The 230,686-nt window shown below is 70.3% G+C and carries 184 protein-coding genes, 3 tRNA genes, 3 rRNA genes, 1 other RNA gene and 6 pseudogenes (2 of these 197 cut by a window edge); 104 read left to right on the top strand and 93 right to left on the bottom strand.

Annotation, left to right across the window (positions count from 1 at the left end; genetic code table 11):
- Window positions 1-388 carry the 3' portion of an ABC transporter ATP-binding protein gene (locus H4W31_RS09785; protein WP_318783116.1) on the top strand. The gene continues 302 nt to the left of window position 1, outside the view, so 388 of the gene's 690 nt are visible here — the last part of the coding sequence; the start codon falls outside the window, past its left edge; its stop codon occupies window positions 386-388.
- Window positions 389-600: 212 nt separating this feature from the next.
- Complete coding sequence (locus H4W31_RS09790) at window positions 601-1,179, top strand: hypothetical protein (RefSeq protein WP_192766365.1); 579 nt, start codon at window positions 601-603, stop codon at window positions 1,177-1,179.
- Window positions 1,180-1,207: 28 nt separating this feature from the next.
- On the opposite strand, the gene H4W31_RS09795 is transcribed toward H4W31_RS09790, so the two are convergent.
- From H4W31_RS09795 to H4W31_RS09815, 5 genes are all read right to left on the bottom strand, one after another.
- On the bottom strand, window positions 1,208-1,801 hold the full coding sequence (locus H4W31_RS09795; protein ID WP_192766366.1) for a hypothetical protein: 594 nt from the start codon (window positions 1,799-1,801) through the stop codon (window positions 1,208-1,210).
- Window positions 1,798-3,624, bottom strand: coding sequence for a M91 family zinc metallopeptidase (locus tag H4W31_RS09800; RefSeq protein ID WP_192766367.1), 1,827 nt, complete (start codon window positions 3,622-3,624; stop codon window positions 1,798-1,800). The genes H4W31_RS09795 and H4W31_RS09800 overlap by 4 nt, the downstream gene beginning before the upstream one ends.
- A 13-nt stretch (window positions 3,625-3,637) precedes the next feature.
- Window positions 3,638-3,967: a WXG100 family type VII secretion target gene (locus tag H4W31_RS09805; protein ID WP_192766368.1), complete on the bottom strand. Its 330-nt coding sequence runs from the start codon at window positions 3,965-3,967 to the stop codon at window positions 3,638-3,640.
- Between the two features lie 122 nt (window positions 3,968-4,089).
- The gene (locus H4W31_RS09810) at window positions 4,090-4,617 is read right to left on the bottom strand and encodes a DUF6244 family protein (RefSeq protein WP_192766369.1); all 528 of its coding nucleotides are present in this window, start codon (window positions 4,615-4,617) and stop codon (window positions 4,090-4,092) included.
- Window positions 4,618-4,794: 177 nt separating this feature from the next.
- Window positions 4,795-8,013 (bottom strand): AfsR/SARP family transcriptional regulator, encoded by a 3,219-nt coding sequence (locus H4W31_RS09815; protein WP_192766370.1) that lies wholly within the window; start codon window positions 8,011-8,013, stop codon window positions 4,795-4,797.
- Between the two features lie 292 nt (window positions 8,014-8,305).
- On the opposite strand from H4W31_RS09815, the gene H4W31_RS09820 reads away from it, so the two are divergent.
- Both H4W31_RS09820 and H4W31_RS09825 read left to right on the top strand, forming a co-directional pair.
- On the top strand, window positions 8,306-9,184 hold the full coding sequence (locus H4W31_RS09820) for an alpha/beta fold hydrolase (RefSeq protein WP_192766371.1): 879 nt from the start codon (window positions 8,306-8,308) through the stop codon (window positions 9,182-9,184).
- Between the two features lie 133 nt (window positions 9,185-9,317).
- Window positions 9,318-9,920 (top strand): TIGR03086 family metal-binding protein, encoded by a 603-nt coding sequence (locus tag H4W31_RS09825; RefSeq protein WP_192766372.1) that lies wholly within the window; start codon window positions 9,318-9,320, stop codon window positions 9,918-9,920.
- A gap of 95 nt (window positions 9,921-10,015) precedes the next feature.
- Here the strand turns inward: H4W31_RS09825 and H4W31_RS09830 are convergent, their stop codons facing one another.
- Window positions 10,016-10,678 (bottom strand): lipoprotein, encoded by a 663-nt coding sequence (locus H4W31_RS09830; RefSeq protein WP_192766373.1) that lies wholly within the window; start codon window positions 10,676-10,678, stop codon window positions 10,016-10,018.
- A 284-nt stretch (window positions 10,679-10,962) separates the two neighbouring features.
- Between H4W31_RS09830 and H4W31_RS09835 the strand changes: the two genes are divergently transcribed.
- On the top strand, window positions 10,963-13,170 hold the full coding sequence (locus H4W31_RS09835; protein WP_192766374.1) for a xanthine dehydrogenase family protein molybdopterin-binding subunit: 2,208 nt from the start codon (window positions 10,963-10,965) through the stop codon (window positions 13,168-13,170).
- 70 nt (window positions 13,171-13,240) lie between these two features.
- Here H4W31_RS09835 and H4W31_RS09840 read toward each other — a convergent pair whose 3' ends face one another.
- A complete protein-coding gene (locus tag H4W31_RS09840) occupies window positions 13,241-14,482 on the bottom strand; it encodes a sodium:proton exchanger (protein WP_192766375.1) in 1,242 nt (413 codons plus the stop codon).
- A gap of 347 nt (window positions 14,483-14,829) precedes the next feature.
- On the opposite strand from H4W31_RS09840, the gene H4W31_RS09845 reads away from it, so the two are divergent.
- Window positions 14,830-15,597, top strand: a complete 768-nt coding sequence (locus H4W31_RS09845; protein WP_192771976.1) for a putative protein N(5)-glutamine methyltransferase — start codon at window positions 14,830-14,832, stop codon at window positions 15,595-15,597.
- Window positions 15,598-15,680: 83 nt separating this feature from the next.
- Here H4W31_RS09845 and H4W31_RS09850 read toward each other — a convergent pair whose 3' ends face one another.
- Together H4W31_RS09850 and ligA are read right to left on the bottom strand one after the other, a co-directional pair.
- Window positions 15,681-16,862 (bottom strand): alanine racemase, encoded by a 1,182-nt coding sequence (locus H4W31_RS09850; protein WP_192766376.1) that lies wholly within the window; start codon window positions 16,860-16,862, stop codon window positions 15,681-15,683.
- Between the two features lie 89 nt (window positions 16,863-16,951).
- Window positions 16,952-19,243 (bottom strand): NAD-dependent DNA ligase LigA, encoded by a 2,292-nt coding sequence (gene ligA / locus H4W31_RS09855; protein ID WP_192766377.1) that lies wholly within the window; start codon window positions 19,241-19,243, stop codon window positions 16,952-16,954.
- A 323-nt stretch (window positions 19,244-19,566) separates the two neighbouring features.
- On the opposite strand from ligA, the gene H4W31_RS09860 reads away from it, so the two are divergent.
- The 5 genes from H4W31_RS09860 to H4W31_RS09880 all read left to right on the top strand — a co-directional run bounded on the left by H4W31_RS09860 (window position 19,567) and on the right by H4W31_RS09880 (window position 23,613).
- Window positions 19,567-20,577 carry a cation diffusion facilitator family transporter gene (locus H4W31_RS09860; RefSeq protein WP_192766378.1) on the top strand — a complete coding sequence of 337 codons (1,011 nt, stop codon included), beginning with the start codon at window positions 19,567-19,569 and terminating at the stop codon, window positions 20,575-20,577.
- Between the two features lie 274 nt (window positions 20,578-20,851).
- On the top strand, window positions 20,852-21,745 hold the full coding sequence (locus H4W31_RS09865; protein WP_192766379.1) for a DUF1996 domain-containing protein: 894 nt from the start codon (window positions 20,852-20,854) through the stop codon (window positions 21,743-21,745).
- A gap of 73 nt (window positions 21,746-21,818) precedes the next feature.
- On the top strand, window positions 21,819-22,433 hold the full coding sequence (locus H4W31_RS09870; protein WP_192766380.1) for a DUF305 domain-containing protein: 615 nt from the start codon (window positions 21,819-21,821) through the stop codon (window positions 22,431-22,433).
- Window positions 22,434-22,570: 137 nt separating this feature from the next.
- Window positions 22,571-23,056 (top strand): hypothetical protein, encoded by a 486-nt coding sequence (locus H4W31_RS09875; protein ID WP_192766381.1) that lies wholly within the window; start codon window positions 22,571-22,573, stop codon window positions 23,054-23,056.
- Window positions 22,999-23,613 carry a TetR/AcrR family transcriptional regulator gene (locus tag H4W31_RS09880; protein ID WP_192766382.1) on the top strand — a complete coding sequence of 205 codons (615 nt, stop codon included), beginning with the start codon at window positions 22,999-23,001 and terminating at the stop codon, window positions 23,611-23,613. Before H4W31_RS09875 ends, H4W31_RS09880 begins: the two co-directional genes overlap by 58 nt.
- Before the next feature lie 147 nt (window positions 23,614-23,760).
- On the opposite strand, the gene H4W31_RS09885 is transcribed toward H4W31_RS09880, so the two are convergent.
- Window positions 23,761-25,521 carry a thiamine pyrophosphate-binding protein gene (locus tag H4W31_RS09885; protein ID WP_192766383.1) on the bottom strand — a complete coding sequence of 587 codons (1,761 nt, stop codon included), beginning with the start codon at window positions 25,519-25,521 and terminating at the stop codon, window positions 23,761-23,763.
- A 248-nt stretch (window positions 25,522-25,769) separates the two neighbouring features.
- On the opposite strand from H4W31_RS09885, the gene H4W31_RS09890 reads away from it, so the two are divergent.
- A complete protein-coding gene (locus H4W31_RS09890) occupies window positions 25,770-27,239 on the top strand; it encodes an aldehyde dehydrogenase family protein (protein WP_192766384.1) in 1,470 nt (489 codons plus the stop codon).
- Window positions 27,240-27,404: 165 nt separating this feature from the next.
- Here H4W31_RS09890 and H4W31_RS09895 read toward each other — a convergent pair whose 3' ends face one another.
- Window positions 27,405-28,202, bottom strand: a complete 798-nt coding sequence (locus tag H4W31_RS09895; protein ID WP_318783118.1) for an ABC transporter permease — start codon at window positions 28,200-28,202, stop codon at window positions 27,405-27,407.
- Window positions 28,195-29,178: an ATP-binding cassette domain-containing protein gene (locus H4W31_RS09900; RefSeq protein WP_192766385.1), complete on the bottom strand. Its 984-nt coding sequence runs from the start codon at window positions 29,176-29,178 to the stop codon at window positions 28,195-28,197. The genes H4W31_RS09895 and H4W31_RS09900 overlap by 8 nt, the downstream gene beginning before the upstream one ends.
- Before the next feature lie 272 nt (window positions 29,179-29,450).
- Here H4W31_RS09900 and H4W31_RS44170 point away from each other — a divergent pair, with 272 nt between their 5' ends.
- Window positions 29,451-30,407, top strand: coding sequence for a TetR/AcrR family transcriptional regulator C-terminal domain-containing protein (locus H4W31_RS44170; protein WP_192766386.1), 957 nt, complete (start codon window positions 29,451-29,453; stop codon window positions 30,405-30,407).
- Window positions 30,408-30,485: 78 nt separating this feature from the next.
- Here the strand turns inward: H4W31_RS44170 and H4W31_RS09910 are convergent, their stop codons facing one another.
- Entirely contained in the window at window positions 30,486-31,163 is a 678-nt protein-coding gene (locus tag H4W31_RS09910) for a C39 family peptidase (protein ID WP_318783119.1), read from the bottom strand.
- Between the two features lie 654 nt (window positions 31,164-31,817).
- On the opposite strand from H4W31_RS09910, the gene H4W31_RS09915 reads away from it, so the two are divergent.
- The 3 genes from H4W31_RS09915 (at window position 31,818) to rrf (ending at window position 37,020) form a co-directional block, all read left to right on the top strand.
- Window positions 31,818-33,335: ribosomal RNA gene (locus tag H4W31_RS09915) — 16S ribosomal RNA — on the top strand.
- A gap of 363 nt (window positions 33,336-33,698) precedes the next feature.
- Window positions 33,699-36,809: ribosomal RNA gene (locus H4W31_RS09920) — 23S ribosomal RNA — on the top strand.
- A 94-nt stretch (window positions 36,810-36,903) separates the two neighbouring features.
- Window positions 36,904-37,020 (top strand): 5S ribosomal RNA (gene rrf, locus H4W31_RS09925).
- Together the 16S, 23S and 5S rRNA genes form the textbook arrangement of a ribosomal RNA operon.
- A gap of 120 nt (window positions 37,021-37,140) precedes the next feature.
- On the opposite strand, the gene H4W31_RS09930 is transcribed toward rrf, so the two are convergent.
- Both H4W31_RS09930 and H4W31_RS09935 read right to left on the bottom strand, forming a co-directional pair.
- Window positions 37,141-37,944 carry a S1 family peptidase gene (locus tag H4W31_RS09930; protein WP_192766387.1) on the bottom strand — a complete coding sequence of 268 codons (804 nt, stop codon included), beginning with the start codon at window positions 37,942-37,944 and terminating at the stop codon, window positions 37,141-37,143.
- 140 nt (window positions 37,945-38,084) lie between these two features.
- Window positions 38,085-39,779 (bottom strand): annotated as a pseudogene (locus tag H4W31_RS09935) (VanW family protein); the annotation flags it as partial.
- 965 nt (window positions 39,780-40,744) lie between these two features.
- On the opposite strand from H4W31_RS09935, the gene H4W31_RS09940 reads away from it, so the two are divergent.
- From H4W31_RS09940 to H4W31_RS09950, 3 genes are all read left to right on the top strand, one after another.
- Window positions 40,745-45,124 (top strand): ExeM/NucH family extracellular endonuclease, encoded by a 4,380-nt coding sequence (locus tag H4W31_RS09940; protein ID WP_225945465.1) that lies wholly within the window; start codon window positions 40,745-40,747, stop codon window positions 45,122-45,124.
- A gap of 489 nt (window positions 45,125-45,613) precedes the next feature.
- Window positions 45,614-47,641, top strand: coding sequence for a cell wall-binding repeat-containing protein (locus tag H4W31_RS09945; RefSeq protein ID WP_192766388.1), 2,028 nt, complete (start codon window positions 45,614-45,616; stop codon window positions 47,639-47,641).
- Window positions 47,642-47,928: 287 nt separating this feature from the next.
- Complete coding sequence (locus H4W31_RS09950) at window positions 47,929-49,953, top strand: cell wall-binding repeat-containing protein (RefSeq protein WP_192766389.1); 2,025 nt, start codon at window positions 47,929-47,931, stop codon at window positions 49,951-49,953.
- A gap of 73 nt (window positions 49,954-50,026) precedes the next feature.
- On the opposite strand, the gene murD is transcribed toward H4W31_RS09950, so the two are convergent.
- A complete protein-coding gene (gene murD / locus H4W31_RS09955) occupies window positions 50,027-51,406 on the bottom strand; it encodes a UDP-N-acetylmuramoyl-L-alanine--D-glutamate ligase (protein ID WP_192766390.1) in 1,380 nt (459 codons plus the stop codon).
- Window positions 51,407-51,625: 219 nt separating this feature from the next.
- On the opposite strand from murD, the gene H4W31_RS09960 reads away from it, so the two are divergent.
- The 4 genes from H4W31_RS09960 (at window position 51,626) to H4W31_RS09975 (ending at window position 56,770) form a co-directional block, all read left to right on the top strand.
- Window positions 51,626-52,288, top strand: a complete 663-nt coding sequence (locus tag H4W31_RS09960; RefSeq protein ID WP_318783120.1) for a TetR/AcrR family transcriptional regulator — start codon at window positions 51,626-51,628, stop codon at window positions 52,286-52,288.
- 34 nt (window positions 52,289-52,322) lie between these two features.
- The gene (locus H4W31_RS09965) at window positions 52,323-54,056 is read left to right on the top strand and encodes an ABC transporter ATP-binding protein (RefSeq protein ID WP_192766391.1); all 1,734 of its coding nucleotides are present in this window, start codon (window positions 52,323-52,325) and stop codon (window positions 54,054-54,056) included.
- Between the two features lie 152 nt (window positions 54,057-54,208).
- Window positions 54,209-56,155 (top strand): ABC transporter ATP-binding protein, encoded by a 1,947-nt coding sequence (locus H4W31_RS09970; RefSeq protein WP_225946375.1) that lies wholly within the window; start codon window positions 54,209-54,211, stop codon window positions 56,153-56,155.
- A gap of 63 nt (window positions 56,156-56,218) precedes the next feature.
- A complete protein-coding gene (locus H4W31_RS09975) occupies window positions 56,219-56,770 on the top strand; it encodes a Uma2 family endonuclease (RefSeq protein ID WP_225945466.1) in 552 nt (183 codons plus the stop codon).
- Between the two features lie 174 nt (window positions 56,771-56,944).
- Here H4W31_RS09975 and H4W31_RS09980 read toward each other — a convergent pair whose 3' ends face one another.
- The 3 genes from H4W31_RS09980 to H4W31_RS09990 all read right to left on the bottom strand — a co-directional run bounded on the left by H4W31_RS09980 (window position 56,945) and on the right by H4W31_RS09990 (window position 58,709).
- Window positions 56,945-57,508 carry a DUF7691 family protein gene (locus H4W31_RS09980; RefSeq protein WP_192766393.1) on the bottom strand — a complete coding sequence of 188 codons (564 nt, stop codon included), beginning with the start codon at window positions 57,506-57,508 and terminating at the stop codon, window positions 56,945-56,947.
- Between the two features lie 231 nt (window positions 57,509-57,739).
- The gene (locus H4W31_RS09985) at window positions 57,740-57,931 is read right to left on the bottom strand and encodes a DUF397 domain-containing protein (RefSeq protein WP_192766394.1); all 192 of its coding nucleotides are present in this window, start codon (window positions 57,929-57,931) and stop codon (window positions 57,740-57,742) included.
- A complete protein-coding gene (locus H4W31_RS09990; protein WP_192766395.1) occupies window positions 57,891-58,709 on the bottom strand; it encodes a helix-turn-helix domain-containing protein in 819 nt (272 codons plus the stop codon). Before H4W31_RS09990 ends, H4W31_RS09985 begins: the two co-directional genes overlap by 41 nt.
- Window positions 58,710-59,356: 647 nt before the next feature.
- On the opposite strand from H4W31_RS09990, the gene H4W31_RS09995 reads away from it, so the two are divergent.
- Complete coding sequence (locus H4W31_RS09995; protein ID WP_192766396.1) at window positions 59,357-59,506, top strand: hypothetical protein; 150 nt, start codon at window positions 59,357-59,359, stop codon at window positions 59,504-59,506.
- A 40-nt stretch (window positions 59,507-59,546) separates the two neighbouring features.
- Here the strand turns inward: H4W31_RS09995 and H4W31_RS10000 are convergent, their stop codons facing one another.
- Complete coding sequence (locus tag H4W31_RS10000; RefSeq protein WP_192766397.1) at window positions 59,547-60,350, bottom strand: aminotransferase class IV family protein; 804 nt, start codon at window positions 60,348-60,350, stop codon at window positions 59,547-59,549.
- Window positions 60,351-60,415: 65 nt separating this feature from the next.
- Between H4W31_RS10000 and H4W31_RS10005 the strand changes: the two genes are divergently transcribed.
- Both H4W31_RS10005 and H4W31_RS10010 read left to right on the top strand, forming a co-directional pair.
- On the top strand, window positions 60,416-60,784 hold the full coding sequence (locus H4W31_RS10005) for a MerR family transcriptional regulator (protein WP_192766398.1): 369 nt from the start codon (window positions 60,416-60,418) through the stop codon (window positions 60,782-60,784).
- A 287-nt stretch (window positions 60,785-61,071) separates the two neighbouring features.
- Window positions 61,072-64,272, top strand: a complete 3,201-nt coding sequence (locus H4W31_RS10010; RefSeq protein ID WP_192766399.1) for a DUF7933 domain-containing protein — start codon at window positions 61,072-61,074, stop codon at window positions 64,270-64,272.
- A gap of 93 nt (window positions 64,273-64,365) precedes the next feature.
- Here the strand turns inward: H4W31_RS10010 and H4W31_RS10015 are convergent, their stop codons facing one another.
- Window positions 64,366-66,036, bottom strand: a complete 1,671-nt coding sequence (locus tag H4W31_RS10015; protein WP_192766400.1) for a DUF885 domain-containing protein — start codon at window positions 66,034-66,036, stop codon at window positions 64,366-64,368.
- 95 nt (window positions 66,037-66,131) lie between these two features.
- A complete protein-coding gene (locus H4W31_RS10020) occupies window positions 66,132-66,728 on the bottom strand; it encodes a Uma2 family endonuclease (RefSeq protein WP_192766401.1) in 597 nt (198 codons plus the stop codon).
- Window positions 66,729-66,843: 115 nt separating this feature from the next.
- Between H4W31_RS10020 and H4W31_RS10025 the strand changes: the two genes are divergently transcribed.
- Complete coding sequence (locus H4W31_RS10025) at window positions 66,844-67,818, top strand: DMT family transporter (RefSeq protein ID WP_318783121.1); 975 nt, start codon at window positions 66,844-66,846, stop codon at window positions 67,816-67,818.
- On the opposite strand, the gene H4W31_RS10030 is transcribed toward H4W31_RS10025, so the two are convergent.
- On the bottom strand, window positions 67,804-68,877 hold the full coding sequence (locus H4W31_RS10030) for a PHP domain-containing protein (protein WP_192766402.1): 1,074 nt from the start codon (window positions 68,875-68,877) through the stop codon (window positions 67,804-67,806). The two genes, H4W31_RS10025 and H4W31_RS10030, sit on opposite strands and share 15 nt — an antisense overlap.
- Window positions 68,878-69,132: 255 nt before the next feature.
- Here H4W31_RS10030 and H4W31_RS10035 point away from each other — a divergent pair, with 255 nt between their 5' ends.
- On the top strand, window positions 69,133-70,983 hold the full coding sequence (locus tag H4W31_RS10035) for a M48 family metallopeptidase (RefSeq protein WP_318783122.1): 1,851 nt from the start codon (window positions 69,133-69,135) through the stop codon (window positions 70,981-70,983).
- Window positions 70,984-71,054: 71 nt separating this feature from the next.
- Complete coding sequence (mtnA, locus tag H4W31_RS10040) at window positions 71,055-72,125, top strand: S-methyl-5-thioribose-1-phosphate isomerase (RefSeq protein ID WP_192766403.1); 1,071 nt, start codon at window positions 71,055-71,057, stop codon at window positions 72,123-72,125.
- Here the strand turns inward: mtnA and H4W31_RS44735 are convergent.
- The 3 genes and pseudogenes from H4W31_RS44735 to H4W31_RS10050 all read right to left on the bottom strand — a co-directional run bounded on the left by H4W31_RS44735 (window position 72,097) and on the right by H4W31_RS10050 (window position 73,903).
- Window positions 72,097-72,609: a prephenate dehydrogenase dimerization domain-containing protein gene (locus H4W31_RS44735; RefSeq protein WP_404825700.1), complete on the bottom strand. Its 513-nt coding sequence runs from the start codon at window positions 72,607-72,609 to the stop codon at window positions 72,097-72,099. The genes mtnA and H4W31_RS44735 overlap by 29 nt on opposite strands.
- A pseudogene (locus tag H4W31_RS44740) lies at window positions 72,583-73,107 on the bottom strand (prephenate dehydrogenase/arogenate dehydrogenase family protein); the annotation flags it as partial. The gene H4W31_RS44735 and the pseudogene H4W31_RS44740, both read right to left, overlap by 27 nt.
- 22 nt (window positions 73,108-73,129) lie before the next feature.
- A complete protein-coding gene (locus H4W31_RS10050; RefSeq protein ID WP_192766405.1) occupies window positions 73,130-73,903 on the bottom strand; it encodes a M23 family metallopeptidase in 774 nt (257 codons plus the stop codon).
- Between the two features lie 351 nt (window positions 73,904-74,254).
- Here H4W31_RS10050 and H4W31_RS10055 point away from each other — a divergent pair, with 351 nt between their 5' ends.
- The 5 genes from H4W31_RS10055 (at window position 74,255) to H4W31_RS10075 (ending at window position 77,350) form a co-directional block, all read left to right on the top strand.
- Entirely contained in the window at window positions 74,255-74,596 is a 342-nt protein-coding gene (locus H4W31_RS10055) for a hypothetical protein (protein ID WP_192771984.1), read from the top strand.
- 117 nt (window positions 74,597-74,713) lie between these two features.
- Window positions 74,714-74,881, top strand: coding sequence for a hypothetical protein (locus H4W31_RS10060; RefSeq protein ID WP_192766406.1), 168 nt, complete (start codon window positions 74,714-74,716; stop codon window positions 74,879-74,881).
- 162 nt (window positions 74,882-75,043) lie between these two features.
- On the top strand, window positions 75,044-75,583 hold the full coding sequence (locus H4W31_RS10065) for a tRNA adenosine deaminase-associated protein (protein WP_192766407.1): 540 nt from the start codon (window positions 75,044-75,046) through the stop codon (window positions 75,581-75,583).
- An 82-nt stretch (window positions 75,584-75,665) separates the two neighbouring features.
- Window positions 75,666-76,238 carry a nucleoside deaminase gene (locus H4W31_RS10070; RefSeq protein ID WP_225945469.1) on the top strand — a complete coding sequence of 191 codons (573 nt, stop codon included), beginning with the start codon at window positions 75,666-75,668 and terminating at the stop codon, window positions 76,236-76,238.
- A gap of 200 nt (window positions 76,239-76,438) precedes the next feature.
- Complete coding sequence (locus H4W31_RS10075; RefSeq protein WP_225946381.1) at window positions 76,439-77,350, top strand: aminoglycoside phosphotransferase family protein; 912 nt, start codon at window positions 76,439-76,441, stop codon at window positions 77,348-77,350.
- Between the two features lie 14 nt (window positions 77,351-77,364).
- On the opposite strand, the gene H4W31_RS10080 is transcribed toward H4W31_RS10075, so the two are convergent.
- Window positions 77,365-78,642, bottom strand: a complete 1,278-nt coding sequence (locus tag H4W31_RS10080) for a sensor histidine kinase (protein ID WP_192766409.1) — start codon at window positions 78,640-78,642, stop codon at window positions 77,365-77,367.
- Window positions 78,639-79,295, bottom strand: a complete 657-nt coding sequence (locus H4W31_RS10085) for a response regulator transcription factor (RefSeq protein WP_192766410.1) — start codon at window positions 79,293-79,295, stop codon at window positions 78,639-78,641. Before H4W31_RS10085 ends, H4W31_RS10080 begins: the two co-directional genes overlap by 4 nt.
- A 131-nt stretch (window positions 79,296-79,426) precedes the next feature.
- Between H4W31_RS10085 and H4W31_RS10090 the strand changes: the two genes are divergently transcribed.
- From H4W31_RS10090 to H4W31_RS10105, 4 genes are read left to right on the top strand one after another with little or no spacing between them, the layout of a single operon-like run.
- Window positions 79,427-79,972 (top strand): hypothetical protein, encoded by a 546-nt coding sequence (locus H4W31_RS10090; RefSeq protein ID WP_192766411.1) that lies wholly within the window; start codon window positions 79,427-79,429, stop codon window positions 79,970-79,972.
- Window positions 79,969-81,183 (top strand): efflux RND transporter periplasmic adaptor subunit, encoded by a 1,215-nt coding sequence (locus tag H4W31_RS10095; protein WP_192766412.1) that lies wholly within the window; start codon window positions 79,969-79,971, stop codon window positions 81,181-81,183. Before H4W31_RS10090 ends, H4W31_RS10095 begins: the two co-directional genes overlap by 4 nt.
- Entirely contained in the window at window positions 81,180-81,998 is an 819-nt protein-coding gene (locus H4W31_RS10100) for an ABC transporter ATP-binding protein (RefSeq protein WP_318783123.1), read from the top strand. The genes H4W31_RS10095 and H4W31_RS10100 overlap by 4 nt, the downstream gene beginning before the upstream one ends.
- Window positions 81,998-83,221, top strand: a complete 1,224-nt coding sequence (locus H4W31_RS10105) for an ABC transporter permease (protein ID WP_192766413.1) — start codon at window positions 81,998-82,000, stop codon at window positions 83,219-83,221. The genes H4W31_RS10100 and H4W31_RS10105 overlap by 1 nt, the downstream gene beginning before the upstream one ends.
- 91 nt (window positions 83,222-83,312) lie before the next feature.
- Here H4W31_RS10105 and deoD read toward each other — a convergent pair whose 3' ends face one another.
- Window positions 83,313-84,020, bottom strand: a complete 708-nt coding sequence (gene deoD / locus H4W31_RS10110; protein WP_192766414.1) for a purine-nucleoside phosphorylase — start codon at window positions 84,018-84,020, stop codon at window positions 83,313-83,315.
- Between the two features lie 76 nt (window positions 84,021-84,096).
- Between deoD and H4W31_RS10115 the strand changes: the two genes are divergently transcribed.
- From H4W31_RS10115 to H4W31_RS10125, 3 genes are all read left to right on the top strand, one after another.
- Window positions 84,097-84,186, top strand: a tRNA-Ser gene (locus tag H4W31_RS10115).
- A 1,057-nt stretch (window positions 84,187-85,243) separates the two neighbouring features.
- Window positions 85,244-85,549 carry a hypothetical protein gene (locus tag H4W31_RS10120; RefSeq protein WP_192766415.1) on the top strand — a complete coding sequence of 102 codons (306 nt, stop codon included), beginning with the start codon at window positions 85,244-85,246 and terminating at the stop codon, window positions 85,547-85,549.
- 482 nt (window positions 85,550-86,031) lie between these two features.
- Window positions 86,032-86,538, top strand: coding sequence for a phosphatase PAP2 family protein (locus H4W31_RS10125; protein WP_318783724.1), 507 nt, complete (start codon window positions 86,032-86,034; stop codon window positions 86,536-86,538).
- A 269-nt stretch (window positions 86,539-86,807) separates the two neighbouring features.
- Here the strand turns inward: H4W31_RS10125 and H4W31_RS10130 are convergent, their stop codons facing one another.
- Window positions 86,808-87,383: a TetR/AcrR family transcriptional regulator gene (locus H4W31_RS10130; protein ID WP_192766417.1), complete on the bottom strand. Its 576-nt coding sequence runs from the start codon at window positions 87,381-87,383 to the stop codon at window positions 86,808-86,810.
- An 86-nt stretch (window positions 87,384-87,469) separates the two neighbouring features.
- Between H4W31_RS10130 and H4W31_RS10135 the strand changes: the two genes are divergently transcribed.
- Together H4W31_RS10135 and H4W31_RS10140 are read left to right on the top strand one after the other, a co-directional pair.
- The gene (locus tag H4W31_RS10135) at window positions 87,470-87,796 is read left to right on the top strand and encodes an NAD(P)-dependent oxidoreductase (RefSeq protein ID WP_192766418.1); all 327 of its coding nucleotides are present in this window, start codon (window positions 87,470-87,472) and stop codon (window positions 87,794-87,796) included.
- Between the two features lie 2 nt (window positions 87,797-87,798).
- Complete coding sequence (locus H4W31_RS10140) at window positions 87,799-88,608, top strand: SGNH/GDSL hydrolase family protein (protein ID WP_192766419.1); 810 nt, start codon at window positions 87,799-87,801, stop codon at window positions 88,606-88,608.
- Window positions 88,609-88,751: 143 nt separating this feature from the next.
- Here H4W31_RS10140 and H4W31_RS10145 read toward each other — a convergent pair whose 3' ends face one another.
- Window positions 88,752-89,423 (bottom strand): response regulator, encoded by a 672-nt coding sequence (locus tag H4W31_RS10145; protein WP_192766420.1) that lies wholly within the window; start codon window positions 89,421-89,423, stop codon window positions 88,752-88,754.
- Window positions 89,420-90,544 carry a sensor histidine kinase gene (locus tag H4W31_RS10150; protein WP_192766421.1) on the bottom strand — a complete coding sequence of 375 codons (1,125 nt, stop codon included), beginning with the start codon at window positions 90,542-90,544 and terminating at the stop codon, window positions 89,420-89,422. The genes H4W31_RS10145 and H4W31_RS10150 overlap by 4 nt, the downstream gene beginning before the upstream one ends.
- A gap of 212 nt (window positions 90,545-90,756) precedes the next feature.
- Between H4W31_RS10150 and H4W31_RS10155 the strand changes: the two genes are divergently transcribed.
- Both H4W31_RS10155 and H4W31_RS10160 read left to right on the top strand, forming a co-directional pair.
- Window positions 90,757-91,281, top strand: a complete 525-nt coding sequence (locus tag H4W31_RS10155) for a hypothetical protein (RefSeq protein ID WP_192766422.1) — start codon at window positions 90,757-90,759, stop codon at window positions 91,279-91,281.
- A 191-nt stretch (window positions 91,282-91,472) separates the two neighbouring features.
- Window positions 91,473-93,380: a cell wall-binding repeat-containing protein gene (locus H4W31_RS10160; protein WP_192766423.1), complete on the top strand. Its 1,908-nt coding sequence runs from the start codon at window positions 91,473-91,475 to the stop codon at window positions 93,378-93,380.
- Between the two features lie 69 nt (window positions 93,381-93,449).
- On the opposite strand, the gene H4W31_RS10165 is transcribed toward H4W31_RS10160, so the two are convergent.
- From H4W31_RS10165 to H4W31_RS10175, 3 genes are all read right to left on the bottom strand, one after another.
- Complete coding sequence (locus H4W31_RS10165; RefSeq protein WP_192766424.1) at window positions 93,450-94,967, bottom strand: D-glucuronyl C5-epimerase family protein; 1,518 nt, start codon at window positions 94,965-94,967, stop codon at window positions 93,450-93,452.
- Between the two features lie 280 nt (window positions 94,968-95,247).
- The gene (locus tag H4W31_RS10170; RefSeq protein ID WP_192766425.1) at window positions 95,248-97,776 is read right to left on the bottom strand and encodes a hypothetical protein; all 2,529 of its coding nucleotides are present in this window, start codon (window positions 97,774-97,776) and stop codon (window positions 95,248-95,250) included.
- A 194-nt stretch (window positions 97,777-97,970) separates the two neighbouring features.
- Window positions 97,971-99,341: a glycoside hydrolase family 18 protein gene (locus tag H4W31_RS10175; protein WP_192766426.1), complete on the bottom strand. Its 1,371-nt coding sequence runs from the start codon at window positions 99,339-99,341 to the stop codon at window positions 97,971-97,973.
- A 251-nt stretch (window positions 99,342-99,592) separates the two neighbouring features.
- Between H4W31_RS10175 and H4W31_RS10180 the strand changes: the two genes are divergently transcribed.
- The gene (locus tag H4W31_RS10180) at window positions 99,593-100,288 is read left to right on the top strand and encodes an RlpA-like double-psi beta-barrel domain-containing protein (protein WP_192766427.1); all 696 of its coding nucleotides are present in this window, start codon (window positions 99,593-99,595) and stop codon (window positions 100,286-100,288) included.
- A 322-nt stretch (window positions 100,289-100,610) separates the two neighbouring features.
- A complete protein-coding gene (locus H4W31_RS44745; protein ID WP_192766428.1) occupies window positions 100,611-100,835 on the top strand; it encodes a DUF397 domain-containing protein in 225 nt (74 codons plus the stop codon).
- A 32-nt stretch (window positions 100,836-100,867) separates the two neighbouring features.
- On the opposite strand, the gene H4W31_RS10190 is transcribed toward H4W31_RS44745, so the two are convergent.
- Window positions 100,868-101,542, bottom strand: coding sequence for a DUF6082 family protein (locus H4W31_RS10190; RefSeq protein WP_192766429.1), 675 nt, complete (start codon window positions 101,540-101,542; stop codon window positions 100,868-100,870).
- An 811-nt stretch (window positions 101,543-102,353) separates the two neighbouring features.
- Here H4W31_RS10190 and H4W31_RS10195 point away from each other — a divergent pair.
- Complete coding sequence (locus H4W31_RS10195; RefSeq protein WP_225946388.1) at window positions 102,354-102,797, top strand: DoxX family membrane protein; 444 nt, start codon at window positions 102,354-102,356, stop codon at window positions 102,795-102,797.
- A 116-nt stretch (window positions 102,798-102,913) separates the two neighbouring features.
- On the opposite strand, the gene H4W31_RS10200 is transcribed toward H4W31_RS10195, so the two are convergent.
- Entirely contained in the window at window positions 102,914-103,552 is a 639-nt protein-coding gene (locus H4W31_RS10200) for a flavin reductase family protein (protein ID WP_192766431.1), read from the bottom strand.
- A 75-nt stretch (window positions 103,553-103,627) separates the two neighbouring features.
- Window positions 103,628-104,089, bottom strand: coding sequence for a hypothetical protein (locus H4W31_RS10205; protein WP_318783725.1), 462 nt, complete (start codon window positions 104,087-104,089; stop codon window positions 103,628-103,630).
- A 163-nt stretch (window positions 104,090-104,252) separates the two neighbouring features.
- Here H4W31_RS10205 and H4W31_RS10210 point away from each other — a divergent pair, with 163 nt between their 5' ends.
- Window positions 104,253-104,984, top strand: coding sequence for a GNAT family N-acetyltransferase (locus H4W31_RS10210; RefSeq protein ID WP_192766433.1), 732 nt, complete (start codon window positions 104,253-104,255; stop codon window positions 104,982-104,984).
- 13 nt (window positions 104,985-104,997) lie between these two features.
- Here the strand turns inward: H4W31_RS10210 and H4W31_RS10215 are convergent, their stop codons facing one another.
- Window positions 104,998-106,689: a sensor histidine kinase gene (locus H4W31_RS10215; RefSeq protein ID WP_192766434.1), complete on the bottom strand. Its 1,692-nt coding sequence runs from the start codon at window positions 106,687-106,689 to the stop codon at window positions 104,998-105,000.
- A gap of 156 nt (window positions 106,690-106,845) precedes the next feature.
- Between H4W31_RS10215 and H4W31_RS10220 the strand changes: the two genes are divergently transcribed.
- The 4 genes from H4W31_RS10220 to H4W31_RS10235 all read left to right on the top strand — a co-directional run bounded on the left by H4W31_RS10220 (window position 106,846) and on the right by H4W31_RS10235 (window position 112,569).
- The gene (locus tag H4W31_RS10220) at window positions 106,846-109,221 is read left to right on the top strand and encodes an HAD-IC family P-type ATPase (protein ID WP_225945470.1); all 2,376 of its coding nucleotides are present in this window, start codon (window positions 106,846-106,848) and stop codon (window positions 109,219-109,221) included.
- Between the two features lie 249 nt (window positions 109,222-109,470).
- Window positions 109,471-110,340 (top strand): hypothetical protein, encoded by an 870-nt coding sequence (locus H4W31_RS10225; protein ID WP_192766436.1) that lies wholly within the window; start codon window positions 109,471-109,473, stop codon window positions 110,338-110,340.
- A gap of 579 nt (window positions 110,341-110,919) precedes the next feature.
- Entirely contained in the window at window positions 110,920-111,240 is a 321-nt protein-coding gene (locus H4W31_RS10230) for a MerR family transcriptional regulator (protein WP_192766437.1), read from the top strand.
- A 234-nt stretch (window positions 111,241-111,474) separates the two neighbouring features.
- A complete protein-coding gene (locus tag H4W31_RS10235; protein WP_192766438.1) occupies window positions 111,475-112,569 on the top strand; it encodes a PLP-dependent cysteine synthase family protein in 1,095 nt (364 codons plus the stop codon).
- A gap of 26 nt (window positions 112,570-112,595) precedes the next feature.
- Here H4W31_RS10235 and H4W31_RS10240 read toward each other — a convergent pair whose 3' ends face one another.
- The 7 genes from H4W31_RS10240 to H4W31_RS10270 form a co-directional block, all read right to left on the bottom strand.
- Window positions 112,596-113,210 (bottom strand): hypothetical protein, encoded by a 615-nt coding sequence (locus tag H4W31_RS10240; RefSeq protein WP_192766439.1) that lies wholly within the window; start codon window positions 113,208-113,210, stop codon window positions 112,596-112,598.
- Window positions 113,207-114,580, bottom strand: a complete 1,374-nt coding sequence (locus tag H4W31_RS10245) for a hypothetical protein (protein WP_192766440.1) — start codon at window positions 114,578-114,580, stop codon at window positions 113,207-113,209. Before H4W31_RS10245 ends, H4W31_RS10240 begins: the two co-directional genes overlap by 4 nt.
- Window positions 114,577-115,380, bottom strand: a complete 804-nt coding sequence (locus tag H4W31_RS10250; RefSeq protein ID WP_192766441.1) for an ABC transporter ATP-binding protein — start codon at window positions 115,378-115,380, stop codon at window positions 114,577-114,579. Before H4W31_RS10250 ends, H4W31_RS10245 begins: the two co-directional genes overlap by 4 nt.
- A 111-nt stretch (window positions 115,381-115,491) precedes the next feature.
- A complete protein-coding gene (locus H4W31_RS10255) occupies window positions 115,492-116,286 on the bottom strand; it encodes a zf-HC2 domain-containing protein (RefSeq protein ID WP_192766442.1) in 795 nt (264 codons plus the stop codon).
- Window positions 116,283-116,834, bottom strand: a complete 552-nt coding sequence (locus tag H4W31_RS10260) for an RNA polymerase sigma factor (RefSeq protein ID WP_318783125.1) — start codon at window positions 116,832-116,834, stop codon at window positions 116,283-116,285. Before H4W31_RS10260 ends, H4W31_RS10255 begins: the two co-directional genes overlap by 4 nt.
- Before the next feature lie 378 nt (window positions 116,835-117,212).
- The gene (locus tag H4W31_RS10265; RefSeq protein ID WP_192766443.1) at window positions 117,213-117,608 is read right to left on the bottom strand and encodes a hypothetical protein; all 396 of its coding nucleotides are present in this window, start codon (window positions 117,606-117,608) and stop codon (window positions 117,213-117,215) included.
- The gene (locus H4W31_RS10270; protein WP_192766444.1) at window positions 117,599-117,751 is read right to left on the bottom strand and encodes a hypothetical protein; all 153 of its coding nucleotides are present in this window, start codon (window positions 117,749-117,751) and stop codon (window positions 117,599-117,601) included. Before H4W31_RS10270 ends, H4W31_RS10265 begins: the two co-directional genes overlap by 10 nt.
- 318 nt (window positions 117,752-118,069) lie before the next feature.
- Here H4W31_RS10270 and H4W31_RS10275 point away from each other — a divergent pair, with 318 nt between their 5' ends.
- The 3 genes from H4W31_RS10275 to H4W31_RS44175 all read left to right on the top strand — a co-directional run bounded on the left by H4W31_RS10275 (window position 118,070) and on the right by H4W31_RS44175 (window position 121,338).
- On the top strand, window positions 118,070-118,795 hold the full coding sequence (locus tag H4W31_RS10275; protein WP_225945472.1) for a helix-turn-helix domain-containing protein: 726 nt from the start codon (window positions 118,070-118,072) through the stop codon (window positions 118,793-118,795).
- 47 nt (window positions 118,796-118,842) lie between these two features.
- Window positions 118,843-119,256, top strand: coding sequence for a GntR family transcriptional regulator (locus H4W31_RS10280; RefSeq protein WP_192766446.1), 414 nt, complete (start codon window positions 118,843-118,845; stop codon window positions 119,254-119,256).
- Between the two features lie 672 nt (window positions 119,257-119,928).
- Window positions 119,929-121,338, top strand: coding sequence for a pentapeptide repeat-containing protein (locus tag H4W31_RS44175; protein ID WP_192766447.1), 1,410 nt, complete (start codon window positions 119,929-119,931; stop codon window positions 121,336-121,338).
- 1,124 nt (window positions 121,339-122,462) lie between these two features.
- Here H4W31_RS44175 and H4W31_RS10290 read toward each other — a convergent pair.
- A tRNA-Ser gene (locus H4W31_RS10290) sits at window positions 122,463-122,547 on the bottom strand.
- An 83-nt stretch (window positions 122,548-122,630) separates the two neighbouring features.
- Between H4W31_RS10290 and ffs the strand changes: the two genes are divergently transcribed.
- From ffs to H4W31_RS10345, 11 genes are all read left to right on the top strand, one after another.
- Window positions 122,631-122,725: signal recognition particle sRNA small type (gene ffs / locus H4W31_RS10295), an RNA gene on the top strand.
- 225 nt (window positions 122,726-122,950) lie between these two features.
- Window positions 122,951-125,530 carry a DNA polymerase III subunit gamma and tau gene (locus tag H4W31_RS10300; protein ID WP_192766448.1) on the top strand — a complete coding sequence of 860 codons (2,580 nt, stop codon included), beginning with the start codon at window positions 122,951-122,953 and terminating at the stop codon, window positions 125,528-125,530.
- 333 nt (window positions 125,531-125,863) lie between these two features.
- Window positions 125,864-126,310: a DUF2752 domain-containing protein gene (locus tag H4W31_RS10305; protein ID WP_318783127.1), complete on the top strand. Its 447-nt coding sequence runs from the start codon at window positions 125,864-125,866 to the stop codon at window positions 126,308-126,310.
- On the top strand, window positions 126,307-126,729 hold the full coding sequence (locus H4W31_RS10310; RefSeq protein ID WP_192766449.1) for an RDD family protein: 423 nt from the start codon (window positions 126,307-126,309) through the stop codon (window positions 126,727-126,729). The genes H4W31_RS10305 and H4W31_RS10310 overlap by 4 nt, the downstream gene beginning before the upstream one ends.
- Window positions 126,730-126,845: 116 nt before the next feature.
- Window positions 126,846-127,154: a YbaB/EbfC family nucleoid-associated protein gene (locus tag H4W31_RS10315; protein WP_225946393.1), complete on the top strand. Its 309-nt coding sequence runs from the start codon at window positions 126,846-126,848 to the stop codon at window positions 127,152-127,154.
- A gap of 8 nt (window positions 127,155-127,162) precedes the next feature.
- Window positions 127,163-127,756, top strand: coding sequence for a recombination mediator RecR (recR, locus tag H4W31_RS10320; protein WP_192766451.1), 594 nt, complete (start codon window positions 127,163-127,165; stop codon window positions 127,754-127,756).
- A gap of 327 nt (window positions 127,757-128,083) precedes the next feature.
- On the top strand, window positions 128,084-129,748 hold the full coding sequence (locus tag H4W31_RS10325) for an ABC transporter substrate-binding protein (protein WP_192766452.1): 1,665 nt from the start codon (window positions 128,084-128,086) through the stop codon (window positions 129,746-129,748).
- A 115-nt stretch (window positions 129,749-129,863) separates the two neighbouring features.
- On the top strand, window positions 129,864-130,868 hold the full coding sequence (locus H4W31_RS10330; protein WP_192766453.1) for an ABC transporter permease: 1,005 nt from the start codon (window positions 129,864-129,866) through the stop codon (window positions 130,866-130,868).
- Between the two features lie 114 nt (window positions 130,869-130,982).
- Window positions 130,983-131,954 (top strand): ABC transporter permease, encoded by a 972-nt coding sequence (locus H4W31_RS10335; protein WP_404825701.1) that lies wholly within the window; start codon window positions 130,983-130,985, stop codon window positions 131,952-131,954.
- Between the two features lie 6 nt (window positions 131,955-131,960).
- Window positions 131,961-133,127, top strand: a complete 1,167-nt coding sequence (locus tag H4W31_RS10340) for an ABC transporter ATP-binding protein (RefSeq protein ID WP_192766455.1) — start codon at window positions 131,961-131,963, stop codon at window positions 133,125-133,127.
- Window positions 133,124-134,254, top strand: coding sequence for an ABC transporter ATP-binding protein (locus H4W31_RS10345; protein WP_192766456.1), 1,131 nt, complete (start codon window positions 133,124-133,126; stop codon window positions 134,252-134,254). The genes H4W31_RS10340 and H4W31_RS10345 overlap by 4 nt, the downstream gene beginning before the upstream one ends.
- A gap of 105 nt (window positions 134,255-134,359) precedes the next feature.
- Here H4W31_RS10345 and H4W31_RS10350 read toward each other — a convergent pair whose 3' ends face one another.
- The 8 genes from H4W31_RS10350 to H4W31_RS10385 all read right to left on the bottom strand — a co-directional run bounded on the left by H4W31_RS10350 (window position 134,360) and on the right by H4W31_RS10385 (window position 141,817).
- Window positions 134,360-137,128, bottom strand: a complete 2,769-nt coding sequence (locus H4W31_RS10350) for a M48 family metalloprotease (RefSeq protein WP_192766457.1) — start codon at window positions 137,126-137,128, stop codon at window positions 134,360-134,362.
- Entirely contained in the window at window positions 137,125-137,271 is a 147-nt protein-coding gene (locus tag H4W31_RS10355) for a hypothetical protein (RefSeq protein ID WP_192766458.1), read from the bottom strand. The genes H4W31_RS10350 and H4W31_RS10355 overlap by 4 nt, the downstream gene beginning before the upstream one ends.
- Window positions 137,268-137,747 carry a hypothetical protein gene (locus H4W31_RS10360; RefSeq protein ID WP_192766459.1) on the bottom strand — a complete coding sequence of 160 codons (480 nt, stop codon included), beginning with the start codon at window positions 137,745-137,747 and terminating at the stop codon, window positions 137,268-137,270. The genes H4W31_RS10355 and H4W31_RS10360 overlap by 4 nt, the downstream gene beginning before the upstream one ends.
- 222 nt (window positions 137,748-137,969) lie before the next feature.
- On the bottom strand, window positions 137,970-139,268 hold the full coding sequence (locus H4W31_RS10365; RefSeq protein WP_192766460.1) for an SGNH/GDSL hydrolase family protein: 1,299 nt from the start codon (window positions 139,266-139,268) through the stop codon (window positions 137,970-137,972).
- A gap of 124 nt (window positions 139,269-139,392) precedes the next feature.
- Window positions 139,393-140,271, bottom strand: a complete 879-nt coding sequence (locus H4W31_RS10370; protein ID WP_192766461.1) for an SRPBCC family protein — start codon at window positions 140,269-140,271, stop codon at window positions 139,393-139,395.
- Window positions 140,268-140,822: a winged helix-turn-helix domain-containing protein gene (locus tag H4W31_RS10375; protein WP_192766462.1), complete on the bottom strand. Its 555-nt coding sequence runs from the start codon at window positions 140,820-140,822 to the stop codon at window positions 140,268-140,270. Before H4W31_RS10375 ends, H4W31_RS10370 begins: the two co-directional genes overlap by 4 nt.
- A gap of 117 nt (window positions 140,823-140,939) precedes the next feature.
- Entirely contained in the window at window positions 140,940-141,332 is a 393-nt protein-coding gene (locus H4W31_RS10380) for a hypothetical protein (protein WP_318783726.1), read from the bottom strand.
- Window positions 141,227-141,817, bottom strand: a complete 591-nt coding sequence (locus H4W31_RS10385) for an HNH endonuclease family protein (protein WP_192771989.1) — start codon at window positions 141,815-141,817, stop codon at window positions 141,227-141,229. The genes H4W31_RS10380 and H4W31_RS10385 overlap by 106 nt, the downstream gene beginning before the upstream one ends.
- Window positions 141,818-142,002: 185 nt before the next feature.
- On the opposite strand from H4W31_RS10385, the gene H4W31_RS10390 reads away from it, so the two are divergent.
- Window positions 142,003-143,490 (top strand): MFS transporter, encoded by a 1,488-nt coding sequence (locus H4W31_RS10390; RefSeq protein ID WP_192771990.1) that lies wholly within the window; start codon window positions 142,003-142,005, stop codon window positions 143,488-143,490.
- A 105-nt stretch (window positions 143,491-143,595) separates the two neighbouring features.
- Here H4W31_RS10390 and leuA read toward each other — a convergent pair whose 3' ends face one another.
- From leuA to H4W31_RS10405, 3 genes are all read right to left on the bottom strand, one after another.
- Window positions 143,596-145,347, bottom strand: a complete 1,752-nt coding sequence (gene leuA / locus H4W31_RS10395; RefSeq protein WP_192766464.1) for a 2-isopropylmalate synthase — start codon at window positions 145,345-145,347, stop codon at window positions 143,596-143,598.
- Window positions 145,348-145,588: 241 nt separating this feature from the next.
- On the bottom strand, window positions 145,589-146,134 hold the full coding sequence (locus H4W31_RS10400) for a nitroreductase family protein (RefSeq protein WP_192766465.1): 546 nt from the start codon (window positions 146,132-146,134) through the stop codon (window positions 145,589-145,591).
- 85 nt (window positions 146,135-146,219) lie between these two features.
- Window positions 146,220-147,128 (bottom strand): hypothetical protein, encoded by a 909-nt coding sequence (locus tag H4W31_RS10405; RefSeq protein ID WP_192766466.1) that lies wholly within the window; start codon window positions 147,126-147,128, stop codon window positions 146,220-146,222.
- Window positions 147,129-147,344: 216 nt separating this feature from the next.
- On the opposite strand from H4W31_RS10405, the gene H4W31_RS10410 reads away from it, so the two are divergent.
- Together H4W31_RS10410 and H4W31_RS10415 are read left to right on the top strand one after the other, a co-directional pair.
- Window positions 147,345-148,610, top strand: a complete 1,266-nt coding sequence (locus H4W31_RS10410; RefSeq protein WP_192766467.1) for an aspartate kinase — start codon at window positions 147,345-147,347, stop codon at window positions 148,608-148,610.
- Between the two features lie 6 nt (window positions 148,611-148,616).
- The gene (locus H4W31_RS10415; RefSeq protein ID WP_192766468.1) at window positions 148,617-149,681 is read left to right on the top strand and encodes an aspartate-semialdehyde dehydrogenase; all 1,065 of its coding nucleotides are present in this window, start codon (window positions 148,617-148,619) and stop codon (window positions 149,679-149,681) included.
- Window positions 149,682-149,811: 130 nt separating this feature from the next.
- Here H4W31_RS10415 and H4W31_RS10420 read toward each other — a convergent pair whose 3' ends face one another.
- The 3 genes from H4W31_RS10420 to H4W31_RS10430 form a co-directional block, all read right to left on the bottom strand.
- A complete protein-coding gene (locus H4W31_RS10420; RefSeq protein WP_318783128.1) occupies window positions 149,812-151,245 on the bottom strand; it encodes a sensor domain-containing diguanylate cyclase in 1,434 nt (477 codons plus the stop codon).
- Window positions 151,246-151,466: 221 nt separating this feature from the next.
- On the bottom strand, window positions 151,467-152,090 hold the full coding sequence (locus H4W31_RS10425) for a DJ-1/PfpI family protein (RefSeq protein ID WP_192766469.1): 624 nt from the start codon (window positions 152,088-152,090) through the stop codon (window positions 151,467-151,469).
- Between the two features lie 223 nt (window positions 152,091-152,313).
- Window positions 152,314-153,282 (bottom strand): GlxA family transcriptional regulator, encoded by a 969-nt coding sequence (locus tag H4W31_RS10430; RefSeq protein WP_192766470.1) that lies wholly within the window; start codon window positions 153,280-153,282, stop codon window positions 152,314-152,316.
- Window positions 153,283-153,537: 255 nt separating this feature from the next.
- Between H4W31_RS10430 and H4W31_RS10435 the strand changes: the two genes are divergently transcribed.
- The gene (locus tag H4W31_RS10435) at window positions 153,538-153,987 is read left to right on the top strand and encodes a hypothetical protein (protein ID WP_192766471.1); all 450 of its coding nucleotides are present in this window, start codon (window positions 153,538-153,540) and stop codon (window positions 153,985-153,987) included.
- 33 nt (window positions 153,988-154,020) lie between these two features.
- Here H4W31_RS10435 and H4W31_RS10440 read toward each other — a convergent pair whose 3' ends face one another.
- Window positions 154,021-154,632 (bottom strand): hypothetical protein, encoded by a 612-nt coding sequence (locus H4W31_RS10440; protein ID WP_192766472.1) that lies wholly within the window; start codon window positions 154,630-154,632, stop codon window positions 154,021-154,023.
- Window positions 154,633-154,767: 135 nt separating this feature from the next.
- Window positions 154,768-154,974, bottom strand: coding sequence for a hypothetical protein (locus tag H4W31_RS10445; protein WP_192766473.1), 207 nt, complete (start codon window positions 154,972-154,974; stop codon window positions 154,768-154,770).
- Between the two features lie 130 nt (window positions 154,975-155,104).
- On the opposite strand from H4W31_RS10445, the gene H4W31_RS10450 reads away from it, so the two are divergent.
- From H4W31_RS10450 to H4W31_RS10460, 3 genes are all read left to right on the top strand, one after another.
- Complete coding sequence (locus H4W31_RS10450) at window positions 155,105-155,587, top strand: GNAT family N-acetyltransferase (RefSeq protein ID WP_192766474.1); 483 nt, start codon at window positions 155,105-155,107, stop codon at window positions 155,585-155,587.
- Window positions 155,588-155,674: 87 nt separating this feature from the next.
- On the top strand, window positions 155,675-156,313 hold the full coding sequence (locus tag H4W31_RS10455) for a TetR/AcrR family transcriptional regulator (protein ID WP_192766475.1): 639 nt from the start codon (window positions 155,675-155,677) through the stop codon (window positions 156,311-156,313).
- 1 nt (window position 156,314) lies between these two features.
- Complete coding sequence (locus H4W31_RS10460) at window positions 156,315-156,611, top strand: DUF6204 family protein (RefSeq protein ID WP_192766476.1); 297 nt, start codon at window positions 156,315-156,317, stop codon at window positions 156,609-156,611.
- A 633-nt stretch (window positions 156,612-157,244) separates the two neighbouring features.
- Here the strand turns inward: H4W31_RS10460 and H4W31_RS10465 are convergent.
- Both H4W31_RS10465 and H4W31_RS10470 read right to left on the bottom strand, forming a co-directional pair.
- Window positions 157,245-157,952, bottom strand: coding sequence for a hypothetical protein (locus tag H4W31_RS10465; protein ID WP_192766477.1), 708 nt, complete (start codon window positions 157,950-157,952; stop codon window positions 157,245-157,247).
- Between the two features lie 36 nt (window positions 157,953-157,988).
- A complete protein-coding gene (locus tag H4W31_RS10470) occupies window positions 157,989-158,453 on the bottom strand; it encodes a sigma-70 family RNA polymerase sigma factor (RefSeq protein WP_318783129.1) in 465 nt (154 codons plus the stop codon).
- A 205-nt stretch (window positions 158,454-158,658) separates the two neighbouring features.
- Here H4W31_RS10470 and H4W31_RS10475 point away from each other — a divergent pair.
- Window positions 158,659-158,940 (top strand): annotated as a pseudogene (locus H4W31_RS10475) (tyrosine-type recombinase/integrase); the annotation flags it as partial.
- Window positions 158,941-158,993: 53 nt separating this feature from the next.
- Here the strand turns inward: H4W31_RS10475 and H4W31_RS10480 are convergent.
- Together H4W31_RS10480 and H4W31_RS10485 are read right to left on the bottom strand one after the other, a co-directional pair.
- A tRNA-Pro gene (locus H4W31_RS10480) sits at window positions 158,994-159,070 on the bottom strand.
- A gap of 112 nt (window positions 159,071-159,182) precedes the next feature.
- On the bottom strand, window positions 159,183-160,076 hold the full coding sequence (locus tag H4W31_RS10485; RefSeq protein ID WP_192766479.1) for a metallophosphoesterase: 894 nt from the start codon (window positions 160,074-160,076) through the stop codon (window positions 159,183-159,185).
- A 25-nt stretch (window positions 160,077-160,101) separates the two neighbouring features.
- Between H4W31_RS10485 and H4W31_RS10490 the strand changes: the two genes are divergently transcribed.
- The gene (locus tag H4W31_RS10490; RefSeq protein ID WP_192766480.1) at window positions 160,102-160,560 is read left to right on the top strand and encodes a GatB/YqeY domain-containing protein; all 459 of its coding nucleotides are present in this window, start codon (window positions 160,102-160,104) and stop codon (window positions 160,558-160,560) included.
- Between the two features lie 222 nt (window positions 160,561-160,782).
- Here the strand turns inward: H4W31_RS10490 and H4W31_RS10495 are convergent, their stop codons facing one another.
- Window positions 160,783-163,167 (bottom strand): transglycosylase domain-containing protein, encoded by a 2,385-nt coding sequence (locus H4W31_RS10495; protein ID WP_192766481.1) that lies wholly within the window; start codon window positions 163,165-163,167, stop codon window positions 160,783-160,785.
- 408 nt (window positions 163,168-163,575) lie between these two features.
- On the opposite strand from H4W31_RS10495, the gene H4W31_RS10500 reads away from it, so the two are divergent.
- The gene (locus tag H4W31_RS10500; RefSeq protein WP_192766482.1) at window positions 163,576-163,872 is read left to right on the top strand and encodes a WhiB family transcriptional regulator; all 297 of its coding nucleotides are present in this window, start codon (window positions 163,576-163,578) and stop codon (window positions 163,870-163,872) included.
- On the opposite strand, the gene H4W31_RS10505 is transcribed toward H4W31_RS10500, so the two are convergent.
- From H4W31_RS10505 to H4W31_RS42655, 3 genes are all read right to left on the bottom strand, one after another.
- Entirely contained in the window at window positions 163,859-165,007 is a 1,149-nt protein-coding gene (locus tag H4W31_RS10505; RefSeq protein WP_404825574.1) for an ArsA family ATPase, read from the bottom strand. The two genes, H4W31_RS10500 and H4W31_RS10505, sit on opposite strands and share 14 nt — an antisense overlap.
- A 162-nt stretch (window positions 165,008-165,169) precedes the next feature.
- Window positions 165,170-166,162: an ArsA-related P-loop ATPase gene (locus H4W31_RS10510; RefSeq protein ID WP_192766484.1), complete on the bottom strand. Its 993-nt coding sequence runs from the start codon at window positions 166,160-166,162 to the stop codon at window positions 165,170-165,172.
- A 26-nt stretch (window positions 166,163-166,188) separates the two neighbouring features.
- Window positions 166,189-167,124 (bottom strand): Rv0361 family membrane protein, encoded by a 936-nt coding sequence (locus H4W31_RS42655; RefSeq protein WP_225945473.1) that lies wholly within the window; start codon window positions 167,122-167,124, stop codon window positions 166,189-166,191.
- A gap of 263 nt (window positions 167,125-167,387) precedes the next feature.
- On the opposite strand from H4W31_RS42655, the gene H4W31_RS10520 reads away from it, so the two are divergent.
- From H4W31_RS10520 to H4W31_RS10555, 8 genes and pseudogenes are all read left to right on the top strand, one after another.
- A complete protein-coding gene (locus tag H4W31_RS10520) occupies window positions 167,388-167,543 on the top strand; it encodes a DUF4177 domain-containing protein (protein WP_123561824.1) in 156 nt (51 codons plus the stop codon).
- Window positions 167,540-168,001, top strand: a complete 462-nt coding sequence (locus H4W31_RS10525) for a RidA family protein (protein ID WP_192766485.1) — start codon at window positions 167,540-167,542, stop codon at window positions 167,999-168,001. Before H4W31_RS10520 ends, H4W31_RS10525 begins: the two co-directional genes overlap by 4 nt.
- 77 nt (window positions 168,002-168,078) lie before the next feature.
- Window positions 168,079-168,879: an MBL fold metallo-hydrolase gene (locus H4W31_RS10530; protein WP_192766486.1), complete on the top strand. Its 801-nt coding sequence runs from the start codon at window positions 168,079-168,081 to the stop codon at window positions 168,877-168,879.
- A pseudogene (locus H4W31_RS10535) lies at window positions 168,876-172,622 on the top strand (adenylate/guanylate cyclase domain-containing protein); the annotation flags it as partial. The gene H4W31_RS10530 and the pseudogene H4W31_RS10535, both read left to right, overlap by 4 nt.
- A gap of 208 nt (window positions 172,623-172,830) precedes the next feature.
- Window positions 172,831-173,274: a hypothetical protein gene (locus H4W31_RS10540; RefSeq protein WP_192766488.1), complete on the top strand. Its 444-nt coding sequence runs from the start codon at window positions 172,831-172,833 to the stop codon at window positions 173,272-173,274.
- A gap of 31 nt (window positions 173,275-173,305) precedes the next feature.
- Entirely contained in the window at window positions 173,306-175,093 is a 1,788-nt protein-coding gene (locus H4W31_RS10545) for a serine/threonine-protein kinase (protein WP_404825575.1), read from the top strand.
- Window positions 175,094-175,230: 137 nt separating this feature from the next.
- Entirely contained in the window at window positions 175,231-176,172 is a 942-nt protein-coding gene (locus H4W31_RS10550) for a transporter substrate-binding domain-containing protein (RefSeq protein WP_192766489.1), read from the top strand.
- Window positions 176,169-177,359 carry a hypothetical protein gene (locus H4W31_RS10555; protein ID WP_192766490.1) on the top strand — a complete coding sequence of 397 codons (1,191 nt, stop codon included), beginning with the start codon at window positions 176,169-176,171 and terminating at the stop codon, window positions 177,357-177,359. The genes H4W31_RS10550 and H4W31_RS10555 overlap by 4 nt, the downstream gene beginning before the upstream one ends.
- A gap of 17 nt (window positions 177,360-177,376) precedes the next feature.
- Here the strand turns inward: H4W31_RS10555 and H4W31_RS10560 are convergent, their stop codons facing one another.
- The 8 genes and pseudogenes from H4W31_RS10560 to H4W31_RS10595 all read right to left on the bottom strand — a co-directional run bounded on the left by H4W31_RS10560 (window position 177,377) and on the right by H4W31_RS10595 (window position 187,983).
- Window positions 177,377-178,657 carry an acyl-CoA dehydrogenase family protein gene (locus tag H4W31_RS10560; RefSeq protein WP_192766491.1) on the bottom strand — a complete coding sequence of 427 codons (1,281 nt, stop codon included), beginning with the start codon at window positions 178,655-178,657 and terminating at the stop codon, window positions 177,377-177,379.
- 60 nt (window positions 178,658-178,717) lie between these two features.
- Window positions 178,718-180,742 carry an ATP-binding protein gene (locus H4W31_RS10565; RefSeq protein ID WP_192766492.1) on the bottom strand — a complete coding sequence of 675 codons (2,025 nt, stop codon included), beginning with the start codon at window positions 180,740-180,742 and terminating at the stop codon, window positions 178,718-178,720.
- Between the two features lie 85 nt (window positions 180,743-180,827).
- On the bottom strand, window positions 180,828-182,366 hold the full coding sequence (locus H4W31_RS10570) for an acyl-CoA carboxylase subunit beta (RefSeq protein WP_404825702.1): 1,539 nt from the start codon (window positions 182,364-182,366) through the stop codon (window positions 180,828-180,830).
- A 65-nt stretch (window positions 182,367-182,431) separates the two neighbouring features.
- Window positions 182,432-183,670 carry an acyl-CoA dehydrogenase family protein gene (locus H4W31_RS10575; protein ID WP_192766494.1) on the bottom strand — a complete coding sequence of 413 codons (1,239 nt, stop codon included), beginning with the start codon at window positions 183,668-183,670 and terminating at the stop codon, window positions 182,432-182,434.
- Window positions 183,667-185,325, bottom strand: coding sequence for an acyclic terpene utilization AtuA family protein (locus tag H4W31_RS10580; RefSeq protein ID WP_225946404.1), 1,659 nt, complete (start codon window positions 185,323-185,325; stop codon window positions 183,667-183,669). Before H4W31_RS10580 ends, H4W31_RS10575 begins: the two co-directional genes overlap by 4 nt.
- Window positions 185,326-185,543: 218 nt before the next feature.
- A pseudogene (locus H4W31_RS10585) lies at window positions 185,544-186,320 on the bottom strand (TIGR03084 family metal-binding protein); the annotation flags it as partial.
- A gap of 42 nt (window positions 186,321-186,362) precedes the next feature.
- Window positions 186,363-186,998 (bottom strand): TetR/AcrR family transcriptional regulator, encoded by a 636-nt coding sequence (locus H4W31_RS10590; RefSeq protein WP_192766497.1) that lies wholly within the window; start codon window positions 186,996-186,998, stop codon window positions 186,363-186,365.
- A 67-nt stretch (window positions 186,999-187,065) separates the two neighbouring features.
- On the bottom strand, window positions 187,066-187,983 hold the full coding sequence (locus H4W31_RS10595) for a DMT family transporter (RefSeq protein ID WP_192766498.1): 918 nt from the start codon (window positions 187,981-187,983) through the stop codon (window positions 187,066-187,068).
- Window positions 187,984-188,157: 174 nt separating this feature from the next.
- On the opposite strand from H4W31_RS10595, the gene H4W31_RS10600 reads away from it, so the two are divergent.
- Together H4W31_RS10600 and H4W31_RS10605 are read left to right on the top strand one after the other, a co-directional pair.
- Window positions 188,158-189,054 (top strand): hypothetical protein, encoded by an 897-nt coding sequence (locus H4W31_RS10600; RefSeq protein WP_192766499.1) that lies wholly within the window; start codon window positions 188,158-188,160, stop codon window positions 189,052-189,054.
- Between the two features lie 169 nt (window positions 189,055-189,223).
- Window positions 189,224-190,639 (top strand): alpha/beta hydrolase family protein, encoded by a 1,416-nt coding sequence (locus H4W31_RS10605; RefSeq protein WP_225945474.1) that lies wholly within the window; start codon window positions 189,224-189,226, stop codon window positions 190,637-190,639.
- 104 nt (window positions 190,640-190,743) lie between these two features.
- Here H4W31_RS10605 and H4W31_RS10610 read toward each other — a convergent pair whose 3' ends face one another.
- On the bottom strand, window positions 190,744-191,421 hold the full coding sequence (locus H4W31_RS10610; RefSeq protein ID WP_192766500.1) for a Crp/Fnr family transcriptional regulator: 678 nt from the start codon (window positions 191,419-191,421) through the stop codon (window positions 190,744-190,746).
- A gap of 314 nt (window positions 191,422-191,735) precedes the next feature.
- Here H4W31_RS10610 and H4W31_RS10615 point away from each other — a divergent pair, with 314 nt between their 5' ends.
- The 6 genes from H4W31_RS10615 to H4W31_RS10640 all read left to right on the top strand — a co-directional run bounded on the left by H4W31_RS10615 (window position 191,736) and on the right by H4W31_RS10640 (window position 197,393).
- Window positions 191,736-192,491 carry an adenosylcobinamide amidohydrolase gene (locus H4W31_RS10615; protein ID WP_192766501.1) on the top strand — a complete coding sequence of 252 codons (756 nt, stop codon included), beginning with the start codon at window positions 191,736-191,738 and terminating at the stop codon, window positions 192,489-192,491.
- 193 nt (window positions 192,492-192,684) lie between these two features.
- On the top strand, window positions 192,685-193,881 hold the full coding sequence (locus H4W31_RS10620; RefSeq protein ID WP_192766502.1) for a CapA family protein: 1,197 nt from the start codon (window positions 192,685-192,687) through the stop codon (window positions 193,879-193,881).
- Between the two features lie 149 nt (window positions 193,882-194,030).
- On the top strand, window positions 194,031-194,825 hold the full coding sequence (gene nth, locus H4W31_RS10625) for an endonuclease III (protein ID WP_192771995.1): 795 nt from the start codon (window positions 194,031-194,033) through the stop codon (window positions 194,823-194,825).
- Window positions 194,822-195,448, top strand: a complete 627-nt coding sequence (locus H4W31_RS10630) for a TlpA family protein disulfide reductase (protein WP_192766503.1) — start codon at window positions 194,822-194,824, stop codon at window positions 195,446-195,448. Before nth ends, H4W31_RS10630 begins: the two co-directional genes overlap by 4 nt.
- A complete protein-coding gene (locus H4W31_RS10635) occupies window positions 195,445-196,125 on the top strand; it encodes an NUDIX hydrolase (protein ID WP_192766504.1) in 681 nt (226 codons plus the stop codon). The genes H4W31_RS10630 and H4W31_RS10635 overlap by 4 nt, the downstream gene beginning before the upstream one ends.
- 89 nt (window positions 196,126-196,214) lie before the next feature.
- Window positions 196,215-197,393, top strand: a complete 1,179-nt coding sequence (locus H4W31_RS10640) for a MarP family serine protease (protein WP_192766505.1) — start codon at window positions 196,215-196,217, stop codon at window positions 197,391-197,393.
- Window positions 197,394-197,486: 93 nt separating this feature from the next.
- On the opposite strand, the gene mycP is transcribed toward H4W31_RS10640, so the two are convergent.
- Window positions 197,487-198,776 carry a type VII secretion-associated serine protease mycosin gene (gene mycP, locus H4W31_RS10645; protein WP_192766506.1) on the bottom strand — a complete coding sequence of 430 codons (1,290 nt, stop codon included), beginning with the start codon at window positions 198,774-198,776 and terminating at the stop codon, window positions 197,487-197,489.
- A gap of 235 nt (window positions 198,777-199,011) precedes the next feature.
- Window positions 199,012-202,992 (bottom strand): type VII secretion protein EccCa, encoded by a 3,981-nt coding sequence (eccCa, locus tag H4W31_RS10650; protein WP_192766507.1) that lies wholly within the window; start codon window positions 202,990-202,992, stop codon window positions 199,012-199,014.
- A 300-nt stretch (window positions 202,993-203,292) separates the two neighbouring features.
- Here eccCa and eccD point away from each other — a divergent pair, with 300 nt between their 5' ends.
- Window positions 203,293-204,720 carry a type VII secretion integral membrane protein EccD gene (eccD, locus tag H4W31_RS10655; RefSeq protein WP_192766508.1) on the top strand — a complete coding sequence of 476 codons (1,428 nt, stop codon included), beginning with the start codon at window positions 203,293-203,295 and terminating at the stop codon, window positions 204,718-204,720.
- Window positions 204,721-204,835: 115 nt separating this feature from the next.
- On the opposite strand, the gene H4W31_RS10660 is transcribed toward eccD, so the two are convergent.
- On the bottom strand, window positions 204,836-205,342 hold the full coding sequence (locus H4W31_RS10660; protein ID WP_192766509.1) for an inorganic diphosphatase: 507 nt from the start codon (window positions 205,340-205,342) through the stop codon (window positions 204,836-204,838).
- Between the two features lie 993 nt (window positions 205,343-206,335).
- Here H4W31_RS10660 and dacB point away from each other — a divergent pair.
- From dacB to H4W31_RS10680, 4 genes and pseudogenes are all read left to right on the top strand, one after another.
- Window positions 206,336-207,772, top strand: a complete 1,437-nt coding sequence (gene dacB, locus H4W31_RS10665; protein ID WP_225946411.1) for a D-alanyl-D-alanine carboxypeptidase/D-alanyl-D-alanine endopeptidase — start codon at window positions 206,336-206,338, stop codon at window positions 207,770-207,772.
- Window positions 207,773-207,874: 102 nt separating this feature from the next.
- On the top strand, window positions 207,875-208,945 hold the full coding sequence (locus H4W31_RS10670) for a zinc-dependent metalloprotease (RefSeq protein ID WP_192766510.1): 1,071 nt from the start codon (window positions 207,875-207,877) through the stop codon (window positions 208,943-208,945).
- A gap of 13 nt (window positions 208,946-208,958) precedes the next feature.
- Window positions 208,959-209,966: pseudogene (gene tilS / locus H4W31_RS10675) on the top strand (tRNA lysidine(34) synthetase TilS); the annotation flags it as partial.
- A gap of 147 nt (window positions 209,967-210,113) precedes the next feature.
- Window positions 210,114-211,760 carry a gamma-glutamyltransferase family protein gene (locus tag H4W31_RS10680; protein ID WP_192766512.1) on the top strand — a complete coding sequence of 549 codons (1,647 nt, stop codon included), beginning with the start codon at window positions 210,114-210,116 and terminating at the stop codon, window positions 211,758-211,760.
- Between the two features lie 88 nt (window positions 211,761-211,848).
- Here the strand turns inward: H4W31_RS10680 and H4W31_RS10685 are convergent, their stop codons facing one another.
- The gene (locus H4W31_RS10685) at window positions 211,849-212,835 is read right to left on the bottom strand and encodes a GlxA family transcriptional regulator (RefSeq protein WP_192766513.1); all 987 of its coding nucleotides are present in this window, start codon (window positions 212,833-212,835) and stop codon (window positions 211,849-211,851) included.
- Between the two features lie 193 nt (window positions 212,836-213,028).
- On the opposite strand from H4W31_RS10685, the gene H4W31_RS43710 reads away from it, so the two are divergent.
- From H4W31_RS43710 to folE, 4 genes are all read left to right on the top strand, one after another.
- Window positions 213,029-213,160 (top strand): hypothetical protein, encoded by a 132-nt coding sequence (locus tag H4W31_RS43710; protein WP_264084065.1) that lies wholly within the window; start codon window positions 213,029-213,031, stop codon window positions 213,158-213,160.
- A gap of 101 nt (window positions 213,161-213,261) precedes the next feature.
- The gene (hpt, locus tag H4W31_RS10690; RefSeq protein ID WP_192766514.1) at window positions 213,262-213,837 is read left to right on the top strand and encodes a hypoxanthine phosphoribosyltransferase; all 576 of its coding nucleotides are present in this window, start codon (window positions 213,262-213,264) and stop codon (window positions 213,835-213,837) included.
- Between the two features lie 464 nt (window positions 213,838-214,301).
- Window positions 214,302-216,326 carry an ATP-dependent zinc metalloprotease FtsH gene (gene ftsH, locus H4W31_RS10695; protein WP_192766515.1) on the top strand — a complete coding sequence of 675 codons (2,025 nt, stop codon included), beginning with the start codon at window positions 214,302-214,304 and terminating at the stop codon, window positions 216,324-216,326.
- Window positions 216,327-216,370: 44 nt separating this feature from the next.
- Complete coding sequence (gene folE, locus H4W31_RS10700) at window positions 216,371-217,036, top strand: GTP cyclohydrolase I FolE (RefSeq protein WP_192771997.1); 666 nt, start codon at window positions 216,371-216,373, stop codon at window positions 217,034-217,036.
- Window positions 217,037-217,076: 40 nt separating this feature from the next.
- On the opposite strand, the gene H4W31_RS10705 is transcribed toward folE, so the two are convergent.
- Both H4W31_RS10705 and H4W31_RS10710 read right to left on the bottom strand, forming a co-directional pair.
- Window positions 217,077-217,505 carry a hypothetical protein gene (locus H4W31_RS10705; protein WP_192766516.1) on the bottom strand — a complete coding sequence of 143 codons (429 nt, stop codon included), beginning with the start codon at window positions 217,503-217,505 and terminating at the stop codon, window positions 217,077-217,079.
- Entirely contained in the window at window positions 217,502-220,228 is a 2,727-nt protein-coding gene (locus H4W31_RS10710) for an FtsK/SpoIIIE domain-containing protein (protein WP_192766517.1), read from the bottom strand. Before H4W31_RS10710 ends, H4W31_RS10705 begins: the two co-directional genes overlap by 4 nt.
- A gap of 350 nt (window positions 220,229-220,578) precedes the next feature.
- Between H4W31_RS10710 and H4W31_RS10715 the strand changes: the two genes are divergently transcribed.
- The gene (locus H4W31_RS10715; protein WP_192771998.1) at window positions 220,579-221,139 is read left to right on the top strand and encodes a hypothetical protein; all 561 of its coding nucleotides are present in this window, start codon (window positions 220,579-220,581) and stop codon (window positions 221,137-221,139) included.
- A gap of 33 nt (window positions 221,140-221,172) precedes the next feature.
- Here H4W31_RS10715 and H4W31_RS10720 read toward each other — a convergent pair whose 3' ends face one another.
- From H4W31_RS10720 to H4W31_RS10750, 7 genes are all read right to left on the bottom strand, one after another.
- Entirely contained in the window at window positions 221,173-221,802 is a 630-nt protein-coding gene (locus tag H4W31_RS10720) for a hypothetical protein (protein ID WP_318783131.1), read from the bottom strand.
- Window positions 221,803-221,818: 16 nt separating this feature from the next.
- Window positions 221,819-222,955 carry a M23 family metallopeptidase gene (locus H4W31_RS10725; protein WP_192766519.1) on the bottom strand — a complete coding sequence of 379 codons (1,137 nt, stop codon included), beginning with the start codon at window positions 222,953-222,955 and terminating at the stop codon, window positions 221,819-221,821.
- Between the two features lie 25 nt (window positions 222,956-222,980).
- Window positions 222,981-223,526 (bottom strand): hypothetical protein, encoded by a 546-nt coding sequence (locus tag H4W31_RS10730; protein WP_192766520.1) that lies wholly within the window; start codon window positions 223,524-223,526, stop codon window positions 222,981-222,983.
- Between the two features lie 6 nt (window positions 223,527-223,532).
- Window positions 223,533-225,482: an MFS transporter gene (locus tag H4W31_RS10735; protein WP_192766521.1), complete on the bottom strand. Its 1,950-nt coding sequence runs from the start codon at window positions 225,480-225,482 to the stop codon at window positions 223,533-223,535.
- A 2-nt stretch (window positions 225,483-225,484) separates the two neighbouring features.
- Complete coding sequence (locus H4W31_RS10740) at window positions 225,485-229,033, bottom strand: ATP-binding protein (protein WP_192766522.1); 3,549 nt, start codon at window positions 229,031-229,033, stop codon at window positions 225,485-225,487.
- An 81-nt stretch (window positions 229,034-229,114) separates the two neighbouring features.
- Window positions 229,115-229,477: a hypothetical protein gene (locus H4W31_RS10745; protein ID WP_192766523.1), complete on the bottom strand. Its 363-nt coding sequence runs from the start codon at window positions 229,475-229,477 to the stop codon at window positions 229,115-229,117.
- 16 nt (window positions 229,478-229,493) lie between these two features.
- On the bottom strand, window positions 229,494-229,811 hold the full coding sequence (locus H4W31_RS10750; protein WP_192766524.1) for a PIN domain-containing protein: 318 nt from the start codon (window positions 229,809-229,811) through the stop codon (window positions 229,494-229,496).
- Between the two features lie 489 nt (window positions 229,812-230,300).
- On the opposite strand from H4W31_RS10750, the gene folP reads away from it, so the two are divergent.
- Window positions 230,301-230,686, top strand: partial view of a dihydropteroate synthase gene (folP, locus tag H4W31_RS10755; RefSeq protein ID WP_192772000.1) — the 5' end (the start) only. The gene runs 424 nt beyond the window's last position; only the first 386 of its 810 coding nucleotides appear in the window; its start codon is at window positions 230,301-230,303; the stop codon falls past the right edge of the window.

Below are 230,686 nucleotides of genomic sequence, written 5' to 3' on the forward strand. Positions count from 1 at the left end.
GAGCCTGACCGACCTGATCGCCGAACCACTGCGGGCCACCCGCCACCCCGAGCACGAGGTACGCCAACGGGTCGCCGAACTCGCCGAACTGGTTGGCCTCACTTCCGACCTGCTCACCCGGCGACCACACGCGGTCAGCGACGGCCAACTCCAACGCGCCTGCCTCGCCCGCGGTCTCATCCACCGCCCCGACTACCTGCTCTGCGACGAGGCCACCGCCATGCTCGACGCCTCCACCCAGGCCCACGTCGCCGCCGTCATCACCGACTACCAACAGACCCACCGCGCCGGTGTCCTGCTCATCACCCACGATCCAGCGCTGATGACCCGCTGGGCGGACCGGGTCGCCGACCTCGCACCGACGGACAACTCGGCCCAGCAACGGTGACCCGAGCCGTCCACCACTGGCCGGAGATTCTGCCAAGCGGAGGCGGGTGTCACTCGGGAGGCAGGCCATCGCGTACAGGGGATAGTCGGGCCGATGCCCGGCCAACCGGGCCGCACCCGTAGGCGGCAGCACCGGATCATTCGAGCGCAGACGAAAACGCCCCAGCCGGGATGAAGGGCGAGGTGATCACCACGGAATAGACCAAAATCAGTGTGGAACTGTACGATACGCGCTGGATTGGCCCGGAGCCGCTTCTCCGGGGCCTGCACCGCCAGGGTCTGCCGATCGTCGACGACCACGAAGAGGCCCGCATGCGTGGTAACGCTGATAAAGACGGAGTTCCCCGAACCCAACCGGGCGGAGTTCAGGGCAGGCCCGGTGTGACGGCCCCCGGTTCGCCCTATCTGAGGCCCGACTGGGACTACCGGATCTGGGAGTTCAACGCCAATCACCGTCAGCTCCTGATCCGCTGCGACTATGCGACCGGCGGCATCGAACTGGATCGCTCGGAGGTGTGGTTCGGCAACGTTTCCTTCATGGTGCTGGCGCCCATCATCCGGGGCCTGCACCTGCGTCGGCCGAACGAGTCGGAGGTCGCTCGGCTGCAAGCCGCGCACGGTCAGGAGAAAATCAACTGGGCGTACGTCTGGCTGCTCAACGAGGCCGGAACCCACTTCGTGTCCTCGGGCCGACCGTCCTGGCGGGAGGGTCGCCGACCGATCGAGGCTCCGTCGTTCTTCGCCGGCCACCCCTGGCCGGAGCGTCCGGAGGACAACACCGGATCGATCTGACGAGGGGGCGTGGATAGGGAGTTCGGGGTCACAGCGTCGCGGGTGGCGAGCAGAAGAGGTGTTGCGGCCCGTTCAGCGGATACTTGCCGCGACCCTGGGTGGCAGGTTTCGGCTGGGCCGCTTCGCTCTGAAGTACGGCGCCGAGGCAGAAGACCACCTCGCGCACCGGGTCGGGGAGCTTTACCGCGCCGACGTAGGGGCGACGGCCCTTGAGTGGCAGGGAAACCGTGAACTCCTCGGTGACCTCCTCGCCAGGTGCGACGAGCTTGCCCTCGATGGTGCCGATCGAATCGGCGTTCACCCCGTCCGGAATGGCGAAGGTGCGCTTGGCCAGCTCGACCGTGCCATCCTTCCGAGCGGTCACGTAGACGTCGGAGGCGTGCGAGGCCGCGTCTCCTTCCACGCCGACGTACGCGACGATCGGCTCCGCGCCCTGATTGCGCAGCGTGTAGCGGATGGCCAGTGCCCCCGATCGGGGGGTGACCTCGGCGTCGAAGGTCACCGTCGGCTTGGCACCGGTCGCGGTCCACTCCGGCTCGAAATCCACCTGTGCCTCCGCGCAGCTGGCCAGCGTGAGGACGGTCAGGGCCGCGGTGCCGGCGAGGAGCAGCTTCCTGATCAAGAGTAGGACGTCCTTCTCGGCCAGCCCAACTCGTCGCGGAAAGCATTCTCGGTGTAACCGAAGGGGTGGTCGGGGTCGATCTGGCCGGGTGTGTTCGGGTCCTTGTCCTCGTCGATCGGAAGGCCGACGGCCTCCCGCTCATCGTTCTCGATTCCGACATCGTCCGGGCCTTCGTGGGTACCGGACGCGGAGGTGTCGTTTCCGTAGTCGTAGACGTGGGCGAACTCGTGGAACAGCCCCGCGACCGGCGGACGGTCGTCCGAAGAGGAGAGCCGGCTCGGGTTGTAGGTGACCTCGTAGTCCTCGCCCAGATGCCAGTTGCTGGTGGACGAGGCTGTGTTGGAGTCGGCTTCGGTGATGACGAGCGGGTTGCCCTGGTAGGAGACTCCGCCGAGCACCGGCCAGTCGGAGGCGACGGCGGAGGTGTCGTTGTGGATGTCGTCGAGCTCGGTGAGCATCTGCTGCCCGACCGGCGAGGCACGCATCATGTCGAGGTCGGCGCGGACGCGCTCCTGGAACTCGGGCGAGCCCTGGATCTGGATGTACTGCGCCGCATCGCTCACCTCGACCCGCACATCCTGGCGTACCCCGGTCGCCTGGTCCTCATCCTGGCGGTAGGCGGTGTCGGCGCCGCCGCCACCGGTGACAGTGTCACGACCGTGGCCGGCGTAGAGCACGTCGTCGCCGGACCCGCCGTCGAGCCGGTCGCTGTCACGGCCGCCGGAAATGGTGTCCCGGCCCGCTCCGCCATGCACGGTGTCGTCGCCGGTCGCGCCCTCGAGATAGTCCTCGCCCTCGCCGCCGGCAATGTTGTCGTTGCCGGACAGTCCGTAGACGACGTCGTTGCCGCGCCCGCCGGCCAGGAGGTCGTTGCCGCCCTGACCGTCGGCGTAGTCACGGCCGGAGCCGGCCGAGGCGTAGTCGTTTCCGGCGCCGCCGTAGATCTTGTCGTCGCCGTGCAGGCCGACGATCCGCTCGTTGCCGTCCCCGCCGCGCAGCTCGTCGTTGCCCTCGCCGCCGAGCAGGGTGAGGCTGAGATTCGCGCCCTTGGGCACCTCGACGCGGTCGTTGCCGTCCCCGGCGCGGATCGTCACCGGCGTGCCCTCGGGGTAGTAGTACTTGGCGCCGTTGACCTCGACAATGACCTGGCCGGTGTCCGGGTCGCGAGTCACCTTGACGTTGTCGTCGCCCGGCCCGGTGTTGACCACGGCCCGGCCGTCGACCATGAGCACCGAGACGCCGGTCGCCTCCGCGGGCAGCGTGAAGGGGTCGGCCGCCCCGGAGGAGACGCTGTCCCACTGCTTCGAGATGGCTTCCCACTCCGTGGCAGCGAAGCCGCTCAGCTTGCCCTTCAGGGCGTCGTCAAGCTCCTTGCGGAGGACGCGGGCACGGCCGGTCGCCTCGGTGACCTTGGTGGCCTGCTCGGGCTTGTTCCACCGGAACACTATCTCGCCGCCCGCACGCCAGCTCGGTACGGCGCCCATGATCTGTTCACGCTCGGTGTCGAGCGCGCCCTGGTACCACCGCAGCAGGTCCGCCACGCCGTCGAGCGCCGAGGCGAGCTTGCTGGCCTGGGCGCCCATCGTGTCCAGGCTGTCGAACACCTTGGACTGGTGCTGGCCGAACGAGTCGCGGGCCGTCCCCGACCACTGCGAGCCCATCAACTTCCGCGCGTCCGCGTCGAGGTTGTCGCCGATCGTCGCGCTCGCCTTGCCGAAGCGCTGCCATGCCGAAGCGGCGCTCTCAATCCGGCCCGGGTTCGCCTGAAGGTCCCAGAGCGCGGCGTCGACATGGATTTCCCGATCCTCCGGTGGGATGCCCATCAGACGGTCCTTTCTAGATCGGGATGTTGGGATGGGCGCTGCGGTGGCGCTGGGCCGCCCGCTCGTCGGCCTGCTGGTAGGCGAAGGCGACCTGGAGCAGGCTCTCGTTGTCGACCTCCAGCACGGCGATGACGCGCTCGACGGCCGTGCCGGCGCTGGCAGCCACGGCCGTGTAGGCATCGTTGAGCTGCCCGGCCGAGCTGACCTGCCCGAAGTCGGATGGTGAGATCAGCGCCTCGGCGCGCACCGTGCGCAGCGCGGTCGCGAGCTCGGTGGAACTTTCCAGATAAGACTGAGCGACCCTGGCTATCTCCACCGGATCGGCGCGTACTTCATCCCCCATGTCTACTTACGCTACCGCTGGGCGCGCCATCCGCAAGGTTGTACCTGCGATCACATGATCACCCTGCGGCAGGGCTGCGCAGCGGGTTCACCGGCCAGCCGCCGGGCGACCGCGAGCCCCGGTCAGTTCCCCGAGGACCCGAGCTGTCGCGCCTCGACGATCGCCGCGTCGACGTACTGCCGGGCGGTGCCGGCGCGCTGGGTCGCCTGCGCGAGGACCTGTTTGATGTTCTCCAGTGCCGAGAGCATCGGCCCGGGCTGACCGCCCTGCAGGATGACGGTGACGAGTTGCTGTGCCTCGGTGACCTGCTCGATGGTGCGGGTCGCCACGCTGCGGCTGTTGTCGAGCGTGCTCTGCAACGGCGTAAGCCCGCTGATCGTCTCCTCGGGCGTGGAGCCCTGGGGGACGGCGGCGGTCCTCTTCGTCGCCTCTCCGATCAGTTCACCGAGTTCGCCCAGCCGGCCCTGGATGCCGTTGACCGCGTCCTTCACCCGGGCCATGCCTGCGGCCACCGCGAGGAAACCGGCGCCAGCGGCCCGGGCGGCGACCTCCTGTGCCTGTTCGCCGGCGGCCGCGGCCTGACCCTGCGCCCGCTCCACGCCCGCCAACAACGCACGCAGTTCCCCGGTGACCTTCTCGATGTTCGACACGTGGCGAGGTTCCTCAATCGACGGTGAAGGTGCTGGTCAGCTGAAATTACCCGGGGCTGGCCGGAACCACCAGAATCGTTCCAGCCCAGGTCCGCGCGTCGGCGTGGGTGCCACCGCCGATCGTGCCGTCCGAGCGTACGGGCCGTCCGCCCCGGCGCAGGTCAGTCCCGGCGCGGGTCAGCTTCGGAGCGCGGCGGCGAGATCGCCGAGGTGCCGGGCCACCGGACCCAGTGTGAGTACGCCGCTTCCCGCGCCGGCCAGCTCGTTGGCGGCCGGCAGGAGCTGGCTGTGGACGTACCGCATCGTCGGGTGGTCGTCGAGGGCGAGGGCGGCTCGGCCGATCAGGCAGAGCCGGGCCTCCCAGAGCAGGTCGTGGGGTGACTCCGGCACGGTCGACAGCGCTCCGGCGGCCTCGCCCCGACGGCCGGCCGCCAACAGCAGCAGCGGGCGGGTCCAGGGCTCGTACGGGCCCCAGTTCCAGCCTTCCCACCCGACCAACGGAGTCGACGTCTGGAGGGACAGGGAGAGCAGGGCGAGCGGAAGCAGTCCGTCGGCCATGCCCGGCATCCCGCCACCGACGAGCTGGGCGTTCGCGGCCCGGTATCCGGCCTCCGCCTCGGCGGGACGACCGTCCACGGCCAGGCGCAGGGCGGCGTACCAGCGGGTGAAGACGCTCACCGAGGGCAGGCCGTAACGGTCGGCCAGGCGGTCGGCGGCTTTCGCGTGCGCGTCGGCGGTGGCGAGGTCGCCGAGCGCGCAGTGCGCCTGCAACCCGATGAGGTGGCCGAGTACCTCGAAGGTCACCAGCTTGTGCCGGGCGGCGAGGTCGACCAGTTCGGTGCCGACCCGGGCGCGCGCGTCGGCCATGCCGGGCCGCTCGAAGGTGTGCATGAAGCGCGCGTTGAGGGCGAAGGCCAACAGCGCCGGGTCGGCCGTCCGCCGGGCGATCGCGGTGGCCTCGTCCGCCGCGCGCCGGCCGCGGTCCGTACGGGTCCCGCGCAGCTCCAACGCCACCGTGCTCAACAGGCGGCTGCGGGGTACGAGCTGGTCCTCGCCGAGCCCGGCCAGGGCGTGTTCGGCGACCCGGACGATCTGCGTGGAGAGCTGTTCGTCGTCGTTGCGGGTCCAGATGGCGGGCACCTGGAAGGCGGCGATCACGTTGGCGGTCAACTGCGGGTCGTCGAGCCGCTCGACGGTGGTGATCGCCTCGGCCCGGAGCCGGCGCGCCTCGCCCAGTCGACCGGTCACGGCGAGCGCCCGACCCAGCCCCATGACCGCCGCCAACCGCCCGGGTACGTCCGCCCGGTCGGCGCGGTCGTGGGCGGTGATCGCCTGTCGCCACAGCCGTACCGCCTCGTGCGGGTTGGATCGGCGTTCGGCCTGCTCGGCCGTGGCATGGGCATACCGGGCGGCGCGGGGTGCGGTGGCCCGGGTACCGGCCTGCTGGAAGTGGTGGGCGAGGGCGGCGACGTCGTGCGGGTGCAGCCGTTCGATCGACTCGGCGACAGCGGCGTGCCAGTGGGCCCGGCGCATCGCGGACAGGTCGCCGTAGAGCGTGTCGCGTACCAGGATGTGGGTGAAGCGTGGCCGGCCGCCGGGCGCCTCCTCGGTCAGGAAACCGGCCTGGAGGGCGGTGTCCAGGGCGTCGAGCATCGTCCCCTCGTCGCCGACCAGCCCGACCAGTACGTCCGGGTCGATGTCCCGGCCGATCACCGAGGCCTGGCGCAACACGGTCCGCGCCGGGTCCGGAAGTCGGCTCAGGCGGTGCCGGATCACGTCCCGTACCCCCGCCGGGATCTTCTCTACCGCCGGAACACCCTCGGCGGCGACCAGCCGCGCCAACTCCCGGACGAAGAACGGGTTGCCACCGCTGCGGCGATGGATCAGGTGTCCGGTGGACGCGTCCAGGGGTTGCCGGGCGACCGCACGGGCGAGTTCGCCGGTGGCCGTCTCGGACAACCCGCCCAGGTAGATCCGTACGGGCTCGGTACGAGCGATCCGGGCCAGCGCCGCCGTCAGCTCCGCAGTGATCTCCGTGGCCCGGTACGTCCCGACGACCAGCACGGGTCCGTTGACCGGTGCCGGCTGCGCCACCAGCGTCGTCAGCAGGTCCAGGCTGCTCTCGTCCGCCCGGTGCAGATCGTCGACGACGAGCAGCGCCGGCCCCTGCTCCGCGACCCTCGCCAGCCGGGACAGCGTGGCGTGCCGGAGGCGTACCCGGGACACGGCGGGGTCTCCGGCCGCCGAGTGGACGGCCTCCGAGTGGACGGCCTCCGAGTGGACGGCCTCCGCGTCGCCCTGCGCAGGTTGCGCCCGAACGGGCGCGGGAACCGGCTCGGTCAACGTGTCGATGATCTGCGTCCACGGCCCGGCGATCGCCGCACCGTCGTACTCGGGGATCCGGCCCCAGGCCGTCGTCCAGCCGGCTGTCGAGAGCCGCCGGGTGAGCGCCTCGGCCAGCGCCGTCTTGCCCGTCCCCGCGTCTCCCGAGATCAGGGCGAGGGTGGGTCGGGCCTGCCGGACGACCGTCGCGGCGACCTGCTCCAGCTGGGCCAGCTCCTCGGCGCGGCCGACGAACGGCCGCGGTGCGGGCTTCTGCGCGGCTGCCGGGTGCAGTTGTGGCGCCTGGGCGAGGATGTCGGCCTCGAGCTGCCGCAGCCGGGGTCCCGGATCGAGGCCGAGTTCCGTCGCCAGGGTCTGGCGCGCCCGGCGCAACGCGGCGAGCGCCTCGCCCTGCCGGCCGGACCGGTACAGGGCGGTGGCGAACAACTGCCAGGCGTCCTCGCGCAGCGGTTGGGTCCGCGTGTGGGCCTGGAGTTCGAAGACGGCATCGCTGGCCCGTCCCACCAGCAGCAGGGCCTCGGCCCGACGCTCCACGGCCAGCATCCGCAGCTCGTCCAGCCGGTCGATCTCCGCACGGGCCCAGATCTCCCCGGCGACCTCGGCGTACGCGGGTCCGCGCCAGAGGGCGAGCGCCTCGTCCAGACCCGCCAGCGCCGCCGTACCCTCGCCGGTTGCCAGCAGCCGCCCGGACTCGCCGACCATCGCCTCGAACCGCCAGGCGTCCACCGCGTCGGGTGCCGCGCGCAGCACGTAGCCGGGCGGCGCGGTCACCAGCAGTCGGGCCTGCTGCCGGGGCGGTCGATCCGGCTCCAGGGCGCGGCGCAGGTCGGACACGAAGGTACGGATCGCCGCGACCGCGCCATCCGGGGGTACATCCCACAGATCGTCGACGAGCCGGTCGACCGGTACGACCCTGCCCCGGGCGATCAGCAGGCGGGCCAGTACCGCGCGTTGGCGGGGGCCCTTCAGCGGAACGGGACCACGTTCGGACGCGGCCTCCACCGGGCCAAGCACGCCGAAGGCGACCGGTTGCGCCGTCGCCTGCCTGGTCATGGCCCCAATGTACGCAGCAGCGGTTGCCCGCCCGGCGGTCTCCGCCCGGTCACCGACCGCCGCACGGGCGGGGCATCCGGCGGACATCCGGGTACGGCCGGCGTACTCATCCGATGCTGATCCGCCGCTGATCACCGCCGGCCACGCTGGGAAGGCACCACGGCGGGTACGGCCCGGCGAACGGAAGCCTTCCGGTCTGACCCCGCTCCCTCCCTTACCCCACTTGTCCCACCTGTCCCAACCAGCTCGCCTGCCCCAACCGGCTCGCCGGTCGCACAAGAAAGGCACCATCGTGGAACCCAGGATCAACGGTTTCGACTACCAACGCGTCGGCGTCGCCGACGGCGTGGCCCTGAACGTCGCCGTCGGCGGCTCGGGCAGCCCCGTCGTACTGCTGCACGGCTTTCCGCAGACCCATCTCATGTGGCGGCACGTCGCGGCCGACCTCGCCGCCGACCACACCGTCATCTGTCCGGACCTTCGCGGTTACGGCGCCAGCGACAAGCCCGCCGACGCCGACGGGACGACGTACGCCAAGCGGACCATGGCCGCCGACGTCGTCGCGCTCGCCCGTGCGCTGGGCCACGAGCGCTTCGCGCTGGCCGGACACGATCGTGGCGCCCTGGTCGCCATCCGCGCCGGCCTGGACCACCCCGGCACGGTGACCCACCTCGCCTCGCTCGACGTGCTGCCCACCCTGGACATGTGGGACGTCATGCACGGCGTCACCGCCGCCGTCGGCTTCCACCTCTACCTGATGGCGCAGCCGCCGGGGCTGCCCGAGCAGTTGATCGGCGCCAGCCCCGACGCCTTCTTCGGCTACTTCCTCGACATCTGGACCCGGAACCCGGAGGCGATTCCCGCCGAGGTGCGTGCCGCCTACCTGAAGGCGTCCCGCGAGGCCGTTCCCTCCATCGTCGCCGACTACCGTGCCTCGGCCGGGATCGACGTCGAGCAGGACCGGGTCGACCGGGCCGCCGGAAACCGGCTCGGCATGCCGGTGACCGTCCTCCAGCAGGACTGGGGCACCGCCCTCGGCTTCGACGCTGCCGGGCTGTGGCGCGGCTGGGCTTCGGACCTGGAGCACACCACCGTCTCCTGCGGGCACTTCATGGCCGAGGAGGCCCCCGCCGAGGTCGTCAGGGCGCTCCGATCCCTGCTGGCCCGTTAGGCAAAACGGTCCGAGTGGTCCGCGTCACATTCCTGCCCGATAGCGGAACAGATCATTCCGTTCTGATAAGCTGAACGAGGACGAGGCAGCGTGGGAGATGCCGGCGGAACACCGGCGGGAAGAGGTACGGGACATGAGCGGGACGAGCACCATCTCCGACTGGCGCGCAGTACTGGCCGACGCGCACACCGCGCTGCTGACCGCCGTCGCCGGCGTCGGTACGCAGGACCAGAGCCTGCGTACGCCCTGCGAGCAGTGGTCGGTGGCGCAGGTCATCCAGCACGCGACCGGCGATCAGATGGCCTTCACCTCGGCGATCACCGGTGGGCCGGGGCCCTCGGAGAACCCCTTCACGCCCTCCGGTCAACTCGACGGGGAGCCGCGTTCCCTCCTCGACCCGGTGCTGGTCGCCTCGGCCGAGGCCTGGGCCACGGTCGAGGACGACGCCAACGCGGTGGCCACCCCGCTGCCGCAGGGGCCGATGCCGGCGTGGCTCGCCGGTGGAGCCTGCGCGCTCGACGCCGCCGTACACGCCTGGGACATCGCCGTGGCCACCGGTCAGCCATCTGCGCTCACTCCCGAGCTGGCCCGGCCGCTGCTGATCGTCGCCCGCAACATCGTCGAGCCGCTCCGGACCTACGGTGCCTACGCACCGGCGCTCGACACCGACCCCGGCGCGGACGACGTCACGGTGCTGCTGCACTACCTCGGTCGCCCGGCCACCTGGACCCGATAGTCGCGATCCGCCCGGACGCCGTACCAACAGAGCCCGGAAACGCCGAACACCTCCGCACCGGCCGGTGCGGAGGTGTTCGGGTACGTCGATCGCCGCTACCTGGTAACCGAGACCGTCTGCCTGGCGAGTTGGAACGCCGGCAACATCGCCTCGAACTCCTCGGTGTCGGTACCACTCAGGGTCAGCAGCATCGTCCCCATCCGGGTCGCCACCACCAGTGCCCGGCCCCGCTTGGCCTCACCGGTCAGCTCGCTCTCCTCCATGAACGTCACCTCGGTGGCGATCAGCGGACCGGCCTTGGTGTCCCGGTACTGCACGTCGGTGAGCTTGCCGTACTTGGCGACGAACTCCTCCAGGCCCTTACGGGCGCCGATGACGGCACCCCGGTCGACGACCCAGACCCGGATGAAGCCGATGTTGCCGGCCGGCTTCGCGTCGATCTCGCAGCTCATGGTCGAGCCACCCACCTGGATCAACTCGGCGAAGTCGGGGTTGAACACGACCGGCTTGGCCTTCCACTTCGCCGGCAGATCGAAGGTGATCGGCAGCTCGCAGGGCGTACCCTTCGGACCGACCTTGGCGGCGGCCGTGGCCGGCGCGACATCGTCGTACCAGGGGGGACCCGGCGCCACCGGGGTCGTACCCGGACTTGCCGAGGCCGCGCCACCGGCGGACGGCGTTCCCGCGCTGTCGCCGCAGCCGGCGGCGATCCCGATGGTCAGCGCGGCCAGCACGGCCGCGCGAATTCGTCTGCCCACGTCTGCACTACTCCCAGTTGATGTTGAAGGCGGCGCAAGCAAACCCGAACGGTCAACGGGAAGTCAATCCAGTTCGAGCGGACCCCGCGGGTTCACTCCGGCGAGTGGCAATCGCCGGTTCGCCCCCGACCGCGGCCCGGACGCCTTGTAGGTTTCCCAGCAGGTCCGGCAGTCGCCGTGGGCCGAGCGGCCGTCGGGGCGGCGGACCCGGTGACGTCGCCGGAACGACGTCGGCGGCAGGCGTCGGCGTCGGGCGGCACCGCCGTCGTATCGGGGGTGCGGTCATGACTGCGGTGGTCGGGAACTATCTGCTCGGAGATCCGGTCGACCGGGTCGAGGGACCGCTCAAGGTGACCGGCACCGCCCCGTACCCGTCGGACGTCGCCCTGCCGGGCCTGGTGCACGCCGCGCTCGTCCAGTCGCCGATCGGGGCGGGAACGATCAGCCGGATCGACACCGGACCGGCGGAAGCCGCCCCCGGAGTGGTGGCCGTGCTCACGTACCAGAACACTCCGGAGCTTGCCGCACCACCGCCGTCGCCGTTCGGTTCGCCGCCCCGGTACCCGTTCACGGACAACCGGATCCTGCACTACGGCCAGCATGTGGCCATCGTGGTGGCCGGAACCCCCGAGCAGGCGGCCACGGCGGCCCGGCTGGTCGAGGTCGACTACGCCGAGACGCCTCCGGTGCTGGGCATCGACAACCCGCGAGCCCCGGTGCTGGAGAACCCGTACGGGACGGACACGGAACGCGGCGACGCGGCCGCCGGGTTGGCCGCCGCCGAGGTGGTCCTCGACGCCACGTTCGCGATCGCCCCGGAGACCAACAACCCACTCGGGCTCTTCACCACGGTGGCCTGCTGGGAGGCGGACCGGCTGGTCGTACACGAGACAACCCAGTGGCCGATGCTGGTCCGGAGCACCCTGGCCGCCGTGTTCGGCGTACCGGAGGGGAACGTACGGGTACTGGTGCCGCACATCGGTGGCGGGTTCGGAGCGGGGCTCCGGGTCCCGCCGCACACGGTGCTGACCGTGCTCGCCGCCCGGACACTCGACCGCCCGGTCAAACTGGTGCTGACCCGGCCACAGATGTTCACCTCCATCGGCCACCGGCCGGAGACGGTGCAGCGGGTACGCCTCGGTGCCACCCGGGACGGCCGGCTGGTGGCGATCGACCACGAGGGCACCTCGACGATCGGGATCGAGGAGACCAATCTCGAACCCCTCAGCAGGGGTACGGCCCTGGCGTACGCCTGCCCGAACGTCGCGACCCGGGACCGGCAGGTACGGCTGAACATCCCCAATCCCGGCTGGATGCGCGCCCCCGGCACCGTCCAGGGGCACTTCGCCCTGGAGTCGGCGCTCGACGAACTGGCCTACGAACTGGGGATCGATCCGCTCGAACTGCGACTGCGCAACTATGCGGAGGTCCACCCACAGTCGGGGCTGCCGTGGTCCAGCAAGGCCCTGCGGGACTGCTACCGGGTCGGCGCCGAGCGCTTCGGCTGGGCCGGGCGGAACCCGGGGATCCGGTCGACGCGGGACGGCAACTGGCTGGTCGGCTACGGGATGGCCGGCGTGACGTTCGAGTGGTACCAGTCGCCGTGCCGGGCCAGCATCTCGATCCGTCGCGACGGTACGGCCCAGGTACGCAGTGCGGCCACCGACCTCGGTACCGGTACCTACACGATCGCGACCCAGCTCGCGGCCGAACTGCTCGGCCTCGACCGGGGCCGGGTCCGGGTGGCGATCGGGGACAGCGACCTGCCACCCGCCCCGCAGTCCGGCGGGTCGGGGCTGGCGGTGGCGCTGAGCGCGGCGATCCACGCCACGGCCGGCAACCTGCTGCGGGCCTTCCTGACCCTCGTCGCGGGCGACGACCGGTCACCGTTGCGGGGCCGGGAGCCGGACGAGGTCCGCGCCACCGACGGTCGCCTGCACCTCGTGCACGATCCGTCGGTCGGGGAGACGTACCTCGACATCCTGGCCCGGCACGGTCGGGACGAGTTGACCGCGGACGGCGAGGCCACTCCGCAGGTCGACGGCGTACCGATGGCGCCGTCCGGTTCGTTCGCCGCCCGGTTCGTGGAGGTCCGGGTCGACGAGGAACTCGGACTGCTGCGGGTCCGGCGGATCGTCACGGTCGTCGACGCGGGCCGGGTCCTCAACCGGAAGACCGCGCGCAGCCAGATCATCGGGGCCACGGTGATGGGGCTCGGGATGGCGATGCTGGAGCGGACCGTGTTCGACCCTGCGGGCCGGGTCGCCAACGCGACCTTCGGCGAGTACCTGATCCCGGTCCACGCGGACGTACCCGAACTCGACGTCGTCTTTCTCGGCGCGCCGGACGGGCTTCATCCGGTCGGGATGAAGGGACTCGGTGAGATCGGCATCGTCGGTGTGGCCCCGGCCATCGCCAACGCCGTCTTCCACGCCACCGGCCGCCGGATCCGGTCACTGCCGATCACCATCGAACGACTGCTGCCGCACTGATCCCGGTACCGCCTGCTCATCCCGGCCGCGCCGCGCCGGTTCCGGCGAGTCCGGCCGGTGCGGCGTCGCCTCAGGAGCGCGACCGGGCGCGGCCGGTCGGCCAGGCGGCCCGGGCCAGGGTGGGCAGCTCCCGGCGCTGGCGGAGGAACAGGATCCCGGCCAGGATCGCGTACGCGACGGCGACCACGTAGCGGACCGTCTGGGTCGGCACGGCGAACTGCACGGCGAACAGCAGGAACAGCAGCGCCGCCTCGCTACGGGAGATGCGCAGATCCAGCAGGATCGCGACGCCGAGCAGAGTCTGCGCGGTGGTGAGGTACAACTCCTCGGTCTGCCGGGCGTCCAACGGCAGCCCGGCGAACTCGCCGCCGCCGAGGTAGAAGGCGATCGGCAGACAGGCGACGAGCAGGGTCCACTGGTTGAGCTTCGCCGCCAGCAGGGCGCCCAGCCCGTCGTCGGCCCGACCCCGTAGGGCGAAGGCCACCGCCACGATCACCTCCGGAGCCTCGGACGCCACCGGAGCCAGCCACTGGACGAGCAGGAACTCGTCGATCCCCAGCGTCGAGCCGGCCTCGACCAGGGACCTGCCGAACGGCTCGGCGGCACTGAGGATCACCACGGCGGCGGTGCCGAACAGGGCCGTGGCCGTCAACCGGCGCCGCTTGGTGGGCTGGTTGGCGAGGGTGGCCGCCACCCCCACCAGCCCCTCCTCGGCGTGCTCGGTCCGCCCGATCCGGGACAGGTAGAGCGCGTACAGGCCGCCCAGGACCACGGTGTCGTACCAGGCCAGCCGACCGGTGACCGGGATGACCAGCGCGTACACGGTCGCCATCAGCAGGTACACGGTCTCGGTCCGCCGGTGCGGGGACAGCCGTACGCCGTTGCGGTCGCCGGGTCGCCCCCGCCGACGTACGGCCCAGATGGCGAAGAAGACCAGCAGCGGCCAGGCGACCCCGATCAGCAGCCGGTTGGCGCCGGTCATGTTCGCCAGCGCGAACGCCGCGAACTCCGGATCGGAGCCGGCGGCGAACGCGAAGTAGATATCGATCGCGTACTCCGGCAGCACCGCCACCAGTGCGAGCAGTGCCAGCGCGAGACTGCCCGGCAGGTCCACCCGGGCGACCTCCGAGGCCCACATCAGCAGCGCCACCGCCGACAGCACCGCCACCCCGAAGACCGCCATCCCGACCAGCGGCGGCAGATGACCGCCGGACAGCCGGACGACGACGGCCGGAACCGCAGCCAGTACCGCGATGCCGACCCGGGTCGCGACGCCCCGAGCGGACACCGTGACATCGAGTCTCACCCGCACCGCCGCCACCCCCGTCGGCATCGAGCCTGCCGGACCGGGCCGAGGGCAGCGGCCGAACCGACCAGATTCACTCGGGTACGAGCGCGGCGCGACCCGCCGAGGCCGACACCGACGAGCCCCGGCAGAGCCGGGATCCCTTACTGGGATACGTTGTCAGCCACAGCTACGGCTACCGGAGGAGGTGGGACCGATTCTCGTTCTGATCGGCGGGGTGCTCCCACCACGCGACCCGATGGCGTCACCGGTCGAGGCCGGGCCACGGTAACCGCAGGAGCGCCCGAGGCGTTTCCGAAGGGTTGTTGTACGTGTCGAAATCAACCGACGCTCCGGCGTCCAGTCCCATCCCGATGCCGAGCCCGGCCACCGTCGTCGACCGGCTTCGCGCCGCCGGCTGCGTGTTCGCCGAGGACGAGGCGGAACTTCTGATGGATGCCTCGGCGACCCCGGCCGAGCTGCTGGCGATGGTCGACCGACGGGTCGCCGGGCTGCCGTTGGAGCACATCGTCGGCTGGGTCGACTTCTGCGGGCTGCGGGTCGCCGTCGACCCGGGGGTCTTCGTGCCGCGTCGCCGGACCGAACTCCTGGTACGCCGGGCTGCGGCGCTGGCCGTACCCGGGGCGACGATCGTGGACCTGGCCTGTGGCTGCGGCGCCATCGGGATGGCCGTCGCCGGGCTCGTCGAGGATGTCGCGCTGCACGCCGTGGACATCGAGCCGGCCGCCGTACGCTGCGCGCGGCGCAATCTCGCGGCGCTGAATGCCCAGGTGTACGTCGGAGATCTGTACGACCCACTTCCCGCCCGACTGCGTGGGCAGGTCGACGTGCTGGTGGCCAACGTTCCCTACGTACCCACCGAGGCTGTGGGCCTGCTGCCGCCGGAGGCGCGGATCCACGAGCCGCTGGTGGCGCTGGACGGCGGTGCCGATGGCCTCGACGTGCTGCGCCGGGTGGCCGGCGGGGCCGGGAACTGGCTGGCTCCCGGTGGGCATCTGCTGCTGGAGACCAGTCTCGAACAGGCGGACGCCGCGCTGGCGGCGCTGGCCGGGGCCGGTCTCGCCCCGACGCTGGCCCGCGACGACGAGCTACCGGCGACGGTGGTGATCGGCCGCTGCTGACCGTACGGCCGGCCGGCGATCCCGCTCGCGGAGGTACGACCGGCGATCCCGTTCGCGGAGGTACGGCCGGCCGGCCGCCCTGCTCACCAGCCGCGCAGCCGGGACCAGACCGATCCGATCGTCCCGGTACCGGGCTGGAGCACCTGGTAGACGTCATGCTGGGCGGCCGTCGCGCAGGCGTGGATCGGCAGCACCCGGACCTGGGTGCCGACGGGTAGCTCGGGCAGCGCCGCCCGGCTGCCCTTCCGGATCGTCAGCGTGCCGTGCTCCTGGCTGGCGTCGGTCATGACCAGGTCCGGGTAGAGCGGCCCGTCGAGCCGGGCGACGAGTCCGTACCCCTGGTCGACCGGTTGGCTGGCCGTACCCCGGTCCCGGGAGGTCGCCATCCAGCCGCCGTCGGTGATGATCCAGCCCTTCTCCGGCTGATGGCCGATCACCGTGGTCACCACGGACATCGCCAGGTCGTCGACGTCGCACACCCCGATGCCGGCCATCACGAGGTCGAAGAAGACGAAGTTGCCGGCCCGGACCTCGGTGACTCCGCGCAGGTCCTCGGCGGCGTGTGCCGTCGGGGTCGAGCCGACGCTCACCACCGGTGCGGCGAATCCGGCCCCGCGCAGATCCTCGGCGACCCGGACCGCGCTCGCCCGCTCGTGCTCGGCCGCGGCGACGAGTTCCTTCCGGGAACGACTGTGGTACGACCCACCCGCGTGCACGAGTACGCCCCGGGCCTCGGCGCCGCCCCGTTCCAGCACCTCGGCGATCCGTACGGCGGTCGGGTCGCCCGGTCGTACGCCGCCCCGGTGCCCGTCGCAGTCGACCTCGATGAACGCCGGGATCCGTACGCCGGAGTCGGCGACGGCGGCGACCGCCTCGGCCTGCGTCACGCTGTCGATCGTCACCTGGAGGTCCACTCCGGCCCGGTGTGCCGCGACCACCCGGCCGAGCTTGTGCGGGGCGAGGCCCACCGCATAGAGGATGTCGGTGAACCCGTGCGCGGCGAAGGCGTCCGCCTCGCGCAGGGTCGACACGGTGATCGGTCCGGTGCCACCGTCGAAGAGCAGCCGGGCGACGTCCACAGACTTCGCCGTCTTCACGTGTGGCCGCAGCCCGACGCCCAGCTGCCGCAACCGGCTCCGGAGGCGTTCGATGTTGCGCTCGACCCGCGCCCGGTCGACGAGTAGGAACGGCGTCTCGGGAAGACCGCCAGCGGGGTCGTCGTCGGTCCCCTCCGCCGTGCGGATGTCCTGCGGGGTCGCGACCATGCCCACCTTTCCTCAGCGTCGCCTCGCCCAGGGTGCTTGCGCTGGTCGGAGGCCCTAAATCGGCGCCCCAGTGTAGATGAGCGACACGGTCAACCTGGACCGTCGACGGCAGCCTGCTCGACGGCGTGGACGTCGACGGCAGCCTGCTCGACGGACCCGTCGACTTCCGCCAGGACCTCGGCGATCGTCGCCACGTCGCCGGCCGTGTGTGCCGCGAGCAGCGCCGCGAACCGTTCCGCCGGCAGCACCCGTACGCCCAACGTGACGGCCTTCTCCGCCTTGCTGCCCGCACCCTCGCCGACCACCACCAGATCGGTCCGCTTCGAGACCGAGCCGGAGGACTTCCCGCCGAGCCGTTCGACGGCCTCGTTGCCCTCGTTGCGGGACAGTCCCGGCACCGAGCCGGTGACCACCACCGTCATCGGGGTGCCGTCCGGCCTGCGCAGCGGCAGAGCCGTCGGGGTCGGGGTGGCGGCGTCGGGATCGCGGTCGTCGCCCTGGCCCGTTGCCGCAGGCGGAACGATCCCCGGCTCGGTCATGTTGACGCCACGCGCCGCGAGCTTGTCGACCACGGGCGCGAGTTCGACCAGTTCCGCCGCGATGGTCACGGCCCGTTCCGGCCCGACGCCCTCCACCTGCTGGAGATCGGGTACGGACGCGGCGAGCAGCGCCTCCATCGTGCCGAAGTGCCGGGCCAGCCGCCGGGACATCGAGCGGCCGGTCATCCGTACGCCGAGGCCGGTGAGGACCCGGGACAGCGGTTGGCTCTTCGACGCCTCGATGTTGGCGACGAGTTTCCTGGCCGACGTCTCACCCAACCGGTCGAGGGTGGCCAGGGTGGCGGCGTCGAGGTCGTAGAGGTCGCCGGGATCGGTGACCAGGTCGGCCCCGACAACGAGATCAATGATCTTGCTGCCCAGTCCTTCGATGTCCATCGAGTCCCGGGCCGCGTAGTACGACAGCGACTCGCGGGCTCCACAGGCTCGCCCCTGGGTACAGCGCCAGCGCTTCTGTGACCGGTCGATCTCGCCGCCGCACCGTGGGCAACCGGTCGGCGGGTCGTACGGTGTCGAGTCGGCCGGGCGCTCGTCCAGTTTGGCGCCGGTCACCTCGGGGATCACGTCGCCGGCCCGCCGGACGAAGACGGTGTCGCCGGCCCGTACGTTGCGCCGGACGAGGTCGTCGAAGTTGTGCAGGGTCGCCGAGGTGACCGTGACACCGCCGACCTGCACCGGGGCCAGTACGGCGACCGGGGTGATCACTCCGGTCCGGCCGACCTGCACCTCGATCCGGAGCAGGGTGGTGGTGCGGGTGTCGGCGGGGAACTTGTAGGCGATGCCCCAGCGGGGTGCCCGGGTCCCCGACCCAGCCAGTTCGCGGTCCGCCGGGTGGTCGGCCTTGATGACCGCGCCGTCGATGCCGAAGCCGAGTTCGCCCCGCCCGGCGTAGAGCGCCTCCACCGCGGCGAGCACCTCGTCGATCGTGGCGCAGAGCGGCATTCCGGCCGGTGAGCCGGCGGTGGTGGCGACGCCGAGACTCTCGATGTAGGCCATGGTCGCGGAGAGCGGACGTGCCGTGGGCCCGTCGACACCGGGCCCAGGCTCGGCAGCACCAGCTACCTCACCGTCGGCACCGATCTCGGGTACGGCGTCGTCGAGCCCGTGCACCGCGTAGGCAAGGAAGGACAGCGGCGCGTCGTACGCCCGGTCCTGGGCGCGGAGGGTGCCGGCGGCGGCGCTGCGCGGATGTGCGAAGGCCGGCTCGCCGTTCCCGGTCCGCATTTCGTTGGCGCGGACGAAGTCGGCGTCGGTCATGAACACCTCGCCGCGCACCTCCAGCGTCACCGGCTCGCTGAGCTGCTCCGGCAGGCCGACCGCCCGGCGGGCCTGGGTCGTCACGTCCTCGCCGGCCCGGCCGTCCCCCCGGGTGGCGACCTGGGTCAGCCGGCCCGCCACGTACCGGGCGGCGATCGCGAGGCCGTCGATCTTGGGTTCCACGGTGTAACCGGCGGCCGGACGGCCGAGCAGCTTGTCCAGCCGGGCGGCCCACCGGCCCAACTCCTCCTCGCCGAACACGTTGTCGAGGCTGAGCATCGGACTGCTGTGCTCGACGTCGCCGACCACTCCGGCCCCGGCCGCGACCAGCTCGCTGGGCGAGTCGTCGCTCTTCCAGCCCGGCTGGGCGGTTTCGGTCGCGATGACCCGGGCCATCAAGGCGTCGTAGGTCGCGTCGTCCATCGCCAGATCCGTGCCGCTGTAGTACGCGGCCGCCGCCGACCTGATCTCGGCGAGCGCCGTGGCGTAGTCCGCCCGGTCCTCGAACGGCTCGGCCAGCCCGGCGTCCACCACCGGGTCAACGGAGTCGACCACCAGCTCACTCATGTTGCCGCCCCCGCGCTCCGCATCAGCCGTGACCTCCTGTCGTGTCCTGCACACAGCCTAGAGATTGGGTACGACGCATCCCGCCCACGCATCCGTCCCCGCCCGGACCCCCGATCGACGCCCCGAGCCCGACCCCGCTCCAACCCGATCGACGGCCGATCTGCGCCCTCGATCGGCGGCCAGACTGCGGCCCGAGCCCGACCTCGCTCCGCCCCGCTCGCTCCGTCCCGCTCGCCAGCCTGATCGCGCAGCCCGGTCCGGTCCGGTCCGATCCGATCCGCAACCAGCCGATGGGCCCGGGCCTGGGCACCTAGGCTGATTTCATGGCCGAACCGGCGCAGCGCCCCCAGGACGGGCCGAGCGCGCAGAGTTCGGAAAGCCCGCAGAGTTCGGAGAACCCGCTCAGTTCGACGAGTTCGCAGGGTTCGCAGAGCGTCGGCACGGTGATCGTCGCGGGCCTGGCCAACCTGGCGGTCGCGGTGGCAAAGGCGTTGGCGGGGGTGCTCTCCGGTTCGGCCGCGGTGCTGTCGGAGGCGGCCCACTCCGTCGCCGACACCACTACCGAGGTGCTGCTCTTCGTGGCCCTGCGTCGGGGCAGCCGGCCGGCGACCAGCCAGTATCCGTTCGGGTACGGCCGGGAGAGCTACATCTGGGCGTTCATGGCGGCCGTCGTCACCTTCGTCATCGGTGCCGGTTTCTCCATTTTCCAGGGCGTGGACGCGATCCAGGAGCGGCGCGAGAAGCTGGACGCCACGGTCGCGTACCTGGTGCTGGCCGTCTCCTTCGTCGCGGAGGGGATCTCCCTGCTCCGCTCCGTACGGCAGTTGCGTCGCCGGGCCGCCCGCTGGCGGGTCCCGTGGCTGCGGGTGGTCCGCAACACCCCCAACACCACCATCAAGGCGGTACTGCTGGAGGACAGCGCCGCGCTGGTCGGCCTCGTCCTGGCCGGTGCCGGCGTGACGCTCTCCGAACTCACCGGAAGTCCGGTCTGGGACGGGATCGCCTCCATCGCCATCGGCGTGCTGCTGCTGATGGTGGCCACGACTCTGGCGCACAACAACATCCGTCAGCTGGTCGGGCGGGCGGCTGGGGAGGCGGTCCGGGAGGAGATCCACCAGGAACTGTCCCGGGTGCCGGACGTCCGAGGGGTGGACCGGCTGATGACCATGCAACTCGGCCCGGAGGACATCCTCGTCGCCGTCAAAATCAACTTCGCCGAGGAAGCCACCCGGGAGGAGATCGAGATCGCCTCGGACGAGGCCGAGCGCCGCCTCGTCACCCGGAACCCGGCAATCCGGTACGTCTTCCTCGACCCGACCCGCCGCCGCCCCTGAGCCGGCTGGTGGCGATGGCTGGTGAGCCACCGGACCAGGGGTCGGCCCTCAGATCGGTGTCCCGGTGGCGGGCCAGGGAGTCGGGGTGGCGGGCCAGGGAGTCGGCCACAGGTATTGACAGTTTTCGACGGCAGGCTCACTCTGGTGGGCAGAGAGCGCTCTCTCACCTCCCTTAGGAGGACAGACCACCACCAGTCTGGCCAGCGATCTCCGATGCTTCTCGGCGGCGCCATCGGGAACCGAACCTGGCCCGTTCACCAGCTAGGAGTCAGAGATGGACAGGGTTGCACCCCTACCCGGACTGCGCCGCCGCCTGCGGCTCGTGACACTGCTCAGCGCGCTGCTGGCTCTGCTCGGCGCGTACACCGTCATCGGGCGGGCCGAACCCGCCGAGGCGCGGGCACCCATCGTGCGGGTGGCCGAGTTCCTGGCGGACTGCCAGTTCAGTCACCGCCTGCCGGACGACCCGATCATCTACCCGGGGCTGCCCGGCGCCTCGCACATGCACAGCTTCTTCGGCGCCACGACCACCAATGCCTACACCAACCTGGCCGACCTGCTGAACTCCGACACCACCTGCAACCCGAGGGTCGACGTCTCGTCGTACTGGGTGCCCACCCTGTACGCGGACAACGCCCCGGTGGAACCGGCCATCGTCACGTTCTACTACCTCGGCGAGGGGGTGCGCAGCGACATCGTCGCGAACACCCAGCCCATCCCGCTGGGGCTGCGGATCGTGGCCGGCAACGCCCGGGCGACGGCCCCGGACTCGACCACCATCTCGCGCTGGTCGTGCCTGCACGCGGGGCACGTCGGGGCGTCGAAGGACTTCGTCAACTGTCCCTCCGGAACGATGCTGGAGTCGTACCTCGACTTCCCGCAGTGCTGGAACGGCCGCGACCTGGACTCGCCCGACCACAAGAGCCACATGGCGTACCCGGTGAACCAGGCCTGCCCGCCCAGCCACCCGGTGGCGGTACCGAAGCTCCGACAGGTGATCAGGTATCCGGTCAGCGGTAACCCGGCGCGGTTCCGGCTCGCGTCCGGTGCCGGTTTCACGATGCACGGCGACTTCTTCAACGCCTGGCCCGAGGCGGAGATGCTCCGTCGGGTGCGGGACTGCATCCGTCCCGTGATCAAGTGCGGTGCGGACGGCCGGCCGAGCTGATCGGACGCGGGGTGGGCCCGGAGCGCCGGGTCCACCCCTGTTCGGCTGTCCGGACGGAGGAAGGAGGCCGCAGATGAGGGCCCGGGTCGTTGTCGTACCGTCCACCGCAATGCTCGTCGTGGTGCTGCTCGTCGCGGCCTGCGCCGGCTCCGCGCCACCACCGACCTCCGTTCCGGGTACGGCCGCCAGCCCCGTCCCGGCCACCCCCGGTCCAGCGGCCCAGACGGGTACGACGAGTTCGTCCGGTCCGTTCAACGTCACCGACGTCGCCTGGCTGCAACTGACCGTCGCGATGCACGAGCGGGTGCTCCCGATGCTGGACCTGGTCCCGGCGCAGACCGTCGAGCCGGCGTTACGCCGACTGGCGGCCCGGGTCCGGGACACCCATCGGGCCGATCTCGCCCTGTCCCGGAAACTGCTGGACAGCGCCGGTGCGCCGAAGACCAATCCGCACGAGGGCCACGACATGCCCGGGATGGTGACTGCCGCCGAGCTGAGCGCGCTGGGTACGGCCGGTGACGCCGAGTTCCGCCGCCTCTTCAGCCAGCACCTGCGGGCGCATCTGGAACAGGCGACCCGGGTTGCCCGGGCCGAGCAGACGTCGGGGGCCGAGCCCACCACCACCGCTCTCGCCGCCGCCATCGTCCGCACCGGCACCACCTACCTCAACCAGCTCGACCACCTGTAAGGAAGGGCCCCTTCCTATCGTTTTCTGTAGAAGAAGGGCCCCCTCCTAACACCCCAGCCGATTGACAGCCGGCCTCCCGCCGGGCTAGTTTGCGTACGTCGTAAGCTTACGGCGTACGCAAACTAGGGAGTGGCATCATGAAGAAGATCGCGATCATCGCGCCGCTGGTCTGGCTCGGCTGGCTCGTCCTGATCGACTGGGTACCGATGTTCCCGCTCAACGACCTCGACGTGATCAGCGCCGAGGACCGGGCCATCGCCGCCGCCGCGAACTATCCGATCCCGCTGCTGATCGCCGGGGCAGTGGCCCTCGGCCGACGCTGGTCCCACGTCGCCGCCGTCGGGCTGAGCACGCTCTGCGTCGTCGGACACGTCAACTCCTGGTGGCTCCCCTACTTCGGCAGCGCCACCGCCGCCGCTCGGGCGGACTACCTGGAGTACTACTCCCAGACCCTCAGGTTCCTGCCCACCGCCGGACACGACGTGGTCATCGACGTCCAGCACACCGTCGTCGGACTGCTCACCCTGGCGATGCTGGCCGCGACCGTCAGCGTCACCATGAGGACATGGCCACGACACCGGAACACCGAGCTGGCGGCCGCGGCGGTCGCCCGGCCCAGTTGACCCGCGACGACATCGTCGCCGCGGCTGTCCGGGTAATCGACACCGACGGGCTGGAGGCGTTGACCATGCGCCGACTCGGTGCCGAACTGGGAGTCGCGGCGATGTCGATCTACCGGCACCTGTCCAACCGGGACGCCGTACTCGCCGCCGTCGTCAACCACCTGGCGGTCGACGCGGTCACCGATCTCGAGCCCGGAGACTCCTGGTCCGAAGCGCTCGCCCGGTTCGGGACCGTGTACCGGCGGATGCTGTTGGCACATCCGCGAGCCGTGCCGCTGCTGGCGACCCATCCGATGGACATCGACACCGGCCTGCGACTCATGGGAGCCGTTCTCGACCGGTTCGCCGCCGCCGGACTGTCCCAGAACGAGGCGCTGACGGCCGTACAGTCGGTCGCCGTCTTCGTACTCGGACACGCTCTCGCCCAGGTCGGCACCCCGCCGGGCACCCCGGCCGCTCCGCCGGAGACGCCGGAGGTCGCCGAGTACTACGAACACTGGTTCGAGGTGGGACTGACCGCGATGGTCTCCGGGTTCGCCGCCCGACACCAGCGATAGCCGCCCGCCGCAAGCGATAGTCGGCCGACCTGCCAGCGATAGTCGGCCGGTGCCGGCAGCGGACGGCCGGCGATCGGGGCCGGACGGGTCGGGCGGCGACTGCCCGGTCACCACTACGGTCCGGTCACCACTACGGTCCGGTCAGGACTACGGCCCGGTCAGGACTTCGACCAGCGTGGGACCGGCGGTGGCGCGTACCGCGCGCAGCGCCGAGGTGAGTTCGGCGGGGGTTTCGACGCGGGTCGCCGGAACCCCGAAACCGGCGGCGATCTCCGCGATCCGGGGGCCGCCGATGTCGGTACCCGGCCAGCGCCCGGTACGTCGAGCCGCACCGTCGAACCGGTGCAACGCCGAACCGACCGCGCTGTAGCTTCCGTTGTTGAGTACCACGAAGGTGACGGCGATCCGGTAGTGCATGGCGGTCCAGAGCGCCTGGATCCCGAACTGGAAGGATCCGTCGCCGAGAATCGCGGCCACCGGGTACTCCGGTTGGGCCAGCCGGACCCCGAGCGCCGCGCCGGTACCCCAGCCGAGCGATCCGGACGAGGAGAGCAGGACCTGGTCGGGGCGGCGCTGCGGCAGCGCGGCCAGCAGCGCCGGCGTGGCCGTGGTGGCGTCCAGCACCACGGTCGTGTCGTCGCCCAGCCCGTCGACCAGCGCGGCGACGATCGGAGCCAGCCCGACGTGGCCCGGAAAGGCGGCGACCGGCCGCTCGGACGCCACGTCCGGCGGCCGTGTCGCGGTCGCGGGCAACGGTCCCGCAGAAGCGGGCAATGTTGTCGCGGAAGCGGGCAATGGTGTCGCGGTCGCGGACAAGGGTGTCGCGGTCGCGGGTGTCGGTGTCGGTGTCGGTGTCGGTGTTGCGACCGTCGGCAGCGCCGCGAGCAGGTCGTCGAGGACGGCGCCGGTGTGCCCGACCAGTCCCACGTCCACCGGGTACAGCCGGCCGACCTCGCCGGCGTCGACGTGTGCGTGGATGGTGCCGGCCCGGGTGGGCAACTCGTTCTCGGCCGGTGCCTCGAATTCGGTGAACATCCGGCAGCCGACGAAGAAGAGCAGGTCGGCGTCGCGTACCGCCGGGTGGTTCGGGGCGTACGACCCGGCGAAGCGCGGGTGGGAGGTGGCGAAGGCGGTTCGTTGGAAGCCGCGCCGGTCCTCGCCGAGTACGGTCGCGCCGAGGTGCTCGGCGAGGGCGACCAGGGCCTCGGTCGCACCGTGCCGGGCCACGTCGCCGCCGGCCACCAGCACCGGACGGGTCGCCTCGGCGAGCATCCGGGCGGCGGCGGCGACCGCGTCGGCAGCCGGCCGGTTGCGTGGTACGCCCATCGGTGGCACCGCCGCCAGGGCTGCCCCGACCGGTGTACTCGCGTCCATGACGTCCTGCGGCAGGCCGATCCAGGTCGGACCGGCGGGCTCGGCGGCCGAGGTACGCAGTGCCCGGGCGACGTCGGAGGGCAGGCTGCCCGCCGAGCTGACCTGGCGGGCCCACTTGACGTGCTGACGGATCATGTCGCGCGGGTACGGCACGGTCGTGAACCCGTCGCGACCCTGTAGCGCGGTGGACTTGAGCCCGTTGAGCACCAGCACCGGTGAGTTCGCGAGCTGCGCGGCGGTCAGGTGTGCCACCCCGTTGGCCATGCCCACGTTGGTGTGCAGGTAGGCGACCTGGGGGCGGCCGGTGATCCGGGCCGCGCCGTCGGCCATCGCGACCGCGATCGACTCGTGTGTGGTGAGCACGATGTCGAGTTCCGTGGAACGTTCGACGACCGCGTCGAGGAAGGCGGCCTCGGTGCTGCCCGGACAGCAGAAGACCCGTCGGACACCCCAACCGGTCAGTACGTCCAGCAGGGCGTGGGCCGCTGGCGTACCACTGTTCCGAATGGTCGGACGGATCGCCGTACTGCTCATGATCACCCCTTGACCTGGTGTTACGCGACGTGGCGATCGAGTGGCGCCGGTACCGGCGGGATGTGGCGACAGTAACGCCAACGACCGTGAGGCGGAATGGAGCCAACTCGAATTCTTCTGTACGGAACCAATTTGGTTCTGCAAAACAGAATCTTGCTGCCCCTCGTTGCGCGGTGATGGATAGTGCGGAGTACCCGCCCGTCCGAGCCGGGTCCCGGGCCCAGGCCAGTTCCGGAGGTGTTCGTGCAATGCAGACAGTGGTGAGCGAGCGCAACCCCAGCGGGCTCGACAAGGTGGCCCAGGTGGTCGACGGCCGGATCGGGGAGAGCGCCGACGGGGCGTACTTCGAATCGGTGGACCCGTGGACCCAACGCCCGTGGGCCCGGGTCGCCCGGGCCGGCCGGGCGGACGTCAAGGCGGCGGTCGCGGCGGCCCGCCGCGCCTTCGACGAGGGCCCGTGGCCCCGGATGCCGCAGCGGGAACGGTCCGCCCTGCTGCACCGGCTCGCCGACCTGATCCAGGCGCACGCCGACGAACTCGCCCGGCTGGACACCCGGGACATGGGCATGCCGGTGACGAACAGCCGGAACTGGAACGTGACCAGTGCGATCAACCACTTCCGGTTCTTCGCCTCGCACGCGCAGCTCTCGACCGCCAGCACCTATCCCGGCGACGACCGGCTGCATCAGTACCTGCGTTACGAGCCGGCCGGGGTTTTCGCGGCGATCGCACCCTGGAACTACCCGCTCAACCTCGGAGTCTGGAAGATCGCTCCGGCACTGGCGTACGGCAACACCGTCGTGCTCAAGCCGGCCGAGCAGTCACCGGCCTCGGCGGCCCGGCTCGCCGCACTGGCCCTGGAGGCTGGACTACCGCCCGGAGTGCTCAACGTCGTGCACGGATTCGGACCGGATTCGACCGGTGAGTGGTTGACCACCGCCCCGGGCATCGACCGGATCACCTTCACCGGCGAGTCCCGTACCGGATCGATCATCGCGGCGGCGGCGGCCCGCTCCCTGGTCCCGGTCTCGCTGGAGTGCGGCGGCAAGGGCGCGAACCTGGTCTTCGCCGACGCCGACCTGGCCGTCGCGGTGGCCGGCTCGATCCGGGCGATCTACAGCAACTCCGGCCAGGTGTGCCTCTCCGCCAGCCGGGTCTACGTCCAGCGCGCCGCCTACGAGGAGTTCGTCGACCGGTTCGTCCGGGCCGCCGAGGCGCTGCCGTACGGCGATCCACACGACCCGGCGACGCACGTCGGCCCGCTGTCCAGCGCCGAACACCACGCCAAGGTGTCGGACTACCTCGATTCGGTCGGCTCCGACGGCGGCGAACTGCGTACCGGCGGTCGGGTCGACGGGACGCTGCTGGTCCGACCCACCGTCGCGGTCGGGCTCGGGCCGGCGGCGCGGATCTGCCGCGAGGAGGTGTTCGGGCCGGTCGCGGTGGTCACCCCGTTCGACGACGAGGCGGAGGCGTTGCGGCTGGCCAACGACACGCCGTTCGGCCTCTCCGCGGTGCTGTTCACCCGGGATCTGGGCCGGGCCCACCGGGTGGCCGCGCAGTTGCGGGCCGGCACCGTCTGGATCAACACCTTCGGGGTACGCGAGCCACGGGCGCCCTTCGGCGGCTTCGGGGTCTCCGGGGTGGGCCGGGAGGGTGGCGACTTCAGCCGCGAGTTCTGCACCGAACCGAAGACGGTGATCGCCGCCATCGACTGATCCGCCGCCATCGACTGATCCGCCCCCGTCGACCGTTCCGCCGCTGTCGACTGCTCGTCAGGGTCGACCGATCCGCCGCGACCGGCTGGCCCGTGATCGCGGGTCAGCCGGTCCACCGTGCGTCGGCGGAGCCGTCAGCCAGTCCACGGCCCGTCGGCGGAGCCGTCAGCCGGTACGGCGCCGGAAGAGTACGACGGCGAGCGTCACGGAGACGGCGAGGAAGCCCGCGCACCAGGTCAGCGCGATCCACGGGCTGTTGCCGACGGGAGTGTCCAGCAGCAGGCCGCGCAGCGACTCGATCACCGGGTTGATCGGCTGGTGCTCCGCGATGCCGCGACTCCAGGCCGGCATGGTGTCGATCGGCACGAACGCGCTGCTGGGGTACGGCAGGAAGGTCATGAAGAAGGTGAAGCCGTTCGCCGCCTCGGTCGATTTGGCCAGCATCCCGACCACGGCGGCGAGCCAGGACATCGCGAGGATGAACGCCAGCAGGATGCCGCCGGCCGCGAGCCACTCGACCAGCCCGGCCTGTGGCCGGAAGCCGATCAGGAACGCCACCCCGAAGACCAGGACGGTCGAGGCGAGGTTGCGGACGACGCTGGCCGTCACCTGACCGCCGAGTACCGACGCGCCGCTGATGTCCATCGACCGGAACCGGTCCATGATTCCGCCGGTCAGGTCCTGGTGTACGGCCACCGCCGTCGTCGCCGAACCGAAGCCGGCGCAGAGCAGGATCACCCCGGGGACGACGTAGCTGACGTAACTGGTGCCGGTGTCGATGGCCCCGCCGAACAGGTAGACGAAGACCAGCATCAGCATGATGGGCAGCATCAGCGACATGATCAGCGCGTCGACGTTGCGTGCCGAGAGGCGCAGACAGCGGCCGATCATCGTGGCCAGGTCCGTCGGTCCGGAGCGGCGCTGCGGCACCCCGGCCATCCCACTGGCGGCGAGTTCAGACACCGGCGGTCTCCTTCGCGGTACGGATAACGGCGTCGGTACGGGTGGCGGCGTGACCGGTCAGAGCCAGGAAGACGTCGTCGAGCGTCGCGGTGTGTACGGCGAACCGCAGCACCGCCGTACGTCCCGGGTCGAGTTCGTCGAGCACCGCGCGGATGTGCGAGGCGCTTCCGTCGGTCGCGACGCCGAGGGTCAGCCGATCCGCGTCCCGGTGGAGCAGCCGGTCGCGCAGATAGCCGGCGATCGAGTCGTAGTGGGCGGCGCTGGTGAGAGTCAGATCCAGCCGCTGGTCGGCGAACCGGGTCTTGAGCTGGGCCGGGCTGTCCTCCGCCACCACCCGGCCGTCATCCAGTACGGCGATCCGGTCGGCTAGCCGGTCCGCCTCCTCCAGGTACTGCGTGGTGAGGAAGACCGTCACCCCCGAGCCGGCGAGATCCGTGATCACCTGCCACATCGCCTGGCGGCTACGCGGGTCGAGGCCGGTGGTCGGCTCGTCGAGGAAGATCACCGACGGCTGCCCGACCAGGCCGGCCGCCAGGTCCAGGCGCCGACGCATGCCGCCGGAGTAGGTGCCGATCCGCCGTCGCCCGGCGTCGAGCAGGTCGAACTCGCCCAGTAGTTCCTCGGCACGACGGCGGGCCGCCGGACGGGACAGGCCGACGAGCCGCCCCATCATCCGTAGGTTCTCCTCGCCGGTCTGTAGTTCGTCGACCGCCGCGTACTGCCCGGTCAGGCTGATGTTCCGGCGTACCTGGGATCGTTCGCGCAGTACGTCGAAGCCCGCGACCCAGGCCTGTCCGGCGTCCGCCCGGACCAGTGTGGACAGGATCCGTACCGTGGTGGTCTTGCCCGCCCCGTTGGGGCCGAGTAGCGCGAAGACGCTCCCCTGACGTACCCGGAGATCGATGCCGGCGAGTACCCGGACCGATCCGTACGACTTCTCCAGGCCGGTCGCCTCGACCGCCGATCCTGTTGCCATCCTCTTCCACTCCTCAGCCTTCGCCCGACCGGGCGGCGTACGGGACAGGTGCTTGCGTACAGGTTAAGCATGCGGTTCGATCAAACGCAATTACCTGGTAATAGTCGGGTTTGGCGGTGCTAGTGCACTAGTGCTCTAGGTAGTGCGGTGGGCGAGGGCAGCTGACGTGCACTACTCCGCCGTGCCGCAGATCCGCCGGGTTCGCCGGCTACCCTCGGGCAGCATTGGTGCACTAGTACGCAGCCAGGCCAGGCCGATCGAAGGAGGGCGCGGTGGACCGCCCCGGAACAGAGCCGCCGTACCGGCGGATCGTGGCCGAGATCCGGCGTCGCATCGTGGCCGGGGAACTGCGCCCCGGCGACCGGGTGCCGTCGACCCGACAGATCACCGCCGAGTGGGGCGTGGCGATGGCCACCGCCACGAAGGTGCTCACCGCGTTGCGTGAGGCAGGGCTGGTGCGTGCCGTACCCGGGGTCGGCACGGTGGTGGCGGAGCCCGACCCGGAGCCTCCGCCGGCCGCGCGCGGCGGGCGACGTCGGATGGCCCGGGACCCGGATCCGGGGCTGACCCGGGAGCGCATCGTCCACACCGCGATCGAAGTCGCCGACGCCGAGGGATTCGCCGCGCTGTCCATGCGTCAGGTCGCGATTCGGCTCGGGGTCGGCACGATGGCGCTCTACCGCCACGTGCCAAGCCGGGACGACCTCGTCGCGCTGATGGTGGAGGAGGTGCTGGACAAGATGCAGTTACCGGAGACGCCCCCGCCGGGTTGGCGGGCACAACTGGAGCTGATCACGCGGTTGCGCTGGGCGGTCTTCCGGCAACATCCCTGGATGCACCAGACGATGTCGCTGACCCGTCCGATGCTCTCGCCGCAGGGGATGGCGCAGACCGACTGGACGATGCGTGCGGTGGACGGCCTCGGGCTCGACACGCCGAGCATGTTCTACATCGTGGTCTCGACCGCCGGTTTCGCGCACGGGATGGCGGCCAACCTGGTCTGGGAGTCGGAGGCCGAGCAGGAGAGCGGGCTGACCGACGAGGAGTGGATGGCGAATCAGGATTCGACCCTGAACAGCATCTTCGAGTCCGGGGCCATGCCGATGCTGGCCCGGCTCGCGGAGATCGATCTCGAATTCGACCTGGATCGGTTGTTCGAGTTCGGCCTTCAGCGGATGCTCGACGGCGTTGCCGTGTTCATCGAGGGCAGGAGTTCGGCCCTCGATTAGCGGCCGGCAGGCCCGGCCGTGTCGAGCGGGGCCCGACCGTGTCGATGGTCGGGCCCCGCCGCGCTGCCGATGGGTCGGTCAGCCGGAGTAGCCCCGGCTGGCGGCCCAGTTGGCCAGGTTGATCGTGCTCATCCAGTACGAGCTGTCGCCGTTGACGTCGGCCGGGTCGGCGATCTTGACCGTACGTCCCTCGTCCTCGTACCCGACCACCGTGAGGTAGTGCCCGCCCTCGTACGAGTGCGCCACGCCCCTGCTGTCGACGGCGGCACCGATCACGTTGACCACCACCGGATGCTCCCGGGCCACCGCGCGGGTCACGTCGGCCTGCAGCCGGTCCATCTCGGTTGGGGTTGCCGTCTCCTCCGGGATCGACCGGGTCCGGTAGAAGTCACTGCCACCGAGGCTGTTCAGGACCCGTGTGGTGTCCTCGGCCGAGTCGGTGCCGTTGACGGTGGTACGCAGCCGAGCGGCGAGCTCGTCCTGGCTCGGGGCGTGCCCGGAGGCGGTGAGCGCGATCCGGGTGGCAGCCGGCCCGCAGTAGAAGAAGTTCGGCTGTGCCTGGTAGTCGACCGAGAGTTCCTTGGCCGTGGGTGCGGTGAAGCCGACGTCCTGGGTCGTCGCGCCGAGAGCGATCGCCGGCCCGGCCACGCTGCCGCCGATGACGGCCAGCCCGGCGGTGGCCAGGGCCGCGCGACGGGTCGTCGACGGGGTGATGGTGGTCAGCCATCGGGCCCCGCGAAGGAGGGTGCTCAGCACTCCGTCGTTCCTTTCGGGTTGTCAGATGGTGGGGTTGCCGGCTCGTCGGCCTGGGCCGCGAGCGGTTGCCCGTTCCGTGCAGCTCTGCTGTCAGCGGCCGTCGACCGATTTCGGTCGCGGCGGTGGATGTGCGTGCTGCCTGTTGCGGGCCGCCGGTCGAGGCCATCGGCGACGAATCGGACGTACGAGATAGCCAACGCGGGCGCAGAGTCCGACATTCCAGATATGCCGGGGCGATCGGTGGGCGGTGTGGCCCCGATTTGGCGCTACCGGCCCCGCCGTGTAACTTTCTCTCTCGGCAGGGCACCGGGCAAGCCCAGCGGGAAGCACCGCTGGCGGCCGGCCTGCCAAATCCCGACCGATCGTGGTGGTCTACCGCTGCGCCCGCCGGGATGCATGAAGGCTGTTGGAGTGTTACAAACCGGGAAATACCGGTTTGACGATGCGAAAACGGTCGGGTAAGGTTCTACAAGCGCCCGGCGGAAACGCCGGGGGCGAGGAAAGTAAGCCCCGAGTGGTGGGTTTCGGCTCATTGTTCGGTGTGTGTTTGTTCTTTGAGAACTCAACAGGGTGCTTGATAAGCCAGTGCCAAAATGGTTTTGATTGTTTTGGCAGCAAGTGTTTTTATTGTTGCCGGGTTGATTTTCCAAGTTTTTGTTGGAGAGTTTGATCCTGGCTCAGGACGAACGCTGGCGGCGTGCTTAACACATGCAAGTCGAGCGGAAAGGCCCTTCGGGGTACTCGAGCGGCGAACGGGTGAGTAACACGTGAGTAACCTGCCCCAGGCTTTGGGATAACCCCGGGAAACCGGGGCTAATACCGAATATGACTTTTGGTCGCATGACCGAGGGTGGAAAGTTTTTCGGCTTGGGATGGGCTCGCGGCCTATCAGCTTGTTGGTGGGGTGATGGCCTACCAAGGCGACGACGGGTAGCCGGCCTGAGAGGGCGACCGGCCACACTGGGACTGAGACACGGCCCAGACTCCTACGGGAGGCAGCAGTGGGGAATATTGCACAATGGGCGGAAGCCTGATGCAGCGACGCCGCGTGAGGGATGACGGCCTTCGGGTTGTAAACCTCTTTCAGCAGGGACGAAGCGAAAGTGACGGTACCTGCAGAAGAAGCGCCGGCCAACTACGTGCCAGCAGCCGCGGTAAGACGTAGGGCGCGAGCGTTGTCCGGATTTATTGGGCGTAAAGAGCTCGTAGGCGGCTTGTCGCGTCGACTGTGAAAACCCACAGCTCAACTGTGGGCTTGCAGCCGATACGGGCAGGCTAGAATTCGGTAGGGGAGACTGGAATTCCTGGTGTAGCGGTGAAATGCGCAGATATCAGGAGGAACACCGGTGGCGAAGGCGGGTCTCTGGGCCGATATTGACGCTGAGGAGCGAAAGCGTGGGGAGCGAACAGGATTAGATACCCTGGTAGTCCACGCTGTAAACGTTGGGCGCTAGGTGTGGGGGACCTCTCCGGTTCTCTGTGCCGCAGCTAACGCATTAAGCGCCCCGCCTGGGGAGTACGGCCGCAAGGCTAAAACTCAAAGGAATTGACGGGGGCCCGCACAAGCGGCGGAGCATGCGGATTAATTCGATGCAACGCGAAGAACCTTACCTGGGTTTGACATGGCCGCAAAACCTGCAGAGATGTGGGGTCCTTCGGGGGCGGTCACAGGTGGTGCATGGCTGTCGTCAGCTCGTGTCGTGAGATGTTGGGTTAAGTCCCGCAACGAGCGCAACCCTTGTTCGATGTTGCCAGCGCGTTATGGCGGGGACTCATCGAAGACTGCCGGGGTCAACTCGGAGGAAGGTGGGGATGACGTCAAGTCATCATGCCCCTTATGTCCAGGGCTTCACGCATGCTACAATGGCCGGTACAATGGGCTGCGATACCGTGAGGTGGAGCGAATCCCAAAAAGCCGGTCTCAGTTCGGATCGGGGTCTGCAACTCGACCCCGTGAAGTCGGAGTCGCTAGTAATCGCAGATCAGCAACGCTGCGGTGAATACGTTCCCGGGCCTTGTACACACCGCCCGTCACGTCACGAAAGTCGGCAACACCCGAAGCCCATGGCCTAACCGGTTTTCCGGAGGGAGTGGTCGAAGGTGGGGCTGGCGATTGGGACGAAGTCGTAACAAGGTAGCCGTACCGGAAGGTGCGGCTGGATCACCTCCTTTCTAAGGAGCACCTCTCGGCGAAGGTCGGGTAGGAGCCCACGGTCCGCGTATGTCGGGTCGGGGTGCTCAATGGCGGAGACACTGGCGAGTTTGTTACCGGCAACGGCCTTCTTTCCACTAGTACAACCCTTTCGGGGGTGTGGAGGGTGGTGGGGGTGCGGCTGGTTGGCGAATGTAGAGCATCCTGTTGGGTCCTGAGGGAACAAACCGTGGTCCTCTTCGTGAGGGCGGGGTTGTTGTCTTGGGTTGCCAGGCATGGCCTGGTCTCACATACCGGATCCCTTGTGGGGTTGTTGGTGTGGGGCTGTGGGTTGTGGGTTGGTCGTTTGTTGAGAATTACACAGTGGACGCGAGCATCTTTGTGGTCAAGTTGTCAAGGGCGAACGGTGGATGCCTTGGCACTAGGAGCCGATGAAGGACGTGGGAGGCCGCGATAGGCCTGGGGGAGCTGTCAACCAAGCTGTGATCCCAGGGTGTCCGAATGGGGTAACCCGGCATCAGTCATGTGGTGTCACCCGCACCTGAATTCATAGGGTGTGTGGAGGGAACGCGGGGAAGTGAAACATCTCAGTACCCGCAGGAAGAGAAAACAACAGTGATTCCGTGAGTAGTGGCGAGCGAAAGCGGATTGAGGCTAAACCGGTTGCGTGTGATACCTGTCAGGGGTTGCGTGGTCGGGGTTGTGGGACCTCATGACATGAGCTGACACTTGTGTGGAGAGTTATAAAACCAGTTGCTAGTCGAATGGTGTGGAAAAGCCAACCGTAGACGGTGAGAGTCCGGTAGGTGAAAGTGGCTGGTCTCTTTTGTGGGTGTTCCCGAGTAGCGGCGGACTCCTGTAATCTGCCGTGAATCTGCCAGGACCACCTGGTAAGCCTAAATACTTCCTAGTGACCGATAGCGGACGAGTACCGTGAGGGAATGGTGAAAAGTACCCCGGGAGGGGAGTGAAATAGTACCTGAAACCGTTCGCCTACAATCCGTCGGAGCCTTTAGGGGTGACGGCGTGCCTTTTGAAGAATGAGCCTGCGAGTTAGTGGCACGTGGCGAGGTTAACCCGTGTGGGGTAGCCGTAGCGAAAGCGAGTCTTAATAGGGCGTGTAGTCGCGTGTTCTAGACCCGAAGCGGAGTGATCTAGCCATGGGCAGGCTGAAGCGCGGGTAAGACCGCGTGGAGGGCCGAACCCACCAACGTTGAAAAGTTGGGGGATGACCTGTGGTTAGGGGTGAAAGGCCAATCAAACTCCGTGATAGCTGGTTCTCCCCGAAATGCATTTAGGTGCAGCGTCGCGTGTTTCTTGCCGGAGGTAGAGCACTGGATGGTCTAGGGGCCCTACAAGGTTACTGAAATCAGCCAAACTCCGAATGCCGGTAAGTGAGAGCGCGGCAGTGAGACTGCGGGGGATAAGCTTCGTAGTCGAGAGGGAAACAGCCCAGATCACCAGCTAAGGCCCCTAAGCGTGTGCTAAGTGGAAAAGGATGTGGGGTCGCACAGACAACCAGGAGGTTGGCTTAGAAGCAGCCACCCTTTAAAGAGTGCGTAATAGCTCACTGGTCAAGTGGTTCCGCGCCGACAATGTAGCGGGGCTCAAGTACACCGCCGAAGCTGTGGCATTCACATTTTAACTTCGCATGACTCTTTGGGGTTGTGTGCAGGTGTGTGGATGGGTAGGGGAGCGTCGTGCCGCGAGTGAAGCAGCAGGGTGACCTAGTTGTGGACGCGGCACGAGTGAGAATGCAGGCATGAGTAGCGAAAGAAGGGTGAGAAACCCTTCCGCCGGATGACCAAGGGTTCCAGGGCCAGGTTAATCCGCCCTGGGTGAGTCGGGACCTAAGGCGAGGCCGAGAGGCGTAGTCGATGGACAACGGGTTGATATTCCCGTACCCGTGTAGGAGCGCCCGTGATGAACCTTGTTGTGCTAACCACCCGATCTTGGTGAGGTCTTCGGACTGATCTGGGGGAGCGTGGGAACCTGGCGGGTAGTAGTCAAGCGATGGGGTGACGCAGGAAGGTAGCTGAGCCCGGCCGGTGGTTGTGCCGGGGTAAGCGTGTAGGCCGTACCATAGGCAAATCCGTGGTGCATTAAGGCTGAGACGTGATGCCGAGCCGATTCAGGTGAAGTCAGTGATCCTATGCTGCCGAGAAAAGCCTCTAGCGAGTTCCGAGCGGCCCGTACCCCAAACCGACACAGGTGGTCAGGTAGAGAATACCGAGGCGATCGGGTGAACTGTGGTTAAGGAACTCGGCAAATTGCCCCCGTAACTTAGGGAGAAGGGGGGCCGGAGACGTGAAGGGACTTGCTCCTGGAGCGTTGTATGGCCGCAGAGAGCAGGGGGAAGCGACTGTTTACTAAAAACACAGGTCCATGCGAAGAAGTAATTCGATGTATATGGACTGACGCCTGCCCGGTGCTGGAACGTTAAGGGGACCGGTTAGTCTTTCGGGGCGAAGCTGAGAACTTAAGCGCCAGTAAACGGCGGTGGTAACTATAACCATCCTAAGGTAGCGAAATTCCTTGTCGGGTAAGTTCCGACCTGCACGAATGGCGTAACGACTTCCCCACTGTCTCAACCACAGGCCCGGCGAAATTGCAGTACGAGTAAAGATGCTCGTTACGCGCGGCAGGACGGAAAGACCCCGGGACCTTTACTATAGCTTGACATTGGTACTTGAATTAGCTTGTGTAGGATAGGTGGGAGCCGGTGAAGTCCATACGCCAGTATGGGTGGAGGCAATCTTGAAATACCACTCTGGTTGGTTTGGGTATCTAACTTCGGGCCCTTATCGGGTTCAGGGACAGTGTCTGGTGGGTAGTTTAACTGGGGCGGTTGCCTCCTAAAATGTAACGGAGGCGCCCAAAGGTTCCCTCAGCCTGGTTGGCAATCAGGTGTTGAGTGTAAGTGTATAAGGGAGCTTGACTGTGAGACTGACGGGTCGAGCAGGGACGAAAGTCGGGACTAGTGATCCGGCACTTGCGTGTGGAAGCGGTGTCGCTCAACGGATAAAAGGTACCCCGGGGATAACAGGCTGATCTTCCCCAAGAGTCCATATCGACGGGATGGTTTGGCACCTCGATGTCGGCTCGTCGCATCCTGGGGCTGTAGCAGGTCCCAAGGGTTGGGCTGTTCGCCCATTAAAGCGGTACGCGAGCTGGGTTTAGAACGTCGTGAGACAGTTCGGTCCCTATCCGCCGTGCGCGTAGGATACTTGAGAAGGGCTGTCCCTAGTACGAGAGGACCGGGACGGACGAACCTCTGGTGTGCCAGTTGTCCCGCCAGGGGCATGGCTGGTTGGCTACGTTCGGAAGGGATAACCGCTGAAAGCATCTAAGCGGGAAGCCTGCTTCAAGATGAGGTATCCCACCCCTGTAAAGGGGGTAAGGCCCCCAGGTAGACGACTGGGTTGATAGGCCGGAAATGTAAGCCAGGTAACTGGTTCAGTTGACCGGTACTAATAGGCCGAGGACTTGACTACAAAGCTGCTACGCGTCCACTGTGTGATTCACAGCAAACGAACAACAGACCCCCAAATGTGTTTTGGGTGGTGTTGTTTGATTTGTTGATAGAGTTACGGCGGTTATGGCGGAGGGGAAACGCCCGGTAACATTCCGAACCCGGAAGCTAAGCCCTCCAGCGCTGATGGTACTGCACTCGGGAGGGTGTGGGAGAGTAGGACGCCGCCGGACATCTTCATAATGTAGGGCCACCCTCCGGGGTGGCCCTACATTGTTTTACCGATCGTTTCTCAACCGGTCCGGTGACATGGAATGGTCGGTTCCCACGGCCCCGACCACGACTCGACCGGTTCAGCCACCCAGACTCGTGGCGGCCGACCTGATCGCCGACGAGAAGTAGCTGACCTGGGTGTAGACGCCCGGGTAGTTGGCCCGGGCACAGCCGTTGCCCCAGCTGACGATGCCGACCTGGACCAGGCCGCTGCCGCCCTGCCGGAACATCGGGCCGCCCGAGTCGCCCTGGCAGGTGTCGGTACCTCCGGAGAGCGGTCCGGCGCAGATCTCCTCGGCGGCGATGACGTCACCGTCGTACGACGACGGTCCGTTGCAGACCGAGTCGCTGACGAACGGCACGCTCGCCTTCAGCATGTAGCGCTGTTGCGGGCCGTTCTCCCGGCTGGAACCCCAGCCGGCGATGGTGAAGGTTCCGCTGTCGTACGCGGTGCTGGTCGCGATCGGCAGGGTACTGAGCCCGGTGGCCGGACTGGCCAGTCGGATCAGCGCCCAGTCGTCGCCGGCGCCGTTGTAGCCCGGTGCCCGGTAGACGTAGTTGGACCGGATCTGGATCCGGCTCGACGACTGCAGGTCCACGACGCCGAGCGTGGCGGTGATGGTGGTGTTGTTGCCGGTACGCCCGACGCAGTGTGCGGCGGTGAGGACCAGACGGGGACTGTAGAGCGCCCCGCCGCAGCCCATCGACAGTCGCACCATGAACGGGAATTCGCCCTGTGCGGCAGGGGTGCCGCCGACGACGAACGGTGTGACGTCGCTGTTCTCCGGGGCGGCGCTGACCGGTGCGGCCAGGGCGACGCCGCCGACCGTCGCCGCGGCGAACGCGACGGCGGCCAGGCGGGTGAGGGTACGCCAACGAGCCATGTGGGTCCTCTCCGAGCATCGATGGCACGCCTTGTGGGCGCGCGCTGATCACGATGCCGGCAGCGTAGGGACCCGGATCGGTATATCGCAATGTGCCGATGCCATCCCGGTTGTGTCATACCACCCGGGAAGCCCGCTGGTCAGCCGCAGCTGTAGCGGGGCTCGGCGAGGTACTTCCAGGTGAACTTCTCCCGCTTGAGCACCTTGCCGCCCTTGTGGAAGACCCGGTACGCGTCCTGGGTGAAGCCGTCGATGCCGTTGGTGGGGATGCAGGACGGGCCGGCGGCCAGCTTGATCACCTTCGGCTTGGTGATGTTCCGGCGTGGGCTGTACTCGGTGGTCACCTTGTCGTACACCTTCGTGCTCCACATCGACACGGTGATCGAACTCGACGTGTGCGAGGTGTCGATCAGTACGCCGTGCGGGGTGTCGTTCTTGAACTTGAAGTCCAGGTTCGGCCAGAAGATGGTCGACTCGATCACCGCTGGATAGCGGCTGAACCAGTACGAGTGCGGCTTGTGCTCCACGTCCTCCAGCCCGGCGTAGTACGACGCGTTGAACAGCGTCGTGGTGAACTGGGAGGTACCGCCACCGACTCCCGGCACGAGCTTGCCGTCGAGGATGACCGGCGCGTCGCGGTAGCCCTGGGAGTAGCCGCGCTCGCCGGTGTGGCCGTTGAGCGAGAAGGTCTCTCCCGGCTTCACCAGCGTGCCGTCCACGTCCCGGGCGATCGTCACGATGTTCTGGCTCCGGGCGGAGCTGAGTCCGCCGGTGAAGTTGGTGGTGAAGCTGGAGACCCGCTCCTTGATGCCCATCTTGGCGACGTCGTCGGTGCTGACCTTCGGCTGCACCGCCTTGAGTTTCGCCGTGACCTCACGTCCGTCGGCCTTCGACAGCACCGGCAGCAGTTCGCGGGCCAGCGTGGCCGTGTCCACCTGCTGCCCGCCGGCGCCCGCGACCATCTTCGGCTTGTTGCCCTGGATCGACATGCTGGCGTCCTTCGCCTTCACCTCGACCCTGCCGAGCTGGCTGGTCAGCGCGGAGCGCAGCTTCTTCTCGTCCACCCGGGGCTGGATCTTGCCGGTCTTGTCGGAGCTGAGGACGAGGCTCTTCGCGATCGCGGCCGGCGGAATCGTGAAGGCACCCCGTTCGGTCTTCACCGACACCGCCGTGGCAACTGCCGGCTTGGCGAGTTCGGTGATCAGCCGATCCACCTCCTCGGTGGTGGTCACCGGATGCGTCTCGACCAGTGGCACCACCACCGGCTGGCCCCGCAGCCAGCCGTCCCGTACGGCCCTGGCCGAGTCGTCGGCCCGGATGCCCTTGCTCGGCTTCGGGTACACCGCTTTCGGGGTGGTGCCGGCGAAGGTGACTGCCGGCAACGTCATCTGCGGGCCGCTCTTGCCGATGATTTTGCGCAGTTCGTTGTCGAGTTTCTCGGCGTCCACGGTGACGACCGGCGCCGCGTCCCGGGAACCGAACAACAGGCTGACCGGCCCGGGGCGCTGTGCGACGGCAGCCGCCACGGTCGCCTCCACGTCGACCGCGAGCCCGACGGCGGCCGGGGAGATCTCACCGGTCCGGTCGCCGATCCGTACTGGCACCGGTGTGGTGAACGTGCTGGCCCGGCGGTCCAGGTCGGCGCGGAGAGCTGTGACGGCCTCGGCCCGGCTCTTGCCGCCCAGGTCGATGCCGAGCACGTTGGTGCCCCGGGGAACCTCGCCGGCGTACGCGTAGCCACCGGCCGCCGTGCCTCCGACGACGAGTACGGCGGCGACGGTGCCGATCGCGAGCAGTGTCCGGCGCAGCCCTCGGCGGGCCGTCGGAGCGGGCTCTGGGCCAGCGGCGCCCGGGTTCTCCCATCCACCGGAGGCAGGCGTGCCGGGACCGCCGGCATCGGTGCCGGTCGGACGGTCGAGGAGAGCGCCACCGACGGCGGCCCCGCCGGAACGAGCGGCACCGGCCGTCGGACCGCCGAAGCTGGGGTTGCCGGCCGTCGGGCCGCCGAGGCCGGCGTTGCCGGCTGTCGGGCCACCGAGGCCGGGGTTGCCGGCTGTCGCGCCACCAAAGCTGACGTTGCCGACTGCCGGACCGCCGAAGCCGACGTTGCCGGCTGTTGGACCGCCGAAGCTGACGTTGCCGACTGTCGGACCGGCGAAGCCGGCGTTGCCGGCTGTCGGGCCACCGAGGCCGGGGTTGCCCGCTGTCGGGCCACCGAAGCCGGCGTTGCCGGCTGTCGGGCCGGTGACGCCGGTGCGGGGGCCACCCGATGTGCCCGCCCCGAAGGGCGCGGTGCCGGGGGCGGTCGCGTTCCGGGCCTGGCCGGATCGCTGCTCCGCCGGCAGCGTGACGGCAGCGATCTGGATGGTCGGACGTTCCTCGGCAGGGACCGAGACGGCGGCCATCTGGATGGTCGGCTGCTCGTCGACGGGCACTCTGTTCTCGCCGTACTGACTCACGGACACCTCGATCAGGGCGATACGGCGGGCGTCGATGTGGCCCGCTCGGCAAGACCTGGACGACTACGGTAGCCAAAACTCGGCTGGAACGGGCGGCGGCCCTCCCGGAAACGGCGGGCTTCCGAATCACTGTCGCGTCAGGCCGGACCTCGTCATCTGGCGGTGGTCCCGGGCGGTGCCGTGGGCAGCGGCCCCCGGACACCCGGTCGATAACGCCGAATAGTCCGAACTTCGGCGCGTTACAGCCGAACATCCATGGTGTTCCGTACACCTGGCAGCTCTCGGTTCGCCACCGACCCCGCATATGCTCCGACCGTCGACCCCCTATCGGAGGCAACTTGATGCGCCGGAACAGACGCGGACGCTCGCTCAAGGCGCTGGGCGTACTTCTCACCAGTGGTGCGCTCGGTATGACCAGTGGAGTCGCGGCGTTCGCCGCGGAACCCGCCGCGACGCCCTTCATCAGTGAAATTCATTATGACAACGTCGGCGCCGACAGCGGCGAGGCCATCGAGGTCGAGGCTCCGACCGGAACCGACCTTACCGGGTGGCAGCTCGTCCTCTACAACGGAAACAACGGCGCCGCATACAACACGAGGACGCTCGCCGGTGCCGTACCGGCGGCCGGGGTCGTCGTCGCGACGTACCCGACGGATGGCATCCAGAACGGCTCGCCCGACGCGGTCGCGCTCGTCGCGCCGGACGGCACCGTCGCCGAGTTCCTCAGCTACGAGGGGGGCCTGACCGGGGTCGGTGGACCGGCCAACGCACTCGCCGCCACCGACATCGGGGTGGCGGAGGGCAGCAGTACTCCGGTGGGAGAGTCGCTTCAGCGCGTCGGCGGTGACTGGCGGGCACCGGCAGCACACAGCTTCGGCACCCGCAACAGCGGTGCCGACCCCGACCCCGATCCGGAACCGGTCGGCTGCGACACCCCGGTCAGCCACACCATCGCGCAGGTCCAGGGGACCGGCGACGCGACCCCGCTGGCCGGTACCCGGGTGACGATCGAGGGTGTCGTCACCGCGGACCACCGCACCGGGGGCTACAACGGCGTCTACCTCCAGACCGCCGGCAGCGGCGGACGGGCGCCGGCCGCCGGCACCGCCTCGGACGGCCTCTTCGTCTACCTGACCACCAACACCGCCAACCACCCGGGCGTCGCGATCGGCGACCGGGTCCGGGTCAGCGGCACCGCGAGCGAGTTCAACGGGCTGACCCAGGTCAGCATCGCCGCCCGGACCGACGTACAGGTCTGTGCGGAGGGGGTCGCACTGCCGGCACCGGTCGCGCTCGGCCTGCCGCTGGACCCGGCCGCCCGCGAGTCGGTCGAGTCGATGGTGGTCGCCCCGGTCGGTCAGTACACCGTCTCCGAGGTGTACAACACCAACCGGTACGGCGAGGTGGTACTCGCCGCCGGAGACCGTGCCGCGGTCATCCCCACCGACATCGCCCGGCCCGGCTCCGACGCCGCCCGCCAGGCCGCCGCCGCGAACAAGCTCGGCCGGCTGCTGCTCGACGACGGCCGGACCACCAACCTGGCGGACGCGGGACTGCTGCCGCCGTACCTGTCGAAGGCGAACCCGCTGCGGGTCGGCGACAGCGTCGAGGCGTTCGGGCCGAGCGTGCTGTCGTACGGCTTCAACGAGTGGCGGCTCCAGCCGACCGCCCCGGTCAGCGCGGACACCCCGCCGATCGGCCGGACCACGTTCAAGGTGACCAACCCGCGTACGGCCGCACCCGAGAACGTCGGTGGCGACCTGCGGCTGGCCAGCTTCAACGTGCTGAACTACTTCGTCCACTTCGGCGGCGACGCCCGGGGTGCGCAGGACGAGGCCGGCCTCGCCAGGCAGGAGGCGAAGATCGTTTCGGCGATCAGCGCACTCGACGCCGACGTGATCGCCCTGGAGGAGATCGAGAACTCGGTCCGGTTCAACACCGTCGATCCGCAGCAGGCGCTCAAGCGACTCGTCGCCGCGCTGAACACGGCCGACGGCGCCGGTACCTGGGACTACGTCCGCAGCCCGGCCGACCTGCCGGGCGCGACCCAGCAGGACTTCATCACCACGGCGATCATCTTCAAGCCGGCCAAGGCGCAGCCCAAGGGCGCGTCCCGGGCGATCAACGACGAGACCGTCTGGTCCAACGCCCGGGAGCCGATCGCGCAGAGCTTCACTGCCGGCCCGGTCACCTTCACCGTGGTGGCCAACCACCTCAAGTCGAAGAGCACCTCCGACGCCGCGACCGGCGACAACGCCGACAGCGGTGACGGACAGGGCGCGTTCAACGGCGACCGGGTACGCCAGGCGCGTTCCCTGGTCACCTTCGTCGAGCAGTTGAAGACGGACAGTGGCAGCGACGACGTACTGCTGCTGGGCGACTTCAACGCGTACACCCGGGAGGACCCGATGCAGGTCCTCTACGACGCGACGTACGTCGACCTCAACGACACCGGCAAGCACAGTTACGTCTTCGGGGGCGAGTCCGGCTCGCTGGACCACGCGGTCGCCTCGCCGTCGCTGGCCGCCCGGGTCACCGGCGTCGACATCTGGCAGATCAACTCGCACGAGTCGTACGCCTTCCAGTACGACGGGCACCCCGAGTTCTACGCCGCCGACCCGTACCGGGCCAGCGACCACAACCCGATCGTCGTCGGGCTGAACACCGCCCCGGCCGGTCCGGTCGAGCTGCAACTGTTGAGCGTCAACGACTTCCACGGTCGGCTCGAATCCCCCGGCAACGCGCCGGACGGACGGCCGATCGGCGGAGCCGCCCAGGTCGCCGGCCTGGTCAACCAGTTGCGGGCGGAGAACCCGAACACCGCCTTCGTCTCCGGCGGCGACAACATCGGTGCCTCCACCTTCATCTCGGCGATCGACGCCGACAACCCGACGATCGACGCGCTGAACCAGATCGGGGTGGCCGCCTCGGCGGTCGGTAACCACGAGTTCGACAAGGGCATCGCGGATCTGACGGGCCGGGTCACCGACCGGGCCGACTTCCCGCTGCTCGGCGCCAACGTGTACCGGGGGAACGAGCGGGTGCTGCCGGCGTACTCGGTCAGCACCATCGGCGGGATCCGGGTCGGGTTCGTCGGCGTGGTGACCGAGCAGACCGGTTCGCTGGTCAGCCCGGACGGCATCGCCGGGATCACCTTCCGGGAGCCGGTGGCCGAGGCCAATGCGGTCGCCGGACAGCTCAAGGACGGCGATCCCGCCAACGGCGAGGCCGACGTGGTGGTGCTGCTCGCCCACGAGGGGGCGGCGACCGAGAACATCAGCTCGGCCGAGGAACTGGCGAACGACCCGGTCTTCGGAAAGTTCACCCGGGCGAACGCGACCATCGACGCCATCTTCAGCGGCCACACCCACCAGCCGTACGCCTTCGAGGTGCCGGTGCCCGGCACGGACAAGCTGCGTCCGGTGGTCCAGGCCGAGGACTACGGCAAGCGGCTGGGCCGGGTCAACCTGACCTTCGACCCGGCCACCGGCGAGGTCACCACGGCCGACGCCGGGCTCGTCGACGTGGTCGGCGCACCGCAGGACCCGGCGGTGGCCGAGATCGTGGCGGCGGCCAAGGTCCGGGCCCAGGAACTGGGCCAGCGGGAACTCGGCTCGATCACCGCGGACATCAAGCGGGCGTACAACGAGGCGGGTAACGAGGACCGGGGCAAGGAGTCGGTGCTCGGCAACTTCATCGCCGACGTGCAGCTCGCCGGCACCTCCGCAGCCGGCCGGGGCGGGGCGCAGATCGCGTTCATGAACCCGGGTGGCCTTCGGGCCGACCTGCTGTACGGCGCCGACGGCGTGGTCACCTACTCGGAGGCGTTCTCGGTGCAGCCGTTCGCCAACGACGTGGTGACGAAGAGCTACACCGGTGCCCAACTCAAGCAGGTACTGGAGGAGCAGTGGCAGCCGGCGGGCGCGTCCCGGCCGGTGCTCTGGCTGGGCGTCTCGAAGGGGTTCAGCTACACCTACGACCCGGAGGCCGCACAGGGCTCCCGGATCACGTCGATGTCCCTGAACGGCACGCCGGTCAGCCCGACCGGCAGCTACCGGTTGACGGTCAACTCGTTCCTCGCCTCGGGTGGGGACAACTTCGTCACCCTGGCCGGCGGCACCGATCGGGTCACCACCGGGGACAACGACCTGACCATGTTGACCGACCACCTCGCCGAGAACTCGCCGGTGACCGCCGATCCGGCGCCCCGGTCGACGATCGGGCGGCCCGGTCCGCAGTGCACCACGACGATCACCGGTCGGCACAACCGGCCACTGACCGTCTTCTCCGGGCTGACCTGCCTGGACAACGCGACGATCTCGGGACCGGTGACCGTACTGCCGGGCGCGTCCCTGGTGGCCACCGGCGGCAGCATCGCCGGCCCGGTGACCGCGACCCGTTCGGTGCTGCTCACCCTGGACGGCACCACGGTCTCCGGCCCGGTGTCGGTGGTCGGCGGGACCGGCCAGGTGCTCGTCGAGAAGGGCAGGGTGAGCGGCCCGGTCTCGATCGTGCTGAGCAGCGGCGGCGTACGGGTGGACACCGTCACCGTCTCCGGCCCGGTCTCCCTGGTCGGGAACACCGGCAGCGAGCCGGTGCTGGTGGCCGGTAACAAGATCAGTGGCCCGCTCTCCTGCCTGGGCAACAACCCCGGGCCGGGCAACGACGGCCGGGCCAACACGGTCCGGGGCCCGGCGACGGGACAGTGCGCCCGGCTCTGAGCGGACGCTGAGTCCGCGACGTCGAGTGTGGAAAGTCACGGCTGCGGGTTCGGGACCGGAACACGGTCCCGGGCCCGCAGTCCGGTTTCCGGCGTCCTCGGATCCGGGTGGTGGCGTCCGATGCGGATTTGGACGGATACGTACGACGGCCACATGCGCATAGCGGGCCAGGTACGCATCGCCACCGAATGCGGATGGCGACCGGATAGACACGGCGACTCGACAACGACCGAGCGGGTCGGAGACGGATCGGCGTCGGTACGGCAAACGGGATTAGTTGGCGCGGACCGTACCAGAGTATCGGCTATCAATTACGAACCGCCGGATCGGCCGCCTTCCACTGGCCTAACGGACCATTTTGTGCCGTGAGGCCGATACGGGGCAGCGCGCTGAATAAAGGAACCCTTAAGGTTCTCGACGGCGCCGCCCCACGGGGGTCAACCGCCCCAAGTGGGCAGTGCGGCGCGCAATCTGTCGCGAGGAGTACCCTTGCCTCCACGTTTCATCCACCGGCCGTTGGCGCTCGCCTCGGTGGTCGCGCTCGGCGCCACCGCCGCCATCGCTGGCACGACGGCGGTACAGGCGAGCCCGGCCGGCACTGGCAACGTGCTGACCTCCAGCAACGGCAGCACCAGCATCACGTTCTCCAGTGGTGCCAAGCTCACGCTCGACAGCCCTGAAGACCCGACCATCACCACCATGCACGGGGCCGCCTGGGCCCCGGACGGCAGCCGGGCGATCTTCGCCACCGAGAACGGCCGGATCGCGACGGTCCGGCACAACGAGGGCTGGGACTACTGGTGGATGTCCGCCCCGGACAACGTCCAGCGTCGTGACCCGAGCTACCGGGGCGACGGTATCGGTGTGCTCTGGGCCGCCAAGCAGGCCGGCCAGCCGTGGCGGCTCGAGGTGCAGGTCAGCTCGGGCGGCTTCACCGCGAATCCCATCTCACCCCAGGACGGGCGGCACTACCTGGCGCCGGACTCCGGCCCGGGTAGCCTCTTCGTCTACCAGACCCAGGCCGACAGCGGGGGCGTGCCGAGTGGAACGCCGGACGTCGGCGTCTTCGACCCGAACACCGACGACGGATTCCAGACGATCCTGTCGAACGCCAGCAACCCTGCCATGGCACCGAACGGCAAGAAGGTCGCGTTCATCCGCTCGGACGGCACCCGCAACCAGGTCTGGGTCGCCAACATCGACGGCAGCAACGTGGTCCAGGTGACCTCGAACGCGGCCAACCACGACAACCCGGTCTGGTCGCCCGACGGCAACACCGTCGCGTTCAGCCAGAACACCGGCGTAGCGACGGCACCGGCGAACGGCAGCGGGGCGGCGACCCCGACCACGGTGGCCAACCTCTCCGGGGTGCCCTCGTACCAGCCGCGTCGGTCGGACAAGGTCGTCCGGGTATTCGGGCAGAACCGGTACACCACCGCGGCCGCGGTTTCCCAGTCGCACTGGGCCACCGCATCGAACGCCTCGGACCCGCGTCAGTCGGCCGAGGGCGTCGTACTGTCCCGGTCGGACCTGTTCGCCGACGCGCTCGGCGGTGCGGCGCTGGCCGCCGCGAAGCAGGGTCCGCTGCTGATGACCCACCCGAACGGGCTGGACGTCACCACCCGGACCGAGATCCAGCGGATTCTCGCCCCGGGCAAGACCGTCTACCTGCTCGGCAGCCCCGGTGCGATCTCGACCACGGTGGAGAACCAGGTCACCGCGCTCGGCTACCAGGTGAAGCGGCTCGCCGGCCAGAACCGGTACACCACCTCGCTCGCCATCGCGGACGAGATCAACCCGGAACCGACCTGGGTGTTCGCCGCCACCGGCGCCAACTTCCCGGACGCGCTGGCGGCCGGTGCGGCGGCCGGCTCGTTCAACACCCCGGGCAGTGACGAGGCTGCGGTGGTCATCCTCACCAGGGACTACGTCCTGGACCCGGCGACCGAGACCTACCTCAACGAGTTGAATGAGCGGTCGGTGGTCGTGGGAGTCGGCCTGCAGGGCAAGACCGCCACGGCACAGTACAACCCGATCGAGATCTACGGAACGAACCGTTACGAGACGGCTCTGATGACCGCCTGGGGATTCTTCGGAGGCACCGCGTACGCCGGAATCGCGACCGGTGCGGACTGGCCGGACGCGCTCGCCGGTGGTGCCCTGATGGCGACGATCAACGGTCCGATGCTGCTCACCCGGGGTGGCGCGTCGACGTTGTCGCTGGAGCCTGAGCTCTTCCTCGACGAGCACAGCGGGTCCCTGCACAGCGGGCTCATCTTCGGCTCGGCCGGCGTCGTCGCCACCGGGCAGCAGGCGGGCGTCGGTACCTGGATCAGCGGTCCGGGTGGGTACACCCAGGTGCAGAACCCGACCAACATCGGGATCAACGGCGCCGTCGGAGTCAACAGCGCGGCCAAGAGCAAGCGGGCCAAGACGGCGACGGAGCCGACCGGGCGCCGTACGCCCGAGCAGATCCGGGCCTCCCTGGCCGAACTGCAGGAGCGCTTGGAGCGGTAGCAAGGCAGTACAGAAACGGGTACGCGCGGGGGCCGGTCAATCGACCGGCCCCCGTTCGCCTGCCCGGGGTCGTCCGCCGGCGAGGCGAAAATCCAACTCAGGCGTAAAACTAGATTGGTACGTCCGAATTGTGCTGCGGTATTCGACGCCGTTTCCGGGACCGCCGGACCGGCACGGGGCAGCGCGATTCATAACGGGAGCCATATGGTGCAGGAGGCGTCGCCCCACGGGGGGCCAGCCGGCCCAGCTGGGAAGTGCGGCGCGCAGCTGTCACGAGGAGCCCTGTTTTGACTCCACGTCAACTCCATCGGCCATTGGCGCTCGCCTCGGTCCTCGCCCTCGCCGCGACCACTGTGCTCAGTGGTACGACCGCGGCCACCGCCAGCCCCGGCGGCGACGGCGAGGTGTTGAGCGCCAGCAATGGCACCAACACACTGCGGTTCGCCAGTGGTGAGACCCTCACCGTGGCGCAGGTGATCGACGGCGCCTCATGGTCGCCCGACGGCAGCCGTCTCATCTACTCCGACAGCGGCGGCCAGATCGTCACCATCCGGTTCGACGACGCCAGCAACCACTTCATCGTCTCCCCGTACATCATGGCTCCCCCCGAGGACACGATCGTCGATCGCCGCGACCCCAGTTACCGGGGTAACGGCGTCGAGGCGGTCTGGGCCGGGAAGGAGGCCGGCAGGCCGTGGCGGCTGGAGGTGCAACGGGCGGTGAGCGGCAACGCCCCGACCACCCTCTCGCCGCAGGACGGGCGGCACTACCTGCGTCCGGACGCCGGTCCCGGTGACCTGGTCGTCTACCAGACGCAGGCCGGCGGCGCGGACGCCCCGAGCGGGCGGTCGGACGTCGGGATCTACGACCCGCGCCTCGGCTTCCGGACCATCGTGGAGAACGCCAGCAACCCCGCCATCTCCCCGGACGGTACGAGGGTGGCGTTCATCCGCGCGGACGGCAACGGTCGCAACCAGGTCTGGGCCGCCGACATCGACGGCGACAACGTTTCCCCGGTGACGTCGAACGCGGCCAACCACGACCACCCGGCCTGGTCGCCGATCGGCAGGACCATCGCGTTCAGCCAGGACAACGGCGTGGCGACGGCGCCCGCCGACGGCAGCGCGGCCGGCAACCCGTCCGTGGTGGCCGGACTGTCCGGCGTACCGGCGTACCAGCCGCGTCGGCGGGACACGGTGGCGCGACTCACCGGCCAGAACCGGCACACCACGGCGGTCGCCGTTTCGCAGTCCCACTGGGCGAGCGTGGCCGACGGCGCCGACGCCCGGCAGGCGGCCGGATCGGTCGTACTCTCCCGGTCGGACCTGTACGCCGACGCGCTCGGCGGCGGGGCGCTGGCCGCCGCTAAGCAGGGGCCGCTGTTGCTGACCCCGCCGGACGCGCTGGACGACGCCACCCGGACCGAGATCCAGCGGATCCTCGCCCCCGGTAGGACCGTCTACCTGCTCGGCAGCCCCGGTGCGCTCTCGGTCAACGTGGAGACCCAGGTCAGGGCGCTGGGCTACCAGGTCGAGCGGCTCGCCGGCCAGGACCGCTACACGACCTCGATCGCCATCGCCAACGAGATCGACCCGACTCCCGACCTGGTTCTCACCGCGACCGGCGCCGACTTCCCGGACGCGCTCGCGGCCGGCGCGGCGGCCGGCGCGCACAACCTTCCGGGCAGTGAGAGGTCGGCGGTGGTGGTACTGACCAAGGACTACGTGCTGACCCCGGAAACCAAGAGTTATCTGGACGCACTGCCGGGGTACCCCGCCATCTACGGGATCGGCCTCCAGGCGTCCATCGCCACCAGGCCGTACCGGCGGACCGAGATCATCGGCAAGAACCGTTTCGAGACGGCGTGGTACACGGCCTGGTTCTTCTTTGGCGCCACGCCGTACGTCGGGGTCGCCACCGGCTGGGACTGGCCGGACGCGCTCGCCGGTGGTGCGCTGATGGGCACGATCGGGTCTCCGCTCCTGCTCACCCGGGGCACCGACCCGAACCTCTCCACCGAGGTGGAGTGGTACCTCGACGAGAACAGCGCGACGGTGCACACCGGGCTCGTCTTCGGTGGCCCGAGTGTCGTCTCGGCCGACCAGCAGACCCGGGTCGGCAGCCGGATCAGTGGTCCGGGCGGGTTCGACCAGCGGGAGAACGTGACCGACCTCGGGATCTCCGGTGCGGTCGTCCCGGCCGTCGGGGCCGGTGGCGCGGGGCGGCAGCCGACGACCGGCGCCCCGGAACTCCGTACCCCGGAGCAGGCCGAGGCGCTCGCGGCGGAGCTCAAGGAGCGGACGCGCCGGTAACGGCGGTGCGGTGCGGGGGACCGGTCGGCGGACCGGTCCCCCGCCTACGTTCCGGACCGGGGCGGGCGCCCGGTCAGCCGGATTCGGCGCTGTCCTGGATCGCCTGCCGGAAGACCCGGGACCGGTGCGCGTAGTTGTCGAACCGGCCGTAGCTGGGTGCGGCCGGGGAGAGCAGCACCACCCCACCGGCGGGGGTGCGCTCCCGGCCGATCCGGACCGCCTCGACCAGGTCGTCGGCGGTCAGGGTGGTGATCGTGGGTACGTCCTTCACCACGTCCAGGATCCGGGGCCCGCTGTCCGGGATGCCGATCATCGTCGCGGTGATCCCCTGCTCGGCGAGGAAGTCGCGCAGCGGTGCGTAGTCCACCCCCCGGTCCTCGCCGCCGACGATGACCGTCAACGGGCGGGCCGCGTACGCCTCGATGGCGTGGATCGCCGACTGCGGGATGGTCGAGAGCGAGTCGTCGACGAAGGTGATGCCGGACGGGTCCTCGATCGGGGTGAGCCGGTGCTCCAGCGCCGGCAGGGTGGCCAGCGCGGCGGCGAGTCGCTCCCGCTCGGCGACACAGTCGACGCCGACCGCCCGGAGCGCGGCGAGTGCGACACAGAGGTTCCACTCGTTGTGCCGGCCGACCAGCGCCAGGGCGGTACGCGGAAAGAGCGGCTGGTCGTCGACGTACAGCCAGGGGGTGCCGTCCGGGCCGGCGGCGACTCCGACCCCGGCCTCCGGTCCGGTGGCCGACCCGGCGGGCACCAGCGGCAGCCCGGCGCGGGCCGTCAGTTCGGCCCGGAGCCGCTCGTCGTACGCGTTGAACACCACCTGCCGGGGCCCGTGCTCGACGATGTTGAGCTTGTGGCGGTAGTACTCGGCCTCGCCACCGGCCCAGTCGAGGTGCTCCGGCACCAGTGAGGTGAGCACCGCCACCTCGGGTGAGTCGGTCAGGTCGGCGCACTGGTACATGGAGAGTTCCAGCACGTACCGGTCGGCGGGGGGCAGGTCGAGCACCGGTACGCCGATGTTGCCGCCGATCGCGTTGGGCCGATCGACCGCGGTGAGCAGGTGGCTGATCAGGTTGGTGGTGGTGCTCTTGCCCTTGCTGCCGGTCACCCCGATGGTCGCGGCGGCGTGTTCGGCCATCCACAGCGCGGTGCCGCTGGTGATCGGCACGCCCTGCTGACGTAGGCGTACCACCCAGGGGTGGGTCTCGCCGATCACCGGGGACCGGACCACCACGTCCGCCCGGAGCAGGGCCTCCAGGGCGGCGGGCCCGGTGTGCAGGGGTGCCGCCTCGGCGAGCCGCCCGGTCCAGGGGTTGGCGGCGTAGGTTTCCCGGTCCATCACCGCGACGAGGTCGGCCGGTCCGACCGGCGCGATGGCGTTGACCGCCGCCACGCCCTCCCGGCCGGTGCCCCAGACCGCGACGCGCCGACCACGCAATTCCGTCAACTGCACCCGAGAACTCCTTCGCCCGCGGATCGCCCGCGGTCCACGGTGGCGATCATGCGCGTTCTGGTACGCGCCCAAACTCTAGTCGGGGCGGCCCGGCGTCGGGTGGGGGATGCGCGGTGCCGACTTCGTCGCCGGGGCTGTTGTCCGGATCACGTCGCCGGCCGGGGGAGAGGCGGTAAATCAATGGTGAGTGAGTCGCTCACTCAGTTACAGTTCCCCTCCGTGAGAGCAGACGGCACCAGCGACGCGGCGGACCGCCCGGGAACCGGGCCGGCCCAGTGCCCCTCGAAACGGGCCCGGCCACTGCCGCCGGACGAGCGCCGCGCGGCGCTGATCGCCGCCACTCTGCCGCTGGTGGCCGAGTACGGGACGAAGGTCAGCACGAGGCAGATCGCCGAGGCCGCCGGGGTCGCCGAGGGCACGATCTTCCGGGTCTTCCCGGACAAGGACTCGCTGATCCAGGCGGCCGTCTCGACCGCACTGGATCCCACCGAACCACTGGCCGAACTCGCCGCGGTGGACCCGGCGCTGCCGCTGCGCGAGCGGCTCACCGAGGCGGCCGGCATCATGCAACGGCGCCTGATCGGTGTGATCAACCTGCTGATCGCGATCGGGGTGCACTCTCCGCCGCCGCCCAAGGAACACGAGGAGCACCGCGCCAACCTCCGGGCGCCGAGGGAGCGGATCCTCGAACTGACCGCCGACCTGCTGCGGCCGGACCAGCACCAGTTCCGCTACCCGGTCGAGGAGGTGGCCCGGCTGATGCAGCTGGTCCTCTTCTCCGGCTCCCACCCACTGATAACCGAGGGGCAGCCGATCGCCCCGGAGGAAATCGTTGCCCTGCTGCTCGACGGGGTGCGTCGACACCACCCGGAGCAGTCATGATCTTCAACCGCGCATTCGAAACGGGGGGTCAGCGATGCTGACGCGACTACTACGCGGCTACCTGCGGCCGTACGCCCGACCGCTCACCGCCGTGGTGCTGCTGCAACTCGTCGGCACCATGGCCTCGCTCTACCTGCCGAGCCTCAACGCCGACATCATCGACAACGGCATCGCCCGGGGCGACACCGGCTACATCGTCAGCACCGGCGGCTGGATGCTGCTGATCAGCGGGGTGCAGATCGCCTGCTCGATCGCGGCGGTCTTCTTCGGCGCGCGGACCGCGATGAGCTTCGGTCGGGACCTACGGGCCGCGATCTTCCATCGGGTGATGGGATTCTCCGCCCGCGAGGTCGGCCAGTTCGGCGCGCCCTCGTTGATCACCCGCAACACCAACGACGTCCAGCAGGTGCAGATGCTGGTCGTGGTGACCTGCACGATGCTGGTGGCGGCCCCGATCACCCTGTTCGGCGGCGTGATCATGGCGCTACGGGAGGACGTCGGACTCTCCTGGCTGATGCTGGTCTGCGTACCGGTGCTGGTGCTGGCCATCGGCCTGGTGATCCGTCGGATGGTGCCGCAGTTCCGGCTGATGCAGACCCGCATCGACACCGTGAACCGGGTGCTGCGGGAACAGATCACCGGCATTCGGGTCGTCCGGGCCTTCGTCCGGGAGCCGTACGAGACCCGACGGTTCGACGCGGCGAACGCCGACCTCACCGCCACCACACTCCAGGTCGGCCGGCTGATGGCGCTGGTCTTCCCGATCGTGATGCTGGTGCTCAACGCCTCCAGCGTCGCGGTGCTCTGGTTCGGCGCCTCCCGGATCGACTCGGGACAGATCCAGATCGGTGCGCTGACCGCCTTCCTGAGCTACCTGATGTTCATCCTGATGTCCGTCATGATGGCGACCTTCATGCTGATCATGGTGCCGAGGGCGGCGGTGTGCGCCGAGCGGATCGTCGAGGTGCTCGACACCGGATCCTCCGTGGTGTCGGCCCCGCGACCGGTGACCGAGGTCGCGGTGCACGGTGACCTCGAACTGCGGGACGTCCGGTTCCAGTACCCGGGTGCCGCGGCTCCGGTGCTCCGGGACATCTCGTTCCGGGCCCGGGCCGGACAGACGACCGCGATCATCGGCAGCACCGGAGCGGGCAAGACCACCCTGTTGGGGCTGGTGCCGAGGCTCTTCGACGTCACCGGCGGTGCCGTACTGGTGGACGGGGTCGACGTCCGGGAACTCGACGCGGACCTGCTCTGGGAGCGGATCGGCCTGGTGCCGCAGCGGCCGTACCTCTTCACCGGAACGATCGCCAGCAACCTGCGGTACGGCAAGCCGGACGCGACCGACGAGGAACTCTGGGCCAGCCTGGAGATCGCCCAGGCCCGGGACTTCGTCGAGGCGCTGCCGGAGGGGCTGGACGCTCCGATCGCGCAGGGCGGAACGAACCTGTCCGGTGGGCAGCGGCAACGGCTCGCCATCGCCCGCGCCCTGGTCCGGAAACCGGAGATCTACCTCTTCGACGACTCGTTCTCCGCACTCGACCTCGGCACCGACGCGCGGCTGCGGGCGGCACTGCGCCCGGTCACGGCCGACGCCGCAGTGGTGATCGTGGCGCAGCGGGTTTCCACCATCGTCGACGCCGACCAGATCATCGTGCTGGAGAACGGGTCGATCGTCGGCGCCGGCCGGCACGACGAACTCCTGGAGAGCTGTACGACGTACGCCGAGATCGTCGAGTCCCAGTTGGCCGTGGCGGTCCGGTCATGAGCGAGCGGAGCGAGCGAATCAGCGACGCCAACGGCAAGCCGGCGGACGAGCAGACCCGGAGTGCGGAATTGAACCAGAAGACGGCCCCGACGACTCCGGCGCGGTTGCCGGCCGGGGGCGGGCGGGGCGGCCCCGCGTGGGCGAGCGTCGGAATGCCGGCCGAGAAGTCGATGAACTTCGGCCCGTCGGCCCGGCGGTTGATGGGCCGGCTCCGGCCGCAGCGGGTACACCTGCTCGCGGTCATCGTGCTGGCGATCGTCAGCGTGGGGATGTCGGTGGTCGGCCCGAAGATCCTCGGGCACGCCACCGATCTGATCTTCTCCGGGTTGATCGGCAAGCAACTGCCGGCCGGGGTGACCGCCCAGCAGGCCGCCGACAATGCCCGCGCGGCCGGCAACGACAGCTTCGCCGACATGCTGGAGAAGATGGACGTCCTGCCGGGCGTCGGCATCGACTTCGGCCGGCTCGGCCAGGTGCTGCTGCTGGCGATGGGCCTGTTCCTCGCCGCCAGCCTGCTCGGCTGGTTGCAGGGGTACATCCTGAACGGTGCCGTGCAGAACACCATCCGGCAGTTGCGCGCCGACGTCGAGGACAAGCTCAACCGGCTGCCGTTGCCGTACTTCGACGGCCAGCCCCGGGGCGAGTTGCTCAGCCGGGTCACCAACGACATCGACAACATCTCGCAGAGCCTGCAACAGACGCTGAGCCAGCTCCTCACCTCGCTGCTCACCGTCATCGGCGTACTCGTGATGATGTTCGTGATCTCGCCGCTGCTGGCCGTGGTCGCGCTGGTCGCCGTACCGCTGTCGGTGCTCGTGACGAAGCAGATCGCGACGCGGTCACAGAAGCAGTTCATCGCGCAGTGGCAGCACACCGGGGCGTTGAACGGCCAGATCGAGGAGGCGTTCACCGGGCACGAGCTGGTCAAGGTCTTCGGCCGGCAGCGCGAGGTCGAGGCGGCCTTCGGCACCAAGAACGACGAGCTGTACAAGGCGAGCTTCTCGGCACAGTTCGTCTCGGGCATCATCATGCCGTCGATGATGTTCATCGGGAACCTGAGCTACGTGCTGATCGCGGTGATCGGCGGCCTGCGGGTCGCCTCCGGAACGATGACGCTGGGCGACGTGCAGGCGTTCATCCAGTACTCCCGGCAGTTCACCCAGCCGCTGACCCAGGTCGCGTCGATGGCGAACCTGTTGCAGTCCGGGGTCGCCTCGGCCGAGCGGGTCTTCGACGTACTGGACGCGCGGGAGCAGAGCCCGGACCCGGCCGTACCGGCCCGGCTCACCGACCGGCACGGCCGGGTCGAGTTCGAGCACGTCTCCTTCCGGTACGACCCGGAGAAGCCGTTGATCGACGACCTCTCCCTGGTGGCCGAGCCCGGACACACGGTGGCGATCGTCGGGCCGACCGGCGCCGGCAAGACCACCCTGGTGAACCTGATCATGCGGTTCTACGAACTCGACGCCGGGCGCATCACCCTGGACGGCGTCGACCTCACGGAACTGCGCCGGGACACCCTGCGCGGCGAGATCGGCATGGTGCTCCAGGACACCTGGCTGTTCGGCGGCACGATCCGGGACAACATCGCGTACGGCAACCCGGAGGCGAGCGAGGAGCAGATCGTCGCGGCGGCGAAGGCGACCTTCGTCGACCGGTTCGTGCAGAGCCTGCCGGACGGCTACGACACCGTCATCGACGAGGAGGGCAACAACGTCAGCGCGGGCGAGAAGCAGCTGATCACCATCGCCCGGGCGTTCCTGTCCGACCCGTCGCTGCTGATCCTGGACGAGGCGACGAGTTCGGTGGACACCCGTACCGAGGTGTTGTTGCAGCGGGCGATGGCCGCACTGCGGGCGGACCGGACCAGTTTCGTGATCGCGCACCGGCTGTCGACCATCCGGGACGCCGACCTGATCCTGGTGATGGAGACCGGCCGGATCGTCGAGCAGGGTACCCACGACGAGCTGCTGGCTGTCGAGGGCGCGTACCACCGGCTCTACCACGCGCAGTTCTCGCAGCCGGCGGTCGAGGTGGAGCCGGCCGTGGTGGCCGGACCGGCCGGCGTACCCACCGGGGCGCCCCGGCAGCGGGGGTGACGGGCGACGGACGAGCGGTGTCGGCCGGGACCCTGCCCCGGCCGGCACCGGTAGGATGCGGGCATGAGCTCCGAGGCTGTTGGCAGGCACATGCCCCCGGTCGTGACGCTCGATGACCTCACCGCCATGATGGCTGCCGACGAGCACCACCGGTACGAGATCAGCCCCGAGGGAGTTCTCTCGATCATGCCGCCGCCGGGGTATGCACACGCGATCATCGCGACGCGGCTGATGGTGTGGCTCGCCACCGCCGGTGTCCCGGCCGACCGGATCGCGCAGGCGGTCGGACTGCGAATTCCGGGTCGGAACGGCGTCGGTGGGCGCATCCCCGACCTGGTCGTGTGGAGCAAGGCCCAGGTCGACGGTGTCTGGCTGCCGGTCGCCGATGTACTCCTCGTGGTGGAGATCGTCTCGCCGGGCTCCGAGGGTGTGGACACGGTGACCAAACGTAACGAGTACGCGGCCGCCGGCATCCCGCAGTACTGGATAGTCGACCAGGACGCGGCCCAGACCGTCACCATGCACCGCCTGGACGGTGACCACTACGCGGTACGAGCAAGCATGCCGCTGGCCTGGGTGCTCAACACCAGCCCGAGCGAGTACGACCTCGGCTGACTGGAAGCGCAGAAAGCCCCCGACATCAATGGCGGGGGCTGCTGTCTTCCTGCTGGCGGCGCATCGAACAGCTGGGGGCGCGTCAGGGTCAGTTGTGCCCGGGGGCCTCGGACTCTCCCCGACCGGGAGAGCCCGAGGCCCGTTGGGCGTCCTGCCCGGCGCACCCTCGATAGCTCAGTGGTAGAAGCCGACCACCCCTCGGCCAGTGGCGGCGGCCTGGTCGAGCCAACTCGCGATGGTCTTCAACTCGGTGCTGGAGCCCGCCCGTAATGGCTCAACGTTCTGGGCGACCTGGTCCGCCGTCCAGTGCCCGATCGCCGGGAAGTCATGCGGGGCGGGAAACGCCACCGGGGCGCCACCGAAAACAAGGTCGCTCATGGTGATGCTGGCACCGATGCCTGCCAGCTCTACGTCGACGGTGTCCGAGAGGTACTGCGACGGGCACGGGTAGAACGGGCCGTTGTCGAGGAACCTGCCCGAAAACTCGACGATGAACTTGAACCCGTAGCCGTACATGGCACCGTCGAGCGACTTTTCCTCCCCCATGACGAGGTGCTTGATCGCCGTGAAGACCGAGGGCTCACCGCGCTCGTTGGACCAACCCAAAAAGTCGTTGACCTGGTAGATGTCATTTCGGAATTTGCCGCTGATCACTCGCCGCATCCGGTCGTCACCACTGCCGCAGAGAGCCACCAGCTTGTCGATGTCGACCGCATAGGCCATCACGCCGTAACCCATGCCGTATCCCTTCATACGTCCGGCAAGATCAATGGCTGAGTCTAGGCGCGGGGTGCGACATCGGCCGCAAAGGTCATCCGGGTACGCGGAGAGACCGGTTCCGACGAAGGCAGACGTATGCCCATGGGCTGTCCCGGCCGAAGGTGACAGCCAGAGAAGCCCTCGGCCGGGATGGCGGAGGGCTTTTCTGTCGTCCGTTCAGGATCCCCGGGCTGTTGCGGCGCACCGAGGTCAGTTGTGCTGGCTGGTCAGGCTGACGAATGCCTGCCACTTCTCGGGGCTGAAGGTCAGCACCGGTCCCTGCTGGTCCTTGCTGTCCCGGACGAGGACCCGGCCGGGGAGGTTGTCGGCAACCTCCACACAGTCCCCGCCGTTCTGGCCGCTACGGCTGGACTTGCGCCAGTTTGGTTGCTGGGTCGTCATAGTCATTCACCAACCTCAAGATGAGATCTCTCGACTGGTCACACGGGAGGGCGACCGCCGTTATAGTCTGCCACGTTCGCTCCAGGCCGGTCACGTGAGTTGGTTCCGCTGTTACGCGGCCTTCGTAGAAGTCATCCAGGAGGCCAACCGCGCCACCGACCTCCATGGTTGCCAGGGCGAATGACCCGCTGCGGCCCGGGTGTAACCCGGCGGAGTCCGGGACGACGTGGACGAAGATGTTCGACCTGGCACCGGTGTCGGCCAGGTGCAGCAGTTGGTCCTTGGCAATCGCGGGTGGCCCGCACCGGAGGGCGGCGGCGTCGATGATGAAGGCGAAGGCCGGCCGGTCCGCCCGGTCGAGGATGGCGGCCTGCCGCTCCAATCGCTGGGCAACCCGGCTCGCCACCTCGTCGTCACTGAGCATGCCCGTGCTGGCGAAGACCGCCCGCGCGTAATCCTCTGTCTGCAATAGACCGGGGATCAGGGTTGCCTGAAAGTAGCGGAGGATTACCGCCGTCTCCTCCACGTCCCGCCAGGGTCGGAACCAGCTCGGGGTCGGCTTCCGATTCTTCCTGGCTTCGGCGGACAGTTTCTGAATCTCGTCACCGGTGTCGAAGAAGGCGTCCAGTGCCGCCGCCGTGTCCTGCTGCGGGGCGAGCCGGCTCGTCTCGAATGCCGCGATCAGCGACTTGCTGACCTGAACCGCATCGGCTACCTGATCTTGATTAACGCCCCGCTCGGCCCGTAGCTCCTTAAGTCTCGCCGGAAGATTACTCACGTTCAATGCCCTCCTGTAGCCGGCTGTGCTTCGGAGATGGATTGGTAGTGCCCGCCAATTATCTTCCGTCACCGCGCGGTCACAGTCCAGGGTGGAATAAGACGGAGAGCCGGCGCGGCCCATCGACATGACCGGGAAATAGGCAGCCCGGTTGGGCCGAGTCCATCCAACCTCCGTCATCCGGATAAGGGGCGGGGGTCACGGCGTGCGCAATAGCGGCTCCTGCCCCGCTCACTTCCAGGAGGTGACCAATGGCTTCTCGCCGAGTACGGCGCGTACACCGACGGGACTGGCGGCGGCTGTGGCGGTACTGCCGATGTGGGTTCCGCTGGCGCTGTCCGGACTTCGATTCGCTGACGGCGGCACCGCCGAGGCCCTGGGAGCCAGCACCGCTCCCGCTCCCGCCGTCGCCGCCTCGCCGGATGGTCAACCAATGGGCCGGGCTGGACGGGCCAGCCGGCAGCCTCTTCGCGGAGCAGCGGAATCGCGCCCGGCGACGCGATCGGACGTGACCGGTGATCGGGCCACAGGAGCGGTGGTACCGCTTCGCCGCCCGGCGGCGTGGCGGGGCCGGTGCCCACGTCCCGGCACATCCGTCGTACCGCTGCCGTGTCTGCGATGACGCCTGGCCCTGTCCACAGGCGCGGATGTCCCTGTTGATTGGCTTTCGGGGCGATCGGGTGGGCCTGTTGATGTACCTCGCCGCACATCTCGCCCGTGCCCTGGAGGAACTCCCCGACACGCACCCCGCACTGATCGCCGGCCAGATCCTGCACTGGGTGCCCCGGCGTCACTGACCCGCCTTCTCACCCGATCAGGCTCGCCCCGGACCGGCCGTCACGGCGAGGTGAGTGGCTCGGCCCGGTATCCCCGGTGCAGCAACTCCAGGAACTCTGGTGCTTGAGGCAGGGGCACCGAGCCGATGCGGTGTATCGGTACACCCGGCGTCCACGAGTTCATGACGACCGCCCCGGCCAGCGCCGGCAGGTCGGCGAGCGTGACCTCCTGGACCCGCTGGGGGACATCGAGGCGATCCAGTTGCCGGCGGACGATGCCCATCGTGGTGCCAATCAGCATCTCGGCCATTGGCCACACCACCGAGGTGCCATCCCAGAAGGCGAGGTTCCAGATCGAACCCTCGCTGAGCCGACCGCGACGGTCGACGAAGGCGGCGTCGTCGAAGCCCCGTCCAACGGCCTGACGGAGGAAGTACGTCTTCGCCACCTCACCGACGTGCTTCACGGTCGGGAGGACTCGTTCGTACTCGACCGTCGCCAGCGTCAGCGGGCCCGCTGGGCCGAACCCGGCCGGTCCGGTACGGACCAGCACCTCGGGCTCGACATCCGCGCCGGCCACGGTGAACTCGCCCGCTGGCGAGTACACGGTGGCGATCAGCGAGAGGTCAGCCGGACCGGCCTCCAGCGCCGCTCGCAGACAGGACCGCACCCGATCGTCGGGCAAGGCCCGACCGAACAACTCCACCGAGGCGGACCGCAGCCGCTCCAGATGGAGGTCGAGGCCCCGGACCTTGCCGCCGCGCACCTGCATGGCGGTGAAGTGGGCATAGCCCGCGAAAGCCAGCGGCGCCAACTCCGAGGCGGCCGCTGCCCTGCCGTTACGTTGAGTGACGAAAGAGGTCATGGCGGCAACGTTAGAATCTGACATAGGTGTGAGTTTCAAGCGCAGATGAGGGAGATCACACGCAGATGAAGATCGGGGATCTGGCGGACGAAACCGGCGTCAGTCCTCGAATGCTGCGTTACTACGAGGAGCAGGGGCTGCTCACCTCGCACCGGGTTGGCGGTGGCCACCGCCGATATGCCGATGACGCCGCCGTGGTGGTCGGACACATCAGGGCCCTGCTCGCCGCCGGCCTGTCCACCAGCGTCATCCGCGAAATGCTGCCCTGCGTCGAGGGTCCGGGCCCGGAGCTACAACACTGCGCGGCGCCGACGCTGCGGGAACAGCTTCATGGCCTGGAGAACAAGATCTCCACGCTCGAAGATGCGCGATCCGCACTCACCCGGATCCTCGCCACCACCACCCCGGTCGGGGGACGTCCCACCGCCGTATAAACCCCTCGCACGAATCTGGGGTCAATCCCAGCACTGGGTGCCCCGGCGTTGACCTGCCTGATCACTCGATCAGGCCGGCCCCGTTCCGGGTCAGCTGCCGCCCGGTCCGGCGGCCTCGGACACGCCGTACATCATCGTTTACGCCCTGTCTAGGTGTTTTGGTGCCATTATGTCCAAGTTAGGAACTAACATGGTTTTTGGCGTCTTTGCTGACGCGCGTCTGAGAAACAACCTTCGTGTACTGAATCCGGCCCCGGGGCGGGATCTTGATCGGTGGGGGAAAATCCGTGTCGGTGACCCGTTTGGCGTCTCCTGTACGCCGTTGGTTTGCTGCGGTGCCAATGGTGGGGGCCTTCGTCGCCACGATCATCTTCGTTGGAGTCGTTGGGATGCCGGCGGCGTGGGCCCAGCCCCCGGTCCCGTTGGGGGTCGCCGAAACCTACGGGGTGTTGGGTGGCCAGGAGGTCACGGACGTCCCGCCCCCGGTCGGCCCATCGACAATCAACGGGGACCTGGGTGTCTGGCCAGGTACCTCGCTCACCGGCTCCCCCGTGGTGAACGGCGAAATACACGTCGGCGACACCGAAGCGATGCAGGCCCAGTCCGCTTTGACCACGGCGTACAACTTCGCGGCGGCGCAGCCGGCCACCAGCACGGTGAGTGCGGACCTCGGCGGCCAAACCCTGGTCGCAGGGGTGTACAGGTCGCCCGCCGTCATGTCGCTGACCGGCACTGTCACGCTGGACGGGCAGAACGATCCCAACTCGGTGTTCATCTTCCAGGCGGGCTCGAGCCTGATCACCGCGACTGACAGCCGGGTCAGCCTGATCCGCGGCGCCCAACCGTGCAATGTGTTCTGGCAGGTCACCAGCTCGGCGACCTTGAACACCAGAACCGTCTTCGCCGGAAGCATCCTGGCGCTGCAATCAGCGACGTTGGGCGAAGGCGCCACCGTGATCGGGCGGGTGTTGGCGCGAAACGGTGCCGTCACGCTGATCCGCAACACCATCACGCGCCCGTTCTGCATTCCGTCCATCGCGCCGCCGACGATCTCCAAGGCCTTCGACGATGCGATCATCCCTCTCAATGGGACGACGTCGCTGAGCTTCACCCTGACCAATCCCAACCCGGGTACGGGGTTGACCGGTGTCAACTTCGCCGATGCGTTGCCGGCCGGGTTGGTGGTGACGAGTCCCAACGGGTTGAGTGGTTCGTGTGGTGGTGGGACGATCACCGCCGCCGCTGGTAGTGGCAATATCAGTCTGTCGGGTGCTTCCCTGCCGGCCGGTGGGAGTTGTACCTTCTCGGTCAACGTGACCGGCACGACCAGCGGTGTAAAGGCCAACACGAGTGGCCCGGTCGACTCGGACCAGAGCGGACCGGGTGCCGCCGCTGCGGCAAGCGTCACGGTCGCCGCCGCGGTCATCGCGCCGCCGACGATTGCCAAGGCCTTTGACGATGCGATCATCCCTCTCAATGGGACGACGTCGCTGAGCTTCACTCTCGCCAACCCCAATCCGGGTACGGCGTTGAGCGGTGTCAACTTCACGGATGCGTTGCCCACGGGGTTGGTGGTGGCGACTCCTAACGGGTTGAGTGGTTCGTGTGGTGGTGGCACGATCACCGCCACCGCTGGTAGTGGCAACATCAGTCTGTCGGGTGCTTCCCTGCCGGCCGGCGGGACCTGTACCTTCTCGGTCAACGTCACCGGCACGACCAGCGGTACGAAGGTCAACACGAGCAGTCCGGTCGACTCGGACCAGAGCGGTCCGGGCATTCCCGCCTCGGCAAGCGTCGCGGTCGGCGCTGCGGTCGTCGCGCCGCCGACGATTGCCAAGGCCTTTGACGATGCGATCATCCCTCTCAATGGGACGACGTCGCTGAGCTTCACTCTCACGAACCCCAATCCGGGTACGGCGTTGAGCGGTGTCAACTTCACGGATGCGTTGCCTGCCGGGTTGGTGGTGGCGACTCCCAACGGGTTGAGTGGTTCGTGTGGTGGTGGCACGATCACCGCCACCGCTGGTAGTGGCAACATCAGCCTGACGGGTGCTTCCCTACCGGCCGGCGGCAGCTGTACCTTCTCGGTCAACGTCACCGGCACGACCAGCGGTATAAAGGCCAACACGAGTGGCCCGGTCGACTCGAACGAGAGCGGCCCGGGTGCCGCCGGCGCGGCAAGCGTCACGGTCGCCGCCGCGGTCATCGCGCCACCGACGATCTCCAAAGCCTTCGGAGACGCCATCATCGAGTCCGGCGGGACGACGTCGCTGAGCTTCACCCTCACCAACCCCAATCCGGGTACGGCGTTGAGCGGTGTCAACTTCACGGACGCGTTGCCTGCCGGGTTGGTGGTGGCGACTCCCAACGGGTTGAGTGGTTCGTGTGGTGGTGGCACGATCACCGCCACCACTGGTAGTGGCAACATCAGCCTGACGGGTGCTTCCCTACCAGCCGGCGGCAGCTGTACCTTCTCGGTCAACGTCACCGGCACGACCAGCGGTACGAAGGTCAACACGAGCAGTCCGGTCGACTCGAACCAGAGCGGCCCAGGTACCCCCGCCTCGGCAAGCGTCACGATCGCGCCCGCTACGCCAGCGACGATCTCCAAAGCCTTCGGAGACGTCGTCATCGAGGCCGACGGGACGACGTCGCTGAGCTTCACCCTCGCCAACCCCAACACGAGCACGGCGTTGACCGGGGTTCAATTCACGGACGCGTTGCCTGCCGGGTTGGTGGTGGCGACTCCCAACGGGTTGAGTGGTTCGTGTGGTGGTGGCACGATCACCGCCACCGCTGGTAGTGGCAACATCAGCCTGACGGGTGCTTCCCTACCGGCCGGCGGGACCTGTACCTTCTCGGTCAACGTCACCGGCACGACCAGCGGTACAAAGGTCAACACGAGTGGCCCGGTCGACTCGGACCAGACCGGCCCGGGCACCCCCGCCGCAGCAAGCATCACGGTCAGGGTTGCCGCAGCACCGACGTTCTCCAAGGCCTTCGGAGACGCCAGCATCCCCCGCAACGGAACGACATCGCTGCGTTTCACCCTCACCAATCCCAACTCGGGCAGGTCGCTGACCGGCGTCAGCTTCGTCGACAACCTTCCTTCGGGACTGGTGGTCGCCACGCCCAACGCCGCGCAGACCAACTGCGCCTCCGGGACGGTCGTCGCGAGTTCCGGCGGCAGCAGCATCAGCCTGTTCAACGCCACCCTGCCGGCCAACGGGAGTTGCACGGTGTCGGTCAACGTCACCGGCACGACCACCGGGACGAAGGTCAATACGACGCTTCCCGTCACCTCGGTGGAAAGCGGCCCCGGTTCGCCCGCCTCGGCGAGCCTCACGGTCGGCAAACGTCCTATTCTGCCCGTCACCGGTAGCCAGGGAGCGAGCTACATCATCCTGGCCCTAGCCATGATCGGCTTCGGCGCGGCGCTCGTCACGATCAGTCATCGGCTGGTCCGACGCAGGCGCTTCGTAGCCTGAGCCAATGGAAGGGTGCATGACCTCGACACGGTCATGCACCCGGTTGCGGCGGCCTGGGCCCGGTTGGTCGGAGACGTCTGACCGGCAGGAACGCTAGATCCGCGCCAGTGCGGAGCGCAGCGGGTCCAGGCCGATCGAGCCCAGGTCGAGCGCGGCGCGGTGGAACTCCTTGAGGTCGAAGTCGGCTCCCTTGCGGGCCTTGGCGTCCGCCCGGGCCTGCAACCAGATCCGCTCGCCCACCTTGTACGACGGCGCCTGTCCCGGCCAGCCCAGGTAGCGGTTCAGCTCGAAGCGCAGGTTCTCGTCCGGCACCCGGCAGTGCGCCCGCATGAACTCCCAGCCCAGCTCCGGGGTCCACCGCTCGCCCGGGTGGAATCCGAACTGGTTCTTCTGCGGGATCTCCAGCTCCAGGTGCATGCCGATGTCGACGATCACCCGGGCGGCCCGGAACGCCTGTCCGTCGAGCATGCCGAGCTTGTCACCCGGGTCGGCCAGGTAGCCGAGCTCGTCCATCAGTCGTTCCGAGTAGAGCGCCCAGCCCTCGCCGTGCCCGGACGACCAGGAGAGCAGCCGCTGCCAGCGGTTGAGCAGGTCGGCACGGACCTGGGTCTGGGCCACCTGGAGGTGGTGCCCGGGTACGCCCTCGTGGAAGACCGTGGTCACCTCACGCCAGGTGGAGAACTCGGTGATGCCCTGCGGCACCGCCCACCACATCCGACCCGGTCGGGAGAAGTCCTCGCTCGGGCCGGTGTAGTAGATCCCGCCGTCGCTGGTCGGCGCCAGGCAGCACTCGATCCGGCGTACCTGTTCGGGGATGTCGAAGTGCGTGCCGTGCAGTTCGGCGATCGCCTTGTCGGCCAGGGCCTGCATCCAGTCCCGGAACGCCTCCTTGCCCTGGATCCGGCGGGCCGGGTCGGCGTCCAGCGCGGTCACCGCGTCGTCGACGCTGGCGCCGGGGCCGGCGATCTCCACCGCCACCGCGCGCATCTCGGCCTCCAGCCGGGCCAGCTCCTCGAACCCCCAGGCGTACGTCTCGGCGAGGTCGATCTTCGCGCCGAGGAAGTACTGCGAGGCGAGTTCGTACCGGTCGAGGCCGGCGGCCTGCTTGGTCCGGCCCAGCGGGGCGAGTTCCTCACGCAGGAAGTGCCCGAACTGCGCGGTCGAGGCGGTGGCGGCAGCTGCTCCCCGGCGCAGTTCGGCGGCGAGGGTGCCGTCGGCGGGCAGCCGCTCTACCAGGGCGTGGAAGAAGTTGTCGCCGTCCGGGTCGGTCCAGATGTCGCACTGCTTGGCGACCTCGACGATCTGGGCCTGGGAACTGACGTGGCCCGCCTCGGCGGCGGTACGCAGCGTCGCCTTGTACGCCTCGACCGCACCGGCGAACTTGTCGAGCCGGGCGGCGATGTTGCCGATCGCCTCCGCGCCCTCGGTCGGCATCAGGTCGAAGACCTGCCGGAGTTCGTGCAGCCCGCTGGCGATGACGTTCAGCTCGCTGGTCGACTCGCCGGCGTCGTACCGGGCGAGTTCCAGGCCCAGCCGTTCCTGCATCGCCTCCTTGGCGGTCCGTTCCGCCTCGGAGTCCGGCTCGGTGGCGTCGAGCGCGGTGAGCGTACGTCGGGTCAGGTCGGCCTGCGCGGCGTAGCCGTCGGGTGAGAGATCCCCGAGTTGGTCGTCGTGGCCGCCGATGCCGACGAAGGTCGCGCCGATCGGATTGAGTCGCGCCCAGTCGTCGACGTAGCGGTCGGCCAGCTCGTTGATTCGTCCCACGGCACGACCCTACGTGATCCGTGCCGTCTGGTTCATCCGTGTTACCCGCAGGTACCGAAGTCGGTCGGGTGCGCCCGCCCGGCGAGGACCCGGGATCAGGGCAGCAGCTCGCGCGGATCAAAGTCGATCTTGAACGGCAGATCCGTCCGGACCCGCTGCCCGGCAACCGCCTCGGCGGTGCGCTGGTACTCGCCGTCGACCAGGGTGAAGAACTCGACGGAGGCGTGCCGGAGCCGGCGGACGATCTCCACCCGCATGAAGTAGGGAACGCCGCCCTCGGCACACCGCCTCGGCTTGTCGATGAAGTCCTGCTTGCGGCTGCCGGTGGAGACGAACTCGATCGCCAGGGTGCAGAGCCGGACCGGGACCCACTTGTCCTCTTCGTCGGTCTGCGGAAGCGCGTGCAGGATCGTGACGTCCGGCTGGATCCACTGCCTCAGCTCGAAGGTGAGGTTGACCGGCCCGTAGACGTAGAACCCGGCAGCCTGGGCCGCGGGTCGAAGCAGGTGGGCGAGGGACATCTCCCCGTAACTGTTGGCACCGACTTCTGCCGGGGTCATCACTAACCTTCCGTTGATGCACTCGTAACGTGCGGTAGGCAGCTCCGGCAGCGGAAGATAGCGGTCGGCGAGTTGGGTTGTCCACATGCCGTCGAAATCGACCAGCGGATCGAACTGGGCCGGCATCGCCATGGGTCACCTCCTCGACGCCCTCGACGGTACCAACCCGACCTTCCGGCGTGTGTCGTCCGACACGAGGCGAGAAAGTCGCGGGACATTGTCGGACCCCTGTTGCAGAGTGTCAGGAGTGACTGCCCCTACCGCTCCTGACAAGGTCGCCTTCCGGGCCTGGCTGCCGGGCTTCTTCGCGCTCGCCGCCATCTGGGGATCGAGCTTCCTGTTCATCAAGGTCGGCATCCGGGAGATGCACCCGGTCTACGTCACCCTGGGGCGGGTCGGGGCGGGCGCGATCACCCTGCTGGTGGTGCTGGCGATCCTCCGCGAGCGGCTGCCCCGCGATCCGAAACTGTGGCTGCACAGCGCGGTGTACGCGGCGATCGGGATCGCACTGCCGTTCACCCTCTTCGGGTACGGCGAGCAGCGGGTGTCGTCGATGCTCGCCGGGATCTGGAACGCGACCACTCCACTGGTGGTGCTGCCGCTGGCGGTGCTGGTGTTCCGGACCGAGCGGATGACCGCCCGCCGGGGCGTGGGCCTGGGGCTGGGCTTCGTCGGGGTGCTGGTGGTGCTCGGCGTGTGGCAGGGCCTCGGCGGTGCCCACTTCACCGGGCAGCTGCTCTGCTTCGCCGCCGCGGCGTGTTACGGCGTGGCGATCCCGTACCAGAAGCGGTTCTTCGCCGGCCGGCCCGAGTCCGGCCTCGCACTCTCCGCCGGGCAGCTCCTGATGGCGACGGCGCAGCTCGCGATCGTCGCGCCGCTGATCGCCGGTGCCCCGCCGGTGCCGACCCGGCTCTCCGGCGAGGTGATCGCCAGCGTCCTGGCGCTGGGTGCGCTCGGCACCGGCCTGGCCTTCGTGATCAACATGCGCAACATCCGGCTGGCCGGTGCGAGCACCGCGTCGACGGTCACCTACGTCATCCCGATCTTCGCGGTGCTGATCGGGGTCCTCGCGCTGAACGAGCACCTCGCCTGGTACCAGCCGGTGGGCGCGGCGATCGTGCTGGTCGGCGTGGGAGTCTCGCAGGGCATGATCGGCACCCGACGGCGCCGCCGGGAGATCCCGAGCGGGCTGGCGCCGGTCAGCGAGTCAGCCCGGGTGTGAGGCGGTCCAGTCCAGCAGTTGCCCGGCCGGCCAGGTGTTGACGACGCGGTCGGCCGGTACGCCGCACCGGGCGGCGCGCTCGCAGCCGAACCCCTGCCAGTCCAGCTGACCCGGCGCGTGCGCGTCGGTGTTGATCGCGAACAGGCAGTCGGCCTCCACCGCCACCCGGATCAGCCGCTTCGGCGGGTCCTGCCGTTCCGGACGTGAGTTGATCTCGACCGCCTTGCCGTGCTCCGCGCAGGCGGCGAAGACGGCGTCGGCGTCGAACTCGCTCGGCGGCCGGGTACGGGCCCGGTGCCCCCGGTCTCCGGCCCCGGTCACCCCCGGCGGACGGGCCGTGACCATCCGCCCCGTGCAGTGGCCGAGGATGTCCAGGTGCGGGTTGGCGATCGCGGCCAGCATCCGCCGGGTCATCCGGGCCTGCGGATCCCGCAGGTTGCTGTGCACCGAGCCGACCACCACGTCCAGCCGGGCGAGCAGCTCCTCCTCCTGGTCCAGGGAACCGTCGTCGAGGATGTCGACCTCGATGCCGGTGAGGATCCGGAAGCCCTCCGGCAGCGCGGCGTTGACCGCGGCGACGTGGTCGAGTTGCCGGCGCAGCCGGTCCGGGGTCAGCCCGCGGGCCACCTTCAGCCGGGGAGAGTGGTCGGTCAGCACCAGGTACTCGTGCCCCAGATCGACCGCGGCCAGCGCCATCTCCTCGATCGGCGAGCCCCCGTCCGACCAGTCGGAGTGCGTGTGGCAGTCGCCCCGGAGCGCGGCCCGCAGCGCGGCGGCGGCACCCTCCAGGTCGACCCCCTCGGTCGCCGTCAACCGACGTAGGTAGACCGGCTCCTCGCCCCGCAGCGATTCGGTGACGGTGCGCGCGGTCACGTCACCGACGCCGGACAGCTCGGTCAGGGTGCCCGCCCCGGCCCGTGCGGCAAGCTCCTCGGCCGGCAGCTCGGCGAGGGTTTTGGCGGCGGACCGGAACGCCCGGACCCGGTAGGTGGCCTCGTTCGCACGCTCCAGCAGAAAGGCGATCCGGCGCAGATCGGCGAGGGGATCCCGGTCGGTCATACCGCCACGTTAGTTGTCACCCGTCCCCGGTGGTGTGGATCGCCGACGGCGCGGCGTGGCCCGCCGTGGGTGCGGGGTCGCGCGACGGTCGCGTGGCGTAACGGGGGAGGGCCGGACCTGGTCGATTGGCCGAGCGAGGTCCACCGCTAAGGGGATGTCGAGCGAAGATCACCGTCGTAGTGTCCGTGCGCCGCTTTCTCCGTCCGGGTTGTACGGCCGACGGGCGGCTGCCGCACTCACGGGGGAGGACGAATCGTGGTCGCCACTTTCCGCGCGTTGGCGTCGGTGGTGATGCTCGCCGGGTTCTACGTCGTCGCGCTCATCCAGCTCGTCGGCGCGGTGGCCCTGGCGTTCTGGCTCAGCACGGTGCTGACCGGCCTGCTCGCATTGAAGCTCGCACTTCCGCTGTTCGGCGCGACGATCGGCGCCGTCGCCGTCGCACTGTGGAAGGCCATCCGCGCCAAGCCGCAGCCCGCGCCGGGGCTTTCGGTCGGCCCGGACCAGGCGCCGGAACTTTGGCGTACGGTGCACGAGCTGGCCACCGTGGTGGGCACCCGGGTCCCGAACGAGATCCGGCTGGTTCCCGAGGTCAACGCGGCGGTGACCGAGGACGCCAAACTGCTCGGCCTGATCAGCGGTCGGCGCATCCTCTACATCGGACTCCCGCTGCTCCAGGCGATGCGGGTCGACCAGATCCGGTCCATCCTCGCGCACGAACTGGGCCACTACTCGGGGCGGCACACCCGGCTCGGCGCGGTGGCGTACCGGGGACGGCTGGCGATGGGCGGCACGATCAGCCGGATCGGCCAGTACAACCCGGTGGGCTGGGTGTTCCGGGGATACGCCCGGCTGTACCTGCTCGTCGACAACGCCGCCTCCCGCCGGCAGGAGCTGGAGGCGGACCGGTCCTCCGTACGGGTCGCCGGGCGGGCCGCCGCCGCGTCCGCCCTGCGCGAACTGCCGATCCTCGACGCGGCCTGGGACTTCTACTTCGGGCGGTACGTCCACCCCGGCTGGCAGGCCGGCTACGCCCCGGAGGACCTCTTCGGCGGATTCGGCGAGCTGCTCGTCGCCCGCCAGGCGGAGCTGGACGAGATGCGGGGCGCCGAGCCCGAGGGCGGCGGTTCGCGCTGGGACACCCATCCGCCGATCCCCGAACGGATCGGCATCATCGCCGCCGCCCCGGACGTGCCCAGTGCCGAGGACGGCCGGCCGGCCCGGGTGCTGCTGCCGGACATCGGCGCGCTCGGCCGTCGGCTGCAACAGCTGGTGGTCGACGTCGGGGAGCGGACCGTGCTGCCCTGGCCGGAGTTCACCGCCGCCATGGTCGCGGCGGCAGTGCAGCGGCAGGCCGACGGCGTCTTCCGGGCCCTCGGCCGGTTCACCGGTACGCCCGACCCCGGGCTGCCGGCCGTACTCGAACTGGTGCAGGACGGCCGGCTCGGTGCGTTCGCCGAGCAGTTCTTCCCGAACGCGACCCGCAAGGAGGCGGCCGGGAAGTTCGTGGAAGCGATGGAGTCGCTGTTGCAGAGCGCCGCCGTCACCTCCGGGGCGGCCCGTTGGCAGCACTCCTGGTCGGAGCCGGCCCGATTCGTCGGCCGGGACGGCCAGCCGATGCAGCTCACCGAGATCGCCGAGCTGGCCGTCGCGCCGCAGACCCTGCCGGAAGCCGTCGCGCGGCTGACCGCGCTCGGCATCGACCCGGCCGCCGGAAAGGTGGTGCAGCGCCGAGCGGACGCGACCGGCGCCCGACTGCTCGCCGCGCTCGCCAACATCAAGGTGGACGGCGTCGACCACGACCTGCTGATGCTCAACCGTGGCCTGGTCCTGGTGAGCAACCCGGGCAAGGCGGACAAGGGTACGAAGCGGCTCCGGGAACTGGTCGACTCGGCCCCGATCGCCGAGTTGGCCAGCCGGCACCAGTTCATGCCCTTCGAGGAGGTCGCCACGGCGACGGTACGCAAGCAGGTGCCGCTCAAGGCCGAACTCGTCCTGCACGACGGCCGTCGGGTGGCCCTGCAGGAGGGCTGGAGCAGTGAACTGCTGGAGAAGCACAGCCGCGACACCCTGCTGAAGGCGCTCAAGTCGTTCGATTCGCCGGACTGAGCCGACCCACCCCGCCGTACCGACGTCGCGGGGCTCGCCGGACCTGGTCAGAGCGCCGTACTCTGGCGATCATGCGTACGATCGACTGGGTTGACGGAGCCGTCGAGATCATCGATCAGACCGCCCTGCCGGGACGGCTCACGGTGCTGCGGCTGACCACCGTCGAACAACTGGTCACGGCGATCCAGCGGCTCGCGGTACGCGGCGCACCCGCGCTCGGAGTGGCCGGTGCCCTCGGAGTGGCGCTGGCCGCACGCCGGTCGACCGATCCGGCGGCGGCGGTACGCCTGCTGGAGACCGCCCGCCCGACGGCGGTGAACCTGGCCTGGGGTGCCCGGCGGGCGGCCGCCCGGCTGCCGGAGGGTGCCGAGGCGGTGCTCGCCGAGGCCCTGGCGATCCGGGACGAGGAGATCGAGGCGTCCGCCGCGATGGCCACCCGGGGCGCCGACCTGCTGGTCGAGCTGTGCGGGGCCCGCCCGCGCCTGCTCACGCACTGCAACACGGGGGCGCTGGCGACGGTGGTCGGCGGCACGGCGCTGGGTGCGGTGCTGGAGTTGCACCGCCGGGACGCGCTGGGCACCGTGGTGGCGAGCGAGACCCGGCCGTTGTTGCAGGGGGCCCGGTTGACCGCGTGGGAGCTGGGTCGGGCCGGGGTGACGTACCGGGTGGCGGTGGACGGGGCCGGACCGTTCCTGATGGCCCGGGGCGAGGTCGACGCGGTGGTACTCGGCGCGGACCGGATCTGCGCCAACGGCGACGTGATCAACAAGATCGGCAGCTACGCACACGCGCTCGGCGCACACCGGGCCGGCATCCCGTTCGTCGTCGTCGCGCCCGAATCCACGGTGGATCTGGCGACGCCTTCCGGTGCCGACGTAGAGATCGAGGACCGGGGCGCCGAGGAGGTGCTGTCAGCCGACCGGCTGCCCGCACTGGGCGGTCAGCCCCCGGTTCCGGGCGGCGGACCGGACGCAGGGTCGGCCGGACCGGATGACCAGTCGACCGGACCGGACGCCGGGTCAGCGGGCTGGGCCACTCTCGACGCGGTCAACCCCGCGTTCGACGTGACGCCCCACGAGCTGGTCACCGCGATCGTCACCGACCGGCGGGTGATCAGGCTGGATCGCGGTGAGCGGGTCTGACGGCGGTGACCGTACGCCGGTCGTCGGCGACCCGGGTCACCCAGCCGCCGGCCCGGCCGAGCCGGAGCAGCGCGTCGGACTCGGCGGGCAGTTCCACCGGGGTACCGCCCCGGGGCGGCCAGGCCAACCGGGCCGCCGAGCCGGGTTCGAGCCAGGTCCGTAGCCCGTCGATCGGGTCCGGGCCGTCCAACGCGGCTCGGGCCCGTACCAGCGCGTCGAGAACGGCGTCCAGGGCCGGACCGACCGCCGCCGCGTTGCCGCCGCACATCGCCGCCACCAGGTCCGGCCGGGTCGCCGCGACCCGGGTACCGTCCCGGAACGAGCCGGCGCCCAGGGTGCCGGCGAGCGGATCGTCGGCGGCGACGGCGGCCAACGCCGAGGCCATCAGGTGCGGTACGTGGCTGACGGCGGCGACCGCCCGGTCGTGTTCGTCGGCGACGGCCGGTACCACCCGGGCGTTCAGGCGGGTGATCAACTCCGCCACTTCGAGCCAGTCGGCCAGCGACGTCGACCCCGGTTCGAGGCAGAGCACCCAGGCGCAGCCGGTGAAGAGGCTCGGGTCGGCGGCGCCGAACCCGGAGGTCTCCCGGCCGGCCATCGGATGCCCGCCGACGAATCCGGCGAGCCGATCGGATCCGACGCGCAGGTGCCGGTCGACCAACGCCTGCACCGGGCCCTTGATCGACGTGACGTCGGTGACCAGGCCGGTGTAGCCGGCGCTGGCCAGTTCGTCCAGCACTCCCGCCACGGCGGGCAGCGGCACCGCGATCACGACCAGTTCGGCCCGCGCCACGGCGTCCCGTACGGTCCGGGCGACCTGCCACCGCCCGTCGGCCGGGGCCTGCGCGGCCGCCGTCCGGGCCGTGGCCCGGGTCGCCGGATCGGCGTCGTACCCCAGGACCCGATGGCCGGTCGAGGCCAGTGCCCGGAGCACGGAGCCACCGATGAGACCGAGCCCGATCACCGCGACGTCCACGTCGGGAACTCTCGCACACCGACGCCAGTCAGGGCGCCTTCGGGCAGCCCCTGTCGGCGTGCCAGTCCCGCACCTTGGCGACCGGCGACGTGTTGCGCTTCTTGCGCCAACCGTCGAGGAAGGGCGCCGGCCAGACCACGCCGCGCCGGATCCACCAGTCGGCGGTCTTCTTGCACGGCGGCGAGATGCCGAAGTGCAGGTGGCAGACGTTGTTCGCGTTACCGGTCTTGCCGACCGTGCCGAGCTGCTGGCCGGCGCGTACCCGTACTCCCGCGTTGATCCCGGCGGCGACGTTGGTCAGGTGCGAGCCGTAGTAGCGCACCCCGTCGTCACCGAGCAGCGACACCGCCCTGCCGCCGTTGTTCGGACCCTGTGGACCGGACTTGCTGTAGTTGTCGACCCGGCTCACCTCCAGGATCCGGCCCGCCGTGACGGCGAGGACAGGTGCGCCGCAGTTGGCGAAGATGTCCGTGGCCGGGTAGCCCGAGTGCGTCGGGTGGTACGAGGCGTTGCCGGTCACCGGGAAGACGTACCGGGGACTGCCGGTCGTCGGGGACGGGGTGGTGGGCTTCGGCGAGGGCGACGTGCCGGACGTGGCCGGGATCGTCGGCGTGGCGGCCGCCAGCGGCGAGGTGCCGCCGGTCGACGGGACCGAGGTGTCCATCGGTTCGAAGGCCGGCGGGCCCGGTGGCTCTCTCGTCTCGGCGCAGCCGGCGACGAGCGCCGTCGCCAGCAGGACGACGACCGGGTACGTCCGCCGGCCGCTCCGCCGACCCCGCTCCGGGGTTCCTCGCCACGACATCCGGCAATACTGGCAGACCGTCGTGCCGCGCGCCCGCCCGGAACCTCGCCACCACCCCGGGTGCCCGCCGGGACGTCCGGTCGACCACTGGCCCCGACCCGGCGGGTACCCGGCATTCGCGGGATAGGCTGCGGACGGCGGGCCGCGCGGAAATCCGGCGCGGACGGTGGTGGAAGGAGCGGCGTCATGGCGGAACAGCCGGCGTTCCGACCCTGGCCCGACGCATCCCGGCCCGGTGGTGGGTACCCGGAGGTCCGCCAGCCCGGCCGGTCCGGACCGGCAGCGCTCCCGCCGGGCGACGTGCTCCGGAGCGGACCACAGGTCGGGTCGGTCTGGACGCCCCCGCCGGCCGTGCACAGCCCGTCCGGGCTCTTCCCGGCCGGTCCGCCGCCGAACTCCCATCCGACCTACCGCGAACCCCATCCGGCCCGGGTCGGCAGCGTGTTCGCCGGGGCCGGCGCGACGGCGGTCTGGTTGCTCGTCTTCGGTCTGCTCGGCCATGACCTGCGCGGATACGTGTTGTGGACGCTCTTCGCCGGTGGGGTGGCCTGGCTGGTCGCCCTGGTGCTGACCGCCCGGGGTGATCGGGGGGTCGGCGCGGGAATCGCGTTGGCCGGGGCGCTGGGCTGGGCCATCGCCGCGGCGGCAGTGGCGGTCCGCTGGTCCTCCGCCGCCGACTGGCCGCTCTGGTAGCGCCCGGTCGGGCGAAACCGGGCGAAAACCGCCCTCGTTGCGGGCGCTGGGTGAGCCTGCGGCTGCGTACCGCGATCGGCCTTGACGAACCGCGCGGGACTCGGCACTCTCGGCGTTATGGCCTGGACAGAGCATCGGCTCGACCCCGACCGCAGCCGCCGCCGGTTGCAGCTCCTCGCCGAGCTCGCCGGGGCGAAGTCAGTGCGGGAGCGTGAGCATCCACGACGTGCCCGGGTTGATCGGCTGCGTGAGTTGATCGCCACTCGTCGTCGGCTGGTGAGCTGACCGACCGCGTCAACCACTTCGATTCCCTGATCTGCTTCGGGGCGTTGCGTGGGCTCCTGCGGATGCGACCGGATACCGTCACGCGTAACAGGAGAGTCGGCTGTGAACGGGAATGTCGGCGGTGATCTGCGGCTGGGGGCCGCAGGGGTAATTGGGGGGACCGTGTCGTACTTCGCTGCGGCCGTGGCGCGTCGCGCGTCCGGCTGGACTGCGGCAGAAGTTGATCTCAGTGGCGCGGCGGACATCGACGAGGTTGCCGACCTGCTCCGCGACGTCGACCAGGACGCCGAGGTGTCGCTGCTCTTCGTCGAGTCCGATGACGTCTACCTCGCCATCATGCGGCTGGACGAGGGTGAGGACCTGCGCATCTTCGGCTCCGACTCGGCCTTCGCCGAGGAGTCGCGGCTCGGTGCCCTGCTGGTCGGGGACATCAAGGCGCCGGCACTGGAGATCGACGATGTCGTCGAACCGGCGGCGCGGGTGGCCGGGTCGTCCGGTGACGACGATGACGACAACGACCCGGTGGTCGATCCCGACGCCGACCCGGTGGGCGACGCGGACCTCCTCGCCGACCTCGGCATCTCGGCGCACCGCCTGCTCGCGATCTGCTCCCACGAGGGCATGTTGCCGGCCGACGTCACGACAAAGGTCTGCCAGGTCATCGGCTGTGGCAACGAGGTCGAGGAACTCCGCGAGGCGTGACCGGCCCAGGTGCGGGAGGTCGGCAGGCCCGGATCCGGCGGGTCCGGTGGTGACCGGCCGGCGGCAACAGCACGAGACGTGGATGCGGCGGGCGCTGGAGGTCTGCGGCACCGGAGCCGGCGACCTCGGCGCGAGCGGCATCGGAGTGAGCGGCGCCGGACCGGTCGGTGTCGGACCGGGTGGTCTCGAATCGGGCGCTCCGGGACCGAGCGGCCTCAGGCTGGCCGGCCCGGCGAGGAAGGACGCCGCCGACCGGGCCAGGGAGGCGGCAGCCGAGGACGTACCGGTCGGCGCGGTGATCTACGGCCCGGACGGAACGGAACTCGCCAGCGCCCGCAACGAGCGGGAGCGTACCGGTGATCCCACCGCACACGCCGAGGTCCTGGCGCTGCGTCGGGCGGCCGGCGTGGTGGGGGCCTGGCGGCTCACCGGTTGCACCCTGGTCGTGACGCTGGAGCCGTGCACCATGTGTGCCGGGGCACTCGTGCTCGCCCGGATCGCCACCCTCGTCTTCGGCGCCTGGGAGCCGAAGACGGGCGCGGTGGGCTCACTCTGGGACGTCGTACGCGACCAGCGGCTCAACCACCGTCCGGAGGTCTACGGCGGGGTGCTGGGCGCCGAGTGCGCCGCCGCACTCCGGGCGTTCTTCCGCTGAGTTCCGCCACAGGCCCGAGGGGTTATCCACAGTTCTGTGGATAACGCCAAAACCTGTGGAAAACTCCGTACGGGCTGTGGACAGCGTGCTCTCGGGTCCGGGCTGGACCCGACGGGTCGACGCCCTCGGCGGGAGGTGGCCGGCGCCTTCGGGTACCTGCCGGGGCGTACCCGACTGGCAGACTGCGATCCGTGCCCCGCATGGTCATTCCCGCCGCCCTCAGGCGCAACGTCACCGAGACCTGGGGCGAGGTCGGCAGGGCGTGGCTGACCGAGTTGCCGGCGGTGGAGGCCTCGGTGCTGCGCGACTGGGAGTTGGCGCCGGGCACCCCGTTTTCGCTCAGCTTCAACTGGGTCACCTCGGTCAACCGGGCCGACGGCTCGCCGGCGGTACTCAAACTCGGGGTGCCGCACGCCGGTCACCTGGCGGAGGAGGCGGCGACGCTCGAGTTCTTCGCCGGCCAGGGAGCCGTACGTCTGCTCGCCCGGGACGTCGATCGGGGAGCGCTGCTGTTGGAGCGGGCCAATCCCGGCACCCCGATCAGCGCACTAGTGCCACACCGGGACGAGGAGGCGACCGCCGCCTTCGTCGACGTACTGCGGCGGCTGCACCGTACGGCTCCGCCGGGCTGGCCACTGCCCGAACTGTCGGCCCGGAGCGCGTCCTTCTCGAACTATCTGCGTAGCCACCCGGACGGCGGTCAGCTCCCCCGGCACCTGGTGGAACGGGCCGGCCGGCTCTTCGACGAGCTGTGTGCGAGCGCGCCGGACCGGGTGATCCTGCACGGCGACCTGCATCACGACAACATCCTGCGGGCCAACCGGGAACCGTGGTTGGCGATCGACCCGCACGGTGTCATCGGCGATCCGGGTTACGAGATCGGCGCCCTGCTCTACAACCCCGAACCGGGCCGACGTGAGGACGACCTCCTCGCCCTGGTTCCGCGCCGGATCGAGCAGCTCGCCGACGCGTTGGAGATGCCGGTCGAGCGGGTCGTCGCCTGGGGATTCGTCCAGGGCATGCTGTCGGAGGTGTGGACTGCCGGCGGCGGTGGCACGCCCGGGACCCGCGCCCTGGACGTCGCGCTGCACCTGCTGCCCCGACTCCCCTGACCGGACGGAGCGGATCAGCGGTTCCGGGCGCCGACGGCTGTCGGGACGGCGGTACCGGTGACCGGGCCGGTGGCCGCTGCCGGAACCGGTTCCCACGTCGGCTGGCCCGCCGCCGAAAATCCATCGGACGCCTCGGCGGGCAGGACGACCGTGACGACCAGGCCACCGCCGGACCGGGGTTCGGCCCGGACCGAGCCGCCGTGCGCGCTGGAGACCGCCCGGACGATCGACAACCCGAGGCCGAACCCGCGTCCGCCGTCGACCCGCTCCTGACGTAGCCGCCGGAACGGCTGGAACAGCGTCTCGACCTCGTACCCCGGCACCACCGGCCCGGTGTTCGCCACCACCAGCGTGGCGCGGCCGTCGACCGTGCCGGTGCTGATCCACACCTGCCCGCCGGTCGGGACGTTGTGCCGTACGGCGTTCTCCAGCAGGTTCTGGGCCAGCCGCTCCAGCAGGATCGGATCGCCGAGGGTACGGGCCGGCGCCAACTGCCGTCGTACCGAGAGCTGCTTTCCGGCGGTGGTCTGGTCGGTGACGTACGCGGCCACCTCGGCCAGGTCGATCGACGTACGGTCGACGACCTGCTGGTCCGAGTCGGCGAGGGTGAGCAGCCCGTCGATCAGCCGCTCGTGACGTTCGTTGACCGACAGCAGCGTCTCACCGAGCTGCCGCAGCTCGGCGGGGGCGTCCGGCCGGGTGATCGCGAGTTCCAGCAGCGAGCGGTTCAGCGCCAGCGGGGTACGCAGTTCGTGCGACGCGTTGGCGACGAACCGGCGCTGCCCGTCGAAGGACTGGTCCAGCCGCTCCAGCATCAAATCGAAGGTGTCGGCCAGTTCCTTCACCTCGTCCCGGGGCCCGCGCAGTGCGATCCGCTCGTGCAGCCCGCGTCCGGCCACCCCGGCCGCGGCGATCCGCCGGGCGGTGCCGGTGATCTGGTGCAACGGTTGCAGCGCCCGGCCGGAGAGCAGCCAGCCGAAGGCGATGGCGGTCGCCGAGACCACTCCCAGCGCGATGCCGCCCTGGGCGAGCAGCGTCTCCAGCGCGTCCTGCCGGGCCTGGCTCTGGATCTGCCGGGCGAAGACCCGGAGCTGCTCGGCGTCGTCGGGGGTGACCGCCCGGCTCGGCGACCCGGCCGGCGGCTGCCGGATGCTGTTCAACGACACCCCGATCGAACCGGGCATCTGCTGGTCGACCAGGACGTACGTGACGCCGAGCAGGAGCATCCCGGCGAGCAGGAAGAGGCCGCCGTAGACGATTGTCAGGCGGGCCCGAATGGTCAGTCGCTTCACCGGATCTGATACCCCACTCCCGGAACCGTCTCGACGACCTGCGGATCGCCGAGCTTGCGGCGCAGCTTCATCACGGTCACCCGGACCACGTTGGTGAACGGGTCGATGTGTTCGTCCCAGGCCCGCTCCAGCAACTCCTCGGCGGAGACCACCGCACCGCCGGCCCGCATCAGCTCGGCCAGCACCGCGAACTCCTTGCGGGAGAGCGCGACGTGCCGGCCGTCGCGGTAGACCTCGTGCCGGGCCGGGTCGACGACCAGACCGGACCGGGTCAGCTTCGGCGGCGCGGCCGGCCGGGCCCGGCGGATCAGCGCGTGCACCCGGGCCGAGAGTTCGACCAGCGCGAACGGCTTGATCAGGTAGTCGTCGGCGCCCAGCGCCAGGCCGGCCACCCGGTCCCGGACAGCGGCGGCGGCGGTGAGCATCAGCACCCTCGTCTCGGCCCCGCCGTCCATGATCGCGCGGCACACGTCGTCGCCGTGCACCACCGGCAGGTCCCGGTCGAGCACCACCACGTCGTAGTCGTTGACCCCGAGTCGCTCCAGCGCCGCGTCGCCGTCGTACACGACGTCGACCGCGAACGCCTCCCGACGCAGCCACTCGGCGATGGCGTCCGCCAACAGCTTCTCGTCCTCGACCACCAGTACCCGCACTGTCCCATGGTGACTCGCCGCCGGGTAACCCCGGCGTAAACGTCGACGGTTACGCCCCGGATACGTGCCCTGCACTTGACTTTGTCCGTATCGGCTGGCGAACCGCGCCGGCCCACGGAAGGAGTTGTGCCATGCGCCGACGAATGTCGAGCACCTGGCTGGTCCTGCCCCTGACTCTCGGGCTGGCTCTCGCCGGCTGCGGTCCATCCGACTCCGGGGCCGGGGTGGCGACCGCCGGCGGTGGGCCCGAGGCCGGACCCACGGTCAGCGCCAGCGCCGCCGCGCTCAGCAACGAGGACCGGCAGCGGGAGTTCGCCAAGTGCATGCGGGAGAACGGGGTGGACATGCCCGACCCGGAGCCGGGTCAGGGCGGAGTCCGCATCCAACGCAAACCGGGGGACGACCGGGAGAAGATGGAGGCGGCGATGGAGAAGTGCCGCAGCCTGCTGCCGAACGGCGGCGAGGGGATGAAGCTCGACGCGGAGCAGATCGAGCAGTTGCGCCTGATGGCCAAGTGCATGCGGGAGAACGGCGTACCGGACTTCCCGGACCCGGGCGCGGACGGCACCATCGAGTTCAAGGGCGGTGCCGGGTTCGACCGGGACAACCCGACGTTCCAGGCCGCGATGCAGAAGTGCCGAGGGGACGCGCCGATCCGGGTTCGGGACACGCGATGACGGCAGGCACCTCGGTGACCACCGCCGGGCCGGCCCCGGAGGGCTCCGATCCGGACGGGGTCGACCCGTCCGGTCCGCCGCCCGCCGAGACCGGGCCGGTGCCGGCCGCGACGGTTCCCGGAGGCACCGGGCGGGCGCACCGGCGGCGCCGCGGCGGCCGTACCCGGGTGGTGGCGGTCGCGACGACCGCCGTGGTCGCGGTCGCCGCCGCAGTGACGGCGGCCGTCGGATTCGGCGGCGACGATCCGGGTACGGCGACCGCCGGCACCCTGCCACCGGCCAACGCCCAGATCACCCGCCAGACGCTGATCGACTCGGAGCCCGCCACCGGTGAACTCGGGTACGGCGAGACCCGTACCGCCGCTGTCCGGTCGGGCGGCACGGTCACCTGGATGGCCGGTACCGGTTCCCGGGTCACCCGGGGCAGACCGCTGTTCTCGGTCGACAACGCCAAGGTCGTGCTGCTCTACGGCACACTGCCGGCGTACCGGACGCTCCGGTCCGGGGACAGCGGCGCCGACGTCAAGCAGTTCGAGCGGAACCTGAGCGCGTTGGGGTACGACGGGTTCACCGTCGACGACGAGTACACCTCGGCCACCGCCGACGCGGTCGAACAGTGGCAGGACGATCTCGGCCTCGACGAGACCGGGCGGGTCGAACTGGGCCAGGTCGTCTACGCCGCCAGCGAGGTGCGGGTGGACAGCCACGAGGCGACGGTCGGCGACGCCGCCCAGCCCGGCAGCGGGGTGCTGACCTACACCGGTACGGCCCGGGTGGTCACCGCGACCCTGGACGTGGAGGATCAGCGGCTCGCCAAGAAGGGCGGCAAGGTGACGGTGACGCTGCCGGATGGCAAGGACGTCGCCGGCACCATCGCCACGGTGGAGACGGTGATCGAGACCGGCAGCGGCGCCGACGAGGAGCCGGAGACGAAGATCGAGGTGACCGTCACGGCGGCCGACCCGAAGGCGCTGGCCGGATTCGACAGCGCCTCGGTGGACGTGGCGTTCACCGCCGACCAGCGCACGGACGTCCTGACCGTGCCGGTCGCCGCCCTGCTCGCACTCGCCGAGGGCGGGTACGGCGTCCAGCTCGTCGAGGGCGGCACGACCCGGATCGTGGCGGTGCAGACCGGGCTGTTCGCGTCCGGTCGGGTGGAGATCTCCGGTGCCGGGCTGGCCGAGGGTGCGACCGTCGGGATGCCCCGGTGAGCGGGAACGCCGTCGCCGGAGCCGGGGCCGCGGACGCGTTGTCCGAATCGGACGGGGTCGTCGTGCTCGACGAGGTGACGAAGGTCTATCCGGGCGGCGTGACGGCGCTCGGCGGGGTCTCGCTGACGATCCGGCACGGCGAACTCGCGGTGATCGTCGGCCCGTCCGGCTCCGGCAAGTCGACCATGCTGCACCTGATCGGCACCCTGGACCGGCCCTCGACCGGCCGGGTGCACATCGACGGGTACGACGTCGCGAAACTCACCGACCGGCAACTCTCCGCGCTGCGGTCGTCCCGGGTCGGGTTCGTGTTCCAACAGTTCCATCTCGCGGCGGGCGTACCGGTGCTGGACAACGTGGCGGACGGGCTGCTCTATGCCGGCGTACCCCTCGGGGAGCGGCGGCGGCGCGCGGAGGCCGCGTTGGCCCGGGTCGGGATGGGGCACCGGCTGGACCATCGGCCGCACGAACTCTCCGGCGGGGAACGGCAGCGGGTGGCGATCGCCCGCGCCGTCGTCGGCAACCCGGCGCTGCTGCTGGCCGACGAGCCGACCGGCAACCTCGACTCCGCGTCCGGTGCCGGAGTGCTCGCCCTGTTGCGCGAGCTGAACGCGGCCGGTACCACCGTCGTGGTGATCACCCACGACCGGGAGATCGCGGCGAGCCTGCCCCGGCAGGTCTACATGCGGGACGGTGTGGTGGTCGCGGACAACGGCGCCGGCGACGGTTGCGTCGACCGGTCCCCGGTCGGGTTCGGTCCGGCCGGGCCCGTGCCGGTCGGAGCCGGTCCCGGCGCGTCGAACGGGGGGCGCTGATGGCCGGGACCACCAGTGCGGACCGACCCCGGCTGGTACCGGCCCGGATGCGTCCCCGCGACATCCTCCGGGTCGGCGGCGTCGGGCTGCGTACCCGACCGCTGCGGGCCTTCCTCTCCGCGCTGGGCATCGCGATCGGCATCGCGGCGATGGTCTCGGTGGTCGGCATCTCGTCGTCCTCCCGGGCCGAGCTGGACCGGATGCTCGAGTCCCTCGGTACCAACCTGCTGACCGTCTCGCCCGGCAACACCGTGTTCGGGGAGAACGCCCAGCTGCCGGAGGAGTCGGTGGCGATGGTCGGCCGGATCGGCCCGGTCGAACAGGTATCCGCGACCGGGCAGCTCAGCGATGCCAAGGTGTACCGGTCGGACCAGATTCCGGCGGCGGAGAGCGGCGGAATCGCCACCCGGGCGGCCCGGCTCGACCTGCTCGACACGGTCGGGACGACCGTCACCAGCGGCACCTGGTTGAACGAGGCGACGGCCCGCTATCCGGCCGTCGTACTCGGGGCCACCGCCGCCCAACGGCTCGGGCTCGGCACCGCCGGACCCGACGTACAGGTCCAGGTCGGCGGGCGGTGGTTCACCGTCGTCGGGATCCTGGCGCCGGCACCGCTGGCCCCGGAACTGGATCTGTCCGCGCTGATCGGCTGGGAGGCCGCCGCGTCGTACCTCGACTTCGACGGTCATCCGACGACGATCTACACCCGGTCGGCGGAGGCGTTCGTCGAGGCCGTACAGGAGGTGCTCGGTGCCACCGCCAATCCTGAGGCGCCGAACGAGGTCAAGGTGACCCAGCCCTCCGACGCGCTCGCCGCACAGCAGGCCACCGACGAGGCGTTCACCGGGCTGCTGCTCGGCCTCGGCGCGGTAGCGCTGCTGGTGGGCGGGGTCGGAGTGGCGAACACGATGGTGATCTCGGTGCTCGAACGGCGGGCCGAGATCGGGCTCCGCCGCTCGCTCGGCGCGACCCGGGCACAGGTACGCACCCAGTTCCTCGCCGAGTCGCTGCTGCTCTCCGCGCTGGGCGGGGTCGGCGGGGTACTGATCGGCATCGTCGTGACCTCGGGCTACGCCCTGTCCCGGGAGTGGCCCACGGTGGTACCGGGCTGGGCGATGGCCGGTGGGGTCGGCGCGACCCTGCTGATCGGCGCCTTCGCCGGGCTCTATCCGGCGATCCGGGCCTCCCGGCTCGCCCCGACCGAGGCCCTCGCCACGCCATAGTTCGCGCTTGGATGGCGGGGGACAGCCAAGATTCTTGTCGAGTTGTGGTTCGCTGCGGACCGCAACTCGACAAGAATCCTGGCGTTGTCGGTCAGGCGATGATGGTGTCGAGGGCGATCTCGACCATCTGGCCGAACGTCTGCTCCCGCTCCTGCGAGGTGGTCTTCTCGCCGCGCTTGATGTGGTCGCTGACGGTCAGCAGCGTCAACGCCCGGGCCCTGAACCGGGCCGCGATCGTGTAGAGCGCCGCCGACTCCATCTCCACCGCCAGTACGCCGTAGTCGGCGAGGGTGTCGTAGAGATCGGGACGATCGGTGTAGAAGGCGTCCGCCGCCAGGATCGGTCCGACCCGCATCGCGATACCGCGCCGCTCGGCCACCTCGACCGAGGTACGCAGCAGCCCGAAGTCGGCGACCGGGGCGTAGTCGATCAGCCCGTCGAACCGCATCCGGTTCATGTTCGAGTCGGTGGACGAGCCACTCGCCGCGATCACGTCACGGAGCTGGAGATCCTCGGCGAGCGCCCCGCAGGAGCCGACCCGGATCAGCGACTTCACGCCGTACTCGTTGATCAGTTCGTGGGCGTAGATCGAGGCGGACGGCATGCCCATCCCGGAGCCCTGGATCGAGACCTCGGTACCGGACCAACGGCCGGTGAAGCCCAGCATGCCGCGGACCGTCGAGTAGCACTTGGCGTCCTCGAGGTAGGTCTCCGCGATCCACTTGGCCCGCAGCGGGTCGCCCGGCATCAGGACCCGCTCGGCGATCTCGCCAGGCTTGGCGCCAATGTGCGTACTCATGTGAGGTGATCCTGCCAGGTCGGTCCGGCCGATACCGCCGCGACGTCCGCCAGGAGCGTCGGGTACCCTACTCGGCGGTGGTGTGTCCGAGCGGCCTAAGGAGCACGCCTCGAAAGCGTGTGAGGGTTTACGCCCTCCAAGGGTTCAAATCCCTTCACCACCGCCACGGAACAGGCAGTACGCCCGGCAGGTCGGAGACGACCCACCGGGCGTTCTGCTTCTGGTCTCAGTTGTCCCTCAGGAAGCGGTCGCGTACCTCGGCGGCGCCCTGGTCGTCCGCGTGAAGCGTGGCCTCATTCTACGGTTCCCCGGCGGCCGGCACAGACACCTCAGCCGACGGCCCGAAGGACTACATGAGCGGTGCGTCTCGTTTCCACGTCTCAAGGCGGGCCGAGGTCGAACGAGCGGCTACCGGATGACGACGTCGGCCGAGATCGAAGAGCTGCGTCGGCAGGGTGGCGTCAACTGGGAGAACGAGGCGCTACTGCCCTACCTATGTCCTCTGCCTACCAGACCGCGACACTGGCCAAGCGGTCCACGGGCTCTGGAAGGTCGGGCCGACTGGTGAGCTGGACGACCGCGGCCGCGGGAGACAGCAATCCGCTTCTCCAACTCCGCCGAGCATCGCTGCCCGACGCGCCAGAGTATGCACGAGCCGGCAAGGCCGCCCTGTTACAGCTTGAGCCAACCCTTCGTCGCGGCAATGAATCCTAGCGCTACGAGCGAGGGTGCTCCCGTCTCCCGCTTCATGTTATGAATAAGCCTTCGGACAGTTCTGTCGCTCATGTGCTCCATGGACGCGATATCTCGATAGCTCCTCCCATGGATTAGGGCGCGCAGCAATCGGACCGAAACTTCATCTGGCTTGTAGTCTGCCGCCAGGCGCACTTCCGCCCCCCGTGCATTGAGCGAACATTTCCCTTGCAGGTGTTTAGAACCATATCATTCTTGATCGATGTTCGCAATAGAGATAAAGCGGCTTTTTCAGTCTGGCCGCCGCCGGCCACCTTCTCGCGTGCATATTGACCCTTGTTCCCGGTGTCCTATGTTTGTCTTATGTCGGAGCGCCGAGGGCTCCCTTGGGTTAAGCAAAGGGAAACGAGGTGAGGGGTTTCGTTCATGCTCGGGCGACGTGTCGTGTTATTCGTACTGCGCTCCAGGAAGCGAGGGTCCAGCACATGAACAGAATGTTGGCCAAGGTAAGTGTCGCGATCGTTACCGTGATGTCCGTCCTAGCGCTAGCCGGAGCGCCGGCACAGGCAGCGCGGGTCAGTTGCCAAGGCGAGTGCACTACCGGTGCCATCCTGTCGAACCGTCCGGGCAACTACATTGACGTACTTGTCATCAATGGCGGGCTGGCCCCGGGCTACTGCACCTGGCAGTTGAGGGACACAGACGCCGGCCAGTTGGTGGCCAGCGGGACCACGTGGGACGGCGAGCAGGACAGTCCTCGTATCACCGGCCTCTACAACGCGTACTACCTGTTCGTGAGCAACTGGCTGTGCCACGGGACGATCGACAACGTATAGCGTTACCCCCCGTCGCGCGGCAGACCGCTCCCGCCCAATCGCCGAATCAGGATACGGGAGCGGGTCAAGGGACCCCTTTCCCCGACCCCTGATTTATCGCGGCACCCGGTCTTTATCCGATGACAATAACTGCAATTGACTCGCGGTCCGTCACATGCTGGCGGACCGCGAATCGCTGAAACGCTGCCAAGAATCCGTCAGGCGTCCTGGTGAAAGAGGCTCCCTTCCTGTCGGCCAACTGGCCACGAGCGCAGGATGCTAGAGTCCATGCCGTGGATCACCACACCCCCCAGCGGAGTCATCGTGTCCTGGCCATATGTGTATCGCTAGCCGGATATGCTGCGGTCACTGTCCTTCTGGTCGCGGACACACTGGTAGCTTGGGATCTCGAGATTGAGAACCTCGTGTCAGAGAAGCTCCCGGACGAGATTATCGGGCTCGGAAGAGCTGGGGCCTACCTGGGGCAAGGGGGTCCATTGACCGTGCTGGCCCTCTTTATTGCGATCATTCAAGCTTGGCGCCATAAAACCATAAAGCCCATGATTCTCTGGGGTGGGGCGTTCCTGCTCTTGTACCTGATCGTCGGCGTGCCGAAAATTTACCTCCGGCGAGGCGCCCCAGCGGACCTGCAGGTGGATGCTGTTGAATTGTTCAGCAAACCCTTCTGTGGCGGTGCGGCATGTATGTCGTACCCATCTGGCCATGCGGCCAACTCCATTGTGTGGTACGGGCTCGGAGCGCTTCTACTGGGGACCCTGCTCCACTCCCACGCCTATTTCCTCGTCAGAGTCCTGGTGGCGTCGATCGTCGCGGTAGCCACCGTAATATCCGGCTTTCATTGGGCGACCGATACCCTGGCGGGTGTTCTCGCCGGCGCCGCTATTTATCTGCTCCTCAGGCAGCTTGATAACTACCTGTCGGGCTATCAACTCCCGTTGGACCCGCGGCGTTTATGGCCCATCCGACGTCTGCGTGACTCCGGGGCCTAACATCGATCGTCCATTCGCCCCAGCGGACCTGGAGAGGAGTTCTTCGCTCACCTTGAGTCCTAAGCCTGTCGTCGCATCCCGGTCTGAGTACAGCTTAGTAGCTGTCATGGGCCCACCAGCAGGCTGGCGGTCTCGCTTGGAAACGGATCCGCGAAGCCAGTGAACAGGCAAGAACGCCTGGTCGGTCCGAGATGGCCGGCCAGGCGTTCTGCCTTGCTGTGGGCGTGCCCGGCTAGCCAGCCGAAGACAGGTCCAGGCGTGTTGCGCGGTCACACCAGTGGGCGGACAACCGCGCGGGCCAGCGCCTCCGCGAATGCGCGCGGGGCCGCGTCCGCGTCCGGCCCTTGGGCGTAGTAGCGCAGGAAGGCCTCGTTGAAGCAGGCGCCGATCAGTAGCGACGCGGCCGCGTCCGGGTTCGCGTCCGGGCTGATGCGTCCGATGTCCTGCTCGGCCCGCAGGTAGGTGGCGAAGATGGCGACCGCCTTGTCCGGGCCGCCGCCGTGACGGCTCATCGCCACCCGGTGTGCCGCCATCCGCGCTGGGTCTGCGAAGAGTGCCGCCAGCATCGGGATCGACCGTTGATAGAAGTCCAGGACCGCGTGCGCGAGTTCGGCGAGGTTCTCCTCGACGTCGCCCGTACCTGGGCGGACCGATACCCGGGACAGGCCGGGCAGCCTCTCCTGTAGGACGGCGAGCAGCAGTCGCTCCTTGTCTTCGAAGTACTTGTAGAGCGTCGGCTCCGAGACCTTCGAGGCCTGCGCGATCTCCTTGGTTGTGGCCAGCGCCACTCCCCGCGTACGCAGGATCTGCGCAGCCGCGTCGAGGATCCGCTCCCGGGTGCTCATGCCGCCCCATCTCGTAGGTTGACAGGTTAGTGATTACTAACCCTAGTATGGGGGTTAGTAATCACTAACACCCCTGGAGGGTACGCATGTGCGTCACCGTCTTCGGCGCGACCGGCGGCACCGGACAACACCTCGTGCGCCAGGCACTCGCCGCCGGCCATCACGTCACCGCTGTCGTCCGGAACCCGGCCCGCCTGAACCACGCAGACCACCCTCGACTCGAACCGGTGATCGCCGACGCGATGGACCCCGACGCGATCGGGGAAACCCTGACCGGCCAGGACGCGGTGGTATCCGTTCTGGGACCTCGCGTCAGAGGCGACGTGTCGGTGTGCGCCGACGGCGCCCGCGCGATCGTCGCCACGCTGGACGCCCCGACCACCGTTGGCCACACCATCGGATTGGGATACTGAACGTGAAGAAACGGATCTTCATCGTCCTGTGCCTGCTGCTCGTCGGCGTACTCGGCGCAGCAGGCACCGTCGGCTACCTGACCTTCGTCCGGTCGCCCGCCAACCCGCCGGCCGATGCCTGTGCCGACGGGCGCAGCCCGGGCTCGCGTCCCGTCGTCGTGGCGGCCGGCGCCAGCATGACGCAGGGCACGCTCGGCGCGGACTGGGTGGGCGCACTTCGCGATCGGCCCGAACATCAGGGGTACGAGTTTGTCAACGCCGGCGTCAACGGCGCGACCAGTGCCGACCTCCTACATCGGATCGATACCGACATCGTGGCGTGTCGCCCTACGGCGGTCACAATCCTGATCGGCACCAACGACGTACGTGATGACGTACCGCTGGATCGGTACCGGCAGAATCTCGGCGCGATCGTCGACCGGGTCAAGGCCGGCACCACCGCCAGGATTGCGCTGATGTCCCTGCCCCCGCTCGGCGAGGACCTGAACGCGGAGATCAACCAGAAGCTCACCGGGTACAACGCGGCGATCAAAGAGACCGCTGCCCGTACCCAGGTCGACTACCTGCCCGTGCACGAGCAGATGGTGGACCTCCTCCGGCAGCGCGGTGGCGACCCGACGCCGTACGACTTCAGCTTCGCCCTGGCCTTTGGTGCGGCGACTCAGCACTACCTGTTCGGACGCAGCTGGGACGAGGTCGCCCGCAACGGCGGACGTGAACTGCTCGTCGACCACATCCATCTGAACAACCGAGGCGGAGCAATCATCACCGAGCTCGCCGCTCAGTGGCTGTCTGCGGGCAAGCCGGACTGACGCGGCAGCCGTTCCAATCGTCGTCGCCTTCGCGCCCGTTCGAGGATGGCCGGTCGGAGCCAGCCAACAGCCAGCGGCGCAGCTCACGGACCGGCCAGGTCCTCGACGACGGTGGCCGACAGACCTCGAAAGCGGGTGAGGGTTTACGCCCTCCAAGGGCCTCCTGGCGCGACCAGACCGGACTCGTACGCGTAGACGACGAGCTGGGCGCGGTCGCGGGCGCCAAGCTTGGTCATGGTACGGCTGACGTGTGTCTTGGCGGTGAGCTGGCTGATGGTCAGATGTGCGGCGATCTCGTCGTTGGACAGGCCGGCGGCGACCAGTACGAGTACCTCGCGTTCCCGTCGGGTGAGCACGGCGAGGCTGGTGGGCGGGTTGGGCCGGGGCGGGGTGGAGACGAACTCCTGGATCAGGCTTCGGGTCACGGCGGGGGCGAGTAGTGCGTCCCCGCGCGCGGCGACCCGTACGCAGTGCAGGAGTTCGGCCGGTTCTATGTCCTTGACCAGGTAGCCACTGGCGCCGGCACGCAGGGCGGCGAAGACGTAGCGGTCGATCGAGTAGCTGCTGAGGATGACGATGTGGACGGCCGCCAGTCGGGGGTCGGCGGCGATCTGGCGGGTGGCGGCGATGCCGTCGAGCAGTGGCATCCGGATGTCGAGCAGTGCCACGTCGGGTAGCTGCTCGCGGACGAGTTCCACTGCCTGGGCGCCGTCGCCGGCCTCGGCCACGACGGTGATGTCGTCCTCGTTCTCCAGCAGGGCGCGGAAGCCGGCCCTGATCAGTGGCTGGTCGTCGGCGAGCAGGACCCGGATCACGGGTGTCCCAACGGCAGTTCGGCCTCGACGCGGAATCCGCCACCGGGGCGTGTGCCGGTGCTCAGTGAGCCTCCGGCGGCCACCGCACGCTCTCGCATCCCGATCAGCCCCATCCCGTGTCGTGGCTCCGATCGCAGCGGTTCGCCGTCATTTTCGACCCGCAGGGTGACCGTGTCGCGATGGTATTCGCGGGTCACCGTGACGGCCGGGTGGCCAGCATGGCGCAGCACATTGGTCAGGGCCTCCTGCACGATGCGGTAGGCGGCACGATCGGCCTCGGCGGTCAGCGGTAGGACGTCGCCGCGTACGGCGAGGGTGACCGGAAGTCCCGCCGCCTCGGCCCGGGCGACCAGTTTCGGCAACGTGGCCAGGCCGGCTTCGGCGCCGTCGGGATCAACGTGGCGGAGCACACCGAGGGTGGACCGCAGCTCCCGCATCGCCTCCTGACCGGTCTCCTTGATCGCGGTCAGCGCCGAACGGGCCTGCTCGGGGTTCTTGCTCAGCAGGTGGACGGCGACGCCCACCTGTACGTTGATCACCGCGATGCTGTGGGTGAGGGTGTCGTGCAGCTCCTGGGCGATCCAGAGGCGTTCCTCGCCGGCTCGACGCAGCGCGGCCTCGTCCCGGGTCCGCTCGGCCTGGATCGCCCGTTCCTCGACCGCCCGGAGGTAGGCGCGGTGGCTGGCCACCATCTGCCCGATCACCCCGACCGCGATCAGGAAACCGATCTGCCAGAGCAGGCCGTCGTGGATCTCGAAGTCGGCGCGTGCCACCGTGATCGCGAGGTAGAACCCGGTCGCGTACGCGAGCGCCGCCGCGATTCCCTGGCCACGATGGCCGAGGCTGATCAGGGTGTAGACGGCCAGTAGGACAGGTGTGGCGGCGAAGATGCCGGGATACAGCAGACCGTAGTAGGCCACGCAGGCGACGGCGGTCAACGCGGCCACCAGCAGCGGGCGACGACGGCGCCAGACCAGCGGTAGCGAACCGGCGACCAGGAGTGCGTACCCGGCGAGATCCAACGGAATCTGCTCGTCGGCCCGGGGCCCGAACTGGGTGCCCGCGATCACCCCGGCCGCCACGGCGACCGCCGCGAGGCTGTCGAGGTTCCACCTGGCCATGCGGGCCACGATAGCCGCGTCGCGGGCCGGACCAAGCCGCCCTGAAGAGCAGTTCCGTCGTACTCCCCAGGTGGTACACCGGCCGCGCCGGCCGGAGATCACCCACCCGGGGAGTACGGACAAGAGCCGACCCGGGAACGACGAGTCTTCCGACCTCGACCACGAGCATGGGAACCGTTCAGGCCTGGTTCTTTCCTCCAAGGAGTTCCTCGATGGTTTCCCGCCCGATCGTCCTGCCGACGTCGTCCAGCCCGACGCGCACCGCGACAGTCTGGACTCGACGGACCCGGATCTTCACCTTCGTCTGTTCGGTCATCTTCACGATCGGCACCGCTGCGCAGGCCTTCGTCATCGTCAACCTCGACACGCTCGAACAGATGATGCGGCTGGCCGGGGTGAGCGCGTCGGAAGCGACCGACAGCGCTCCGGGCTTCCTCGCCGGGTTCCGTCTCGTCGGCACGCTGTTCATCATCGGCAACGCGCTGGGCATGCTCGCGCTGCGCGGCAGGACCTGGGTCTTCTGGCTGGTGGTCGCGGTCAACGCAGGCCAGGCGGCGGGCGTGTTCATGGTCCCGACCGAGATGTTCGAGGCCGCCGTCGACCGTTTCGGTTGGATCGGTGTCCTACCCTCCGCGGTCACCGACGGCGGCGCGTTGGTACTGCTCGCCGTGCTGGTCGTCAGCCTCCTCCGGTCCCGTACCCGCGACCGCACCCGGCGCCTCGGCAACGCCGGTTGAAGGCGAGGTCCCAGCCGAGGATCACCGGTTCCGGTGGTCGTCTCGATGTCCGCCCCGGCGGGCACGCGGACCTCCGACCGGACCATCGTCGTTGTCGGGCTGCGGCGATAGAGTCTCGGAAAACCCGCCGCCCCTCGTCGGATCGACCGACGGACGGATCGAGCGGCGCGTCTCCAGCAAGGGGTGCCTACTTGCCTCGTTCTCCACTCCGTCGGCCGATCGCTGTCGCATCGGCCTTCGCGCTCGGCGCGACCGTATCGCTCGTCGGTGGTACGGCGGCGACGGCCAGCCTTCCTGGCTCGGGCAGCGTACTGACCAGCAGTAACGGCCAGACCGTCATCAGGTTCCATGGGGATCCGACCCGGACGTCGCTCAGTTCGTCCGACACGGTCACCGAGGCCGCCTGGTCTCCGGACGGCAGTCAGGCGGTCTACATCGACCAGGGTGGGCGGGTCGGCAAGCTCCGGTTCAACGACGGTACGGCCCGCTATCCGGTGACCTCGCCGCCGGATGCCGGGGTGTTGCGCCACAGCCCGAGTTGGTGGGCTGACGGAAGCCGGGTTGCCTGGGCGGAGAAGGCCTCGGCCGCCGCTCCCTGGCATGTCGCCTGGCAACGCAGTGTGGGCCCGCTGCGCCAGGGGTGGATCTCTCCCCGGGACGGAAAGCACTACCTGAATCCGGACGGTGGCCCTGGACTGCGGGTGGTGTTCCAGCGTCAGGACGACGACGGTTCGGGCCAGCCGTCCGGCCGGTCGGCGGTCATGCTGTACGACGGTGCGCGGATCCTCGGGCAGGTGACACTCGTCGACGACAACGGGTCGAATCCGTCGATCTCACCCGACGGGTCCCGGGTGGCGTTCGTTCGGGCCGGCCGGATCGTCGTCTCCGACCTTGCCGGCGAGAACGAGGTGCTGGTCACCCCCGAGGGCGTCCAGTACGACGATCCCACCTGGTCGCCGGAGGGTACGACGCTGGCGTTCAGCAGGGTGACGTCGACGGGGGCGCGGCCGGCGTACACGGCGTTGGCGGACGGCTCGGCGGAGCCGGTGGTGGTACCGGGGCTGGACGGTGTGCCGGCGTATCAGCCGCGGCGGAAGGACCGGGTCGCGCGGTTGTCCGGTGCGAACCGGTTCGATACGGCGGTGGCGGTGTCCCGGTCGCTCTGGCCGGCCGGCGGTGCGGATGCCGTGGTCCTGTCGCGGTCGGACACCTACGCCGATGCCCTCAGCGGCAGCACCTTGGCGGCGGCGAAGCGTGGTCCGCTGTTGCTGACGCCGCCGACCGGCCTGGACGCGAGGACGAAGGCCGAGATGCAGCGGGTTCTGATGCCGGGGCACGGCACGGTCTACCTGTTGGGCAGTCCCGGTGCCCTGTCGACGGCAGTCGAGGTGCAGGTTCGGGCGTTGGGTTACCACGTGCGGCGGCTCGCCGGTCCCGACCGGTATTCGACGTCGCTCGCGATCGCGCGGGAGATCGACCCGACGCCCGACGTGGTGCTGCTGGCCACCGGCATGAACTATCCGGACGCGCTGGCCGCCGGCGCGGCGGCCGGCTCGTACAACGCCTCCCCGGACAGCCCTTCCTCGGCGGTGCTCCTGCTCACCCGGGATCAGGTGATTCCGCCGGCGACGAAGGCCTTCCTGGACGCGCTGCCGCAGGAGCGACTCCTGTACGGCATCGGGTTGCAGGGCGGCACAGCCGCCTATTCGTACGACCCCGTCGGCCCCCTCGTCCGTGGAGTCTGGGGCGCGAGCCGGTACGACACGGCGTACCTGACCGCGTTGGAGTTCTTCGAAGGCCAGCGGTACACGGGGATCGCCACCGGGACCGACTGGCCGGACGCGCTCACCGGCGGGGCGCTGATGGGCGTGCTCGGAGGACCGTTGATGCTCACCCCGGGCACCGGTACCAGCCTCGCGGAGCAGGCGACGATGCTGCTCAACGGATCGAGTGGATCGGTACACACCGGGCTGGTCTTCGGATCGGCGGCGGTGGTCGGCCCGGCACAGCAGACCCAGCTCGGGACCTGGCTCGGCGGGCCGCTCGGATCAAGTTCGGTGAACAATCCGACCGACCTTGAGGTGCCGCTCAACCAGTGACGGCAGGCGGCAGGGGGCGGGGGCGAACCCGCCCACCTGCCGCCACCACGTCGAGGCTGTGCGGGTGGGTCAGCTGCGGTTGATTGCCGCGTACCTGACCCAACGACCCGTGTGCGGTCCGGCTCCCAGCCGGAGGTGGTCCACGCCGTTCAGCACGGCACGCCGGTCGAGGCTGACCCGATCACCCACCCGGTAGCTGGTGACCACCGAGGTCAGCGCGCCGGTCGCGTCGAGGCTGTACGCCTCCAGAGGCGCCTGCGCGATCGACGCCGGGCGGGCGATCCGGTAACCGATCGGGGCGGTCTCACCGATCTGGTACGAATGCCCGGCCATTTCCTTCACGTGATAACCGGCCAGTTCGCCGTCGGTGATCTCGTACCAGATGTCGCGCTGATCCTTCACCCGTACGCGTCCTTTGGACTGGGCCTGATAGGGCTGGATCAGCCTGAGCGGCTTGGTGGCGGTGACGGCCCCCGCGTCGTCGAACTGGTATCCGATGTGGTCGCCCGGCTGGAACATGATCGTCCCGGTTATGCCGTGCGGCGGAAAGTCGGTGTAGTACGACTCCGAGATCCGCGCGAAAGCGGTGTCGCCGGTGATCGCGAAGCACTGCATGTGCTGGGTGGTGTGAGTGGTGTGGTAGTTGCCCGCGTCATTGGCGTGCCGCAGGCAGTACTTGCTCCGCCACTGCCGGTTGGCGATGTCGCCGTACACGTCCCGGGTAGTGGTCAGGGCGCCCTGCAACAGCACCTTGGCGCGCTCGTCCTTGGTGACCACCCAGTAGTCCCACAACCCGTACGCCGAGAAGGTGTGCCCGTTGTAGGTCCGGTCCCCGCTGACCTCCTTCGGGTTCGGGTACTCCTCCAGCCAGAGTTTCCCGTCCACGACGTAGACCCCCCACGGCTTGCCCGCCACCGGGGTCACCAGGTACGACGCGAACGTCGCGTCCGCCGCGGCCTTCCATTTGGCCTCGCCGGTGACCCGGAACAGCCGGCAGAACACGCTGAGCGCCTGCCCCTGGGCCATCATCGAGTACCAGGGTGCGTCGTAGACGTCCTCGCTGCGGTGCAGCCGGTAGCGGAACGGGTACGGGTAGAACCAGCCGTTGCCGTGCAGGACCCGCCGGTCGATCAGTCGCTGGGCCTGTTTCCTGGCCCGGTTCAGGTATTCGGCATTCTTCGTGAGCCGGTGCGCCTCGATCAGATGCAGCCCGTACTGCGCCTGGCCGACCGGATGGTCGTAGAGCTTCCCGCCGAGCAACGCCATCCGGACGCCCGACGAGTCGTGTGTGCCCGGGTCGGTCAGCGGCACCGCCGTGCTCATGTGGTACGGCCGGATTCCGTCCCGGAGTTCGCGGATCGGGAAGTTGTGGTACTCGAAATTGACCTCGGTGGAAGATCCGAGCAGGAATGCCGGGCGAGGCTGGCTGGCCACGAGTTTCGGATCGATGATCCGGCTGCTACTACAGCCGCTGGCCAGGCCGGCAAAGGCCCCGAGCCCGCCGACCGCGAGTGCGCCGCGCACCATGGCACGCCGCGACAATTCGGCGTGCCGGATGTCGTCCCTGATTCGGCGTCGCTCTTCCACTTCCTGGCCCCCCGTCGAGACGCACCGGGGTGCGTCGCCTTCCGTGCTGATGACCTTCCGGTACCTGATCAGATACGTTCGGTTATCGACCCCGTACCCTTCCGAGACTTGTCAGGTCTTCTATCTACCAAAGGCCATGAGCGCCTAGATGGTTTCATCCAGTCGCAAGATTTGTTTCTCAGCCCCACGGTCGGGGCACGTCGGCCGACACGCGGAACGCCCGGCAGACCCGTACGGACCTGCCGGGCGTTCCGCCCCGTTCGGCTACGACGTCGTCCGGTTAGGACGTGGGCGTGCCCGCGCTCTGGTGCGTGAGCTGGTAGGTGGCGTCGACCCCGTCCGCCTCCAGGATCACCGTCACCGGACCGGCCGGCAGGGTGCAGGTGAAGGTGCGTTCGACGGACTGCGGGCTCGGGCCGCAGTACCGGATCCCGGAAGCGTCGAAGACCGACAGACTGGCGTCACCCGTACCCGACGTACGGCGGTAGGTGAAGCTCTCCCGGGAACCGCGCTGGTCGGCCGGGAGGGAGAGGCAGACGGCGAACCGGTCGGCCCCGGTGGTCACCGTCGAGCCCGTCGTACCCGCCGGCAGGACCGGACAGTTCGGCGGGCCGTCGACCCGGGCGAAGGCCTTGGCGTACGGGCCGACGAAGGAGCGCTCCGGCGCGCTCAGCACCGCGTAGAAGGGCGCCGTGCCGTTCAGCTGGCACGAGTACGTCCGCAGCGGCCACGACGAGTCGCAGAGCTGGGCCCCGGTGGAGTCCAGTACGACGACGGACGGCGAAGCCACTCCGCTGGCGTCGCCCGGCTCCAGTTCGATGATCCGTGCACCGGCGGGGCTGGACAGTCGCAGGCAGTGGTACTCCCCGGCGGCCTGGAAGTTCCCCCGGTACGGTGCGGTGGCGTACCCGTTGTCGGAGACCTGCTCGCAGCCGGACGGCACCCGGGGAAGCAGGGCCACGGCGTACCGGTAGTCGTTGTTGAGCACCTGGCCGGACCCGGACCCGCCGACCACCATGGTGTACCGGCCGGGCTGGCGGAACTCGCAGTACGTGGTGCCGCAGACCCGGCGGCCGCCGGTGTCGTAGACCCGGGCGTAATCCTGGTAGTTCTCCTGGTCCACCACGTCCAGCAGGTAGCTGCCGGCGGCCGGGATGTCCAGGACGCGGCAGCGGATCCCGCCGAGCGCCCCGGCCGGAGCCGCCCCGTACGCGCCCGGCGTGATCACCGGGCAGCCCTCGGCCTCGGAGAGCCGACGGATCTGCATCTGGTACGTCAGCTCGTCGCTGTCGCCGGGCCAGTGCCGCAGGAACGAGATCATCCGGTACGTGCCGGTGGCCGGCAGCACGCAACCGTCCTGGTCCCAGTCCGGATCGGGGCAGGCGAGCTTGCCCGTCTCGTCGACGAGCCAGGCGTGTGCCTCGTTGTACCGGGTCGGGGCCGTGTAGTGGACGATCCGGTCGCCCGCCTCGCCCTCGAACGGCTGGCAGTGCGTCTGCACCGGGGAGGTCTGCTGCACCAGCAGGGCGGGCAGGTCCCAGGTGGTGCCGGCGGCCTCCGTACAGCCCTGCGTCTGCGCCAACCCGGTCACCGCCACCTGGTAGTCGATCGGCTCGCCCAGCATGCTGTCGCTCTGCACGAGCAGCGTGTACGCGCCCGCCGCCGGCAGTCCGCAGTAGCGCGCGGCGTCGTACTCGGCGCAGACGAGTTGGCCCTGGGCGTCGTAGATGCGCCACGGCAGGGACTGGTCCGGGCTGATCCGCACGATGACCCCGCCGGCCCCGGCGGCGGTCAGCGCGTGGCAGACGACCTCGTCCCGCTCCACGTCCGTGCCGGTGCCGACGGCGTTCCCGGGGTCACCGAAGGCGGCCAGCGGCAGGACCGGACACCCGACCGCGTTGGTGATCCGGGGCATCCGCAGCGTGTAGCTGCTCTCCTCGCCGTAGATGTTCTGCAGGAACAGCCGGTACGGCCCCGGCCGGGTCAGCGTGCACTCGGTGGCGTACCCCACCGTGCAGAGCGGCTCGTACTCCGCGTCGAGGATCTGGCCCTGGGTCCAGGCGGCGCCGCCCGGGGCCGCCAGGTGCAGCACCGAACCCACCGGCTGCTCGAAGCGGTAGCAGTCGCCCACCGCGCCGGTCGGCATCGTCGCGCTGTGGCCCGGAGACGCGAAGGAGAAGAACGAGTCGGGCAGGTCGGTGCAGGAGGACGGGGCCAGCAGCGAGTCGACGGCGAGCGAGTAGTCGGTCGTCTCCTCTCCGTCGCGGAGCGACACGGTGATCGTGTAGCTGCCGGCGGCGCCGAGCCGGCAGCGGCTCTGGTAGCCGGTGAGGGAGCAGGTGCTCTCGCCGGTCGCCGAGGTGACCCGGGTGCTGAGGGTGTCGCCGTACTGGCGGTGCTGGGCGAGCAGCGTGTCCCCGTCGACCGTCGAGGTGACCGTGTAGACGTGCCGCTCCGCCCCGCTGATCGACGGGCAGCTGACCACCTCGCCGAGGGCGAGCGTGCCGCCACACGCGGCCGCCGCGGCCCTCGGGGAACCGCTGGGCTCCGGCGACGCGCTCGGGCTGGACGACCTGGCCGTACCCGGCTGCGGCTCCGGCGACGGAGTCGCCTCGGGTGATCCGATCGGGCCGGTCGGCGTGGTACCGGCGGTGGTCGCCGGCTCGGCGACCGGAACCGGCTGGCCGGCGGCAAGGGCGGTGCCGGGTACGGCGAAGACCGCCGACACCAGCGTGGCGGCGATCAGGGTCGGGATCGGAAGGCGTCGCCGGATTCGGCGGGATGGGCGCGGTGCATCGACAGCTCTCACACGAACTCCCCCGTGACATCTCGCGCCCCGTGCGCGAGCAGTCGGATCGTCGCATGCAGATAGCTGGATAGACAACGGAGCGGACGGCGAACGCCCGGCGGATCCACCCTGATCCGCCGGGCGTCGCGTTGCGGGACGGGCTACCGGTTTCGGGACGGCTACCGGTTTCGGGACGGCTACCGGGTTCGGGACGGCTACGGGTGCCAGAGGCCGAGGTCGATGGTCCGGGTCAGCGTCGCCTGGTCGTCGTCGCCGTCGAGGGACCAGATCATCGCGCCGCCGAGTCGCTGGGACCGGATGAAGAGGGTCTTCTGGAGTACGACCGCAGGATCCTCGTACGTCCAGAAGGTCGTACCGTCGTAGAGCCAGGCGGTACCGGCACGCAGGTCGCGGTAGACCTTGAAGCCGTTCTGGCCGACCTTGGTCTTGAGCACCTTGTAGTCCTCGTAGCCGGCCTCGAAGGTGGCCGGAGCCGCACCGCCGGTGGAGGTGCCGTAGAGGCCGTTGCGCCCGCCGGTCACGCCGGCCCAGCCACGCCCGTAGTACGGGATGCCCAGCACCAGCTTGCCGCGCTCGGCGCCCCGGTCGAGCCAGGCGTCGATGGTGCGATCCACCGCGAAGTCGGGTTCGGTGGCCCCGGCCGGTACCCGCAGCGCGGACTGCTGGTTGGCGACGGGCTCCCAGGTGCCGTGGAAGTCGTACCCCTGCACGGTGGCGAAGTCGAGGTTCTTGAAGACCTTCCGGACCTCGAAGCCGGCGTCGATCGCGGCCGGGTTGGCCGGTACGAAGGCGGTCAGTTCATAGTGCTTGCGGGCCGGCCGGCCGATCGCGTCGAGCTGCCGGCGGAACTCGGCGACCAGCGCGGTGAAGTTCTGCTTGTCCTCGGGCCGGTGGACGGTGTCGACGTCGCCGGCCGAGCCCGGCCACTCCCAGTCCAGGTCGATGCCGTCGAAGACCCCGGCGAGTGAGCCCGGTCCGCCGGCGCTGCCGTCCGGGTTGGGCAGGTTGCCCTTGATGTAGAGGTCGATGCAGGAGGCGACGAACTTCTGCCGCGACTGGGGGGTGAGCGAGGCGTTGGAGAAGTGCGTCGACCAGCTCCAGCCACCGAGCGAGATCAGCACCTTCAGGTCGGGGTGGGCCGCCTTCAGCTTCTGGAGCTGGCCGAAGTTGCCGTTCAGCGGCTCGCCCCAGGCGTCGGCGACGCCGTCGACACTCTCCTGCGCCGGGACCGGCCGCTGGTAGTCGGCCCAGGCGTCGCCCTCCGGCGCCGCGCCGTCGACGTAGCAGCGGCCGTCCGGGCTGACGTTGCCGAACGCGTAGTTCAGGTGGGTCAGCCGCTGCGCGGCGCCCGAGTCGTGCAGTTTCTTGACCGTGAAGGCCCGGCCGTAGATGCCCCACTGGGTGAAGTAGCCGACCTTGACGAAGCCGTCCCGCTGGCCGCCGTCGTGCTTCGACGGTGCGCCGGGGGCGGCCGATGCCGGGGGTACGGCGATGCCGGCCAGCACGGCGGCGACCGCGGTGACGGCGGTCGCGGTGCTGAGTCGACGGAGGACGGATCCGCGCATATGCACTCCTGACGGGGGTTGGAGCGACAGTAATTGTTAGCAAACTTTCCGGTGCCCTGAAGGTAGGGCCGTCGATGTCGTACGGTCAAGAGCCGTTCGCACCCCGTCATGCCCGGCCCGCCGGCGATCCGATGTGGACGCGGCGGCAGGACTTAAAGAATATTTAGGAATCTGAACTGATCCACTGGGATCCCCGCCTTCGTACTCATCGGTAGCTGCAAGCGGGCAGCGGACGATCGAGGGAGCGGTGCATGTACAGGCGAAGCAGGACGAGCGGCCGGTCGCGGAAGATTTTCCTGGGCGTGGCGGCGACGGCCCTGCTCGGCGGCGCGTTGGCCGTCGGCACCGGACTCGGCAACGCGGGCGAGAACTGTGCCGGCCTGGACGCGGCGCTGCGCAACAACCTGAACTTCATCGCCGGCCAGCAGGCCCTCCCGGACGCCCAGTCGGACGCGCGGATCGCCAACCGACAGGCCGTGGTCGACCTGATCCAGCAGCGCCGCGCCACCGCCGGTTGCACCGCCGACGTCCGCGCGGACGCTCCCGCTCCGCAGCCGCCGGCGGTCGAGCCGACGAAGGCCCCGCCGGCCGCCCCACCGGCCACGAAGTCACCGGCCGCCAAGCCGCCGGTGGCCAAGCCGCCGGCCGCACCGCCGAAGGCGCCGCCCGCCAACTCCGGCGGCGGGACCGGGTCGGCCGGGAACGTCGTCTGCACGGGGTCGACCGTGACGCTGTTCAACGAGAATGCCGCACCGGCGGCCTCCAGCGGGACGTTCCCGATCGGTACCACGCTCAAGGTCACGAACCTGGACAACAACAAGAGCATCACGGTCAAGGTGACCAGCCCCTCGGGAAGTTGCGTCCTGCTCAACGACGCGGCGTTCGAGCAGGTCCGGGAACCCGGAAAGTTCGTGATCCGGCGACCCGTGGTCGAGCGGATCGGCTGATCGGCACCCCGCTGACCGGTTGACGGTTGACCGGCACCGGCTGGCGGGGTCGCCCCGACCCCGGGGCCGGGCCGTCCCCCAAGGACGGCCCGGTGCCGGAGTCGGCTATGGATTCCCGGGTCCCGGTATGGTGGCGGTCGCGTCCCTCCATGCCGTTGTCCCGGACCGAGGCACTCCGGCCGGTCGGTGGTCAACCGCAGGCGCCGCCCGCCGGCTCTAGGGGTACTGTCCGATATGACCAAGATGGGATAGTCTGTCTGCTACTGTCCCTTGGTCGACGGACTTCAGTTGGCTAGCGTTTCGGGGAGAGGGGAATCAATCGGTGGGCTCCGATCGGGCAGGTCTCAATCAATCAGCTTGGCAGCGAAGTTCGCGGTGCGTCACCGAGCACCATTGCGTCGAGGTCGCCTCCGCGGCCGAAGTCATCTCGTTACGGAATTCCCGACACCCGGCGGAGGTTCTTCTTCTGCCCGGGAGTGTTTGGCGGAATTTGATCGCTGGGGTGAAGGCTGGAGCCTTCGAACCACCAGCCGGCTCAGGTGACTAGATCTGCACATTTATTCTGCCCCCTGTGGTTCCTTAATCGCCGGCCCGACCGCCGTCTGGGCCGGGCTCGTGGGAGCGGGACGGCGGCCCGGATTTGATGGCACCCAGATACTCCTCGTTTATCAGGATCATGAAGCGGCCGGCCCGAGTGCGGGCCTTCCGATAGAGATGCCAGTCTCCGTGCCGTTGCCAGAAGAGTCGGGGGACCTCGCTGTCGAAGAAGGACTTCAGAAAGTTGCGCGCCTCCCGCTCCGATAGGCCGCCCCGTTCCCAGGCCCGCGTCCACGATTTGATGATGAGGCTGCAGTAGTAGAACAACCTTTCGTCCACGTGCTCCGGGGACATCCGGGAACCCCAACACTGGCAGTACTGAGGGTTCTCGATGGCAAGCTTCACGAGCTCCTCCGTGTGCTGGTAGACGGTCTGTAGGCGTTCGTATCTGAACTGGCTGTACTGGATTAGCAGCGAGGCGGAAACGACTGTGAGGGCGAGGGCCGCCAACAGGGCGGATGCGGCTCCGTAAGCCTGTCCTATGCTGCTGGCTCTGGAAAAGTCGCGTTCACCCCGATAGAGCGCGTCTATAATGACCGGAGACATCGTGGCGACCAGGAGCGCTCCGATGAGGAGGACCGTCGAAACAGCGAGCAGCACCGGCCGGACGAGTCTGCGACCCAGGTCGTTCAGGGGCTCAGGTTTTCGAACCACCATCCGATGACTCCTTCGCTGACTACGGCCAGTCTGACAATTTTGCTCCCCCTCCTCCGATGACATCGGAATCATGCATGTTCACTCACAGTCAACTGTGAACTGTGCGTTCGCCTCATCATGATCTGTCAGTCCGTGGAATTTCCATTTCGGTTGTAGCCGGAGCCGGTCCTGGCGCGTGGCCATCTGGACTCGGCCTCCGCACGGAGGGGTCGGCTCCCCAAGGCCCCAGTGACCGGAGCAAGCGGGTAGCCGCCATCGGCAGTTGATGGTGACGCCGTGCGCCGGGGATCCGGGAAAGGCAGACGGCTCGCCCGTCCGGTGGCGTACGGGTCCGCCAGAGGTGCGTTCCACGGGCCGACCGCCGAGCCCGGAAAGCCTCCACTGCCATCGTCCCGGTCGCCGCGAGGGGGTTGGAGCACCGGCAGGCGTATCGATCACTTCCGCCGTGCGTGCCGCCTCAATGGTCGACAGGCGTTAACGCCCCCAAGGGTAATTCTCGATCTGTCTTTAGCGATTCCAATGTAGGCGAATTGCTTTACAGGAGACAAGGCATCTGCGAACGTAAATGCGTCACCCTTCATGCCGGCATCCTGATTCGGGGTCGGGCCAGCGAAGTTCTCCTGGTCGGCTCCGCGTGGGCTGGCTGCCGCATCCATCGGTACCAAAGGGAGTGGTCGTGGGTACGTTAGCCAGGCGGGCGAAGGCGACGAGGCGGTCGGCCGCGAGATTGCTCGGTGTCGGTACGGCGCGTTACGACCGGCTGTTCTTTCTGCACGGGGCGGTTGCCAGGAGCAGTACGGGGGTGCTGAGGATGTCCCTCGGGCTGGTCTTCATCTGGTTCGGTGCATTGAAGTTTACAAATGCAACGCCAGTGGCCGAGTTGGTGGCCAACACCCTCCCGTTCCTTCCGGGTGATCAGTTCGTACCTGCCTTGGGTCTCTTCGAGTTCGTCCTCGGTGTGGCGTTGATTATCGGGCGGTGGACGGGCCTGGTCGTCCTGTTGATGATCGGGCATCTGGCGGGCACCTTCCTGGTGCTGGTGACCCAGCCCGAGGTGGCCTTTCTCGGCGGCAACCCGCTGGTCCTGACGATGACCGGGGAGTTCGTGGTCAAGAACCTGATCCTCATCGCGGCAGGTCTGGTACTGGTGACGCCCCGGCCGAACCGCACGTCGGGCGGGGCCGCCGAACGGCTCGACGCGGACCGCGAGCCCGATCCGGTCGAGGCGAGCCAACACCGGGCCGCCGCCCGCTGAACGTCCACGCGCCGCACCATGGAGTGCGCTGGGCGGTCACGGCGACGCACCCACGGCTCGGCTGTACCCCGCAGCGTGGGTGCGGCCCGGCCGCGGGATCCGGGGATATCCAGTCGTCAGGCGGGGATCATCGGCAGCTGGTGCGGCATCTCCCAGCCCTCGGCGAGTCTCGACGGATGCACGTTCTGGCCACCGCCGAAGAACTCGCAGAACTTCATGATCAGCGGGTCCCAGCCGACCGGGTCCACGTAGTGCGTACCGGGGATGACGAGGCGCTCCTCGACATGCGCGCGGACCACCTCCACCTCGAACGCGGTGCACTCCGGGGTGGAGCCGCCGAACGGCCGCGCCGAGCGGACCCGGCACTCCAACTGGATCGGACACTGCGCGACCCGGGGTGCCCGGACCAGTTCCGATGCCTGCTCGGTCAGGCCGGCGGCCGAGAACTTGTCCGGCTCGTACCGGTAGCCCTGGCGTACCTTGTGCTCCGGCACGGTCCGCTTCCCGGTGGTGAGGGCGATCCGGTCGACGGCGTCGACCATCGACGACGAGGGCAGATTGAGTACGCACTCGCGCTCGCGCAGCAGGTTCGCCGTCGTCTGGCCGCTGTTGCCGAGGCCGAGCATGGCCGACTGGTCCAGCCACCAGGCGGAGGACATCGGTGCGAGGTTGGCGGTCCCGTCGGAGTTGCGCGAGCTGATCAGCACCACCGGAGTGCCGAAGTACAACACCTTGAGCCCTGGGACGATGTGCATGCGTCAACTCTGGCCGGGGCCGGAAGGCGGATGCTGGCGGTCATCGGACCTCGCGTTCCGCCCGGTTCGAACTGCTCAGCAGGTGCCGAAGCCCTCGTCGAACAGCCGTTGCGCGTAGTGGGCGTACCCGGCGACGGTCTTTCGGACCGTACGTCCGTCGTGCAGGAACAGGTACGCCCGGTCGCCCTGCCGGGCGAGCAGCCCGTCGAACCGGTACGTCCCGGGTGGCGCGGTCAACCGGGTCGCGGCCGGATAGGCGGCCCGGACCTGGTCGACCGGGGTACCCGCGGTGACGCCCTCCGGGGTCTGTACGGGTGGGCTGGCCCAGAGCAGCACCAGCCGGTCGTCGGCGAAGATCGGGCTGACCGCCGCCGGAGCGGTGAGGCTCGATCCGCAGCCCGGTTCCGGTTCCGGATGCAACTGGCCGCGTCGCAGCAGCTCCTGTTCGGTGTCGCCGAACTCGACGTTGCGTACGCCCCGCAGGTTGAGGATCTCCGGACCGGAGGCCGGGGTCGACGGAGGCTCGTCGGACCCCATCCGGTACGCATGGCAGGTCGCGATGGTGGCAGCCACCAGCACCGCGGCGATCCGTACGACTCTCCGTGCCTCCATGTAACCCTCCGGGCACACAGAGTAGTTTATCCCCGATTGGTGCAATTCGTCGGGGTCATCCCGCTGGCTCCACAGCAGAATCGACGCCATGGCGATCGTCGCGCAGCCGCTGCACGCCCGGCCACGACCGGCGGAACAGTTGACCTGGCTCTCCGCCGGTTGGCCCGAATTCGTCTTCCACGACCAGGAGACCGCCCGGCACCTCGGCCGGGTCCGCGAACTCTTCGCCGACCTGGAGGTCGCGCTGCTCGACGGCGACCAGATCGTAGCGGCGGGCTGGGCGGTGCCGCTGCGCTGGACCGGCGAGGTCGACGACCTTCCCGCCGGGTACAACGACTCGCTGGCCCGGGCTCTCGCCGGGTACGACGCCGGACAGCAGCCGGACACCCTGGCCATCCTCGCCGCCGCCGTCCACCCCGACCGTCAGGGCCGGGGCCTCGCCGGTGAACTGCTTGACGCGCTTCGCGAACTCGCCGGCCGATCCGGCTGGCCCCGGGTGATCTGTCCGGTCCGCCCGACCCTGAAGTCCCGCTACCCACTCACCCCGATCGACCGGTACGCCGGCTGGACCCGACCGGACGGAAGTCCGTTCGACCCGTGGATTCGGACCCACCACCGGCTCGGCGCCCGGATGGTGGCCACGGCGCCCCGGTCGCAGGTGATCACCGGTACCGTCGCGCAGTGGCAGGACTGGACCGGGATGGCGTTCCCCGACTCCGGAGAATTCGTCATCCCGGACGGGCTGAGCGTCCTGCACGTCGACCACGCCGCCGACCAGGGCGTGTACGTCGAACCGAACGTCTGGCTCCAGCACCGCTGACCGACCACCCGGGTCAGGACGACGGCAGTACGTCCTTCGCCACCAGCCGGCCGTCCGCCGAACAGATCCGGTAGACGTCGAACCGGGGCTGGAGGACGTTGCCGTGCGAGCGGTAGTAGTGGCACCGCGCGCCGGACGGCCGGGGCAGCGGATCCGGATCGGGCGGTTCGAGGGTCTCCCGGCTGGGCAGCAGTGGGGCCAGTACGGCCCAGTCCTGCCCCACCTCCAGCCCGGCGTACGTCCCGGGGTTGAGCACCGAACTGCTGGTCGCGTAGAGGTAGTAGCCGAGTGCCGTACCGCCCAGCGTCACCGCGAGGACGGTCAGCACCATCGTGGCGTGCACCAGTCCGCGTCGGGCCTCCCGGTGGACCAGCCGGCGCCGGTCCGTTGCCGACGGCGGCTCCGGGAGCGGTGGACCGGTCCGGCCGGCCCCGCTGGGCAGCCGCGCGACGACCTCGAAGCCGCCATCCCGCTCACCCGTGTGCAGGGTGCCGCCGGCCAGTCGTACCCGCTCGCGAAGCCCGACCAGGCCGTGACCGCCGTGACCGCCCTGACCGCCCTGACTGCTGGGCCCGCCGTGACCGCCGGGCCCGCCGCCGGACGCGGACGCCGGGCCGGGCCGGGACGCGGGCCCGGTCGGCGGCCGGGCGTTCACGACGCTGACCAGCACCGTCCCGCCGCCGTCGGTGCCGAACCGTACGGTGGTCGCGGCGCCCGGGGCGTGCTTGTTGGCGTTGGTCAGCGCCTCCTGCACCACCCGGTGAATGGCCTGGTCCACCAGCGCCGGCAACGACTCTGACGGTTCTGACGGTTCTGACGGTTCTGACGGTTCTGACGGGTCTGACGGGTCTGACGGGTCTGACGGGTCTGACGGGTCTGACGGGTCTGACGACTCCGACGGGACTGCCGGGTCCGCGCGGGGCAGCAGTTCCACCGGCATGCCCGCCGCGCTGGCCCGGCGCACGAGTTCGGCGACGCTCTTCGCGGCCGGCCGGAGCGGCGCCTCGGCGGCCGGATCGTCCCGGAGCACGTCGACCACCTCCCGAAGCTGTCCGGTGGCCGTTGCCGCGCCGACCCGGAGCTGTCCGGCCACCGCACGGGTCCGCTCGTCGAGCCCGGGGGCGAGTTCCAGCGCACCGGCCCGGAGCGCGAGCAGGCTCAACTCGTGCCCGAGCGAGTCGTGCATGTCCTCGGCTATCCGGGCCCGCTCGCGCAGCCGTACCTCCCGGGCCAGGATCCGCTGCTCGCGTTCCAACTGCTCGGCCTGTTCCCAGCCGGCGGAGAGCAGATCGCGCTGCTGGCGCCGGTAACGTCCGAGCAGCCAGGGGAACAGCACGGCGTAGATCAGCGCGCCGACGTGCGTCGCCCAGGCGATGAAGTCGTACTGGGCCAGCACGACCGGGGTGCCGACCAGCGCCACCCCGGAGAAGCTCACCGCCGCCGGCCAGGTGCTGGCCATCCGCCGCCCGAGCAGGTAGCTGACCACCGGCAGGCCGAACGCGTAGTTGCCGTCCAGGGCACAGAGTCCGACCACGACGAGGAGCGGGACCACCGGTGCCCGGCGGCCGACCGCCAGCGCGCCGGCCCAGGCCGCCAACCCGACGACCAACAACCAGACAGGGTACGACCGGTGGCCGGTCCAGGAGAGTCCGACTAGGACGGAGAGCGGCGCCCAGAGCAGGATGTCCTTGATCGCGCGCCACACCGTTCCGAGGCTACGGCGCGGAGCGGGCCTCGGCGATCGGGGACGCCTGCCCGGGTACCCGGAAAAATGGTCGGCGGCGACCCTGACAAAGGTCAGGGTCCAGGGGCGACCATCGGGTGCATCGGTCGGCGGGGTGGAATTCGTATCTTCGACCGCATGCTGACAGTGCAAGCCGGGCTGAGTACGGCCCAGGTCGCCGAACGGATCGCGACGGGCCAGGTGAACGACGTACCGGTCCGGTCCGGTCGGAGCGTCGGGGAGATCGTCAAGGCGAACCTGTTCACCCGGATCAACGCCATCATGGGCGTGCTGTTCGGGGTGATCCTCGCGGTCGGCCCGATCCAGGACGCGCTCTTCGGCGGCGTGATCATCGCCAACACGTTGATCGGTGTCGTCCAGGAGCTACGCGCCAAGCGGACCCTGGACCGGTTGGCGATCGTCGGAGCGGCCCGTCCGGTGGTACGCCGCGACGGGCAGGCCGTCGAGGTGGCCGCCGCCGATCTCGTCCTGGACGACCTGATCGAGTTGGGACCCGGCGACCAGATCGCGGTCGACGGGGTGGTCACCGAGTCGGAACAGCTGGAGGTCGACGAGTCGCTGCTGACCGGCGAGGCGGATCCGGTGGTCAAGCAGGTCGGTGACCCGCTGCTCTCCGGCAGCTTCGTCACCGCCGGCAGCGGGGCGTTCACCGCCACCAAGGTCGGTCGGGCGGCGTACGCGGCCCGGCTCGCCGAGGAGGCCAGCCGGTTCACCCTGGTCAACTCGGAGCTGCGCGGCGGACTCAACACCATCCTGCGGTTCGTCACCTGGCTGATCATCCCGACCGGACTGGCCCTGATCGTCAGCCAGTACCTGGTCAACTCGGACGACGTGCCCGAGGCCGTCCGACGGATGGTCGCCGGCCTGGTCCCGATGGTGCCGGAGGGGCTGGTGCTGCTCACCTCGGTGGCGTTCGCGGTCGGGGTGATCCGGCTCGGCCGGCGGCGCTGCCTCGTACAGGAACTGCCGGCGATCGAGGGACTGGCCCGGGTCAGCGTGGTCTGCCTGGACAAGACCGGAACCCTCACCGACAGCGCCATGGACGTGACCGAGGTACGCCAACTCGACCCGGACGCCCCGGTGGCGCAGGTACTGGGCATGCTCGGCGTGGCCGACGAGCGACCGAACGCCAGCCTGCGGGCGATCGTCGACGCGTACCCGGTGCCGGCCGGCTGGGGCGTCCTGGACCGGGTTCCGTTCTCTTCCGCCCGGAAGTGGAGCGGCGCCACCCTCACCGACCCGTCGGGGACCATCGCCGACTGGCGACTCGGCGCTCCGGACGTACTGCTGCCGGCCGGCCACCCGGTGCTCGCCGAAGCCGACGGCTATGGCGCCCGGGGACTCCGCGTGCTCCTGTTGGCCCGGGAGGGGAGTGAGGAGGGGGCCCTTCTTCTACAAAAAGCGATAACAAGGGGCCCTTCCTTGCATCCGGTGGCGCTGGTGGTGCTGGGGCAGCGGGTACGGGAGGAGGCGGCCCGGACGCTGCGGTACTTCGCCGAGCAGGGCGTGGCGGTGAAGGTCATCTCCGGGGACAACGCGCTGTCGGTGGGCGCGGTCGCCCGTAGCCTCGGACTGCCCGGGGCGGAGGATCCGATCGACGCCCGGACGTTGCCCGCCGATCCGGTGGAGCTTGCCGAGGCGGTGGACCGGCACACGGTGTTCGGTCGGGTCGGGCCGCAGCAGAAGCGGGACATGGTCGCGGCACTCCAGGCCCGGGGGCACACCGTGGCGATGACCGGCGACGGGGTCAACGACGTACTCGCGCTCAAGGACGCCGACATCGGGGTGGCGATGGGCTCGGGGAGCCCGGCCAGTCGGGCGGTGGCCCAGATCGTGCTGCTGGACAACAACTTCGCCGCGCTTCCGGCGGTGGTCGCCGAGGGCCGACGGGTGATCGGCAACATCGAGCGGGTCGCGAACCTCTTCCTCACCAAGACCGTCTACTCGGTGCTGCTCGCCATCGTCGTGGTGCTGAGCCAGGTGCCGTACCCGTTCCTGCCCCGGCACCTGACCATCATCTCGTCGCTCACCATCGGCATTCCGGCGTTCTTCCTGGCGCTGGCACCCAACAACGAACGGGCCCGACCCGGCTTCGTCGGCCGGGTGCTGCGGTTCGCCGTACCGGGTGGACTCGTGGCGATGGCGGCGACCATCACGTCGTACCTCTTCGCCCGGAGTGTCTACGGCGGTGACCTGGCCGCGGAGACCTCGGCCGCGACGCTGACCCTGTTCCTGGTCGGGCTCTGGGCGGTGGCGATCATCGCCCGCCCGTACACCTGGTGGCGGATCCTCCTCGTCGCGGCGATGGGTACGGGATTCGCGGTCGTCCTGCTGGTGCCGTTCCTTCAGGAGTTCTTCCAGTTGAGCCTGGTCGGCACGACCGCGCCGGGGGTGGCGGTGGCGCTGGCGGTCGCGGCCGGGCTGCTGCTGGAGCTGATCCGGGCCGGGCTGCGTCCCCGCGTCGCACGGCGATCGGAACCCCATTCCCTCTAGATATGTAGAAATGCAGCCTCGCGTCGATGGGTTCTGCTGACGTCGATTTCGGGCATTTCCGCTTCCCGGCAGCCTGGCACGAATTGGTGAGTCGACTGTAGAGCATTTCTCGTAACGTCTTTCCTGACCGGGAAAACCCCAGGTCGGAGCAGGGTCAACCGCTGCGACGTCGGATGCGGCAGAACTGTCATCGAATTGACAGTACGGGCGACCCAATTACCGAAGAGGCGAAAGAGAAGAGGCTGCCCGATGAACGTACGACAGAATGGTGCCGCCCGTACCCGGCGGATCCTGGTCGGGGTGAACCTGGCCGCGGCGGCGGTCCTGGCGAGCCAGTTGATGGTGGTCGCGCCGGCCAACGCGGTGCCCGGCCTGGTCCGGGTCCAGACCACCGGACCCGCCAACAGCGACTGGAAGACGACGAACGCGGAGTGCCCGGCCGGGACCACCGTGCTCGGCGGCGGCGGCCGGATCAACGCTGCCTCCGGCCAGGTCGTGATGGACACCATGCTGCCGTTCGTCGACGGGAGCGCGTACTCGGTGACCGGTCGGGAGGACGACAACGGGTTCGCCGCAAACTGGTCGATCACCACCACGGCGCTCTGTGCCCCGGCCCCCGCCGGCCTGGAGACCGAGACGATGTTCTCCCCGGACAACTCGACCGACAAGTCGGTCACCCTGCCCTGCACGCCCGGGAAGAAGGCGCTGGGTGCCGGCGGTGAGCTGTCCGGCGGCCTCGGCCAGGTGGTCCTGGAAGAGCTGCGTCCGGACGCCGACCTGAGCAGCGTCACGGTGACCGGCGCCGAGGACGCGAACGGCCACACCGGGAACTGGCGGATCACCGCCAAGGCGATCTGTGTGACGCCGCCGGCCGGCCTGGTACGGGCTGCGGGGCCGTTCGGTCTGCTCGACTCGACCAGCGTCAAGACCAACACCGCCACCTGCCCCTCGGGTAAGCGGGTGCACGGCGTCGGCGGGGAGATCGAGGGTGGTGCCGGGCAGGTCCGGATGACCGGAGTGCTCGCCACGTCGTCGACCTCGGTCACGGTGACCGGGATGGAGGACGAGAACGGCTTCTCCGGCAACTGGGGCGTACGCGCCTACGCCGTCTGCGCCTGACCGTCACCGGTGCGGGATCCCCGTTCGCCGTCCGTGGCGGGCGGGGGTCACTCGCTGACCCGAAACATGTTCGGGTCGGTGGACGACAAAATCTATCGTGGCTGCGGTAGACATTCGGCTGCCCGCCGGCTAATGTTCTCTCTCGTAGGGAGAACAGGGTTGCTAAAGACGCAGACGTACACCGCCCGGCCGTGAGGACACGACGGGTGGACTTGCCGGGGTCGTGCACATCCGGACTCCGGCCGGTAGGACGGTCCGTCGCACGTGCATGGGGCCATGAGGTTGCAAGGGGCTCCGGCAATGACGGATGCGAAGTGAAAGTGACAGTGGAAGTAGAGGAAAGGGAGGGTTTCACACCGTTGGATCGCCCGCTACCCGCGGTTGCGTGTGGAGCGGACACCGTAGTCCCATCAGAACGAAAGGTGGTCAACGGTCACGATTACGCGATCCTCGCACCGCCAACCGCTTCGAGCGGTCGGTGCGGATACGACAAGCCGACGACGTCGGTAGATGGTGTTCAGACCCAAAACCCTGGGCCCCGGTGCTTTGTGCACCGGGGCCCTCGCATGTGGAGGCTAGATGGGCAAAGAGTCGGACACGTTTCTCGATGACGAGGACTACCCCGCCTACACCATGGGGCGCGCCGCGGAAATTCTCGGCACCACGCCGGGATTCCTGCGCAGCCTGGGTGAGGCGAAGCTGATCGAGCCGCAGCGCTCGGCGGGCGGGCACCGCCGCTACTCCCGGTACCAGCTTCGGTTGGCCGGCCGGGCCCGCGAACTGGTCGACCAGGGCACCGCCCTGGAGGCAGCCTGCCGCATCATCATCCTCGAAGACCAGTTGCAGGAAGCCCTGAGGCTCAACGAGCAACTGCGCCAGCAGGACTCGGCCGACGGATAGCTCGGCCGACGGATAGCTCGGCCGACGGATAGCTCGGCCGTCGTTCTGCGAGCGAAGCCGTCGTTCGCGAGCGAAGGCGCTCGGGTTCCCGCCGAGGTCGATCTCCGGCGCTCACCCCGACCGACACGACAGGATCGACGCCCGGCGGCTTCTCGCGGACCCGTCGGGCAGCGTCCGTCGACAGATCGCATTCCGGTCCTGTCAGATGGTGCCGAACCTGGTTCCATGGTCGGCATGGCAGACAGCGGAGACTCCACGCGGTGGGCGGCATGGGCCATCGGGCGTCTGACGGCCGAGTCCGAGCAGGTGGGACCGACCCGGCTGGTGCCGTTTCGACTGCCGCCCGAGTGGGGTGTCGCGCTCTACCTCAAGGACGAGTCCGCGCAACCCACCGGCAGCGTCAAGCACCGCGTGGCGCGGGCGTTGTTCCGGTACGCCGTCGCGTCCGGCCGGATCACCGAGGGTACGACGGTCGTCGAGGCCACCGGAGGCAACGCCGCCGTGGCGCAGGCGTACTTCGCCCGACTGCTCGATCTGCCGTACGTCGCGGTGATGCCGGGCAGGGCCGATCCGGCTCGGGCCGCCGCCGTCGAGGCGCTGGGCGGGCGGTGCGAGTTCGTCACGCCGCCACTGGCGATCTACGAGACGGCCCAGCGCCTGGCGGCCGAGGTCCGCGGCCACTACCTCGATCAGTTCACCTGGGCCGAGCGTGCCATCGACTGGCGCGGCGACAGCCTGGCCGGTGAACTCTTCGACCAGCATCGGCAGGTCGCCGGAAACGATCCGCAGTGGGTCGTGGTCGGAGCGGGTACGGGTGCCACCTCGGCGTCGCTGGGCCGGCACATCCGTTACCACGGTCTGCCGAGCAGACTGGCGGTCGTCGATCCGGAGAACTCCGCGTACTTCCCGGGCTGGGCCACGGGTGCCGCCGACTACGCCACCGGGATGCCGTCCCGGATCGAGGGGATCGGTCGGCCCCGGATGGAGCCCGGTTTCGTACCCTCCCTGGTCGACCTCGTGATCCCCGTCCCCGATGCCGCCAGCGTCGCCGCCGCCCGAGCGGTACGGGCGGATACCGGGCTGCCGGTCGGCGGAGCCACCGGAACGAACCTGTGGGGAGCTCTGCACCTGGTCGCCGAACTGCGGGACGGCGGCGTCGAGGGCTCGGTGGTGTCGTTGGTGGGCGACGCCGCCGACCGGCACCTGCGTACGTACCACGACGACGGGTGGGCAGCCGGCAAGAACCTCGACCCGACCCCGTACGCCACGGCGATCCGGAACTTCCTCGCCGGTGGCCGCTGGTTGCCACCTGCGCACCGAACCCGGTGAGTTCCCGGACTGCCGAGGCGGCGTCCTCAGCGGTCGGGAGCTGTTTCGGCGGCGGGGTTCCGGGGGCAGCCGCGCAGGCTGTACGCGAGCAGGCCGGCCACCCCCAGCACGGCGGCGCAGACAGTGGCAGCGGTGGTGCCGGCCGGTTGCACCAGCCAGCCGGCAACCTGCATCGTCACCTCCGGGCTCGGATGGATCAGCGGCAGGACCGAGATGAGGGTCCAGGTCAGCGGGGCGATCCAGGATCGGGCGGTGCCGAACAGCGCGGCGCCGAGGGCGGTGAGCCCGAGCAGGCCCGCGGTGTTGCGCAGCACCAGACTCAACGGTGCGAAGCGCGCGTCGGTGAGCGTGCTGAGCAGCAACAACGCGATGATCGCAGTGGCGGCGAGGAGCAGGTGTCCGGCGCGGCGGTTCGACCAGTTGATCGACGCGGTGTGGTCGAGGGCGTCGTCGGCGCCGCTGAGGGTGGGGGCGAGCGCGGCCACCGCGATCATCACGGTGAGGCTCACCCCTCGGGCGTCGATGGTCGGCGAATCGGAGTAGACGAGGCACAGTGCCCAGACACCCGTGATCGCCGCTGTCGCGATGGCCAGTGCGAGAGGAACCCGTCGGGAGCGCAGGTACAGCTGGAGGAACCTCATGGGATCTCCTTGGGCAGCATCGACCGGAGGGTGTCGGTTCGGCAGGCCAACGCCGCGTCGCGGGCCGCCGCCATTCGACGTTGTTGCTCGGCCTGGGGCAGCCCGACCAGCGTCTGGTACGCGACGTCCACCCGGTTGCGGTCCCCGGCTTCCCACCAGTCCTCGGCCACAGGTGGTTGGTTGGTCAGCCAGGCGGCGGCCACCGTCCGGGCGAGGTACACGTCCCGGTGTTCCGGCTCGTCGCCGCAGTCCTGCCGCCAGGCCGACTGGAGCAGCGCCGGCAGAAACTGCGCGTCCGCAAGGTCGGCGCGCCCGGTACGCCCGATCGGGGGAGCGTCGAAGACGAGCGTGTCGGCCAGGGCCGGCGTCGGGGCCGGTCTCGACCGTACCCAGAAGTCGAGCTGTCGGGTCTCCACCGCCCGACTGGGGGCGCCGGGCAGCTTCGCCGCCATCATCGTCAGGGCCTGCCGGGCCGGGCCGACGACGTCGGGCAGCAGCCCGGCGTGTGCCCGGGTGACGCAGATCTGCCAGCCGTCGTTGTCGCAGACCAGTTCGGCGGCCTTCGGGTCGACGGCGCCCGCCGCGTCGTAGCCGCCGGTGGGCATGAGCGGTACCGCGACGGCGGCACCGAGCACCGCCGGAAGTACGGCGAGCGCGATGGCGCGACGGCCGACCGCGCCGAGCAGCAGCAGCCCGGTGGCGGCGAGGGGCGCGAGCCACAGCGTCTGGGTCAGGTTGACCCGGGCCACGATCGTCTGGAGATCGTCCAGGCCGCCGACGTAGACCGGGGTGAGCAGCAGGGCCGCCGGACCGGGCCGGCCGTCGACCATGGCGGAGACGGACAGGTAGTCGGGCAGCAGCGCGAGCAGGGCCACCGCCGCCACCGCGAGAGCGGGCGCGGTGACCAGCCGGGGCATCGCCCGGCCGGCGGCCATGCCGAGCCAGGCCGCGGCGATCAGCGACAGCGCACCGACCGCGGTGGCGACGATCGCGGCGATCGGAAAGTAACCGGCGGTCGGTACCACCCATGCCGCCCCGATGAGGAACATCAGGATGTACGCGGTCACCACCGTGACCGCGAGTGCGCCGGCGGTCGGAAGGACGCGCTGCCACCGCGGCCTGGCGGTGCTGGCGAACAACTCGTCGACCCGGCTGCGGTTGTCCCGCCGACCCAGCCAGGCCCCGCCGGCCAGCGCCAACGGCCACAGCAGCATCAGCATCGACCGGCCGGAGACCGCCAACTGCATCCACCGCCCGGCGAACCCCTCGGTGTACGACAGCAGCATCGCCGTACCGACCACCAGTGACAGCAGTGCGACACCGACCGCCGCCGAGCGCCGCAGCTCGATGCGCAGGATCCGTCCCATCATCCCGACACCTGCCCACGGTACGCACGCAGCAACGCCGAGTAGCCGCGTTCGGTGGCGCTGTCCCCGGCGTCAGCGGCGGTACCCTGCCGCGCCAGCTCCGCCGTGCTGCCCTGCCACACCAACCGGCCCTCGTGGATCAGCACCACGTCGGTGCAGGCCACCGCGACGTCCTCGACCAGATGGGTGGAGACCAGTACACAACTGTCCATGCCGAGTTCCCGTAGCAGGTCACGGAAGCCCATCCGCTGCTCCGGATCCAGGCCGACGGTCGGCTCGTCGAGCAGCAGCACCTGCGGATCGTTGACGAGGGCCTGCGCGATGCCGACGCGCCGCAGCATGCCGCCGGAGAGCGTCTTCATCCGGGAGTCGGCACGGTCGGCCAGACCCACCCGTTCGACGGCCCGTTGCACGGCACCGGGGATGACCGTCTTCGGCATCTCCTTGAGCCAGGCCATGTACTCGACGAACTCCCGGACCGTGAAGCGGGGGTAGAAGCCGAAGTGCTGCGGCAGGTACCCCAGGTTGCGGCGTACCCGACGCGGGTCCGCGCGGCCGGTGAGGTCGTCGCCGAGCAGGCTCAGCCGCCCACCGGCCGGCTCCACCACCGTGGCCAGCGCCCGCATCAGCGTCGTCTTGCCGGCGCCGTTGGGGCCGAGCAGCCCGTGTACGCCGGTGTTCAGCGCCAGGTCGAGCCCGTTGACCGCCACGTGCCGTCCGGCTCGGACGACCAGTTTCTCGGCGTGCACCGCCCACGGATAGGTGGTCGGTGCGATCTCCGCCGCGCTGACCGCGCGCATCATGATGTCTCCATTCGTCGGGTAGCGCGGATACGCCACCGGGATGGGTTCTCTCGGAAGGGCTGTCGGTGTGGTGATGAGCCCCGGCCCGGCCGGGGGCTTCGCGGCACCGGGTCAGGTACGGCCGAGGCCGAGACGGCGGTGGTCGGCGGCCCGGACGAGCAGTACGGCCAGCAGCGCCACGGTGATCACCGCCCATCCGGGCCAGCTGTCGCCGGTCAGGATCGCCGGGAGCCGGTTGCCGGCCAGACTCGGCAGTACCACCGCGGCGGACCAGGTGACCGCCAACCCGAGCGCGGCCCGGTCCACCCCCACCAGTCCGCCCAGCGCCAGGCTTCCGGCGGTGAAGGCCAGCGCCGGCAACAACCACAGGGCCGGGGAGTGACCGGTCCACCAACCCGCCATCGCCAGTACCGGAAGGACCACCGCCAGCACCGCCAACGTACGGCGCAGCAGCAGCCACAACCCGGCCCGGGGCATCGTGGCCAGCAGTTCCCAGGCCGGATCGGTACGCCGGCTCCACACCGCGGCGACCGGCAGCAGTGGTGCCACCGGCGAGATCAGCAGTACCAGCGAAGGCAGGCTGTCGAAGGTCCGCTCGAAGAGCACTGCGGCCAGCACCAGTCCGGCCGCCGTGGCCAGCCAGGGCAGCACCCGGGCGGCGACCCCGGTACGCCGCGACCGTCGACGACGCACCGGGCTCGGGCCGGTGGCGATCCCGGTGGCGATTCCGTCGGCCACCCGGCCCAGCAGGTCCCGGGTGCCCGGGTCGACGGCGTCCGCCAACAACGTCCGGCAGGTGGCGCAGGACTCCAGGTGCGCCTCCACGGCCCAGACGGTCGCGTCGTCGACGTCGGCGGCGCCCACGGCGTACCGGGAGATCATGGCGTGGGTCGGATGAGTGGTCATGACAGCGCCTCCCGCAGGGCGATCCGGGCCCGCCGCGCGCGGGTCTTCACGGTCCCTTCCGGCATACCGAGCAGCAGCGAGGTCTCCCGCGCGGTCAACCCGTCGAGGACCATCGCGCGCAGTACCTGACGCAGCTCCGCCGGCAACGCCAGCAGGGCCCGCTCCAGATCGGCGTCCATTCCGCCGGCCAGCGCCTCCTCCTCGGCCGCCGGAGCCACCGCCTCGAAGGTCCGTACCGCCGGCACCCGCTCGAGCCGGGCCCGGCGCCGGAACGCGTCGACCAGCCGATGGGCGGCGATCGTCCACAACCAGCCCACCGCGCTGCCTCCGGCGCTGGCGTGCGCCTGGCTGCCGGCCGAGCGCCACACCGCCAGGTACGTGTCCTGGAGCACCTCGGCCACCACGTCCTCGTCGGCGCACCGCCGGCGCAGCCGCACGGTCAACCACGGCGAGGTACGCCGGTACAACTCGTCGAAGGCGCGCCGGTCGCCCCGAGCGATCCGGCGCAGCAACTCGCCCTCGTCGAGTTCGTCCAGGCTTCGTCTCACATCAGGCAAGACGACGCGTACCCCCGAGACGGTTCTCTCCCGTTCGTGACCCGCGTCACATCCGTCTTTGGTTTATGCATACCGAGGCATCGGTCCCGCATCCAGGGTGCCAGGGGTGGCGGGACCCGACAGCATCACGTCCGGGCTACCGGGTCCCGCCGGGCCGACCGGCTCTTGCTGCCCGAGCGGGGCCGGGTCAGTTCCCTCTACCCGCCTACGCGTGTGCAGGTAGAAGCTCTACCTGCACAGCGGGCATGTGACCCGATCCGGACGGGTCGTCGTCCCCTCGGTCGGCGACAACTTGCTGATTCGTTCGCCGCACCTCGTCTTGTCGGTGCCGTCCTGAACCCGGTGCACAACCACCTGGTACCCCTCCTCTCAATCGATTCCGGTGATCTCGCGTAGCTCGTCGTCGGTCGGCGGTCTGGACCGCGTCAGCGTCTGGATCAGCGGCGGTACGTACCCCGGATCGTGGACTTCGAGCCACGGCCCGGCGGTCCGGATCCGGTCGCAGTCCGGCAGTCCACAGGGCCGGCAGCCGTCAACGGCACTTGGCCAGTGCGCGGCCATCACCTGACGGGCCACGATCGTGACCAACTGCCGGGCGTCGGGGCGTACCGCTGCCGGCTCGGCGACGACAACCCACAGCGCCCACTCGGCCGTCGGGCACCAGTTGAGCCGGCAGGCTCCGCAGTCGCCGCCGCTGGCGTGCGTGGTGATGATGTCGTACGCAGCATCGATCGCGACACCGTGCGGACCCTCGATCATCCCCATGCGCGGGACCGGGCCATCTTGCGGCGTACGACGGCGAGTAGCGCCAGGCACCCGCCGCGCCGTCCACACTCGGTGCACCGGCCACCGCCCTGGTGCAGCCGCTCGATCCACCGGTCTGCCCGCCAACGGGCCCATGCGTCCATCGTCGCGTCACCTCCCGGTACGTGGCGCCCCGGATCACCGATCACGGAGCGCCACTCACTACCTGATCCGGCGCAGGTCCGGGACACCGAGGCAGCAGCCCGGACCGACGGGGACGCGCACCTGCTTGCGACTGACCCAGGTCCTACGGCCGGTCGAGACGTCCCACACGCAACGTAGGCGAGCTAGCTAGGTCGGGGAACGACGTTCCAGGGACGGGCAGGACGTTTGTCGCTACAGTGCGAGAAACGTCCCAGACGTCCTAGCGAGGTGGCAAGGTGCCCAACCATGCACTACGCGATGCACTAGCCGGTGCGAAGATGACGGAAGCCGACCTGGCCGGCATCGTCGGGGTCGACGCGAAGACGGTCTCTCGGTGGGTGTCGCCCGGGCGGATGCCGCACCCGCGACACCGGCATGCGGTCGCCGTCGCACTGGAGGTCGACGTGGACAACATCTGGCCGGAGGCCGTCCGAAGCGCCATCAAGACTGGGTACGACCGCGAGATCGTCTCGGTCTACCCACATAGGAGCTTCATCCCCCGCACGCTATGGCGAGACCTCATCGCCCACGCCGGTCATGATCTCGTGTTTGGCGGCTATACGTCTTACTTCCTATGGCTCGACCTGCCCGGTCTTCAAAACACACTGCGCCGCCGGGTCGAGGCCGGCGCTCGGGTCCGATTCCTCGTCGGTGATCAGGACAGCGCCATCACGGCCGAGCGGGAGCGGATCGAGGGGGTGCCGCTCACCGTGTCGACGCGGATCCAGGTCACGCTTGACCAGATGGGCAAGCTTCGGGACCTGGCACCCCGGGTGCAGGGCCGATTCAGCGACAGGCACATCGCCCTGTCCGTCTTCCGGTTCGACAACGACATGCTGGTCTGCACCCACCTCGAAGATCAGATGGGCCACGGCTCGCCTACCTGGCATCTACGTCGCCGCCAGGACGGCGGACTGTGGGACCGCTACGCCGCCCACATCGAACACCTGTGGGACATCGGCAGAGACATCTGGCCAGGCGGGGAGACGCCGCAGGACAGCTAGCTAGCTAGCTGGCTAGCCCCCTGTGGGCTGCAACCTAGCCTGCACCGGTGATCTACCCTCAGCAGCCACCCGTCGGCTATCAGGAGATAGCGAGCACGCTGCGCACGGAGATTCACAGCGGCAAGTACCGGCCGGGCCGGCGCCTTCCCTCAGAGGGCGCGCTTGCCCAGACGTACGGGGTGGCGAGCAAGACCGCCCGCGCTGCCCTTAAGCAGTTGCGCGATGAGGGCCTCGCCGAACTGGTCCGAGGCTACGGTGTGGTTGTGCGGGAGCCGGTCGAGCCGCAGCTGATCGTCGCCGAGCCGGGATCGCAGGTGTGGGCACGCAACCCGACCCCGGAGGAGCGGCGAGCCCTGGACGTTCCGGAAGGCGTGCCGCTGCTGATCATCCGGAGCCCTGGCGGGCTGGATGAGGCGTACTCAGCGCACAGGCACCGGGTCGAGGTTCCGCCGCCCGAGTGATGCCGGCGCAGCAGGATTGACCCGATCGGCCACGAACGCCGCTGATGGCGGATCCGGTAGATGGGACCGCTGACCGTCTCTTGTGTCCGATTGATGCGCCGCGTCAAGCGTTCACCGGTGACGCTGGTTATGCGCAGCGGCCTTGGAGTGGTGGGCCTCTTCGCCTGCTCCACCCGGAGGAGGAGTGAGGGAGCCTTCCCCTATGCGGCCCCTTAAACATCATCAGGACCGGCCCGAAAGCCGGTCCTGACCTACGCCTTTGCACTAGTCGATCACTGCGGAGGATACGAGATTCGAACTCGTGAGGGTGTAAACCCAACGCTTTCCAAGTCTGCGTCCGGCCGTACGTCAAGGATCGTCGGCGTCCGTGACCAGCGTTTGGCTGCCCGTCCGGCCCTACTAGTACGTCCCTGTACGACGACGAATGAGACCACAACCGAGACCGGTGCTGACCCAATCACGGGGCGAGTGGGTGGCATGGGTCCGGCGCGATCTCGGTCCGGGCTGGTCCGTCGAACGCGATGGATTCACGGCGCGGACCGCCGTCGAGAGCGACGTCAACGAGGTCGATGGTTGCCGGCAAGTGAGGGGGGCACCCTCAAGTAGAGGCCATCAAAGAGTCCCCTATTCGCCCTATGCGAAGCCTTGCGCAGGATCCCTACCATGGGTGGCGTGACTAAAGGCCAAAGAATCTACATAGGAGCAGGTCTATTCAGTCTGATCGCATGCCTTGTGGCGATACCGTGGGATGCGACGAAACTGTCGGAGATCTGGGAGTCGACGGTTCGGCAGTGGCGGTATGTAGCCTTCACTTTCGCCGTAATCGCTGCATCCGTCGCGGTGGTAGGCGGAGCTCGTCAAAGAAGGCGAGTCGAGTATTCAGGGCAAGGTGCGAGATGGTTGTCGGACCGCTCCATCGCCGCAGTGACGGCGATTGTCGCCGCAGTCGGGCTGGTCGTGCTGGGGATATTGCTTTTGGTAGCGGAAGCGGCTCCGCCCGCCGATCGCGCAAAACTTAGGCTGGACGCCATCAAGTATGGAATTGGCGTAGTTGCGAGCGGCGGCGCGGTCGCGGCTCTCTTGCTGGCTGTCCGTCGACAACGCCTATCAGAAGAAGCACACCAACTTGCCTTACGCACTCAGGCACACAGCGAAACCGACGCTGCCGAACGCCGAGAGATCGAACTCTATATGAAGGCCGTCGAGCATCTTGGCTCTACTGATGCGGCAGTACGTCTTGGTGCTATCTACGCACTGGAACGCGTTGCGCAGAACAACGAGAACCAGCGTCAGACAATAGTCAATGTACTGTGCGCATACCTACGAATGCCATTCTCGCCGCCGTCAATCATCGATCCACTGACCGATAGGGTACCCCCACATCAGCGAAAGCGTGAGAATCTTTCAGTAGGGACAGAAGTCCCAAATGCTTCAAGTTCCGATCAACGAAGGAACGCCCATGAGGAACTTCTGGTCCGATCGACGGCCCAAGATGCCCTTCAGAAACACCTCAGTCGGGCTTCCGAAAGCTACTGGGGAGAACTTTCGTTGGATCTATCTGGGGCCACTCTGGTCAACTGGAGGTTAATCGATTGCACTATGAAGTCGGCGAACTTTGCCGGGGTTGTCTTCCATGGATATACGGATTTCAGGAGAGTGGACTTCAGACTAGGGGCCTCTTTTTCTGGCGCCGACTTTCTTGGCTTTACTACCTTCAGTGACTCGGCCTTCTATGAAGACGTGCGGTTTAGCTATGCCCTATTCAACAACTTCGCAATCTTTGACAACGCGCACATCTACGGATACGTCGCCTTCCAAAATACGCACTTCGACGATGTTGTTCGGCTTGGCAACTGCCACTTTCCCCAAGGATTTACCTTCGAGGACAACGCCTTCTTTTATTGCACGGTACGGCGCAGAACAGATCGAGTGCAGGAGTTTCCTCGCGGTTGGACCCTGACCAAAAAGAAGGGCAGCGATTTCCATGTTCTCTCGGAGTCGCGAGAGAAGGAATATTCAGAAGAGGTCAACAACAACTTTGATTCAGGCGATGACACGACGACAACCAGTTCGACCCGTTGACAGGGTATCCAGCGTCAGTACCATCCGTCTGCCGCCCGACCCGCTCTGCGGCCCGGACCGTAACGACTCGTACGGGCGCTGGCGGTTCAACCGGCAGTCTCTACACTCGGAGTGACTGTCTGAGGGTCGCACTGTTGGGAGCTACCCCGACGATCAGGGAGGATGTCATAGTGACGCAGACGCCCCCAGATCCCGATGCAGAGTGGTGGACCACCTCAGACGTTGCCGCCTACCTTGGTCTTCGGATCGGCACTGTCAGCTCCTACCGGCAACGTGGCCAGGTGCCAGCACCCGACATGACCGTCGGCCGTACCCACATGTGGCGACCAGCCCGGATCAACGAGTGGCACTCTGGTCGCCCTCGGCCTGGTGTCGGTGGCCGACCGGTGTCAGAGAACAGCAGCGACCGAGACCCAGCGTCCGAGTGCTTCTCGGGAAGGTAAGGGACTGCGGACGCCATACTTGCACCCCTCGACCACGACAATGCTCGTGCAGCTCTTACCGAAGCCTGTAGCTCAATCAACCTCGATCCCGTTGACGCTGAATTGATCCGTCTCGGCAAAAATGCGGTTTCCGACTACGCCGCGATCCAGTCATCGCCAGGGTTGGTCGGTCAGTGGACAGATTTACCAGCGCCGAACGGGAAGTAACCGTCTCTCGCTGGCTTAGCACTGAACATGTGCCGGGTATTCGCGCACTGGACGTATCACAACCGATCGTTGCCCAGGGCCGGGTAATCTCCCTATGGGAATCCGCTTCCGATGTCGCCGAGTACGGAACGACCATAGAGCTAGGTGGCATCCTTCGTCGGCTACATGACCTCAGGGTGCCCGCAGGACTCTCGTTTCCTGCGCTGAATCGCATGGGCTGGGCGACGACCGGGATGGCCGCCCGGTACCAGCACGTCACCGACTCCATCCGGTCGGACATCGCCAACCGGGTCGGTGGGCCCATCTGGAAGCAGGCGACGGACGACCAGGCTGAGCAGGGGACCGACACGGACCCTGACGACGGCCAGGCGGGGGGGCGCCCGTACCAGCCAACTGCGACCACAACTGAGACCGCAAGACCAACGCCCGGCAGGTCCGTTAGGATCTGCCGGGCGTTTCTGCTGCTCAGGCGAGCGGAGGATACGAGATTCGAACTCGTGAGGGTGTAAACCCAACACGCTTTCCAAGCGTGCGCCCTAGGCCTCTAGGCGAATCCTCCGTCGGACAGGATACAGGCTCGGGACCGGTGGCCTACCCCGGCGGTCCCCCTGAAGATCGGTCAGCCCACCGGGTAGACTTCTCAGCACCCCCCGTGCGGCGCCCATCTCGTGAACCTCCCCAGGGCCGGAAGGCAGCAAGGATAAGCGAGCTCTGGCGGGTGCACGGGGGGCCTTGTTCTTCCCTGACCAGCACCGGAACCTTCCCTGGCCGGCCGGAGTCGGCTGAGCCGGGCGAGCGTACCCGTCGGTCGTCAGCCGCCCTTCCCATGATCGACCCGGAGTACCCGAGCGGGTTCGAGCCTCGCATGATCGACGTGGAAATCGTCGGGCGCGCGTGACAGCCTGGCACTCGGCAGCGTGGCGACGGGTGGAGAATGGCCCGGTCGAGAGGAGGCGGGACGGGTGGCACTGGCGCTCTACCGCAAGTACCGGCCCCGCACGTTCGCCGAGGTGATCGGCCAGGAGCACGTCACCGAGCCGTTGTCGCAGGCGCTGCGGAGCGGGCGGCTGAACCACGCGTACCTCTTCTCCGGTCCTCGGGGCTGTGGCAAGACCTCCAGCGCCCGGATCCTGGCCCGCTCGCTCAACTGTGAGCAGGGGCCGACACCGGAGCCCTGTGGCGTCTGCGGCTCCTGCAAGAGTCTGGCCACCGACGGGGCCGGCTCGATCGACGTCATCGAGATCGACGCGGCCAGCCACGGTGGCGTGGACGACGCCCGTGAACTGCGCGAACGGGCCTTCTTCGCGCCGGCCAGCAGCCGGTTCAAGATCTACGTCATCGACGAGGCGCACATGGTCTCGACGCAGGGCTTCAACGCCCTGCTCAAGCTGGTCGAAGAACCGCCGGAGTACGTCAAGTTCATCTTCGCCACCACCGAGCCGGAGAAGGTCCTCGGCACGATCAAGTCCCGGACCCACCACTACCCGTTCCGGCTGATCCCGCCCGGGGTGCTGCGGCCGTACCTGGAGCAGCTCGCCTCGGCCGAGGGCGCCAAGATCGAGCCGGCGGTCTTCCCGCTGGTCGTCCGGGCCGGTGGCGGCAGCGCCCGGGACTCGCTCTCGGTACTCGATCAACTTATCGCCGGGGCCGGCCCCGAGGGGGTCAGCTACGCCCGCGCGGTCGCCCTGCTCGGCGTGACCGACGCGGCCCTGATCGACGAGATGTGCGACGCGCTTGCGGCCGGTGACGGTGCTGCCGCGTACGCCACCGTCGACCGGGTCGCCGAGGCCGGGCACGATCCGCGCCGGTTCGCCTCTGACCTGCTGGAACGGCTGCGGGACCTGATCATCATTCAACAGGTGCCCGACGCGGCGGCCAAGGGGCTGATCGACGGCCCGGCCGACCAGATCGAACGGATGGCGGCCCAGGCCGAACGGCTCGGCCCGGCGACACTGTCCCGCTGTGCCGACATCGTGCACAACGGGCTGGTCGAGATGCGGGGTACGACCGCCCCACGGCTGCTGCTGGAGCTGATCTGTGCCCGGATGCTGCTGCCCGGCGCCGAGGACTCCACCGGCAGCCTGTTGCAGCGGCTCGAACGCATGGAGCGCCGGCTGACCCTCTCCGGCGAGCCGGCGGCCCCTGCCCCGATCTCGACCCCAGCCCCAGCCCCCGCCCCGGCGAGCAGTCCCGGTCGGGCACCGACACCGCCGGCACCACCGGCAGCCGCGAGCGGTTCATCGGGTACGGGAAGTGGCCCGTCGAGCACCGCGCCGGCCCCGTCGGCCGGAGCGGACGTACGCGCGACTGCTGGACCCGCGCCGGGCCCGGCGCCGGACGCGGCGGCGGTGGACCCACCGGCCCCGCCTCAGCCGGCTCGGCAGCTGGTGTCCCCGGAAGCGGTGATGCCCGATCCGGCCACCCCGGACCCGATGCCGGCCGGTACGGAACCGGCGGGCGAGTTGGACGCCGCCGCGGTACGTCGGGTCTGGGGCGACGTGGTCGGCATGGTCAACCGGACCCACAAGCGGATCGCCGCCCTGATGCGGGACGCGGTGGTGCGGGACCTCGACGGCGACACCCTGGTGCTGACCGTGAAGTCGTCGGTGCTCGCGCAGATGTTGTCCAACGCCTCCAACGTGCTCACCGACGCCCTCTACGAGGAGTTCGGCGGGCGCTGGCAGATCCGCTGCGAGGTGGCCGGCGAAACCCGTGGGCCCACCACAGGGCCGTCCGCGTCGCCCCGACCGGCCCCGAACGCCGCACCGGCCCCGAACGGCGCACCGGCCCGGTCCGGCGGCGCTTCCGGCTCGGCGGCCTCCGCCGCCGCCCAGGGAATGGCGGGAGGCCGGGAAAGCTCGGGCGGTGGCGCGAACGCGGGTGGTACGCCATCCGGCGGAGACGACGACTGGCCTGAACCGGCCCGACCGGGTGGTGTCGCACCGACGGCATCGGACGACGACGACTGGCCGGAGCCGACCCCGTTGGGCGGTGCCGGCGCGACCCCCAACCCATCGGGTACGCCGGGCGGCGCGCCCGCCTCCGCACACCTGACGGGCAACGCTGGCCCGGCCACCGGTGGCGGTCACTCCGCCGCAAACAACGGCGGTGTGGGCCCGAGCGCGAGCAATGGCGGGGGCGGAAGCAACGGCGGTACGAGTGGTGGCCCGGCCGGGAAGTCCGGAAACGGTGCCGGTGGGGCCGGCGGTGGCCGTACCGGTGGCGGACCGGGTGGGGGTGCCGCGGTCGGGTCCGGCCTCGCGGCGGCGCGGGCGGCGGCGGCCGGCCGTGGGCCTCGTCCCGCGGCCACCACGGACCGGACGGCGGACCGGGAGTGGGCCGGCGAGCCGCCCTACGATCCCGAGTACGACGGCCCACCCCCAGCCTCCGTCGCCAGCTATGAGGGTTTCGATCCGGGTGACGAGCCGCTCGACGAGGTGGTCGACGAACGCACCGCCCGGCAGAGCAGCGAGCAGCAGGCGGTGCAGTTGCTCCAGCAGGCCCTGGGCGCCGAGCGCATCGGCGAGGTGGACGTCAAGTAGCGGCCCCGCCCGGCCCGTCCGATTTGGAGGGTCACGGGCGGAGTTGTCGGTGCGCCTTTGCGGCCGGTGAGCTGTTGACCGGTCGCTCAACGGCGTCCATCGGTCGCTCTTCGGTGTCGGCCGGTCGCTCAACGGCGTCGACTGGTCGCTCAACGGGCAGGCGACCGAGGCGTACGGCCGACGCCGACCGACCGGCCCGGCGGCGGCCGGATGGTCAAACGTTCACAGGAAACTATCTGTCAGCTTTCAGCACCCGCCCGTAAATGGGACGGTGCATCGATCGATCATCATCTAATGTCGGTCGCCCATCCTTCTGAACTGTGAGAGTGCGGCGTGCGCGAACTCTCGGTGCCCGAGCGGCTCGGGATGTTCGGTCTGGGCGTGGCCGTGGCGGCGACGCTCTGGCCCTCGGTGACCGACACGACCGGTCTGTCCGTGCCGTGCCCGCTGCGCGCTTTGACCGGGGTGCCGTGCCCCGGCTGTGGTCTGACCACGGCGGCGATCGCCCTGGTTCGGGGCGATCTCGTCGGTGCGGCTGCGGCGAATCCGCTGATCGTGGCGCTGGCCACGGTCACCGTCGTCGGGACCGGGTTGTTCGGGCTGCGGGTGCTCGGTGCGATACCGCCACCGGTCGCCTGGTCGGTCCGGGCCCGGCGGCGTACGGGATGGGGTGTTGGCCTGCTCGCCCTGGCGAGCTGGTTGGTCCAGTTACACCGGCTCGGGGTGACCGAGCCGGATCCCCCTTCAGTCAGCACCATCCTTCTAAGGAGCACCCCTTGAACTACGCCCACTGGGGCAGCCGGGTCGGCGCCGCCCTCATCGACGGGCTGGTCGTCCTCCCGTTCAGCATCCTCGCCTTCGTCTTCAGCGGGATGGGCACGGACGCGGAGACCGGCCAGGTCTCCGGCCCGGGTCCGCTCTACTACGTCTTTCTGCTGCTCGGGCTCCTGGTCAGCGCCTACAACCGCTGGTACCTGACCGGGAAGACCGGCCAGAGCTGGGGCAAGAAGGCCCTCGGCATCTCACTGATCGACGAGGCCGGCGGCCAGCCGATCGGCATGGGGAAGGCGTTCGTGCGGGAGCTCGCGCACTTCGTCGACGGCATCATCTGCTACATCGGCTACCTCTTCCCGCTCTGGGACGCCAAGAAGCAGACCATCGCTGACAAGATCATGAAGACCGTCGTCGTCTCCGCCTGATTCGACCCGCCGGCCGGTCACGGGCAGTCGAGCCGCCCGGGGCCGGCCGGACTAGGCTGGCACTGACCAGTTTCCGTAATCGAGGAGTCGCCGTGCGCCCGGGTGGACAGCCCAACCTGCAGCAGATGATGAAGCAGGCGCAGAAGATGCAGCAGCAGATCGCCACCGCGCAGGCGGAGCTGGCCGAGGCGGAGCTGACCGGCACCGCCGGTGGTGGGCTCGTGACGGTGACCATCTCCGGTGCCGGTGAGGTCAAGGCGATCAAGATCGACCCGAAGGCGGTCGACCCGGAGGATGTCGAGACCCTCGAAGATCTTGTGCTGGCGGCCGTACACAACGCACACGACGAGGTGCGGAAGCTGACCGAGGAGAAGATGGGCCCGGTCACCGGCGGCATGGGCGGCCTCGGCCTGCCCGGTCTCTGAGTCACCCCGTGTACGAGGGTGCCATCCAGGATCTGATCGATGAGTTGGGGCGGCTGCCGGGGGTTGGCCCGAAGAGCGCCCAGCGGATCGCCTTCCATGTTCTCTCTGCCGACCCGACCGACGTCACCCGGCTCGCGACCGCGCTGCGCCGGGTGAAGGAACTGGTCCGGTTCTGCACCACCTGTTACAACGTCGCGGAGTCCGAGCAGTGCCGGATTTGCCGCGACCAGCGCCGTACCGACGAGGTGCTCTGCGTGGTCGAGGAGCCCAAGGACGTCGTCGCGGTCGAGCGGACCGGGGAGTTCCGGGGCCGCTACCACGTGCTCGGCGGCGCCATCAATCCGCTGGAGGGCATCGGCCCGGACAACCTGCGGATTCGGGAACTGCTGGTCCGGCTCGGTACCGGTGCGGTCCGCGAGCTGATCCTCGCCACGGATCCGAACACCGAGGGTGAGGCGACCGCCACCTACCTGGCCCTGATGGTCAAGCCGATGGGCATCGCGGTGACCCGGCTGGCCAGTGGCCTGCCGGTCGGCGGCGATCTGGAGTACGCCGACGAGATCACCCTGGGCCGCGCCTTCGAGGGCCGCCGGGCCGTCTGACCGCACCCGACGCCATCCCCGTCGACGGCTGACGAACCGTGCCGTCGGCGGGCTGACGGAACCTCCCAGCGGTGGTCATCCGGGTCTGACATCGGTGCTGATCAAACCGACGGGTCATGTAACAACTTCGCATAGTCTGATCTGGACAAATGATCCGATTGTTGACCATGCGCGACGCTCCGTCGTGGGTGCCATGACGGTAAAGACACGATCCGGTACCAACCCGTTCGCGGCCCGTTTCCGCCCGGTCCGCCCGGCGGCTAAGGTCTCGCCATCGGTGGCCCCCGTCACCGCGTTTGTCGTATCCACAGGACGAGGTGAAGCACCATGCGTGCACCAAGACCGAAGGTCGCCATCGCGGCCGTCGCGGTCGCGGCCCTCGCGGTAGCCGGCTGTGCCGAGAGCGACCGCGGCGATTCGGGCGAGAGCCAGAAGGACACCCTGGTATTCGGCGTCGCCGGTGACCCGAAGGTGCTCGACCCGAGCCTCGCCAGTGACGGTGAGTCGCTGCGGGTCGCCCGACAGGTCTTCGAGACCCTGGTCCGCCCCGAAGAGGGCGGCACCAAGATCACGCCGGGCCTGGCCGAGAGCTGGACCCCCGACTCGACCGGCACGGTCTGGACCTTCAAGCTGCGCTCGGGCGTGAAGTTCCACGACGGTACCGACTTCAACGCCGAGGCGGTCTGCGTCAACTTCAACCGCTGGTACAACGCCACCGGCCTGATGCAGAGCCCGGACGTCACGCCGTACTGGCAGGACGTGATGGGTGGCTTCGCCAAGAACGAGCGCGAAGACCTGCCGGAGAGCCTCTTCAAGTCCTGCGCCGCGAAGGACGCGACCACGGTCGACCTCGCCTTCACCCGGGTCTCCAGCAAGGTTCCGGCCGCGCTGATGCTCCCGTCGTTCTCCATCCACAGCCCGAAGGCGCTGGACGAGTTCAAGGCCAGCGCCATCGGCGGCAGCGCGGACAACGTCCAGTACCCGTCGTACGCGATGGAGCACCCGACCGGCACCGGGCCGTTCAAGTTCAAGTCCTGGGACGTCGCGAACAAGACGCTGACCCTGGAGCGCAACGAGGACTACACCACCGGCCCGAAGGCCAAGCTGAAGACCCTGATCTTCAAGACGATCTCGGACGAGAACGCCCGCAAGCAGGCGCTGCGGTCCGGCGACATCCAGGGGTACGACCTGGTTGGCCCGGCCGACGTCGAGCCGTTGAAGGGCGAGGGCTTCAACATGCTCACCCGCCCGGCGTTCAACATCCTCTACCTGGCGATGAACCAGAAGGGGAACCCGAAGCTCGCCGACATCAAGGTCCGGCAGGCGATCGCGTACGCGCTGAACCGGCAGGCGCTGGTCGACTCCAAGCTGCCCCCGGGCGCCAAGGTGGCCACCCAGTTCATGCCGGACACGGTGGAGGGCTGGAACTCCTCGGTCCCCACGTACGACTACAACGTGGAGAAGGCCAAGCAGCTGCTGGCCGAGGCCGGTGCGACGAACCTGACCCTGCGGTTCCACTACCCGACCGAGGTCACCCGGCCGTACATGCCGAACCCGAAGGACATCTTCGAGCTGCTCTCGACCGACCTCCAGGCTGTCGGCATCAAGGTGCAGGGGATTCCGCTGAAGTGGACCCCGGACTACCTGAACGCCACCAGCTCGGGTAGCGCGCACGACCTGCACTTCCTGGGCTGGACCGGTGACTACGGCGACGCCTACAACTTCATCGGCACCATGTTCGACCGGCAGAAGGCAGAGTGGGGCTTCAACAACCCCGCGCTGTTCGCCCTGTTCAAGCAGGCCGACAGCACTGCGGACTCCGCGGCCCGGTTCGAGCTGTACAAGCAGCTCAACGCCGAGGTCATGAAGTTCCTGCCGGGTGTGCCGATCTCGCACTCGCCGCCGGCGATCGTGTTCGGTAAGGACGTGACCGGGGTGAAGGCGAGCCCGCTCACCGACGAGCGGTTCGCTACCGCCGAGTTCAAGTCCTGAGATAACGGAAAAGGGACCGCGGGCGGACGCGCGCTGACCCTGGCCGGTAGACCACCGGCCGGAGGTCAGCAAGCGTCCGCCCGTGCGCCCCTCCGCACCCCCGCCAGAGGCCGCCGTGTTCCGGTTCATCGTCAGACGCCTGCTACAGCTGATACCCGCGCTGTTCGGGCTCTCCATCCTGTTGTTCATCTGGCTGCACCGGCTTCCCGGTGGCCCGGAGACCGCGATCCTGGGTGAGCGCGGTACCCCGGAGATGCGCGCCGCGATCCGGCAGAACCTCGGCCTGGACGAGCCGATCCTGGTGCAGTACGGCCGGTTCATGCGCCGGATGCTCCGACTCGATCTGGGCAGCTCGATCGCGACCAAGCGCGAGGTGACCACCGAGTTCCTGCAACGCTTCCCGGGCACCGTCGAGCTGGCGGTCACCGCGCTGATCATTGCGATCGCGGTGGGCATCCCGCTCGGCTACCTCGCCGCCCGTCGCCGGGGCAAGCTCCTCGACCACGTCTCGGTCGCCGGATCGCTGATCGGTGTCTGCATCCCGGTCTTCTTCCTGGCGTACGTCCTCAAGGCGATCTTCGCGGAGAACCTGCACCTGTTCCCGTCGAGCGGCCGGCAGGACCCGACCCTCGAAGCCACCCGGATCACCAACTTCTTCGTCCTGGACGGGCTGATGACCCGCGAGTGGGACGCCGCAGCCGATGCGATCTGGCATCTGGTGCTACCCGGCATCGCGCTGGCCAGCATTCCGTTGGCGATCATCGTCCGGATCACCCGGGCCAGCGTGCTCGAAGTGCTCGGCGAGGACTTCGTCCGGACCGCCGAGGCGAAGGGACTCACCGAACGCGTCGTACGACAGCGGCACGTGCTGCGTAACGCGATGCTGCCGGTGGCCACCACGATCGGTCTGCTCACCGGCGGTCTGCTCTCCGGTGCGGTGCTGACCGAGACCGTCTTCGCGTTCAGCGGCATCGGGGCGTTCATCGCTGACTCGATCAGTCAACGTGACTATCCGGTGCTGATGGGCTTCATCATGATCATTGCGGTGCTCTTCGTGCTGGTGAACCTGTTGGTCGACCTCTCGTACAGCCTGATCGACCCGAGGGTGAGGGTCCGGTGAGCGCGAGGAGTGAGCTTGCGAGCCCCGCAGTCGCGAACGGATGGTGGCGCAGGTGAGCGCGAGGAGTGAGCTTGCGAGCCCCGCAGTCGCGAACGGATGGTGGCGCAGGTGACGATCACCGAACGGGCCCGGAAGAAGGCCGAGAAGCTGGACCGGCTCGGCGAACTCTCCGCCGCCCGGGACGAGGAGCGCGGGGTCAGCCTCTGGCAGGAGGCGTTCCGGCGGTTGCGGCGTAACCCGGCGGCCATCGTCGGCTCCGTCGTACTCGGGCTGTTCGTGCTGGTCGCGGTCGTCGGCCCGCTGTTCGTGCCGTACGGCCCGACCGACACGATCGGCATCCGGGAGGGTCTGGTCAAGTCGGGACAGGGCATCATCCCGGGCTCCTCGGCCGACCACTGGCTCGGCTTCGACCACCAGGGTCGGGACGAGTTCAGCCGACTGGTCGTCGGAGCCCGGCAGACCCTGCTGGTCGGTGTGGTGTCGACGCTGATCGGTCTCGCGATCGGCGCCCTGGTCGGCGGGATCGCCGGTGCCGCAGCCGGACTCGGCGGGCGCTGGGGACGCTGGCTCGACACCGGCCTGATGCGGATCGTCGACATGCTGCTGGCGCTGCCCAGCCTGCTGCTCGCGGTCAGCATCGCCGCCCTGCTCGGTGCGAGCCTGACCACGGTGATGATCGCGGTCGGTGTGGTCTCGGTACCGGTCTTCGCCCGGCTGCTGCGCGGCTCGATGATCGCCCAGTCGAACACCGACTACGTGCTCGCCGCGACCTCGCTCGGGGTACGCCGATCCAAGATCGCGCTGAGCCACGTGCTGCCGAACTCCCTCGCGCCGGTCATCGTGCAGGCGACGCTCACCCTGGCCACCGCGATCATCGAGGCGGCCGCGCTCTCCTTCCTCGGGCTGGGCAACCCCGACTCGGCGGTGCCGGAGTGGGGCGTGATGCTCGCCGACGCGCAGCCGTACCTGGGCATCCGTCCGGCGCTGGCGATCTATCCGGCGGTGGCGATCATCATCACCGCGCTGGGCTTCACCCTGCTCGGTGAGGCGATGCGTGAGGCCCTCGACCCGAAGCTGCGGAAGTGATCTGTCATGGCACTGCTTGATGTGGAGGATCTCTCCGTAACGTTCCGCCAGCGCGGGAAGCGTACGGTGCGCGCGGTCGACGGCGTCTCGTTCTCGGTGGACGCGGGCGAGGTCGTCGGCCTGGTCGGCGAGTCCGGCTGCGGCAAGAGCGTGACCTCGTTGGCCCTGATGGGGCTGCTGCCCCGGCAACCCGGTATCACGGTGGAGGGTAAGGCCGACTTCGACGGAACCGATCTGCTCCGGGTCGACCGGCGGGCGATGCGGGACATCCGGGGTCGCGACGTCGCCATGATCTTCCAGGATCCGCTCTCCTCACTGAACCCGGTGATCCCGATCGGCCGGCAGGTGACCGAGGTGCTGTCCCGGCACCGTGGACTCCGCGGGGAAGCGGCCCGTAAAGAGGCCGCCGACCTGCTGGAGCGGGTCGGCATCCCGGACCCGGTCCGCCGGCTGAAGGAGTATCCGCACCAGCTCTCCGGCGGGATGCGCCAGCGGGCGCTGATCGCCATCGCGGTGGCCTGCCAGCCCCGACTGCTGATCGCCGACGAACCCACCACGGCGCTCGACGTGACCATCCAGGCCCAGATCCTGGAACTGCTCAAGGACCTGGTACGCGACTCCGGTACCGCCCTCGTCATGATCACTCACGATCTGGGTGTGGTCGCCGGGATGTGCGACACGGTCAACGTGCTCTACGCCGGCCGGGTGGTGGAGACGGCTCGCCGCCGTCCGCTCTTTGCCGAGCCTCGGCACCCGTACACGGTGGGTCTGCTCGGCTCGATCCCGCGCCTGGACGCGGGGCGTGGTGACAAGCTGTCCCCGATCCCCGGCTCGGTCCGCGACGTGCTGCCCTGGGCGGACGGGTGCGCGTTCGCGCCCCGCTGCGATCGTCAGGTGGAGGCGTGCGTCGGCGAGCCTCCGCAGCTCGTGCTGACTCACACCGACCGCACCTACCGGTGCGTCAACCCGGTCCCGCCGCCCGGATCGGCACCAGCGGACGCCGAACCGGCAGCCGTCGCCGAGCCGGACTCGGTTCCCGATCCGGTGGCAGAGGCCAGTCCGGTGGCAGACGCCGATCCGGTGGCGGAGGCCGGTCCGGAATCGGCTTCCGGGCCGGCGGCCGAGGAGAAGCGATCGTCGGTGCCCGCGCCGCGCGAGGAGGGGTCGGCATGACCGACGGCAACGTGTCCGCTCCGAGCGAGCGCGGCGAGAACCTGGTCGAGGTCCGCGACCTGAAGGTGCACTTCCCGATCAGCCGAGGGGTGATCTTCGACCGGGTCGTCGGGCACGTCAAGGCGGTGGACGGGGTCGACCTGAGCATCCCGCGCGGCAAGACGTACGGGCTGGTGGGCGAGTCCGGATGCGGCAAGTCGACGCTCGGCCGGGCGCTACTCCAGTTGACCCCGCCGACCTCGGGCCAGGTGAACTTCGACGGGGTCGAACTGACCAAACTGCCGCCGAACAAGATGCGCGCGATGCGTCGCCGGATGCAGATGATCTTCCAGGACCCGATGTCCAGCCTGGACCCCCGGCAGAACGTCGAATCAATCCTGGTGGAGGGCCTCCAGGCGCACGGCATCGGCGCCGACCGGAACGCTCGACGAGAGATCATCACCAAGACGCTGGACGCGGTCGGGCTGCCCAAGTGGGCGCTGTCCCGCTATCCGCACGAGTTCTCCGGCGGCCAGCGCCAGCGCATCGGCATCGCCCGCGCGCTGGTGCTCGGTCCCGACCTGATCGTGGCCGACGAGCCGGTCTCCGCCCTGGACGTCTCGATCCAGGCCCAGGTGGTCAACCTGCTCGACGAGCTACAGACCGAGCTCGGGCTGACCTACCTGGTGATCGCGCACGACCTGGCGGTGGTGCGGCACATCTCCGACACGATCGGCGTGATGTACCTGGGTGCGCTGGTGGAGGAGGCGCCCGGTGACCGGCTCTACCGGGAGCCGCTGCATCCGTACACCCGGGCGTTGATGTCCGCCGTACCGGTGCCGGACCCCGAGGTCGAGGACCGGCGGGAACGGATCCTGCTCGCCGGTGACCTGCCCTCCCCGGCCAACCCGCCGACCGGCTGCCGGTTCCACACCCGGTGCCCCTGGGCGCAGCCGACCCGGTGCGCCGAGGAGCGGCCGGTGCTGCGTCAGATCGGCGAGAGCCGGGTCGCCTGCCACTGGGCCGAGCCGATCGCCAGCGGCGAACTGCGCCCGCACAAGGTGACGGCGCAGATCACCCGGCCTGAGGACGAGGGCGAGACGCCCGGGGTGGTCTCCGCGCCGACCGAACCCGGCTCGTTCGTCTGAGGGCTCCTGCTCCGTAACGGCGGCCGGGTCGCCCGGCGGGTCACCACCCGCCGGGCAACCTGCCGTCGGACTCGTGAGGACTCCGAGGGCGGCGACTGTTCGACGCTATTCCTGGCCGAGCTGCCGAACCGCGGCGTCCAGGGCGGCGACGAGCCGTTCGTCCAACGGCTTCAGCCGGGCTGCCGGCGGGTTGCCCGCATGGCCGTATGTAAAGAGTACGTGTACGCGGTTATGACCGACTATGGCCGAGATATCGTGCGCGGTGGTCACGATCATCGTGTGTTCACCTCGGATCGTCAGGGTGATGTGGCTTCCGAGCACCGGAAAGGGAAACGGCCCTACCGGATGCTCGCCGAGCCGGAAGTGACCCCTGCCGTCGGCGCTGTCGGCATTCTTCTCGGACCAGTACGCGCACCGGGCGAACTCCGCACGTGCCGCCGCGAACACCTTCGCGGGGTCGAGCACCTCCGGATAGGAGTCGACCCTGATCATCATGTCGGCCCCGACCGGTGGGTGTTTCGCCTCGGCGGCCGCATACGTGATCTCCGCTCTGGCCGCCGGACCGGGTCCACCGTCCTCGTCCGGCGCCGTGCAACGGTCCGCCGGGTGCGGCTTGTCCGGCTGGTCCGGCTTGGCGGGCTGCCTGGTCCAGCCGGGCAGCGCCGGTCCGATCGCCGCGGCCACCGTCGCTACCTCGTCCTGGCCGAGCTGACGTCCGGCGTGACCGCCGGGTGGTGGCGGCGGCGTACGCGGCGGCGGCGTGGGCGGAAAGGCGCTAATCACCGTCGTGAGGTCGTCGGGGCGGCCAGTGAGCGTGTCGGTGGCGCCGACCAGGACCGCGACACATATCGGCACCGTCAGCAGTGCCGCGACCACCTGCCGTCCCAGGGCGGATGCGGGCCGTCGACGACGCCGGAGAAGCGGGCTGATCAGCATCGCCAGCGGAGTGAGGAGGACGCTCAGGATCAGCAGGAACAGCAGCGATGTGGCGGTGTATCTGTCGGCAAGCCAGGGATGGTGTGCGGGACGCCAACCGCCCTGCACCACGACTTCCAGTCCGAACTGGACGAACGCGCCGGCCAGGGTGGTGAGGGCGGCGGCGGTGAACGCCCGGGCGAGCGTTCCGAGCGGGCGGGGTCCCGGCGCGGTCCGGCCCGCCGCGCGGTGGAGCAGCACGAACAGGACGACCCAGCCGGCGAAGGCGAACACCCAGATGCGTTGCCACACCAGGTACACCTCGGTGGATCTCGGTCGATCGTGCGGTAGCCGGAGGGCGGTGGCCAGCATGCCGCTGACGACCGCGATCACGACCATCGTCAGCGCAAGGCGGGGAATTGGATCGTGTCGGAGCGCCGTCCGGGCCCGGGCCAACAGCCGGCGCGGCGACGGCCCGGACAGCGCCGACATCACGGCCAGCAGCGCGATCAGCCCGAAGATCAATCCGGCGTCCCACTCGGACAGACCGCCGATGTACTGCACCGTCGCCCGTAGGAAGGCCGGAGGAGTGTTGCCGGCAGCGAAGAACAGCTTGATGGCGCCGGACAGCACCACCGCAGCCATCAGAGCACCGGCAACGGTCGTCAGCGCCACCGCGGATCGACGGGTGACGTCGACGTCCTGGGCGAGTTGGAGCATCAGCCAGGCCATCGCGCAGAAGACCGCGAAGATCAGCAGCCCACCGATCCAGGCCCCGGACAGGGCATTGATCCCGGAACTCGCGGTCGTACCGGGAATCGGCAGACAGACCCCGGCGGTCGCCCCGAGGCCGACGCCGAGCACCGGGCCGAACCAGCCCGCCGGCACGCCCCGCCGCCGGGCGGCGTCGGCCCGGTGTACCCACATCGGCAGCAGAAGTGCGGCGATCAGGCAACCGGCGAGGGGGTAGACCGGCACATCGCCGGCGCCTCGCCAGCCCGTCGAGTTGTGCACCATCTGGTTGACCGGTTGCACCAGCAGCAGCACCAGCAGCACGGTCACCAGGGATGGCAGGAAGCCTCCCTCGTCCACCCGCCGGCCGGTGCCGAGCAGGAGGATCCGCTGTGCCGGCGTCGGATGGCAGCCGAATACGCGGTTCACGATCCGGGGCGTGGCGTGCGGCGTCGCCGTGGCGCGCCGACCGGCGAGCACCTCGGCCAACCGCTCCGGACGATCGAGCCGGGCGGCGGCGAGCCGGTCCGCGGCGTGCTCACGGATCCGCAGCAGATGAGCCCGGAACACGAGCAGCAGCACCGCCAACCCGCCGGGGACGAGCAGCTTGAGTACCGGGCTGAACAGGCTGGAGTCCGCCGATCCGGCGTACGGCGCGACCGCTGCCACCATTACCAGCACACTGATCCACCCCGACCACCACGCAGCGGACGCCCGGGCAACGTCCCGGGACCGGACGTGGGCGAGTTCGTGGTGCACCACCGGGTCGAACCGGGCCATGCCGCCGACGACCAGACCGACCGGCACCACCACCAGTGGCCGGCGCAGCGGCACCCCGGTGGTGAACGCCTCGGTGTACCGGGAACCTGGGCGGCTGATCCACAGGTCGGGGGGTCGGCGGGTCGGGCCGTGCTCGGCACAGAGTTGGGCGAAACGCCGTCGGGCCGCTTCGAGGGTCGCCTCGGAGGCCGGCCCCTCCCGGCGGAGCCGCCAGCGCACCCACAGTCCATCGAGCACGATCGCCAGGGCGGTGACGGCCAGCGTGCCGGCGGCGCCGGCCAACATGGTCACCGTCCACGGCAGGGCCGCCGGCTTGATGCATTCGGCGAGAGATGCCGGAAACGCGGCCTCCAGGGATTCCGGGCTCCGGCCCGATTCCACCCCGAACCAGCCCGCGTTGAACATGCAGGTGTCGATCCGGTCCATGTCCACCAGGTCGTAGGTCATCGCCGCGACCCAGCCGGCGCGCTCAGGCCCAGACCGGCGAGCAGGGCGAAGAGCAGGATGTACATCCGGCCCAGACCGCTCGCGTCGAGCGACCGGCCCGGACAACCGACGGTGGGCGCGGCCAGCGGGGTCGAACCGGTCATGATGGATCCTGCGGGCGGCGGACGGCGTCCCGGACGGTGTCGGCCAGCACCTCGGCCTGAGTCTCGGTGAGCCCGAACGCGATCCCGTGTCGGCGGCACGCGGCCCAGAGCAGCCCGACGTCGCAGTCCCGCAGGACGATGTGCCGGTCGTCCGGCGGCCCTGCCGCTCGGCGACGCCACCAGCGGCGTTGCCGGAGGCGATCCGTGGCGAGCGTGCCGAGTACATCAGCCGTGGCGGTGCAGACCACGGCATAGACGAGTTCGCCGACGAGGCTGAAGTCGACGCCGAAGCCGACAGAGCCGCCGGCCGGCCGGTGCGGTCGTCCCTGGTACGCCAACCGCCCCTGCCGCCACGCGGCCGTGATGTCGTCGAACAGTTGTAGTTCGTCGGGAGCCAGCCGGGCCGTCGCTTCCCGGGCCGCGTGCTCGATTGCCAACGTCGCGACGCCGGCAGAAGATTCGTCCGATATTGTCACGCGTTTAATGATGGGCAATTCTCGTTGCCCTGGGAAAGGGGGCGAATCAATGGGAGTGGTCGGATTACCGTCAATTGATACGCAAATTAAATTCGCATGGACCCGCTTATCTGCGACGCTTTCGTATCGCCGTAGCGTGCCGAGCGGATTCGTCCCGCGCCCGTCCGTACGCCGATCTCCCGGTACCGACAGGGCCGGCGCCGGGAGATCGGCAGGAGTACGTCAGCCGTTCCGGAGCACCTTCAGGTTGACCGCGTCGGCCATCACCTTCGTACCGGCGTCGTTGACGTGCATGCCGTCCGCCGCCTTGTACGCCGGTGCCAGCGCGTCGGCGTCACCGGGGTCGGCCAGGATCCGGTCGAAGTCGACGACGGCGTCGTACTCGCCACTGGTCCGGATCCAGTGGTTGAGGGCGTCGCGGATCGCTTCCTTCTCCGCGTCGTAGTAGTACGGCACGTCCTTCACCGGAATCAGCGTCGCACCGATGACCTTGACTCCTCGGGCGTGGGCGGCGCGGATCAGGGCCCGGTGCCCGTTGATGAGTGGCTTCGCGTCGGTCAGCTTCGGCGGGGCGGCGCAGGGCAGCGGCATGCCGGCGACGGCGATGTCGTTCAGTCCGAGGTGCACGATCGCGGTCCGCACGCCGGGCTGGTCGAGCACGTCCGCGCGGAACCGGGTCAGCCCCGAGTCACCGGCGAAGCAGGGGTAGTCGGTGAGCAGCAGGCCACCGTTGAGTCCGGTGTTGACCACTGCGAGCGGGCTGCCGGCCCGGGTGAGTCGTTCGGCCAACTCGTCGGAGTAGCGGTTGTCGGCGTCGGGGGTGGAGCCGTACCCGTCGATGATCGAGTCGCCGTACGTCACCACCGTGCCGCCGCCCCGGACCGGGCCGCCGCTGACGTCCACCCCGGCGAGGTAGTACCAGGACTGGCTGGGCCCGCTCGTGAAGGCGGCCCCGCTCGGCTGGAACCGGAGGTCGCCGTCGGCCCGGTAGACGGTTGCCAACGCCCCCTCGTGGAACGTGGCCGGGCCGGTGGACCCGGCGAAGTACAGGGTGACGGTCAGCCGCTCCAGCGGCCGGATGGCCAGCGTCAACGGGTCGGACGCGAGGTCGCGACCGGGTGCGATCGTGGTGGCCCGGGAGCCGCCGAAGGTCAGCGGTCGCAGGGTCCCCGGCCGGACGTCGGCGCCGTTCCCGGTCCGGCCGATCGTCGCCCCGGTGAGCCGGAGCGGCTGGCTGCCGTACCGGTTGGTGAGGCGGATCCGGGCCCGGGTTCCGGCGGTGCTGATCCGGACGACCTGCCGGAGGGTCTGGTCGGTGAAGCCGTCGAGCGACCAGTTGGGCGCCTCGTAGCCCGGCCATGGCTGCTGGACGGCGGTGGCCCAGCCGCCCGACCAGCCGAGCGTGCCGGCGGGATGCCGCGCGGGCTGGCCAGCGACGGCCGGCCCGGCCGGGACGCTGGCCGCGGCCACCGCGACCACTGCGGCGACGGAGACGAGGGTACGAAGACGGGGCGATCCCATCGGGGTGTCCTTCCGAGCGGGGGTGTGAACCGGTTCCGGAGCGCCGACGACCGCCGGGAGCGGGGGAACGTCCTCCCGGCGGTCGTCGGATAGCGGGTGCGAGCGTGCGAGGGTGCGAACGGGCTCAGGCGGTGGCGGATGCGTCCACGGAGGCGTTGTCGGTGGGCTCGGGGAGCCAGATCGGCCGCCAGTCGGCCAGCTCGTGGTAGCGGCGCAGCTCGGCGAGCCCGCTGAGCCACCCGGCCCACGCCCCGTACGGCGGGTTCCCGGTGTCGAAGCCGCTCTGTACGAAGGACAGCTTGGTCTTGCCCGCGCTCTCCTCCAGCTCCCAGGTCACGACCCCGACGGGTCCCCAGTCGACCGTCATCGCCCGGCCGGGAGTCAGGTCGAGCACCTTGGCGGGGTTGGGGTTGTTGTCGAAGCCACCCATCGCCCACCGCCCGCCGACGACGGGCTCGATGCCGACCGGGTAGCCGAACCACTCGCTGGCCTTGGCCGAGTCGGTCAACGAGTCGTAGATGGCGTCGGCCGGGGCGTCGATCAGCAGCTCCTCGCGGAAGGTCGAGGAGGTGAAGTCGGTCCTGGGGGTGATCGGCCGGCCCTCGACGTGGTCGACCAGGTTGGCGATCGCCAGCGACCAGTACGTCTGCAGCACACCCCGGATGGTGGTGCCACTCATCGCGTCCTCGAAGCTCCAGTGGCTCTGCGACAGCGACACGATGGTGGAGTCCGGGCTCTCCTCGGTGAGCTGGATCTCGGTGGTGGTCTCCTCGCCGTCCAGCAGCCAGGTGAACCGGAGCGTGTTGTCGCCGACGTGCACCGGTCGCTGGTGCGGGGCGTCGCCCTCCGGGATGTAGCGCCCCCAGAACTCGTACCGGTGCGGCAGCTCGACCTCGGCGTGTTCGGCCAGCCAGACGCGCAGCTCGGCGGCGTCGGTGAGGGCGTGCCAGACGTTCTTGGTCGGTGCGGCGGCGCGGGCGCGGACGGTCAGTGCTGCGGTCATTTCGAACTCCCATGTGGATAACAGGCCACGGCGAGCTTGAAGGCGTCGCCTTCGGAGCCGCCGTAGCGGGTGAACAGGTCTTGCAGTGCGGTCTGCAGGTCGGTCAGGAACTGCTGGCGTTGCTCCGCCGGCACCCGGATCTCGCCGGAGACCCCGATGGACGGCAGTTCCGGGGCGGTCCGGTCGAGCCCGGCGATGTCGGCCTGGACCTCCTCCATCAGGTTCAGCAGGTAGCCGAGGCTCATCTCGTCCTGTGTCTTGCGCAGGCCGAGCCGGCCGACCAGCCGGGGTGAGAGCCAGTACGACCTGGCGCTCGCCTGGTAGATGCCCTCGTGGATGCCGCGGACCTTGCGTTCGGACACCTGGTCGACGAGGCCGGCCTCGACCAGGCGCTTGACGTGGTAGTAGACCCGTTGCGGGGTCTGGCCGAGTTGGGTCGCCACCTCGGTGCAGGTGTGCGGCTCGGCGAGTTGCCGCAGCACCTCGATCCGCTGCGGCTTGAGCAGGGTCTCCGCCTGCTCGATCTGCTCCAGGTACATCACGTCTCTCATGGCAAAAACAATCCTGTACGTAAAACTAAATTTTGTCAATCGCCCACACGAAGATCGAGGCGGAGCAGAGCGGAGAAAGCGGCGAGCGGGAAGAACGGCGAGCAGAGAGAGCGGCGGTCAGCCCTCGGGGCGGTGCAGCAGGCCGACCGCGACCGTGTGCACGGCGGCCAGGTCGGCCGGGTCGGCCAGCGGCGCGCGCCCGCCGGTGACGGCGTACCACTCGTCGGCGTCCTTGTACTGGACCCGGAGGACGACCTGCCCCGCCCGTAGTTCGGTACGCAGGGTCAACTCCCCGGTGACCACTCCGACCTCGTCGGTCATCACCCCGCCCGGTCCGGCGGTGATGTCGGTGGTCCGGGCGTCAGCCTCGTCGGCTGTGGCGGCGGCATCTGCGGTGTCGGCCATCAACAGCTCCCCAGCATGTCGTCGAGCGCGGCCTTCTCGGCGGTGGTCACGGAGAGCCGCCAGTGGTGCTTGACCGCGATCCAGTCCTCGGCGTACCCACACCAGTCGTCCCGGTTCGACGGCTTCCACTGGGACGGGTCCTGGTCGCCCTTGGCCCGGTTCGAGGAGGCCGAGACGGCGACCAGTTGCGGCCGGTCCAGGTCGTTGGCGAAGTCGCCGCGCTTGTCGTCGTTCCAGTCGTCCGCACCCGAACGCCAGGCGTTGGCCAGCGGCACCATGTGGTCGATGTCCACGTCCGAGGGGTCGGCGAGGGTCCGCTTGTCGTACCGGCTCGACCAGCGCCCACCGACGACGTTGCAGCCGGAGAGCTTGATGCCGGTGCCGTCGCGTTGGAGCACGGTGTCCCGGACGTCGCAGTTCTTGCCCGCGTTGCGCCAGTGCGGGAAGCGTTCCCGGCTGTAGCCCCGCATCGAGGCGGCGGCCGCGACGGTGAGCTGGTCGAGTTGGGCGGCCGTGTCGGCCGTGTCGGTCGTGCCGGGCGGCGGCGTCTCCACGGAGGTGCAGCCGGCCACACCGCCGAGGGCGAGCACGCCGACCAGCACGGCCGTGGTTCGCAGCCGCGCTCGTGATCTGGTACGGATGAACGGCACGTTTCCAGCTTGCGGGGTGTCGACCGGCGGACACGAGATCCAGAACCGGTTCTGGCGTTTCGCGGCATCTTACGCCACAGGCAGGGCAGATTGACACCGTGAGCGATTCCGCAGCACCGCTACGCATGGGCACCGTGGCCGGCCGGGGCACCCTGCTCGCCGCCGTCGTCGCCTCCGGCATGGTCTTCCTCGACGCGACGGTGGTCAACGTGGCGTTGCCCCACCTGGGCTCGGAGCTGCACGCGAGCACCGCCGGCCTACAGTGGACACTCAACGGCTACCTGCTGACCCTGGCCGCCTTTGTGCTGCTCGGCGGGGCGCTGGGCGACCGGCTGGGGCGCCGCCGGATCTTCGTCTTCGGCGTACTGGCGTTCTGCGCCGCCTCCGTGCTCTGCGGGGCCGCACAGAGCATCGAGTGGCTCATCGCCGCACGCTTCCTCCAGGGGCTCGGCGGCGCGCTGCTGACGCCGGGCTCGCTGGCCCTGCTCCAGTCGAGCTTCCATCCGGACGAGCGGGGCCGGGTGATCGGCGCCTGGTCCGGGCTGGCCGGCGTGTCGACCGCGCTCGGCCCGTTCCTCGGCGGCTGGCTCATCGACGCGCTCTCCTGGCGGTTCATCTTCTTCCTCAACCTGCCGCTCGCGGTGGTCGTACTGATCGCCGCGTACCGCTGGACGCCGGAGAGCCGGGCCGAGGGGGCGGCGAGCCGCCGGTTCGACGTGGCCGGCTCGCTGCTCGGCGCGCTGGGCCTGGCCGGCATCACGTACGCCCTGGTCGAGGCCCAGCAGCTCGGACCCGGTTCCGTCCAGGTGGTGGTCGCGGCGGTGCTCGGGGTGGTCGCCTCGGTCGGGTTCGTGCTGCTCGAACGGGGCCGGGGTGAGCGGGCCATGCTGCCGCCGACACTCTTCGGCAGCCGGCTGTTCAGCGTGCTCAACCTCTACACCGTGCTGATCTACGCCGCGCTGAGCGGCCTCACCTTCTTCTTCTCCGTCTACCTCCAGAACGTCGTCGGCTACTCCGCCCTGATGACGGGCCTGGCCACCCTGCCACTGACGATCTGGCTGCTGATCGGCTCGGCCAGGTCCGGCGCGCTGGCCGCCCGGATCGGACCCCGCCCGCAACTCTCGATCGGGCCACTGATCGCCGCCGCCGGGCTGCTCCTGCTGCACGGCATCAGCCGTGGCGACTCGTACTGGACCGACATTCTGCCCGGAATCGCCCTCTTCGGGCTCGGCATGACCCTGGTGGTGGCGCCGCTGACCGCCTCAGTGCTGGCCGCCGCCCCCGACCGGCTCGCCGGAGCGGCCAGTGGGCTCAACAACGCGGCGTCCCGGGTCGGCGGACTGCTCGCCGTCTCCGCACTGCCGCTGGTGGTCGGGCTCTCCGGCGGTGGGTACGAGCGTTCCGGGCAGCTCACCCCGGCGTACCGGGCCGCGGTGCTGTGGTCCGCCGGACTGATGGTGCTCGGCGCGATCCTCGCGATGGTGCTGGTGCACCGGCCGGGACGCGAGCCCCGCAAGTCCCGGCCGTGTCCGGCCCTGCCGCCGCCGCCCACCCACCTGCACGAGCCGGACCAGGATGCGGACCGGAGCCGGGTGGAGCAGCACCGCTCGTAGCGGCGCGAAGCTGTACGTGACCATGGGTCGGGACGGTCACGTCGACGGCGGCGTACCGTTCGCGCGGGCCGGCCGGGGTGGCCGGTCCGACCCGCGCGGCCGGGCTCAGCGCAGGGCGCGGTTGACGGCGCTGGTCACCGCTCGGACCGAGGCGGTGACGATGTTGGCGTCGAGGCCGACACCCCAGACCGTCTGACCGTCGACCTCGCACTCCACGTACGCGGCGGCCTGGGCGTCGCCGCCCGAGGACATCGCGTGCTCGTGGTAGTCGAGTACCCGTACCTGGATGTCCAGTGCCTGGAGCGCGTTGACGTACGCGTCGATCGGGCCGTTTCCGGTCGCGGAGAGGGACCGCCGGCCGGCGCCGAACTGCGTCTCGGCCTCGATCTCGACCTTGCCCTCGACGGTGCCGATGGCGTAGTCGTCCACCCGCACGGCCGGCTGCCGCTGCTGGTCGACCAGGTACTCCTCGGCGAAGAGCTGCCACATCCGGGCCGGCTCCACCTCGCCGCCACCGTCGTCGGTGACCCGCTGTACGACGCCGGAGAACTCGATCTGCAACCGTCGGGGCAGGTCGAGGTGGTGCTCGGTCTTCATGACGTACGCGACCCCGCCCTTGCCGGACTGCGAGTTGACCCGGATAACGGCCTCGTAGGTGCGGCCCAGGTCCTTCGGGTCGATCGGCAGGTACGGCACCGCCCACGGGTACCGGTCGATCGGTACGTCGGCGGTGCGGGCGTCGGCCTCCAGGGCGTCGAAGCCCTTGTTGATGGCGTCCTGGTGCGAGCCGGAGAACGCGGTGTAGACCAGATCACCCGCGTACGGGTGCCGCTCGTGCACCGGAAGCTGGTTGCAGTACTCGACGGCGCGCTTGATCTCGTCGATGTTCGAGAAGTCGATCTCCGGGTCGACGCCCTGGGAGAACAGGTTGAGCCCCAGCGTGACCAGGTCGACGTTGCCGGTGCGCTCGCCGTTGCCGAACAGGCAGCCCTCGACCCGGTCGGCGCCGGCCAGCAGGCCCAGTTCGGCGGCGGCGACTCCGGTGCCGCGGTCGTTGTGCGGGTGCAGCGACAGGATCACGCTGTCGCGGCGGGGCAGGTGCCGGTGCATCCACTCGATCGAGTCGGCGTAGACGTTGGGGGTGGCCATCTCGACGGTCGCCGGCAGGTTGATGATCAGCGGCCGGTCCGGCGTGGGGTCGATCACCTCGATCACCGCCGCGCAGACCTCCAGCGCGTAGTCGAGTTCCGTTCCGGTGTACGACTCCGGCGAGTACTCGTAGAAGACCTCGGTGTCCGGGGCGTGGATCTCGGCGTACTTCTGGCAGAGCCGGGCGCCCTGGGTGGCGATGTCGGTGATCCCGGCCTTGTCCAGGCCGAACACCACCCGGCGTTGCAGCGTGGAGGTCGAGTTGTAGAAGTGCACGATCGCCCGCTTCGCGCCCCGGATCGACTCGAAGGTCCGGTCGATCAGGTGCTCCCGACACTGGGTCAGCACCTGGATGGTCACGTCGTCCGGGATCAGGTCCTGCTCGATCAGCTGCCGTACGAAGTCGAAGTCGGTCTGGCTGGCGGACGGGAAGCCGACCTCGATCTCCTTGTAGCCCATCTGCACCAGCAGGTGGAACATCCGTCGCTTGCGTTCCGGCGACATCGGGTCGATCAGGGCCTGGTTGCCGTCGCGTAGGTCCACGGCGCACCAGCGCGGCGCGGCGTCGATGCGCCGGGTCGGCCACTGCCGGTCGGGCAGGTCGATCGCGAACTGCTGGTGGTACGGCTGGTAGCGCTGGAACGGCATGCGGCTGGGTCGCTGCCGGGCTATCGGATCAGCGTCAGTGGTGCCGGCTTGTTGGGCCATGGCGAGGAACTCCCGTGGTCATGTGGCAATGGGCGCCGAGGTGTTCGGGCTTCGAGACGAGCGGGCCGCGACGGGGATCGGCCGAGATGCAGGACGGCGCGCTTCAACTCCGCGACGAGGTGCCGGCCTGGGGGGCCTCGTCGCGGCAGCGAAGGAGCAGGGCCTGCCACATGACAACCGCGACCATATGTGACTGATGCGCGAACCGAAAGCGTAGTCCGCAATCTGGGAACCGCCCAGGTCAGCGCAGCATCAACTCGGTCAGCGGCCGGCGCTGACGCAGGCCGACCTCCCGGGCCCGCAGGTCCTCGGGGAGGGAGTACGGGTCACCGAGCCGCCCGACGGCGACCACGACGTGCGGCCGTACCGCCGGGGCCAGTTCCAGGTCGGTACGGAGCCCGGCCGCGTCGAACCCGGAGATCTGCCGTACGTAGAGCCGGAGCGTGGTGGCCTGGACCGTGAGGTGTGCCACGGCCTGGCCCAGGTCGTACGCGGCGTGGGTCAGCGGGCAGCCGGTCGGGCCGGTGGTGGCGTGCGCGCCGAGCAGCAGCGCCGAGGCGCGCCCGGCCCACCGCTGGTTGCCCGGGGTGAGGTTGACCAGGATCCGCTTGTACGCCTCGTCGTCGCGCCGGCCCACCAGGAAGCGCCAGGGCTGGGTGTTGTCGGCGGAGGGAGCCCACCGGGCCGCCTCGAGCAGCGACGCGACCTCGGCGTCGGTGAGGTCGGCGACCGGGTCGAACGCGTGCGGACTCCACCGGGTCGCGAGCAGCGGGGAGAGCTGGGCCATGCCGCTGAGTGTGCCGTATCGGACGCTCTGTCCCTTAACCGGGGTCACCAGAAGTGACCGGGCGCACCCGTAACGTGAGAGGGCCTCACTCGTTCGGGCTGGCCGGATCGTCCGGAGTGCCGCCGTCCGGCCCGCCGTCGCCCTCCGGGCCGCCCTCGCCGTCCGAACCGGTCTGCTCGCCGGGCGGGGGCGCGGCGATCCGCAGCGGCTCCCGGTCGACCAGCGGGCCGGACAGCGCGACCGTGGCGGGCGCGGCGGTCGGCGTACCGGTCAGGGTGAGGGTGCCGGCCGGCAACCGGGCGGCGGTCAGGGTGCCGTCCGGGGCGTAGCAGTAGATGCCGGAGTCCAGCGGCGGACTGACCGACGCCGAGGTCGACTCCACCGCGAAGCAGGCACCCTGAGCGCCGGGAAGCGCCGAGGTGGAGATCGAGAGCGGGGCCTGGCGGTCGGTGAGCACCTCGGGCCAGTCCGTGAACGGATGCTGCATCCGGGGGTCGATACCGGCGTCCAGTGGCTCTCCGGGATCGGCCACCCGGACGCAGCCGGGGGACCCGGGCTGCCCGGCCGACGACAGCGCGCACTGGAAGGTCCCGGCACTGGTCTGCGCCATCGAGACATCGGCGGTGCCGCCGAGCGCACCGCCGGGGATGTCCACCCGCCACGACCCGTCCGTCGCCCGGGTCACCGAGATCGTCCGGTCCGGCTGTCCCTGCGCGGAGAGGGTGTACCCGGCCACCAGACGGCGGTCCTGGGCGGCGGCGGCGAGCGCCGCGAGTTGGTCCCGGGCCTCGGCCGGCCGGCTCGCCGCCGGCTCGGTCGGGGTCGCCGCGGGTGCGGGTGTCCCGCCACCGCAGGCGGTCAACAGCAGCGCTCCGACCAGCAGAAGTACCCCGAGCACGGGACGGACGGCGGCCTGGTGCGGCGCCGCCCGGTACGGGCGGACGGGGGGCCGGTCCCGGTCGGCGGTGGGGTGGGTGGCGACACCGGGGTACACCCCGCCATTCTGGGGCCAGACCGCCGAAACGAGTGGTCAGCCCAGCTACCGTCGCGTGTCGTCGCAAGGTCGGATGGTGGGAACGGCTGGTCGGTCCGCGCCGGTCGGCCGGTACGCTGAGGGAGTCTCACACGGCGCCGCCGGCCTCGACCCGGCGGCGTTGGCACGCTCAGGGCCGGTGCGCCTCGCCCGGCCCAGGGGAAGGAGTCAACCGTCGTGGCACTCGTGGTGCAGAAGTACGGCGGATCCTCCGTCGCCGACGCTGAGCGGATCAAGCGGGTGGCCGAACGGATCGTCGGTGCCCGCAAGGCCGGCGACGACGTGGTGGTCGTGGTCAGCGCGATGGGCGACACCACCGACGAGCTGCTGGACCTGGCCAACCAGGTCAGCCCGCTGCCGCCCGGCCGCGAACTCGACATGCTGCTCACCGCCGGTGAGCGCATCTCGATGGCGCTGGTCGCGATGGCGATCCACAACCTCGGGTACGAGGCACGCTCGTACACCGGATCGCAGGCCGGCGTGTTGACCACCTCGGTACACGGCCGGGCCCGGATCATCGACGTCACACCCGGCCGGCTGCGGGCGGCGCTCAACGAGGGTGCGGTGGCGATCGTCGCCGGCTTCCAGGGCGTCTCCCAGGACACCAAGGACATCACCACGCTGGGCCGGGGCGGTTCGGACACCACCGCCGTGGCGCTGGCGGCGGCGCTCGGGGCGGACGTCTGCGAGATCTACACGGACGTGGACGGCGTCTTCACCGCCGACCCGCGGATCGTTCCGAACGCCCGGCACATCAAGACCATCACCTATGAGGAGATGCTCGAACTTGCCGCGTGCGGAGCGAAGGTACTGCACCTGCGGAGCGTGGAGTATGCCCGTCGGGCGGGGTTGCCGATCCGCGTACGTTCGTCATACTCGACCAACACCGGAACCATGGTGACCGGATCGACGGAGGACCAACCCGTGGAGCAAGCACTTATCACCGGGGTCGCCCACGACCGGAGCGAGGCGAAGATCACTGCCGTCGGCGTTCCGGACGAGCCCGGAGCGGCCGCGCGGATCTTCGAAACGGTCGCCGGAGCCGAGATCAACCTGGACATGATCGTCCAGAACGTCTCCACCGAGGGCACCGGGCGGACCGACATCTCCTTCACCCTGCCGAAGGCCGACGGACCGACCGCGATGGCCGCGCTGAGCAAGGTCCAGGAGCAGGTCAAATTCAAGGGTCTGCTCTACGACGACCATGTCGGCAAGGTCTCGTTGATCGGTGCGGGCATGCGTTCGCATCCGGGCGTGGCGGCCGGCTTCTTCGCCGCGCTGGGCGAGGCCGGAGTCAACATCGAGATGATCTCCACGTCCGAGATCCGGGTCTCCGTGGTCTGCCGCGACACCGACCTCGACGCCGCGGTCCGGGCCGTGCACGAGGCCTTCGACCTCGGCGGTAGCGAGGAAGCGGTGGTCTACGCCGGGACCGGGAGGTAGCCCGCGATGGCGACACTCCCCACACTGGCGGTGGTCGGCGCGACCGGTGCCGTCGGCACGGTCATGTGCGACCTGCTCTCCTCGCGGAAGAACGTGTGGGGTGAGATCCGGCTGATCGCGTCGCCGCGCTCGGCCGGGCAGACGCGGATGTGCCGGGGCGAGGAGCTGACCGTCCAGGCGCTCCGCGCGGAGGCGTTCGACGGCGTGGACGTGGCGATGTTCGACGTGCCGGACGAGGTCTCCGCGCAGTGGGCGCCGATCGCGGTGTCCCGGGGTGCGGTGGCGGTGGACAACTCCGCCGCGTTCCGTACCGACAGGGACGTGCCGCTGGTGGTGCCGGAGATCAACCCGGAGCAGGTGCGCAACCGCCCCAAGGGCATCATCGCGAACGCCAACTGCACCACGCTCACCATGATCATCGCGGTCGCCCCGCTGCACCGCGAGTACGGGCTGCGCGAACTGGTGCTCGCGTCGTACCAGGCGGTGTCCGGGGCCGGACAGGTCGGCGTGGACACCCTGCACGACCAACTCTCCAAGATCGCCGGCGATCGGGTACTCGGCTCCCGCCCCGGCAACGTGCGGCAGGCGGTCGGCGACGATCTCGGCCCGTTCCCCGCCCCGATGGCGCTCAACGTGGTGCCCTGGGCCGGCTCGCTCCGGGACGGCGGATGGTCGTCCGAGGAGCTGAAACTGCGCAACGAGTCGCGCAAGATCCTCGGTCTGCCCGACCTGAAGGTCTCCGCCACCTGCGTACGGGTGTCGGTGGTGACCGGCCATTCGGTGGCCGTACACGCGGTCTTCGGAACCGAGGTCGACGCCGAGGGGGCGCGCGAGGCGCTGCGCAACGCGCCGGGGGTGATCCTGGTCGACGATCCGGCGGCCGGCGAGTTCCCGATGCCGATCGACGCGGTCGGCACCGACCCGTCCTGGGTGGGCCGGATCCGCCGGTCGATCGACGACCCCCGCGCGCTGGACCTCTTCGTCACCGGCGACAACCTGCGCAAGGGTGCGGCCCTCAATACCGCCCAGATCGCCGAACTCCTGGCCGCCGAGTTCATCGCCGCCCGCTGACGCCCTGCCGATTGCCGGCCGCCAGGACGGCAGTCGGCCGCCCGGACGCCAACCGGGCGTCAGCCCATCGGTAGCGGGCGGCAGTCGGCGGGTAGCGGGCGGCAGCCGGCCGGTGGGGCGCCAACCGGCGTCAGCCGGCGGCGGCCAGTCCCACCCCGTCCCGGCCCTGCCGCTTCACCCCGTAGAGCGCCTCGTCGGCCCGGCGTAGCGTCAGGTCGGGCGACTCGCCGTCCCGCTGCACCGCCACCCCGACGCTGATCGTCCGACCGATCCGTCGGGCCGCCTCGGCCAGCCGCTCGGCGATCCCGACCGCCTCCTCCGGGCGGAGCACCTCGACCACCGCCACGAACTCGTCGCCACCGATCCGGTACAGCTCGTCGCCGTGCCGCAGCGCGCCCTGGAGGGCTCGGGCCAGGTCGACCAGGACCCGGTCGCCGGCCTGGTGGCCGTACGTGTCGTTGATCGTCTTGAAGTCGTCGACATCGACGGCGAGCAGGGCCGTACGCCCCGGGTTCGACTCGGCGATCCGCTCGCCGAAGGAGCCCTGGTGACGCAGCCCGGTCAGCGGATCGGAACTGGCCTGCTCCCGCAGCCGGGCCAGCCCGCGCAGCCGTTCGAGGCAGATCCACGACTGGGCGGCGAGGAGTTCGATCAGGTTGACCGTGGTCGGATCGGGACGCAGCGTACGGGTGTCGCCGACCAGCAGCACCCCGCAGAGTTCCGTCGGCCCGAACGGTACGGAGATCAGCGTCCGTACCCCGGCCGCGATCAGCAGGTCCTGGTCGGCGGTGGTCGGATGGTCCCCCTCGCCGAGCGTGTAGGACGCCCCGGACCGGTGGGCCCGGCTGCGCAGCCGCTCCAGCAGCGGCTGGCCGGCGCCGGCCAGGGCGGCGTGCACCCGTGCCTCGAGTTCGTCGGGTACGAGGCTCGGCGTGACCACGAAGGGACCGGCCGGCCCGTCGATTACGAAGACCGCCGAGCAGAGCCCCGAGATGTCCCGGGCTGCCTGGACGGCGGCGGTCATCAGGTCGGTCTCGGTCGCGGCAGCGGTCAGGGCCGAGGCGTGCCGCAGCAGCTTCTCGCTCCGGGTCTCGGCGGGTGGCCCACCCAGTTGTCCGATCCGGGTACCGAGCCGGGCGGCGATCTGCTCGACGGTGTCCCGCCAGGCGTCGAGGTCGACCCCGGTCGTCGTCCACTCGAGGTCCAGCACGCCGATCGGGCGTCCCGCCGCGTCGAGAATCGGGGCACAGATCTGCGCCTGGACGTCCGGGCGCAACGGTACGTAGTCGGGATCGTCGGTGATCTCCGAAACCGTCTCCGCCTTGCCCGAGGCGTAGACCCGGCCGACCACACCGATGCCGGCGGGTGCCGAGGCGAAGACCTGCCAGGAGCCGGTCGCGGCGACACAGCGGAGCCGGTCGTGCACCCACAGAAGTACGGCGATCCGCCCCGGGGTGTGCCGGCCCAACGCGGCCACCATCGCCTGGCACGCCTGCACGGCGGTGGACGCCGAGGGCAGCCTGGTGGTCACGTCGCGTACGACGCGTAAGTGATCGAGGGACACCGGGTCCGATCCGCAGGTAGGGGCCGAGGGGGTACGTCGTGCGTCGGAGGGGCAGGGGGCCGGCCATCCGGCGGCGGCCGGACGACGCCCGACCAAGATTACTCAGGGTGCTGAGAAACCGCTGAGCCCTGCAAGCAGGTGCAAGGAAGGTGCAAGGAAGGGCCCCTTCTTATCGCTTTTTGTAGAAGAAGGGGCCCTTCCTAACCGTTTCGGCGGGGGAGCTACCTGATGAGGGCCAACGCCGGCTTGATCAGGTTGGCGGGGGCGGTTTGCGGCGTACCAGCGTCGAACGGCGGCTCCGGGGCGTACTCCATGGCGAGCTGTACGGTCTGCGCCGTGCTCACGTCGGTCGACTCGGCCAGCAGGGTCAGGGCCATGTCGATGCCGGCCGAGACGCCGGCCGCCGTGACGATCCGCCCATCGGTGACCACCCGCTCGTGCACCGGCTCGGCGCCGAAGTCCGCGAGCCGATCCACCCAGCCCCAGTGGCTGGTCGCCCGCCGGCCGGTCAGCAGCCCGGCGGCGGCCAGCAGGAACGAGCCCGCGCAGACCGAGGTCGTCCACCGGGTGTGCTGGTGCGCGGCGGCGATCCAGCCGACCAGCGCCTGGTCGGAGATCGCAGCGGCCGTGCCCGGCCCGCCGGGCACGACGATCATGTCCGGGCGGGGCAGCTCGGCGTAGGAGGCGGTCGCGGTCATCGCGAGGCTGCCTTGGTCGTCGACGACCGGACCGGGCTCGGCGGCGACGAGGGTGACGGTGAACCCGGGGGCGAAGGCCAGCACCGTGTACGGCCCGACGACGTCGAGCGCGGTGTACCGGGGGTAGAGCGGGATGGCGACATGCATGGTCGACTCTCCTGTTCGAGACGTGTGGACGAGGTGGGCGTGCTGACGGCGTCCGTGCTGACGGCGGGCGTCCGTGCTGACGGCGGGTGGGATCGACTCCGGCCTGGCCTGGCCTGGCCCGGCCCGGCCTGGCCTGGCCCGGCTCGGCTCGGGGCGGCGCGGGGCGGGGCGGAGGGGCTGGGGGCGTACCTGGTGGTGGTGGAGGTCGGGTGCGGGTGGGCCGTCAGGTCCGCTGTGAGCTGAACCGGCGGCGGTAGTCGCCGGGTGCGACCCGCCAGTGCCGGCGGAAGACCCGGTAGAGGGTTTCCGCCGCCCCGAGTCCGGATTCCCGGGCCACCCGGTCCAGCGGATGTCCGGTCTCCTCCAGCAGCCGTCGGGCGGTGTCGGCACGACTGCGTTCGACGTACCGGCCCGGTGGCAGGCCGGTCTGCTTGGTGAAGACCCGGGAGAAGTGCCGGTCGCTCATCCCGGCCCGTCGGGCGAGGGCGGGCACGCTCAGATCACCGGCCGGATTGGCGTCGATGAAGGACTGGAGTTCCCGCAACGGCTCGCTGCGCGGCGTCGTACTACGCATCGGTGTACTGAACTGGCTCTGGCCGCCGGGTCGGTGCAGGTAGACGACGAGCCCGCGAGCGATCTCCCGGGCCACGTCGTGGCCGTGGTCCTCGGCCACCAGCGCGAGTGTGAGGTCGATTCCGGCGGTCACCCCGGCCGAGGTCCAGACGTTTCCGTCCCGTACGTAGATCGGATCGGCGTCCACGTCGACGTCCGGGTACCGGGTGCCCAGTTCCGGCGCCGCCAGCCAGTGCGTGGTGGCGCGTCTGCCGTCCAGCAGGCCGGCCTCGGCGAGCAGGAAGGCGCCGTTGCACACCGAGGCGATCCGGCGGGCGGTACCGGCCAGCCGGCTGATCTCCCCGATCAGGTGCCGGTCGCCCAGGCGTTTCGGCACCGACAGCCCGCCGACCACGACCAGGGTGTCGATCGGTCCGCTGATCTCGTGCAGCGCCAGTTCCGCCACGGTCGCGATCCCCTTGCCGGCGGGTACGGCACCCGCGCGGACCGCCGCCACGTCAAGTCGATAGCCGCGCTCGCTTCCGACGATCAGGCTCGCGGTCGCGAAGACGTCGGCCGGGCCGGCCAGATCGAGAAGCTGGAAGCCGTCGAAGATCACCACCACGACACGTCGTTGCATGCCGTTCATGCTGGTCGAAGCGGAGGTGTGGCGTCAACGACACAGGTATTGCAGATCATGCCAACGCGGCCGTACGGCCGGCGGTCGTGTCTGCCACGGCGGCACCGGTTGGTTGGACGGGTCAGCGGCGGGCTTCCCAACACGCCGGGACGAACCAGGACCAGCGGTGGACCCGGGACTAGGATCGGCCAGAGTCTTTGTGATCATGGTGACGGAGAGTCGAAGAGTCGAGAGCCGGAAGACGGGAGAGCCGAAATGACGAGGCTGCCCGACGAGGTGGTGTCCGCAGTCGGTCGGATCACGATCGCGGCCGGTGACCTGGAACTCATCCTGGCCTGGATCGGGGCGGACCAGGCGGGCGGCAACGCGTTCGAGGTGCTGGCCCGACCCGGCGAGCCGGTGCGGGCGGCCCGGGGTTCGGTCGAGTTCGCGGCCCTGGAGTACCGGCAGGCGTACCTTCCGGTGGTCGAGATCGCCGCCAAGCTCCTCGCCAAGCGGCACGCCGTCGTCTCCGCGATGTGGGTCAGCGAGGCTCCCGACGGGTTGGCGCAGCGCTGGGACCTGCTCGACGACAAGACCCACGTACGTCAACTGGTCGATCCGCGCGCGCTGGACGAGCTGGCCCGGCAACTGCTGGAGGCCCGGAACCGTCTGGTGGAGATCGTCACGGCCCAGCTCAACAACGAACCGGTGCCGACTCCCTGAGGGACAGCACGCCCAGTTGCCAGCGGGTTCGGGTCACCGGCGTGGGCAGACGTCCTTGGCGTTCCGTTCGAACTTCGACCTCGTCATGATCTCCTGTTTGCGGTTGCCGACCGGTGCTAAAACGTGTTCGGCGTCCAGTTTCTCGAAGACGTCGGTGGTGAACTTCAGCGTGATCGAATCGCGGAATCCGTAGGCTGCGATCGCGTACCAGACGTCCGGCTGGAGCTGGTGCAGATTCGAGTGGTCGAGTTTCCAGCCGGCGGGCGGCGGGCCGAGCAGCTCGATCTCGCTGACCGGTTGGGGATCGGTGCTGCTGATCGACCAACTCGGCGAATCGGCGTCCGCCGTCGCGCTGCCGGGCGCGCTCGGGCCGCCAGACGGTGCCGAAGGCGATGTCGGCGGGTTCGGATCTGCGGTCGGCGGGTTCGTGGTGCCGGTCGACGGGCTCAGGCCGGTGGGCGGCGTGGAGCGGTCTTCGCGTACGTGGATGGACGTCGTCGAGTGGCTCGACGCGCAGGCAACCGAGACGATCGTCGGCTTGCCGTCGAGGACGGCCAGCGCGGTCAACGGCTCCCTCGCCGGTGAACAGCCGACGAGGGCAGCCAGGGCCACCGGCAGCAGCAGTACGACGCGGAGGATGCGCATGCTTCCAGCGTGACCATCAATGATCACTGTTCGAGGTCGGTGTCACCACGATCCGGTGCCATCGGCGTCATCCGCCGCTTCGCGTCGACCAGGCCCGTCCGCGGCCGAGGCCGGCGGCCGGATCGCGGGGAAGGACTACTGGAAGCGTCGGGTCTCCCACGCTCCAATATGGAACGAGCGGCTTCCGTCGCTGTGCAGGACGGCGAGACCGGCCGGTTCCGGGCGGTACCGCTCGCCGCGCCGGAGGAACACCGGTGTCCGCAACACCAGCCAGGCGCAGCCCGGACCGGCGGACAACTCATCGATGAGCGTCAGCCGGTCGACGTCCTGCCACGGCCACATCAGCAGACCGTACTGGCCGCCCGGCGAAATCGGGTACCCCGACCGGAGGCATGGGTGCAGGATGCTCGGAAAGGCCGCGCTTGTCGTTCTGAACGCCACCTGTGCGCGTACCGGAAAAGGGGATCTGGGAATGAGTGACGTCCGGACCGAGGAGGTCGCGCCCGATGACTGGCCGGCGTGGCGCGACATCCGGCTGCGCTCGCTGTCGCAGGACCCGGCGGCGTTCGGGTCGACCCACGAACGCGAGGCCGTCTTCGACGAGGAGACCTGGCGCTCGCGGATCGACGGCACGAGCGGACCGGGCATCCTCGCGTACGCGGACGCCGTACCGGTCGGAATGGGTGCGGGCTGGCTCTACGAGCCGGGCCGGCTCATGGTGGTGGCGATGTGGACCGAGCCGGACTGGCGTGGGCGTGGGGTGGGTCGGCAGGTCCTCGACCACGTGGTCGGCTGGGCCGTCGAGCGGGCACTCGTGGTCGATCTCTGGGTCGCCGAGGCCAATCCCGGAGCACGGCGACTCTACGAGCGGTACGGCTTCCGGCCCGACGGTCAGACCGCGCCGATCCGCGAGGGCAGCGACCTGCTCATGAGCCGGCTCGTCATCGCCTCCTGAGCGCCCCACATCGCTCTGAGCCAGCAGCACAAATCTGCAACCTGCTGTATTTTTGGAATCGAGTCCAATTTTGATAGCCTGCCCGTCGTGGCAGAAGGGCTTCGGGAGCGGAAGAAGCGGCAGACGCGGCAGCGCCTCTCGGCGGTGGCCACCCGGCTGTTCGTGGAGCGCGGCTTCGCGCAGGTGACGATCGCGGAGGTCGCCGCAGCGGCGGACGTGTCAGTGAACACCGTCTACAACTACTTCGAGGCCAAGGAGGACCTCGTCCTACCGCCGGACGAGGCGTCTCCGGCGCGGATCGCCGACATCGTGCGGCGACGCACCCCCGGCCAGTCTGCCGCCGGGGCGCTGTTGAGCCAGCTTCGTGACGAGGTGCGTCGCCGAGATCGCAAACTTGGGTTGACCGAGGGCTTCGCTCCCGTCCTGGAGATGATGCGGGCCGCCCCCACGCTCAGCGCTCGGCTGGAAGAACTCGGACGCCAGATGACCGATCGGCTCACGGCCCTACTCGTCGAGGAAACCGGGGCAGGTCAGGATGATCCGCTGCCTCGCGCCATCGCCTGGCAACTCGGCTGCCTGCACTCGCTGGTCTTCGCCGAGATCGGCAGACGCACCACGGCGGGCGAGGGCCCCGAAGCCATCGCCGAGGCGGCCCTGGCCCTGCTCGACGTTGTCGAAAGCCTGCTCAGCGAGCAGGTTCTCAGCTATGCCGTACGGAAGGGCTGACATGTTTCGAGTGGTGATCTCGGGAAAATTCATTGGCTTGGACGACACCGGCAGAGCCGCCGTGTTGGCGGCGAACGGCGCTGGCTTCACCGAGGCTGGCAGGTTCACCCATGACGCGAGTGTTTCGGCATTCACCTTCCGCTGTCAGGTGCCGGTGGACCCGGATGATGGCGAACACGAGGCCACCCAGCGGGCGATCAGGGCGCTGGATGCGTACGGCCTTCCCTACCACCCGATCCGTATCGCGGCGACGGATATGCGTGAGATCAAGATTCGCCAGAAGGGCCGATGGAGGTAGCGGGTCCTTCGGCTTGACACTTCGCCGGAACCGGCCACTGATCAGTCGGGTCGGGTGCAGCTTCGGCCGGACGCTCCGAGAGCCACAAGTAGGAACCCGCACGACGATCACGCCGGTGGAGGTGAGCCACACGGCCGGGTGCGGTGGTTCCTTCAGGGCGTACGCGCCGAGCAGCACGAGCGCGAAGACCGAGGGAACGGCCAGCGCCGCATCCCGTACCGCAGCGCCAAGCCTCGTGGTCGACGTCCCGTTTCCTGGCCCACCGACTGCTCCGAGAGGAACGAAGAACTCCGCCGCTCCAGCGTGCGTTCCGCGCATCGTCACACAGCCTGCCCGTACGTGGTGATCGACCAGCGCGCCTCTGGACCTGCGACGAGTGGACGCCGAGCGCTCCCGGAGATGATTCAGGGCCAGCCCCTGGTGAGGAGACCGGCCCTGAACTGCACTTACTCTGGTCGGGGTGGCCGGATTCGACCTACCCACTTATCACGCGAAATTCCGGCGCGGCGCACTAGGAGTGCTTCGCGCCAAGCGCCCCGAGGTCTTAGCCAGTTAACGACTTCGCCGAGGTCCACACCAAACGGCGTCACCGACCTCGTCGGTGGCGCCGTTTGGTGCAGCCGGGGCGGCGAGTCAGCCGCCCACGGAGTGCGCGTCGCTGGTGACGGTGATGCCCTGCGCGAAACTGACTACCTGATCGGTGGTGAGGCCGACGGAAGTCGGGACCTGCACCAGGACCTTCTTGCCTGCGGCGTCAGAAAAGATCAACCAGATGACTCCGCCCTTGGCGTGTCCCAGTAGGCCATCCCTGCCGTTCACGGAGACCTTCGTGACGGGCGTCTCGCTGGGCAGCCGGGACATTCCCTGGAGGGTGACCGCGATGCGACCGTCGTAGCTGACGCTCGATCCCTCCGCCTCGGCACCCTGGGAACCGACGACCATAGGAAGCGCCGAAGAGGAATCCGCGCCGGGCGGCACGACCACAAATTCGTTCCTGTTCGACGAGATCACCTGCCAGTCAGCCGGTACGGTGTCAACTCTGAAACCGGCCGGCTGGGTGCCGGTGAAGGCGACGAGCTGAATCCGGGGCGCCTGCTGGGTCGTCGTACCCGACTCGCCTGCGGCAGTGGGCCGGGAACCAGCGGGTCCGAATTGAGTGACGCCAACCACCATGGCGGCCACGGCAGCGACAACGAGGCTTGAGCCAGCGATCCGGTTGCGTCGGCGACGGATCAAGGCACGATGCCCACGGGCCACATCCGCGGCGACAGTCTCCGCACTTGCCGCTGCGGGTGAGTCCACGTGGGGCAGTTCCCTCAGAACATCAACGATTTCCTGCATAGCAATACCTCTCCGATTAGTTTCACCAGCTGTCGATCAAACGAAGTTGTGCTCGTGCTGTGGAAAGACCGCACGCAGATGCTCCAAGCCACGAGCGCTCTGGCTCTTCACCGTGCCCTCGCTGCAACCCATCGCGTCTGCGGTTTCGGCGACGCTGAGGTCCTCGACGTAACGCAGCACAACCGCTGCCCGCATGCGGGCCGGCAAAGTGGCCAGCAACGCCGCCGTCGCCTTCTCGTCCCCGTACGCTGCCTCGGCGGCGGCGACATCCGGCAGCTGCGCCTGGACCCGCTCGCGGCGGCGGAACAGACTCCGGCGGTCATCCATCGCCGCGTTCACCACGCAGCGGCGTGCGTAGGCCTCCAGCGTTTCAGGGCGAACCCGCGGCCAAGCGAGGTACAGACGAACCAGCCCCGTCTGCACCGCGTCCTCAGCCTTGGCCAAGTCACCTGACAGCAGCAGAGTCGCCACACGCACGAGCGCGGCACGTTTGGCCAGCACGAACTCGGTGAACCTGCGATCTCGTTCGGATCTCCATGTCACGGACGCCCGCCTTCTCTCTCGATACTGGACATGTGGACACCGCTCATACGGAATCGGGCTCGTCCGGGTTGCACGACGGGCCGAATCACCACGGGGATCTCAGTGACCTCATGGTCGACGAGCTCGACCGGCGCGGACGCGCCGGGATCCTCGTGTCGAAGTAGCTAGTGGCGCTGCGACCGTTCGGCGTACTTTCCGCCAGGCCGTGAAGGCTGCTGGAGTCGATTCAGCCGACTGGACGCCCCGAGAGCTGCGACACAGTTTCGTGTCCGTGCTGTCCAGTAGCGGGGTGACCCTGGAGGACATCGCGGATCTCTGTGGGCACTCGGGTACGACCGTCACGGAGAAGGTCTACCGGCACCAGCTACGCCCGGTCCTGCTGAGCGGTGCGGTGGCGATGGATCGCATCTTCGCGCTTGCCCCGGAGGGACAGTCACTCAGTTAGTCACTCAGGAAGCACTAGAGGGCATATCCATGGATCGGATATGCCCTCTGACCTGGTCGGGGTGGCCGGATTCGAACCGACGACCTCTTCGTCCCGAACGAAGCGCGCTACCAAGCTGCGCCACACCCCGAGGCGTGCCGAGCAATAGTAGCCCACCCGACCCGCCGGTCAAATTCGGTATCCGGGCCGGTGCGTCCGGCCCCACACCGACCTGTGGGAACGTGCCGGAGCAGCCGGACGGCTCAGCGGGGGATGAGCGTCAGCAGCGATGCCTCGGGCCGGCAGGCGAACCGGACCGGGGCGGTGGGATGGGTGCCGAGGCCGGCGGAGACGTGCAGCCAGGCGTCCGAGTCGGGCCAGCGGTGCAGCCCGCGTGCCATGGACCGGGGCAGGTCGCAGTTGGTCGTCAGGGCGCCGACGAACGGGACGCGTACCTGCCCGCCGTGGGTGTGTCCGGCGAGCAGCAACTCGAAGCCGTCGGCCGCCATCTCGTCCAGCACCCGGGGCTCGGGCGAGTGGGTGAGCCCGATGGCGAGGTCGGTCCGCTCCCCGATCTTCCCGGCGACCGAGGAGTAGTCGTCGCGTTCGATGTGCGGGTCGTCCACGCCGACCAGCTCGATCAGCCGCCCACCGGACTTGATCGTCGTACGGGCGTTGTTCAGGTCCGCCCAGCCGGCGCCGACCAGCACCTCGCGCAGATCCTCGAACGGCAGGTCGACGCCCTGTACGTACTCGCGCTCCGGCAGCAGGTAGCTGAGCGGGTTCTTCCAGACCGGTCCCCGGTAGTCGTTGGAGCCGAACACGAACGCGCCCGGATAGTCGAGCATCGGTTGCAGGGCCCGCAGCGCACCGGGTACCGCCTCGGGATGGGCGAGGTTGTCCCCGGTCACCACGACCAGGTCGGGGTCGGTGGCGGCGAGTGAGGCTACCCAGGCCTGTTTGCGGCGCTGGTCGGGCATCATGTGCAGGTCCGACAGGTGCAGGATGCGCAGCGGTTCGGCATCGGTGGCCAGCACGGGTACGTCGTACCGGCGCAGGGTGAACATGTTTCGCTCGATGAGCGAGGCGTACGCCAAGGCGGCGCCGCCGGCCACGACGGTCCCGGCGGCCAGCTGGAATACTGTGCGCTTTCGCATGCCGCTCAGGGTAGTTTGACCGTCCATGGGCACCTTGAAGGACCTCCTGACCTCAGACATGCGCACCGCGCTGAAGGCTCGTGACGAGTTGACCACCTCGACGCTGCGGATGGCGCTGGCGGCGATCGGTAACGCCGAGGTCGCTGGCAAGGCGAAGCGGGAACTCTCCGACCAGGAGGTGCTGGCGGTGCTCACCAAGGAGGAGAAGAAGCGCCGGGAGGCGGCGGCCGCGTTCGGTGACGCCGGCCGGGCGGAGCAGGCGGCCCGGGAGCGGGCCGAGGGTGCGGTGCTGGACCGGTACCTGCCGAAGCAGCTCCCCGACGACGAACTGGCCGATCTGGTCGCGGGGGCGCTGTCCGCCGGTGGGTTCACCGACCGGGGACAGATGGGCCCGGCGATGAAGGCGGCACAGGCCGCGGTGGCCGGCCGGGCCGAGGGTGGCCGGGTGGCCGCCGAGGTACGCCGCCAGCTCGGCGCCGGATAGCGGTCGCCGGCCCGTCAGCGGCGGACGTCGCCGTTCCGTCAGCGGCGGAGGTCGCCGGCGCCCGTCAGCGGACGGAGAACGGGCGGTCAGCGGACGGAGAACGGCCCGTCAGGAAACGGAGAACGGGCGGTCACCCCGGCACTGGGGTGACCGCCCGTTCGTCGTTTCATCCGAGCCCAGGGCTACGCCCGCTGGTGGCGGGCGTAGCCGGAGTTGGCCTGGTCAGCGCCTCGGTGGCGGGTTGCCGCCCGCTCCCTTGCCGTTGCTGACGTCGACGACCACCGGACCGCCCTTGATCGTCCGACCGTCCGGGCTGGTGCCGGCCGCCGTACCCTTCGGGCAGCTGGAGTCGACCTCGCCGCCCTTCTCGGCGTCGAAGCCGGCGCCGTTGATCCGGGACAGGGCCGTCTGGAGCGCCAGGCACTTGACGTCCGGGATGCTCTTCTGGTCGCCCTCGATGATCTTGCCGGAGGGCGGCGTGAACTGGATCGACTTCTTGCCCTTCATGGCGTCCCGCAGCGCCTGGTAGACCGGGGGATTGACGCCACCCCGCACGTCGTGCCCCATGTTCTGGGTGGTCTCGGCCCAGTCCGGATCGGCGAGGATGCCGGCCATCGCGAGTTGCTTGGTCATCACGACCAGCGAGGCGCTCTTCTCCGAGTCGGTCGTACCGCTCTTGCCGGCCACCGGCTTTCCGACGATGCCACGGACGTTCTGCGCGGTGCCGCTGGTGCAACGGGACGTGGAGGAATCGTCACCGACCGGGCAGCGGGCGGCGTCCACGGCGGCCCGGGCCACCTCGGTCTTGATCCGTTGCTCGCAGCGCGGGTTGGCGATGTCGAGCTTGTTGCCGTCCTGGTCGCGGATCTGCTGCACCGGAATCGGCTCGCAGTACTTGCCGTCCGCGGCCAGCGTGGCGTACGCGTTGGCCAGCTCCAGCGGCGTCGTCTGGGAGACACCCAGGGTGAACGCGCCCCACTGGTTGGCGTACTGCTTGTTGGAGGCGAACCGGGCGTCGTTGCTGGCCCGGAAGGTGATGCCCATCCGCTTCGCCGCGTCGACGACCTTGGCCGCGCCGACCCGCTCCTGCAGGGGCACGAAGTAGGTGTTCACCGACCTGCCGAAGGCGGTCCACATGTTCGACGGCCCGGCCATGCTCTTGTTGGCGTTCTGCGGGCAGTACTTGTTGGTGCCCCCGCAGGCGGCCGGAGAGCCGTACTCGACGATGTACTTCGTCTGGGCGACCTCTTTGGCATTGATCGTGTGGTGCAGCGGGTAGCCGTTCTCCAGGGCCGCCACGATCGTGAAGATCTTGAACGTCGAGCCGGCCTGGTAGCCGGTGATGTCGCCGCCACCGGTCAGCAGCGGGTTGGTGGTGTTCGGGTACGTGCCCCGGATGTTCTTTCTCTTCTTGGCCGGGTTTGTGGAGATCTTGTTCGCTGGTTTCTTCGGGTCGTCCAGCTTGTAGTTCCGGTTGACGGCCAGGGCGCGGACGCGTCCGCTGCCGGGCTCGACCGCCGCCAGCATCATCGCTTCCTTCTTGCCCGTCTTGACGTTGCGCTCGATGGCGTCCTTGGCCGCCTTCTGCGTCTTCGCGTCGAGGGTGGTGACGATGCTGTAGCCGCCGCTCTTGAGCCGGCGCTCCCGGTCGTACTGGGTGGGGCCGAACGTCTCCTGCTGCATCCACCAGCGGTAGAAGAAGTCGCAGAAGAAGCCCCAGTCGTTCTTGTTGGTGGCGACGCAGCCGTTGGGGGTGCGCTTGTCCTTGACCGTCAGCTTGACCGCCTTGGCCGCGGTGGCCTCCTCCGGCGTGATCGCCTTCGTCTCCACCATCTGGTCGAGCACCCAGTTGCGCCGCTCGACGGCGGCCGGGTAACCGCTCTTGGTGGTCGGGTCGTTGTCCGAGGGCGCCTTCACCATGCCCGCGAGCATCGCGGCCTCGTCGAGCTTCAGGTTCTTCGGAAGCTTGCCGAAGTAGACCTGGCTGGCCGCGAAGATGCCGTACGCGCCGTTGCCGAACGGGGCGATGTTGAGGTAGCCCTCCAGGATCTCGTCCTTGGACAGGTCGGCGTCCAGTTGCAGGGCGTACCGCATTTCGCGGAGCTTCCGGGCGCTGGTGTCCTCGGTGGCGGCGACGACGTCCTGCGGGTGGGTCGCCGAGTAGGCGATGGTGAGCCGGACGTACTGCATCGTCAACGTCGAGGCACCCTGAGTGGTGACGCCCGCCTGGTTGTTCGCCACGAACGCCCGGGCGACACCGTTCATGTCGACGCCGTTGTGTTCGTAGAAGCGCTTGTCCTCGGCGGCGATCAGGGCCTTGCCGACGGTCGGTGCGACATCCTTCAGTGCCACGTCGCGGCGGTTCTCGTCGTACATGGTCGCCAGCGGTGTCTTACCGTCCGACGCGTACATGTAGCTGATCTGCGGCGCCTTCTTGACGGTCAGTTCGGTGGGTAGTTTGTCGAACGTCTCCGAGCCGGCCTTCGCTGCCAGTCCGGACATCGCCACTGCGGGGAAGGCGGCGGCCGCGACCACCACGCCGGCCAGCAGGCCACAGATCAGCAGCGACGCGGCGTTGGTGAAGACATTGTGGTCACGCTTCCGCATCCAGGTCACCTCGACAGGGTACGTGAATCAGCACCGAGGTCGCGCCCTGCGTACTTTCCCCATTTCCTGCTGGCGCTGGCCTCGTTGTGCTAAACGCATGACCCCCGGTGTGCGGTTGCGGGCTTCTGCTGCAGAGTCTCCTCCTTTCGAGCAGCCTCCGCAGCGTTTTCGCAGCTTACTGCCGGGTAGTCAGCGCCGGATCGCCGGACGAAAGGGTCAGGGACTGTCCGGGTTGACGGATTTGGCTGACAACGTTGCGTAATCAGTTGACTACAGAGCATGATGGTCGGGCGAGAGAATCGCATGTCGTCCGTGGTGTCCGGGGGAGGGCGGCACGGGTGACCGGGGGGTTATCGCCGGCTGACCGGCTCTGGTCGGTAGCGGGACTGCAAGGGGGGACAGAAACAGATGGGCATGATCACAGACTGGCCCACATTGGCGGCGTGTCAGAACGGGGATCCTGACGCGCTGTTCGTACAGGGCGCCGAACAGAACGTGGCGAAGCGGATCTGCCGCAGCTGCCCCGTGCGCTACGAGTGCCTGGCCGACGCGCTCGACAACCGCATCGAGTTCGGGGTGTGGGGTGGCATGACCGAGCGGGAACGCCGGGCCCTGCTGCGTCGACACCCGCAGGTGGCGAGCTGGCGGAAGATGTTCGAGGCGGCCATGAAGAACAAGGACAAGGTCCTCGTCACGGCTGGCTGATCGCGGCACCTATCGTGCGCAGCCCGTCGACGTCGTGAACGTCGGCGGGCTGAGCCGTGACCGCGACCGTCGGCACCGAGGGGAAGGCGTCGGTGAAGACCCGGGCCACCCGGCGCTCCCGCGCGGCCTGCTGGGTCAGGGCCGCGTGGGCACGCAGGGCCTCGACCGTCGCCTCGTGACCACCCAGCTCTTCGAGCCGGTCGGCGGCGGCGAGACTGTCGGCCGCGGTGGGTGTCTCGACCGCCGGCCGATGCACCCGGTTGAGCACCAGACCGGCGAGCGGCATGCGCTCCCGGCTCAGCCGGCCGGCGAAGTAGGCGGCCTCCCGGACCGCGTCCGGCTCCGGCACCGCGACCAGGAGGAAGGCCGTCTCCCGCGCCTGTAGCACCCGGTACGTCTGCTCGGCGCGCTGCCGGAAGCCGCCGAACATCGAGTCGAGCGCCGCTACGAAGCCGGACAGGTCAGTGAGCAACTGGGCGCCGAGCACCTTCTGCACCACCCGGGAGAACATTCCGAACGAGGCCGTCACCAGGCTGAACATGCTCCGGCCGCCGCTGCGGGCCGGGGCCAGCAGCAATCGCAGCATCCGACCGTCGAGGAACCGGGACAGCCGGGCCGGCGCGTCGAGGAAGTCGAGCGCGGACCGGGACGGCGGGGTGTCGACCACGATCAGGTCCCACTCGCCACGGGAGTGCAGCTGACCCAGCTTCTCCATCGCCATGTATTCCTGCGTACCGGCGAAGGTCGAACTCATCGCCTGGTAGAACGGGTTCGCGAAGATCTCCGCCGCCTTCGCCGGATCGGTGTGCGCGAGCACCACGTCGTCGAAGGTCCGCTTCATGTCCAGCATCATCGCGTGCAGTTGGCCACCGCTTGCCTCGACGTCGATCCCCTTGACCTGCCGAGGAGTGTTGTCCAGCTCGGTCAGGCCGAGCGACTGGGCCAGCCGTCGGGCCGGGTCGATGGTGAGCACCACCGTACGCCGGCCGTGCCGCTCGGCGGCCCGGAGAGCCAGCGCGGCGGCGGTGGTGGTCTTGCCCACCCCGCCCGCGCCACAGCAGACCACGATCCGGACGCCGGGATCGGCGAGGATCTGGTCGATGTCCAGCTGCGGCACTGGGTGATCGGGACGCACCAAACGAGCGTATCGGGACAGTGCCGCGCGGACGGTGTGGTGGCGCCCAGGTGTGAGTCAGTCGGCTATGGCGCCACCCGTTCGAGCCGATCCCCGGCGCCCCGCGCTCGACGCCCGGTCCCGATCCCTGACGCCGGGCCCCATCGCCCCGCTCGGCTCGGCTCAGGTCGGCGCGTCGAGCAGGGTGTCGGCGATCATGTCCAGACCGACCCGGTCCACGCCCTCGGTCAGCAGGGGCAGTTCGACCAGGGGCAGCCCCAGTTCGACCAGTTCGGCGCGGAGTGTCTCCTCGAGGTTCCGCCGGATGAGCTGGTCACGGGCTTCGGAGTGCAGCCCGGCGACGGTGGCCCGGTCGGTCGGCAGGCCGGCGGCGGCCAGCCCGCGACGCAACTCGGCCTGGGTGACCTTGCCGGCCAGCAGCGCCGGGCGGGTGGCGTTGAGGATCAGCCGGCCGACCGGGATGCGCAGCTTCGTCAGGTCGGCGATCGCGTCGATCGTCTCCTGGACCGGCATCTCCTCCAGCAGGGTGACCACGTGGACGGCGGTGATCGGCGAGCGCAGCAGCGCCGCGACACCCTCGCTCTGGGTCTTGATCGGGCCGACCTTGGCCAACCGGGCCGTTTCGGCGGTGACGTTCAGGAACCGGCCGATCCGGCCCGTCGGCGGGGCGTCGAGCACCACCGCGTCGTACACCCGGCGCTTGTCGGCGGTCCGGGTGGTGGCCTCCTTGACCTTGCCGGTGAGCAGTACGTCCCGCAGGCCGGGCGCGATGGTGGTGGCGAAGTCGATCGCACCGAGCTTGCGCAGTGCCCGCCCCGCGGCGCCGAGCTTGTAGAACATGTCCAGGTATTCGAGGAGGGCCTCCTCGGAGTCGACCGCCAGGGCTCGGACCTCACCGCCGCGCCGGGCGGTGGCGATCGGTCGTTCCTCGTACGGCAGCGGGTCGGTGCCGAAGAGCTGGGCGATGCCCTGCCGGCTCTCCACCTCGACCAGCAGGGTACGGCGCCCGCCGCTGGCCAGCGCCAACGCCAGCGCGGCGGCTACCGTCGTCTTGCCGGTTCCGCCCTTACCCGTGACCACGTGGAGCCGGGCGGGCCAACGGGCGCTGACCCGTTCGGCGTCCGCCCGGTCGTCCGACTCCTCGCCCGCTCGCACCCTCCGAGCCTATCCAGCCGGGCGGGTCAGACCACGTCGCAGACCCACCAGCCGTTCTCCTCGACCACGATGAACCCCAGCCGCTGGTCGATCGTCCGCTCGTCGCCGGTCGCCATGGTGAGCGTGGTCGACACGAGGGCCCGCTCGGCGTCCTGCTCGTCGACCCTGGGTTCGGTCCACCGGAACCGGGGCGTGTCGTACGCCTTCAGCTGATCCGCCAGCTCCTCGACCTTCGCGGCGATCTTGTCCTCGTCGCGGGCCGCCGGGCAGGTCAGGCTGGCCACCCGGCCGGGGTCCCGGTGCGTGTAGACCGCCTCCAGGAAGCCCTCCACGGCGGCGGCAGGCTCGGCGGCGCCCTCACCCCGGTCGGCGTTGCGCAGCAGCAGGTAGGCGGAAACTCCGCCGCCGACGCAGAGCAGCAGCGTCGCCGCCAGCGCTATCGCCGCGAAGAGCAGGCCGCGACGCTTCTTCGGCACCGCGACCGGCCCGGCCGGCACCGTACCCGGGGGAACCGGCAACGTACCCGGGGGAAACTGCCCGGCCGGCGGCCAGCCAGGCTGGCCCAGCGGCGTGGTCTCGTCGGTCGGCGGAGCCGGGGGAACGGGCGCGGTGGCGTCGCCGGTCGCCGTCGGCGCGGCCCATGGCGAGGTCGACGGCTCCGGCGGCGCCGCCCGGTCGACGGACACCGTCGACTGCTCGGCGTCCCGTCCGTCCTCGATGCCCGGATCGGCCACCGGTGTCGTCGGTGTCCCGGCTGCCGCAGCCGTGTTGGACGTGGCCGGAGCTTCCATTGCGCCGAGCGTGCTGGGCGTGGTCGGCGTGTCGGCTGCCGCAGCCGTGTCCGGCGTGGCTGGATCGTCCGCTGCCGCGACGGCTTCCGGCGCCGGGTCGGTGTCCGCTGTCGCGTCGGGGCGCTCACCTGGGCGGCGGGGGGCCTCGTCGCCGTCGGGTGGTTGCGTCATGGTGTCCCCAATCCCGGTGGGCCCCGATGCGGTGGTCGCCCGTGACCGGCGGGCGGCTCGCGGGGGGGCTGGCGTGGTCCTGAGCGTGGCGGAAGGGCTTAGTGACCCACCGGGGCGAGGGTAACCCGGCGTGGCCAGCCGGGGCCGTACCGGTCGCGGCGGACGTCGACTCCGGCGAACCGGCCGGGAGGCGTACGTGGGCTGGCGGTGCAGCCCGTAGGCTGTCGCGGAAACGCCCCCGAGACCGAGGGAGACCTCTAGCAATGCAGAAGTGGGAGTACGCCACGGTGCCGCTGCTCGTGCACGCCACCAAGCAGATTCTCGACAACTGGGGCGAGGACGGCTGGGAACTCGTGGCAGTCGTGCCCGGCCCCAACCCGGAACAGCTCGTCGCGTACCTCAAGCGGGCCAAGTCGTGACCGCTGGGCCACACGCCAAGCTCGCCGAGCTGGGTCTGGTGCTGCCCGAGGTGGTACCGCCGCTGGCCGACTACGTACCGGCGGTCCAGTCCGGTCGACACGTGTACGTCTCCGGCCAGTTGCCCCTGTCCGAGGGCAAACTGCTCGCCACCGGCAGGGTCGGCGCGGGAGTCTCCGCCGAACAGGCGAAGGATCTGGCCGCCCGGTGCGCCCTGAACGCGCTGGCCGCGATCGACGCGCTGGTCGGGTTGGAGACCGTGGTGAAGATCGTCAAGGTGACCGGTTTCGTGGCGTCCGCGGACGGTTTCACCGGCCAGCCCGCGGTGGTCAACGGCGCGTCGGAACTCTTCGGCAGCGTGTTCGGCGAGGCCGGACGGCATGCCCGGAGTGCGGTCGGCGTCGCCGAACTGCCGCTGGGTGCCCCGGTCGAGGTCGAGGTGATCGTCGAGGTCGCCTGACCGGAGGCCGGGCCGGGTCGGGTTGAGGACAGCCGCGCGTCGCGGGCTTGTCATCTGTGGGTCGTACCATCTCAGCCATGACGGGGCACGTGACGGCGCCGGCGGCGGCGCTGGCTGACCAGCTACCGAGCTGGGCGACGCTGGTCCGCGCCCCGAACCCGGGCCCGATGACCCTGGAGGGCACCAACACCTGGGTGCTGGCCGCCCCGGGCGCGGGTGGCGTACTGGTGGTCGATCCCGGCCCGCTCGACGAGGGGCACCTCGCGGCGGTGGCCGCACTCGGGCCGGTCGTCGGGGTGTTGATCACGCACGGGCATCCCGACCACACCGAGGGGCTGGACCGGTTCCTGGAGCTGACCGGGGCCGAGCGGCTGGGCTTCGGCGCCGCCGGGTCGACGGTCGACGCGGCCGGCCTGCGGGTCCGGGCGCTGGTCACCCCGGGACACACCGCGGACTCGCTGTGCTTCCTGATCGAGGGGGGTGACGAGCGGGCCGTCTGCACCGGGGACACGATCCTGGGCCGGGGCACCACCGTGGTCGCCCATCCCGACGGCGATCTCGGGGACTACCTCGACAGCCTGACGGCGTTGACGGCGTACGACGGGACCCCCGCGCTGCCGGGGCACGGCCCGGCACTGGCCGACTGCGCCGTGGCGGCCCGGTTCTATCTGGCCCACCGGCGGGCCCGGCTCGACCAGGTCCGTCGAGCGGTGGCCGAGGGCGCCAGCAGCCCCGAACAGGTGGTGGCGACGGTCTACGCCGACGTGGACCGGACGCTCTGGCCGGCGGCCGAATGGTCGGTCCGGGCACAGCTCGCCTATCTCGATCAAGAGAACCGGGAATCCGGCCCGGGGGCCGGTGGGTTGGACATCGCGTGACCTGCCCGGTGTGTGGAACTGTCGCCGTACCCGGAGCGCGGTTCTGCCACAACTGTGGAGTCGCGCTGCCCGCTGCCGCCACCCTCCCGGAGGCGGAGCGGCGGGTGGTAACGGTACTTTTTGGCGACCTGTCCGATTTTACCTCCTGGTCGGAGGACCTCGACCCGGAGCGGGTCAGCACGGTCACCGACCGGGTGCTGGCGGCGCTGGCGGGCGCGGTCAAGACCTTCGGTGGACACGTCGACAAGCTGACCGGTGACGGGATCATGGCGGTCTTCGGGGCGCCGGTCGCGCACGAGGACGACGCCGAGCGGGCGGTCCGGGCGGCGCTGTCCATGCAACGCGCGGTCCGCCGGGTCCTGGACGACGAGCAGGGCGGCGGCGCCCCGCTCGGCCTGCGGGTCGGCCTCAACACCGGAGACGTGGTCGCCGGGATCCAGGCCGCGATCGAGTACACCGTCATCGGCGACACCGTGAACACCGCCGCCCGGCTGGCCGACGCCGCCGCGATCGGCGCCGTCTACGCGGGGGCCCGGACGGCGGCGGCGACCCGACGGGTCTCCTCCTGGCGGGCGCTGCGGCCGTTGCGGCTGAAGGGCAAGCGGGAGCCGGTCGAGGCGTACGAACTGCTGGGCCTGCTCGACGCGCCGGGTACCCGGTCCGGGCTCGGCGACGAGGCGCCGTTCGTCGGTCGGGAGACCGAGATCGGCCGGGTCGCCGGCCGGCTCGCCGAGGTCATCGACCAGGGTCAGCCCCGGGTGCTGCTGATGACCGCCGAGGCAGGCATCGGCAAGTCCCGGTTCGGCGCCGAGGTGGAACGGTTGGCCGCCGGCTACGACGTCGGCGCCGGTCGGTACGCGACCCACACCGGTGCCCGGGTGCTCTCGGTGAAGTGTGCGGCGTTCGGTGAACGCCGCCGGCTGGCGCCCCTTGCCGACCTGGTCCGGGCCGCGGTCGGCCTGCCGGACGGCCCGGCCACCGCCGTGACCCGGTCGGTGGTCGAGGAGAGGCTACGCCGGCTCGGCCAGCGGTTGGCCCGGCACCGTCCCGACCCGCCGCCGGTCGCCGTCGACCTCCTGCTTGCCCTGCTGGGCTACGCCGACCTGCCTTCCGCACACGGCACCGTGCCGGCCGGCCCCGCCGAGTGGTCGGCCGGCGAGCCCGCGTCGGCCGCCGACGCGATCCCGGCCGCCGTCGCCGAACTGCTCAGCGCGCTCGCCGCCGAGACTCCGCTGGCGGTCATCGTCGACGACCTGCACGACGCGACGCCGGAGACCACGGACGCCCTCGGCGTGACCCTGTCCCGGCTGACCGGGCCGGTGCTGGTGCTGCTGCTCGGCCGGCCCGAACTCGTCCGTACCGCCGGGGCGCTGACCCGGCTGGCCGACGCCGAGGTGCACTCGCTGCCGCCGCTGCGGGGCGCGGACGCCGCCCGGCTGCTCACCGCGTACCTCAGCGGTGGGCGGCTACCGCAGGCCGATGTCGACCGGCTGCTCGCCACCGCCCAGGGGAACCCGTTCTACCTGGCCGAACTCGTCACCCTGCTGATGGAGCGGGGTGCCCTGACCACGGTGCTGGACCGGACTCCCACCCGGACCGGGCCGGTCGTCGGTGTCCGGTCCGGCACCGACGCCGCGACCGGCCCGGCCGATGGTTCCGGACCCGCCGCGTCGGCACCGCCCGCCGGGCCGGGACCGGCCGGCATCTGGCGGCTGGTACCCGGTTCGCTGGGCAGCCGGTTGCTCTCCCGGGACCTCGCCGCCGTACTGGCGGCCCGGATCGACGCGCTGCCGGCCGACGCGCGGGCGGCCCTCCGCGACGCCGCCGTGATCGGTGACACGGTCCCGGCCGGTGCGCTGGAGGCGTTGCGCGAGCGGCGGGCCGGGCGCGAGGGACGGCCGACGGCGGTCGTCGCGGTCGAACTGGAACGGGCCGTGGAGGAGTTGCTCCAGCGTCGGATGTTGCACCGCAACCGGGAGGGCTACATCTTCGCCACCCCGCTGATGCGCGAGGCCGTCTACGCCGGGATCGGCAAGGCCGACCGGGCCGACCGGCACGCGGCGCTCGCCGAGTGGGCCGCGCCGTCCGTCGCCGCGGCCCTGCCGGGTCAGGTCGTCCACGGCGGCGGTGGCCTGTCGGGGCCGGTCGCCCCGACCGGGACCGGCTCGACCGGAATGCCGGAGGCGGAACGGGACGCGTTCGTCGCCGAGCACGCCGAGCGGGCCACCGCCCTCGCCGACGTGGTCAGCCTGCGCTCCGACGCGACGGCCAGGAACGTGGCGCCGCTCGGCATGGCGGCGCTCAACCGGTCCGCCCGGCGTGCGCTGGCGGCCGGGGAACCGGCACAGGCGGTTCAGTACGCCGAACGCTCCGCCCGGCTCGCCGGAGAGTCCGTACCCGGTGGCGACCGGCTGGTGCACGCCCGCGCCCTGCTCCAGGTGGGCCGGATCGCCGACGCGCTCGCCTTCGCGGAGAAGGTCGGTGCGAACGCGGGGGACGACGCCGCCGTCCGGGCCGGAGCGCTGCTCGTCGTCGGGCAGGCGTACCAGGCGCAGGGTGATCGGCATCGGGCGGTGGGTATCTGGCGGGAGGCGTTGCAGGTGGCCACCGGGGCCGGCCTGCCCGGGCCTCGGGCGTCGGCGATGCGGCGGCTCGGAATGGCCGACTTCGTCAGCGGTCGGCTGAGCCAGGCCAGCAGTCGGTTCGCCGGGGCGTACCAGGTCAATCTGGACGCCGACGATCCGCGGGGCCAGGCCTGGTCCCTCCAGAACCTGGCCTGGGTGACCACCACCCGGGGAGACTTCGCCGGCACCGACGCGGTGCTGGGCCGGGCGGCCCGACTCTTCGCCGAGATCGACGATCCGGTGGGACAGGCCTGGCTGCGTGGCACCAACGCGTTCGCCCGGCTGCTCGCCGGCCGGCTGGGCGAGGCCCGTCGGCTGGCCCGGGTGTTCCTGCCGTTCGGCGAGCGGGTCGGCGAGGCGTGGGCGGTCGGCACACTGCGCGCCGTGGAGGCGTTCGCCGCCGCCGAGCTGGGCGAACTCGCCGAGGCGGATCGCGAGGCGCGGCGGGCGTACCGGGACTTCGCGGCGGCGTCCGACGACTGGGGCCGGGGCTTCGCCCTGGTCGTACGGGGTGCCGTGGCGCGCGGGGTGGGCGAGCCGGAGCACGCCCTCGACCTGCTCACCGACGCGCTCGCGTACGGCAACCGCACCTCGCACCCGCTGCTGATCGGCCTCGCCGGCACACTCCGGGGATTCGTGGCGCTGGACCGGGGGGACGTGTCCGGTGCCGAGCGGGACGCCGAAGCGGTGCTCGCGGCCGTCGAGCCGCACAACCCGCTGGCTCCGACCCAGCTCGGTCCCCGGATGCTGCTCGCCGCCTGCCGGCTGGCCGGCGGTGACGCGCCGACGGCGGTGAGCCTGCTCGAACCGATCGCGGCGGCCGGTACGGTGCCGTCGGTGCTCTTCTCCCGGCGCCAGGCCCTGGCCCGGTACGCCGCCGCGCTGCTCGCCGACGGGCAGACGGCGGTGGCGCTGGACTGGGCCCGGCAGGCGGTGGAGGCACCGGGCGAGGACGTCCGGAGTCGGGTGATCGCGGCACGGGTGCTCGCCGAGGCGCTGGTCGAGGCCGGTGAGTGGGCCGAGGCGCGGCTGGTCGCCGACGAGGCGGTCCGGTTGGCGTACTCGACCCAGCAGACCAGTGAGCGGGCCGCGGCCGAGGAGTTGCGGGCCCGGCTGTCCCGGGATCCTCAGCCGGCCGGGGACGGCGTGGTCATCATCCGGCAGCGCGGACCGGGCGGTGTGCCGGTGCACGGGGTGCCGGACGAGGTCGGGTCCGGTGCCAGGATGGGATCGGTCGATCTCCGGGATACCGCGCAGCCCGGGCAGCCGATAGCCTAGATCCAATTCCGTCCACACCGGACGGGCGTCGGGACGAAGGGCGGAGTCTGTGAGGCTGCCCCGTTCGGCCGCGGCGTGGACCATCGCCGTCTTCGGCGGACTCGCCCTCCTGCTCGGTGCCGTCGGCCTGGTCCGGCCGGAGACGTTGCTCACGCTGCTCGGCTTCGAGGTGCTGCCGGCTGGCGGACGGGCCTCGGGCGACTACACCCGGACGTTCGTCACCGCCTCGTCGATGGCGTCGTTCAACATGGGTGTGTACTACCTGCTCGCCGCCAGCTCGGGCTGGGAGCCGTTCTTCCGGTTCACGGTGGTCTTCCGGCTGCTGACCTTCGCCGTGTTCACGGTGCTGGTGCTGACCGAGGTGGCGCCGCCGCGATTCCTCGGCGTCGCGCTCTGGGAAGGGGCCGGAGCGGTCGCCACCGCGGTCGCGTTGTGGCTCGACCGGCGTCAGATTGGCAACCAGGCGGTAACAGCCATGGGTGCGGGGGGCTGAATCGTCTCATGTCTTCGGTATTTTCGAGTCTGTGACTGACACCCCGCCCGGCGCGCTGCCTCTGCCCGTGGTGCCCGGCCTGACGGATTTGTCGGTCTTCGCCCGAGGTGGCTACGCCACGGTCTACCGGGCCACCCAGCAGTCCGTGGGGCGCGAGGTGGCGGTGAAGGTCGAGAACCGCACCCTGGACAGTGAGCGGGACCAGCGGCGATTCCTCCGCGAGGCGCGGGCGGCCGGCCGGATGTCGTCCCATCCGCACGTGGTCGACCTCTTCGACGCCGGGGTCACCGAGGACCAGCACCCGTTCCTGATCATGGAGCTGTGTGACGGCTCGTACGCGGAACGTATGCGTACCTCGCCGCTCACTCCGGTCGAGGCGCGCGAAGTCGGAGTGAAGATCGCCGACGCGCTCGCCGACGCCCACCAGCTCGGCGTGCTGCACCGCGACGTCAAGCCGGCCAACATCCTCTACTCGAGGTTCAACGAACCGGCACTGGCCGACTTCGGACTGGCCGTGCTCGCCGAGGCCCGGGACACGGCGATCACCCTGGAGGTGCTCACCCCGGCGTACGCGCCACCGGAGATGTTCCGGCACAGCCCGCCCTCGCCGGCCGTCGACGTGTACGCGCTCTGCGCCACCCTGTACGCCGTGATGCACGGCAAGCCGCCGCGCTGGCAGGCCGACCGGAACCCGGGGCTGCTCACCCTGCTGGAGCTGTTCACCGAGCCGATCCCGGAACTGCCGGGCGTGCCGACCCGGCTGCTGGACCTACTCCGCTACGGAATGGCCAACGACCCCTCGGACCGACCCTCCGCCGAGCAGCTGCGGGATCTGCTCGCCAGTGTCCCGCTGGAACCGCCGACGGTCGGCGTCGGTCCGTACCCCGGGGTGATGGGTGCCGTACCGGTCTCCGGGATTCCGGTCTCCGGCGGCTCGGTCTCCGGCGGTTCCTGGCCCGGAGGTTCCGGGTCCGACCCGGCTGGCAGCGCGGCCTCCGCGTCCGCCGGCTCGGCCGTGGATGCCGGATCCGGCGGGTCGCCGGGAGTTCCCGCACCCCGGACGCCCACCTCCGGCGCTCCGGTTTCCGGGGTACCGGTCTCAGGTGTACCGGTGTCCGGCGTGCCGACCTCGGGTGGTGCGCCGCCGAACGTCTACCTGTCGAGTTCCTACGCCCCGCCCCCACCCCGGTCCGCCGGCCCGGCCCAGGGCGACGTGCCGCCGGTGCCGCCGCGCCCCAGCCGCCGCCGGTCGCTGTTCTGGTTCCTCGGCGGGCTGGGCGCGATCGTCCTGGTCGCCACTATCGCCGGCGGGTCCTGGTACGCGGCGACCCGGGGACTGCCGGGCCCGTCGCCCAGCGCCAGCCGCAGCGGCACCGCACCGGCCAGCACGGCCGCCACCCGGGTCTTCCCCGGCACCGGTGGCGTGCTGCGCGGCTGCCTCGTGCCGCTGCCCGGTGGCGCCCGCTGCCCGGTCGAGCTGGAGTGCTTCGGCCCGGTACGGGTCAGGAGCACCGAGGCGGAGGCCGGGCGACTGCCCTGCACCGGCCGGCACACCTGGGAGTCGTACGCCGAAGGGGATCTGCCGCTCGGAGTCGACGCGACCGATCACGGGGCGGTGAAGCGGGACGCCACGGTGCGCGGCATCTGCAACGCGAACGTCTTCCGGCTGACCACCACCCTGATCGAGACCGAGGGCTGGAAGTTCGAGGTGCTGCCGCCGGCGACCGCCGGTGCGGCCGGTCCGGCCAGCCGGACCTTCCGCTGCCTGGCCGGCAAGGGCGTCGACAAGCTCACCGGGCCCGCCCTCACCGCCGACTGACCGCGCGGCGCCGACGGGCGGCAGGACCGTCGGCGGGGTCTCGCCGAGCAGCGGGGAACCCGCTCGGCCGATCACCAGAATGGACTCTGCCGGCTACCCTGGGCTTTCGCATCCCGCCCTCAGACCAGGGGCCGCCGATGATCACCGTAACGCTCCGAGGACGTGTCCGACTGCTCGCCACGACCACGGCGGTCGTGCTCACCCTGCTGCTCGCCGCCGGTGCCGGCTGCGACAGCCAGCGGGAGCCGGAACTTCCATCGGTCCAGGAGAAACTCGAGCAGACGCACATTTTCGGCCAGAGCAAGCTGCGGATCGGGGTGGCCACCTACGAGCCGCTGATGGGAGTGCTGGACAACAACAAGCTGGTCGGCTTCGACATCGACATCGCCCGGTACATCGCGACATCCCTCGGGTACGAGGGGGACAGCGCGATCCAGTTCGTCCACCTCGCCACCGAGGACCGGATCCCCGCACTCCAGAGCGGCCAGGTGGACATCGTGGTGTCCAGCTTCTCCATCACCGAGGAGCGTCAGAAGCTGGTCAGCTTCGCCGGGCCGTACTTCATCACCACGCAGGAGGTGATGGTCCCGGTCGCCATGAAGGACAAGATCCGCACCATCGAGGACCTGCGCAACCCGAACTACCGGGTCTGTGTGGGCGGCGGGTCGACCACCGAGGCCGAACTCGAGAAGCACGGGATCAAGACGCTGGTGGTGAAGAACGTCCGGGACTGCGTGGACGGCATGCGGAAGAGGAACCTGTACGACGCGGTGAGCTCCGACGAGACGATCCTGGCCGGGTTCCGCTCGATGTACCCGACCGAGTTCGAGATCGTCGACCTGCCGTTCGGCACCAGTGAACAACTCGGGGTCGGAGTACCGATCAGCGACCCCGCACTCCGGGACCTGGTCGCGTACTTCCTGCAGCAGAGCTACCTGACCGGGCGCAGTGGCAGGACCAGCCCGTGGCTCACCGCGTACCACCAGAACCTGGGTCCCTGGCTCCCCGGCGAGCGGGAGCAACCGCCGCCGCTCGACGTACCCGAGTTGGTGGACTTCGACGACAAGGCACCGGTATGACCCTGCCCGGCCGGGAGTCGACGGTTCCCCGGGCCGCCGCGCCCGGCGATCCACCGATACCGGACGACCACCCGGGAAGCCGGGCCGGGCCGCCGGCCGTCGAGCTGCGGTCGAGGGTCGACGAACCGGCGGGTGACGACCGGTCCGGCCCCGACGAGCCGGTGGGCGGCCAGTGGGGAGCGCCGGACCTCACCGATCGGAAATCCCGGGCCAGTCAGTCCTTCTGGACCCTGGTGGTCGGGGTACCGGCGATCTTCTCCGTGCTCCGGCTGGGTGTGGAGGCGGGCGGTGAGTTGCAGACGACGCTGCTGCTCGTCGCGAACGTGAACCCGGTCAACCTGGCCGCGGCGCTGGTCACCACGGCGGCCCGGCTGTTCTCCGCCGGCCTGGTGGCGATCTTCGCGATCGGGGCGGCGCTGGCGGCCAGCGCCACCGCCGCCCCGACGCACTGGATCGGACGGCACCCGCCGCTCTTCGCCCGCTGGCGGGCGATCAGCCCGACCTGGCTGGTCGTCGCCAGCTTCGCCGTGGCGCTCGCCACCTGGCCGATCCTCTACCTGCCACTGCTGCTGCCCGCGCTCGCCGCCGCCCTCCAGTTCGGTCCGGACCGGCTGGACGAGCGCCGCGTCCCCCGGCTGCTGCTGCTCGGCGGGCTGCTGGCCGGCTACACGTACCTGATGCTGCCGACCCTCTGGGACGCGTGGCAGCAGCGGGAGGTCTTCGCGGTGCTGGTGATCGCGGCACCGCCGGTGCTGGCGCTCTTCGTCTCCGGACCGATCCCCCCGATCGTCGCGCGCCCGCTCGCCATGACGGCCCAACTGGCCGTGCTGGCGATGCTCTGCTGGGCCGCCCTACCGGTGATCACCACTCCGGTACTGCCGTTGACCGTCACCACGGTCCGGGCCGACGCGGGCGCCGACGGTACCGAGGACATCCGGGGCCACGTGATCACAGTGGACGACGTCAGCACCGTGATCCTCCAGGAGCGCGGCGGGGTGCGGTACGTGCCGGTCGGCCGGGTCGAGGCGCAGGTGCTCTGCCCGACCGAGGGGGAACTGCCCCGGTACCGGCTGCGGGTCCGGGACTTCCACGTCGAGGACTCGCTGCTGGAGGGGATGGGCCGGCGGGTACGCCCGGTCACCCGGGTCGACGCGGCGTGCCGGGCGACGGCGTCCACCACGCGTTGAGCCGTACGCCCTGCCGTTCAGTAGGCCTTCGGCTGGCGCAGCACGTGCTGGGCGACGAAGTTGAGGATCATCTCCCGGCTGACCGGTGCGATCCGGCCGGCCCGTACCGCGCCGAGCAGGGTGGCGACGCCGTACTCCGTCGTCATGCCGTTGCCGCCGTGGACCTGGATCGCGGTGTCGACGGCCAGCGCCGACGCCTCGGCCGAGGCGTACTTGGCCAGGTTGGCGGCCACCCCAGCCTCGGCGTCCCGGCCGGCGTCGTACAGGGTGGCGGCCTTGGCGATCATCAACCGGGCCAGTTCCAGCTGTACGGCGGCGTGCGCCAGCGGGTGCGAGACGCCCTGGTGGGCGCCGATCGGCCGACCCCAGACCTGTCGGCTCGCGGTGTAGGTGGAGGCGCGCTCGATGGCGTACCGGGCGGTGCCGGCGGCCATCGCCGCGACGGTGATCCGCTCCGGGTTCAACCCGGCGAAGAGTGCGGGAAGCCCGGCGGCGAGCCCGCTGCGGTAGTCCGCCCCGCTGTCGCTGCCGAGCAGGGCGTCGGCGGGCAGCCGGACGTCGTCGAGATAGAGCAGCCACTGGTTCTCCGGAGACACGATCTCCATCTCCAGTTTCGACCGGGTCAGCCCGGGTGCGTCCGTCGGGACGATGAACAGTGCCGGCTTGAGCCGGTCACCGGCCGCGCCGCCGCGAGCTGTCGACCCGGCGGCGCCGCCCCGGCCCGTCAACCCGGGCGATGCGGCGGAGCCGTCGGACCGGTCGGCGGCCTCCGGCTCGTCGTCGGCTACCCGGGCGACCACCAGGACGTACGGTGCCTCGTCCACGCCGGAGATGAAGCACTTGCGGCCGGAGAGCGTCCAACCGTCGCCGTCGCGGCGGGCGACGGTGCCGAGGCGGTGGAAGTTCGAGCCCGCCTCGGGTTCGGTGATCGCGAAGACCATCTTCAGCGACCCGTCGGCGAAGCCCGGCAGGAACCGTCGGCGCTGTGCCTGCGTGCCGTGCCGACCGATCACCGTCGCCGCGATCGCCGGCGAGACCACGAGCAGCAGCAGCGGGCAGCCGGCCGCGGCCAGCTCCTCGCAGACGATGGAGAGTTCGGTGATTCCGCCGCCTCCGCCGCCGTACTCGGCCGGGATGTTGACGCCGAGGTAGCCGAGCCGGCCCGCCTCGTCCCACAGCTCGGTGGTGTGCCCGCCGGACTTCGCCTTGGCGACGAAGTACCCGTGGCCGTAGCGCCGGCCCAGCGACGCGACGGCGTCGCGGAGCTGTTGCTGCTCGGAGGTGAGGTCGAAGTCCATCAGGGGCGCCTTCCCTATGCAGACGGGTGTCCGGGCCGGTTCCGTGGCTCGGGGACGGGACTATCCGGGCGTGAGAACGGCGAGCACCGCGCCGGTCTCCACCTGGGCACCTTCGCCGATCGGCAGCTCCGCGACCGTGCCCGCGACCGGGGCGTGCACGGGGTGTTCGAGCTTCATCGCCTCCAGCGTGAGCAGGAGCTCACCGGCGTCGACCCGTTGCCCGGCGACGACGAGCACCCGGCTGACCATGCCGGGCAGCGGCGCCAGCAACGAGCCCTCGGGCACCTCCGGCACGGGCTCGGAAAACCGGGGGCGCTCGGCCAGCGCGACGGCACCCTCGGGACCGTCCACGAAGGAGACCCCGGCGACCCGGTGTACGGCGAAGTCGAGTCGTACCCCGTCGACCTCCAGTACCGTGCCGGACGGCTCCGCCCGCAGCACCGTCACCGTCACCGTCGGATGGTCGACCGGGGCGTCGGCGTCGGCGTCGGTCGCCGTACCACCGGTGGGTTCGGGGCGGACCCACCAGGTGACCAGTTCGCCGGAGCGGCCGAGCCGGTAGCCGATCTCGACCGGGCCGGACGGGCAGTCGTACCCGATGGTCTGTGGTCCGGTCGGCACGTTGCGCCAGCCGGACGGCAGCGCGGCCAGCACCGGCGCGGCGGCCCGGCGGGCGGCGGCGCCGGCCAGCGCGGCGGCCAGGCAGGAGAGCCGGAGCCCGTCGACCGAGGTCAGCAGCGGGGCGAAGACCTCCGGATGCCGGTCGAGGAAGCCGGTGTCGATCTCGCCAGCCAGGTACGCCGGATGGCGCAGCACCCGGACCAGCAGGTCCCGGTTGGTGGTCACGCCGTGCAGCCGAGCCCTGGTGAGGGCGGTCCCGAGCAACCGGGCCGCCTCGGTCCGGGTCGGCGCCCAGGCGATCAGTTTGGCGACCATGGAGTCGTAGTGCACCCCGACGACGGAGCCGTCCCGCACCCCGGAGTCCAGCCGTAACCCGGAATCGTTCCGCGCCTCGGGACGGAACTGCGTGCTCACCCCCGGTACGGCGAACCGGTGCAGCGTGCCGGTGGCCGGCAGCCAGTCGGCGGCCGGGTCCTCGGCACAGAGCCGTACCTCGATGGCGTGCCCGGCCACCGGCGGGGCCGACGCCGGCAGCGCGCCGCCCTCGGCGACCAGCAGTTGCAGCCCGACCAGGTCGGTGCCGGTGACGCACTCGGTGACGGCGTGCTCGACCTGGAGCCGGGTGTTCATCTCCAGGAAGTAGAAGTCGCCGGACGGGTCCACCACGAACTCGACGGTGCCCGCTCCCAGGTAGCCGACGGCCCGGGCCGCCGCCACCGCCGCCGTGGTCAGCGCGGACCGGAGTTCCGGGGTGACCGCCGTCGAGGGAGCATCCTCGATGATCTTCTGGTGTCGGCGCTGGATCGAACACTCCCGCTCGCCGAACGAGAGCACGGCGCCGTGCGCGTCGGCGAGGATCTGCACCTCGATGTGCCGGGCCCGCTCGACGTACCGCTCGACGAAGACCGTGCCGTCGCCGAATGAGGCGGTCGCCTCCCGCCGGGCCGACGCCATCGCCTCGGCGAGGTCCGCCGGGGCCCGGACGATCCGCATGCCGCGCCCACCACCACCCGCCGCCGCCTTGACCAGTACCGGGAACGCGTCGACCCGGCCCGGATCGGTGTACGTCGGCAGCATCGGCACTCCGGCGTCGGCCAGCAGTTCCTTCGCCGCGATCTTGTCGCCCATCGCCGCGATCGCCTTGGCGGACGGGCCGACCCAGACAAGTCCGGCGTCGAGGACAGCCTCGGCGAATCCGGCGTGCTCGGCGAGGAAGCCGTAGCCGGGGTGCACCGCGTCGGCCCCGGTCCGGACGGCCGCCGCGACGAGCAGGTCGACCCGGAGGTACGTCTCGGCCGGTGTGGCGCCGGGCAGGCGTACCGCGACGTCGGCGTCGGCGACGTACGGGGAGTCGGCGTCCGGGTCGGCGTACACGGCGACGGTCTCGATGCCGCGCGCCCGGCAGGTGGCGATGACCCGGCGGGCGATCTCGCCCCGGTTCGCCACCAGAAGTCTGCGGATCATCCGCGGCTCCCTCCTTGAGGTTTGGGGTGTTAGGAGGGGGCCCTTCTTCTACAGAAAACGATAGGAAGGGGCCCTTCCTTGCATGTCACATTCGGAAGACGCCGAAGGTGTCGGCGCCGCTGACCGGTGCACTGTGGACGGCGGAGAGGCAGAGCCCGAGGACGGTACGGGTGTCCCGGGGGTCGATGACGCCGTCGTCGAAGAGGCGTCCGGAGAGGAAGAGCGCGCCCGACTCCGACTCGACCTGCTGCTCCACCATCATCCGCATCGCGGTGTCGGAGTCGGCGTCGTACGGCCGGCCCTTCGCCTCGGCGGCCTGTCGGGCGACGATCGACAGCACTCCGGCGAGCTGTGCCGGCCCCATCACCGCCGACTTGGCGTTCGGCCAGGTGAAGAGGAATCGAGGGTCGTACGCCCGCCCGCACATGCCGTAGTTGCCGGCCCCGTACGACGCGCCGAGGTTGACGGTCAGGTGCGGCACGGTCGAGTTCGAGACAGCGTTGATCATCAGTGCGCCGTGCTTGATGATGCCGCGCTGCTCGTACTCGGTGCCGACCATGTAGCCGGTGGTGTTCTGGAGGAAGAGCAGGGGTGTCGCGGCGACGTTGGCGAGCTGGATGAACTGGGCGGCCTTCTGGGCCTCCTCGGAGAAGAGCACTCCCCGGGCGTTCGCCAGTACGCCGACCGGCCGGCCGTGCAGTTCCGCCCAGCCGGTCACCAGGGCGGTCCCGTAGCCGGGCTTGAACTCGTCGAACTCGGAGCCGTCGACGATCCGGGCCAGCACCTCGCGGGGGTCGAACGGCACCCGCAGGTCGGTGCCGGCGATCCCGAGCAGTTCCTCGGGGTCGTACCTCGGTGGGGCGGGCCGGGTGGTCCGGGCCGGTGGGCCGTGCTTGCGCCAGTTCAGCCGGCGTACGCACTGTCGGGCCAGCCGCAGGCCGTCGCGCTCGTCGGTGGCGAGAAAGTCGGCCAGTCCGGAGGTGCCGGCGTGCATGGCGGCACCGCCCAGCGACTCGTCGTCGGCGTCCTCCCCGGTCGCCATCTTGACCAGTGGCGGTCCGGCCAGGAACACCTTGGCCCGCTCCCGGACCATGATCGTGTAGTCGGACATGCCCGGCACGTACGCCCCACCGGCTGTCGCCGTGCCGAACACCACCGAGACGGTCGGGATCCGGGCCGCGGAGAGCCGGGTCAGGTCGCGGAACACCCGGCCACCGGGGATGAAGATCTCCGACTGGCTGGCCAGGTCCGCCCCACCGGACTCGACCAGGTTGATCATCGGCAGCCGGTTCGCGAACGCGATCTCGCCGGCCCGCTGGGTCTTCTTCAACGAGTACGGGTTGACCGCGCCGCCGCGTACCGTCGGGTCGTTGGCGACGACCACGCACTCGACGCCCTCGACCACACCGATTCCGGTGACGACGCTGGCGCCGATCGGAAAGTCGGTGCCCCAGCCGGCGACCGGGGAGAGTTCCAGGAACGGGGCGTCCCGGTCGAGCAGCAGCTCGATCCGTTCCCGGGGCAGCAGTTTGCCCCGCGCGTGGTGCCGGGCCACGTACTTCTCCCCGCCACCGCCCCGGGCGGCGTCCAGCGCCGCGTCCAGGTCGTCGAGCCGGGCCAGCATCGCCGTCCGGTTCTCCTGGTACGCCGGACCGGCCGGATCGACGACGGTGCGCAGCACGCTCACGATCAGATCCCCATGCCCTTCGCGATGATCTCGTTCATGATCTCGGTCGTGCCGCCGCCGATGCCCAGGATCCGGGCGTCCCGGTAGTGCCGCTCGACCTCGGCGTCACGCAGGTAGCCGTACCCGCCGTGCAGCTGTACGGCCTGGTCCACCACCCAGTCGCAGGCGGACACCGCCGCGTTCTTGGCCATCGCCGCCTCGCCCGCCAGCGGTCCGGTCGCCGGTGCCCCGGCGGTGGCGGCGCGGACGGCCACCTGGGTGACGAACGCCTGCGCCGCCGCCGTCCGGGTGGCCATCTCGGCGAGCCGGTGCCGGACGACCTGCCGGTCGGCGAGCGGACGACCGAAGGTGTGTCGGTCCCGGCACCAGGCCAGGGTCAGGTCGAGGCAGCGCCACGCGGTCGCGTACGCCTGGGTGGCCAGGGAGAGCCGTTCGGTGGCGAACTGTCGCATCAGCGCGACGAAGCCGGCGTTCTCCGCGCCGACCCGGTTCCGCACCGGCACCCGTACGTCCACGAACGACAGCTCGGCGGTGTCGGAGCAGTGCCATCCGAGCTTGTCCAGCCGGCGGTCGACGGTGCAGCCCGGAGCATCCTTGTCGATCACCAGTAGGGAGATGCCGCCCGGTCCCGCGGGTCCGGTCCGGACAGCGGTGGTGACGAAGTCCGCCCGTACCCCGCTGGTGAGGTACGTCTTGGTGCCGTTGACGACGTAGTGGTCCCCGTCCCGCCGCGCGCTGGTACGCAGTCCGGCCACGTCCGAGCCACCGTCCGGCTCGGTGATGCCGAGCGCCCCGATCCGGCGGCCGGCCAGGGTGGGCCGGACGTACCGGTCGACCAGCTCGCCGAGGTCGCTGGTCGGCTCCGGGCGGCCGGCGTCCTGCCAGGCGGCGACGATGTGCGGCAGCGCGATGCCGTGGGTGAAGAGCGCGGCGACCAGCCCGGACGAACCACCGGCCCGGATCAGTTCCTCGGTGACGAGCAGGCTGTCCAGGAGATCGCCCCCGCTGCCGCCGACCGCCTCCGGAAAGCCGACCCCGAGCAGTCCCAGCTCGGCGGCGGTGGCGTGCGGCGTACGGGGCACCTCGCCGGCCCGCTCCCAGTCGGCTAAGTACGGCAGCACGTCCCGCTGGACGAACTGCCTGGTCAGCTCGCGGAGTTGGCGCCGTTCGAGGCTCTCGTCAGCCCGTTGCGAACGTCCGTCGACCCCGCCGAGGCTGCTCAGGAGGCGACTCGGAGTCATCGCCCTGCTCCGGTCAGGTCGACTGGCAGGTCGACGATTCGGGAGCGCAGCAGCTCGCCGAGCGCCTTCGCCTGCGGGTCGAACCGGGTCGACGCCGCCACCCCCTGGCCGAGGAGGCCGGGCAGGACGAAGTTGACCGCGCGGAGGTTCGGCAGCTCGTACCGGTGCACCGCAAGATCGGCGGTCTCGGGCAGCAGACCGCGCAGCCGATCAGTGGTCAGCCATCCGCGCAGCCAGCCGTAGCCGGCGTCCGAGCGGGCCCAGACCCCGAGGTTGGCGTCTCCGCCCTTGTCGCCGGAACGGGCGCCGACGACCTCGCCGAGCGCCGCCCGCCGGGTCGGCCGGCCATCGGTGGACGGGGTACCAGCCTGGGCGTGGGTAGGTGCGGTGTCCGCCCGGCCGTCGGTCCCGGATTCCGGGCCCGGTGCCGGCTGCCGCTCAGTCAGCACCGGAGGCGGGACGTCGACGCGCTCCCCGGAGGGCAGGACGGCCACCTGCCGTACCCCGTCCTGCGGCACCTCGTCGGCGCTGAACACCCCGTACGGGGTGGCGTCGCCGGGCGGTGTGGTCAGGGTGCAGCCGGGATAGGAGGCCAGGGCCAGTTCGACGGCGGCGGCCGAGAAGGCCCGTCCGGCCCGCTTCGGGTCGGCGTCCCGCAGGTGTACGTGCAGCAGCGCGCTCGCCGCCTCGGTGTCGGCCGCGTCGACGTGGTCCGTACGGGCGAGGTCGAACTCCAGCCCGTCCGCGCCGACGGAGTCGGTGAGCTGGGCCCGGACCAGTGCCGCCTTCGCCTCGATGTCCAGTCCACAGAGGACGAACGTCATCGAGTTGCGGAAGCCGCCGAGCCGGGTCACCCCGACCTTGAGGGTGGGCGGTGGGGGAGTGCCGGCCACGCCGCTGACGCGTACCCGGTCGGGGCCGTCCGGGGTGAGGGTCACCGAGTCGAGCCGGCTCACCACGTCCGGGCCGAGGTAGCCGGGGCCGCCGACCTCGTACAGCAGTTGTGCGGTGACGGTCTCGGTGCTGACCGCGCCGCCGGTACCCGGATGCTTCGTCAGCACCGCCGACCCGTCCGCCCGGAGCTCGGCGATCGGGAAGCCGGGCCGGTACCCGCCGTCCGGCAGCTCGGTGAAGAAGCTGAAGTTGCCGCCGGTGACCTGTGTGCCGCATTCGAGCAGGTGGCCGGCGACCGTCGCCCCGGCCAGCGGATCGAGCTCGGTACGCCCCCAGCCGAAGTGCGCGATCCCGGGCCCGACCACCAGCGAGGCGTCGGTGACCCGGCCGGTCACCACGACGTCCGCGCCGCCGGAGAGGCAGGCGGCGATGCCGAACGCCCCGAGGTAGGCGTTCGCGGTCAACGCGTCCGGACGGGGCAGCGCGTCGCCTTCGACGTACCCGATCCGGACCGGCACTCCCAGCCGGTCGCCGAGGGTACGCAGTGCGGCGGCCAGCCCGGCCGGGTTGAGCCCGCCGGCGTTCGTCACGACCCGTACGCCACGGTCGAGCGCGGTGCCGAGACAGGTTTCCATCTGCCGCAGGAACGTCTTCGCGTAGCCGGTTTCCGGATCGCGACGCAGGTCCCGGCCGAGGATCAGCATGGTCAACTCGGCCAGGTAGTCGCCGGTCAGCACGTCGAGGTCGCCGCCGTCGAGCATCTCCCGCCAGGCGCTGAACCGGTCGCCGTAGAAGCCCGACGCGTTGCCGATCCGGAGCACGTCGGGCCGGCCGGCGAGGCCCGCTCGGGTCACTGCGGCCTGCCCGGCTCGGACCCGGCCCCGCCGCCGGGCTCCCGACTGCCGCCCGGCTCCCGACCGGCACCGTTGAATTCGTGACCGCCGCCGGACGCGCGGCCGTCGCCAACCTCCCGGCCGGTGCGGGGCTCCCGGCCGGCTCCGGGTGGGCCGGCGAAGATCTGGGCGATGTCGAGCCACTCGTCGGCGACCGGGCCGACGGCGACCAGGGCCAGGTCGGCACGGTGTCGCCGCTGGGTGACCAGCAGGCAGAAGTCCAGTGCCGGGCCGGAGACCAGGTTGACCGCGTCGGCCGGGCCGAAGGACCATTCGTCGCCGTCGGGCCCGCGCAACTCGATCCGGACCGGCGCGTCGGGGAACGGGCGCCCGTGGGTGGCGAAGCCGTGCCCGAGGGTACGGAAGCCGAGGTACGCGACGTGCCGGAGCCGGGCGGTCGGCGTACGGGTGTGGCCGAGTGCGTCGGCGACGTCCTCGCCGTGCGCCCAGGTCTCCATGATCCGGGCGGTGGCCATCGAGGTGGCCGACATCCGGGTGCCGTACCAGGGCAGTTTGACCCCGGCCGGAACGCCGGAGAGCGCGCGAGCCAGGGCGGTACGGCCGGACCGCCACCGGGCCAGCAACTCCGGTACCGGCGCCAGGAACTCCGCCGCACCCCGGTCGATGAAGCCGTACGGGTCGGTGGCGGCGTGCTGGATCGACTCGGCGAAGCCGTCGATGTCGGTGGCGGCGAGCAGGGCGACGTTATCGGTCCAGGCGAGGTGTGCGATCTGGTGTGCGACCGTCCAGCCCGGCGCCGGGGTGGGCCGGGCCCAGTCCGCGTCGGGCAGCCCGGCGACCAGCGCCTCCAGGCTCTCCGACTCGGCGGCAAGATCCGTCAGCAGACTGTCGAGGTCGACCATGCGAGGCTCCTTGCGCGGATGGCGGTGCGGCGGGGCGACGGTTCAGCCGGTGCTGGCCGATGGTGTTGTCGGTACGGCGGCCAGGATCGCGGCGAGCTGCCGTTTCCAGGTGCCGAGCAGGGCGGTACGCCGGGCGGAGTCGTCGGAGAGCAGGTTGGCCACCCCGAGCCCGCGTAACAGGTCGAGGGTGGCCTGGATGGTCTCGCGTACCCCGGGCTGCCGTTCGTCGGCGCCGAGGAGTTCGACGGTGAGCCGGTGCATCTCGCGGCCGACCCGGGCCTCCAGCGGCACGAGGGCGTCCCGCAGTTCCGGATCGGTACGCCCGGCCACCCAGAGTTCCAGCGCGGCGACGAAGAGCGGACCGGTGAACGCCGTGGCCAGCATGTCGATCACCCGGTCGAGTCGTTCGGGGCCGGCCGGCAGGCTGGCCGCCTCGGTGCGGATCTCCGCCGCCCGGCGTTCGGCGAGGTGCTCGACGGCCGCCATCACCAGGGCCGACTTGGTCGGGTAGTGGTGCAGTTGGGCGCCTCGGGACACGCCCGCGCGGGTGGCGACGACGGTGGTGGTGGTCCCAGACCAACCCCGTTCCAGCAGGCAGTCCACGGTGGCCTCCAGCACCCGGGCCTGGGTGGCACGGCTGCGCTCCCGCTGTGGCGTACGGGTCGGGGCGCTCGACATCCGCCCAGCCTGCCGGTCCAGAAACAAACAGTCAAGCCTGCTTGTTTCTGGCGGCGCAGGCCCGGTTCTAGTCGACCGGGGTCGGTGCCGCCGGGTCCGGTCCGGCGAGGACGGGTTTGCGCTGTTGGGCCAGGGCCACGCCCCCGAGGACCAGCACCATTCCGGCGATCATCGGAATCGTGGTCGGCTCGTTCACCACCAGGGCCCCGAGCAGCACAGCGACGATCGGCAGCAGGTAGGTGGTGGTCGCGGCGACCGTCGCGCCCTCGTCGGCGATGAGCCGGTAGTTCAGGGTGTAGGCGAAGGCGGTGCCGGCGATGCTGAGGACCAGCAGGCTCGCCACCGCGTCACCCCGCCAGGCCAACGGAGTCAGTCCGCCGCCGAAGGGCAGGGCCAGGGCGATCAGTGCGGTCCCGGCGACGAGCTGGCTCGCCGAGAGCATGAGCGGCGAGATCCCCCGGTTGGTCAGGTAGCGGCTCATGTAGACGAAACTGACCGCGTAGCTGGCGGCGGCACCGAGGACGGCCAGTCCACCCCAGCTCGCGATCTCACCGGCCGACTTCCAGGGCGAGAAGATCAGCACCGTTCCGCCGAAGCCGAGTGCGATCCCGATCCCGCGCTGCACGCTGGTCACCCGGTCGGTTCCGACCAGGAACGCGATCAGGACCGTCCAGACCGGAGTGGTGGCGTTGAGTACCCCGGCGACGTTCGAGCCGATGCTCTGCTCCCCGATCCCGACCAGGGTGTACGGGATGGTGGTCGCCACCAGGGCGGCCACGGTCAGGTGTGCCCAGGTCCGCCGGTCGGTCGGCGGTCGCAGGCCACTGAGCAGCGCGATCGCCATCAGCACGAGCGCGCCGAGCGCGAGGCGTACGAAGACGATCTGGACCGGGGTGAAGCCGCGCAGCGCCAGCTTGATCCAGAGGAAGCCGGACCCCCAGAGCAGGGCGAGCAGGGCCAGCCTGACCAGGCTGCCTCGACGCATTCCGCCTCTTCCCTCAGTTGGTTACCGGCGGGTTCTATCCAGGCGTCGAGTTTGCCGCACGGGGCACGTGACTAGCTACGTTCACTCGCGTATTCATCGAGGCGGATCGTTGCGGCCTGCGGGACGGCCGTACCCCGGCGTTCGTCGGGCGGGATGTCGGCGTAGAAACGGGTCGTGACGATTGTCGAAGATCCGCTGTCCGGGATCGACCAGGTGGCGTGGCACCGGCTGCACCATGCCTATGGTCCGGCGACGGATGTGCCCGACCAGCTTCGCGCGCTGCGCACTACCGACCCGACGCGGCGCTCGGAGGCCCTGTCGCAGCTCTTCGGCAACGTCCACCATCAGGGCACCCGGTGGCAGGTCAGCCACGTGGTCGTGCCGTTCCTGGTCGCGCTGGTCGACGATCCGGCGACACCGAACCGTGCCGGGGTCGGCCAACTGCTCGCGGCGGTCGCCATCGGTGACCGGCGGGACGACGAGTTGCCCTTCGACCCGGGGCGCGCGTTCAACGCCGCCGAGCGGCTCACCGGGGTCGACACGACGGGCCTGATCCGACGGTTCTACGCCGGAGAGGACCTTTCCGAGGAGGAGATCGACCTGCTGGAGGCCGAGGCGGTGCGCTGGGCGGCGGACAGCTACTCCAGCGCCGCGGCCCGCCTGACCACCATCACCGGCTGGTTGTCGGACCCGGACGAGGAGGTGGCAGCCCGCGCCGCCGCCCTGATGCCGTGGTTTCCGGCCACCGCCGCCACCGTCTTCGCACTCGGTACCGCTTCCGCGAGCCGAGCCCAGCTCCGGGCGAGCGCGAACCTGGCGCTGGCACACGTGCCGTACGTCGACCCGTACGTCGCGCGGCGGTTGCGGGAGTTGAGCCGATCCGACGCCGACGTGGTAGTCGTGACCGCCGCGATCGCCCTGGCGTACCGGGAGGGTGCCTCGATGCCTGACGAGGCACTGTCGATCCTGGTCGACGCGTCGGCCCGGGATCTCGACCAGGGCGTCGTCGGTTGGAGCCGGGCGCTACGCGGCTTCGTGATGCTGGCGTTGCGGCGCCTCGGGCTCGGCTGACCGCCGCACACCGGTACGCCGAACCGGCCCGCCACGGGCACTTCGCTCGTCCGGCTCGGGGCCAGATCGGGGTTCTCCCCGATCTGCGGCACGGGGTCGAACGCGGCAAACCCCGGATGTCAGAGCCGTCATGGGCTGGCAGTCTCCAAAAGCGACATAGGAGGAGACCATGCGGCGAAGCCTCGTCGGGTTGCTCGGTTGCTCACTGGCCGCCGCGTCCGCACTCATCGGCACCCCGATGCCCGCCTCGGCGGAGCCGAACGGACTCCCCGCCGGCCTCACGGCCGCCGAGGTGACCTTTCGCAGCGGTGACCTGACCCTGCACGGCACCGTGCTCGCGCCACGCGCCGCCGGTCCGCGCCGGCCCGGAATGGTGCTGGTGCACGGTTCCGGCGTGGGCGTTTCCCGGGAGAAGCTGCGGCGGGAGGCGGAGGCGTTCGCCGCGGGTGGAATCGTCACGCTGATCTACGACAAGCGGGCCGCCGACTATTCCCCGGTACACCGGGACTATTCGCTGCTCGCCGACGACGCACTCGCCGGACTGGCCATGTTGCGTACTCGGTCCGAGGTGGACCCGGCGAACGTCGGGCTGTGGGGATTCTCCGAGGGCGGTTGGGTGGCACCGATGGCCGCCGCTCGGTCCAGCGCCGTCGCGTTCCTCGTCGTGGTCGGCGCCAACGGGGTCCCCCCGGCCCGGCAGGAAGCCTGGGCGATGGGCGAACGGCAGCGCCATCAGGGAATCTCCGGCTCCTCGCAGGACCGTTTCCCGACCACCGGTATCCGGCTGGTCGCCGGAGCGGACCTCTTCGCCCAAGCCCACCACGATCCGGTACCGGTGCTCGAACGGGTACGCCAACCCGTGCTCGCCATCTGGGGCGGCAAGGACCGGCAGACGCCACCCGGCGAGGGTCTGACCGTCTACCACCAGGTACTGGCCCGCACCGGCAACCCGCACTACATGCTGCGGGTCTTTCCGAACGGTGACCACGCGGTGCACCAGTCGACCGACGACGGCTTCCGCCGACTCGACGACCTGATGCCCGGCTACGCCGACCTGGTGACCTCGTGGGTGGCCGACGTCGTCGCCGACCGGCCGCCGGAGCGGCACGTAGATCCGGTGCCCCGCCAGGATCGGCCCAGCCCGGTGATCCACCCCCTTGCCTGGTGGGAGTCGCCCGGACTGCAACTCGCCGCGATCCTGCTCTGCACGCTGGCCTTCCTCGCGTACCCGATGGTGGCCCTCGGCCGCCGGCTCCGCCGTGGGCGCGGCTCCCTCGCCGGCCTGGCGCCCGCGCGCTGGCTGGCCGGCCTCGGCCTGGCCGCGATGCTCGGCTTCCTCTGGGTCTTCGTCGCCAGCAACGCGGGTGCGTCCCTGGGGCCGGTGGTGGCCGGCCGGGCACTGTCCTGGCTGGTGGTGCAACTGCTCGCCGTCGCTGTCGTGGCCGCGGCGGTCGCCACCGTGATCGGTTGGGTCCGGGCCCGAGCCGTCACCCCCGGACGAGACCGGCTCCGGCTCGGCCTGTTGCTGACCGGAGCGCTGGTCTTCCTGCCGTGGGCGGCGTACTGGGGGCTGTTGCTGCCGTGAGCGCGGGAGCTGTGGGTACGGCCCTCGGCTCGGTCGGGCGGTACGCAAAGCCTCGTACCGCCCGTCGACGGCGGGCGGTACGAGGCTTTGCGTTCGGCGCTGGGTCAGACGCGGGCGCGGCGGGCCAGACGCTCCGGGTCGAGGATGATGATGCTCTTGCCGTCCAGGCGCAGCCAGCCGCGCGAGGCGAAGTCGGCGAGCGCCTTGTTGACGGTCTCCCGGGAGGCGCCGACGAGCTGGGCGATCTCCTCCTGGGTCAGGTCGTGGGTGACCCGGAGTACGCCGCCGTCCCGGGTGCCGAACCGGCCCGCCATCTGGAGCAGGTTCTTCGCCACCCGACCGGGCACGTCCGTGAAGATCAGGTCGGCCAGGTTGTCGTTCGTCCGGCGCAGTCTCCGGGCGAGGACCCGCAGTAACTGCTCGGCGATCTCCGGCCGGTTGTTCAGCCACGGCCGCAGCGCCTGCTTGCGCAGCCGGGCGAGCCGGGTGTCGATCACGGCGGTGGCGGTCGCCGTACGGGGACCGGGGTCGAACAGTGACAACTCGCCGACCATGTCCGAGGGGCCCATCACGGCGATCAGGTTCTGCCGACCATCGGCGGCACGCCGACCAACCTTGATCTTGCCGCTCAAGACGATATAAAGGCTGTCGCCCGGCTCGCCCTCGTTGAAGACGATTTCGCCCTTACGGACCTCGATCGTCTCCATGTCCTTTGCGAGCGCCTCGGCAGCCTCCGGGTCGACGCCCTGGAAGATCCCGCTGCGGGCAAGTACCTCGTCCATTGCGCACCTCCGCCTACGCGGGCCGTCCCGCCGGCCGGGTTCGTGGCCGGTGTTCCCCCGCGCGCCGCCAAGTCTAGGCGCATGTGAAGAGTAATCGGAGGTGGCCCCTGGAATCTTGATCCGGTACCGGACAAGCGTAAGAGCAGATGAGCGGGGGTACGTCCGGTTCGTTCCGCCGTGTCACCGGTCGGGCGGGTCCGGCCGGGCACGGAGCGACCGGCCCGGGCCGCCCCGGAACCGGGCATCGGACGGGAAAACGGCAGGTGCCCGGTGGGGAGTCGGCCGCCGGACCGACGGGTACGTAGGGTCGACCGGTGTCGTCCGAGCCGCTGTTGACCTCCCGTACCGAGGACGGGCGGGACATGCCGGTCCTGGTCTGGCGCCTCACCGCGCCGACCCTGGCGATCAGCTCCGCTCCGCTCGGCGGCGGGATCGGCGTACGGCACTGGGTGGTCAACGCGACCGTGCCGATGTCGTACCGCCGGGACGACCCGGACGTCCACCTCGGTGAGCTGGCCGACCGGCTGGACCTGCGCGGGCCCGGGGTCGGACTGCTCACCGGCGTCGACGTCGCACAGGTGGTGACCGCTACCGACACCGGTGTCCGGCTCTGGGCCACCGTGGGGCTCGGTGCCCCGATCTGGGCCGCCGCTCCGGGCTGGGAGGCCGCCGCTCCGGGCTGGGAGGTCGCCGCTGCGGACGGTGAGCAGGAGCCGGAGGCAGGATGGCCCGGGGCGGCGCGGCCGGATACCGGGGAGCTGGAGCGGGAGCCGGCGCGACCGGTCGGCACCGTCAACATCGTCGCGCTGCTGCCGGTCCGGTTGAGCGACGCGGCACTGGTCAACGCCGTCGCCACGGTCACCGAGGCGAAGGCACAGGCGCTCCGGGAACTGGGTCTGCCGGCCACCGGCACCGCCACCGACGCGGTGACCCTGCTCTGCCCGCCCGACGGCCCGGCCGCCCCGTACGGCGGCCCGCGCTCCCGCTGGGGTGCGCCACTGGCCCGAGCCGCATGCCGGGCGGTACGGATCGGCGGCGCCACCCCCGGCGTCCCCTGGTCGGACCGCTGAGCCGGTCGGATCGCTGAGCCGGTAGGACCGCTGAGCCGGTAGGAGTACCGAACCGCCGCCGGGGCGTGCGTCACGACGGCGGGCGCCCCGGCGGCGGGGAGAGCGGGGGTGTTGGCGGCTGGCGGATCGGTGGCGAGATTCCGGCCTGTCGGCGGTCGCTCGCCTTGCCCACTCCCGGTACTGTCACCGGGCGATGTACGACACCAATCGACCTCCTCCGAAGTCCCGCCGGGCGCCCCGACGCACCGGCCGGACCGTTCTCATCGTGACCGCGGTCCTGACGGTGCTCCTGGGCACCGGTGTGGCCGCGGTGGCGGTCTTCAACGTCATGGGTGACGACTCGGCCGCGCCGCAGACACCGGGCGCGGCCAGCGGGAGCACCTCGACCGACCCGTCGCCGACCGGCAAGCCGGAGCCGAAGGTCATCTCCATGTCGGCCACCGGGGACATCGTGATGGGCAACGCCCCGGGCCGGCTGCCCTCGGGCGGGGGCAAGGGCTTCTTCAACTCGGTCAAGAAGGCGCTCGCCGCCGACCTGGTGATGGGCAACCTCGAGGAGCCGTTGACCGATGACACCGGCACCTCGAAGTGCGGCGCCAACTCGACCCGCTGCTTCCAGTTCCGGGCCCCGCCCGGGTACGCGGCGCACCTGAAGGAAGCCGGCTTCGAGCTGCTGAACCAGGCCAACAACCACGGGTACGACTTCGGCAAGGCGGGCTACCGGAACACCCAGCTCGCGCTGGAGAAGTACGACCTCCAGCACACGGGTGCGCCGAACCAGATCACCGTGGCCGAGGTCGAGGGCGTCAAGGTCGCTGTGGCGGGCTTCTCGTCGTACCCCTGGTCCAACAGCCTGACCAACATCACCTCGGCGAAGAAGGTGATCCAGAAGGCCGCGACAATGGCCGACCTGGTCGTCGTGCAGGTGCACATGGGGGGCGAGGGCTCCGAGAAGACCCGGGTACGGCCCGGCACCGAACTCTTCCTGGGCGAGAACCGGGGCGACCCGATCAAGTTCTCGCGCGCGATGATCGACGCGGGCGCGGATCTGATCGTCGGCCACGGGCCGCACGTGATGCGGGCGATGGAGTTCTACAAGGGGCGCCTGATCGCGTACAGCCTCGGGAACTTCGCCGGTGGCGGCGGGACGCTCAGCAACAACGGGCGGCTCGGTTGGGGTGCGGTGCTCAAGGTCTCGCTCGCCTCGGACGGTACCTGGGCCGGCGGGCAGCTTCTCTCGACGTACATGAACGACGCGGGCAAGCCGACCATGGACGGCCAGAAGCGCGCGCTGGGCCTGGTACGCGATCTGGGCAAGTCCGACTTTCCGAAGACCGGCGCGAAGCTCGCCACGGACGGCAAGATCTCGCCGCCCGCCCCGGCGAGCTGACCGGCTGACCGTCAGGTTCCCAAGCTTCGGCCTCGTCCGGCTCCCGGGCTTCGACGTCGTTGCCGCGACGTAGGCTGGCCGACGTGAGTGCGACAGACGATTCCGTCGACACCGGGGTCGTGACGGCACCCGGTGCGGCGACCAAGGCGATCCGGGCCGCCCGGCCGTCCCGCCGTACGGTGGAAACCGATCTTGGTCGCAAGCGGCGGGCCCGGCGGATCGGGCGGCTGCTGACCGAGGCCCATCCCGACGCCCACTGCGAGCTCGACCACTCCGGGCCGCTGCAACTGGCCGTGGCGACCATCCTCTCCGCCCAGTGCACCGACCAGCGGGTCAACGAGGTGACGCCGAAGTTGTTCCGCCGCTACCCGACGGCGGCCGACTACGCCGGGGCGGACCGGGCCGAGATGGAGGAGCTGATCCGGCCCACCGGGTTCTTCCGGAACAAGACGAACTCGCTGATCAACCTCGGCCAGCAGCTCGTCGAACGGTACGACGGCCAGGTGCCCGGCCGGCTGGTCGACCTGGTGACCCTGCCCGGGATCGGCCGGAAGACCGCCAACGTCATCCTCGGCAACGCGTTCGGGGTGCCCGGGATAACCGTCGACACCCACTTCCAACGGCTGATGCACCGGTGGGAGCTGACCGCCGAGACCGACCCTGTCAAGATCGAGCACGCCGTCGGGGCGCTGTTCGAGCGGCGCGACTGGACCATGCTGTCCCATCGGGTGATCTTCCACGGCCGGCGGGTCTGCCACGCCCGCAAGCCCGCCTGCGGGGCCTGCACGCTGGCCAGCGTCTGCCCGTCGTACGGCACCGGGCCGACCGAGGCCGCCCCGGCGGCCAAGCTGCTCAAGGGCCCCCGGGCCCGTGAACTCGCGGTACAGGCCGGGGTGGACCCCGATCTGGTGCCGCCGACCGCCGTCGTCTCGGACACCCCGTGAAACGGCTGCTGCTCGCCGGGTCGCTCGTGCCGCTGCTGCTGCTCGCCGCCGGCTGCACCGGCTCGGACCCGGACTCCGAGGCCGGCCCGGTGCCGGCCGGCCAGACCACCGGAACCACGGCGTTCGCGGACTGCGGCACCCTGACCGCACCGCTGCCCGCCCCGACCCCGACCGACACCGCCGAGGCGGCCGGTCCGGGCGAAGCACTGCCGGCGCTGACCCTGCCCTGTCTGGCCGGGGACAGCCGGGTGGCAATCGGCGAGCTGCGCGGACCCGCCGTGATCAACCTCTGGGCCCACTGGTGCGCACCCTGCCGCAAGGAACTGCCGGCCTTCCAACGGCTCTCCGAACGGACCTCCGGCACGCTGCGGGTGCTGGGCGTGAACGCCCGGGACAGCCGGTCCCGCGCGGAGTCGATCGGCGAGGACTTCGGACTGCGGTTCCCCACGCTCTTCGACCCGGACGACCGGCTCCGGGTGGCGCTCGGCCGCAACGTGCTGCCGATCACGCTCTTCGTCGACGGCGAGGGACGGATCCGGCACCGGGACGAGACCGGCGCGCTGGACGACGCGGAGCTGGCCAACCTCGTCCGACAGCACCTGGGGGTGGCGGTGTCGTCGTGACCGACCGGGAACTTCCGACCTGGTGCGAGCCACTGCTCACCCGGGTCCGGTCGGCCCGTACCGAGGACTTCACCCGGCTGCGTACCCCCGTCAACGGCGGGCGGGCCAGCGCCGTACTGGTGCTGCTCGGTGAACAGCCGGCACACGGGCTGGACGTACTGATCCTGCAACGCGCGGCGACCCTGCGTACCCACGCCGGCCAGCCGGCCTTCCCCGGTGGCGCCTGCGATCCGGGCGACGCGGACGTGGCGGCGACCGCGCTGCGGGAGGCACACGAGGAGGTCGGCCTCGACCCGGACAGCGTCACCGTGCTGGCCCAGCTGCCCAGGCTGTGGATTCCGGTCAGCGACTTCGTCGTCACCCCGATCCTGGCCTGGTGGCACCGGCCCCATCCGGTGCACTCCCGCGAGCCGGCCGAGGTGGCACACGTGGCCCGGCTGCCGGTCAGCGAACTGGTCGACCCGGCGAACCGGGTCCGGGTACGCCATCCCAGCGGCTGGATCGGTCCGGCCTTCCAGGCCCGCGGCATGCTGGTCTGGGGCTTCACCGCCGGGGTGCTGGCGGCGCTGCTCGACATGGCCGGCTGGGCCCGCCCCTGGCCCCAGGACCGGGTACTGGAACTGCCGCCGGCCAGCCCCGCGCCGGCACCGGACGCGAGCGCCGACGAGCCGGAGTAACGGACCCGCGACCCGACCGAGCCAGAAAGTGATTCGGCTGTCTCCGTCGTGGCGAGGTCATTCTCGGGTCGCCCCCGTACCCTGAACGGGTGTCGGTGGTGGATGTCGTCCTGATTCTGCTCATGTTGCTGTTCGCGATCAGCGGCTACCGGCAGGGCTTCGTCATCGGACTGCTCTCCTTCACCGGGTTCTTCGGTGGCGCGCTGATCGGGTTGCAGGTCGGCCCGCTGCTCGCGGAGCAGTTCTCGAACAACTCGACCCGGGTCGTGGTCGCGTTGATCGCGATCTTCGGCCTTGCGGTGCTCGGCCAGGCCCTCGCCGGGTGGCTCGGCTCGCATCTGCGGCACGCCATCACCAGTCAGGTGGGCCGGCGGGTGGACGACGTCGGCGGCGCCATCGTCTCGCTGCTCGCCGTACTGCTCGTCGCGTGGCTGGTGGCCGTACCGTTGGCGTCGTCGTCGCTGCCGTGGCTCGCCAGCGCCGTCCGCAACAGTGCCCTGCTGACCGTGGTGGACCGGGCCCTGCCGGAGGAGGCCCAGGCGCTCTCCCGGGCGTTGCGGGACACGGTCGACACCAACGGTTTCCCGGACGTCTTCGGCGGGCTGGCCCCGACCCGGTCCCGCGAGGTGGCCTCGCCGGATCCGGCGCTCGCCGGATCCCAGGCGGTGGTGAACGGCCGGCGCTCGGTGGTCAAGGTGCTCGGCAACGCGCCCAGTTGCTCCCGCCGGATCGAGGGCTCCGGCTTCGTCTACGCCGACAACCGGGTGATGACGAACGCCCACGTGGTCGCCGGGACCCGGAGCGTCTCCGTCGAACTGGCCGGCGAGCGGCACACCGCCCGGGTGGTCGTCTACGACCCGGACCGCGACCTGGCCGTGCTCTACGTGCCGAAGATGACCGCCCCGATCATGCCGTTCGCCCCCCGCGAGGCGGAGGTGGAGGACGACGCCATCGTGCTCGGCTTTCCGCTTGACGGCCCGTACAACGCCCAGCCGGCCCGGATCCGTGACATCGGTGAGATCAGCGGTCCGGACATCTACGAGTCCGGACGGGTCAACCGGGAGATCTACACGATCCGGGGACTGGTCCGGAGCGGAAACTCGGGCGGACCACTGGTGACCACCGGCGGCCAGGCGCTCGGAGTGATCTTCGCGGCGGCGGCCGACGATCCGAACACCGGGTTCGCGGTGACGGCCGACGAGGCCCGGTCGACCGCGACCGCCGGGGTCGAGCGGACCCGCGTCACCGGTACCGGCGACTGCACCTGACCGGCGTCGCCTCCCGATCCACGCCCTGGACGCGCGGCGGCGTACGGGCGACGCGCGGCGGCGTACGGGCAGGGACCGGCCTTCCCCGCGGGGTCAGGAGCCCTTGCGGCCCAACCGGCGGACCAGCAGGACGCCCCCGGCGACGACCACGATGAGCAGGAGACCGCTGCCGAACAGGCCGTTGTGGGAGCCGGGGATCGGACTGCCCGCCGGCTCGACCGACCAGTTCGCCGAGCGGCCGGAGGCCACCGTTCCGACCGAGCCGGAGCCGTCCTCGGCCAGCTCCGGCGACTGCTCCAGGCCGGGCGCCGAGCCGAACCCGGAGACGGCGGGCGCCGCCTCGCCGTCGTCCAGCGGGTTGCGCTGCACGGCGGAGACCTCACCGTTCAGCGCGGCGACGGGATCGACGACGCCGAAGCCGAACTGGTCGTCCCGACCGGACGGACCGACGTCCCGGGCAGTATTGATCAATCGGTTGACCACGTCGGCGGCGGACATCTTCGGCCAGTGCGCCCGGACCAGCGCCGCCGACGCGGCCACCAGCGGCGCGGCGAAGCTGGTGCCCTGGACCTGCCAGAAACCACCCGGGCGGGCGCCGGAGAGCCCCGTCGCCGGAGCGGACAGCACGGTCTCCGGGCCGGTTATCGACCCCGACCACAGCGCGTCGCTCTCCCGTTCCAGGCCGGCCACGGCGACCACGCCCGGCTCCCGGGCCGGGTACCAGACGCGCTTGCCGGCGGACGAGCCCAGATTTCCGGTACAGGCGACGACGACCACGTCCCGGGCGAAGGCGTAGTCGAGGGCCGCGGCCAGCGCGGGACTGTCCCCACTGCCGCCCAGCGACAGGTTCACCACCTGGGCGCCGTTGTCGACCGCCCAACGGACGCCCTTCGCCACGACCAGCGCGTCGTCGTAGCGGTTCTCCTCGTTCAGCACCCGGACCGGCAGGATCTTGGCTTTGGGGGCCAGGCCGGCGACCCCACGGGTGTCGTCGTTGCGCCCGGCGATCAGGCCGGCCACCGTGGTGCCGTGCCCCACCGGATCGATCTGCCCGTTACCGGTGCTGTCGACCAGGTCGATGCCGGGCAGCACCTGCCCGGCCAGGTCCTCGTGTGAGGCGTCGACCCCGGAGTCGATGACCGCGACCGTCACGCCCTTGCCGGTCGACACCCGCCAGGCGGCCTTCGCGTTGAACAAGTCCAATTGCCACTGCTTGTCGCGGATCGCGTCGACGACGACGGGCAGGCTCACCGGGCGCGCCGGTATCGCGGCGGTTGCCGGCGCCGGGGCGACCAGCGAGCTGGCGAGCCCGGCCGTGGCGAGCAGTGCCGTCCCGGCGACCCGGGCGACAGCGCGGTCCTGTTGATGCGGCAGCCTGGTCACAGCATGGCCATTTCACCCCGGGGGACACATGATGCACGGAGGTTACCCCGTTTCACCCCTGTCGCGGGACGAAACTTCGCGACTACCTCCATGGACCTCCAACCGGGTACGCACACCGCCCCCGCACCAGCCGGCGGAGCCGGACCCTGCCGGCGGCCGACGACGGTGGGTCGACCGGCCGCCGACGCCCGTGGTCGACCGGTGACCTTGGGGTGGCCACCGGTCGACCGGGCCGTCAGGTGGGCGGCAGGTAGCCGAGCTGCACCAGCCGGATGCCTTCCTTCCGGGTCACCAGTCGGCCCCGGCCGGGCGGCATCGGTCCCGGACGTACCGAACCGATCAGCGCACCCTCGTCCTTGCTTCCGGACATCACCAGACCGGGCGAGGAGAGCTCCCGGAGCCGCTGGATGATCGGCTCGTAGAGGGACCGCGAGGCGCCACCCGAGCGCCGGGTGAGCACCAGGTGCAGACCGACGTCCCGGGCCTGCGGGAGGTACTCGACCAGCGGCGTCAGCGGGTTGTTCGGGCCGGTGGCGACCAGGTCGTAGTCGTCGACCAGCACGAACAGCTCCGGCCCGGTCCACCAGGAGCGGTCCCGCAGCTGCTGCGGGGTGACGTCCGGGCCGGGCAGCCGACGCTGCATGTAACCGGCCACCGACTCGATCAGCTCGCTGGTCGCCGCGGCCGCGGTGCCGTACCCGATCAGGTGGTCGGACTGGACCACGCCCAGCAGGCTGCGCCGGAAGTCGACCAGGATCACCCGCGCCTGCTCCGGCGTGTACCGGGTGGTGATCGAGATGGCCAGCGCCCGCAGGAACGAGGACTTGCCGCACTCGGCGTCGCCGAAGAGCAGGAAGTGCGGCTCGGAGGCGAAGTCGATCGCCACCTGCTGGAGGTCCGCCTCGGAGATGCCGATCGGCAGCCGCAGGCCGGTCGCACCGGCCACGTCCAGATCGGCGTACGGCAGGATCGGCGGGAGCAGCCGTACCCGGGGCGCCGGTGCACCGGCCCAGTTGCCGGCCACCGCCTTGACCAGTGCCTGGGTCTGCCCGCCGCCCAGGCTGGAGAGCTCCGGCAGAACGGTCAGGAAGTGCAGGCTCTCGGCCGTGATGCCCCGACCCGGCGACTTCTCCGGCACGTTCGCCGCCGCCTTGCGCGAGACGATCGAGTCGGTCGGGTCACCGAGCCGCAGCTCCAACCGGGATCCGAACAGGTCCCGGATCGCCGGCCGGAAGTCCATCCAGCGCGGCGCCGCGGCGATCACGTGCACGCCGTACGACAGGCCTCGGGTGGCGATGTCGGTGATCAGCGGCTCCATGTCGTCGTACTCGCCACGCAGGGTGGGCCAGCCGTCGACGACCAGGAAGACGTCGCCGAACGGGTCCGCGCCGACCCCGACCCCGCCCGCGGCGGCCCGCCGCTTGCGGTACGCCGGCATCGACTCCACGCCCAACTCGGCGAACCGCTGCTCACGCTCGTTGAGCAGGGTCGCGATCTCACCGACGGTACGCCGTACCGCCGCCGCCTCGGACCGTCCGGCGACCCCGCCGACGTGCGGCAGGTCGCGCAGCGCGGCCAGCGATCCGCCACCGAAGTCGAGGCAGTAGACCTGGACCTCGGCCGGTGTGTGGGTCAGGGCCAGGCCACAGACCAGGGTCCGCAGCAGGCTCGACTTGCCCGACTGCGGCCCACCGGCGATGGCGACGTGCCCGGCGCCACCCTCCAGGGACAGCCACAGCAGGTCACGCCGTTGCTCGTAGGGCTTGTCGATCAGGGCGACCGGCACCTGTAGGGCGCCGTGCAGTTCGGGGTTGCCGAAGGTGAGCCCACGGGTCGGGTCGGTGATGACCGGGCCGAGGATCTCGTCCAGGGCCGGTGCCAGGGACAGCGGTGGCAACCACACCTGGTGGGCCGGTGGGCCCTGGCCGACCAGTCGGGACACCATCACGTCGAGCAGGCTCTCGCCCTCGGGCTCCTCCGGCGCCGGCTTCGGAGCGACCGGCACCACCGGCTTCGGGACCGGCACGAGGTGGGTGGAGTACGACAGCAGCAGGGGACCGGTGTAGCCCTGCGCTCCCGGGCCGCTCGTGCTGGTCTTCTGGAACGGGCCGGAGACGTACGCCGCCTTGAACCGGATCAGTGGCTCGGTGCCGAACTTCAGGTAACCGTGTCCGGGCGCCCGGGGCAGTTCGTACGCGTCCGGCACGCCCAGTACCGCCCGGGACTCCAGTGCCGAGAAGGTCCGCAGACCGATCCGGTACGACAGGTGGGTGTCCAGCCCGCGCAGCCGGCCCTCCTCCAGCCGCTGCGAGGCGAGCAGCAGGTGTACGCCGAGCGACCGACCCAGCCGGCCGATCTGGACGAAGAGGTCGATGAAGTCGGGCTTGGCGCTGAGCAGCTCGGAGAACTCGTCACAGATGATCAGCAGCGAGGGGAGCGGTGCCAGCGCCGCCCCGCCGGACCGGGCCTTGTCGTAGTCCTTCAGGTTGGCGTAGTTGCCGGCCTTGCGGAGCAACTCCTGCCGCCGGATCATCTCGCCGTTGATCGCGTCGACCATCCGGTCGACCAGGGGTAGCTCGTCGGCCAGGTTGGTGATCACGGCGGCGGTGTGCGGCAACCGGTCCAGCGAGGCGAAGGTCGCGCCACCCTTGAAGTCGACCAGTACGAAGTTGAGCGCCTCGGAGGAGTGCGTCGCCGCCAGCCCGAGCACGAGGGTACGCAGCAGCTCGGACTTTCCGGAGCCGGTGGCGCCGATCAGCAGGCCGTGCGGGCCCATTCCGTCCTGGGCCGACTCCTTCAGGTCCAGGTCGATCGCGCCGCCGTCGGCGCCCACGCCAATCGGCACCCGCAGCTTGTCCCGGTTGGGTCGTGGCGCCCAGCCCTGTGCCGTACTGAAGTTCTCCGGGTCGCCGACGCCGAGCAACTCGCCGAGGGTCATCTCGGCGGCCAGCGGGGCGTCGGAGGAGCCCTTCTGGGCGACGGCGAGCCGCAGCGGGGCCAGCCGGCGGGCGACCGCCTCGGCCTCTTCGAGGCTGAGCCGGTCCGGGGTGCCGACCTCGGCCTGCCCGTCCATCGTGAAGGTGTTCAGCCGGCCGCCGGCCAGTTCCAGGACCAGGGTGGCGCGGTCCAGCAGCCGGGGCGGCGGGCTGTCCAGGTCGACGATGGTCACCGCGTCGATGCCGCTGTCGCCGGCCAGGTAGCTGGCCCCGTTGAGGTCGCCGCCGTCGAGCACGATCACCACGTGCGGGCCGTCGGTCGCCGGGCCGGACAGGCTGAACCGGGACCGGTTGCCGACCACGTCCTCGATGAGCTTCTCCAGCTCCACCGCCGAGCTGGCCACCATGCGTACCGGACCGAGCGCGTCGGTGCCGGTCGGGTGGTGCACGTGCGGGAGCCACTTGGCCCACTCCCACCGGGCCCGCCGTTCCGGCCCCGCGCAGATCGCGATCAGCAGTTCCTCGGGCGCGTGGAAGACCGAGAGCTGGGTGAGCACCGCCCGGGCCACCGCCTGGGGGTCGCCGCCGGCCGGATCGCGGGACTGGTCCCGCGCGCCCGGCGCGTTGCGGATGAAGACCCGGGCGAAGCCCCGGATGGAGAGCGCCACCGGCAGGTCCGGCACGACCGAGTACGCGTCGAGGAACCGGCGCAGCGCGCCGGCGGTCATCGGTTCGAGGTCCTCCAGCGGCCGGGTGACCGGCGGCACGAGCGGGGTGGCCAGGGTCTGCGGGCCGACCGCGACCCGGACCACGCCGAAGTCGCCGTCGCTGGGGCGGCGCTCCCAGACCCGGTAACTGCCCACAGTGGACCACAGTTGGGCCGGGTCGGGATGCCGGTAGAACAGGCCCGACCGCTGCTTCGACGCGGTCTCCCGGACCCGGCGCCGCAGCGTGGCCAGGTGTCGGAGGTACTCGCGCCGGGCGGCCATCATTTCCGACTTCTTCGGCGAACCTGACGAACTGCCCCACGACGACGCCACCATGGCCAGCGAGGAGATGCCGAACATCGCACCGACGACGTACGAGTAGGCGCCGCCGCCACGGCCGAACATCATCGCCATCGCGACCGAACCGCCGAGCATCGGCAGCACCATCATCATCTGCTGCCACTTGCTGCCGGTGGCCTGGGGGATCTCCGGTGGCGGCTCGACGGTCAGTTCACCGGTCGGGATGTCCGGTGCCGGCCGCCGGGGAGGGCGCTTGATGACAACGGTACTCACCGTGCTCCTCCACCCTGCCGACCAGCGGTTTCCCGCCGGAGTCGGCCGCCCGGCGGCGGGCCGGTGTCGAGCCTGCGGGCCCGTCCGGCGCGGTTGACACCGCACCGGCACTGGCTACCCGTGTCCATGTGAGACCTCCCCTAAGGCCGCGGCGATGGAGCAGTTATCCGGTGCCGGCGGGCCATTCGACGCGCCCGCGTCGCAAATGTCCTCGTGCTCGGTCGGACGAGCTTGCACCATCCTAGGTAAAGTGCGGTCGTCCGCGCAGCCATGGGTTGCCCCCTCGATGGAGGACTGTCGATGAGTACCGGGCTTGCCCGCGTCACGATCAGCGCGCCGCAACGACGGGTGGACGTTGCGCTGCCCGAACACCTGCCGCTGGCCGAACTTCTACCAGAGGTGCTGCGGCACGCCGGCGAAGGACTGGCGGACGACGGCGAGAAGCACGGCGGGTGGCTGCTGCGCCGGACCGACGGTGAACCGTTGGCCGCCGGCAAGGCTCTGCTGCCGCAGGGCATACGGGATGGTGACGTGCTTCATCTCGTACCGGCCCGGGCCCAGTGGCCGGAACTGGAGTACGACGACGTCGTGGAGGCCATCGCCGACGGCGCCCGTCGACGTGGCAGCGCGTGGTCCGGGCGGAACACCCGGATCGGGACGCTGGGCGCCGCGGGTGGACTGCTCACCGTCGGGCTGCTCGCGGTGGTCGCCGGGGGCACGGTCTGGTCCCTGGGCGCCTTCGTCGCGCTCGGCACCGCCGTACTGCTGGCGGTCGGGGCCGTGGTGGCCTCCCGGGCGTACGGGGACGCGACGGCGGGCGCCGCACTGGGCGGGTACGCGATGCCGTTCGCCTTCTTCGGTGGTGCCCTGCTGGTGGCCTCCGGCGACCGGGTCGGGGTGCTCGGTCCGGTCGGCTGGCTCGGCGCGCCCGAGGCGCTGGCCGGCTCGGTGGCACTGCTCCTGATCGCCGTCCTGGGCCTGGTCGGGGTGGCCGCCGGGCTCCGGGTCTTCGCCGCCGGTGTCTCCGTCGGGTTGCTCGGCGCGGTGACCGCGCTCACCGGCTTCCTGCTGTCGGCCGCCGGATCCGCCGCCATCCTGATGGCCCTGCTGGTCTGTGCGATCGGCATGCTGCCGCTGCTGGCGATCCGGTTCGGCAAGCTGCCGATGCCGCCGATCACGCTGCCCACCGGTGCCGAGGCGGCGGAGGGCTTCAGCGCGGCCAGTTCCAGCCAGAGCGGCGTACGGGAGCGGCCGGACCGGGGACGCGTCTTCGCGGCGGTCGCCCGGACCGAGGAGATGCTCACCGGGATGCTGATCGGGCACGCGGTGCTGGCCGTCGCGGCGGCGCTGCTGCTGGTGGTCGCGGGCGGGTTCTCCGGCCGGCTGATGGTGGCGGTCTCGGCGGCGGCGCTGCTGCTCCGGTCCCGGCTCTTCGTCACGGTTCGGCAACGGGTTCCACTGGTGGTCGCCGGGGTCGTCTCGTTCGTGGTGCTCGGGATCGCCCTGCTGCTCCGGGTCCAGGAGACCGGCCTGCTCCTGATCACGGCCGGTGGGCTGGGGCTCGCCCTGCTGACCATCGGCGCCGGTGCGACGTACTCGAAGCGTGAGCCGGGGCCGTACCTCGGTCGGACCGCCGACATCGTCGACACCCTGATGGTGGTGGCGGTGGTGCCGGTGGCGTGCGCGGTGCTGGGTCTGTACGCCCAGGCGCGCAGCCTGATCGGCTGAACCCCGGCCGTCCCCGGGGTGTTCGGGACGGATGGCACACGACAGCCCTTGACCGATGAAGTCCGCTGGACTTCGGCCGGTCAAGGGCTGTCGGCCTTGACGATTGGTTTCGGCGTCAGTGCGCCGACTCGCCCCGTTCGACGGCTTCCTGCTGGCGCCGGAAGGAGGCCCGGATCTCGGCCTCGGCCTCGGTCCGACCGACCCAGGTGGCGCCTTCGACTGATTTGCCCGGTTCCAGGTCCTTGTAGACCTCGAAGAAGTGCTGGATCTCCAGGCGGTCGAACTCACCGAGGTGGTGGATGTCCCGGAGGTGCTCCTGACGCGGGTCCTCGTACGGCACGCAGAGGACCTTGTCGTCGCCGCCCTTCTCGTCCGTCATCCGGAACATGCCGATCGTCCGGCACCGGATGAGGCAACCTGGGAACGTGGGTTCGGGTACCAGTACCAGAGCGTCGAGGGGGTCACCGTCCTCGCCCAGTGTGCCTTCGATGAAACCGTAGTCAGCCGGGTACTGGGTCGACGTGAAGAGCGTGCGGTCCAGCCGGATTCGGCCGGTCGCGTGGTCCACCTCGTACTTGTTGCGGTGACCCTTTGGGATCTCAACCGTTACGTCGAAATCCATCTCGCACGCTCCCTCGTTTGCCGGCGCTGGCCAACGGAACCACAACGTCGCATACCGGCGCGGGTGATCTGGCGATTCACCTGGTTCGCGCCGGCCGCCGTGCGGTGTTCGGACCAAAGTAGTGTCGCCTAGGCAGAATTCGACGGGGAGGAGGGGCCGGTGGGGAGTGAAGATTCACACTCGGACCTGACGGGTGAGAACCCGTCGGACCGTCCGCGCGGGCGTGTCGTGGTGCCCGGCGTCGGAGGGCCGCAACCCGCTGCGGGCTCGCTGCCGGCACGGGGCCGGGCCGTCGTGCCGCTGCCCACCACGCTGCCGATCCCGCCCTCGGCGACCCCGTCGGGCCCGCCGCAGCCGCCGGGCGAGGCGGCCAGGCCGCCCGGTGTTCCGGGCTGGGCCGGTCAGACCCTGCCGGTGTCGCCGGAGCGGTCGAGCCAGCCCACCCCCGCACCGCCCGGTCCGCCGGGCTGGGCCGGTCAGACCCTGCCCCTGATGCCGGGCCGCCCGGGCCAGCCGCCGTCCGTGCCCTCGGCTGGCGTTCCGGGCCGGGCCGGTCAGACGTCCCCCGCCGCGCCGGAGCGCCCCGGATGGTCGTCCGCGCCGCCGCCGGAGTGGCCGGGCCGGGCCGCGCCGGCCCAGCAGCAGGGCCTGGGAGGCCAGCCGCAGGGCCTGGCCGGACAGCCACCGGGACCGGCGGGCCAGCCGCAGAATTTGCCGGGCCAGCCGCCGGGTTCGCCCGGCCAGCCGCAGAATCTTGCCGGACCGGCGCAGTTCGGCCCACCGGACCGGCCGGGGGCACCCGGGCAGGGCCCGACCGCCTTCTCCGGGCAGGCCGGGCCGCAGGGCTGGGCGGGCCAGCCGGTCAATCCGGCACCGGGCGGCGAACCGCCGCCGGGAGGCCAGCCACCCGGCAGCCCACGAGCCGGCGGTACGCCGCCCGACGGGGCGCCGCCGGACGGCGTACCGGCGGGTCGGCCGCGTCGGCGGCGCGGCCTGGTTCTTACGCTCGCGGCCGTACTCGTGGTGGGTCTGGCGGTGGCCGGGGTGGTCGTGGTACGTCCCGGCCCGGTGGACGGCTGGCTGGGTGGCAACCCGGCCACGCCCGCCGCCGGGGCCGACCCGAGCGAGCCGCCGCCCCCGCCCGTGCTGACGGCCGCCGGAACCAGCGCCCCGGCCCCGACCCCCGAGGGGGTACGCGCCGCGCTCACCCCGCTGCTCACCTCGTCGGTACTGGGTGACGAGGTGAACATCTCGGTGGTCGACGCCGCCACCGGGGAGGCGCTCTACGAGAACGGGCAGGACACTCCGACGGTGCCGGCGTCGACGACGAAACTCGTCACCGCAGCGACCGTCCTGGCGGCCCGTGGGCCGGCCTACCGGATCCCCACCCGGGTCGTAGCCGGGCCGAATCCGGGCGAGGTGGTGATCATCGGAGCCGGCGATCCGACCCTGGCGGTGAACGCCACCGGCTGGTACCCGGGTGCGGGGCGGCTCGACCGGCTCGCCAACCAGGTGAAGAAGGCGCTCGGTGGCACCGCCCCGACGAAGGTGATCGTCGACGGCGGCCTCTTCCCCGGCCCGAAAGTCGGTCCGGGCTGGGACGCGGACGCCCACGTCGGCGGCTTCGGGGCGGTCATCACGGCGTTGATGACCGACGGCGCCCGGATCGACCCGGAGGACAAGGACCGGGGCCCGGAACGGTCGGACAAGCCAGACCAGGCCGCCGGCCGGTCCTTCGCCAAGCTGCTGGACCTGCCGAACTCGGCGGTGGTGACGGGCACCGCCCCGCCGCCCCCCACGGCCTCGCCGCCCGCCGGCGCCAGCGCCACCCCCGGAACGGTCGCCCCCGGCACCGAACTCGGCAAGATCCACTCGCCGCCGATGATCCGGCTGGTCGAGTTCATGCTCCGGGAGAGCGACAACGTGGTGGCCGAGACGTTGGCCCGGCAGGTCGCGCTGGCCCGGAACAAGCCGGCCTCGTTCGAGGGGGCCGCGGTCGCGATGGACGAGATGGTCGCCGAACTCGGCCTGCCGGAGGCGGAGAGTGCGCTCGCCGACGGCAGCGGCCTGTCCCGCTCCAACCGGGTCACCCCCGGACTGCTGACGGACGTGCTCGCGCTGGCCGCCAAGGGAACCCGACCGGAACTCGCGGGCCTGTTCCCCGGGCTGCCGGTGGCGGCCTGGTCGGGCACGCTCGACGACCGGTTCGAGCGCGCCGGCGAGCGTCCGACCGAGGCCGGAGCGGGAGTCGTACGGGCCAAGACCGGCACCCTGAGCGGAGTGCACGCGATCTCCGGCGTGGTGACGACGCTCGACGGCCGGCTGCTCGCGTTCGCGGTGCTCGCCAACAAGGTGCCGGGCGGTCAGGAGCAGGCGCAGCCCGAGCTGGACCGGATCGCGACCGCCCTGGCACAGTGCGGCTGCCGCTGAGCTGAGATGTTAGGAAGGGGCCCTTCTTATACAAAAAGCGATAAGAAGGGCCCCTTCCTTACCGCAGGGTGGGGGTGTTGTGATCCGGGTACGGTGGGATGCATGGCGCAGTTCGTGGACTGGGATCTGGCCGCCGCCACCGCCGGGGCGTTGGGAAAATCGGGACCTCGGGTCTCCTACGACGAGGCCACCGAGGTGGTCGCCGATCTACGGCGGCTGACGGACGAGGCAGCCGGGCACGTGCTGGCGTACACCGGGCTGCGGCCACAGGTCGCCCATCCACCGGTACGGGTGGTGGACCGCCGGGACTGGGCGGCCACCAACATCGCCGGGCTGCGTGAGGTGATCACCCCGCTGATCAACCGGCTCTCCGGCGACAAACCGCCGGGGCTGATCAGTGACACGATCGGGTCCCGGCTGACCGGCGTACAGGCCGGTACGGTGCTCGCGTACCTCTCGGGACGGGTGCTCGGCCAGTACGAGGTCTTCTCCGCCGATCCGGGGCAACTGCTGCTGGTCGCGCCCAACATCGTCGAGGTCGAGCGGAAGTTGCAGGCCGACCCCCGGGACTTCCGGCTCTGGGTCTGCCTGCACGAGGTCACCCACCGCACCCAGTTCACGGCGGTGCCGTGGATGCGTGGGCACTTCCTCGGCGAGGTGCAGGCGTTCGTCGACGCCTCGCAGGCAGGTGGCGACAACTTCCTGGACCGGCTGCGCCGGGGCGTCAGTACGCTCTCCGACTCGGTCCGCAACCCGGAGAGCCGGGCCAGCGTGCTGGACATCGTGCAGACGCCGGGGCAGCGGGCCGTACTGGACCGGCTGACGGCGCTGATGACCCTCCTGGAGGGGCACGCGGAGTTCGTGATGGACGGCGTGGGGCCGGAGGTCATTCCGAGCGTGGAGACGATCCGGGCCCGGTTCAACCGGCGCCGGGAGTCGGGCAACCCGCTGGAGAAGGCGATCCGCAAGCTGCTCGGCGTGGACGTGAAGATGCGCCAGTACGCCGAGGGGCGGAAGTTCGTGCACGGGGTGGTGGACCGGGTCGGGATGGAGGGCTTCAACCGGATCTTCAGTTCACCGCTCACCCTGCCCCGGCTGGAGGAACTCTCCGACCCCGATGCCTGGGTCGCCCGGGTGCACGGTCCGGTCGGGCCGATCGCCGCCACCGGCTGAGGCGGAATCCTTCGTGGCTGCCCTGCCCCCGCCGGTCGCGGCCATCCGGGTCGCCGTCCGGCGGGCGCTGGTCGGCGTACCCCGGGATCGTCCGGTCCTGGTCGCCTGCTCCGGTGGTGCCGACTCGCTCGCGCTGGCCGCCGCCACCGCGTTCGTGGCGCCCCGGCTCGGCGTGGCCGCCGGGCTGGTCAGCGTCGACCACGGCCTACAGGCCGGTTCGGCGGGCCGGGCCGCCGAGGTGGTGCAGTGGGCCCGGGGGATCGGTCTGGCGCCGGCCGAGGCGGTGGCCGTCCAGGTCGCCGGCCGGCCGGGCGGGCCGGAGGCGGCGGCCCGGGAGGCCCGCTACCAGGCACTGGTCGCCACGGCCCACCGGTACGACGCGTCGACGGTCCTGCTCGGGCACACCCGGGACGACCAGGCCGAGACGGTGCTGCTGGCGCTGGCCAGAGGAGCCGGCCCGCGCGGGTTGGCCGCAATGCCGGTCGACCGGGAACTGGACGGCGTGATCCTGTCCCGCCCGCTGCTGGACGTCTCCCGGGAGGAGACCCGCAAGGCGTGCGCGGTGCTGGGGCTGACCCCGTGGGAGGACCCGCACAACGCCGACGACCGGTACGCCCGGGCCCGGGTCCGGGCCGAGGTGCTGCCGGTGCTGGTCCGGGTGCTCGGTCCGGGGGTGCTGGACAACCTGGCCCGGACCGCCCGGCTCGTCGCGGCGGACACCGCCGCGCTGGACGAACTCGCCCGGATCGGGTACGCCGAGGCGCGGATCGCCCCGGGCGGGACCCGGAGCGTCGACGGGCTGGCGGTACCGGTGCTCGCGGCGATGCCGGCCGCGGTGCGTACCCGGGTCCTGCACCGGTGGGCCCGCGAGTTGGGCGCGTCGCCGGCCGCGCTGTCACACCGGCACGTCGCGGCGCTCGATGCCCTGGTCACGGCCTGGCGGGGACAGGGACCGACACACCTGCCCGGCGGAATCCGGGCGACCCGGCGCGGCGCGGAGTTGCTGGCCGAGCAGGACGGCGGGCCGGCGACGGAGCAGGACGGCCGGCTGCTGGCCGAGCAGAACGGCGGTTCGGTAGCCGAGCAGGCCGGCGGGCCAGTGTTGGAGCAGGAACACGGGCCGGTCGTGGAGTAGAGCGACGGGCAGGTCGCGGAGTAGACATGACCCATGGCCTACCCTCGACAGCCGGTCTTCGCGCCGAACGGCGCCGTCGCCACCAGTCAGCCGCTCGCCGCCGCCGCCGGTCTGGCGGTGCTGCGTCGGGGTGGCAACGCGGTGGACGCCGCCCTCGCCACCGCCATCACGCTCACCGTGGTCCAGCCCGGCTCCAACGACATCGGCGGTGACCTGTTCGCCATCGTCTGGGACGGGCAGCGGCTGCACGGGCTGAACGGATCCGGCCGGTCGCCGGCCGCGCTGACCCGGGACGCGGTGCTCGCCGCGACCGGTGGCCGGGGTGCGGAGCCGACCGGGGCACACGGCGGGGCGCAGGCCAGCGGGGCAGCGATGCCGGCCCGGGGCTGGCTCTCGGTGACCGTACCCGGGGCTCCGGCGGGCTGGCGGGACCTGCACGACCGGTTCGGCTCGCTGCCCTTCGCCGACCTCTTCACCGACGCGATCGGCTACGCCGAGTGCGGCTTCCCCGTGTCACCGAACGTCGCGGCGGGCTGGGCCCGTGCGGTGGGCCAGCACGCCGAACTGGTCGGCCAGGAGTACGCCGAATGGGGCCGGGTCTTCACCGTCGACGGTGGACGGGCACCCCGGGCCGGGGAGCGTTGGCGCAACCCGGACGCCGCCGGCACGCTGCGCCGGATCGCGGCCAGCGGCTCGGCGGCGTTCTACACCGGGGAGATCGCCGAGGTGCTGGCCGGGTACGCCGACCGGACCGGTGGGCTGCTCTCCGGGGCCGACCTCGCCAAGCACGAGTCGAGCTGGGTGGATCCGATCCGGGCGACCTACCGGGGCCACGAGCTGTGGGAACTGCCGCCGAACGGGCAGGGCGTGGCCGCCCTGCTCGCGCTGAACATCCTGGACGGCGTGGATCTGGCCGCGATGTCCCCGGCCGAGCAACTGCACTGGCAGATCGAGGCGACGAAGATCGGCTTTGCCGACGCGCACGCGTACGTGGCCGATCCGGACCGGGTCACGGTACCGACGGCGGAACTGCTGACCCCGGAGTACGCCGCCACGCGCCGGGCCCTGGTCACCTCCTCCGCCGGTACGCCGGCACCCGGCGACCCGGCGAAGGGTGGCACCGTCTACCTCTGCGCCACCGACGCCGACGGGATGATGGTGAGCCTGATCCAGTCCAACTACCTCGGCTTCGGCTCGTACGTCGTACCGTCGGGGCTCGGCTTCGGGCTGCAGAACCGGGCCGCCGGGTTCAGTCTCGACCCGGCCCACCCCAACGTGGTGGCACCCGGGAAGCGCCCGTTCCACACCATAATCCCGGGCTTCCTGACCCGGGACGGCGAGCCGGTGGGCCCGTTCGGGGTGATGGGCGGGCACATGCAGCCGCAGGGGCACGTGCAGGTCGTCTCGTCGACCGTGGACGCCGGCCTCGGCCCGCAGGCGGCGCTGGACCGCCCCCGCTGGTACTGGCACGCGGGCAGGTCGGTGCTGGTCGAGCCGGCGTTGCTGGCCGACGAGGCGGGCCGCGACGCGGTCGAGCGGTTGCGGTCCCGGGGGCACGAGATCGCCGTCGAGGCCGAGCCGTCCGCCTTCGGGTACGGCCAGGCGATCTGGCGGCTCCCCGACGGCGGGTACGTGGCCGGCTCAGAGCCCCGAGCCGACGGGTGCGCGATCGGCTACTGAACCGGGCCGCGCGGTTTCTGACCGGTGCTGGCACCGGCCGGCGGTGGGGTGGCCGGACGCTCGCGGGTGGCGTAGCCGGCCGCCCCGGTCAGCCGACCGGGCTGGCCTGACGGTCGGTGGGCGTACGGTCCCGGAAGGTGGCCCGGTAGGCGTGCGGCGTGGCGCCGACCCGCCGGCCGAAGTGGTGCCGCAGGGTCGCGCCGTCGCCGAAGCCGGCCCGGGTGGCCACCGCCTCCACGGCGAGTTCGGTCTCCTCCAGCAGGCGCCGGGCCAGCAGCACCCGCTGGTTGGTGATCCAGTCGTGCGGGGTGGTGCCGGTCTCGGCCCGGAACCGCCGGGCGAAGGTCCGGGGCGCCATGTGGGCCCGCCCGGCCAGGTCGTCGACGGTCAACTGCTGGTCGAGGTGGTTGATCAACCAGCTCAGCACCGGCTCCAGGGTGGGCGCGTCGGGCGTACGCGGGATGGGTGCCTCGATGTACTGGGACTGCCCGCCGTCGCGGTGCGGGGGTACGACCATCCGCCGGGCGAGCTTGGTGGCCAGGGCGGAGCCGTGTTCCTGGCGTACCAGGTGCAGGCAGGCGTCGATGCCGGCGGAGGTGCCGGCACCGGTGAGCAGGTTCCCGTCCTGTACGTAGAGGGCGTCACACCGCACGTCCGCCTCCGGGTACATCCGGGCCAGGGCGTCGGCGTACCGCCAGTGGGTGGTGCAGGCGCGGCCGTCGAGCAGGCCGGCCGCGCCCAGCACGAAGGCGCCGGAGCAGACGCTCAGCACGTACGCCCCGCGTTCGTCGGCCCGGCGCAGCGCGTCGAGTACGGCCTCCGGGATCGGCGCCCCGATGGTGTGTGCCGCCGGCACGGCGACCAGGTCGGCGTCCTCGACCGGCGACAGGTCGGCATGTGGGATGAGCCCGAAGCCGGACCGGGTCCGGATCGGCTTCCCGTCGGCGGTGCAGAGGTGGAACCGGTAGTCGGGGAATCCGTCGTCGGTCCGGTCGGTGCCGAAGACCTCGCAGAGCACCCCCAGTTCGAAGGTGGCCACCGGGTCCAGGGCGATCACTGCCACATTGCGGAGCATGCACCGACCCTAACGGAACAGTGGCAGGAAATCGAGGGTGCATGGCATTGCTGCCACTGTCCGGTTCGGTCCGTCCGGCCGAGACTTGAACCATCAGCCGGTGCGCACCGGCGGCGAAGCCCCAGAACACCTGATCAAGACCGGGAAATCCGTCCCCGGCACGATCGGAATTTGACCGGGAGGTCACGCCGCCATGGAACTCTTCCTCACCCTCTTCTTCCTCGTCCTGCTCCTCGCCTCCGTGCTCGGCTTCACCTCCGACAGCCGTGACTCGGCCGACTGGCGGCCCAGCAACGGTGGCTGGCGTTCCTCGCCGCGTTCCTGACGACGGCGCCGAGAAGTGCATGCCTGGCCAGCCGGGGTGGACACCGCGTGAAGGTGCCGCCCCGGCGACAGGCCCGAACTGGCGTACGGCAGGCTAGGCGCATGGCTCAGGGCTCCTGGTACGACGCCGACATCGACCACGTGATCATCTCGGAGGAGCAGATTCGGGAGAAGATCGCGGAACTGGCCAAACAGGTGGCGGCGGACTACGCCCCTGTCGCGGACGGACTCCTGCTGGTGTGCGTGCTCAAGGGAGCGGTCATGTTCATGGCCGACTTCGCCCGCGCACTCGGCCGGCACGGGCCCCCGGCCGAACTCGAGTTCATGGCCCTCTCCTCGTACGGCCAGGGCAGCACCTCGTCCGGGGTGGTGCGGATCCGCAAGGACCTCGACCGGGACATCGCCGGCCGGCACGTGGTGGTGGTCGAGGACATCGTCGACTCCGGCCTCACCCTGTCCTGGCTGCTCCGCTACCTGGAGTCCCGGGCGGCGGCGAGCGTCGAGGTGGTCGCGCTGTTCCGCAAGCCGGACGCGATCAAGGTCTCGGTGCCGGTCAAGTACGTGGGATTCGACATTCCGAGCGAATTCGTCGTCGGGTACGGCCTGGACTTCGGCGAGCGCTACCGCGAGGTCCCCTACGTCGGCGTGCTGAAGCCCGAGGTCTACGCCCGGTCCTGACCACCGCTTCCCGTCCCGCTGGCGACCGGTCGACCGGTTAGGGGCCCGCTGAGCCGTCCGGTGTACCCCGCCCATCCTGATTATCGGCAGGGAAATATCGCGTCGACGTACAGCGCGCTCCCAGGAATCACGGTTACGGTATGCGGTGGTGGCACGCAAGCATCCCGCGCCGGGGTTCCTGCCCTGTTTGACCCGAAAGGGTCGACCATCCAGGGCGGAGGACCGGAGTTGGTCTGCCGTCACCCGGCACACGAGCGGGAGTGAACCCGTAACCCCAGGGCTCGCAGGCTCGCTCCTCGCGTTCACGGTGTACCGTCGAATGACCGCGGCGCGGTACTTAGCGTCCGGTGTCGGGCCGGCTAGCACATAGACGGCTCCGGCCGTCGCCTCGGCGACGACAGAAGGCAACCAGACGATCAGGACGTCGATCAGGAGGGTCCGGGCGTTACGGCGCTCGATACAGCATGGAACGTACGCGTTTCTTCCGCCGCCCGGTGGTCTGGATCATCCTGGTGATCATCGGTGCGATTGCGCTCAGCTCATTCTTCAGTGGCGGCCCGAGCTATCACAAGGTCGAGACGAACGTGGTCCTCGACCAGCTCAACAAGGGCGGCATACAGAAGGCCATCTTCCAGGACAAGGAGCAGACGCTCCAGCTCGACCTGAAGGACTCGGCCAAGTTCGGTGACACGGACACGGACAAGATCCAGGCCCAGTTCCCGTACGAGGTCGGCGACGAGGTCTGGAACCAGGTCGCCGCGGCCAAGGCGGCGGGCCGGATCACCGGTCCGATCGACACCGAGGTCTCCGGCGACAACATCTTCGTGTCGCTCCTGGTCAACCTGTTGCCCATCGCCATCCTGGTGATCCTGCTGCTGCTCTTCATGTCGCAGATGCAGGGTGGCGGCTCCCGGGTCCTGAACTTCGGCAAGTCCAAGGCGAAGATGATCACCAAGGACACCCCGAAGACCACCTTCTCCGACGTCGCGGGCTCGGAAGAGGCCGTCGAGGAACTGCACGAGATCAAGGATTTCCTGCAGAATCCGGCGAAGTACCAGGCCCTCGGCGCCAAGATCCCCAAGGGCGTGCTGCTCTTCGGCCCGCCCGGTACGGGTAAGACGCTGCTGGCCCGGGCCGTGGCCGGCGAGGCCGGTGTGCCGTTCTACTCCATCTCCGGCTCCGACTTCGTCGAGATGTTCGTCGGTGTCGGCGCGAGCCGGGTCCGTGACCTGTTCGAGCAGGCCAAGGCGAACGCTCCGGCGATCGTCTTCGTCGACGAGATCGACGCCGTCGGTCGGCACCGTGGCGCCGGCATGGGCGGCGGGCACGACGAGCGGGAGCAGACGCTCAACCAGCTCCTCGTCGAGATGGACGGCTTCGACACCAAGGGCGGCGTGATCCTGATCGCCGCGACCAACCGGCCGGACATCCTCGACCCGGCGCTGCTGCGTCCGGGCCGGTTCGACCGGCAGATCGCGGTGGACACCCCGGACATGGAGGGCCGCAAGGCGATCCTGCGGGTGCACGCGAAGGGCAAGCCGTTCACGCCGGACGTCGACCTCGACGCGGTGGCTCGGCGTACCCCGGGGTTCACCGGTGCGGACCTGGCCAACGTGATCAACGAGTCGGCGCTGCTGACCGCCCGTGGCGAGAAGCGGGCGATCTCCAACGACGCGCTGGAGGAGTCGATCGACCGGGTGGTCGCCGGCCCGCAGCGCCGGACCCGGGTGATGAGCGACAAGGAAAAGAAGATCACCGCCTACCACGAGGGCGGGCACGCGCTGGTCGCCTGGGCGCTGCCGCACTCCGCCCCGGTGCACAAGGTCACGATCCTCTCCCGCAGCCGCTCCCTCGGGCACACGCTGGTGCTTCCCACCGAGGACAAGTACACCCAGACCCGGGCCGAGATGATTGACACGCTGGCGTACGCGCTGGGCGGTCGGGCCTCCGAGGAACTGGTGTTCCACGAGCCGACCACCGGTGCCGCGGACGACATCGTGAAGGCCAGTGCGCTGGCCCGAGCGATGATCACCCAGTACGGCATGAGCTCCAAGCTCGGTGCGATCAAGTACGGCACCAGCGGTGACGAGCCGTTCCTGGGCCGGAGCATGGGCCACGAGCGGGGCTACTCCGACTCGGTGGCCGCCGAGATCGACGCCGAGGTGCGGTCGCTGATCGAGCTGGCACACGACGAGGCCTGGGAGATCCTGGTGGAATACCGGGACGTCCTCGACAGCCTCGTACTGGAGCTGATCGAGAAGGAGACCCTCTCCACCGCCGACATGGCCCGGATCTGTGCCCGGGTGGTCAAGCGGCCGCCGATGGCCCCGTACAACGGGTTCGGCAAGCGGCAGCCGTCGACCGAGCCTCCGGTGCTCACCCCGGGTGAGAAGGAGAAGCTCAAGGCGCAGGCCGAGGCCGACGGCGTACAGGCGACCGTCGGGGGCAACAGCAACAACACCGCCCCCAACTCGGACGGCCCGCACTGATCCGGAGCAGCGACGACCAGGCCGCCGGCGATTTTGCCGGCGGCCTGTCCGCGTCCGCCACCGAACCGGACGGCGACGAGGAACTCGACTACCTCGCCGCCCGGCTGATCAACGGCAAGCTCGGTGGTGGACCGGTCGAGGCGGCCGTCGACCTGCCCCGGATCGAGAAGGCGGTACGGGAGATCCTGATCGCCGTCGGCGAGGATCCGGACCGCGACGGCCTCCGGCAGACACCGGCCCGGGTCGCCCGGGCGTACGCCGAACTCTTCGCCGGGCTGCGGGTGGACCCCTCCCAGGTGCTCAGCACGACGTTCGAGGCCAACCACGACGAACTGGTGCTGGTCCGGGACATCGACGTGATGAGCCTCTGCGAGCACCATCTGCTCCCGTTCCGGGGCTCGGCGCACATCGGCTACATCCCGGGGGAGAACGGCCGGATCACCGGGCTGTCGAAGCTGGCCCGGCTGGTCGAGGTCTTCGCCCGCCGGCCGCAGGTGCAGGAGCGACTCACCTCGCAGATCGCCGACCTGCTGATGACCAAGCTCGAACCGCGTGGCGTGCTGGTCGTGCTGGAGTGCGAGCACATGTGCATGGCGATGCGCGGCATCCAGAAGTCCGGCGCCAGGACCATCACCTCGGCGGTCCGGGGCCTGCTGAAGGAGGACGCCAAGTCCCGCGCCGAGGCGATGTCCCTGATCATCCGCGGTTGAGCCGGGCCGGCCGGATCCGGCCACGGCCGGTCCGCGCCGGTCAGAGCAGGTAGATCCCGCCGACGCAGAGCACGACCAGCAGCAGTAGCGCCCCCAGCGCGATCGCACCGTAGAGCAGCACCCGGGGCCAGGCCAGTGGACCGGTACCCGGCAGCTCGGTGGCCGAGTCCGCCGCGTCGGCGGTCGCCCGGGCCTCCCGCAGCGCCGCCAGCACCGCCTCGGGGCCGGCGGCCATCGCCCTGCCGGCCGCCGCCACCTCCGGCTCGGACGGCTGCAGGTCCCCCTCGGGTACGCCCAGCGCCCGCAGCCGGGACTGCTGGGGCACCAGCCGGGCGCGTATCCCGGTCAGCTCCTCCCGAGCGGTGTGTACGCCCTGCGCCTGTCGGCCGGCGGCGGTGGCGGCGGTCCGGCGTACCGCGTCCAGTCGCTGTGCGGCCGCCAGGTAGTCCTGCCAGGGGTCCTCGCTCACCGCGTACTCACCTCCGTCGGTGTGGCGTACGGGACGACCAGACTGGCCCGGTCGGTGCGGCGGTCGTACAGCAGGGCGCGGCCCGGACGGGGTCGCCACCGTACGGCCCGACCGAGCAACCGGGCCACCTCCGGCTCGGGTACGTCGAGGAAGAGCAGGTGGTCGATCGTCGCCGCGTTCCCCGGTTCCGTGGCCGACTCCGCACCACCCGACCGCGCACCACCCGACTCCGTACCGTCGGGATCCGTGCCGTCGGGGTGCGTGTCCTCGGGTGCCGGGGCCCGGTCGGTGCTCGGTTCCGGTTCGGCCACGGCCGCGATCAGGTCGGCGAACCGGCGGATGCCGCGCCACCAGGCGATCAGGTGCACCCCCCGGGCCGGTCCGTCCCGGAGCAGCGCCCGCAGCCGCTCCACCGGAACGGTATCGGGATCTGCCCCGTCCATCCCGAAGATCACCAGGTAGCCGGGCCCGCCGAGATCCAGCGCGGCGGCCAGGCCGGCGGCGTCGACCTGGTCGACCGGGTGCCGCCGGGCGAGTGCGGCGGACAACGCCGCCGCCGTCGGTTCCGCCTCGGCGACCAGCGCCGCGACCACGAATCGGACCTCACCGGGAGCGTGTTGCCCGGCCAGGCTCCGGGCCAGGCCGTCCAGCACGTCCTCGGCGGCCGAACCCGGCCCGAGCACCGCGAGATGTCGGCCCGGCGACCGGTCGAACGGGACCGCCGCCGGATGCAGCGGCACCTCGACCACCTGGCCGACCAGCGCGACAACGCCTCCGGCGGGGTCGGCGGTCGGCTCCGGACCGTCCGGCCGGGGCGGGGCCAGGTAGCCGGTGAAGACGGCCGGGCCGGCCGACCCGGCGGGCCGGTCCGCCCAGAGCCGGTGCCGCAGCAGGGCGAGCGCGTCGGGGTCGGCATGCGGGTCGGGGAACCGGACCATCCGCTCGTGTCCCCGGGTGGCGCCGCGCGGTCCGCCGAGCCCGCCGGCCGTGTTGACCACCGCCGTACCGAGCGGCAGACCGGCCGCCGCGTCGTTCGCCGGCTCCAGCACGTCCGCACCGCCGGGCAGCGCCACCCGGACCGGGAACTGCGCGAGGAAGGAGTCCCGCCGGGCCCGCAGCGCGGCTAGGGCCGGCGTCGGCCCACTGGTCAGGATCAGGTGTACGCCTGCCGAGCGCCCGCGCCGGGCCACCGACTCCAGCCGGCCGAGCGCCTCGGTGGTCAACGCGTCGTCCTCGGCGAGCAGCATCGGAAACTCGTCCAGCACGCAGAGGATCCGCCGCTGATCCGGTTCGGTGGCTCGACGGTCCAGTTCCGCGTCGAGTTCACGGAGCAGTGCGAGGCCGTACTCCCGATCGGCCTGTACGCCGACCGCGCGGACGTGCGGCAACCAGGGCCGGCCCGGTTCGGCGCCGTCCTCGGGCAGGAAGCCGTCGGCCCGCTCCGGAACGAACTCGGTGAACGCGGTGCCGTCGGCGAAGTCGGCGAGGTAGAGGGCCAACTCGTCGGGGTGGTACCGGGCGCACAGGCCGTAGAGCACGTTGATCAGGAAGGCGCTCTTGCCGGCGCCGGCCCGGCCGCCGACCAGCCAGTGCGGGGTGCGCTCGTCGAAGCCGAGCGGAACCGGCCGCTCCCCGGCGTGGCCGACCGTGGTGCCCAGACCTCCCGCCGCGCTCTCGGTCCAGAGCCCGTCCGACGGCTCGGGCAACAGGTCGTCGAGCGTGCGACGGTAGTCGGCCTGGAACCGGGCGGCGAGGTCCCGGCAGACCCGGTCCAGCAGTGGAACCGGCGGGGACTCGTCGAGGAACACCGGGGCGTTCAGGCCGGTGCCGGGCAGGTGCGGTGCGGGGCTTCCGAACGAGGCCCCGGGCGGATCGCCGACCAGCGCGTACGGGTTGCGCAGCGCGATCATCGTGCTCCGGGACAGCGGTGCCTGACTGGTCTGCGCGGTCAGCGGCGGGGGCGGCCAGCCCGCGACGATCAGGTGCAGGGCAGCTTCGGGGCCCTCCCGGGCCAGTGCGCCGATCCGGGCCAGGTCGGCCGGTTCGGTCAGCTCCGGCAGCGAGCCGATCACCACCAGCAGGGTGCGGTCGTGCCGGTTGTACCGGGCGGTGGTCGGACGGGTCGGCCGTACCCACTGCTCCGCCTCGGTCAGTACGGCCCGCAGCCCGGCGCGGTCGGTGACCGGCGGCGGCATCAGGCCGGCGTCGGCGAGCGGCGCGAAGGGCGCGAAGAGCTGGCCCGAGGTGGCCGAGTCGACCCCGCGCACCAGCAGTGCGCCGGCCGGGGCGGCGGCGAGCAGCCGGAGCAGCACGGACCGGAGCAGGCCGGCGACCCGTGGATCGCGGCTGTCCGCGTCGACCGTGAGGTGCCCGGTGCCGAGCAGCGGTATCACCGCCGGGAACCGCGCGTCGTCGAGCGGCTGGGCGATGCCGATCCGGACGAACGCCGGCAGGGCCGGCCCGCCCAGCGGGGCGTCCTCGGACTGGGCGTCCAGCGGCGCGCCGAGCCAGCCGGGGGCGAGCAGGCTCGCGGCGGCCCGCAACCGCTCGGCGAGTTCGTGCTGTTCCCGCTGGTCGGCGGGGACGGGCCGGATCGCGTCGAGTGCGCTGGCCGCGGCGGCGGTGGTGGCGGCGGCCCGGCGGTGCAGCGCGGCGGCGGTACCGGCGGCGGCCCGCCAGCGGAGCGTGGCGGCCGGGCTGGTCGGTCCCCTCCAGGTCTCCACCGCACCAACTCCTCCGCCTGTCGGCCCTGGCGGGCACCCGCGCCGGGCGCCCTCGTCCTGGCCACGGAGCACCCGCAGGCGCGTCGCCTCGTCCTGGACTCCAGACGGTATCCCAGCCGACCGGCATCTTTGCGGACCTGCGGCGATGGTCGGCGAGGAACTTGTGGCACAGTTGGCGGTCGGTACCTCCAGAGCTGGTGCGCGCACCACCGGTGGCCAGGGTGGACGCCCGATCGCGGCGCCGGGGCGGGCTGGCGGAAATTACGGGTTGCTCCCGTTTGGTTACCAAGCTGGAATTCGCGGCCATTGGGTACGGGAGCGCCAGCCGATAGCCTCGAGGGGTGGAATCAGTGCACCCCCCGGCCGATTCCCAGGTGTCCCGCGTACCCACGCAACGGACCCCGCCCGGACAGGCCGTCCCCGAGCCGGTCGCCCCGCCACCGGCGCCCCGCCGCAGGCGGCTGCCCGTCGTACTGGCGGTGGTCGGTGGCGCACTGGCACTGCTCTGCCTGGCCGGCGTCGCCGTCGCGTACGTCGCCTACGACCGCTTCACCGCACCCGACCGCAGCGCCCCGGACGTGGTCGTCGACAACTACCTGCGGTCCTACCTGGTCGACCGCAACGACGTACTGGCCGGCGAGTTCGAGTGCGCAGACTCCTCGGCGGGACTGGCCGAGCTGGCCGGGCTGCGGACCGACCTGACCGCCCGGGAGAAGCAGTTCCAGGTCACCTTCGTGGTCAAGTGGGGCCCGCTGGACGTACGCGCCCAGGAGAGCCGGGCCGAGGTCTTCGTGGAACTCGTGATCTCGTACCGGGTCGACAACCTGAACCAGAGCGAGCACCAACGGTGGCGGTTCGTCACCGAGCAGGACGACGGCTGGCGGGTCTGCGAGGCGGGACGGGCGAACTGACCCCGTCCGTCCGCGGCGACGCCGCCGGTGTGGTCACTCGATCCAGAGCAGGTGGACCGGCACCTCCAGGGTGGTCGGCGGCCGGCCGCTCCACGCCCAGCGGTACCAGTCCAACTCGGCGGTGACCCGTACGCAGATGTCCCCGTCGGCGCTGGTGTGGACCTCGGTGACGGCCCGCAGGTCGCGTCGCTCCACCCCGTCGGCGACCTGCACCACCCGGCGGCCGGCGACCGCGTCCGCCTCGACGACCGGCACCGGGGACCGGTGTGTCGGCGCGTCCAGCGACACCAGCCGGGAGATCACGTCGGACCGGGCCGGCCGGGGGATCGGCGATCCGCCGCCCTCCCACGAGGACGCCTCGCCGAGCGTCTCCACCCAGACCCGGTCCGCGGGCACCAGCGGCGCGAAGACCTCGATCTGCTCGGCCTCGGCCCGGTACCACTCGTGTTCGGCCAGCACCGGCACGTAGGTACGGCTGCCCTGCACCACCCGCTCGTCCGCCCGCAGGTCGGCCCGCCAGCCGAGCCCGGGCAGGCCGACGAGCACCCGTCGCCCCCGCAGGTCCACCCGGCTGGAGGCGGCGGCCAGGACGATCGGTCGAGGCGGCGCCGGAGCCCAGTCGGGCTGCCCGGCGAAGGGATCAGGAAGTGGATCGTGACTCACGGGTCGCTCCGCCGGTTCATCCGCCATCGGTCAGCGGAGCGCCCCGGTCCCGCATGAACGGCACCGGGTTGGTCGCGCCGTTCTTGCTCCGGTCCCCGCGCAGGTGCACCTCGAAGTGCAGGTGCGGCCCGGAGGAGTTGCCGCTCGAACCGACCCTGCCGATCACCTGCCCGGCCTCCACCATGTCGTTCTTCGCCACCATCGGTCTGCTGACCATATGGCAGTACCGGGTGATCACGTTGCCCGCGTGCAGAATGTCGACGAACCAGCCGCAGCCGCCCTTGCCCGGATAGCCGTCGACGTCACAGCTCAACCGGCCCCGCCGGTCCGGGTCACAGCGGGACACCAGTACCCGGCCGTCCGCCACCGCGCGGATCTTGGTGGTGTACTTCGGGGCTCCGATGTCGACGCCGTTGTGCGACGGCCGCTCGGCGGTCTGGAATCCGGAACCGACCCCGCCGGGGATCGGTGCCGTCCAGCCGGACGCGGCGATGTCCGCCCCGTCGGCGCAGTCGAGCGCGACGTTCGTGCCGACGGACCGGGCCGCCCCGCCGGTCAACGCGTTCACGATCTCCGTCGCGATCGGCTCGTGCTTGGCGTACGCGTCCGGGAAGGCGCTGACCTGCACCGCCTGGGCGGCGGCGGAGAGTGGCCGCCGCTGCCAGCTCCGTACCTTCGTCAACTTCTCGTAGAACTTCCGGGCCGTGTACTCGGGAGTGCGCAACTGGGTCGGGGTGCCCCAGCCCTGGCTGGGCCGCTGCTGGAACAGCCCGACCGAGTCGTGGTCGTTGTCCGAACCCAGGTGCGGCAGGTTGGCCAGGCCGGACTCCTGCATCGCCGTGGCGACGGCGATCACCCAACCGCGCGGTGGGATGCCCATCTCCTTGCCGACCTTGATGATGACCGCCGCGTTGCGCATCTGCGCGGCCTTGTACGGCCCGACCAGCGGCAGGTCGCCGTCGACGGTGATCGGGCCCTTTGAGCCGCAGCCGAGGGTCGCCGCCGCCAGGTTCTCCTCCTCGTTGGCGAACATGGTCACCAGGAACGCGACGGTCCCACCGGTACAGCAGAGCAGGGCGAGTGTCGCGGTCAGCGCGACCGCCAACGCGACCCGGCGGACCGGCCGCCGGGTCGTCGGACCGTGGTCAGTCATCCCGCCCCCACCTTCCGCGCCCGCCTCAGCGCCGTTGCCAGTCCACCGTGTCGACCTGCCACCGACCCTCCGGCGCGACCAGACCGAGCCGGAGTTCGCCGGAGTCCACCGGAACGACCACCTCGACGAGGCTGTCGTTGCGGGGTACCACCACCGGATCGCCGGTGATCCGGTCCGCCGGTACACCGATCGGGTCGACACCGCTGAGCTTCTCGGCCAGTGCGGCCGTGGCCAGCGGCCGGAGCGTCTTGTGCCACTCCTCCGCCGTCACGTCGCGATGATCGAGCCAGGCGGTGGCGAACGACCGGGCCACCGCCACCGGAGCCGGAGCCCCCGGGCTGGTCCACGGCGTCGGCTCCTCGACCACCGTCAGCCCGTCGTCACCCGCCGACGGGTCGGTGGTGCTGATCGGGCTGACCGGGCCGCCGCGCAGACCGGACGCGTCGCTGCCGGGCCCGGCGACCAGCCGGGCCGCGCCGACGATGCCGATGATGACGATGGCGAGCCCGAGCGCCAGGCCGAGCCGGGACCGCAGGACCCGGGTGAGGAGGAACTCGATCGCCCGCCGCATGCCAGGTCACCTGGCCTCGGAGCGGATCCGGGGTGCCGCCGCCGGCTTCGGCTCGGGCACCGGCGCCGAGTCGGGCCGGTAGATGACGTAGGACGGGTTCTCCGCCGGTACGTCGGGCTCGGTCCATTCCGCCGGACGGCGCCGGGACGGCCGGCCCGGTGTCGGCCGGGATCCGGAACCCCGTTCGGCGGGGCTCGTCGGCGCCGTGGTGGCCGGTTCGGCCGCCCGCTCGGTGGCGTTCTCCGAACGGGTGCCGGCGCCGTGCGACGGATCCTCGTGCCGGCTCTCCGGCCGGACGTTGGTCTGCTGGATGACCAGGTTGCGGTTCTTGACCCGTACGTCACCGTCCCGGTCGTCCGCCGGGTCGAGCCGGGACGCGGCCCGGACGTCCCGGAAGAACCGGCGGTGCCACGAGCCGGCCGCGCCGATCACCTCGGTGCTGTCCTTGCCACCGAGTTGGGTGATCCGGCGGTACGGGCGCAGCAGCAGCCAACCCACCACACCGCACAGCCAGACCAGCACCACCTGCAACCAGCCGGGAATGGTGGAGGTGGTCATCACCAGGTCCACCGCCAACAGGTAGATGGCGGCGCCGGTGCCGAAGATGGCGATGTTGAAGATGGCCGCCACCACGGCGTTGCCCAGCCGGCGTATCCCGGCGCTGGCCGGGCGCATCAGGCCCACCGTGCCGAGCACCGGGGCGGCGATCACGGCCCAACGGAAGAGCAGGAAGCCGAGCAGCACCAGTACCGAGGCGGTCAGGTCGAACATCGCGAACAGGATCGCGGCCAGGATGGCGATCAGTCCGGCGCCGATCCGGTCCGAGTCGCGGGCGCCGCGCAGGTACTCGTACGCCTCCTTGTCCTCGGCCTTGATCTGTTCGGCGACCTTCAGCCACTGCTTCTTCTTGGCCTCGACCGTGGCGTCCCGGGTACCCGGGTTCGCGTCGATCTTCGCCGCCTCTTCCCAGCTCAACGCCTTGGCGTCGTACAGCGCGCGGCCATACTTGCGGGCCGTCTCGCTGTCCGAGGAGCCGAGCGCGCCGCGCAGCCAGTTGCGGTAGAGCATCGTCTCGGTCGCCGTGTCGCTGGCCCGTACCGCCGGTGGCCGGTTGTCCTTGCAGCTATCGGGGCGCAGCGACGCGCACCGGTCGGCCGGGATGTCCTTGGCCCGGGGACCGACCGCCTCGTGCACCACGTTGAGCGTGGTCACGAGGGTGCCGTCGGCGAGGTTGGCCGACCGGACCGGCCAGGCGGCGATGGCGGTCACCGCGACCATCACCAGCAGCGCCCAGCCGACGGTGGTCATCGCGTTGCTCATGTCGGACTGCCGGGACCGCCAGAGCAGGTAGAGGCCGACCACGCAGAGGGTGATGATGCCGAAGACGCTGAAGACCCGTTCGTAGACGGCCCTGGTGGCCTGCTCGACCAGGGGATCGGCCCAGTCCCACATGGTCCGGGGATCCCAGGCCCGCTCGCGCAACGCGTTCGAGGCGCCGATGATCGCGGTGGCGATCCGGATCTCGCCGTCGGCGATCTTGTTGAACACCTTGCTGCCCGGATCGATCACGTCCGAGGCGCAGCCGCCCGAGTCGTCGTACGTCTCGTAGCTGTAGCCGGCGTTGCCGTACTCGGTGTACAGCCCCTTCACGCCCGGCTGCTTGCTCGCCTCGGGGCGGGACGCGAACCAGCCGGCCAGACCGGAGTCCGGCTTGGTCGGGGTCGGCGCGTTCAGGCACTGGGCGGTGGCCTGGCTGACGTCGGCGAGCCGGTCGACGCAGGCGCGGAAGTCCGCCTCCCACTCGGCGGTGGTGCAGAGGGCGACCTTGGCCCGGGTCGGGATCGGGGCGGCCGACGCGGGCGCGGCGCTGCCGAGCACCGGCCAGACGAGGGTGGCGCTCGCGAGCACCCCGATCGCGAGCAGCAGGGCGGCGACGCGGGCTCCGATCCTCGCCATGGTCAAGCCTCCAGGTCCGCGATCGGGGAGGGCAGGTTCGACGTGACGGCCTTGGCCGTGACCGGGGTGGTGTCGAGGTGGTCGAGCAGACCCGCCACGTACGACACGTCGACCCGGACCTTCTGCACCCGGCCGTCCACGTCACGCATCACGAACTCGCGGAAGCCGAGTCGGTCCGCCGACGCGCTGTCCACGGCCGACAGCGAGGCGAGGGTCGCCTCGTAGCCGTCGTTCACCGGCACCCGGAGCAGGCGCAACGCCTCCGAGGCGATGTCGACGTCCTCGGCGATCCGCCCGACGAAGACGGTGGAGACGAGGTTCTGCACGTCGAGACCGAGGATGTCCTTCGGGTTCTGCGAGGAGACCAGTGCCGCCAGGTTCCACTTCCGGGAGTCCCGGGCCAGCCGGACCAGGAACGACCGGCCGGACCGCCAGCCCTCCATGAAGTGCGCCTCGTCCAGTCCGACCATCTTGCGGGACGACATCGAGCCGCCGTAGCAGCGGCGTACCGCCAGCCGGTGCGCCGTGTGCAGCATCGGCAGCGCGAGGGCCTCCTCGGCGGACCAGTACTCCCGTTCGATCTTCAGGTCGGGCAGCCGAAGCCCGGCCATGGTGATCACGGTCAGCGTGGCGTCGGCACCGAGCAGACCCTCCGGCGGGCGGCCGAAGAAGAGCAGCGCGAGCGGCATCTCGGCCGTGTCGAGCAGCAGGTTCGCCAGTTCCCGGCCCTCGTCCTCCAGCCCGGACAGGCAGGCCACCACGTCGTCCAGGGTGGACGTCTCCTCGGCCGGTACCTGTCGGACCGCGTGCCGGAACAGCGTCGCGGTGGACGCCTCCCGGGCCACCTGCGGCGGCACCAGCATCATGCAGATGTCCTGGACCAGCATCCGCCGTTCGGCCCGGGCGTTGGAGACCGCGATCTGGAACTCCCGGTCGCCGCCCGTGCCGGCCGGGAACTCGGTGCGCAGCGGGGTGGGAATCAGCGCGTACGGGGCCAGCGTGCCGTGCTCGGAGCCGGTCAGGTTCAACACCCGGGAGTACGGCCGCAGTTCCGGCATCGAGCAGAGCCGGGCGAGCGGGCCGGACGGGTCCAGCAGGGTCACCTGGACTCCGCGCCGGGCGTTCAGGTAACCGAGGGCACCGAGCAGGGTCGACTTGCCACCGCCCGGCTCGGCGACGAAGACGGCGAGCCCGGAGCGTTCCCGGACCTCCATCGGGAAGTGCAGGTCGAGGAAGACCGGCCGGCGGCAGGTCCCCGCGGTCCGGCCGATCAGGTCACCGCGCCGGTCGCCGACCGTGGAGGCGGCCTGCGGCAGTGCGGCGGCGAGCAGGTTGACCGGCATCCGGCGCAGGTATCCGGTGTTGGCGATCGGCTCGCCGGGAATGAACTCGCGGGCCAGCCAGTCCTGGTTCTTCGGGTGCTGCAACGAGATGCGCAGCTCCCGCGAGTAGAGCTGGATCAGCCGGCGGGCCCGCTCCAGGCACTCCTCCCGGGTACGCCCACCGACCGCGATCCGGTGCCAGCCGTGCGCGCGGGCGGACTCCACCGGCAGGCCGGTGGTCATCTCGTCGCCGATCACCAGTGCCCGTTTGGCCAGCCGTTCCAGCTCCGGCGGGGCGTCGATGCCGTGCTCGGCGTAGTCGAGCTGCTGGGACCGGATCATCCGCAGCCGGTGCTCCAGGTTCCGGAAGGAGTCGCCGGGACCGAGGATGTCGACCCGGGTGGAGATCTCCATCGGCCAGGGCAGCCGCTCGTGGAAGTGCAGCCAGGGCTCGTGCCGCTCGGGGATCTCCAGCGGCTCCATCCGGCCCACCGCCAGTACGGCGACGTGCCGCTCCTCCCCGGTCATCCGGTTGACCAGCTTGACCGTCGACCCGTACGGGGTGCGGTAGCGCTCGACCTGCTCGGTCAGGGCGAGCAGGTCACCGCGTTCCCAGTGCCCGTTGGTGATCGGGGAGAGGGTGCCCGGGGGTGCCATGCAGAGCGCGACGGAGCGGTAGAGCAGCCACTCCAGCTCCTCGGCGGTGACCTGTCGGCCGCGCATGCCGAACGCGCCCAGCACCTCGTCGAACTGCTCCACGGTGCGCCCGAGCTTGCGCCGCTCGCCGTCGGCGACCCCACGGCCGAACGCGCGCAGGACCCGCTCGGCGAGGTTGTTCCCCAGCGACCGGCGGGCGAACGTGACGCCGAGATAGGTCTGGCCCTCGGCGTGGTTGACCGAGAGCAGGTGGCGCTGGGCGGCGACCAGGTGGTCCGACCAGCTCGGCGCTCCCGAAACGGTGGCCAGCGGTGCCGGGGTGTGCGAGTCGATCGTCCGGGCCCACTCGTCGGCCGGGAACGGCCGGGTGGTGCGGCGCAGGTGCAGCCGGAACCCGGCGAGCCCGGCGTACTGCTCGGAGATCGCCGAGAGCAGCGCCTCCCGCTCGGCGTCCGGCCGGAAGGCCCAACGCACCTCCGGCAGCCAGTACCAGGCGGTGACGGTGTTCGGCGTGAACGTCAGGTGACCGGCTATCTCGGTGATCGCCAGCTCGACGGCGGGATCACGGTCGCCGAACCGGACCTTCGGCGCGCGTACCCGCTGGGCCTTCGTCACCGCCACCGGTTCCGGCCGGGCCGGCTTCGACTTCGACCGCCGCTGTTTCGGCGCGACCGGGCCCGGGTCACGATCGGGCCGGCCGGCCGGACGCCGGGCCGGCGCGGGCGCCGCCTGGTCGGCGGGCTCGCGGACCACCGGCAGGATCGCCGGCTGCTCGCCGCCGCGCTGGTGCGGCGCGGGGCTCGGCCGCCCGCCGAACGTCTCGGGCGCGACGGTGGTCGGCGCCGTGCTGGCGGCGGATGCCGGCGGGTCGGCCGGCCAGCCGGCGGCGGGCGTCGTACCGGAGCCGTAGCGGGTCGCCTCGGTGTCCTGGAACGCGGCTCCGGCCTGGCTGCCGAGTGCCGGGGTGTTCCGGAGGGCGGGTTCGGCGGCGTCGGCACCCGGGCCGGGGCCGGCGAACCGGGGCGACGGCCCGGGACTCGGGTAGCCGGCCTGGTGGGGCCGCGCATCGTCCGGTTGCCCGGGCGGGAGGGCGGCCGGTTGGCCGTGCTGCGGGGGCGGGGCGGGTTGGGGCCGGTCCGGCGCCGACTCGTCCGGTTTCCAGGCGGGCAGGCCGACGGGGGCCTCGGGTTCCTCGCCCCACCGGCCCGGCCGATGCGGCGACGGCGTACGCGGGGCCCGGGCCGGTGCCGGTCCGGGGGGCGGCGGCTGGAGCGGGCCGGCACCGAAGAGGTCGAGGAAGGGCGAGTCGATGTCCGGATGTTCCGCCGGGGGCGCCGGTCGGGCCGCGGGTGCCCCGGCGGAAGGCCGGGCCGGCCGGTTCCGGGCCGGTGGCTGGGGTGCCTGGAACACCGCGACGCCGCCGTGCCCGGTGTTGCTGAGCAGCGCGGCGTCGTACTCGCTCTCGTCGGCGGGATCCGACGGCAGGTAGTCGGAGGACTGCGTACCGTTACCGGTACCGTCGGTCGGCCGACCTGCCGGGTACGGGGACCCCGGCGTGGCGGAGCGGGTCATGCCGCCGCCTCGCCCGGACCGGCAGCCCGTACCGCAATCCACTCGCTCCACTCGTTCATGCCGTCACCTCGCCGCGTTCGGTCATGTCAACCGCTCCCGGATCCGGATGCGGGTCGCGACCAGTCGTGGGTCGCGCTGCTCTGTCGCCGGTTCGCGGGTGCGCCGCCAGTCGGTCAGCGCCGTCCGGATGACCATCCGGGCGGGGCGATCGGGGTCGACGTACCGGAAGATGAATGAGGTGGAGACGATGGCGAGGGCGATCTCCCAGGCGGGGATCAACTCGACGCTGAGCGTGAACAGCCAGTGGATGAACATGTAGAGCAGCACCAGCAACATGAAGAGCCCGTACTGCGTGTAAGGCAGGTGTACGGGCAGGGTGTAGCCGGGCGGCCCCAGGTAGACCAGGCGGGCCCGATAGATGTCGTCGTCGGTGCGCAGCCGCATCTTCGTGCTCCGCGGTCTACTCGAAGATCAGGTTGATCAGGTTCTCGCCAACGAAGAACAGCGTCGCCGCCCCGGCGATGAAGGCCAGGCCGAGCAGCGCGATAGCCGAGCTGGTCAGTACCTTCGAGACCTCGCCCTTGCTGGCCCGGCCGATGAAGATCACGCCGAGTACGGCGAGCAGGATCGGCGCGATGTTGGTGGCGAAGAAGTTGACGACGCCAGAGGTGTCGATATTGCCCTCTGGAGCCGGCTCGGCCAGCGGGATGAGCGAGAGAGTGTGGAGCGCGTGCGTGGCAGCCGGCCATGCCGTCTCCACCAGCTCCATGGCGAACATCGGAATCCTCCCCGGTGCGGTGGCCCGCGCCCCGCACTGCTGTCAAGCCCGGTAAACCAGGCCGGTCGTGGGGTGTTGATCGACCCTGCGTCTTGCAGTCACCGCGTACGGTGATGGTTTGTGGGCGTCTTTGTCCTAATTCGGCCCATCTCTTAAGTTCTGGCATCTGGCTGATGCGAGCGTACGGCGCGTGCCTGTTTCGAACAAGCGGAGTGGAGTGCCACCAATCGACCCCGGAGGGCGGGTTCCGCTCCCGGTGTCCGACAGCCGATCGGCGGTCACGCCGAGCCGTCCCGCCGGTCGGCCGGCCGGGCCGCCGCGGGGCGACCGGCACGGGTGGGTCGGGGACGTCCCGCCCCGGGCGGTCCCGGCCGGACCAGGGCCGGTAGGTAACGTCTAGCCGTGACCGAGTTCGTCCAGGACCCCGCCACGCCCGGCGACGGATCCACGTCAGACGGCGACCTGCTCCGCCAGCGCCCGCCGGTGGTGATGGGCGTCCTCAATGTCACGCCCGACTCCTTCTCCGACGGCGGCCGGTACGCCGACCTCGACGCCGCGGTGCGGCACGGCGTACAGATGCACCGCGACGGCGCACACCTGATCGACGTGGGCGGCGAGTCGACCCGCCCCGGTGCAGACAGGGTGGACGCCGAGACCGAGGCGGCCCGGATCCTGCCGGTCATCCGGGAACTCGCCGCCCGGGGCGTACCGATGAGCGTCGACACGTACCGGGCCGGCGTCGCGGCCGCCGCGCTGGACGCCGGCGCCACGGTCGTCAACGACGTCTCCGGCGGGCTCGCCGATCCGGACATGGCGAAGGTGGTCGCCGAGGCGGGCTGCCCGTGGATCCTGATGCACTGGCGGGGGCATGCCAA

The organism is Plantactinospora soyae, from assembly GCF_014874095.1.
Classification (GTDB): domain Bacteria; phylum Actinomycetota; class Actinomycetes; order Mycobacteriales; family Micromonosporaceae; genus Plantactinospora; species Plantactinospora soyae.

Coding starts and splice junctions, on each gene's coding strand:
- H4W31_RS10105 (WP_192766413.1), top strand. CDS start 81,998: ATGGCCGGGACCACCAGTGCGGACCGACCCCGGCTGGTACCGGCCCGG.
- H4W31_RS10325 (WP_192766452.1), top strand. CDS start 128,084: ATGCGTGCACCAAGACCGAAGGTCGCCATCGCGGCCGTCGCGGTCGCG.
- H4W31_RS10590 (WP_192766497.1), bottom strand. CDS start 186,998: ATGTCGAGCGCCCCGACCCGTACGCCACAGCGGGAGCGCAGCCGTGCC.
- H4W31_RS10050 (WP_192766405.1), bottom strand. CDS start 73,903: ATGTCGTGGCGAGGAACCCCGGAGCGGGGTCGGCGGAGCGGCCGGCGG.
- H4W31_RS10685 (WP_192766513.1), bottom strand. CDS start 212,835: ATGCTCCGCAATGTGGCAGTGATCGCCCTGGACCCGGTGGCCACCTTC.
- H4W31_RS10440 (WP_192766472.1), bottom strand. CDS start 154,632: ATGCGCATCCTCCGCGTCGTACTGCTGCTGCCGGTGGCCCTGGCTGCC.
- H4W31_RS09980 (WP_192766393.1), bottom strand. CDS start 57,508: ATGGGTTACGGCGTGATGGCCTATGCGGTCGACATCGACAAGCTGGTG.
- H4W31_RS10570 (WP_404825702.1), bottom strand. CDS start 182,366: ATGCTGGCCCGGCTCGACGACCTGGACGCGGCGCTGGACGCCGCCCGG.
- H4W31_RS10195 (WP_225946388.1), top strand. CDS start 102,354: ATGTCCCTCGGGCTGGTCTTCATCTGGTTCGGTGCATTGAAGTTTACA.
- H4W31_RS10345 (WP_192766456.1), top strand. CDS start 133,124: ATGACCGACGGCAACGTGTCCGCTCCGAGCGAGCGCGGCGAGAACCTG.
- H4W31_RS10660 (WP_192766509.1), bottom strand. CDS start 205,342: ATGGATTTCGACGTAACGGTTGAGATCCCAAAGGGTCACCGCAACAAG.
- H4W31_RS10595 (WP_192766498.1), bottom strand. CDS start 187,983: ATGCGTCGAGGCAGCCTGGTCAGGCTGGCCCTGCTCGCCCTGCTCTGG.
- H4W31_RS10350 (WP_192766457.1), bottom strand. CDS start 137,128: ATGACCTACGACCTGGTGGACATGGACCGGATCGACACCTGCATGTTC.
- H4W31_RS10240 (WP_192766439.1), bottom strand. CDS start 113,210: ATGAGGTTCCTCCAGCTGTACCTGCGCTCCCGACGGGTTCCTCTCGCA.
- H4W31_RS10465 (WP_192766477.1), bottom strand. CDS start 157,952: ATGCAGGAAATCGTTGATGTTCTGAGGGAACTGCCCCACGTGGACTCA.
- H4W31_RS09975 (WP_225945466.1), top strand. CDS start 56,219: ATGAGCTCCGAGGCTGTTGGCAGGCACATGCCCCCGGTCGTGACGCTC.
- H4W31_RS10620 (WP_192766502.1), top strand. CDS start 192,685: ATGTACGACACCAATCGACCTCCTCCGAAGTCCCGCCGGGCGCCCCGA.
- H4W31_RS10730 (WP_192766520.1), bottom strand. CDS start 223,526: ATGCGGCGGGCGATCGAGTTCCTCCTCACCCGGGTCCTGCGGTCCCGG.
- H4W31_RS09965 (WP_192766391.1), top strand. CDS start 52,323: ATGCTGACGCGACTACTACGCGGCTACCTGCGGCCGTACGCCCGACCG.
- H4W31_RS10150 (WP_192766421.1), bottom strand. CDS start 90,544: ATGGCCAGGTGGAACCTCGACAGCCTCGCGGCGGTCGCCGTGGCGGCC.
- H4W31_RS09850 (WP_192766376.1), bottom strand. CDS start 16,862: ATGGTCGCGACCCCGCAGGACATCCGCACGGCGGAGGGGACCGACGAC.
- H4W31_RS10580 (WP_225946404.1), bottom strand. CDS start 185,325: ATGCTCGACGGCGGCGACCTCGACGTGCTGACCGGCGACTACCTGGCC.
- H4W31_RS09800 (WP_192766367.1), bottom strand. CDS start 3,624: ATGGGCATCCCACCGGAGGATCGGGAAATCCATGTCGACGCCGCGCTC.
- H4W31_RS10225 (WP_192766436.1), top strand. CDS start 109,471: ATGAACGTACGACAGAATGGTGCCGCCCGTACCCGGCGGATCCTGGTC.
- H4W31_RS10365 (WP_192766460.1), bottom strand. CDS start 139,268: ATGGGATCGCCCCGTCTTCGTACCCTCGTCTCCGTCGCCGCAGTGGTC.
- H4W31_RS10560 (WP_192766491.1), bottom strand. CDS start 178,657: ATGGACTTCGACCTCACCTCCGAGCAGCAACAGCTCCGCGACGCCGTC.
- H4W31_RS10270 (WP_192766444.1), bottom strand. CDS start 117,751: ATGGACGCATGGGCCCGTTGGCGGGCAGACCGGTGGATCGAGCGGCTG.
- ligA (WP_192766377.1), bottom strand. CDS start 19,243: ATGAGTGAGCTGGTGGTCGACTCCGTTGACCCGGTGGTGGACGCCGGG.
- H4W31_RS10200 (WP_192766431.1), bottom strand. CDS start 103,552: ATGCACATCGTCCCAGGGCTCAAGGTGTTGTACTTCGGCACTCCGGTG.
- H4W31_RS09890 (WP_192766384.1), top strand. CDS start 25,770: ATGCAGACAGTGGTGAGCGAGCGCAACCCCAGCGGGCTCGACAAGGTG.
- H4W31_RS10075 (WP_225946381.1), top strand. CDS start 76,439: ATGGTCATTCCCGCCGCCCTCAGGCGCAACGTCACCGAGACCTGGGGC.
- H4W31_RS10670 (WP_192766510.1), top strand. CDS start 207,875: ATGGCGCAGTTCGTGGACTGGGATCTGGCCGCCGCCACCGCCGGGGCG.
- ftsH (WP_192766515.1), top strand. CDS start 214,302: ATGGAACGTACGCGTTTCTTCCGCCGCCCGGTGGTCTGGATCATCCTG.
- H4W31_RS10445 (WP_192766473.1), bottom strand. CDS start 154,974: ATGTGGCCGTGGCAGGACGTCGACCGGCTGACGCTCATCGATGAGTTG.
- H4W31_RS10520 (WP_123561824.1), top strand. CDS start 167,388: ATGCAGAAGTGGGAGTACGCCACGGTGCCGCTGCTCGTGCACGCCACC.
- H4W31_RS10370 (WP_192766461.1), bottom strand. CDS start 140,271: ATGACCGCAGCACTGACCGTCCGCGCCCGCGCCGCCGCACCGACCAAG.
- H4W31_RS10030 (WP_192766402.1), bottom strand. CDS start 68,877: ATGACCGACCGGGATCCCCTCGCCGATCTGCGCCGGATCGCCTTTCTG.
- H4W31_RS10745 (WP_192766523.1), bottom strand. CDS start 229,477: ATGCGGCTGCGCACCGACGACGACATCTATCGGGCCCGCCTGGTCTAC.
- H4W31_RS10725 (WP_192766519.1), bottom strand. CDS start 222,955: ATGACTGACCACGGTCCGACGACCCGGCGGCCGGTCCGCCGGGTCGCG.
- hpt (WP_192766514.1), top strand. CDS start 213,262: ATGGCTCAGGGCTCCTGGTACGACGCCGACATCGACCACGTGATCATC.
- H4W31_RS10000 (WP_192766397.1), bottom strand. CDS start 60,350: ATGACCTCTTTCGTCACTCAACGTAACGGCAGGGCAGCGGCCGCCTCG.
- H4W31_RS10430 (WP_192766470.1), bottom strand. CDS start 153,282: ATGCAACGACGTGTCGTGGTGGTGATCTTCGACGGCTTCCAGCTTCTC.
- H4W31_RS10425 (WP_192766469.1), bottom strand. CDS start 152,090: ATGCATGTCGCCATCCCGCTCTACCCCCGGTACACCGCGCTCGACGTC.
- H4W31_RS09835 (WP_192766374.1), top strand. CDS start 10,963: ATGACTGCGGTGGTCGGGAACTATCTGCTCGGAGATCCGGTCGACCGG.
- H4W31_RS10175 (WP_192766426.1), bottom strand. CDS start 99,341: ATGCGCGGATCCGTCCTCCGTCGACTCAGCACCGCGACCGCCGTCACC.
- H4W31_RS10265 (WP_192766443.1), bottom strand. CDS start 117,608: ATGGGGATGATCGAGGGTCCGCACGGTGTCGCGATCGATGCTGCGTAC.
- mtnA (WP_192766403.1), top strand. CDS start 71,055: ATGCGTACGATCGACTGGGTTGACGGAGCCGTCGAGATCATCGATCAG.
- H4W31_RS10495 (WP_192766481.1), bottom strand. CDS start 163,167: ATGCGGAAGCGTGACCACAATGTCTTCACCAACGCCGCGTCGCTGCTG.
- H4W31_RS10135 (WP_192766418.1), top strand. CDS start 87,470: ATGTGCGTCACCGTCTTCGGCGCGACCGGCGGCACCGGACAACACCTC.
- H4W31_RS10245 (WP_192766440.1), bottom strand. CDS start 114,580: ATGATGGGACGGATCCTGCGCATCGAGCTGCGGCGCTCGGCGGCGGTC.
- H4W31_RS10155 (WP_192766422.1), top strand. CDS start 90,757: ATGGTTTCCCGCCCGATCGTCCTGCCGACGTCGTCCAGCCCGACGCGC.
- H4W31_RS10610 (WP_192766500.1), bottom strand. CDS start 191,421: ATGGACGAGGTACTTGCCCGCAGCGGGATCTTCCAGGGCGTCGACCCG.
- H4W31_RS10210 (WP_192766433.1), top strand. CDS start 104,253: ATGGCGATCGTCGCGCAGCCGCTGCACGCCCGGCCACGACCGGCGGAA.
- H4W31_RS43710 (WP_264084065.1), top strand. CDS start 213,029: ATGGAACTCTTCCTCACCCTCTTCTTCCTCGTCCTGCTCCTCGCCTCC.
- H4W31_RS09995 (WP_192766396.1), top strand. CDS start 59,357: ATGTCCCTGTTGATTGGCTTTCGGGGCGATCGGGTGGGCCTGTTGATG.
- H4W31_RS10490 (WP_192766480.1), top strand. CDS start 160,102: ATGGGCACCTTGAAGGACCTCCTGACCTCAGACATGCGCACCGCGCTG.
- H4W31_RS09875 (WP_192766381.1), top strand. CDS start 22,571: ATGAAGAAGATCGCGATCATCGCGCCGCTGGTCTGGCTCGGCTGGCTC.
- eccD (WP_192766508.1), top strand. CDS start 203,293: ATGAGTACCGGGCTTGCCCGCGTCACGATCAGCGCGCCGCAACGACGG.
- H4W31_RS10255 (WP_192766442.1), bottom strand. CDS start 116,286: ATGACCACTCATCCGACCCACGCCATGATCTCCCGGTACGCCGTGGGC.
- H4W31_RS10230 (WP_192766437.1), top strand. CDS start 110,920: ATGGGCAAAGAGTCGGACACGTTTCTCGATGACGAGGACTACCCCGCC.
- H4W31_RS09930 (WP_192766387.1), bottom strand. CDS start 37,944: ATGGCTCGTTGGCGTACCCTCACCCGCCTGGCCGCCGTCGCGTTCGCC.
- H4W31_RS09860 (WP_192766378.1), top strand. CDS start 19,567: ATGGCCGAACCGGCGCAGCGCCCCCAGGACGGGCCGAGCGCGCAGAGT.
- H4W31_RS09815 (WP_192766370.1), bottom strand. CDS start 8,013: ATGACCAGGCAGGCGACGGCGCAACCGGTCGCCTTCGGCGTGCTTGGC.
- H4W31_RS10120 (WP_192766415.1), top strand. CDS start 85,244: ATGTCCGTCCTAGCGCTAGCCGGAGCGCCGGCACAGGCAGCGCGGGTC.
- H4W31_RS10500 (WP_192766482.1), top strand. CDS start 163,576: ATGGGCATGATCACAGACTGGCCCACATTGGCGGCGTGTCAGAACGGG.
- H4W31_RS10460 (WP_192766476.1), top strand. CDS start 156,315: ATGTTTCGAGTGGTGATCTCGGGAAAATTCATTGGCTTGGACGACACC.
- H4W31_RS10235 (WP_192766438.1), top strand. CDS start 111,475: ATGGCAGACAGCGGAGACTCCACGCGGTGGGCGGCATGGGCCATCGGG.
- H4W31_RS10070 (WP_225945469.1), top strand. CDS start 75,666: ATGCGGCGGGCGCTGGAGGTCTGCGGCACCGGAGCCGGCGACCTCGGC.
- H4W31_RS09885 (WP_192766383.1), bottom strand. CDS start 25,521: ATGAGCAGTACGGCGATCCGTCCGACCATTCGGAACAGTGGTACGCCA.
- H4W31_RS09870 (WP_192766380.1), top strand. CDS start 21,819: ATGAGGGCCCGGGTCGTTGTCGTACCGTCCACCGCAATGCTCGTCGTG.
- H4W31_RS09865 (WP_192766379.1), top strand. CDS start 20,852: ATGGACAGGGTTGCACCCCTACCCGGACTGCGCCGCCGCCTGCGGCTC.
- H4W31_RS10090 (WP_192766411.1), top strand. CDS start 79,427: ATGCGCCGACGAATGTCGAGCACCTGGCTGGTCCTGCCCCTGACTCTC.
- H4W31_RS10355 (WP_192766458.1), bottom strand. CDS start 137,271: ATGACCGGTTCGACCCCGCTGGCCGCGCCCACCGTCGGTTGTCCGGGC.
- H4W31_RS10205 (WP_318783725.1), bottom strand. CDS start 104,089: ATGGGGTCCGACGAGCCTCCGTCGACCCCGGCCTCCGGTCCGGAGATC.
- H4W31_RS09970 (WP_225946375.1), top strand. CDS start 54,209: ATGCCGGCCGAGAAGTCGATGAACTTCGGCCCGTCGGCCCGGCGGTTG.
- H4W31_RS10435 (WP_192766471.1), top strand. CDS start 153,538: ATGACGAGGCTGCCCGACGAGGTGGTGTCCGCAGTCGGTCGGATCACG.
- H4W31_RS10415 (WP_192766468.1), top strand. CDS start 148,617: ATGGCGACACTCCCCACACTGGCGGTGGTCGGCGCGACCGGTGCCGTC.
- H4W31_RS09880 (WP_192766382.1), top strand. CDS start 22,999: ATGGCCACGACACCGGAACACCGAGCTGGCGGCCGCGGCGGTCGCCCG.
- H4W31_RS09985 (WP_192766394.1), bottom strand. CDS start 57,931: ATGACGACCCAGCAACCAAACTGGCGCAAGTCCAGCCGTAGCGGCCAG.
- H4W31_RS09805 (WP_192766368.1), bottom strand. CDS start 3,967: ATGGGGGATGAAGTACGCGCCGATCCGGTGGAGATAGCCAGGGTCGCT.
- deoD (WP_192766414.1), bottom strand. CDS start 84,020: ATGAGTACGCACATTGGCGCCAAGCCTGGCGAGATCGCCGAGCGGGTC.
- H4W31_RS10735 (WP_192766521.1), bottom strand. CDS start 225,482: ATGGCGAGGATCGGAGCCCGCGTCGCCGCCCTGCTGCTCGCGATCGGG.
- H4W31_RS10740 (WP_192766522.1), bottom strand. CDS start 229,033: ATGACCCGCTCCGCCACGCCGGGGTCCCCGTACCCGGCAGGTCGGCCG.
- H4W31_RS10020 (WP_192766401.1), bottom strand. CDS start 66,728: ATGGCGATGCCGGCCCAGTTCGATCCGCTGGTCGATTTCGACGGCATG.
- H4W31_RS10375 (WP_192766462.1), bottom strand. CDS start 140,822: ATGAGAGACGTGATGTACCTGGAGCAGATCGAGCAGGCGGAGACCCTG.
- H4W31_RS09900 (WP_192766385.1), bottom strand. CDS start 29,178: ATGGCAACAGGATCGGCGGTCGAGGCGACCGGCCTGGAGAAGTCGTAC.
- H4W31_RS10095 (WP_192766412.1), top strand. CDS start 79,969: ATGACGGCAGGCACCTCGGTGACCACCGCCGGGCCGGCCCCGGAGGGC.
- H4W31_RS10565 (WP_192766492.1), bottom strand. CDS start 180,742: ATGATCCGCAGACTTCTGGTGGCGAACCGGGGCGAGATCGCCCGCCGG.
- H4W31_RS42655 (WP_225945473.1), bottom strand. CDS start 167,124: ATGACGCAACCACCCGACGGCGACGAGGCCCCCCGCCGCCCAGGTGAG.
- H4W31_RS10340 (WP_192766455.1), top strand. CDS start 131,961: ATGGCACTGCTTGATGTGGAGGATCTCTCCGTAACGTTCCGCCAGCGC.
- H4W31_RS10250 (WP_192766441.1), bottom strand. CDS start 115,380: ATGATGCGCGCGGTCAGCGCGGCGGAGATCGCACCGACCACCTATCCG.
- H4W31_RS10575 (WP_192766494.1), bottom strand. CDS start 183,670: ATGACTCCGAGTCGCCTCCTGAGCAGCCTCGGCGGGGTCGACGGACGT.
- H4W31_RS09845 (WP_192771976.1), top strand. CDS start 14,830: ATGCCGAGCCCGGCCACCGTCGTCGACCGGCTTCGCGCCGCCGGCTGC.
- H4W31_RS10390 (WP_192771990.1), top strand. CDS start 142,003: ATGGGCACCGTGGCCGGCCGGGGCACCCTGCTCGCCGCCGTCGTCGCC.
- H4W31_RS10190 (WP_192766429.1), bottom strand. CDS start 101,542: ATGGTGGTTCGAAAACCTGAGCCCCTGAACGACCTGGGTCGCAGACTC.
- leuA (WP_192766464.1), bottom strand. CDS start 145,347: ATGGCCCAACAAGCCGGCACCACTGACGCTGATCCGATAGCCCGGCAG.
- H4W31_RS10130 (WP_192766417.1), bottom strand. CDS start 87,383: ATGAGCACCCGGGAGCGGATCCTCGACGCGGCTGCGCAGATCCTGCGT.
- H4W31_RS10555 (WP_192766490.1), top strand. CDS start 176,169: ATGACCCTGCCCGGCCGGGAGTCGACGGTTCCCCGGGCCGCCGCGCCC.
- H4W31_RS10450 (WP_192766474.1), top strand. CDS start 155,105: ATGAGTGACGTCCGGACCGAGGAGGTCGCGCCCGATGACTGGCCGGCG.
- H4W31_RS10530 (WP_192766486.1), top strand. CDS start 168,079: ATGACGGGGCACGTGACGGCGCCGGCGGCGGCGCTGGCTGACCAGCTA.
- H4W31_RS10750 (WP_192766524.1), bottom strand. CDS start 229,811: ATGTTCGCCATGGAGCTGGTGGAGACGGCATGGCCGGCTGCCACGCAC.
- H4W31_RS10180 (WP_192766427.1), top strand. CDS start 99,593: ATGTACAGGCGAAGCAGGACGAGCGGCCGGTCGCGGAAGATTTTCCTG.
- H4W31_RS10485 (WP_192766479.1), bottom strand. CDS start 160,076: ATGCGAAAGCGCACAGTATTCCAGCTGGCCGCCGGGACCGTCGTGGCC.
- H4W31_RS10400 (WP_192766465.1), bottom strand. CDS start 146,134: ATGGCCCAGCTCTCCCCGCTGCTCGCGACCCGGTGGAGTCCGCACGCG.
- H4W31_RS10005 (WP_192766398.1), top strand. CDS start 60,416: ATGAAGATCGGGGATCTGGCGGACGAAACCGGCGTCAGTCCTCGAATG.
- H4W31_RS10060 (WP_192766406.1), top strand. CDS start 74,714: ATGGCCTGGACAGAGCATCGGCTCGACCCCGACCGCAGCCGCCGCCGG.
- H4W31_RS10605 (WP_225945474.1), top strand. CDS start 189,224: ATGCGGCGAAGCCTCGTCGGGTTGCTCGGTTGCTCACTGGCCGCCGCG.
- H4W31_RS09940 (WP_225945465.1), top strand. CDS start 40,745: ATGCGCCGGAACAGACGCGGACGCTCGCTCAAGGCGCTGGGCGTACTT.
- H4W31_RS10550 (WP_192766489.1), top strand. CDS start 175,231: ATGATCACCGTAACGCTCCGAGGACGTGTCCGACTGCTCGCCACGACC.
- H4W31_RS10275 (WP_225945472.1), top strand. CDS start 118,070: ATGACGGAAGCCGACCTGGCCGGCATCGTCGGGGTCGACGCGAAGACG.
- H4W31_RS10680 (WP_192766512.1), top strand. CDS start 210,114: ATGGCCTACCCTCGACAGCCGGTCTTCGCGCCGAACGGCGCCGTCGCC.
- H4W31_RS10220 (WP_225945470.1), top strand. CDS start 106,846: ATGCTGACAGTGCAAGCCGGGCTGAGTACGGCCCAGGTCGCCGAACGG.
- H4W31_RS09825 (WP_192766372.1), top strand. CDS start 9,318: ATGAGCGGGACGAGCACCATCTCCGACTGGCGCGCAGTACTGGCCGAC.